The following is a 230686-nucleotide window of genomic DNA, read 5'->3' on the forward strand; positions in this document are numbered from 1 at the left end:
CGGCCCGCCAATGGCAGAGTCGGCCAAGCTGTTAGCCACACTACCGGCCGTGCTATAAACCTTGGCAGTGCCACTACCTTCAGTTTCGGGCAGCGCCAAACTGCCGCCAAAGGATTTATTCATGTCTGCACCGCTATACGACGAGATTCACTGCCTCACCCTCAATCTGATGCGCGCCGCCGAGGGCAACGACCGCAAGGGCGAGGCCAAAGCCTTTCAGGCCTTAAGGGCGTTGTGCGCAGACAATGCCGACACCGAGGCCGACCACCCCCTGCAATGGGAGGCCCTGGGGGATTTTTCCAACAACGTGGAGCAGGCCATTACCGCCTACGAAACCGGCTTAGCCTGCGCCGAGCGCGCAAGCCTGGATGAATATATCGCCTCATTAAATTTCGCCCTGGCAGAAGTGTTTGCCGAGCAGCAAGACCTGGCGCGGGCGTTAACGCATGCCCAGCAGGCCAGTGAGCTGAGCGAACAGCTCGACGACAGCAAGTTTGCCGAGGCGGTTAGCGAGCTGGTGGCGCAACTGGAGCAGGCGACAACCGAGCAGTGAAACTACCCCAAAAAGGAGAGTGTGATGGCTAGTGAAACGCAGCAACAAGGCAGTTGTTTATGTGGCAAGGTGTCGGTGTTTGCCACTCCGTCCTCTATGCATATCGATGCCTGCCACTGCGACATGTGTCGCCAGTGGGGCGGCGGTCCGCTATTGGCCGTGGAGTGTGATGGCGAGGTGCGGTTCGGCGGCGAGGAATATATCAGCCGTTATCAGTCTTCTGAGTGGGCCGAGCGCGCCTTTTGTAGCCAGTGCGGCACCCACCTGTTTTATCGATTAACGGCCGACAATCATTACGCTCTGCCGGTGGGCTTGTTTGGCGATGTGGACTGGCAATTTAGCAAGCAGATCTTCATCGACCAAAAACCAACCTACTACGCGTTTGCCAATGCCACCGAGAAGTTGACCGGCGAAGAAGTGTTTGCCGCCTACGCTGCTAAGTAGCGTTGCTACGGCGGCAAAAAAGCACCCGCGGCGCAATGCCAGCGGGTGAAGGGGTTAGAATTGATAGCGCGCCTTGATCCAGTACTGGCGTCCGGGTTCGTTTACGCGAACGGCCGTTGGGTCGAAGGGATCAGATGAGGCGGTGTTAACGTGGTAGGCGTAGTTCTTATCCGCCACGTTTTCCACACCGGCTTCCAGAGATAGCGCGTCGGTCACTTCCCAGTTCCCGTAGATATTCACCACACCAAAACCGGCAGTTTCTTCCGGTACATCGTTGTCGACATCAATACGGTTTTGACGATCGGCAACAACCCATTGAACGCCCACCGACCAGCCATCGCGCTGATAATCAACATGGGTGGTGGCTTGCAGTGGCGAGATATTCGCCAGGTCGCCGTTGTCGCCTTCACCCTCGGTATAGGCAATACCCACCCGCGCAGATACGCCGCCAAACAGTGGTTTGCCCGCCTCCAATTCCACGCCGCGCAACTGTGCGTTGGTGTTGCGGTACAGGGTGGCAGTGCCGCGATTGTAGAGCTCGATGTAGTCGGTCACTTCGTCCCAATACACCGTGGCCGACCAGTGGCTGTCGCCCTGGCGAGACAGCAAGGTCAGGTCTAGCTGCTGGTGAATTTCCGGGTCGATATTGGGGTTGCCCACCCAGCTCTTGCCCATGGCGCTGCGGGCAATAAAGTTCTCGCTGGCATCCGGGTGGCGAACCGAGCGGCTAAGGTTGGTGCTAAACAAGGTGCTTTCGCTCAGCTTGCGGTCCCAGCCCAATACCAGGCCCAGGTCATTGGTAGTGGCCTTGTTGCTGCGCGTGCCGTAGTTAGCCTGATAAAGGTTGGCGGGGGTGGCCGCGCCCATCATGCCGGCGGGTTTTTCGCTGGAGGTAGCCTCAGAGCGGAACTGGTCATAGCGCACGCCTACACGCAGCTCATCCACCGCGTTCAGCTTGTAGTCCAGTTCGGCAAACAGGCCCGTTAGGCGCTGCTCGATATCGGGCCACATGCGAGACACCAGCATATCGAAGCTGCCGTCTTTGCCGGCATCCATAAACAGGTCGGCACCGCGGTCGTTGGCGCGGTGGTCGATACCCACTCGCCATTCGCTGTTGTCGCCATTTAGCGTGGCCATAAAACGGCCGCCCCAGGTGTCAGATGAACTGGGCGCTGCCATGCCGTTGGGCATCGCGTTGCGCGGGCGTAGCGTGTAATTGTCCATCAAGTGCGTAACATCGCTGCGATACAGATTCAGCGACAGCGCATCTACCGGGCCGATCGAGGCGTTGTAATCCCACTTAAAGCGGCTGGTGGTGGAATCGGCATAGGGTGCGTCCATGCCGTTCCCGGCATAGAACAGGTCTTCCTCGTTGGCCACCTCATGAGAGGCTTCAAGATAGTGGTTGCCGATATCGCCACCTACAATCACGCCAAAGCTGTTGGAGTCGAAGGCCGACGACACGGTGTTGCCGTCACCGTCATCGTAGTTGTCCGATTCAATGTTCTCGCCAAATACGCGAACAAAGCCGCGGTCATTGCCTGCGGCAAAATCCACCGCTGCGCTGCGCAGGTCTGAGTTGCCGGTATAGCCAAGGCGAACATTGCCGCGATAACCGCTTTCATCAAATTCCGGGCGCTGGTGTTCAAACAACAGCGTGCCGCCGCTGCCGCCAGCGCCGTAAATCACCGAGCGATTACCCTTAATCACCGAAACCTGATCAAAACTGTCAAAGCCGACATAAGTGGTCGGTGGGTCCATGCGGCCGGGGCAGGCGCCGTAGTTAAACGCGCCATCGGAAATAATATTCAAACGGTTCTGGCTCTGGCCGCGAATAATTGGCTCAAAGCCGCGACCGCCACGCCGTGTGGCACTCATGCCCGTTACCGAACGCAGCAACTCACCGGCGTCGTGCACCGGCTTGGTGAGCGGCGCATCGCTAAAAATCTGATCCGCTGTTGGGTCCAGGTCGCGCTCAGCCGTCACCTCAACCAATTCAATAGCCAAGTCATGGTTGGCCAAACCCAGTGCGGGCGCCATTGCGAACGCCGTCAGTAAAAATTGCTTCTTCACAGAAAAATCGCCTAATTATAGATGTCGGCAATAGTCTAATGACTGACTCAACGCCTGAGGATGTGACATGGTGTCGCAGCAACCCCGCCGCAAAACACCGGCTTCGGCAATTAAATTCACAAATAAAAGAACGCTTGGCGGTTAGCGCACCGTTAATTCGCCGGTTCCAGGCCGCCAAAGAGTGTGGAATACTCAATGCAGCATGAGTACCTGATTATGGCGCTGCAGGCCGCAGCAAAACGCCACCGCGTGCTTCAGAATGGAGGCAATAGTGACTACGGCATGGATGTGAAGCCCTCCTTAAAGTATACCCCACAGCAAGCCCGCACCTGGCGTGTTTCGCCATTGTTATCGTGAAACGCTTTTTTTTTAGCCTGTCTTCTTAGTCGATAATAATATTACGTGACAGCAGGTAGCATTTGATCCGATGACTCATGCTGGTGTAAAAACTCAAAGTAAGTGGAAAGGATTAGACAATGATTTTTAAAGCTTGGCTGCTAAACGGGTTATTTCATAGTGCCCCAGGTTACTTGTCGATTGAGGGTGACGAGATTGCATTTTCACTCATCGACACAGGGACGTTTGGTAAGAAGAAGTTCGACTCGATGGTGAATAAAGAGGGAGCCTTTGAAGAGATCTCCGAGGGTCAAAATATCGAAGTGTTTCGCACTCAGCGGTCAAATGCCAATTTCCACTCGCCGTGGTATATGTTTATGGGTGGTGGCGTGTTGAAGCTTCCTAATGGGACACACAAGTTGTCATTCATGCAACCTCAGAATACGAAATTTCCTTATCAGCGTTTAGGTATTATTCGAGAGAGTGATATCACCGACTTTAAGGACGGGCGGGAGCTAGGAAAACGGTTTAACGCGTATATTAATAATAATGAAACTTGGTAAATCGATAAAGAAATCTCCACTCAATTAAGGCTTTCTAAAGCAGTGCGCTACACCAGATATAGAATATTTTTGTCATTTTGATAACTAACCGCGTAAACCATATCCAGATGAGCTGGCTGGTATAGAGTAATAGCATCCGACGCTGACAAGGCGTTGTAGATTTCCTCAGTCACGTCCCACCGCCCTTCAGCCGTCAAAAGCCGAAATTTAGTTTTTGCCAGATTCGATGTTGTAGCGAATTTGTCTTTTACCCTCGTTCTAATTTCCACTTTGCCAAGATCAGTATTCGTAAACCGTCGGTAAAGATTGTAGGCTGAGAAAAGACCTAAAGCCTTGTATAGCAGAACAATGGCCAAAGGAAATGAAAAGAGGATCAAATTGGTCGTAAAGATAGGGAAAAACAGAACCAGCATGGCGATAAAGAAATAAAGCTTCTTTCGCCATTGTTTGAAGAAAAGCTTCTTAACTATTGATCGTTCAGTAGGAGAAATATGTAATTCTCGTTTCTTCCGCGAAGAACTAACCTTTCGAGATTCAGGAGCTTTTTCAGTTCGCTCATGAATGTGAGAATTTAAAATCTCAAAATTCAGAATCAGCTTTTTCTTGGGGCTGATATGTAATGAAATTTCGTCCCCTACGGAAGCTTGATGATATTCTTTAGGCGTTACCTTTAGCTCTTCGCCATTAATTGACAAATAGTGCGTAATGGTTGTTCTGGTTCGACTGCCTCCGTTACCTGCGCGATTTGGGGAGCGATGATTTCCTGTTCTGGAGGTATGCTTGTTGACACGCTTATTGGTTACCGCCCCTGTGTAGCAGTGTTTGACCCCGTCTCTGAGCTCGATGTGGTTTTGCCGGGCGATGCTTGTAATAACAGCGAAAAAAATCACAGCGAAAACACTAAAAATGATCATTGGAATGGCGCTGTTATGGGAAGAATAAACAATCGAGGTAAAAATTACATAGAAGATCGCTCCGGCAAATAGCGAAAAACCGCCAATCAACCAATATTGATTTTGTATGCGCTTTCTATCTTGGGGTGATAAGCGTTTTATATCGTATTTAGCCCTTTCCATGTTCTTCCCATAAATTAGCTAATAGTGTTTCTAATTTGCAGTTGTCGCACTCGACGCCACTCTCGTGCCGCCCCCATTGACGTGCCCACAGGAAATACAGAAATAGCAATTAAAAAATAATTGAAAGCTCCACTCCTGAATCCCTCAAATAACGCGATTGCGAACAGCTGAAGAAACCCAATTATCCCTAAGACCCAAAAGGCAGTGATGGTTCGGCTGATAAACGGTGTGACACGCTGCGTAGTCGAGCTTTGAAACACGAACAGCCACCTCAGTAGAGCTGCGGCCAAATAAGCCAGCGCTACAGCCAGGCAGGGATAAATAAACGTCGACAGCGGATCTTGCTGCGTCACCAAGCCAAATAGCAGCGTTATTGCACCCCAAAGCCACACGACACGAGGCATCCACCACTCAGAGTGTACGATCCATTTCGTCATGACGAACTATCGCTTTGAGGTAAAGCAGGTTTCTGTGCCGTCATAATTGTTGTAACAGTCCCGTCTGTAGCCGTTGTAACTGTTGTTGCGGTTATTGATCTGACCTTGCTTAATCATCGCATCACCCCAGGCATTCAATGCATCGCCAAAGCTCTGTGAGCTGTTACGATTGGACGGGTGGGCGGCTTGAAAAGCCTGTTGTTTACGCCACTCTTCTTGTGCTGCCTTATACGCACGTTCACGCTCTTCCTCTCTACGGCGCTTCGATTCAGCAATTTTTGCCTCGTAGGCCCTCTTGCGAGCCAGACTATCTGCACGGGACTTTAGCGCATTCTGGTAGACAGTTTGAATCGCGGTAAATCTGTCATCCCATCCGTATCGATTTTGTCCATATGCCGTTGCCAGTTTCGCTTTATAACCCGTATCTACCACCATGCGGCTTCGTATCCATGGTGATAGCGAGTGCCATTTCCCGGGATAGGCGCTAGGCTTTGGTGTCACACCATCGGCTTCGTAGGCGGTATAGAATTGAATAAAATAGGATTGCCAGATATCGCTATTTGACTTGTACTCCCGCGCTCCTTCTTCTCTCTGATAATCAAAATCAGCCAGCATGACGTAGTCAGCCTCCGAGGCTAAGATACTGATTGGAGAAGATTCGCTATTGTTTTTGACTTTACCGCGCGTAGCCAGCCCGGCAATTTTGTAACTGAAGCCAGTGGGTGTTTTGTACACTAGCAACCAGTCTTTATATTTTTTCTGCCGCTCATTAAAGCCCCAGTAATTATCATAAAGCGGCGTCATACCCACAAAGTTTTTAGGGCCCTTCACGGGTTCTCCATGTTCATCCAGTGGTACATACAACGTGTGATCGGGCAGATCCGTTTGCAGAGGAAGGCGTCCGACTGCCTGCATCAGATAATTAGTGAATTTCTTTCTGTCTAAGTCATAGATCGACTCAATAATATCGATCTTCGGATAATAGCCGAGAAAGTCTCCCATAGGTCCCCAGCGGACGGAGGCCTCATTCCCGGTTTTAGGGTCAATCGCTTTGGCAAAGATCAAGCCGGATTCATTTTGTGTATAGAAGGTCAGCTTTGCCTGAGAGAAGATAATATTGTCGTAAGTCGCGACCACTCTTCCATCTGGCCCCAGTTGCTCAAACTTGACAGTATTCTCACCTACACTCGTAGTGCCCCTGGCAATAAAGACCCTTACCGGGCTCTGCATGGAGTAGCCACCCATGGTGTAGTAAGTTCTACCCTTTCCCAGTGGCTCTTTGAGCTTTTTGAGTTTGTTATCAATTTCCACAAGGTAGTATTCATCGTTCCAATGACAGTCGATGTCCTTGTAGGGCTGGGCGATTGCAAATTTATCCGATATTGGAATGATGAGTTGGTAAGCGGCAGGCTCTACCGGAGAGGCACCATTTGCTTCGATTAGCCCCCATGGGTGTTTCCTTCCCCAGTCTTTTTTGCATTTACTCTCCGGGATTCTCTCGCGTTTGCCTCCAAACTTTTTGGAGATCTTTTTCATGTCCTTATAGGTAGGCGAACTCCTCACAAACCCCATCACCATCGTGCCAGAGCCATCGGCCTTCATGACTAGCCAGCGCTCTCCGGCTTCGCGACAGAGCTCAGGCTGACTTTCCAGCGGGATACACTTTCCTCCGGTCATCGACCGTATCGGCCCACCTGCGTGGGCCGTCAAAAGAGGTAGCGAGAGAAGCAATAACACACTAATAAGATGACTTTTCATTCGGATTCCTTACCGCAATACATAATTTTTATTCCATTCATAAATGATGAAGACATTTGAAAAATATCCGCAACACCTTTTGTACTACTAGGATGAGAGCTGGCACTGGAGCAGGTAGTTACTCAGGTCCACAACGTCTCGCAAGCCTTTCTATGTATGGTCAATTTCATAGCGCGCTACCAAGTCGCCAAGTTGGCGAATTTGAATGGCCTCGATACCGTGGCTGGAGAGGGCGTCTGAAATCACCACCACTTTATCGGTTTCGCTGAATTCGTCGCGGCTCATCATTATGTGGGCGGCGTTGGCGAGTGTTTTCTCTGGGTCGGAGCTGAAGTTGATGCGGTAGCTAAGCACGTTGCGGTTTAACACCAGCTTGCGGCGGGTGCGACTGTCGTTAGTAAACGCGCAGATGATGGAGCTTTGGGGGTGGCAGTTGGTGACCAGGCTGGCCATCAGCCCTCGCCGTGTTGGCACAACAATCGCCTTGGCCTGAATGGACTCAGCCAGCTTCACCGCGGCGGCGGCAATTTCCTGTTTGTCGTTGCCCATGATCAGTTCATCGCTAAAGCGCAGGCCGCGATTCTTCTCAATGGAACGGGCAATGCGGTCTAACACCTCCACGCATTTCACCGGGTATTTGCCCACGGTGGTTTCCCCCGACAGCATAATGGCGTCGGCCTCTTCGTACACGGCGTTGGCGACATCGGTAACTTCGGCGCGGGTAGGCATGGGGTTTTCGATCATCGATTCCAGCATGTGGGTGGCAACAATCACGCGGCGGCCGTATTTCGCGCACTGGGAAATAATTTGCCGCTGAACAATGGGCAGCTCTTCAAAGGGAATTTCCACACCCAGGTCGCCCCGGGCGACCATCACACCGGCGGCTTCTTGAATAATGGCGTCGAGGTTTTTAACGCCTTCCTGGTCTTCAATTTTGGCGATAATTTTTATCTTATCGACCTTGTCGCCCAGCAGGGTTTTCAATTCTCGTATGTCGTCGGCGCTGCGCACGAATGACAGGGCGATAAAGTCCACCTCTTGTTCCATGGCAAACAGAATATCGCGGCGGTCTTTCTCGGTAATGGCGGGCAGGTTTACGCGAATACCGGGCAGATTAACGTGGCGCTTGCTCTTTAATACGCCGCCGTCGATCACTCGGCACTGCATGGTGCGCTGTTCTTTGCTGAGCACTTCCAGATTGATCAGGCCGTTGTCGACGGTGATCTTGTCGCCGATATTCACGTCGTTGATCAGGTCTTCGTAATTGATCTGGATCGAGCTGGCCTCGACATCGGCCTCGCCCCGCGCGACCACCGAAATCACATCGCCGGTTTTCAGGCTGAGTTCGTTATTGATATCGCCGGTGCGAATCTCCGGCCCCTGTGTGTCGATCAGCACCGCGACCGGGTGGTGGAGTTTGCGGTTGAGGGTTTTGATGGACTTAATAATTTGCGCGCAGCTGTCGTGTTCACCGTGGGACATATTCAGGCGCACGATATTCATCCCGGCGTCGGCCAGTTTGTGCAGTGACTCGTAGTCGCTGGTTGCTGGCCCAATGGTGCAGATGATCTTCGTTTTGCGCATAGCTTGCCCGCTGTTTGATTGTCTATGCAGTGATTATGGCAAAAAACGTCGTGGGCGAAAGGCCACTTTAGGTGTGTTTATCGATTGATTCGCCGGTTTTTTCGAATCGTGATCAGGGCGTTAAGCGTGTTGGGATGATGGCGAGCGTCTTCGGTGGGACTTCGCTGCTCTGACTCCCGTTTTTGCTCATATTTGCCTATTTGCGCAATAACAGGTCCACTGGTAGGATAAGTTACCTCAAGGGAGAGTAGCAGCTATGTTCAAGGCCATACAGAAGCGGTCTGTGTCGGATGAAGTGTTCGACCAATTGCGTAATCGCATCGTCTATCAGGAACTGAAAGCCGGTGAGGAATTGCCCTCGGAGCGGTTGCTGTCTGAAATGCTAGGGGTGAGCCGTAATGCCGTTCGCGAAGCGATCAAGCGCCTGCAACAAGCGCGCTTGGTTGAGGTTAAGCACGGCGGCATGACAACGGTGCTGGACTACCGCAGGGAGGCCAGTGCCGACTTGCTCCCCAGTTTGTTGTTTGACCAGAACGGTCAAATCCAAGTCGACGCGGCGCGCAGCATTGTGCGGATGCGTCAGGTCTTGTCTCCGGCGATTGCCGCCGATGCCGCGGTGAATGGCGGCGCAGCCACCGCTGATCGTTTAGATGCCTTGGTCGATGACATGACGGCGGCAGTGGCCCCCGTCGACTTGCAGCGCCTCGCCTTTGAATTTTGGGAGGTGCTGGTTGATGGCAGCGGCAATATCGCCTACCGCCTGGCCTTTAACTCGCTGCGCAAAACCTACGAGCCGCTATGGGAGCTACTGACCCAGATGCTGGATCGCGACCTTCGCAAGCTGGACTCATTCCGTGGCCTCGCGATGCTGGTGCGTGAGGGGAAAGCTGACGAGGCGGCAGAGTTAGCACGCGACTATATCGATGGCAGCAGCAACGCCATTAACCAGTTTTTAGATCTGTACGAGCAACACACGCAAAATCATTTAAATAACAATGCGTAGAGGACTATCCCATGACGAGCAGCGTTCAATCATCTGGCGGCGCGGCCCAACCGGCCAACCCGGCAACGGCTAGCGACTTTTTTAAAGCCTTTTATGGCCATATGAGCCCGATCATTCTTACGGCATTGGCACTGGGCTTTACCGGCTTTCGGGTTTACCTCGGCAACTGGCGCTATGCGGATCTAATCGCTCCGCTGTGCATTCTGGCTTTCTGGCCGATACAGGAATGGCTGATTCATGCTTACATTCTGCATTCCAAGCCGCGCAAAATTTTTGGTAAAACGATCGACCTCAGTGTGGGCCGTTCTCACCGTGCCCACCATGTAAACCCCTCTGACCTCAGTGATATCACCATCAACAAAGAGGTGTTCCCCACCGTGGTGCCGGTGCTGATTGCGCTTGCCTACCTGTTGTTGCCCAGTGTCGAACTGGCAACCGGTGCCCTTGCCATGTTTTTTACTTTGGCGCTGCACTATGAGTTTTGTCATTTCATGGGCCACACCACCTGGTGTATGCCAGTGAATTACTACCGTCGCCGCCAGCGAATGCATCGCCTGCATCATTACCGCGACGAAAAATTATGGTGGGGCGTGTCAACCGGATTGGGCGACTTGCTGTTGGGGACCGCGCCTGACCTGAAGGCCGTTGATAAGTCGCCAACGGTGCACAATGTTCACGGGCTGCTCTCGGACGAACCGCGCTGAACACAATTATTTCTAGCGTCAAAAGTATAAATACAATAATAAGCAGTAGGGGAAGCGTAAATGTCAGTCGACACAAGAGGGTGTTTCAGCGCGCTCAATCACTTTTTATTTAAGCGGAGCAAACCCTGCTTACAACCACTGCTTGTGGCGAGCCTACTGGCGGCTCCGGCTCTGGGTTTCGCAGCGCCGGCCGCTAATCCCGAGGTTAGCGCGGAGGAGCAATCGCTTAAGCGGCAGCGCAATGCCCTTGAAGAAGTTGTCGTCACGGCGCAGAAGCGAGAGGAAGACATACAGTCCGTACCGCTATCTGTTACCGCGATTAGTGGCGATGACATTGTCGACAAAAACATGGCCGACATGAACGAAGTGGCGGTATATGTGCCCAACCTGGACGTGCTGGCAACACCGTCGTTTCCCAGTATTTATATGCGCGGTTTGGGGTCGAGCTATAACCGAGGTTTTGAACAATCGGTGGCATTGCTGATCGACGATGTTTACTACGGTCGCGCTTCATATATTAATCAGGCCACCATGGACCTGGCGGCGATTGAAGTGCTGCGCGGCCCGCAGGGTACCCTGTTTGGTAAAAACGCCTCGGCCGGTGCGATACATTTTCGCACCGCCATGCCCGACACAGAATTTGGTTTTAAGGGTGACGTGCTACTGGGTGACCTGGACCAACAGCGCGTACGCCTGATGGCCACGGGGCCCATAACGGATACGCTCAGGTGGCGAGTCGCGCTGATGAGTCAGCTTCGCGATGGCAGTGTTTACAACACCACGGCAGAGATCGATGAAGAGAATATCGATACCCAAAATGCGCGCCTGCGCGTCGTATGGGACGCCTCCGAGGATTTGACCATTGGCCTGACACTGAACGCAGCGCTGATCCGCCAGCATGGCGAGGGTAGTCAGCTTATTCGCGCGCGTGACCGCCATCTCGCGGCCATGCAGGTGTTTGACCCGGAAACCACGGCAGACCCTTTCGACGAGCGAACAGCGAAAGATACGCAGGGCCGTGTAGCGCGCGACGCCTATGACGTTACCTTGAAAGCCGACTGGAGTTTCGGCAATGACTACCTGCTTACCAGTATTACCAACTACACCTGGTTGGACGAAGAGGTGAGGTTGGATGCCGACTTTTCACCGATTCCTTTTCTTATCCTTGATAACAATGAAGTGCTGGAGCAGTACAGTCAGGAATTTCGCATCACTTCACCACCGGGGGATGTTGAGTTTGTCGGTGGGTTATTTTTCATGAAGTCGGACTTGCAGGCCGATTACAACATTCAACAATTTTTACTGCTGACCGAGTTGCTACAGGTGACGGGTGAAGGCGAGCGCATGGCCTGCTTGCAATCGCCCGGCCCGGAAGCGTGTCAGGATCAGGTGCTCAACGATGCCAACAGTGGCCAGTTGGCAGGTCAATTGATCCAGGCGCGACAAACACTGGCCGGTGGTCCGTCACCCATCGAAACGGCGTTAACGCGCTTCGACCAGATCACCGACAGCGCTGCCCTGTTTGGGCAGGTCACCTGGCATTTCACTGAGCGCTGGTCGGCCACTTTTGGTGGGCGTTTAAATTATGAAGACAAAACCCTCGATACCGGCCACCGACTGATTAATAACGTTACCGGTGGCGAGGGGAATGCGGTTATCTCTGGCGCGGCGTGCAACCAGCTGCTGCCTGTGGATTTGCCTGGGCTTAGCGGCATCCCGTCCCCAGCGGGTTATTGCCTCGGCCCGAACCCTCAAGGGGCGACTATCTTTCCGGTGATTATTGCCGGGGATACACAGTTTGAAGCGGAGCGTGAACGGGAAACCTTTAACTTCATTCCCAAATTCTCTGTGAAGTATGACTTCGCCGATGCGGCAATGGCGTATTTTACTGCCGCCAAAGGATATAAGTCTGGTGGCTTCACCGGCCAGCCAAGCAACGACATAAACCTGGAGTTTGACGACGAAACCGCGCTGACTTACGAGCTGGGCGCTAAAACCGAATGGTTGGGCGGCGCGGCGCGTTTTAATGCGTCACTGTTTTACACCGACTTTCGCGATCTTCAGGTATCGACCTTCAATGGCGTGGCCTACGTGGTGGAAAACGCAGCGTCAGCAACGATCTACGGTTTGGAATACGAGGGCATGTTGATGACGCCCTACGGGATCCTGCTCGGCCTGAATGGCGCCTTCACGGAATCGGAATATTCTGAATTTAGCCAGGCCGCCTGTACGGCTGAAAATACCAACCCACCTCCGTGTGACCTCACCGGCCGACGCCTGCGGTTGGTACCGGAAATTAAGTCCACCTTCACGGCGGGCTGGCAGGGGCAGCCCTTCAACTGGCCCTTCCTAACGCTGGCAGGCATTACCGCGAGCTACTCATCCGAGGTGGCCCTGGCCACTGACCTCGACCCAATCGATACGCGCATTTCTGGCACTACCTACGGTGTGCGGCTTGGCCTTAAGTCGATGGACGACACTTGGCATATTAGCTTTTTCGGCGACAACATTACCGGCCGTGAATCGCTGGCTGCCGCTCAGGATACACCGGGCTTTCGGGGTACTCACTTCGGTGGCGCTTATGTAGATACAACCTATGAAGTCGAACTTGGCTACCGTTTTTAGAGGCCGCGTGCGCGCCAGCGGCGCGCTTCGTCTGCTGCTTCGCTGCGCCGCAACAGTGGCCTTCTTCGTCCCGCTCAGTTTGTGGGGCGGGGAAAGCATGAAGGTGTGGCGGGTTGATAAGTATGAGGACGGCATAAAAGTCTCCAGCCGCGAGATCCATGACTCGGCAACGCGTGAAGTGAAAGCCGAGGTGGACATTAATGCGCCCTTCGAAAAAGCCTTCGCTCTGTTACTCGATACCGGTCAGCGGCCGCGCTGGGATAAGGTGTGCACCGAGGCATCGGTATATAAAAAACTGTCGGAAAGCGAAGATATTATCTACGTGGTTAATGACTTGCCCTGGCCGGTTAGCGACAGAGACATGCTGCTACGCCGACAGTGGTCGGTAGCGCCCGATGGTTCGCAGGCGCGCATCCTCTCCCACGCTGACAACACCATACCGTCAATTGTCGATGACCGCGTACGTGTGGAAAAAGCCGAGGGAACATGGACCCTGGTACGCACCGGTTCCTCTAGTGTTCGCCTAAGCACGGTGATCCACGCCGAACCGGGTGGGCCGATCCCAGGCTGGCTTATAAACGCGCTTTCGGTCAATGGGCCGTACAATGCCTTGCATAGTCTTCGCCAAATTCTCGAATCTGAAAATCAGGCCTTGGCGGCAAGTGGCGATAATTATAAAAATCGAAATTCGCAGCATCGTTACCATGTTGGTCAGCCGGAAGAGGCGGAGTGATGAGGAGCCCACAAAAGTCATTTTCACTCGATCAGCGCAGTGAACTGTATACCCTCATTACCTTGAATCTACTGAAAGCCTTGACGGTGATGGCGGCACTCGTCGCGCTGCTTTGGCTAGTAAGGCCGTATCTCGCGGTATATCAGGAAGGCTTGCGGATTTTTATTGAGCAGCGCTTGCCGCCGGCCTATGTCTTCCCGCTGTTTTATGTTTCTGAATCCATTCTCGGTATGTTACCGCCCGATCTGTTTATGCTGTGGGCAAAGTCCCGCTTTCCGGAAATACCTTACCTAATGGTGAGTATACTCGCGGCTATCTCTTACCTGGGTGGTATTACGGCGTACGGCATTGGCAGTCGCCTTGAACACATTCCCTCTGTGCACCGCTACTTGTTTGACCGCCATGCTGAGCACGTCGAGTTTATGAAAAAATGGGGCGGTGTCTTCATCGTCATCGCTGCGCTATTGCCAATTCCGTTTGCTCTAGCGAGCACCATTGCCGGGATGATCGAGTACCCCTTCCGAACTTTCCTATTGGTCAGCTTAACCCGCTTTTTGCGTTTCTACGCCTACGCCCTGGTGCTGTTCAACATCCTTTAAGCGCTGAGTTCGCATCGCCCTTTTGCAGACGTGGCGAACCTGCCGCCACCGAGAGTCTATTCGCCCCGCAATGGGGTGGCACGCAATGGCTGAGCCTGTGGTATCCCGAGAATGAGTCCGTCTGTGCTGAGTTGGGTAGATCTGTCAGATGTAGCTACACTGGGAGGCAGGTTTTGCTACGACACGGGTGAAATGGATGACGACTTTTACATTGAACGGCAAGAAGATGTCCTCAGATGCGCCGGGAGATACCCCCTTACTTTGGGTTATTCGCGACGAGTTTGGGCTAAAAGGGACCAAGTTTGGTTGTGGTATCGCGATGTGTGGCGCCTGCACGGTGCACATGAACGGCAATCCCATGCGTTCGTGCTCGCTGCCGCTAAGTGCGGTAAACAATGCAGATATTCGTACCATTGAGGGCTTGGAGGGTAGCCACCCCTTGCAGCAGGCTTGGGTGGAAGAGCAGGTGCCGCAATGTGGTTACTGCCAGTCTGGTCAGATCATGCAGGCGGCGGCGCTATTAGCGAACAAGGCGAACCCCTCAGACGAGGAGATTGTGCAGCATATGTCGGGCAATCTCTGTCGGTGCATGTCATATGTGCGCATTAAGCGGGCGATAAAAAAGGTTGCCCAGAGCAGTGATGGCACTATTCAAATTTACGACCCTAAGCGCAACACCGTGGTGGGCAGCGCGGCGGCTCAAGCGTCTGAAAAGCAGGGGGTAAGTTGAGATGTCACGAATAAAAAATGCCGAAAGCGCGGGTGTGAATCGCCGTCAGTTTCTCATTGGATCGGCGGGGGCGGGTGTAATGCTGGCCTTTGCGCCACTCTTGCCCGCGTGCAGTGCGGATTCGGCTTCCGAGCGCCTGAATAAAAAGCGTTTTAACCCCACTATCTGGTTTGAGATTGACCAAAGTGGCGCCATTTTAGTGAATGTAACCCGTGCGGAGATGGGGCAGCACGTGGGCACGGCGCTGGCGCGTATTGTGGCCGATGAACTGGGCGCCGATTGGAATAGGGTGAGCTTTAATCACGTGGATACCGACCCCAAGTGGGGGTATATGGTGACGGGCGGCTCCTGGTCGGTATTTCAGTCGTATGTGCCGATGTCGCAAGCCGGTGCTGCGGGTAGAGAGGCGCTGATTGAAGCGGCTGCCGAGCTGCTTGGCGTGGCAGCGAAAGACTGCCGCACGGAAAACAGCCAAGTGATTTGTGGCAGCCAGCGTTTGGATTTTGCCGATATTGTGAAGCGCGGCAAGATTGATAAAACCTACAGCGAAGACCAGCTCGCCAAATTCTCTCCGAAAAAACCTGACAACCGCCAGTTAATTGCCAAGCCGAGTCGGGCCTTGGATATCCCGGTGAAAACGACCGGTGAGGCGCAGTATGGTATCGACGTTGAGCTGGAAGGAATGATCTACGCGCGCCCCCTCATTCCGCCAACCCGCTACGGTTCGACTGTGTTGAATGTTGATGACAGCGGCGCAAAAGCCGTGAAGGGGTATTTGGGCTACAAGGTGCTCAGTGATCCCAGTGATATTTTGCAGGGCTGGGTCTCTGTATTGGCCGACAGTTACTACGGCGCGGTTAAAGCTGCCGATGCTATCAAAGTGGAATACCGCGCGGGGGAAACGGCCAATGTCAGCGAAGAGGATCTTATCGCTGAAGGTGAGAAGTTAGTCGCCGATAAAACGGTGGGTGGCTTGTTTGTCGATCATGGAGATATCGACGCTGCGGCGCAGCGCGCGAAAAAATCCATTGAAGGCAGCTATCGAACCGCGTCGGCACTGCATTTTGCATTAGAGCCCGTCAATGCTGCGGTGGACTTTAAAGATGGTGTTTGCCACGTGTATACGGGCAACCAATGGCAGTCATTGTTCTTGCCGGTGGTGGCTAAGGCAGTCGGCCTCGGCGAAGACAAAGTGGTGATCCATCAGCACTATCTCGGTGGTGGTTTTGGCCGGAGGTTAGCGGGCGATTATATGGTGCCTGCCGCGCTTACTGCTAAGGCGACCGGTAAGCCGGTTAAGTTAGTATTTACCCGTGAGGATGACTCTCGCTTTGACTGCATTCGCTCACCGTCTGTGCAGCACTTTACGGCCTATTGGGGTGGCGAGGGTGATCTGCTGGGCATCGAGCACGCCGCCGCGGCAGGCTGGCCAACACTCACCATGGCGCCTGGCTTCATGCCCGATAGCGTCGATAAGAAAACCAAGGTCGATAGTTTTTCTATCAGCGGCGCCGACCATTGGTACAGTCTCGACCATCACCGTGTGCGGGCCATCAATAACCCCTTGGCACAAAAGACCTTTGTACCGGGATGGTTGCGTGCCGTGGGGCCGGGCTGGATAGGCTGGGGGGTTGAGTCTTTTATGGATGAGGTCGCCCACGCCCAGGGCGAAGATCCCGCTGAATTCCGGCTGAGCTTGCTCGACGCTAAGGGCAAGAATGCCGGCAACGCGCCGGAGGCGGTAGGTGGCGCTAAGCGGCTGGCCAATGTCTTGCGGGAAACCACTCGCAAGGCGGGCTGGGGTCGCAAGCTACCGGCCAACGAGGGCCTGGGTGTGGCCGTTGCCGCCGGTCAGGAGCGCACCATGCCAACGTGGAGCGCCTGCGTGGCCCACGTCAAAGTGGACCCCGAATCGGGGCAGGTTACGGTGCTTAAGCTCACCAGTGTTATGGACTGCGGAACCGTGGTGCACCCCGACGGCGCCCTGGCGCAAACTGAAGGTGCCATGTTGTGGGGCCTGAGTTTGGCCTTGCATGAGGGCACGGCAATTAAGGATGGCCAAGTTGCTGACAACAACCTCAATAGCTATCAACCCTTGCGTATGAAGGATGTTCCAGACATGGATATCAGCTTTGTACAAAACACGGAGTTTCCCACGGGGCTCGGCGAGCCGGGTTTGATCGCGGTGGCTCCGGCAATTGGCAATGCCATTTTTAACGCGGTGGGTGCGCGCTTGCGGAACTTGCCAATTCGTCCCGCGGATGTCAAAGCGGCGATGCAGGCATAGCTGGCTGCGCGGCGGGACAGTCTGCCCGCCGCGCGCCCGTTTTGTAACGGTATTTGTCGCCATGGCGGGCAAATCGCATCCGGCTCAGGCCTTTTTATCCAGCGATTTTGCCCACAGTGCCAAGCGGTGGCGAATGCTTTGCTGGGATACTTGTAGCTCGGGCATGGGTTGGATGAGTTTGTCGCGCACTAACAGGCGGTAGATAAATTCCAGCCGTTCGTTGCTGGAGTCGCCGTCTTCAAACTGGGCGGCGCCGCGCTTCTCTGCGTAGGCGCTGCCAATATTGATGGCCTTTCTTACCCACTCTTTCTCGTTATCGATTTTTTTCATTGGTCGTTTCCCCGCGCGCAAAGTGAAAGCGCTGCACTCAAGGTACAGCAGAAACGCCAGGCATTGCGACAGGAATACAGAAATAAGGCATCACTCATTCGTCAGAAGGGGTTTTCCCCATCCGCCGAGGCCCTTGCTACACTCAATGCAGTTAGAAAATTTTGTGCTGAGGAGATGGAATGCGAGTCGCGATATTTGGAGCCAAGGATTACGATCGCGAGTTTCTCGCTAAGGCGAACCAGCCCCACGGCCATGCGCTGGCATTTTTTGATGCCCACCTGGGTGCGGCGACGGCAGGTTTGGCCAAGGGCTTCGATGCAGTTTGCGCCTTTGTAAACGATGAGTTGGGCGATGACTGTTTGGCGGAGTTGGCTGCGCTGGGCATTCATACGGTGGCGCTGCGGTGCGCGGGCTTTAACAATGTCGATCTCGACGCCGCAGCGGCCCACGACATTACCGTAGTGCGTGTGCCCAGGTATTCGCCGGAAGGTGTGGCAGAGCACGCGGTGGCCTTAATTCTGGCGCTGAACCGAAAAATTTATCGTTCATACAACCGCGTTCGCGAGGGCAATTTTTCATTGGAAGGACTGCTGGGCTTTAACCTGCACGGTAAGACGGTGGGGGTGATTGGTACGGGTAATATCGGCGAGGCGTTTTGCCGCATTATGAGCGGCTTTGGTTGCACGGTGATTGCCGCCGACCCCTTTCCCAATGAGCGCTGTACTCGCCTTGGCGTGGAATACACCGAGCTGGACGCGCTGCTAACGCGCGCGGATATTATCAGCCTGCACTGCCCTCTGACCCCGGACACCCACCACCTGATCGATGACCGCGCCCTCGCCAAAATGAAGCCGGGCGTGATGCTGATTAACACCAGCCGCGGCGCACTGGTGGATACCGTCGCGGTGATTGCCGCGCTAAAGACGATGAGAATTGGTTATCTCGGGTTGGATGTCTACGAAGAGGAGGGCGATATGTTTTTCGAGGACCTGTCGGGCAAGATTATTACCGACGATGTGTTCTCGCGTTTACTGACCTTCCCCAATGTACTCATTACCGGCCATCAGGGCTTTTTCAGCGCCGAGGCGCTGGCGAGCATTGCCGCTACCACACTGCAAAACCTCAGCGATGTGGAGCAGGGAAAGGCCTGCAAAAATGAAATTTCAGCCGCACAATTACGCGGCTGAAAAGTCCCTTCCCGCTGGACTTAGATATCCCAGTTTTCAGTGTTATCGGCGTTTTGTTGGTTCATTTCCTCAACAATGCCGGTAACGGCCAGGTGCTGCGACAACCATACTTTGCCGGTAAGTTGCTTGAGGAAGTGGGTTTTACATAGCACATCCATTACCGGCCCTTTTAGCTCAGATAAGTGCAGGGTGATATCGCGCTCGCCCAAACGCTCGTTGATCGCTTCCAGTGCCTCCAGTGCGCTGAGGTCCACCTCGTTCACGGCGGTACACATCAGCACCACGTGGCGGGTGTGCGGGTAGTCCTCCAGCAGGGCGTAGATGCGATCTTCAATAAAGCTGGCATTGGCAAAATACAGACTTTCGTCAATGCGCAGCGACAGGATCTCGTCGTGGGTAATCACCGAGTGGCGGTTGATATTGCGGTAGTGCTCGGTGCCCGGCACCTCGCCGACCACGGCCATATGGGGCTTGGAGGTTTTGTACAGATGCAGGGCTAACGAGGCAAATACCCCGCAGGCCACGCCGCTTTCAACGCCGGCCACTAAGGTGACGAACAGGGTGCTGGCAACGGCGATAAAGTCAGAATAGCCGTAGTCCCAGGTTTTTTTCAGGATCGATAAATCGACCAGCGACAGCACCGCAACGATGATGGTTGCCGCCAGCGTCGCCTTGGGAAGATAAGCCAGATAGGGCGTGAAGAAGATTGCCGCCAGCCCGATGCCGATGGCGGTAAACATGCCCGCTGCCGGGGTTTCTGCGCCGGCATCAAAATTCACCACCGAGCGCGCAAAGCCGCCGGTAACGGGGTAGCCGCCCGATACCGATGAGGCGATATTGGCAGCGCCGAGGCCGATGAGTTCTTGGTTGGGGCTGATCTTCTGGCGTTTTTTCGCGGCCAGGGTGTGGCCCACCGACACCGACTCCACAAAGCCAATGACCGAAATGAAGATCGCCGAGATCAACAGTTCCTGCCAGGCCTCGTGGTGCAGTGGTGGCAGGCGCAGGGCGGGCAGGCCGCTGGGCACATCGCCGACCAATGCCACGTTTTTTGCGCCGAGGTCGAAGGCGACAGCGGCAACACTGGTCATCACCACGCCAACAACGGGGCCCGCTTTACTGACCATGGCGGCGGCAAAGGGCGACAGGCCGGCTTTTTCCAGCAGCGGTTGCAGGCCTTTACGTATCCAGAATAAAAAGACCAGCATCGGCAAACCGACCGCTAAGGTGTAGAGGTTGGTATGGCTGGCTTGCTCGGCAAGGCTGAGCAGAATTTCGTAGAGGTTGTCGCCGTGGGCGTGCACGCCCAGCAGGTGACGAAGCTGGCTGACGGCAATAATAATGCCCGAGGCGGTGATAAAACCGGCGATCACCGGATGGGACAGAAAGTTAGCGAGAAAGCCCATTCGCAGAACGCCCATCAGCAGCAGGAACGCCCCGGAGAACAGTGCCAGCAGCACGGCGGCATCGAGGTAGCCCATGCTGCCGACCTCGGCAATGCGGCCGACGGCGCTGGCCGTCATCAGCGAAACCACGGCCACCGGGCCCACCGACAGGCTGCGGCTGCTGCCCAGCAGGCCGTAGGCGATGAGTGGCAACATACTGGCGTAGAGACCAACTTCGGGAGGCAAGCCGGCAAGCAGGGCGTAGGCCAGCGACTGCGGGATAAGCATGATCGTCACAATGACGGCCGCCAGCAGGTCGGAGGCGAGCTGGCCGCGGTTGTACTGCTTTCCCCATTCCAGGATGGGTAAGTATTGGCTGAGTGCGCCTTTCAAAATGCTGTCCTCTCCAGTCGCGGCTGTGGTGTTGCACATAAACGAAAAAACAGCGCCGCATTAGCGGCGCGAAAGGGTGGGTTATTTTTTCGCTGGTGCGTCTTCACCAATGGTGGGCTTAACCAGCCACTCGTGTCCCTTGAGCATGCCCTGCCAGTAAATGGGCGGCAGAATTTTCTCTTTCAGCAACCACGCCAGGCGAGATGGCTTGGTGCCGTCGAGCATCATTTTGGGGAAGCTGGGTAGCAGCTTGCCGCCGTAGCCAAATTCCGCCAATACGATCTTGCCGCGCTCTACGGTAAGCGGGCAGGAGCCGTAGCCATTGTAGTGGGCAATGTCGCCGCCGCGACCGCTGATATCGGCTGCGATGTTATTGGCGACAATGGGTGCCTGCATGCGTGCCGCCGCTGCGGTTTTGGCGTTAGGGGCGTTCATTACATCGCCCAGTGCCCAGATATTGGCGTACTTCTTGTGCTGTAGCGTGGCCTGGTCGACATCGACCCAACCGGCGCCATCGACCAGCGGGCTATTGCGGATGAAGTCGGGGGCGACTTGCGGCGGTACCACGTGGATCATGTCGAATTCGCGGCTGACCTCCACGTCGTTACCCTGTTCGTCTTTGGTGGCGAACCAGGCGGTTTTTGCCGGGCCGTCAATGCGGGTCAGGGTGTGGCCAAAGTTGAGTTTGGCCTGGTATTTGTCGATGTATTTCATCAGTGCTGGCACGTAGTCGGCAACGCCAAATAGCACCGCACCAGCGTTGTAGAACTCCACGTCGATATTGTTTAAGCGCCCCTGACGGTGCCAGTGGTCGCACGACAAATACATGGCTTTTTGCGGAGCGCCCGCGCACTTAATCGGCATGGGCGGCTGGGTGAATATCGCGCGGCCGCTGCGAACCTTGTTTACCAGCTCCCAGGTGTAGGGTGCGAGGTCGTAGCGGTAGTTCGAGGTGACGCCGTTCTTGCCCAGGGTTTCGCTCAGGCCGGGAATGGCGTCCCAGTTCAATTTGATACCGGCGGCAACCACCACGCGTTGATAGTTCAGTAGGCGGCAGCCTTCAAGTACCACGGTGTTGTTGTCGGGGTCGAAGGCGGCGACGGCGGCCTTGATCCATTCCACACCCTTGGGAATGAGTGAGGCCATGCTGCGCCGGGTTTGCTCAGGGGTGAAGACACCGCCGCCGACCAGGGTCCAGCCGGGTTGATAGTAGTGGTTTTCTGCGGGGTCGATAATGGCAACGGAGATGCCTTTGCAGCGTTTCACCAAACTGGCGGCCGTGGAGATACCGGCGGCACCGCCTCCGACGATCAGCACATCGTAGCTGGCAATGCCCTCGGCGGTATTGTCGCCATTGCGGGCGGCGGCGATACGCGCGGCCACGCCACTCATGTCGTAACCGGCCTTGGCGGCAGCATCGACGATGTCTGTCAGGCTCATCTCTTCACCGCGGCTCAGTGCCCACAGGGTGGTAGAGCGCATGCCGCTGCGGCAATAGGCATGGACCGGAGCGCTTTGGCCGCTGAGTAACTCGCCAAAGCTGGTGGCATCTTCGTCGCTGACTTTGCCACTGACGACCGGCAAATAGTGACAGCTCATGCCCAGCTCGGTGGCTTTGGCTTCGATCTCTTTAAAACCCGGCTGATCGCCGCCCTCACCGTCGGGGCGGTTGCAGATCAGCGTTTTTACGCCTTTTTCTGCCAGTGCCGGCAGGTCGTTAACGGTGAGCTGGCCGGAAACCGTCAGCCCCGAGTCTATTTGCTTGTATTCCATGCCTTGCCCAGCCCTTAGAGTACGTTCAATGGTAATTTTAGATACACCGTGCCGTTGTCGTCGGCGCCGGGTAGGTGGCCTGCCCGCATGTTTACTTGCAGAGATGGCAAGATCAGCCGCGGCATATCGAGGGTGGCGTCGCGGGCCTCGCGCATGGCGACAAATTGCGCCTCGCTGGTGCCAGTGTGTACGTGGATGTTGGCCTGTTTCTCGGCGCCGACGGTGGTTTCGTATTCGACCTCGCGGCCGCCGGGCATATAGTCGTGGCACATAAACAGGCGGGTTTCATCGGGCAGCGATAGCACGCGCTGAATGGATTGATAGAGAACACGAGCGTCGCCGCCGGGGAAGTCCGCGCGGGCGGTGCCGCCGTCAGGCATAAATAGGGTGTCGCCAACAAATGCCGCGTCGCCCATTACATGGGTCATGCACGCCGGGGTGTGGCCGGGGGTGTGAATGGCGCGGCACAGCATATTGCCCACGTGGTATTCGTCGCCGTCGTTAAACAGCTTGTCGAACTGCGAGCCGTCGCGAGCGAACTCTGTACCGGCGTTAAAGATTTTGCCGAAGGTTTCCTGCACCACGGTAATGTTGGCGCCAATGCCGATCTGACCACCGAGCGCTTCTTGAATATAGGGCGCAGCTGACAGGTGGTCGGCGTGCACGTGGGTTTCGATGATCCATTCGAGGCTCAGTTTATTGTCGCGAATGTGCTGAATGATTTTGTCGGCACCCACCAGCGACAGGCGGCCCGCGGCATAGTCGATTTCCATTACCGAGTCCACGACCGCGCAGGCGTTGCTGCTGGGGTCTTTCACCACATAGGAAAAGGTGTTGGTGGGTTCGTCGAAGAAGGCGATAACTTCGGGTTTGTGGTCGAAATCGATGGAGATATTGTCGAGCATGATGCAATCCTCTTACTGTTGTCGCGAGCGGTATCGGTCCCTGATGCGTACAGCGATAACGCGGCCTCGGTTATGAGTAATTGGAATAACTATATTCCGTATTATTGTAGTAACAGGATTCGTGCCAAGACACGGCAAAAACGAATATTTAGCGTAACTTGTTGTAATTGCTGAAAATTAAAATTCATTCGGGTTTGCTTGAGCTGCCGTCGCAAATAAAACCTTTTTGCTTTTGCCAGATCTGGCAGAAACTTCGTCATATTTGACAGAGTTGTGTTCTGTGGGGGCTGGAAGCGGCTGATAGTGACGTCGACTGAAGGTGCGGGCATAAAAAAGGCGGGCCCGCTTGCGCGCAGCCCGCCAATGAGCAGTGGCTGTTGCTGCTCAGTCGTAGGAGAGGTGGGTCGCCTTACCGTGGAAGATGCGGTAGACGAAAATGGTGTAGCCGATAATGATCGGCAGGGTCAGTACAACGCCAACCAGGGTGAATTGCAGGGCGTTGACCGAGGCGGCGGCATCCCAGATCGTCATTTGGCCAATGATGATGTTGGGGAACAGGCTGTAGCCAAGGCCGAGGCTGGCCAATACGCAGATGGCCACAGTGCTGGCATACAGCTTCCAGCCGTGGCCGCGGTAGATGCTGTTGTCGCTGTTAAGCAGGGCAACAATCGTGGCAAACGCAGCGAGAGACAGCACCGGGATGGGCGCCAGAATCAGGAAGTTGGGCCAGCTGAACCACTTCTCAGCAATCGCGTCGCTGACCAGCGGCGTGGCGATCGACACCAGCAACAGGCCCAGGCCCATTGGCCACACGGACTTGCGCGCCCAGCCAATGGCCTTGGTGAGCAGGTCGCCTTCGGTTTTCATCAGCAGCCAGCCACAGCCCAGTGTGAGGTACAGCGCGGGCAGGGTTAACGCGATGAGGGCCGAGAACAGCAGGCTGGTGGTATTGGATTGCAGGCCCGTGACGTAGGCGCCGAGCATCCAGCCCTGAGCCATTGAGGCGACCAGTGAGCCGACGAAAAAGGCGCGGTTCCACAGCGCTTTGCGGTGGTCACCCGCTTTGACGCGCAGGTCAAAGGCCACGCCGCGCAGTATCAAGCCCATTAGCATGATCGTTACCGGCAGATACAGCTCGGTGAGCACGATGCCGTGGGCCATGGGGAAGGCGATTAATAGAATCCCCACGCCAAGCACAATCCAGGTCTCGTTGGCGTCCCAGAAGGGGCCAATGGAGGCGACCATAATGTCTTTTTCGGCGTCGTTGGCCAGCGGCATAAGCATGCCAACACCGAGGTCGTAGCCGTCGAGAATAACGTAGATCAGCAGGGACAAGCCCATTGCCGCCATATAGATAATCGGTAGCCAGTATTCCATTACGATTCTCCCCCTTTCGCGGTGTTATCGCCGGTGTTGGCTGACGCCGTGCCAGCCGGGTTTAAGATCAACGAGGCAGCGGGCTTGGCTGACAAATTGCGCAGCGCGCCGATGTAAGAAGCCAGTAAGAACAGGTATAGAAGGATGTAGCCGAACAAGGTGCCGCTAACGGTGGCAGCGCTGTGGTCGGCGACAACGTCCTGGACTTTTAGCACGCCGTCGACGATCCAGGGCTGGCGGCCAATCTCGGTAACGTACCAGCCGGCCAGCACCGCGATCCAACCGGAGAAGGTCATCGCTGAGAGGGCCGCGAGTACGGGTTTACTGGCCTGCCGGCCGCTTCGCAGTGCCCAGGCGGCCCACCACGCGACCAGTACCATTAGTCCGCCGATGGCGAGCATCACACGGAAAGACCAGAACACGATCGCAACGGGTGGGTGCTCGCCAACAAACTCATTCAGGCCCTTAACTTCGCCCTTGAGTTCGTGGGTAAGTACCAGGCTTGCGGCGTAGGGAATTTCCAGCGCGAATTTATTGCTGCGGCTCTCTTCGTCGGGAAGGGCGACAACAGTGAAGGGGGCGCCCTCCTCAGTTTCCCAAATGGCTTCCATGGCGGCGACTTTTGCCGGCTGGTGTTCAAGGGTGTTGAGGCCGTGCAGATCGCCGATGAAAATTTGCAGCGGGGCCAGCACCGCGGCAACCATCACGCCGGTGCGCATAATCTTCCAGGTGGCGGGGCCGTCGACATTCTTCAGTGCCCGCCAGGCGCTGACGCCAGCAACGAGGAAGGCGCTGGTTAGTACAGAGGCGATTACCATATGGAAGAAGCGGTAGGGGAAAGAGGGATTGAAGATCACTTCCCACCAGCTTTCCACCATTACCACGCCGTCTTCCAGGTAGTAGCCGGTGGGGGTTTGCATCCACGAATTCAGGCTGAGAATCCAGAACGCCGAAAGCGTCGTGCCGAATGCCACCAGAAAGGTACTGATCAGGTGCATGCGATTGGATACGCGGTCTTTGCCGAACAGCATAATGCCCAGGAATGAAGCCTCCAGAAAGAAGGCGCTCAGTACCTCATAGCCCAGCAGCGGCCCGGCGACATTGCCGGCTTTTTCCATAAAGCCCGGCCAGTTGGTGCCGAATTGGAAGCTCATGGTAATGCCCGAGACCACGCCCATGGCGAAGGTCAGGGCAAAGATCTTCACCCAGAAGTAATAGGCATATTCCCAGGCCTTGTCGCCGGTTTGGGTAAAGCGCACCCGAAAAAACAGCAGCAACCAGCCCAAGCCAATGGAAATGGCGGGAAACAGGATATGAAAGCTGATATTGGTGGCGAACTGTATGCGCGCCAGCACAAGGGGGTCGATATCCATAAGCTCCTCTCTCTATATATCTAAACGGAATTCCAATATTCCGATTTGTACTAAGATGCACAGCAATGTGTGTGCCAGTGCGCGAAAATTCCGCAAGGCATTGATTTTGATGGATAAAAATCAGGCGAGCGGTTTGCAAAAGGCAATGTGTATCGCAGCGTGCCAGGTTTTGTGTCAGTCTTGTCAGAATACCTGTCATTTCTGGCAAAGACGATGCGACAAATTGCTACAGACCTCGACCTCGATTTTCGGTCTCTGCTCGACGGCTTAGAGCACCCGGCCATTCTACTGACGCCCGATTACCAGATTGTGGCGAGTAATCAGCGTTACCAGCAAAGCTTTGGCGATGTGCCGGTGGGCGATCACTGTTTCAGGGTGTCTCATGGCTACGACAAGCCCTGCGACCAGGCGGGCGAGAGCTGCCCCCTTCAGGCGTGTACCCACAGTGGCGAGCGCGAGCGCGTGCTGCATATCCACAATACCCCCCGTGGTCGCGAGCATATTGATGTAGAGATGCTACCCATTAAAGGTCGCAATGGAGAGTTGCGCTACTTTATTGAAATGCTCAAGCCAGTGCGCAGCGCCAGTGCGGAGATCAGCAGCGACCATATGGTGGGACGCAGTGCGGCGTTTAACACCATGTTGGAGTTGATAAATCTGGTTGCTCCCCACGACACCTCGGTGTTGCTACTCGGCGAGTCCGGCGCCGGCAAGGAGCTGGCAGCGCAGGCGATCCACAGTACCGGTGGGCGCTGCGACAAGGCGATGGTTACCGTTGAATGTGCGGGCTTGACCGACACCCTGTTTGAAAGCGAGCTGTTTGGCCATGTGAAGGGCGCCTTTACCGGCGCGGTGAGCAATAAGCCGGGCCTGCTTGAGTCGGCCCGTGGCGGCACCCTGTTTCTGGACGAGATCGGCGATGTCCCGTTGGGTATGCAGGTAAAATTGCTGCGCCTGCTGGAAACCGGCAGTTATCGCGCGGTGGGCAGCACCCAGCCTCAGCTGGCCGACTTCCGCTTGATCTGTGCCACCAACAAAGACCTGCCAGCGATGATCGCCGGTGGGCAGTTCCGCGAAGACCTTTACTACCGGATTAATACCTTTCCCATCCACCTGCCACCGCTGCGCGAGCGCCGCGCCGACCTTGCGTTGATCTCCCGCTCGATCTTGAAAAAGCTCAGCCCCAATGGCGGATATCGCCTCACCGATTCTGCGGTAAAGCGCCTGCAGGACTATGATTTTCCAGGCAATATCCGCGAGTTGAAAAACATCCTGGAGCGCGCCACCATCTTCGCCCATTCCAGTATTATCGATCTCGCGGTGCTGGAGCGCTGCTTTGGGCAAGAGGGTCGCCAGGCAGAGCCCGCGCCAAGTCCCGTCGCACCTCACAAGGGCCCCTGGCTGGACTTAAAGGCGCAAGAGCAACAGTATCTCAAGTCGCTGCTGCAGCATTGCAATGGCGACAAGGAAAAAGCCGCCGACATTGCCGGTATCAGCCTGCGGTCGCTGTATCGGCGGTTGGAGGAGTAGGTCGTCGCGACCGGTGGCGACAATAAACGATTCATATACAGGATGTTCCCATGCACGCCTTAAAACACACGGCACGGTTTGTACTGTGCTGTCTTGCGCTTCCGGCTGTTGCCGAGAGTTACAGCTATCAAGCCATCAGTCAGCGCCACAGCGGTGCGCAGCTCAACGGCGTTAAACGACGCGAAAATGCAGGGCGAGTGTCTGGTTGGCTTGAAGCAACTTAATTTCAAACGCCGGGGCAGTTTTGATCCCGTTGCTGAGTGGACCAACTATCGCTCGCTGTCCTCGCTGGAGCAGTTTCCGCCCTGCGAGGTCCTGGTCATGATGGAGGTTGCGCGCAGCGCAATCATAAAACTGGAGCCACCGGCGAAAACCCGCCCGTAGCTCCGCTTCTGCCGCGCTGGGTCGGCCTTATGCCGGCCACGCGGAATTCAGAATAGTGCAGCAGAAGTCCTGCCGCACAAACTGCTTGTCCTTCCTGGCCAGAACGTCGGCCTTCACATTGCCGAACGTGGTGTTCGGTTTGTGGCGAATACCCTCGTAGAACGCCTGAATAATATCGTTTTTAAAGTCGGGGCTACGCGGGAAGGCTTCCACCACCGCTTCGCGGTCGCGGGCACTGAACTGTTTGTAAGTCAGGCCCAGCACATCCATTTCCACGCCCTCGGTTACCAGCGCAACCAGGGGGTGCATATGGCAGGGAATGCCGGGGGTGGTATGCAGGGCAATGGCCAGCCAGACGTTGTTGGCATCCTCTTCTGAGATTCCCCGTGCGCGCAGAAAGGCGCGAGCCGCATTGGCGCCGTCAACTTCAAAGCGGTCGGCGTCACTGCTGTGGCTGGCAAGCAGGCCCAAGTCGTGAAACATGGCGCCGGTGTAGAGCAGGTCGGGGTCACAGCGCAGGCCCAGTTTTTCTCCCCTGAGGGCGGCGAAATAGTAGACGCGGCTGGAGTGGTTAAACAGTAATTCGGTGGAGGTGTCGCGAACAAATTCCCGTACGTCGCGGGCGAGCCGACTATTGGGAACAGCAATACCAGCAACGCTTCCGGCGTTGTGAGCGGTTTGGCACATGATTGAGCTTCCTGTGGTGTGTGGCTGGAGGTTTTAATTTAGCGATGTGGCATAATTGGCTCAATATGAATGTTCCGTCGAATTAAGACATTCCGCCAGATGATACGGCCAGGGGCCGCAGGAAGCCGCGTTATGACCGAATCTTGTCCGCTCACCATTGCAATTGTTATCCCACAGCAGGCGCAATCACTCGACATTGCCGGGCCGCTGGCGGTGTTTCGCGAAGCAAACCGCCTGGCCGAAGGACGCGCGCTGTACGACGTGCAGCTGATTGCTGCGCTGCCCGATGCTGCGGTGGAGATTGATGGGATGCGGGTGCTTGCCGACAGCTCGATTCAGTCGCCATTGCCTCCTACCGATACCCTGTTGGTGGCCGGCACCCATGCCTACCGTCAGGCTGCGCCTACCTCGGCACTGAGCGTGTGGCTGGGGCGGCATGCGCCGTCTGTTAGGCGGTTGGGGTCGGTGTGTACGGGTGCATTTTTTCTCGCGGCAGCGGGCCTGTTGCACGGCAGGCAGGTGACAACGCACTGGCAACAAGTCGACGAACTGGCGGCGAGCTACCCCGGCACCGTTGTTCACGGGGATGAAATTTATGTGCAGGATTGCAAGCTGTGTACCTCGGCGGGTGTCACCGCGGGTATCGACTTGTGTTTAAAACTGGTGGAGGACGACTACGGCCGCGAGCTGGCCATGCGGGTTGCTCGCCAGCTGGTTGTGTTCCTGCGTCGACCTGGCGGCCAGTCCCAGTTCAGTGCCCAGCTTGCCGCGCAAACCGCCGACGACAACACCGTGCGCGGGATTCAGCAGTGGATTTTGGAGAACTTGGACGCCGACCTTTCGCTGTCGGTATTAGCCGAGCGCGCGGCGATGAGCGTGCGCAATTTCAGCCGGGTATTTCGCCGCGAGACGGATCGCTCGCCCGCTGACTTTGTCGAGCTGGCGCGGGTGGATGCCGCCAAACAGCTACTCGCCGACAGCGAGCTGCCACTTCAACGCGTGGCGAGCCGCTGTGGTTTTACCAATGTGGACCTGATGCGACGCGCGTTTATTCGTCGCTTGGGCACCAAGCCCAGCGACTATCGAAAGCGCTTTGCAAATTAATCTGATCATTCGTGTCAGGGGCGATTTCGACCGAGCTGATCGTGGCTGGATACCCATTCATCGGAAACCACGGCAGCTGCCAGCGATAGATCTCCGGCTAGGACTGTTGCCGCGATAATTTCCGCGAGCTTGTGGGCTTTGCCCTCACCGTAACAGCCCATCATTTCCAGGCACTCGCGCTGGGTTGCCAAGCCAGTGCCGCCGCCATAGCTGGCGCAGATAATCGAGGGCAGGGTGACGGAATAATACAGGTCGCCATTGTCGGTAAGATCCATAAAGGCGATACCGGCGTGGGACTCAACGACATTGGCTTCGTCTTGTCCGGTGGCGATAAACATCGCGGCAATGCCGTTCGCCGAGTGCGGGCCATTGTAGGCTGAGCCAGCCAATAAGCTCCCAACAATTGTGCGTTGGCGCAGGCGCACCATGCGTTCGGGTTCGGCGCGCATCAGGCTCTGCAGCAGCTCTTTTTTAATGACGGCTTCAGCGACCACCTTTTTTCCACGGCTGTGAAGCAGGTTCATATGGGAGTGCTTCTTATCGGTTTCTATGCCGCCCGACAAGGAAAAATTTTGAATGCCGGAGAAGTTTGAAAGGACCCACTGGCACGCTTTGTGGGTCGCTTTGCCCGTCATATTTTGGCCGGCGGCATCACCGGTTAGGTAGTTAAAGCGGGTAAACAGTTTATTGGCGATTACCCAGCTTTGAATATTTTCCAGTGTGCCAACGCGTGTTGTGCTTTCGGCCTCGGCTTTAATTGCCGCAAAATTTTCCTCAAGCCATTGTGATAACGCGCGTGCCTCGCGGGCAGAGGCAAGCTCAAACAGGGGCGCGCGCTGCATGGCTTCGCCAACGACGGTAACAGTGCATCCTCCTGACTCGCTAACCAACCTCATGCCCCGGCTATACGAGGCGATCAACGTTCCCTCTGTGGTTGCCATGGGGATGTAAAAGTCGCCTTGAGCATGTTCGCCATTGATGCGATAGGGCCCGGCCACGCCCAGCGGCATTTGTACAACGCCAATAAAGTTCTCGGTGTTTCCTTCCACGCTTGCTGGGTCGAGAGAGTAATGCCGGGTGTTCGTCAGTGACGTACCCGTTTGCTCTTCAAGGAAACTGCGGCGTTGTTGCGCGGCCTGTTCCGAGTAGTCATTGCCTTTGAGGCGCGGGATACGCTTGCGCTCGCTCATCGGCGGTTGCCCTGTTCAATGGCAATGGCTGTTTGTTCGCCTTCACTACGGGCGATTACCACGGCGGCGCAGGAGTCGCTAAATACATTCACCGCGGTGCGCATCATATCCAGAATCCGGTCGGTCACCAGCAGTAGGCCGATGCCCTCCAGTGGCAGACCAATGGTGCCAAGGATGACGGAGATGGCCACCAGGCTGGCAGCGGGAATGCCGGCCACGCCGATCGAGGTTAGCAGGGCGACCATTACCACGGTGAATTGCTGGGCGAAGCTCAAGTCCAGGCCGTAGACCTGGGCGATAAACATGGCTGCTACGCATTCATATAAGGCGGTACCATCCATATTTACGGTTGCGCCTAACGGCAACACGAAGCCGCTGGTGCGTTTGGAAACACCGGATTTGTCCTGCACACACTCCATCGTAAGCGGCAAGGTCGCAGAGCTGGAGGCGGTGGAGAAGGCGGTGAGCATTGCCGGTGCCATGGCCTGATAGTGTTTGACTGGCCGCACTTTGCCTAGGTAGCGAAGCACCAGCGGCATGGCTACAAAGGCGTGTAGCGCCAGTGCCAGCGCGGCGGCAAAAAAGAATTTGAGCATGGGCGCAAAGGCGTCAAAGCCGGTGCCGGCGACGGTTTTTGCCACCAGACCAAAAACCCCAATGGGGGCAAATTTCATCACCCACATGGTCATGCTGGTCATAATATCCATCAAGCCCTGCCAAAAGTTCAGCTGAACTTCCGCGTGCTCGGAGTCGCTGCGGGCGAGGAAAAAGCCATACAACAAGCTGAAAAATATCAGCCCCAGCATTTGGCCATTGGCCGCCGCCGCGATCACATTGGGGGGGATCATGCGCTCAAACACTTGCACAATATCGGCGGCGCTGCGGCCTTCGACCTTGGCGAGGGTGGCGTTGAGCTCGGCGTTGTCGCTGCTCAAGCTGGCGGCGAGGGCTTCGGTGTCGCCGACGCCGGGCTGGATAATATTGACGACCGTCAGTCCGATCAGAATCGCAATGAGGCTGGATGTGGCGTAAAACAGCAGGGTTTTACCGCCCAGGCGCTCCAGATTGTCGCCGCCAATACCGGCCATGCCGCTGATAATCGAGGCGCTGACCAGAGGCACGATTAACATCTTCAGAGCGTTTAAAAACAGCGTGCCGAGAAAGGCGTATACCGCCAGTAATTTAATGCCGGCAATTTCGGCATCGGCGCCGCCGAGTAGGCCAGCGATAACGGCGAGGGAAATGGCAATAGCAATTTGCCAGTGCAAAGCGAGTTTGGGCATAGTGCGTCCGAATTTTTTATTGGTGGGGCCCAGCGTTTGACGGGCCTATGCCGCACTCTAGCGTGCCGATGCCGTAGAGGCTAGTCCGCAACGCGTTTGTGGGCACTGCCGCTGTAGACATAACCGGCGATACGCGGGGCTTTTTCCAGATAGCGGCGCTCGAGTTGGTCGATGGCGAAATGGCCTTCTTGCAGTAACTCGGCAATGGGGCGGTTCAGGTGGCAGCCTCCGGCAAAGCGCTTCCAGACTGGCGTAATGCGATTTTGCCAGCGCGCCACCGCAGGTTCTTCTGACAGGCCGTGCTCGCAAAACAGCAGTTGGCCGTCCGGTTTGAGCACGCGGTGCATTTGCGCCAGTGCACTGCGCCAGTCGGGAATGGTGCACAGGGTGAAGGTTAACAGCACGGTGTCGACACTGTTGTCGGCCAGCGGGATCTTCTCGCCCGGCAGATCGAGCCAGCGTACATCCAAGGCGCTGGCGGCCAGGTTCTTTTGCGCTTTGCGGCGCATTCCCTCTGAGGGTTCCAGACCCCAGATGTAGTCCACCTTGCTGGCATCGTAGAGGGGGAGATTAATACCACTACCCATACCGACTTCCAGCACTGCGCCCTGGCATTGGGGCACCACGTCGCGGCGGGCCTCCATAACAGCAGGCATGGAGCAGGCTCTGTCGATCACAGCGGGTAGCACGTAGGTATCGTAAAGGCTCATGGCGGTCTCGTTATTATCGTTTTGTGATGGCAAAGCAGCGTTATGCCCAGGCATTTCAGCGCAGCGCTGATGCACTGGCAATGTGCAAAGCGGACAGTAGCGCCTTTGTGCAGGCATAATAAACCCCGCCGTAGCGGGGTTTATTATGCTCAGCCGTTAAGGCTTAGGGCATGATGGCGGGCAGTTCTTTCTGCAGCGCCATTTTTTGCTTGGTGCCTTCGCCGGTCAGTGCAAAGCCCAGCAGGTCGCCGGTGGCCGTGTCGACAAACTTGGCGACAACATTGTTGCCGTCTTGCTCGATTTGCCATTCGCCTTTCGCGTCGCGAGGAGCGGGAGACACGCACACGGGGCACGCCGGCGTTTTAATGGTGACAGGCATCGCCGGGTAGCTCACCTCGGTCGGCTCGCCGGTGAGGGTTTTGGCCAGGGCGCGAGCCTGAGCCATCAGCGGTGCGACGTATACCAACACGTGACCAGCGACTTCGGCGCAGTCACCCATGGCGTATACATTGGGTGCATTGGTTTCCAGCAGGCGGTTGGTCACCACGCCGCGATTCACTTCAATGCCCGCAGACTTGGCCAGCTCGACTTGTGGGCGAACACCCACGGCTGACAGTACCAGGTCACAGCTGATGGTTTCGCCATTGTTCAGCGTCACTTCCACACCGTTGTCGGCTTTGTTCACCTCGGTGACCAATGGGCCAAAGTGGAATTTGGCGCCTTTGTCTTCCAGTGCGCTCTGCACGGCTTTACCGGCAGCTTCTGGCAGCAAGGTGGGCAGGCAGTAACCCAGTGGGTCAACCGTTTCTACTTCGAAGCCGCCATTGATCAGGTCGTTGGTGAACTCACAGCCGATCAGGCCGCCACCGATGATGCAGACCTTCTTCACATTGTTGGCGTCGACGGCTTTGCGGAAGTCGTCGTAGTCCAGCAGGTCGTTGACCGAATACACGTAGTCCTGACCGTTGCCGCCAATAGGGGGGCGAATCACGTCGGCACCCAGTGCCAGCACCAGCTTCTTGTAGTGCACCTTGGTTTCGGCGTCGCCGGTGGAGATGGTCTGTGCCGCTGTGTCGATCGCCGTGACCTTGGTCATGGTCCAAACGCTGGCGTTGAGGTCTTCACCCATGCCGCCGGCGTCTTTCTGCGCCAGTGCATCGGCATCTTGTTTCTTGGTGTAGCCGGTAGACAGCATGGGCTTGGAGTAGGCGCGGCCGTCGTCAGCAGTGATCATTATGACTGGGGTTTCTTTGTCTTGCTTGCGCAGTTCGCGCACCAGACCGTAGCCCGCCAAGCCGGTACCGATGACCACGATGGGGGCATCCTGGCTGGCAGTGGAGGGTTCGTCGTGGTGAGGCAGGCTGCTGGGCTCAGATTGTTCGATCATTTCGAAGTCTTCTTTGCCTACGCCGCAGTCCGGGCACAGCCAGTCATCGGGGATATCTTCCCAGCGAGTACCGGGCTCAATACCAGAATCCGGATCACCGGTTTCTTCGTCGTATACCCATCCGCAAACAATACATTCCCACTTACTCATACTCTTTCGTCCTGCCGTCATCGGTTTGTCTTATGCGGCCACCTTTATCGACACTCTGTGCCTTATGGTTACGGCGGCGGCTGGCTTGCAAGTCGGCGGCGATTCACGCATTCTGCCGCACTCAGCGAATTGGCTGTCTGTGTATCAACAGCCAGTATTCAGTGATCTAGCCACTGGAAGCCCGACATTGTACGCCCTTCGATTAAACCGATGCTACCGCCAAGAGCCCAACTGGCGGCCAGCTAATCAATTTGTAGGAGTTCCAGCGCTTCAGGACGACGCGCCCTGGCTGCTGGACACCGGCTCATTGACCGCCCATTTGCGCCGCCAATCGGCGGGAAATTTCCGTGTGCAGGTGCTCAGTCAGCACTGGGGGCTGCCTCGCTTGTCGGAGCGCAGGCTACTGGCCATGGGCGATCGCGACTGGGGTTTAATTCGCGAAGTGCTGTTGTGCTGCCACGACGAACCCTGGGTTTATGCCCGCAGTGTGATGCCAGCGCGCAGTTTAACGGGGCACCTGCGTCGCCTGCGCGGCCTGGACAGCCGGCCGTTGGGACACCTCCTGTTCACCGACCGCTCGATGCGTCGCATTCCCTACGAGATCTGCCGATTGCCTGCAGCGCAGCTGCCTTTGGAGGGCTTGCCTGACCAACAGGCGGCCTTGTGGGGGCGCCGTTCCTGCTTTGTTTTCGATCAGCGCCCGATCATGGTCAGCGAGATTTTTCTCCCCGAGTTTCAGCCGTGGTGTTAGCGCTCTGTTGATAGCGGCGGGACGCGTTATACTCTGCGCCTACGTTCAACGATGAGTCACGGAATGAAGGTGCAGTTCCCACAATTTTGCCAGCAGCTTCCCCACTATTTAGCGCTGATGCGTGTTGATCGTCCCATTGGCACTTATCTTGTGCTGTGGCCAACCCTCTGGGCACTGTGGCTGGCGGCCGAGGGCCTGCCCGATTGGCATTTGCTGCTGATTTTCGTTCTGGGCACCTTTTTAATGCGCTCGGCGGGCTGTGTGATCAATGACTACGCTGATCGCCACATCGACGCCCACGTAAAACGTACCGAGGCGCGGCCCTTTGCCACTGGCAGTGTGACGGAAAAAGAGGCGCTGACCGTGTTTGCGGTGCTGTGCGGCGCGGCCTTTGTGCTGGTGCTGTTTACCAATATTCAAACGATTTTGCTGTCGTTTGCGGCGGTGGCGCTGGCGGCGTGTTATCCCTTTATGAAGCGCTACACGCACCTGCCCCAGGTGGTGCTGGGCGCCGCGTTTGCCTGGGGTATACCCATGGCATTCTCGGCGCAGCGCGGTGAATTGCCGGCGAGTTTGTGGTTGATCTACATCGCCGTGCTGATGTGGACGGTGGCCTACGATACGTTCTACGCAATGGTTGACCGCGATGACGACCTGAAAATTGGCGTGAAGTCGACGGCAATACTCTTCGGCGACGACGACAAGGCGATCACCGCCATGCTGCAAGTCTCGGTGATTCTGGTGATGTTGCTGGTCGGCAAGCAATTTGCCATGAGCTTTATCTACTACGCCGGCTTGATGGCGGCCAGCGGCCTGTTTATCTACCAGCAAAAGCTCATTAAATACCGGGAGCGTGACAAGTGCTTCCAGGCCTTTCTGAATAATCACTACGTCGGCATGGCGATCTTTGCTGGCATTGCGCTGCACTATGCACTGCCGGCATAACATCGTGCGGCTTTGCTAGCGCGTATGCACAGCTGATGGCTTGTTGGATATAGAACATGCTGGAATTGCAGTTTATCGACAGCATTCACCGCGTTGCCGCCGACGAGTGGAATGCGATCGCCGGTGACGACTACCCGTTTTTGCAGCACACCTTTCTAGCCGCGTTGGAAGACAGTGGCGCAACCACCGCCGAGACCGGCTGGCTACCTCAGCATTTGGTTATTCGCGAGGGTGGCGTGTTGTGCGGCTTATTGCCGCTGTATATCAAGTCACACAGCTACGGCGAGTATGTGTTCGATTGGGCCTGGGCCGATGCCTATCGCCGCCATGGCCTGGAATACTACCCTAAGCTGTTGTCGGCCATTCCCTTCACCCCGGCAACGGGGCCGCGCCTGTGTTTGCGCGATGACCTGGAGGCTGACGCGCTCTTCAGCGTGGTGGTCGAGCAATTGCAGCGCCGCGCCGAACAGCTGGGCGCCTCGTCAGCCCATATTCTATTCCCCGATGTTAACGACGCCGAGCGCTGGCAACGCGCGGGCTTATTGCAGCGCGTTGGCCCGCAGTACCATTGGTTTAATCGGGGTTATCAAAGCTTTGACGACTTTCTGGCGACCTTCAGTTCGCGTAAGCGAAAAAACCTGCGCAAGGAGCGTCGTACAGTGGCCGATCAGGGGCTGCGCCTGGAGCGCCTGTCGGGCAGTGATGTGAGCGAGTCGCAGTGGCGCTTTTTCTTCCACTGTTATCAGATGACCTACGCCAAACGCAGCGGTCACGGCGGTTATTTATCGGAGGCCTTCTTTCAGGCCATTGCCCGGTCAATGGCAGACCGGCTGCTGTTGGTATTGGCCTACGAGGGTGATGTGCCGGTGGCGGCGGCCCTGAATTTTCAGGGCGCCGATACCTTATTCGGGCGCTATTGGGGCTGTATTCGCGAATACGATTTCCTGCATTTTGAAGCCTGCTACTACCAGGGCATTGAGCATTGCATTGAACAGGGCTTAAGCAAGTTTGACCCGGGGGCGCAGGGCGAGCACAAAATTCAGCGCGGCTTTGAGCCCATTACCACTTACTCCCAGCACTGGTTGGCCGATGCCAGTTTTAGCGACGCGGTGGCGCGCTTTCTTCATACCGAGCAGCGCCATATTGCTGAATACCTGCAAGAGGCTGCGCAGGCGCTACCCTTCAAGCAGGGGGAATAGCGGGACTTATTGCTGCGCTTTTTTCAGGCTGCGTTCCACCAATAGCAGGCAGGCGATAGGAATGAGATAGCTGCAGCTGATTTCCACCAGCATCAATACCTCGGTGGCGCTCCATTGGGAGTCGCTGCCGTACCAAAAAATGGCGACGGGTAAGATCACAAAGGTGAGGGTCGGCAACAGCCGCCAGAGTGTGTAGGCCAGTCGGCTGGCGTCCTCGCGATCGGCGCGGCGGTAGCAGTAAAAGGTGAGCAGTACGCCGAATGCGCCCAAGGCCATCGCGCCGTAGTTGCCGAGCAGGCTCGCCAAGATATGGATGGCGGCGCCGAAGATCAGGCTTAACAAGCTAATGTTAATTAAGCCGCGCAAGCTGCGCAGTTTGCTTCGCTCCATGGGCGTCTCCTGTTCGGCCTTTACTCAGCGTAACAGCCTCAACCGCCGGCGTGAATATCCTTTACGATCAGCCCGTAACGCAGTGCCTGTTCGTCGAGTTGTCCGTCGAGAGGAATGCGCATGCGATGGCCGGAACCGGGGGCAACGTCTGCCGCCTTGCCGTTTTTGTCGAGCAGGGTGTTCAGGGTGAAGCGCTGGTTGCCCTGGGGCGTCATCAGTTGCACGGTATCGCCAACGGCGAAGCGGTTTTTCACGTCAACGACAATATCGCTACCGCTAACATCCACCACTTCGGCAACAAACTGTTGCTGCTGGGCGCTGCTGCTACCCATCTCGTAATTTTGATATTCCTTGGGAGGGTGGCGCCGGTAAAAGCCTTCGGTGTAGCCGCGGTTGGCCAGGGTTTCCAGCTCGTCCATCAAGCCCATATCGAACTCGCGACCGGCGACGGCGTCGTCGATGGCGCGGCGGTATACCTGAGCTGTACGCGCCACGTAGTAGTGCGACTTGGTGCGCCCTTCAATCTTCAGCGAGTGAATCCCCATTTCCTGCAAGCGCTGCACATGTTGCACGGCGCGCAGGTCCTTGGAATTCATAATATAAGTACCGTGTTCGTCTTCGTAGGCGGGCATGTATTCGCCGGGGCGCTGGGCTTGTTGCAGCAGCACCGGCTCGACCTGGGGCTGTGGCTCGTAGTTTTGCACGGCGATCAGGTCGCCGGTGGCATCTTCCTTCGCTTCGTGCGCTTGATACTGCCAGCGGCAGGCATTGGTGCAGGCGCCTTGGTTCGGGTCGCGGTGGTTCATATACCCCGACAGCAGGCAGCGCCCCGAGTAGGCAATACACAGCGCGCCGTGAACAAACACCTCCAGCTCCATTTCTGGTACGCGCTGGCGGATCTCTTCAATTTCGTTCAGGGAAAGTTCGCGCGACAGAATCACCCGGCGAATGCCATTGCGATGCCAAAATTTCACGCTTGCCCAATTCACCGCGTTGGCTTGAACAGAAAGGTGAATGGGGAGGTCCGGCCAGCGTTCCTGAACGAGCATCATTAAGCCGGGGTCGGCCATAATCAGTGCGTCGGGGCCGAGCTCGACCACGGGTTCTAAGTCGCGCAGATAGCTGCGAATCTTGTCGTTGTGTGGCGAAATATTCGACGCCAGATAAAACTGCTTGCCCTGGTTGTGCGCCTCGTTAATACCAGTGGCGAGGGTTTCCAGGTCTTTGAATTCATTATTGCGCACGCGTAGGCTATATCGAGGTTGGCCGGCGTAAACGGCATCGGCACCGTAGGCAAATGCGTAACGCATATTGCGAAGGCTGCCAGCAGGAGAGAGCAGTTCAGGCGTCATAATCAAAACCCGTATAAAAAACGCGGCTATAGTAACGTATATCGGCGTTGGGGGTGGCGGCTACAGAGAACAAATCTTCTGCAAAGCGGCAAACTTAGTGGAAAAATACCAAGGGAGTGACTCTTTTCGCTAAACGTGAGTCGTAATATCGGTTAGTATCAGGGGCTATCAAGCCTTTGTTGAATGTAAATTTATAACTAATAACTGGGGGATTGCTATGAGCAAGCAATGGATTTCTGCTCTGACAGCGGGTGTACTGCTCGCGTCTGCAGGTGCTGTCAGCGCCGAAGAAGAGAAAGGTTTTTACATCGGCGGCAAAGCCGCTTACACCGAAGTATTCGATGCCGATGGCACGCTGACAACTGAAGCGGCTGCGCCTGGCGACCCACTTACACAACTGTTGACCGACCTCGGCCTGTTGCCACCGCCAGTGGGTGCTTCGATCGAAGTGGATACCGAGTACGACGACGACTGGGGCTACGGTGTTAACTTCGGTTATAAAACCGCCGGTGCGCTGCGTCTGGAACTGGAATACAGTGAAGGCGAGAACGACGTAAGCAACTCAGACTCTGCTCTGGAAGTACAGTCTCTGTTGGGTAATGTTTGGTACGACTTCCGCGCTGGCGAGCGTCTGCGCCCCTACGTGGGTTTCGGTCTGGGTATGGCCAACATGGAACTCAACGGCAGCGATGATGACGTATTCATGGGCCAGTTGGGTGCCGGTGTTAACTACCACCTGACACCACGCCTGGTGATGGATGCCGGTTATCGCTACGCGGTATCTGAAGATCCCGAGTTTGCCAGCAGCGGCTCAAAACTCGAAACTGAATACGAAGCACAGAGCCTGATGATCGGCCTGCGCTACAACTTCTTCGACGCCCAATACGGCGCCAAAGACGGTGACGGCGACGGTGTTGTTGATGAAACCGATCAGTGCCCAGGCACACCGCGCGGTGTTCAAGTAGACAGCGTAGGCTGCCCGCTGGATGGCGATAACGACGGTGTTGCTGACTACCTCGACAAGTGCCCCAACACGCCTGCCGGCGAGCAAGTGGATGCCCAGGGTTGTTCACTGGATAGCGACGGCGACGGCGTTGCTGACCGCGACGACGCATGCCCCAACACACCTGCTGGTGAGCAAGTGATGTCAAATGGCTGTGGCCAAGAGCAGTCAGTGGTTCTGCGCGGTGTGAACTTCGAAGTGAACAGCGCACAGCTGACCGTGAATGCAGAAACGATTCTCGACGGTGTTGCCTCAACGCTGAACAGCTCGCCCGGCTTCAACGTTGAGCTGCAAGGCCACACTGACAGCTCAGGTAGCGATAGCTACAACATGAACCTGTCTCAGAATCGCGCCAAGTCAGTGAAAAACTACTTGGTTGGCCAGGGTGTTGACGGCAGCCGCCTGACCGCTCGCGGCTACGGTGAAGAGCAGCCTATCGCCAGCAACGACACTAAAGACGGCCGTGCGGAAAACCGCCGCGTTGAGCTGAAAGTGTTGGGTGATGAAGAAATGGTGGTAGAGCCCGCTTACGTACCGACCGTTGAAGAAGAGCCCATGGTCGAAGAAGCTGCGGCTGAAGCACCTGCTGAAGACGCCGCGATGGATGAAGACATCTATGACTACGACCCCTCTGCTGATGTTCAGGAAGAGGAATATGACTACGACTATGATTACGACGCAGAGGAAGAGCTGTAAGGCCTACCTTAGCAAGTAATTGGAAGTAATCAGAAAGCCGCGACTCGGGTCGCGGCTTTTTTTTGCCCGACGTTTAGCGCTTCCAGATTAGCAGGCGGTTATTGGCGGGCATTTCACAGTCGCTGTGAAGTGCAAAACCTGCCTTCGCCGCCAAACCACTCACCGCCTCGGCATCGCGGATGCCACTCATCGGATCGCGGCTTTTTAACCACTGATCAAACTCGTCGTTGCTGGCCGAGGTGAATTGCCCTTGGTAATTGAAAGGGCCGTAGATAAAAAGCCACTGCAAATCGGCGCCGTGTTCAGCAATGCGGGCGAACAGTCGCTCCACAGAGGCCCAACTCATAATGTGTAGGGTATTGGCTGAGTAGAGTGCCTGAAAATCGCCGCTGGGCCAGGGCGAGGAATTCACCTCAAAGGGCTGCGGCGCTGGAAGGTTGTCGAGCTTGGCCTCGTCCAGCCACTGTTTTATGCCGGGCAGGTATTCCGCCTGGTCGCAACACTGCCACTGCAATTGAGGGTGAAGGCGGGCGACGTGCACCGCGTGTTGCCCGGTGCCGCTGCCAATCTCCACCACGCTTTTTAGAGTGTTAAGAATGGGCTGCAAGGTGCTAAAGATAGGTAGTTTGTTGTTTTCGCAGGCCTGGGAGTAGGGTTTTTGCATTTCAGGTACCTAGCTGGACTTTCCAGGGAGGATGGACGGCCATAGCGACCGGCCGCTACACTTTTTGTTGGTGCACAGTGTCAGTGCAGAGGAGGAGTGATGCAATACTGGTTGGTAAAATCCGAGCCGGATGCTTTTGGCATTGATGATTTGGCGGCCTGCAAAAATGCCACCGAGCACTGGGATGGGGTGCGCAATTACCAGGCGCGCAACATCATGCGCGACAACATGCAGGTGGGCGATCAGGTATTTTTCTATCACTCTGCCTGTAAAACGCCGGGCATTGTCGGCATTGCCGAGGTCGTGCGGGAGGGTTATCCCGACCACACTGCGCGCGACCCCGAGTCCAAATACTATGATCCCAAGGCCAGCGACGAGGATCCGCGCTGGTATATGGTGGACATTCAGCTGCGCCGCAAGCTGGGGCGCCTGATTCCCTTGAGCGAACTAAAAAGCCATCCGGCGCTAAGCGATATGGCGTTGCTGAAGAAGGGTAATCGCCTGTCGGTGATGCCGGTAGAAGAGCGTCACTGGCAGACGATACTCAGCCTGGAATAGGACTTAGGCGACCTCGTCGCGAAGGAACACCCACTCCGTGGCAGTGGACTGCTCAGGGCAGTAATAGTAGCCGTCGGTGTCGAATTGCTTCAGTTTCTCGGCGTCGGTAATGCGCTGCTTAATCACATAGGCGCTCATCAAACCTCGGGCCTTTTTGGCGTAGAAGCTGATAATTTTGTACTTGCCGTTTTTGTAGTCTTTAAACACCGGGGTGATAACGTCGGCGTTCAGCAGCTTGGGTTTCACGGCGCTGAAGTACTCATTCGACGCCAGGTTAAGCAGCAGCGGGCCGGCATCGCTAAATTGGGCATTGATGGCATCGGTGATGCGCTCACCCCAAAATTCGTAGAGGTTTTTGCCGCCGCTATTGGCGAACTTTGTGCCCATTTCCAGCCGATAGGGCTGAATCAAATCCAGCGGCCGCAGCAGACCATATAAGCCGGAAAGAATGCGCAGGTGCTGCTGGGCAAAGGCGAAATCGTCGTCGCTGAAGTCGTCGGCATTCAGTCCTGTGTATACATCGCCGCGAAAAGCTAACACCGCCTGCTTGGCGTTGTCGGGCGTAAACGGCGTTTGCCAGTCGGCAAAGCGCTGGTAGTTGAGTGTTCCGAGTTTGTCGCTGATCTTCATCAGCGCGGAAATATCTTGAGGCGCCAGTTCGCGCAGCTCATCGATAAGCTGCTGCGAAGCGTCTAGAAAATCCGGCTCGCTGCGCTGCTGAGTGTGAGCGGGGGTGTCAAAGTCCAGCGTCTTTGCCGGTGAAATCAGTATCAACATGCTTGGCTCCTTTCGCCGCTACGCTTTTAACAGGTCCTGCCACCAGTTCAGCGGCTCGCCTTGGTCGTCGTAGACATTGCCGTACAGCCAGCGGGCCTCGCCGGTCTTTACATTGGCATCGAGTAATTTTTCAATCGCCTGAAAACCTACGCCAAAATGAATGCTGTAGACCAAAGCGCGTTCGCTGCTAATGTCCAGATGGCCGCCCAGTTTTTCGATCTTGCCGGTCAGTTGCTGCTCCAGCGCTTCATTGGGCTCGCGCATAAATACGCGCAGGCAGAGGTTGCCGCCGCGCTCAACCACTTTAAAGCGACCGCGCGATTCATTATTCAGTTCCAGGGTGTCCAGTGCCGCCACGCCGCGTACAAACAGCGGTGACTTTAATAAGCGATACTGGCCCTCGGTTTCGCAGGGGCTGGCCAGGCACTGTTCAAACACGGGTTGCTGGTTGTTGGGGTGAATGCCGGCGAAGAGTTCCAGTCGGGTTTCTTTATCGGCGAGAGGCGGATGGCTCATAGCAGTAATGAATTTACCTTAAAAGGCGCAATGATAGCGTGTTTGCCGGTCATTCGCATGGCGAGAGGGGGGCTGCTGCGACTATAATATTGCCCCACTTGGGTCGACATGCAGTTAATTACAATAATGAGAGCGACACTACGTTTCATCGACGCCTTCACCGAGGCGACTGGCCGCTTACTGGCTTGGTGTATTCCCATCATGATGCTGGTTACCGCCGCGGTGGTGGTTATGCGTTACGGCTTTGGCTATGGCCTGACGGCCATGCAGGAGTCGGTCAGTTATCTGCACGGCTCGGTATTTATGCTAGGCGCCGCCTATGCCCTGAAACACGGCGCCCATGTGCGGGTGGATATTTTTTATCAGCGCTTTTCTCCGCGCCAGCGCGCGTGGATCGACAGCCTGGGCACGCTGATATTTTTGTTGCCGCTGTGCGGGCTTATTTTGCTCAGCAGCTGGGATTTCAGTGCCAAGGCCTGGGAAATTCGCGAGGCCTCGGTTGAACCCGGCGGCATTCCAGCCGTGTTTCTACTCAAGAGTCTGATACCGCTAATGGCGGTCAATCTTGCTCTGCAGGGCCTTGCTGAACTGCTGCGCAATGCTTTGGTGTTGATAGAGGGCGACGGCGCGGAGGTGAACCGTGCTGATTGAGTTGTTGCCACTGCTAATGTTCATCACCATATGCCTGGTCCTCATGCTGGGCTACCCGGTGGCCTTTAGTCTGGCCGGGGTGGCGATGATCTTTGCTGGCCTGGGTATCAGCCTCGGCCACTTCGACCCCAGTTTCCTCGCGGCGCTGCCCAACCGGATATTTGGCACCATCAACAACATCACCTTATTGGCGGTGCCGCTGTTTGTATTAATGGGCGTGCTGTTGGAAAAGAGTCAGCTCGCCGAGGAATTGCTCAGCAATATGGCGGCGCTGTTTGGCCGTCGGCGCGGCGGTTTGGGTATCTCGGTGATTGTTGTCGGTATGTTGCTGGCGGCCAGCACAGGTATTGTGGGGGCTACAGTGGTGACCATGGGCCTGCTCTCGTTGCCGTCGATGCTCAAACGCGGTTACGACCCGGCACTGGCCACCGGCACCATCTGCGCCACTGGAACATTGGGGCAGATCATTCCGCCCTCTATCGCCCTGGTACTACTCGGCGACACACTCTCCAGCGCTTATCAGCAAGCGCAGTTGGATCTTGGGGTGTTCAGCCCCAAAACCCTGTCGGTGGGCGATTTGTTTATCGGCGCGCTGATCCCCGGTTTGCTGCTGGTGAGCTTATACATTTTATATATGGGCGGCATGGCGATTCTTCGTCCGGAAAAAGCGCCGCCCGCCAGTGACCTGCAAGCGCCGCCAATTGGCCAGTTGCTGCGCGGCTTTGTTCCGCCAGTGCTGTTGATCGTTACGGTATTGGGTTCCATTCTCGCCGGGGCCGCCACGCCTACCGAGGCGGCGGGCGTTGGTGCCCTGGGTGCAGCGCTGTTGGCGCTGCTGCGCGGCCGTCTGTCGCTGGCGCGTTTGGCTGAAGTGTCGCGGGAAACCATGAAGGTCACCTGCATGGTATTTATGATCCTGATTGGCGCCGCGGTGTTTTCCCTGGTGTTTCGCGGCTTCGGTGGCGACGAGCTGATTCACGGCGCCTTTACGGCAATGCCCGGCGGCGTGGTGGCAGCCACCGCGCTGGTGATGTTGGTGATCTTCCTGCTGGGCTTTATTCTCGACTTTATTGAAATCACCTTTGTGGTGGTGCCCATCGTCGGGCCGATTCTGCTGGCCATGGGCGTAGACCCAATATGGCTGGGCATTATGATCGCGCTCAACCTGCAAACCTCTTTTCTTACGCCGCCGTTTGGCTTTTCGCTGTTCTACTTGCGCGGTGTGGCTCCGGCCTCGGTGGCAACCTCGGACATTTATCGCGGCGTGGCGCCCTATATCGTTCTTCAATTAATGGTGCTGGCGATCCTGGCGCTGTGGCCCGGTTTGGCCACGTGGTTGCCCGCGCTGGTGCGAGGCTAGAAATTAGATTGACAATACTAGGCGTCATCCGTTAACTGGGCGCTCGACCAATAATTCAAACAGTAGGAATACAAACCTATGCGTGACATAGATGATGTGCCCCGCCCCAACGGCGAGTTAGCCATGCAGGTGATCGCTATGCCTGCAGATACTAATGCCGACGGAGATATCTACGGTGGCTGGTTAATGTCGCAAATGGATCTTGCAGCCGGTATTACTGCCGGGCGGCGCGCAGGTGGCAGGGTCGCCACAGTAGCCGTTGCGAGTATGGCGTTTTTGTCGCCGGTAAATGTTGGCGCGGTGGTGAGCTGTTATACCGATGTGCTCGAAGTTGGACGCAGCTCCATTCGCATCAATGTGGAAGTCTGGATCACCGAATACGACGACGAAGAGCCGATAAAAGTCACTGAGGGCGAATTTGTATTTGTCGCCATCGACGACAACGGCCGCACGCGGAGCGTCGATTAAGTTAAACCAAAACCAATAGTGCAAGGACAATAATAATGAGCATGACGGGAAAAGTGTGTTTGATTACCGGCGCGACCAACGGCATTGGCCGTGCGACCGCCAAGGCGCTGGTAGAGCAGGGTGCTGAGCTGTTTATTCTCTGCCGCAATGAAGAGAAGGGCCAAGCGCTATTGGACGAACTACGCAGTATACGACCCGACGCCGAGTTGTCTCTGTTAATTGCTAACCTCGGTAAAATGGCCGATATTCGCCGCGCCGCGAAACAGTTTCTCGATACCGGCAAACCGCTTCACCTGTTATTGAACAACGCCGGTGTGGTGAATACCGAGCGCAAGCTCAGCGCCGACGGCATAGAAGAAACCTTCGCCGTGAACCACCTTGCCTATTTTCTACTGACTGAGCTGCTTCGAGAGCGCATCGTCGCCAGTGCGCCAGCGCGCATTGTGTCGGTGGCGTCGGAAGCTCATGCTTTCTGCAAAGGCGTACAGTTCGACGACCTGGAGTTTGCCCGCCAGAAATACAAAACCTTCAAAGTGTACGGCCACTCCAAACTCTGCAATATTCTGTGGACCCGCCATCTGGCCAAGCAACTCGAAGGTACTGGCGTAACGGTAAACTGTGTGCATCCTGGCGCAGTCAGCACCGGCCTCGGCCAGCAAGACAATGTCATCATCGGGAAAGTGTTAGGGCTCGTGTTAAAACCCTTTTTCCGCAGCCCCGACAAGGGCGCCGAAACCTCCATTTATGTGGCGACCTCGCCCAGCTTGGATGGGGTTACCGGCGAGTACTTTGCCGACTGCAAACCCAAGCGCATTAAGCCCTGGGGCAAAGACGACGCGGCGGCGGAGAAGCTGTGGTCGTTCAGCGAGGCCTACACCAAAACCACCGTTAGCTAATGGTGTGAACAGGCGCCTAGAGAGCGCCTTTCTCTATCTGCCGCTCAATCCACTGCGTGGACTTGGCGACGCCAACGCCCGGTAACCATTGCCGGGTCAGCCTGGCCGCCGTTGCCAAATCCGCCAGGGAAATTCCGGTGTCATAACCTTGCTGATTCAGCATCAGCACCAGATCTTCCGTGGCAATATTTCCCGAGGCTCCCGGTGCAAAGGGACAACCCCCCAAGCCTGCAATAGACGCGTCAAAGCGCCGCACACCGCTTTCGAGTGCAGCATAGGCATTGGCGATACCCATACCTCGGGTGTCGTGAAAGTGACAGGCGATTAAAGCGCTACCAAATTCGCGACATAATCTATTGGTTAGGGTTGCGGACTGCTGCGGTGTCGCCGCGCCAATCGTATCGGCTAATACAATTTCTTTTGCGCCTGCGGCGATTAATACCTCGGCTTGTTGCAGGATGATGTCTTCATTAATGCTCCCTTCAAAAGGGCATTCCCACGCGGTGGCGATATAGCAGCTTGCATGCACGCCATCATGGCTGGCTCTGGCCAGTACCGTTTTGGCAAAACGGAAGGCCTGTTCGTTGCTCATGCCAATATTCTTTTGGTTCATGGTCTCGCTGCTGGCCACCACAATAGCGATGTGGCGTGCGCCGGCTGCGGTCGCCAAGTCGTAGCCCTTCTCATTCGGAATCAGCACCGAAAATTCACCGGTGGTATTTGCCAGGGCGCTCACCACGTGGTCGCTGCCTGCCATGGCGGGAACGGCGCGCGGCGATACAAAAGCGCCCACTTCAATCTGGGTTAGCCCTGCTGACAGCAAGGCCTGAATAAGTTGCAGGCGCTGCTTGGGGTCAAGAACCTGCGTTTGATTCTGCAAGCCGTCGCGGGGGCCAACATCTCTTACCCATACTTTTTCCATGGCGTTTTCTCCTGTCAGGCGATGATGCCGTTGCTGCGCAGGCGCGCTATCTCATCGTCCGGCATCGCTAGCATCTCGCTGAGAATGTGTTGGGTGTCCTGACCGAGAAGCGGGGCGGGGGTGTAGGCGCTCTCTTCGCTGCGCGACAGTTTAATCGGGCAGCCCGGCCCCTTGGTGGTTTGACCGTTGGGGTGGGCAAGATCGACCACCATATTTCTGTGCAGCACTTGTTCGTCGTTCAAAGCCTGGGAAAAGGTATTCACCGGCGCGGCAGGTATGCGTTGCGCATTCAGCTTTTCCATCCAGTACGCGGTGCTCTGGCTGCGGAAAATATCGGCCAGGGTGGTATCGATAAAGGCTTTGTCTGCAAGGCGTCCCGGTTGGGTGTCGTATTCAGATTTTTCCAGCGCCTCACAGTGCAAAAGGCCTTTTAAATTGTGCCAAAAATTATCGGTAATCACGCAAATGACCAGGTGGCCGTCGGCAGTGGGGTAGCTGTTGTAGGGCACATGCACAAAGTGGCTGTTGCCAATGGGGTGGGGGTTGTTGCCCGACATAAAGTGCATGGTCGCCATGTAGTTAAGCAGGGAGATTTGTGCATCCAGCATGGAAATGTCCACGTGCTGGCCACGGCCCGATTGATAGCGTTCGATCACCGCCGACAATATGCCCATCACACCAAACATGCCGCCGCCAAGGTCGCCAATCGGGATGCCGGCGCGCATCGGCTGCGACGCGTCTTCGCCGGTAATCGACATGCCGCCGCCGTAGGCCTGGGCAACCTGATCAAAGGCGGGCCGTTTGGCACCCGGCCCCTGTTCGCCAAAGCCGGTAATGGAGCAACTGATAATACGCGGGTTGATCTCGGCGAGCCGCGGGTAATCGATCTTGAGTTTTTCCGGCACGCCGGCGGCATAGTTATTCACAACGATATCGGCCCGCTCAACCAGCGAATAAAACAGCGCCAGGCCGTCCTCGCTTTTCAGGTCGATGGCGATACTTTTTTTATTGCGATTCAGCGTAATAAAGTAGGCGCCCATACCGTCAATGGAGTGCTCGGGGTCGGTGGCCAACAACTTGCGCGTGCCTTCGCCAGCAATCGGCTCCACCTTGATCATCTCCGCACCCATGTCACCCAATATCATCGTGCAATAAGGGCCGGACAACATATGGGTCAGGTCCAATACCCGCAATCCGGAAAGCGCATTGTTCATAACATACCTGCTGTATTCACGATCGAGTTGTTAGCGACTGGCGACAATACCACCGTCGAGTACCAAGGTGCTGCCGGTCATATAATTCGATGCGGCGGAGGCCAGAAAAATTGCCGTACCCGCAATATCATCGGCGCTGCCCATACGTTGCAGCGGGATGCTTTGCAGTAACGATTGGTCATCCAACGGCGCCGTCATATCGCTGGGGAAATAGCCCGGCGCGATGGCGTTCACATTAATGTGGGCGTCGGCCAGGTCGGCCGCAAGTTGACGGGTCAGCTGGATTACCGCCGCTTTACTGGCGCCGTAGGAATAGGTTTTTAGCGCCGAGTGAACCATGCCATACACCGAGGCAATATTAATAATGCGGGCGGGCCTGTCTTCGGCGGCGGCGTTCTTGAGTAGTGGCAGCAATTGTTGGCTGAGGAAGAAGACCGACTTCACATTCAAATTCATCACCTTGTCCCAGCCCGACTCGGGAAAGCTGTCGATATCAGCACCCCAACTGGCCCCGGCATTATTAATTAAAATATCCAGCCTTGGGGTCAGCGATGTGATGGCGGCGGCGAGCGTTTCCACACCTTGCTGGGTGGATAGATCCGCTTCAATGGCGGTGCAGTCGCCCAGCGTTTGCAAGTGTGCACAGCGTGCGTGAAGTTCTGCCGCTTTTCGTGCGCTGATAATCACCTTGGCGCCGGCGTTAACAAAGCCCTCTGCCAACATGGCGCCAATGCCGCGAGAGCCGCCACTTATGAATACGGTTTTGCCGCTTACCGAGAATAAATCTGTCACGCTTGCTGCCCCCGTTCGCGTTCCTTGTACTGCTCCTCGCCAAAGGAGTAAGACCAGGTCTTATCGTCCAGCTCCATATAGAAGTTCGGCGGCAGGTCATAGACCCAGCCGTTGATGACATCCTTACCGCGCTGAAAGGCCGGTCGCTCTGCCAGCGCATTAAACCAGCGATGAATACCGGGAAAAGTCTGTTCGGGGTGAATACCAATCAGTGGCAGGGCGCGCAGCCACGGCCACAGTGCGATATCGGCAACGGAGAATTGCTCTCCGGCGATATAGTGCTGCTGGCTAAGCTGCGATTCAATCACCCGGCACTGGCGAAGGCTTTCCTGCAGGTAGCGCTGTTTGGAATAGGGCTGCTCTTCACGAGCGTAACGCACGAAGTGGTGGGCCTGACCCTGCAGCGGCCCAACGCCCGCCATTTGAAACATCAGCCATTGCAGCTCGGCGTAGCGCTGGCTGGGCTGGCGAGATAGCAGCTGGCCGCTTTTCTCTGCCAGGTAAATCAGAATCGCGCCGCTTTCAAACACTGTGATCGGCCCGCCTTCGGCATCGTTATCGACAATCACCGGCAGCTTGTTGTTGGGGTTTAAGGCCAATAGCTCGGGGCTAAACTGGTCGCCCTGGCTAATATCGTAGGGAATTACGCGATAGTCCAAGCCCAGCTCTTCCAGCGCAATAGAAATCTTGTGGCCGTTGGGGGTTGGCACCGTATGTAAGTCGATCATCGCAGCTCTCGTTTGTTATTATGTCAATAATATTGACATTATGCTGAGGCGATTGTCTACCCCCAAGATTTTGCTAATTCTCATATTGGCGAGTTGACGCGCCGAGAGAAAGCCGCTAATAATGTAAACTTAGTTGACATTAATTCGGGCCGTGCAAGGCGCTTCACTGCACCGGATGGCTCAAACGCAACAACAATAATAATAGAAAAGATGGGTGCCTATGTTTATCAACAGCAGTACATCGTTACGTCCTCACTGCGTAGCCATTGCACTAATACTGACGGCTCACAACGCGTTTTCCGCGCCGGTAAAAGAGCGCCGGGTGTTGGAGGAGGTCATCGTTAGCGCGCAGAAAGTCGAGCAATCGTCTCAGGATGTGCCCATCTCGCTCACCGCCGTGAGCGGCGAATTTATGAAAGAAGTGGGCGCGGTTAACCTGCAAGACCTCGCCCCGTATATGCCCAATGTGCGCTTTTCCTCCGATACCGATCCGGCACTTACCCAGGTAAATATTCGCGGTTTTGGCTCCAACCCGCTGAATGCCGCTTTCGAAAGCTCGGTGGGTTTCGTGCAGGACGAGGTGTTTTACAACCGCCCTTCATACTTTAGCGAAGCCATGTTCGATATTGCCCGTATAGAAGTCCTGCGCGGGCCGCAGGGCACCCTGTTTGGAAAAAACACCGTGGCGGGCGTATTCAATGTTAGCTCGGCTGACCCCACCGACGACTTCTCCGGGAAACTGCAATGGCAGGAAAACGACGCCGATGAGCGCTACCTGGAAGCGGCCGTAGCCGGTGGCGTGGGCGACCACCTTTCGCTGCGCTTTTCGGCGATGGACCGCGACAAAGAGGGTGACCTGTATAACCAATTTTTGCAGCGCCGCGACGATCAACACGAACAAAATGCCCAGCGTTTGAAGATCTTTTTCGACCCCAGCGATTCGCTGCATATGGAGCTGAATGCCTACCAATCGGAAACCATGGCCAATTACTGGGGACTGCAAATCTTCAAACTGGACGACGACACCCGCACCTTTCTTGAAAACTACGACCCGAATATTGAAGACAATCCCTACGACTTTCGCAGCTCCTACAATGTGCCGGGCTTTATCGAAAAAGCATCCGACAGCCTGTCATTGCTAAGTGAGTGGCAGCTGGGCGACGTGGCCGGATTGCAGAACAGCGCGTTGACATTAATTGTTGCCGACAGCGAGTTATACATCGACAGCCTTGTCGACCTCGACGCTTCCCCTGCCGACCTTGCCAAACTAGCCGTGACCTCGGACTACAATCAGCAGTCGCTGGAGCTTCGGTTTACTGCCAGCAGCGAGAGCCTTTTCGGGTTGGGCGAGGGCGTTAATCTGGTTGCCGGTATTTACGCTCTGCATTCAGAATTTGAACAACAAACGCAAATTACCGCCGGCGACGACCTGCTGGCCTACCTCACCACCGACGACGCCCTGCAACTGATCAGTGGCAATACCAATGCCGGCTCAGGCGGCTTGCTCGGCGGTTTAAACCTGGCGGGCTTGGGCTTGATCTCCGGTCTGGGTTCCACCTTGATTGGCGACGACAGCTACCTGCTGGACTACTTTCTGGATGTGGAGGCCTACGCGGCCTTTGCCCAATTCAGCTGGTACATCACCGATAAGTGGGTACTCACTCCCGGGCTGCGCTACAGCCGCGAAACCAAAACTGCCGACGCCTCGGGCACCTCGCGCTGCCGCACTGGCAACCTGGGGCTGCCGTGTTTGATGGGCACCGCGCTAAGCGCCGAGGAATATCAGGAGGAAGGGATCGAGCGCGAAGAGAGCGATTTGTCGCCCAAGCTGTCGCTTCAGTACTATTTGAACGAAGACACCAATGTCTTTATCAGCTACGCCCGCGGTTACAAAAGTGGTGGCTTTAATGCCTCGTCCTTCGGTGGTGAAGACCTCAATTTCGAGCCCGAAAAAGCCGTCACCGTCGAGGCCGGTTTAAAAGGCAGCTTCTTGGATAACACCCTGCGTTTTAACCTCGCTGTGTACCAAACTCAGTTTGAAAATCTGCAAGTGCTGGCCTTCAACGGTGCCTTCTTCGATGTAAAGAACGCCGCTACCGCCACCTCTGACGGCCTTGAAATGGACGTTATGTGGATTACGCCAATGCCGTTTCTGCGCCTTGCCGGTTCTGTAGGCCTGTTGGATGCACGCTACGACAGTTACCCCGCCGCGCCAGCGCCGATTAATGAAGGTGTCGACGCCCAGCAAGACCTTGGCGGTCGACGCATCTCCTTCGCCCCCAAAGAAACCGCCAGCTTTACTCCAACATTGGAGTTCCCGGTCTTCGGCTTAGCCATGAGTACCAGCGTCGATATTCTCTACCAAGGCGATCAATACACCGACGGCGACCTGGATAAAAACACCTTTTCGCCGGGCTACACCACCGTGTCGGCGCGGGTAAGCCTGGCATCGCTGGATTCCGGCTGGGCAATTACCGTTGGCGGCAGCAACCTCACCGACGAAGAAGTGCTGGGGCAAGTGCTCGATACCGTGTTTTTCCCCGGCACTTACAACACTCGGCAGAAGTCGATGCGGAAAATTTTTGCTTCGCTGAATTATCAGTGGTGAGCGAACGGGTTTCCGCACAGGTGAGTTTGGGGGGCGGAAAGTGCTAGGCTAGCTGTCCAATAATCAGAAGGGCATTTGCTATGCACGACACGCTTCCCGATACCGGCCTGCAACTGCGCTCGCTGGTCACCGACGACGGCTACCTCAAGCTGATACTGAAATCCTCGCCGATCCCCGAGCCAGGCGACGATGAGGTGGTGGTGCGCATTGAGGCGACCCCCATCAACCCCTCGGATCAGGCCACACTGATTGCCCCCGCCGATGTCAGCACCGGCAAAACCACGGGCAGTGGTGCCGATACCGTGTACACCGCCAAACTGCGCCCTGGCCTGGAGGGCCGCGTTAAACCGCGAATTGGCAAGCCGCTGGCGGCGGGAAATGAAGGGGCGGGCACCGTGGTCAAGGCCGGTGCCAGTGCCGCTGCGCAGGCACTGTTGGGTAAAACGGTGGCGGTAATGGACGGCGCGCTTTACTGCCAGTACCGCAAAGTGAATGTGATGCAGTGTCTGCCATTGAATGAGGGCACCTCGGCCCGCGACGGCGCGTCCTGCTTTGTGAATCCCCTGACGGCACTAGGTATGGTTGAGACGATGCGCCGTGAAGGTTTCAAGGCGCTGATCCACACGGCGGCGGCGTCCAATCTCGGGCAGATGCTCAACCGTGTCTGCCAGAAAGATGGCATTGAACTCATTAATATTGTGCGCAAGCCCGAGCAGGTTGAGTTGCTGAAATCCCAGGGCGCCAAATACATCTGCAATTCCAGCGACGACAGCTTTATGAGCGATCTGACCCGGGCGATTGAGGAGACGGGTGCCTATATGGCGTTTGACGCTACCGGCGGCGGTGAGCTGGGCAGCCGTATTCTCACCTGCATGGAAAAAGCGGCGCTGAAAGATGTTGTCCTGCCGGGGCCTTATGGCTCCGATACCTTCAAACAGCTCTACATCTACGGCAGCCTGGATTTGTCTCCGACGATTGTCCATCGCAACTTCGGCTTTAGTTGGGGCATTAATGCCTGGCTGCTGACGCCGTTTATTGCCAAGGTCGGGCCAGAGCGCGCCGGCGAATTGCGCCAGCGCGTGGCCGATGAGCTACACACCACCTTTGCCAGCCACTACAGCGATGAAGTGTCGCTGCTGGATGTATTGCAGGCCGATGTGGTCGCTGAGTACAGCCAGCAGGCCACCGGCAAGAAATACCTGATTAATCCCAGCCGGTAAGCGGCTTCGCGTGCCGGGCGAGCAAGCCCGGCACGTCCTTCCTTACAGCACTCAGTCCGCAAAGCCTTTTTTCTGCAACCACGCATCGCAGCGCGATATGGCGTCGTCGAGTTTATCGGGTTGGCCGAAGTAGTAGTGAGTGGCGCCCTCCACTTCGTACAGTTCTTTGTCGTCGTGGGCAATGGCGTTGTACAAGCGGTGAGTGTGGCTGGGGGTGCAGGCATCGTCGGCGGTGTTGCCAATGACGAGAATTGGCACGCTGATTTTCGCTGCACAGGCTTGGCCGTCGGCATTGGAGTCGTCGTAGCTCCACTGTGACAACCAGCTTCGCAGGGTACAAAATCGGGCCAGCCCAACGGGGCCATTGTTCACGACTTTGGGGTCGCCGAGGTAGCACCAATTTTCCTGTCGGTCGTTGGGGTCGACGCTGGGGTCCAGCCAGCGCGGGTCGGCCATGGTGCCGTGTACCACAAAGCCAAATTCGTCGTTGGGTCGGTCGCTGTCTTTCAGGTATTGCAGCTTGTCTTTTACCCAGGCGGTAATCTTTCTGTTGCGGGCAATTTGCGCAGCGCGATAGCGGCTGAGGAACTCTTCGCTATAGGGCGGCTGATTAGGGTTGGCCGGGTCGTAGAGGTCCAGGCCTGGGTCTTTGTTGTCCGGGTTGGCTTCATCGAGAATTGACGCGTCCATCCACTCGGTGAGGGTATGGGCGCGGCTAACGTGGGCGGCAAGAATCATCACGCCGTCGGCGGGAATCAGCCCTTGAATGGTGAGGTCTACCGAGTCGCCCGCGGGAGTGAGGGTAATGGTCGGGTTTTCCGCCTGGCTTTGATAAAACAGCGACAGTGAGCCGCCGCCACTCCACGCCGCAAGAATCACTTTGTCGTAACCCAGTTCTTCTTTGGCGTGGCGGATGCAGTTGCCCATATCGATGGCGACTTTTTCCATAATCAGTGCGCTGTCGTTACCGGAGTAGCGGCTTTGGCAGTAAATGACCGGGTAACCAGCCTTGGCCATGGCGACCACCATCGGCAGGTATTCACCGCCGCCAACGGGGTGCATAAACAGAATGACGTTGTTGCAGCGCGGTTGTTTGGGCTTGAGATGGTGGGATTTAAGGGCGCCAAAATCCAGCGGGCCGCCGTAGGTTTCCTTAAACGGGCTTTTGTCCTGATAGAAAATTAAATAGGGAATACGCTCGTAGCTTCTCGTCGATTCGCTCATTATATTTATCCTATTGGCGAGGCTGTGCTCTGATTTATTGTCAATATAGTTTACAAAAAAATAAACGCTATGGCATGCTGGTAGGGTGTTTTTTTTCAGTTTGCCCTACAATCGCTGGCACCACAGAGAAAGTGAAATGAACTTATGAAGAAATTGGTTGAGCAGGATCAGGGCTATTTGATCGGCACACTTGCCTACGCCCTGTACTGGGTGGACGAAAGCTTGCAGGCGAGTTTGGCTGCGGCCGGTTGGGAGCGGATGAACCGCACCCGTTCGATGATTATGTTGAGCGTAACCGCAGGCATTAACCGCCCAGCTGATATGGCGCGCAACCTCGGTGTGAGCCGTCAGGCGATCCACCAGTTGCTGCAGGGCTTAAAGGACGAAAACATTTTGGAGCTTGTGCCCGACCCCAAAGACAAGCGCGCAAAAATGGTGAAGTTCAGCGCCGAGGCGGATGATATTCGCCGCGATGCCCAGGCAATTTTATTGGGTATTGAGGAGGAACTTCGCAAGCGAATCGGCAAAACCGCCTTCAATGGTTTGAAGCAAGCGCTGAACAGAAGCTGGGGGCCGATCGCCATCGTTGAGCCGGAAAAATAATCACCCTTTTACCAAAAATAATAATAGGAGCGGTTAATGACTAAGATTTGTGTGTTGTTCCACAGTGGCTACGGCCATACCCAGCGTCTTGCAGAGACCATAGTGGAAAGCCTTGCCGAGCAGGCCGAAGTAACGGCGATTGCGATTTCCCAAGACGGTGAGATCAGCGACGCGCACTGGCAGGCCTTGGATGACAGCGACGGTATTTTATTCGGCTCGCCCACGTATATGGGCAGCGTGTCCTGGCAGTTTAAGCGGGTGGCTGATGCCTCCAGTGGCCGCTGGATGATGCAAAACTGGAAGGATAAATTGGCCGGTGGTTTTACCAACTCCGCATCAATGAACGGTGATAAGTCTTCAACGCTGGCCTATCTGCATACCTTTGCGATGCAGCACGGTATGTTGTGGGTGGGCACCGCGTTGCCAGCGGCCAATACCAAAGCGGCGCAGCGCAATGACGTTAATTACCTGGGGGCGTTTAGTGGTTTAATGGCGCAGTCGCCCGCCGATGCCAGCGCCGACGAGGCGCCCCTGCCCGGCGATCTTGAAACTGCCAAACTGTTTGCTGCGCGTTTTGTTGCGCAGTGCCAGCGTTTGGCCTAATGCAGGTAAGGGCGCGGTAAGTGCCGCGCCACAAACTTAGCCTCGGCCGCGTTTATCCAGCCGCTCTGCGCCGAAGACTTCTTCTTTTTGTTTGCGTGTTTTTGCCGTCCAGGCATTCAATGCATCACGCGCGCTCGCGGCTTCGTCTTTCATAATGGCGTCGCTATTTTCTGCGCGGCAGGTGATTTCCACCTGAATGCCATTGGGGTCGTACATATATACCGAGTGAACAAAGCCGTGGTCGATGGGGCCAAGGCAGGTTTTGCCGGCGGCGTTTAAATAGTCCTGCCATTCGCGCAAGCTATCCAGCGATTCGGTTTCGAATGCCAGGTGCATGTCAAAGCTATCTTTACGGCCAAAATGCTCGGGCTTGGAAATTCCGGGTTCGTCAAAAAAGGCAATGTAGTTCCCGTCTGCCATTTCAAAAAAGATATGCAAGAAGTGGCGATTGCGGCCGAGGTTTTCGCCAAAGTCGATGTCTTCTTCAAAGGCAGCGGCGAGTGTTAAGCCGAGAAGGTCTTCATAAAACCAGCGTGTTTGCTCAGCATCTACACAGCGATAGGCGGCGTGATGAATGTTTCCCAGGGCCTGAAGTGGTTTGTTCATCGCCTGTGGTTCTCCCATTTTTAATTATCGTTTTTAGTATTGGCCAGCTGATTGCAATAAGTCAATATACTTGACAATAATGAATCATGTTGATTGTATAAGCAAGAACTAGCAGGCCTCTGCAATACACCCCTTGAGGGTTCGCTGGCTTGTGTAGTGGCTCCCTAACAGCGCAGATAAAGAGAAGAATATGGCGATGTCTCGAGACTGGATGCAGATACGTAGCGAGTTGGTGGATTTCTTGGAGCAGGAGATTTATCCGCGCGAGCCGCTATTGCAATCTGCCGATAAAACCCTTGCCGAGGCGGAATTGGCCGCGCTGGTTAAGAAGGCCAAGGCACAGCACTTATGGGCCTTTGGTCACCCCGAAGAGATCGGCGGTATGGGCTTGCCGTTTTTGGAATACGCCTACCTGAATGAGGTTATCGGCCGCTCGGAATTCGCTCAGCGCATTTTCGGCACGTATTCCTTGCAGGACTCCATCATGCTGAATGCCTACGCGTCAGACAGCCAGCGCGAGCGTTATTTACTGCCGCTGGTTGCCGGTGACATCAACCCCAGTTTTGCGATGACCGAGCCAGGCATTTCCAGCTCCGACCCCACGCAGCTGCAGACCACCGCCGAATTAAAAGACGGTTATTGGCATATTAATGGCCGCAAGTGGTTTACCACCGGCGCCGATATTGCCGCCTACACCACGGTAATGTGCCGCACCGAAACACAGGCGCCCGACCACAGCGCATTCAGCATGATTATTGTGCCAATGGGTACGCCGGGCTATTCCATCCTTCGGGATACGCCGGTGCTGGGCATCGCGGGCGGCCACTTTGAGGCCGAATATGTGAATGTGAAAGTGCCTGCCGACAACCTGTTAGGTGAGCGCGGCGCGGGTTTTAAAATCGCCCAGCGGCGCCTCGGACCCGGGCGAATCTTCCATTGCATGCGCTGGCTCGGTCAGGCCCAGCGCGCCTACGACCTAATGTGTAAGCGCTTGCTGTCGCGCAGTGCGTTTGGTTCTGGCCTCGCCGATAAACAGTTAATGCAGCAGCATGTGTTCAACAGTTACCAGGATATTCAGGCCTGCCGCCAGCTAACTTTGCATGCCGCTAAGCGCATCGACGCGGGCGATATTGCCAGAGTGGAAATTGGCGCAATTAAAGTGGCCGGTGCCGGCATGTTGCACCGGGTAATTGACCGCGCTATTCAGGTTTATGGGGCCGAAGGCCTTACCGACGACACTCCGCTAAGCCGCATGTATCGCCATGCCCGCGAAGCGCGGCTCTACGACGGCCCGGACGAGGTGCATGTTCAGTCGGTGGCGAAGCAACTGCTGCGAGCCTATGAAAAAGGTCAGGGCTGGGACTTCGGCCAGCGCGATGCCGAGTTTGCGTCATGACGGATATGGCCTTAGTCCGCTTGCTGGAAGAATGCCTGTCCGGGCATTGGCAGAGTAGCGTGACCATCGACAATGTTAAGCAATTAACGGGCGGCGCAGCGTCGCAAACCACCGCGTTTGATGCCTGGGCAGAGGGCACGTTGCAGCCGCTGATCTTGCGTTGTGGCGACGATGAACACCAGTTTGAAAATGCCCTGACCAAACCCACCGAAGCCAGTTTGCTGGAGTTGGTGTATCAGCAGGGCTTGCCGGTGCCGGAAGTGATCGCTCACATACCGGCCAGTGACGTGAGCGGTGCCGGCTTTGTGATGCGGCGGCTCGCAGGCGAGGCACTACCTAAGCGCATTCTTACTGACGCGCGTTTTGCCACTGCCCGTGAGCTACTGGCTGGTCAGTGCGGCGCTGTTTTGGCGTCTTTGCACAATATTGATCCGCGTCGCGCCGCTATGCTGGAGTCAGTGTCGGTAGAAGACGACGTGCTGCGTTACCGGGAACGCTATCGGGAATTTGGCCAGTGTTTGCCGGTGTTTGATTTGGCCTTTCGCTATTTATTGGACACCCCGCCAACGCCGCGCCAAGCCGCCATCGTGCACGGCGATTTTCGCAACGGCAATATCCTGGTGGACGAGCAGGGCCTGAGCGGGGTGCTGGATTGGGAGTTGGCGCATATCGGCAACCCGATAGAAGACCTCGGCTGGCTGTGTGTGAATTCCTGGCGTTTTGGCCACGTCGACAAAGCGGTGGGCGGCTTTGGTGACAAGCGTGCCCTGTTGGAAACCTATAACCGCGGCCGCGAAACCGATGTTACTGAGCGGGAGCTGGCCTATTGGGAGGTGTTTGGCGTGCTGAAATGGGGGGTGATCTGCCTGTATCAGAGCGCCATTCATTTGCAGGGTAAGCAGCGTTCGGTTGAGCGGGCGGTGATCGGCCGGCGCTTGTCTGAGTGCGAGGCCGACCTTATTCGGCTGCTGAAGGAGCGTTAATCATGGCTATTGAGCATCCCAGTGCCGAGCAATTACTGGAAGCGGTTAGTGAGTTCTTAAAACAGTCGATACTGCCCGCCGTGGACGCGCCAGCCCTGTCATATCAATTGCGGGTGGCAATCAACGGCCTTGGTATTGTCGGTCGCGAGTTGAACGCGGGGGGAAGTCAGCAGCGCGACGAGCAAGTTTTGCTCGCTGAATTTCTCGGCCAACAGGGCGAGTTGGCAACACTGCGTGAACAGCTTCGCGACCACATTGAGGGCAGCGACGCGCCCCACCGCGACCCGGCTTTGCTGGAAATGTTGCAAAAAATCAGCGACGCCAAACTGGCTATCGACAACCCGAAATATCAACCGGTGCCGCCATCAGGTGCGGGCATTCGGTAATAACCTGAACGTGTTTTAACAAGCAATACAACAATAAGGAGAACAACATGGATATGAATAACAAAGTGGCACTGGTTACCGGCGGCGCGTCGGGCTTGGGAGAGGCGACCGTACGCGCCTACGCTGCCAAAGGCGCCAGGGTTGCCATCTTCGATATGAACGAGGTTCGCGGTAACGCCTTGGTGGAAGAGTTGGGCAGCGACCGCGCGGCGTTTTACAACGTCAACGTCGCGGATGAACAGTCGGTGGCCTCGGCCATCGATGCCCTGGTTAAAAAGTTTGGTGGCCTGCATATCTGTAACAACTACGCCGGCATTGGTAACGCGATTAAAACCCTTGGCAAGCAGGGCGTGTTTCCGCTCGATGCCTATAAAACCGTTATCGATGTGAATTTGATTGGCACCTTTAATGTTGCCCGCCTCGCTGCAAAAGCGATGGCTGACGCGGCGCCGTACCAGGACAACGCCCGTGGCGTCATTATTAATACCGCTTCGGTTGCCGCCTACGAGGGGCAGGTAGGGCAAGTGGCCTACAGTGCATCAAAGGGTGGTGTAGTTGGCATGACCTTGCCAATGGCGCGCGACCTTGCCAGTTACGGCATTCGTGTAAACACCATTGTGCCGGGTCTTATTCATACGCCGCTGTTTGAGACTCTGTCGGAGGTGGCATACAAGTCGCTGGAAGCCAGTGTGGTTAACCCGCAGCGTTTGGGTCGCCCAGAGGAAATTGCTCACCTGTCGGTGATGATCGCTGAAAATGAATACATGAACGGCGAGTGTATTCGTCTCGACGGTGCCATTCGTATGCAGCCGCGCTAATCGCGCGGTACTCCTTCTATAAAGCAACGGCGAGGCGACAGCCATGTTTACTAATTTTAATCAGTACCACGCCTTTCATGCGCAGCGTCGCAGCGACGCCATGATGCTGCAAGACGACAGCCAGACACTAACCTTTGGCCAGGCCTGGGACTACGTGGGTACCATAGCCGGCGCCATGCAAGGCCAGGGCATTTGCAAAGGCCAACGCGTGGGCATACTGGCAAAAAACTCTGTCGACAATTTGTGTGTATTCCTCGCCTGTGCGCGCATTGGCGCGATTGCGGTGGGCCTCAATTACCGACTGAGTGAAGGCGAGCTGGAATATATCGCCGACGACGCGCAGCTGGTCGCGCTGTTTCTCGACGCAGAGTTCGACAGTCTGTGCGGGCCTGTAATGCAGGCACTGCCGCGCATTTACCTGGCGCCGACAGCGGGGCAAGACGACCTTAAAAACTGGTGCAAGGGAGCGAATGCCGCCGCCGAGGTGGATATTGCAGGCGACGATATCCTGTTTCATATGTACACCAGCGGCACCACCGGCCGCCCAAAGGGCGTGCTGATTAGCCATAGCAATGTGCTGCTGAATAGTTATCAGGCGTCAATGAGTACCGGCGTGTGGCCGGCCGAAAACGACAAGGCCTTGGTGATTGCGCCCACCTTCCATGCGGTGGGCTTGGTGGGAGCGATGCTCGGTGTGATATACGGCTCGGCGATGGTGATTCACCGCGACTACGATCCGGTGGGCATGATCGAAACGCTGGCCAACGAGAAGATCACCACCGTGGCAGTGATTCCGGTAATGCTGCAGTTTTCGCTGGCAATGGTCGAGAATATTGAGCGCTATGATTTCTCTGCGCTAAAAACCATTAACTACGGCGGGTCGCCCATTTCCGAAAGTTTGCTGCAGGATTGTATGCGCATATTTGGCTGCGACTTTGTGCAGGGTTACGGGCAAACCGAGGCGACGATGGGCCTGACGTTTCTCACTGCTGACGATCACCGCCGCGCTTTGGCGGGTGAGCCGGGACTGCTGCGATCCTGCGGTCGCGCGGTGTTTGCTACTGCGCTAAAAGTGGTCGATACCGACGGTGGTGAATGCGCGCCGGGCGAAGTAGGGGAGATACTCGCCAAGGGGCCGCAGATTATGCAGGGCTACTGGCAACGCCCCGAAGCGACCGCCGATACGATTGTTGATGGCTGGCTGCATACCGGCGATGCGGGCATTATCGATGAGCACGGCTATGTGTTTATTCAAGACCGCGTGAAAGACATGATTATCTCCGGTGGCGAAAATATTTATCCCGCGGAAATTGAAAATCTATTGATGTCGCACCCGGAAATTTCCGACGTGGCGATTATTGGTGTGCCCGACTCGCGGTGGGGGGAAGTGCCCCTTGCCGTTGTAGTCTCGGTGCCGGAGTGTGAAATCAGCCTTGCGGAAATGAAAACGTTCTGCGAAGGAAAACTGGCGGCATTTAAAGTACCTAAACATATCTGTTTTGTTCCAGGACTGCCGCGCAATCCATCGGGAAAAATTTTGAAGAAAGAACTCCGCGAAATGTTTGCCGAGCAATACCGGCTAGACAACAGCGAAATGGCGTAAGGGAGTTAGGACATGTCGACAGCAGAAACCATCAAGGCAGCGCGAAAACCCACTTCTGATATCGATCACCTGCCGGGAGATCGCGGGGCATTGCCAATTTTGGGTGACACCATACCGTTTCTTACCGACTACTTTGCCATGTCGATGGATAAGTATCGCAAGTATGGTCGAATTTTTCGCAGCAACGCGCTGCTGCAAAAAACGGTGGTAATGGTCGGGCCAGAAGCCAATGAAATATTGCTGAAAGACAGCGAAAAACTATTTTCCAGTAAGCGTGCCTGGGATCCTTTCCTGGATCGTTTGTTTCCCAACGGGCTGATGCTGATGGACTTCGCCGACCATAAACTCAATCGGCGAATACTGCAGTCGGCGTTTAAAAAAGATGTACTGGCAAAGTATGTCGATACCATGAACCCGATGATCGATCAGCGCCTTGCGCAGCTGCCTGCTGGGCAGCAGGTCATGTTTAAAGACGAGATTAAAGCGATCTTACTCGATGTGGCGGCCCAGGTATTTATGGGCGTCGATATTGGTGACGACGCGCAAAAAATTAACCGCGCCTTTGTTCACGCAATGGAGGCGTCGCTGGCTGTTGTAAAGTTGCCGATTCCCGGAACAACGTGGAAAAAAGGTTTGGATGGCCGCAAAACACTGGAACGTTTTGTCGAGCAACATATTCAGAAAAAACGCGAGCAGGAAACCGATGATTTCTTCTCGCAGTTTTGTCACGCCAAAGATGAAGATGGCAACTTCCTCGATGACAAAGCCGTTCGCGACCATATAATCTTTCTGCTGTTCGCGGCCCATGACACGACCACCAGCACGCTGTGTTCAACAATATATTTATTGGCAAAAAATCCTGAATGGCAGGAGAAATTGCGCGAAGAATTTGCCAGTATCGATAGCGACTCGCCGAGCTTTGACCAGCTTGCTGAGTTTTCCCTGGCGGGCTTTGTAATGCAGGAAACGCTGCGTATGTACCCGCCGGTGGCGGTGGTGCCACGGCGCACGGTGCGCGAAACGGAGATATTCGGCTACCGTATTCCAGCCAATACCTCTATTGGCATTTCGCCGCTGATGACTCACTACCTGGAGGAGTGGTGGAGTGAGCCCACGCGCTTTGACCCAATGCGTTTCTCGCCAGAGCGGGCCGAGCACAAAAAGCATTTCTACCAGTGGTTACCTTTCGGTGGTGGTAGCCACAAATGTATCGGCCTGAATTTTGCGGAGATTCAGGTGAAGATTGTGTTGTTTCATTTGTTAAAGCGCTACCGTATTGACGCGCAGCCCGGCTACGAAATGCCCTACAATCCGGTGCCGATTTCCTTCCCAACCGATGGCCTGCCGCTGCGCTTTATGCCGCTAGCGAAGTAGTTTGGCGGCGACCCAGCGCGCTGCCTCGTCGGCACTACCGGCGTGTGGCAGGTGCTGGATTTGCGGTTCAGCGATACCCACTGCGATTAATAAGCGTGCTCGATGATGGGCGTCGGTTTCATCGTGGCCCATGGCGACAAATAGCTGCGCGACAAAGTTCATTAGCAGTTGGTCGGCATGGTGCACGGCCGCGGCGACGGCGTTTTCTTCGCGCGCCCAATTGCGCATGACTTGATCCAGGCGTGAGAAATTACTGCTCAGCCAGAAGCTGATCAGCTCTTCAAACGCGCGCTCGGGTTTGTCGTGGGCACTTTGGCGAATGCGCTGATGAATGCTCTGCTGAAACTCGTCGGCCCAAAACGCCACCAGCGCCTCGATCAGTTGCGCCCGCCCTTTGAAGTGCCAGTAAAAGCTCCCCTTAGAAACACCCAGCTGCTGACATAGGCTGTCTATGGTCAGCGCTTTCACATTGCCTTCATTGGCCAGTGTTTCCAATGCAGCGTGAATAAACTGCGTTTTTGATTTGCGGCTTTTTTGTGGCTGCGGGTCGCCCATGCATCACCTGATTTAGTCAAATATATTGACAATGTTATTTCCGTACCATAGGGTATGGTATGTAGTGGTTGTACTCACAATAATCGATAAGAATGAGTAGACGCAATGTTTGTTGAGCAATTATCTGCAGCGCTGGTGCCCTACTATCTGCAAATAAAATTTTTCCATGTGGCTTGTGCCATGATCTGGTTGGCCAGCACATCGGTTGCCTATATCAATTACCTGCTGCCGGCGATTAAGGCCTGGCAGCGCGCGCCGGACGACGAGCGCTTGCTGCGTCAGCGCAATATTGCCATGGAGCGCTTTGATCAGGGCGTGGTACTGGAGCACGTGGCCTTTCCGCTATTGCTGCTAAGTGGTTTGTTGCTGCTGACGGCTGGCCCCTGGGGGCTGGCACATTTCTGGCTTAGCCTAAAGTTGTGCATCGTGGTGCTGGTGTTTCTGCCTATTGAGGCCATGGATTATTGGTTGTCGCATTTCGGTGGTAACAAGCGCGCTATTCGCGTGTCGGGGCAGGGGGATGTCGCCCTGAGCTACGAACAGGCCATCGCCCATCATTGGTTGTTCTTAGTAGTGAGTACGCCGGTAATTTCAGTCACCGGCTTATTGGTTCTTTACCTCGCGGTTGTTAAACCCGTTTAAAACGAGCGACTTGATAATGAATAATAAAATGTCTGCTGCGCCGTCCCCGCAAACGCTGAGCAAAATCGCCATTGCTATGGGGGCTTATGTTTTGCTGGTGATCTGGCCCTGTTTTGATGCCCTGCGCCTGTTTATTGCTGAAGACAACCGGGCGTTTAGCCTGCATCACTTAGCGGTGGCTGTAGGCAGTGCACTGGCGGTAACTATTTTTTCCCAGCGGGTGATGCTGTCGCTATGTCGGCCGCCCGTCGATAAAGCGGTTCACTTTGCGGAGGGGGAAGTGCGATGAACAAGGCAATGAAAACGCACTGCTTGTGTGGGCTGGTTATTGGTCAGTTGTTGGCGTTACCTGCAATGGCAGCAGAGCACAAGCGCGCCTCTCATATCGAAGAAGTGATCGTTACTGCGCAAAAGCGTTCCGAGTCGATTCAAGATGTTCCCATCGCGGTATCTGTGCTCAGTGCTGAGCGCATGAAAAATTCTGCCATCGCGTCTTTTGAAGATATTTCTCTGGCCAGCCCGAATACGGAAATTAATATGACGCCTGGTTATGTGCAGGTGGGTATGCGCGGCCTGAACTCGCCGATTAATGATGGCATGGAGCAGGCGGTAGGGATCTATGTGGACGGTATCTACTACGGCAAAATGGCTTTCCTGCAAGATGCCTTTCTCGATCTGGCCCGAGTGGAAATGTTGAAAGGGCCGCAGGGCACACTGTTTGGTAAAAATACGGTGGCCGGCGCAATAAGCATCAGTACCGCCCAACCTGAGGAAGAGTGGCGGGTATCGGCCAGCGCCGCTCATGGGCAGTTTTCCGGTGAAAAATATGACGCCATGATCAATGCGCCGCTGGTAGAAGACCGGCTCGCTCTGCGCGTCGCGGCAACCAGCGACCGCCGCGATGGCTATGTAAACAATGTGTTGCGCGGCACAGATGAAAAGCGCGTCGACAAAGAGGGGTTGCGCGCCAAGCTGTTGTTTACGCCGCTGGATACCTTGACGGCCGTGTTGACCTACTACCAAGGCGAGTCACGCGACAGCGGTCAGGGATGGGAGCCCTTCGTGCTGGGTGGCGACGCCGCTCTTGTACACGGTTTGTTTGACCCGAATCTGGAAGCCAACTTTGATTACCGCAGCCACGCCGACGCGCCGAATGAAAGCTGGAGCGACACCGAAGTGTGGAATCTGGAGGCGAACTGGGATGTCGCCGAGCACCGGCTAACGCTGATCGCCAGCGACGCGCGCGCCGAGGAATGGCTATATCTGGATGCCGATACGGCGTCGGCACCTATTGCCGACTGGGGACGAGAAACCGACTACAGTCAGCAAATGCTGGAGCTGCGTTTGAGTTCGCCACCGGGCAAGCTTGAATACTTAGTGGGTGCTTTTGCTTTTCAGTCTGACAATGACCTGACCGGCGAGCTGCGCATGCTGCCCAAGGGGCCGCTTCAGGGCTTGTTACTCCCTGCGCTCGGTTTGGATGATGTGACCGATCTGCTTGGCGGCGTGCTGACGCCATTGCTTGACCCCCTCGATAATCTATTGGGCGCGTTAACCACGGATGCCTTGCACCAACGTTTTATTCAACATACCGAAACCCTGGCGCTGTTCTCGCAACTCACCTGGAATATCACTGACCGATTGAGCCTGGTGGCGGGCTTGCGGGCATCGGAAGAAAAGAAAGCCGTAGACCTGGACCAGAATTATGAGCAAACCGGCTTGCTGTTGCAGTCCGCCTTCGGGGTGACCGAGTACCAGCTGAAGGACACGCGGGAAGAATCCAATATCGCCCCCAAGCTATCGATGAAATACAGCCTGGACGACGATTTGATCTACGCCAGCTATTCAGAAGGATTTAAAGCGGGAGGCTATAACCCGCTGGCACGCACGGCGGATGAGTCCGGCTTTGATCAGGAACGCGCCAAGGCCTATGAGCTGGGCTACAAGCTCACTGCCTACGACGGCGTGCTTACGATTAATACCGCGCTCTACCACACTGAGTTTAGCGATATGCAAATTCAGGCATTTATCGGTAACGGCTTTATTGTGAACAATGCCGCTAAGGCGACCACTGAGGGGGCGGAGATTGATATCAGTTGGCAGCCCTGGCGTGGCAGCCAGTTCTTTGCGAGTTGGGGCTATAGCGATGCCCGCTTCGACAGCTATAAAGACGGTCCCTGCCCGGCGTCATCCAATGAAGAAACCTGCGACCTGAGTGGATCGCAGCTACCCCGCGCACCAAAAATCAGTGCCACCGCCGGCTTTAATGTTGCCGTACCGTTGTGGCAGGAAAAAGTCGCCATGATGCTCGGCGCTGATATGAGCTGGCGCGACCGGATATTGTTTGACCTGGATGCCGACCCCATCGACAGCCAGGATGCGTATCATCTGATTAATCTTCATGCCGGCATCGTCGATCCCAATGGCCGTTGGCAATTTATGGGGCATATTAAAAACCTGGAGAACAAAACCATCCGCCATTTTGCCGCAGATATGCCCATCTTTAGTGGCTCTCATATGGGATTTTTGATGCCGCCCCGCATGTTCAGTGCTGAGCTGCGGTTCGCACTTTAGCGATTTTCTTGGAGTAATTAACGGTGCTGTGAAGCGATGGCTATTTTGCACCTCTCGCGCTTGCTAGGCTGGAAAAATTCTAACAAAAAGCCAGTAGTGCAGAGGCGCCATGACTTCCCGCAGAGACTTTATTCGTTCTAGTGCCGCCGTTGTTGCCTTGGGCGCCACGGCCTGTGGCGGCGGTGGAGGTGGCGCCGGCAGTACAAATAATGATGAGGCTAACGACATTATTATGTCGGGGGTTTCGTCGACAGATACTCCCCAGCCCGATCTTCCCCCGGCACCCGCGGAGCTACACTTGCTCAAACGCGCCACGTGGGGGCCTACACCGCAAAGTATGCAGGCAGTGGCGGAAGCTGGTGCAAATGCCTGGCTTGAGCAGCAGCTGTCGATGTCGGCTGCGCGCGACGCGGACGTTGAGGCAGAGGTTAATTTCCGCTGGCCTACGGTCAACTACGACGGCTGCCGTCTTGCTCAGCTCAATGATGATCGCCGGGCGATGCGAGAGCTGCGCAGTGCGACGCTGTTTCGGCGGGTTTTTAGCCGTCGCCAGTTGTTTGAGGTGATGGTCGATTTTTGGAGCGATCACTTCACGATCTATCACGGAGATGGCATTGCGCGTCATATGAAGACGGTGGACGATCGCGATGTTATTCGGGCAAACGCGCTGGGAAGTTTTCGCGGCTTACTTAATGCGTCAGCTAGAAGCCCGGCAATGTTGGAATACTTGGATAATCGTCGCTCCACCAAAAAGCACCCCAACGAAAATTACGCCCGCGAACTGATGGAGCTACACACATTGGGTGTGGGCGGCGGGTATACCGAGGACGATATCTGGGAAGTTGCTCGGGCATTTACCGGCTGGGGTATTCAAACCGATGGCGACGACCGTTTGTGTTTGGCGAATAACCACCACGGCTTTCTATTCGACGACGAACAACACGATAGCAACGAAAAGCGCGTACTGGGTCGCACCCTGCCAGCAGGCAGAGGCATGGAAGATGGTGAGCAAGTGCTGGATATCCTCGTCGCCCACCCTTCAACGCGGCGATTTATTGCCAGTAAGTTATACCGGCGATTTGTGCGCGATTCTGCTGCGCCGGAGGCCTTTATTTCCTCGGTAGCGGCAGCCTGGGGGGAGCATGGTGATATTCCAGCAATGCTTCGAGCGGTATTTAGCAGCGAGGAATTTCATAACGCGGCAGACGCAAAGCTGACACGGCCACAAGAGAGCGCAATTGCGCTGGTGCGCGCTCTGGAACCGGAGATGAATGACAGCCTCACCTTGTCGGATTTATTGCGGGCCTCGGCTATTCCCGATCTCTACAGTATGTTGGGCTTGGCGAATATTGATGCCCTGCCCGAACTCGACTTTGGCTTGCTGGACCCGCTGGATATTGACCTGAACCCGACCTATGAAGGGCCGAATAGCGACAGCATGATCTCGCGTACTGGCCATGTTCCCTTTCAGTGGCCTAGCCCCGACGGCTACCCGGATAGCGAGGGCTACTGGGCCAGTGTTAATGGCCTACTCGAGCGTTGGCGCCACGTTATCAGTGTCGCGGGGCAGTCCCGCAGCGAGGGCGTGAGTAACGCCGCTTGGGCTGCAGACCAGCAGGAGGAGCCCGGCGAGGCACTGGCGGCCATGCGCCGGAAGTTGCTGATGCGCGATATCGACGACGCGACGGCCAGCCGTTTGCTGGCGGCTGCCCAGACTCACGCGAGCGGCGAACGCGCGGCATCCACCGAACAATTTTGGCGGCGCTTAATGGCGCTGTTGCTGATCTCTCCCTATGCCCAACGGCGTTGATGGACTTCGGTAGTAAAAGAAAGGAAATACGATGACTTATACTCGCCGAGAACTTTGGAATACCCTCGTCGATAGTGAGGTGAGCAGGCAGAGCCAGTTTACCTCGGCAAAACACACCCTGGTTGTGGTGTTTATGCGCGGCGCGGTGGACGGCTTGAATGTTGTGGTTCCCCACGGCAGCGACGACTACTACGCGCGCCGTCCGGTGGTGAGAGTGCCGCGGCCGGATCAATCCAACGGTGCCTTGGATCTGGACGGTTTTTTCGGTTTACACCCGTCGCTGGCTGGGCTGCTGCCCGCCTGGCAAAACGGCCGTATGGCCGCTGTTCACGCCGCTGGGTCGCCCCATGAAAGCCGTTCACATTTTGATGCTCAGGCGATTATGGAAAGTGGTGTTCAAGACCCCAGTGCGACCTTAACCGGGTGGCTTGGTCGACACATTGCGCATACTCACAGCGGCCCGTCGGCGTCGCCGTTTCGCTCGGTAGCCATCGCCTCTGCGGCACCACAGAGTTTGCAGGGCTCGGTGCCGCCACTGGCGCTGGCGCAGTTTGACCGTTTCAATTCGATAGTGAAGCAGGGCGATGACTTCCTGGACGCCGTGCGCAGCATGTACGGTGACGAGACGGCGTTGGCGATTCAAAGCCGTTTGTCGTTGGATGTAGTGCAGGCGCTTGCCGCCGCCGATCCCGCGTCACTTGAGCCCCAAAACGGCGCGCAATACGCCAACAATGCCTTTGCCCGAAATATGCGTAAGGCTGCACAGTTGATTCGCGCGGACATAGGCAGTGAATTTATCAGTGTTGATATTGGTGGCTGGGACACCCATGTGAATCAGAACGGGGCGTTGCGCAATAACCTGGCGGCAATGGGTGATGGCTTAGCGGCTTTCATGCAAGACCTCGGCGACGCCATGTCGCGAGTGACGGTGGTAACAATGAGTGAGTTTGGTCGCCGCGCGACAGAGAACGGGTCGCTGGGTACCGACCACGGTCACGGCAACGCCATGTTGCTAATGGGCGCCGGCGTCAACGGCGGGCAGGTTGTCAGTGACTGGCCCGGCTTGCAAGACGATGACCTCGATCGCGGTGACCTGCAGGTCACCACGGATTACCGCCAGGTGTTGTCGGAGTTGCTGCAGACCCAAAGCAGTCGTCTCGATATCGCCAGGGTATTTCCCGGATACAACTACCCCGGCGGACTTGGTCTTTTTCGCTAAATTATAAATCGCGAGCGTTGATGTAGGCCTGCTCGGAAATATGGTGGTAGTTTTTCGCGCCTTCCAGGAATTGCTTCCAGCTGGTGTAAACCCGCTGGGTGAGTTCATCAGTTTGCGCCAGCTCCGCCAGGTAGTCGTCAGAGGTTTCGTGCAGCGCGCGAATGACATCATCGGGCAGCTTGCGTAGCTGCACGTCGTGTTGCTCTACCAATTCCTGTAAGGCGTTATTATTGCGCGCGGTATATTCGTCTAGCATGTCGGCGTTGGCGTAGCGCGCCGCAACCTCAACAATGGCTTGCAGGTCTTCGGGCAGAGCTTCAAAAGCCTGCTTGTTCACGATTAGTTCGAGAGTCGAGCCGGGCTCATGCCAGCCTGGATAATAGTAATAACGCGTGACCTCGTGAAAGCCGAAGGCCAGATCGTTGTAGGGTGCCACCCACTCGGTGGCGTCGATCACGCCGGTTTGCAACGAGGTGTACAGCTCGCCGCCCGGCAGCGTTACCGAGGTGCCGCCCAGGCGGTTTAATACTTCACCGCCCGAGCCGGGAATACGCATTTTCAGCCCTTTGAGGTCGTCGACCGAATTAATCTCTTTGTTAAACCAGCCCGCCATTTGCACGCCGGTATTGCCGCCGGCCATGGGGATCAAATTAAAGGGGGCATAGGCCTCGCGCCACAATTCCAAGCCGCCGCCGTGGTAGAGCCAGCCATTCATTTCCTGTGCGCTCATGCCAAACGGCACAGCGGTGAAGAAGATTGATGAGGGCAATTTGCCCTTCCAATAATAGGCCGCGCCGTGGCCCGCCTGAACGCTACCAGCAGAGACGGCATCGAACACGCCGAGGGCAGGAACCAGTTCACCGGCGCCATAAACGCTGATTTGCAGGCGGCCGCGGCTCATCCGGTTGACGACCTCGGCAAACTTTTCTGGTGCGGTGCCCAGGCCGGGAAAGTTTTTCGGCCAGGTGGTGACCAGTTTCCATTGATACACTCGCTCACCGCCCAGGGCGGCAGTTCGCGCGTTGTCATCGGCGACATAGTGTCGGCTGCGCTCGCCCACATAGAGCCAGCTCATGGCGACCAGCGCGGCAACCAGGGCCAGAATAATGAGCGGGGTAGTGCGCGCGTTTGAAGAGCGGTTCATAGCGTTACCTTATTATTGTTGTGAGCCGGTGCGATTACAGCAGCTCCAGATTGGCGTACTGCAACACCAGCCATTTGCTGCCTTCGTCCTCAAAATTTACCTGTACCCGAGCGCTGGCGCCCTGCCCCTCGAAGCTGAGCACGGTGCCCGCACCAAAAATACTGTGCAGCACGCGCTGGCCCAGGGCGATACCACAGTCGGCGGCGGCCTGAGCAGCAATATTGCCACTGGCAAAGCTGCTCGGACGGGTCACAGTATTGTTAATACGCACTTCGTTGATGAGGTCATTGGGAATCTCGCGGATGAAGCGCGACAGGCTGTTGAAGTTCTCTTGCCCGTGCAGTCGCCGCGACTCGGCGTAACTCAGAAACAACTGCTGCTCGGCGCGAGTAATACCCACATAGGCGAGGCGACGTTCTTCTTCAAGGCGTGCGGGGTCGTCCATCGACATCTTGTGGGGGAACAGGTTTTCCTCGACGCCCACCATAAACACGATGGGGAACTCCAGACCTTTGGCGGAGTGCAGAGTCATCAGTTGAATGCTGTCCTCGTGCTCGTCGGCCTGCTGTTCACCGGCATCGAGGGCCGCTTGGTCGAGGAATTCGCGCAGCAAATCGGCATCCGGGTCTTCCGGGGTAAAGCTGCGCGCGGCGCTGACCAATTCCTGCAGGTTTTCTATGCGCGCCTGACCCTTCTCGCCTTTTTCCTTTTGGTGGAAGGCGATCAGTCCGGCTTTGTCGATGACTAAATCCACCTGCTCATCCAGCGACTGGTCACTGCTCTGTTCGGCGAGGTCTTCGACCAGTGACAGGAAGCCGCGCAGGGCGTTGCCGGCGCGCGCGGTTAGGGCGCCGTTTTGAATCATCGCCATGGCCGATTGCCACAGCGACAGTTGGTGGTCGCGAGCGTATTCACGCAGCATTTCCACCGTGCGATTGCCGATGCCGCGCGTGGGCGTGTTGATCACCCTTTCCATGGCGGTGTCGTCGTCGCGCAGGGCGATCAAGCGCAAATAGGCGAGGGCGTTTTTAATTTCCAGGCGGTCATAGAAGCGCTGGCCGCCGTAGATGCGATAGGGTTGGCCGCTGCGAATCAGCGCCTCTTCCAATACCCGCGACTGGGCATTGCTGCGGTATAAAATACCGATGTCGGCGCGGCGATAGTCCTGGCGGAGCAACTCGTCGATACGGTCGGTCACAAAGCGCGCTTCGTCCTGCTCATTGAACGCGGCAAACAGGGTGATGGGCTCGCCGTCTTCGCCGCTGGTCCAAAGCTCTTTACCCAGCCGCTGACTGTTGTTTTTGATCACCGCATTGGCGGCACTGAGAATGGTGCCGGTGGAGCGGTAGTTCTGCTCCAGGCGAATAATGCGGGTATCGGCAAAGTCCTTCGAGAACTGCTGAATGTTCTCAATGCGCGCGCCGCGCCAGCCGTAAATGGACTGGTCGTCATCGCCCACGGCGGTAATGGGCATGCCATTGCCGGCAAGAATCTGCAGCCAGGCGTATTGCACGGCGTTGGTGTCCTGGAACTCGTCGACCAGCACATGCTTAAAGCGCTGTTGATAGTGGGCGAGTACCGCCGGGTTGTCGCGCCATAACTCCAGAGCGCGGAGCAGCAACTCGGCAAAGTCGATAACCCCCTGCTGCTGGCAGATCTCCTCGTAGCGCCGATAAACCTTCAACATGGTTTGCAGGTACAGGTCGCCACCGGGGTCATCAATGTGGGCGCTGCGTCGGCCCTCGTCTTTGTGGCCGTTGATAAAGTAACAGGACTGGCGCGGTGGCCAGCGCGAATCATCCAGTTGCAGTTCGCGGTGGATGCGCTTCATCAGCCTAAGTTGGTCGTCGCTGTCGAGAATCTGAAAATTCTCCGGCAGACCGGCTTCGCGGGCGTGGGCCTTCAATAGGCGGTGGGCAAGGCCGTGAAACGTGCCCACCCACATACCACCTTGCAGGCTGCTGCCCAGCAACTCCTCAATACGGCCGCGCATCTCCCGCGCCGCCTTGTTGGTAAAGGTAACCGCCATAATGCTGTACGGCGACAGGCCCTCTACCTTTATCTTCCAGGCTATGCGGTGAACCAGCACGCGGGTTTTGCCACTACCGGCCCCCGCCAGCACCAGTGTGCCAGGGCTATCAGCGGTTACTGCGTCGCGTTGCGCGTCGTTGAGTTGATCGAGAATATAAGATACGTCCATGGGCGGCTATTCTATCGGGAATGGCCGACGCTGGCACCTGACTCTCAATCATCTATGCGCTGGGGAGTATGGGTTCAACCGATACAGGCGTGCCATTGAGGCGGGGGACATTCGATAGGGGATCGACGTCGTCATTGGAGACGAGTAAGTTGCGGTTAACGCCGCCATGGTGGCGACTGCTACCCCGACTAGCGTTAAACGTCCGATAGCCCCAGCCATGCTCCATGACGGCGACACCGCTGCGCACTTCGTCGGACAGCCTTATCTCGGCCTCAATACTGCCGCTGGCCGAAGACAGCTTCACTTTTTGGCCATCGATTAATTTCAGTGCTTCACCTTCTTTGCGATTGATCTCGACGTTGTTGCCTGTCATCTCGCGTGAATTCATACCTTCCATGCTGGTTTCGATAGACCAGGAGTTCATCATTTTCATGCGCCGTCGGGAGATAAGTTGAAATGGTCGCAATGGGTTGTGTGTTGCTGGTTCTGCGAGGCGATGCCGTAGCACCTTCACAAATGCGGAGGGCGCTAGGTCTATGTGACTATTTTGTTCACGTAACTTACTAAATAGCAGGCCGAATTCCGGACGTTCGGTAGGGTCGCCTATGCCGTGGGTAGCATCGACAATATCGCGCCAGCGAATCTGTGAGTTGCTATGTATTAACAGCCTTGCCATAAGCATTGGGTTAATCGTTAGCTGGTTCCAGCCGGTCCATTTGGCCAGATGTTTGCTAGCCTTGATCAGTGGATTCAGCCAAGCCTTGCCGGGTATCAGTGGTTTTCCCATTGCCAGGGTTAGGTCGCGTAGAAATTCCCACTCATATCGCATTCCCTGTGGTGGTGATACCGCCGCTCGGCTTAGTTGTGCTCGCGGGCTGGGGCTCAACGCTTGAATTAAGGGATTGATCTCTGTGCGCTCCAGAAAATGGTCGCCGGGAATTAGCCAGTCGGCGTGGCGATGGCTTTCTCGCTGGAATTGGTCGATCACCACCAGGCAATCCAACTGCGCCAAGGCTGCATCTAGAGCGTTGCCGTCTGGGCCGGAGACTACCGGATTGCCGCTGTTGATAATCATGGCGCGAATCTGCCCAGGGCCCGGCGTGGTGATTTCCTCGGGAAGCTCCGCGAGGCTATGTGCTCCGGCTACATTTTTGTTGCCGCGTACACGACTGACGGCCTCTGAGTGGGGAAATAGGGTGTCGCCGACATCCAGCAAATCTAAAATACCGCTAACATAGTAAAGTCCTCCTTCGCTTTCGACGCGCCCGGTGATGTAGTTCAGGACCTTTACCAACCACAGTGCTAGCACGCCATTACGCCCTTGGCTGACTCCTGTTCTGGCAATGGCCATAGCGCTGGGTGCGCGGGCAAAATCTCTAGCCAGTGTTTTAATGTCATTCAATGGCACATCGCAGCAGGCACTGAGCGCATCAAGGTCTGCTGTTGCCGCGATGGCTTGGATGGTATCTAGACCTTTGAGAATGTCGTTGCGTTGGGGGGTGTGCCAGCCGTTTTCCAGAATCAGTTTTATCATGGCGAGCACCAGCGCCCAGTCGCTCTCTGGCAGCGGAGCAATGTGGCGAGTCGCTTTCGCCGCGCACTCTGTCCGGCGTGGATCGACCACTACCAGTTCGGCGCCTGCCGCTTTGCGAGCGAGTACGCGTTTCCAACCATCCGGCGAATAGCCGATCCAGCACATGGTGCTGATCTGTGGATTGGTGCCGATCAGCAGATAATAGTCGCAGTGATCAATATCTGCTTGAAGACTCACCCAAGCATTGCCGTACATGGCGTCGGAGACCACATGAAGGGCGTTCTGATCTACCGACCCCACCCAGAATCGACTCTCTGTGCCGATCGCATCCAGCAACATGGTATGAAAAAGTGCGCTACCGAAGTTGAAGCCATTGGGATTGCCGGTGTAGCTACCGATGGCATTGGGACCATGCTGATCGATCAGGCGGTTGAAGCGGGCGGCGATATCCGTAATTGCCTCTTCGTAGCTGGCAGCAACATAGCGGTCGCCTACGCGTTTCATTGGCGTGGTAATTCGGTCGGGATGACGGAGCGACAAGTGCGACTTGGCGCCCTTGATGCAGTAGTCACGCCAACTGTAGGGATTGTTCTTGTCTGGCTCGACTTTCAGTACTCGGTTGCTGTCAGTGGTGACCGTTAGCCCACAGCCCTGTTCGCAAATGCCGCAGATCGTATGGCAAGTTTTCATCGTCAATTCCTTTTGTTTTTATTAAATGAGGACTGATGAGATGACCATACTAGGTATGTACCAAAACGATGTCAAAAAGAAACTATTTCCAGGTGTGAATAAAAATGAATGCGCAACCCGTGTCTACCTGTAAAGTATGCATAGGGTACAATCGCGTTATATCTGCCAGTTTGAGTGTGTCGTGAAACCCAGAAATATCATCCGCGCCATTGAAACCAGCCGCGAGGCCATGCGCCGCAGCGAGCGCAAGGTGGCCGACTATATCCTCGCCAATCGCCGCGAAGTGATTCATATGCGCATTGTTGATCTGGCGCAGGAAGCCCACGTTAGCGAGCCAACTGTGGTGCGCTTTTGTCGAGCGGTCGGTTGCGACGGTTTTCAGAATTTCAAAGTGGCCCTGGCTCAGCATGTGGCGCACAGTCCTGAATATGAGGCGGTGAGCTACGGCGATGAAGACAGTGCTCGGCAGTACACCTTTAAGGTTTTCGACGCCACTATGGAAGCGCTTAAGCGGGTGCGCGACAGCATAGAAGTGGATGCCATTGAAAAAGCGGTGGAGCTGCTCAGCAATGCGCGCCGGGTGGAGTTTTACGGTTTTGGTGCTTCGGCAGCGGTTGCCCACGATGCTCAGCACAACTTCTTTCGCCTGCAAATCAGCGCCAGCGTCTATGCCGACCCCCACGTGCAGGCCATGTCGGCGATGTCCCTGCACGCCGACGATGTGGTGGTGGCTATCTCCCAGTCCGGCCGTACCCGGGCCTTGCTAGATGCCATCAAACTGGCCAAGAACAACGGCGCGCCGGTTATTGCCCTGGCGCCGTCTGGCAGTCCTATCGCAGAGCTGAGCGACCTACCAATCTACGTAGATGTCGATAACGACAAAGGCGCTTATACGCCGCTACCTTCACGGCTGGCCCATATGACTGTGCTCGATATTTTGGCGGTGGGTATTTCCGCCAGCAAAGCCGGCTTGCGCGAGCACCTTGAAAGTATTGAGCAGGGCCTGCAGTCGTTGCGCTTGGATGGGCCGGATAGTTAATGTTGCCAGATCAAGACTCTTCTATACCCCAGTCTTGGGGCCAGGCAGAAGGAATGTCTTGATAGATGGCTTCGCGGCCGTCGCGGCGCGCGGCTTTCTTCTCTTCTAGGTTTGTGGTGATGCCTAGCATAATCTGGTTGCGATTCTCTAACTCCATCGCCGCCTCTAAACCAGGTACTTCAAGGTTCGCCCAGCAGGTTTGCTTGGTCATCGCTAGGCCGTGGGGGCTCCATTTGCACATAGCGCTAGCGATATCCAGCGCGCGCGCCAGGACTTGGTCGGCAGGCACAGTTTCGCTAACTAGACCAATTCTCTCCGCTTCCTGGGCGCCTACATTGCGTCCGGTGAGTAAAATTTCATTTGATCGGGAAGCACCTATTAATCGAGGTAAAAGCCAACTTACGCCTAGCTCAGTGCTGGTTAAGCCATTCACTATTCCAGTGCTATTAAATACCGTATTGTCAGCGCAAATCCGCACATCTGCGCCAAGAGTAAGGCAAAAGCCGCCCCCGTAGGCGACGCCATTTACCGCTGCAATGATGGGTTGTGGAATTCTACGCATCATCGGGACGACCTTAGAAAAATGCTCGATGGCACGCATGGCCAATCTGGGAACGGTTAAGCCATCAATATTTGGGATAACACCGGAATTATCGAGGTCGAGGCCTGAGCAAAATCCTCTGCCTTCACCTGTCATAATGACGACTCGCGTGCTGTTGTCCTGGCCGACTCTTGTCAGGGCATCCGCAATACCACTCATTAGCTCCGCGTTCATTGCGTTAAGCTTTTCTGGCCGATTGAGCCGGATAACACTGATATATTTTTCGGGTCTTTCTAGTTTCACGCACTCATTGCTATTCATGTGTTGACCTTTTTATTGAAGATTATGATTAGTGTTGACGATATGCATTGACGCAGTATCGGTAGGCTTAATGCGCCAGCGGCTGAGGCAATAAGTCAGCCGTCTAAAATGAGGCTGGCAATGTGGTTTTTCAGTTCTTCCATTCTTTGAGAAGCGGGGTAGCTTGGGTCGCTAACCCAGCTCAAGATAATCCCGACCGCTGCATTTACCGTGAGGTCGGCAATAAAGCTCTCATCAAAATCATCCCTCGTATCACTACATTTTTTGCATTCACTGAAGTAGTGAACAGCGGACTGTCGAAATTCAGAGAACTTGCCCGAGTAAGAAGAGAGGCGCATTGTCATGTTTTGAATCAGTTGAATAAACGCACCCATTCTCTCGCCGGTATACGCAGTGAAAGGCATGCTTAGCTGAGTAAACGTTTCGTCTATCCGTGCCCGAGTGCCTGCAACTTCACTTAGGGTGTTGGTAAAAGCAGCAATAGCTCCGGTAAACATGACTCTTTGGCTTACGCTATCGAGAATCTCTTCTTTGCTGGAAAAGTGGCTATAGAGCGTCTTTCTCGCAACGCCTGCTTCCTGGCAAAGGGCTGTAACGGTTATCTCTTGGAAGCCCATTCTGCCAAGCAACTCCAGGTAGGCATCAATAATTTTTAAACGGGTCTGTTTCTTACGACTGACGCTCGCCGTCATGTAGGTTTCCTTAAAACTCTTATTAATCAGTGCCTTGCAGTAGTTTTCAGAGGTGCGCAAGGAAAAGTAGACTGTCGGTCTACTTTGGGTATAATTAGGTAGACTACTAGTCTACTTGCAGTTGTCCTAGTTGGCGAGCCTTGCTTGGTGTGAGGTTTCTCAGAGAACGATAAATACAGAGACTGCAAAGTGGAAAGCCCCATCTGCTGAAGGACATAGCTATGACGAAATGCCCGTATCACAACCTTTTGGACCCTGATTTTTACGCCGAGGGCAATCACCATGCTGCGTTAGCAGAAGTAAGAGCCGCGAGCGGAGAGCTGGCCGATCTAGAAGATCCGCTTACCGGTACGCCATATCGCGCTGTGATGAAACGCGGACTTGCCGACAAAATCTGCAAGGAGCCGCTGATATTTTCGAGTGAGCGAATGACCGCAGTGCCAAAAGAAATGCCTGAAGAAGAAATGGCAATGCAGCGGTTGATGATTGTCAATATGGACCCGCCTAACCATATCAAATACCGCCGTATTGCTCGAAAAGCGTTTACGCCAAAAGCTGTGGAATCCTACGAGGCGCGCTTCAGAGAGGTCGCTAAGGAAGTGGTCGATAAGGTGGCGCCAAAAGGGCGTTGTGAATTTGTTTCGGAGGTTGCGGCGGAACTCCCCCTTATCGCGATTATGGAGCTTTGCGGGATTGGCATGGAGCACAAACAACAATTTTTTGACTGGACCAATACCATGTTCTTCACAGAAGACGAAGACATGAGTGGTGACGACAGTGCAATGGCGGCGCAGGCTGCTGCAATGGAGGTGTATGCCTTTGCTGCCGCCCTAGCCGAAAAGCATAAAAGCGAGCCGTTGACAGATATTGTCGGTGCGTTGCTAGACGGCGAAGTCGATGATGAAAAGCTAACCGCTGAGGAATTCCAGCTATTTTTCCTCATGCTAATCGCTGCGGGGAACGAGAGCACTCGATCAGTAACTGCTCACGGTATGCGTTTGCTCATTGAAAACCCGGATCAGCTCCAGAAGCTCGTTGACGACCCAACCCTGATTCCCTTTGCTGTCGAAGAAATGCTGCGCTTTAACCCGGCCTTTGTACAGATGCGTAGAACCGTAACGGAGGATGTAGAAATTGATGGCCATCAGTTCAAGGAAAACGACAAGATTGTGTTGAACTGGCACTCAATCAATCACGATGCAGATATCTTTGATAATCCAGAAAAATTTGATGTTGAGCGTTATAAAAAAATGCCTGATCTACACGCTCAGCACCGGGCATTTGGCAATGGCGAGCATTTCTGTATCGGTGCTCATCTAGCACGCCTAGAGCTTAAGGTCATGTTCGAAGAGGTCATTCCTAGGTTGAGAAACCCGAAATTCAGCGCTCCGGTCGAATATGTCAGGGACTTTTTTGTAAACGGTATTAAGACTATGCATATCGAATTTAACGCCGAGTAAAAGGACGTTTGGAAGATGATTATCAATTCAAAGACTAGCCTCAGTCGGCTGCTGTAGATAAAAGCTAGGAATCGCCAAAAATGAGTAAAAACTTTGATTGCACTCCTGTTGGCGTAGAGTTTCTAGAGGAATCTAGAAATGTCTACAAAGCAGAGGAGGTTATACGAGCGACCCCCGAACAGATATTTGAGGTCTTTGAAGACCCTGTATCTTGGGTGAAATGGGCTCCACCGATAAAAAAAGTAGAGTGGACATCACCAAAGCCCTTTGGGGTGGGTACAACGCGAACCGTTTTTATGGCAGGGGGTATTACGGGGTACGAAGAGTTTGTTGCCTGGGAGCGTGGCAAACGAATGGCCTTTACGTTTCTGTATTGCAGTAAAAAGGACCCTGAAAAATTTCTCGAAGATTATCGCGTGACGGACTTGGGAAACGGAACTTGTAAGGTTGTTTGGTACATGGCGATGGAGGGACGTGACGGAGCGCATTGGTCTGAGGCAATTGTGCGGCCAGTAATGAGAATGGCGAACCGTTGGATGTTTAAACGCTTTAAAAAATACGTGGAAAATTATGCTCAGACCTATTCAGCGATGCATTGAGAACGAATATAAATCATGGAATACGATTATATTGTAGTAGGCGCAGGCTCTTCTGGGTGTGTGGTGGCCAGTAGATTATCTGAAGACCCAAGCAAACATGTTCTGTTGCTTGAAGCGGGAGATAAGGATAACAACCCCTTGATCCATATGCCTGCGGGCTGGACGCAGGTAGCCTACAATCCAAAACTGAGCTGGATCTATTATTCTGAACCAGAGTCGGGCCTAAGCCAGAGAGAGATCCAGTCCCCTCGAGGACGAGTGATGGGCGGGTGTAGTGCCACCAATGGTATGGTGTATATCCGTGGGCAGAAACAGGATTACGATTGTTGGGCTCAGCTGGGAAATACCGAATGGAGTTATGAAAAAGTACTGCCCTATTTCAAAAAGTCAGAAAATTGCCAAGCAAAATCCGCCGAGTCTGATTTTCACGGGACTAATGGTCCGCTGCATATTTCGGATGTACGCTTCTCAAGCCCAATTTCGGACGCGTATATAAAGGCTGTTGCTGACACCGGTTGCACTAGAAACGATGACTTCAATGGTCGCAATCAAGAAGGTGTTGGGCGCTACCATGTAACGCAGAAGGCTGGAAAAAGGCACAGTGCTTCATCTGCATTTATTTCCCCTGTAAGAAGTAGGAAAAACCTGCATATCATTACTGGCGCACATGCCAGCCGAATTATATTCGATCACGATATGGCCATTGGCCTAGAGTATATAGATAAGTCTAATCGTCTTAGGCAGGTTCGTTGTAAGAACGAAATTGTCCTGTCACTGGGAAGTTATCACTCACCGCAGTTGCTTGAGCTCTCCGGAATCGGCGGCGGCGAGCACTTGTCTACTCTAGGTATTGAAACTAAACATCACCTAAACGGGGTGGGAAGAAATCTGCAAGAGCACTTGACTATCAATGTAGTGCAAAAGGTCAAGAACGTTAAGACCGTTAACGATGAAAGCAAGTCATTGTCTTTGTTAAAGAATCTGTTCAAGTACCTTTTTTTCAAGCGAGGACTACTGACTCTGCCGGCTGCGGAAGTTGGCGCATTTGTACGCTCGAAATACGCGGAGGGACGACCAGATATACAAATTCACTTCGCCCCCGCAGGTGGTGAAATAACGGAGGATGGGCCGGTTGATCCAGAGTTTCCCTGCGTTACTTCCACCGCTTGCTTCTTGCGGCCGGAAAGCCGCGGCTCAGTACATGCTTGTTCGAAAGACCCGAAAGAACCGCCAAAAATAAAGTTTAATTTCCTTGATACAGAGCGCGATGTAAAGATGATGGTGGAAGCAGTGAAAATTCAGCGCAATATTTTTCAGGCCCCGGGGTTTTCGGCTATTAATAATGGTGAACTTCAGCCGGGCGACAGCGTGCGAACAGATGAAGAAATATTGGAATTTGTTAGGGAGAATGCCCAAACCGTTTACCATCCTGTGGGAACCTGTCGTATGGGGAGCGACAGCGAGGCGGTGGTTGATCAATTTTTAAGAGTTAGGGGAATAAGAGGGCTGCGAATTGCGGACGCCTCGGTATTCCCTAGCATCATATCTGGGAATACTAATGCAGCATGCATCATGATAGGCGAAAGATGCGCTGATTTTATCCGTACGGAGGCAAGTGCACGATAGTTCTCACACCGTCCTTCGTCGACTCAAGCGCTTGTAATAGTGTAAACCGCCGGTAACGCACAACCACGCCAGCGCGATACCGCTGAGAAGGGTTAATAGGCGGTAGGGGATGTTCATGCCGAAGCCGGAGTGGAGGGGGTAGAGCTGGTTCAGCACCCTACGTGTTGTTGGCATGTTGTCGGCGCGCTCGGTGCGACGAAGTTCTCCGCTGCGAGTATTGAGCCAGACGGTAGTGCGGCCATTGAGGTGCCATTCGCCATTGAGACGAAACCGCACTTTTAGCATTACATCCCCTTGTTCGCGGCCAATGGTGATGTAAGTGGGCCAGCTGCCGTCTATTTCACTATGTGCCAGCAGGTAGCCACTGCTTATTGCCGATGTTGGGGGTTGGGGCTCAGCGCTTTTCACCGTGAAGACGGGGTTGGGTGGCAGCAGGGGGAAAATGAGTTTTTGCCAGAGCATCAAGCTGCCGGTGAGTAGGATCAATAATAGAATGGGGCTGCTCACGGCGCCGGTATGCCGATGGTATTGCAGCCATTGTGAGGGGCGTAATTTTTTGGGGAGCACCCAGCGCCAGCGAAATCCGCGGCGGCCTGGCCACCACAAGATGACGCCGCTGATACAGAGAAATAGTGCGAGCACGCCAGCCACCAATAACAACGCTTCGCCGATCTCACCGCTGAGAAGATCGACGTGCAGCTCGCGAATAAATGAGATGACGTCGAGAAACCAAAGATTATTGGTATAGGGCTGAAGGCTGCCCAGGGCCAGCAGTTCTAAACCCTCTGCGTGGCGCACCGTCCAGTAGGGCTCCAGTTGGCTGGGGGCTTTTAATTTCAGCGCCGGGTCGATACCCCGCTGGCTTGCCAGTGCCGAAAGCTCCTCGGCCAACTGTTGATGGCGGTAGTCGGCAGGCAGGCTTGCATCGGGAGTGACAATCGCCGCGACTAACTCCTTCTGATAGACCAACAAGGCACCGCTGACGGCCGCGACAAGTAATACGCCAAGCCCGGCAAGGCCGGCCCATAAATGCCAGCGCCACAGGCCCGGCGCGCGAACTTTGCGCGGCCGCCGGGGTGGGTTTGAGGCCGTGTCAGACACTGCGAAAAGCGCCTTAGAAATTCAGCTGGTAGGCCATACCAAAGCTGCGACCAATGCCTTTGAAGTTGCGCAGGTCGTTGGGGCTGCTCTGCGAATAATAGGTGTAGTAGTCGCGGTTAGTCAGATTCTGGACTGACACGCTCAGCACGCCGGGCCCGACATTGATCTCAGCACTGGCATCGACGGTGGTGTAGCCGTCAAACTGATTGACGGTAACATCGTTGCTGTCTTTCACGCGGCGTTCGCGCAGGTGGTTCACCTGAATACGCGAGCTGAGCGCGGGGGTCCACTGGCGCTGCCAACTAAGGTTCACGCGGTCCGGTGAAATGTTGGTGCCGCCGAGGTCTGAGTCCACTTTACCGTCCTGGTCAGAGTCGTAACGACCCTCTGCCTGTGCGTAGCGCAGGTCAAAGATGTCGGCCTCCGTGGCATTCCATGCCAGGCGCATTTCAATGCCATCAACTTCGGTTTTCTCGCGCTTGACGGTGTATATCCCGTCTGCGCCGCGTTGCAAACGCTGGCCGAAGTCCGAGTCGGAAACATAGTAGCTCAGCTGTGCATTCACGGTGCCGTTGTCGTATTCAACGCCCAATTCGCTGTTTTCAGTGAGAATAGGCTGCAGGTTCAAAAAGGACTCAACGTCCTGGTCTGGCTGATCGATGCCTCGCAATACGCGGCCGACATCGGGCATGGAAAAGGCCTCGGCGTAATTGGCAAATGCGCGCCAGCGCTCGGTGAACTGATACGTGCCGCCGATGTTGTACAGGGTTTCTGAAAAATCGGGCGCGCCGCCCTCCACGAATTGGCTGCCGTAGCGGAACAGGGTGGTAAAGTCGTCCACATCGAGCTTGGATTCTTCGTGGCGTACTCCCGCCGTTAGCGTGGCATTGTCAATGCCGGTGAACTCGGCTTGCAGGTAGGGCGCGTAGTTGTTGTAGCGGGTTTCTGGTACCCAGGCGCGGCCGGTTTGCACCAGCTCTTGCCAGGTTTTGTCTTGCAGGATGTCGATACCGTAAACCAAGGACAGTGGCAGGCCGCCGACCTGATCTTTGGCCAGGGTAATTTTGGCACCAATTTTCTCGGAGTTATTCTGCGACTGGTCAATCAGGTCTGGTCCGTACGCTGGGTCCTGAAACGTGGCTATTGGGGTAATTTGAGCCCCGTATGTGGCTTCGAAATCTTGCTTGAATGCCTGAACCCGCAGGCTATGCCCGAGTATCTCGGGGTTCTCGTAGCTTAAGCCGATAGTGGTAACGCGGTTGCGCGCACCTTCGGCGGGCAGTTCTGCGCGGATGGCGGTGGTGGGGATATCGGCATCCACGTCGCCGGGAACCGAGGTCCACTTGTGGTCGCTTTCGACATTGAAGCGATTGACCATCAGTTCGACGCGCTGGTCATTCCAGTTGTAACCGGTTTTCAGGAAGACATCATATTGCTCAGAGGCCATTGTATCGCCCTGTGTGTTGTCGACCCCGATCACCTCACCGTTGGCGTCGTATGCGATGCCATTGTCGCGAAAGCCCACGCTGGCCAACACGTCGAATTGGTCGATGCGATTGGAAACGCTGTAGTGTACCCCCCGGTCCAGGCTTTCGCTGACGCGCTCGGTTTGAAAGCCGACGTCAACGCGCAGGCTTTGCTCAAGGGTTTCCGTGGGGCGTTTGGTGATCAGGTTAATGATACCGCCGGCCGCGCCGAGCCCGTGAATGGCGTTGGCGCCATGCAAGACTTCCACACGTTCGAGCATCAGTGGCGAGATGGTATGGCCGTCGCGGCCACCGCTGCGCAAGGGGTTGGATTGGGGAATGCCGTCAATCAAATACAGCGGCTTGCGGCCTCGCAAGGTCTCTCCGGCGTTGGTCATCTTTTGGCGCGCTGGCGAAAAGCTGGGGATCAGTTTTCCCAACACACTGGACAGGTCGTTTTGAATAGACAGCTGCTGAGCAAGTGCTGCTTGATCAATAACGGTGACGGTATTGGGGATCGTGCTCAGTGGTTTTTCGACACGGCTGGCAGTGACTACCACTTCTTCAACCTTGTCATCGGCATGGGCTGGCAATGCCAGTACGGTGAGGCTGGTGCAAAGTAGGCAGCGGTAAAACGAAGGTGGCTGGCGCATGGTCGATCCTTGAGAGGGCGAGAAATTTCGGGAATGGTAGAGTAGTTGATAATCGTTATCAATAACAAATTAGTCTCGCCAGGGTTCCAGTTGCCAGTGCGGCGGGCTGAGTCGTAGCCGATGGCTTAATTGAAGCTCAGATAAAAAGTAGCTGTCGTGAGAGACCACCACCAAACAGCCGGAATAGTCGCGCAGCATAGATTCCAGAGCGCTCAGTGAGGGCAGGTCGAGATGGTTGCTGGGCTCGTCCAGCAATAGCAAGTTGGGTGGTGAGTCGGCGTATAACAGGCAGGCCAGATAAGCCTTAAGTTGCTCACCGCCGCTGAGCTCGCGGCAGGGGGCAAGCAATTTATCGGGCCCTAAACCCAGCTGGGCCAAGCGCATGCGCTGCTGTTCTTCGGGGGTGCCGGGGCTGATCTCACGCAACTGTGCTAACGCCGAGCGCTGCGGATTCAGGGCGCTGAGGTGTTGGTCGAGGTAGGCGCATCGCTTCGTTGTATAAACGTCACCTCTGCGGGGTTTCAGTACCCCGGCAACCACCTGCAGCAAAGTGGATTTGCCGCTGCCATTTGGGCCGACAATCCCGACCTTATGCTGCGTGGTGAGCGTCATGTTCAGCGGTGTAGAGTGCGAGACGAAGGGCAGCTGAATGTCGTTGAACTCGGCAACACGGCGGGAGTGGCGGCCCTGGTTGGGGCTGTGCACCGCGATAACGGCGGCGTTATCGAGCGCTTTTTGCGCGCTGTGAATGGTCTCCACCAGCGAGTTTCGTCTGGCGTCATGCTGGCGTTGCAGTTTTCCAGATGCGTTTTCGCTGCGCTGCTGCCGGCTGTCGAGGATGAGCTTTGATTGGCTGCCTTCCCTGCGCTGCGTTTTGCCCCGCGCCTGACGACGAGCAATACGCTCGCGGTGTTGCTGCATGCCGCGCTCCTCGCGCCTGCGTTGTCGTTTACTCTGTTCAAGGGTTTCCAGCGCCACACGCTGTTCAGCCGCCTTGCGCTGTGAATAAAAGGCGTAGTTGCCGCCGTAGTGACTCAGGCCAGACGGAGAAAGCTCGATGATATGTTCAAGCGTATTAAGCAGCTGCCGGTCATGGCTAATGACGAGCAGGCCACTCTTCCAATTTTGTAGCTGCTGAATAAGGGCCTGGCGATGCTCGCCATCGAGGTGATTACTGGGCTCGTCCAAAATCAGCAAGTCGGGCTTTGCGTGCATTGCTCCGGCCAGCGCGATGCGCATGGCCTGGCCACCGCTGAGCTTGCAGGCGAGCGTTGCTGCGGGGGTGGCGGCGAGTCCGGCCGAGGCGACTATTTGCTGTAGTTCCTGACGAATGTCCCAGCGCTCCCCCAGTATTTTGAAATCATTGGGGTCAACACTGCCTTGCTCAATACGTCCCAGCGCACTGATTTCGGGGCCCACCCCGGCCAGCTCGGCCAGCGTTGTCTTGGCGGTTAGCGGCAGTTGTTGCGGCAGGTAGTACACCGACCCGTAGTGATGGCAATGACCCGAAGTCGGGGCCACTTGCTTGGCGAGAATGCGTGCTAACACACTTTTGCCCACGCCATTGCGGCCCACCAAGCCCACTGACGTGTCGCTGAGTTGAGCGTGTACATTTGTGAAGAGAGTGCTGCCATTCGGCAGTGAATAAGACACATTTTCCAGTGTCAGAAGAAGCTTCGTCATTGTGAATACCATAAACGCCAAGAACCACCCCATAGCACTGGGGACGAGAACGGCCGTCATAGAGACGGAGGCATTAATTGTTCACTGGACGAAGACTCCTTATTGGGAGGAATGTCCGACGACTATAAAGGATTCGTTCACAGGGTCAACTTTCTGCTGCCAGCCACTTGTACATTACGAAGGCGTCAACGTATCCCTGCTTTGGGTGATTAAAGGCATTGGGAATGCGACCAACGATATCAAAGCCAAGTTTGCGCCAGAGTCTAACCGCTCCCTCATTGCTCGACACAACGAAATTGAACTGCATTGCTTTATAGCCCAACTCAAGTGCAAGACGTTGAGAGTGCTCGCACATCGCGGTGGCAAGCCCGCGGCCTCGAGCTGCGGAGGAAACCATATAACCGCAGTTACATACATGATTACCGGGGCCGGCTTGATTCGTTTTTATGTAATAACTGCCGAGTACGACACCGTCTTCCTCTGCTACAAAGGTGCGTCGAGGTAATTGCATCCACAGGTTTTGTGCTGCGTGTTTGTCGATGTCCGGTTCGTAGGCATAGGTTTCTGCCGCTTGTGCAATATCTTGGAAAAATGGCCAGATTTGATCCCAGTCACTGTCTTTGGCGTCTCTAATTTGCATAAAAATATACCTGCACACTACCGTGATTAGGCGAGGGGCTCTTGGCCACGCACGCCAAATAAAAAGAGGCCAAGCGTAATCAATGCTGTCGCAAAAACTGAGCCCCAGGCGATAAATTGTAGGCTGGCGCCCCATTGACTCCATGTGCCAATGCTCCCGAAATACAGTAGGTACAGACACGCTCCGCCGTTGCTGACGATGCCCACCCAGATCGGCCCCATCAGGCGCCGCCCACGGAGCGCTTCACGCAGAGCAAAGCCATAACCCACACACAGGGCTAAATATGCCCAGCCCAGTAGGCGAACGAACATATAGCTGTTCTGCGCCGGGAGGCCGAGGCTTTCCAGCATGGTCGCCGGGAATAACAGCAGTGGGAGGCACCAGAGGATTACGGTGCCGAGGATCTTAAAAATTAGTACTAGAGAAAGTGGTTTCATTGTTCTCTCAACACGTTAATAACGGCTTAGCGCATTTGTAGCCACTGGGCGATAGCCTGGCCAATTTCCTGCGGGGAGTCTTCCTGAATAAAGTGCAGGCCCTTAACGGTAACCTCTTGTTGGTTGGGCCAGGACCGGCAGAGCTCGCGCTGCCGGCCAACCAGAATTGACCCCGGCTCGGCATTAATAAATAGCTTGGGAAAATCAGACTTCGCCATAAACTGCGAGTAGCGCTCCACAATGGTGTGAACGTCGGCGGGTTCGCCATTTATAGGAATTTGTCGCGGCCAATTCAGCGTGGGCTGACGTTCGTCTGGGGTAGAAAACGGGCGGCGATATTCGGCCATTTCCTCGTCACTGAGTTGACGAATAATGGAGCTTGGTAGTACCGCTTCGATAAACATATTGCGTTGCAGAACGAGTTCTTCTCCACTGTCGCTGCGAAAACCCTGGAAAATTCCTTTTGCAGCCTCAGGCCAGTCGTCCCAGGTAATCGTGGTAACAATGGCTTCCATATAAGCGATACCGCTGATCGCATCGGGGTGTTCGCAAGCCCAATGGAAGCCAAGGCCGCTGCCCCAATCGTGCAACACAAGGGTGACATTGCGATCAACTCCCAAGGCGCTCAGCATGCGATCCAAAAATTGATACGCGGTTGCAAAGCTGTAGCGCTCGGGGCCAAGCTCCGGTGGGAGCTTCTCAGAATCACCCTGACCGATGAGATCAGGCACGATCACACGGCCCTTACCCTCGAGTTCCGGAATAACGTTTCGCCACAAATACGACGATGTGGGATTGCCGTGAAGCAGCACAATCGGGTCGCCGCTGCCTTTTTCGACATACGCTAATTGTCGGCCGTCGATGTCGATAAATTTCTTCTGTGCACGAAAGCTATTGGTCATTATTTTGCTCCGTATGGTTAGGGGTATCCGGTTAACGTGAAACGGCAGTCGCGGACGGGTCGAGGCCAAGCAGCCGTAAACTGGTCTGGAAGCTGCTCCACAGCTGTGTTTTGTCGGTGCCTTTGCGGCTTTGTACACGCAGGCCCTGGTTGATGATCATCAGTTGCTCAGCTGCCTCCGCCGCGGAAAGCGTTGAAACAAAGTGCCCTTGTTCGGCGGCGGCGTGCAGTGCTTGTTCGAAGGTACCTTGAATAATACTCAGCTGTTTCGACGACAATTCGCTGAGCTGGGGATCGGTTTCCGCCAGCTCAAGAATGGAATTGACCAGCAGGCAGCCTTTTTGCAGTTGTTCTGTTTTGACATTCAACAGTGTTGCCGCAAAAAAATCGCCAATGACGGATAGCGGGGCTTCTGTTGTTAGCGCTGGCATCTTTGCCGCTGTTCGCTGGCCGAACAGCTCAAGGCACTCCTTAAACAGACTGCGCTTATCAACGAAGCTGGCATAGAAGCTACTGCGCGCAATTCCCATGCAATCCAGCAACATCGACAGAGACGTGGCGTGATAGCCCTGCGTCCAAAAAAGCGCGGTGGCTTGGCGCAGAGCGGAGTCGCGGTCGAATTGGAGTGGTCGCGCCATGGTATGCATCTCAGTTCTGTACTGTTTGGTACAAAATACGTGGGTGTCGAGCACTAAGCAAGGCTTAAGCGGCTTTCTTACGCTTGTAACAGGTCCGTGCAATACTGCACATTTACAGTATTTGTCACATAGAGAGGCTCGGTATGCCCCCTGTTTCACGTCGCACCCTGCTGAAAGGCATGGTTGGCCTTGCCAGCGCGAGTTCGATGGCTTTTTTGACCGGTTGTCATTCCTCCAGCAAATCGGGCCGCGCTGGCGGTCAGACGCCACCACCGGACGATGATAATCCTCCTCAGGTGGCGGATTTTACGCAACTGAGCGGCTTTGATTATCCAATGGTGGATAGCCTGCTGCCCTTCGCTCACGGCGTTGCCTCCGGTGATCCCTTATCGGACCGAGTGATCATTTGGACGCGAGTAACGATCCCTGACCCGCGGGGCCCCTTGGTCGCCGATCCGCAGGGCTTTGACGAGGCTCAGGTGAATTGGCTGGTCGCCACCGATCCAGCGTTAAACAATGTGGTTGCGCGCGGCGCGACGACCACATCCGCCGCACGCGATTGGACGGTGAAGGTCGATGTCGCTGGCCTGAACCCGGCCACCACGTATTACTATGCGTTTGGCGCCTTCGAGAGAATGTCGATTGTGGGCCGTACACGCACTGCGCCCGACGCCGGCAGCACGAGTGATGAGCTGCGTTTTGCGGTGGTGTCGTGTTCGAGCTACTGGTCCAGCTACTGGTCGGGTTATGGCCATATTGCCGACCGCAACGACTTGGATTTGGTGATTCACCTCGGGGACTATATTTACGATTTTGTTGACCAAGATGAGGAAGTGCGGGCGCGGGTTGACCGCGATGGCGTCGAGCGCAATGCCATTTCCGACGTGGACTACCGAGATTGGTTAAACGTTGACGAGGTGCGTCGCCGCTATGCGCTGTATCGGTCTGAGCCAAACTTACTTCGCGCTCACCAGCAGCATCCGTGGACAATTATTTGGGACAACCATGATATCGACCCGGGCTTTGGCAACGAGCTCGACGACAGCAGCATCGATCGTGATAGTCAGACCACCACCCTGGATCAGACCATTGATGCATTCTGGTTGTGGACGCCCTGTCGGCCGCCCGCCGACGTGGCGGGCAACCCATTGCGCGTAGACGATGGCAGCTATCCCGAGCCGCCACTACCGAGACAGTTATGGCGCAAGCTGGAGTACGGCGCGCTCGCCGATATTCTGTGTACCGATATCGAACTGTACCGGCAGCTGAATACCGAGGAGCTGGCTGATGACTATTCCGCACATTTAAGCAGCGGGAAATCCTTGCTCGGCCGCCAGCAATTTAACTTTATTACCGAGCAAATGAAGGCCTCGGCTGACGCTGGCAAGGTCTGGCGAGTGATTCCCCATCAAAGCTGGCTGGCACCGTGGAATATTCCAGGGGCAACGGCCGAAGCAAGTGTTCCTGGGTCGCCTATCGAAACCCGATGGTCGTCATTTACCGAGGAGCGCAAAGCCTGGTTTGATTATCTGCGTGACAACAATATCGCCAACAATATTGTTCTGTCCGGCGACATGCACGGAAACTGGGCGAGCGACTTGGTGGCTGACAATGCGTTGTTTAACGGCTATCAGTCCTCATTGCCGCTGGCCAACCCGCGCGCGGGATCAAGGCCCAGTAATCTTGCTGCGGGTTATGGCCGTCTCGGTACGGCAAATCTGGCGGCCCTTAATAATCGAGCAGCCTCGGTGGGAGTGGAGTTTGCGCCAAGTTCAATGGGTCGTGGCGGCGCCGACGAGCTAGTGGCCAATGCGCTACCGGGCAGCACCGAGGAAGTGCAGGTTGCGGGTGCCCGGGCACTAGAGCTTGCCAGCGTAATGGCCAACAAAAACATTCAATACCAGGAGTGGGTTGACCACGGCTATGGCATTGTTCATCTCAGCGCCGAGGAGGCTATCTTCGAATTTTGGTGGCAGGATAAACTTACCGTCGGTTCTCCGGACGTACTCGGTTTTCAGATGGTCAGCTTTGCAGGTGACGAGCCAGGTGCTTTACCCGCACCGCGTTACCGCAACCAGATCGACGATGTAACGTTGCATGGTCGAACTGTGGCGGCAACACAGGGGCAGCGCAATGACCTGCCTGCGCCTTTGCCGGCTGGCACCTTACAGCAGAGTTAAGGTTTAGCCGATAAGCATATTTTTATCCAAGCGGGCGCTTTCTTAATGTTCCCTTAAGTTTGTATTTGTACTGTTTGCCAAAATACAGAAACCGTATGGAAACAGTATGAATATGTTGCGCAGTTTGTCATTAATTATTGGTGGGCAGCTACTGCTGCTGACGGCGAGCTTCAGTCTGGCAAGCGAAGCTTCTGCGAATTTCTCCCGCGGCAATTTCGATCTCGCGAATTACGAGGGCAAAGTGGTGTACCTGGATTTCTGGGCCTCATGGTGTGGTCCCTGCCGGGCGTCCTTTCCCTTTATGAACCGGTTGGTCAGTGAATACGGCGACGACCTGGCCGTGGTCACCATCAATCTGGATGAAGACGCCGACAGTGCTAAGGAATTCATTGAGGAATTTCAGCCGACCTTTCCTGTGTTTTACGACCCTGACGGGATTTTTGCCAAGCAGTACAAGGTGGCGGGCATGCCCAACTCCTTTCTGTTTGACCGCCGCGGTCAACTGCTGCTGAAACACATCGGTTTTACCAAACGCACCCCTGACGAGCTGGATAGCCAGATCAAAAATGCCATTCGGCAGTAGCGACTTCACACCTCACCGTTAAGCGAGAACACCATGAAAAAGTTAGTGTTTATCTTACTCGCCGGACTCTCCCTCAGCGCCTGCAGCAACATGGGTGTAGAGCCTTGGGAGCGGCAAAACCTGGCCAAGCCGGAAATGGCGCTGGACAGCTCACCGCTGCGTTCGTCATTGGACGATCACATTTACTTCAGTAAAGAAGCCTCCAGTGGTGGCCGCAGCTTCGGCGGCGGTGGCTGCGGTTGCAATTGATAGGGAGCCAGGAAACGCGATGAAAACCCACAGTAAGAAATCGATTCGCCTGTCGCTGGCAGCTGCCAGTTGCGCGCTCGTTGGCGCTAATGTTGCTGTTGCCGAGAACGCCCACGATGTGGGTGATTGGGATGTGAGTGCCGCGCTGCTGTTTTACAACGAGGCTGACCGGGTGACGGCGGCCGAGCCGGTTATCAAGGCGGTCAAACAACTGGATACCGACGAGACCCTGTCGCTGAAACTGACACTGGACACCCTGACCGGCGCCTCGGGCAGTGGTGCGGTGCCCACGGATCGTCCGCAAACCTACACGACGCCATCGGGAAATAGCAGCTACACCGTCAACGCCGGCGATATTCCACTGGATGAGTCCTTTAAAGATACCCGAGTTGCGCTCAACGCCGCCTGGGAGCGTCCAATCTCGAAAGACCTCACCATGGTGCTGGGTGGCAATCTATCGTCGGAATACGATTACCAGTCGCTGTCGGCCAATACCTCCTTTGCCTGGGATACCAACGGCGGCAATACCACCTGGATGGCCGGTGCCTCGGCAGGAGTGGATAGCATCGACCCAGTGGGCGGCAAGCCGATAGCCTTTGGTGTAATGCAGGAAGCCGATGCGACACAGCCCCGCGACGGCAGCAACGACACCAAGTCGCTGTTCGACGTAATTGTGGGTGTTACCCAGGTTGTCGACCAGAACAGCCTGTTCCAGCTCAACTACTCGCTGAGTCAGTCCAGCGGTTACCTGACCGACCCCTACAAGATTATCAGCGTGGTTGACCCGGTTACCGGTCGCCCGCTGTTTACCAATATCAACGAGCCCAACCTGCCCACAGTGGTGTATGAGAACCGCCCGGACAGCCGCTTGAAACACAGTATTTTCGGTCAATACAAACGCTATATCGGCGGCGATGTGTTGGACACCTCCTACCGCCTGATGGTGGATGACTGGGGCATTACCTCGCATACCATCGACCTGCGCTATCGCTGGAAAATGGGCGACACCCTGTACATTGAACCCCACGTGCGGGTCTACCAGCAGAGCGCGGCGGATTTCTATACCCCGTTCTTTGTGGATGGCACGCAACCCGTGGCAGGCAACGACAAGGTGGAAGCCTCAGCGGACTACCGGCTTGGCGAATTCAACGGCTATACCTTTGGTGCCGAACTGGGACAGGAAACGGCTGACAATAGCTGGAGTGTCGCCCTGGAGTACTACCTGCAAACCGGCAATGAGCCCGACGGCACGTTTGGCGAGCTGACTCGGCAGGAACTGTACCCCGACGTCGATGCGGTAATGCTCCGTGTGGTGTACGACTTCTAAGCGGTTTTACTCCCCCGCCGCCAGTGTGGTGCCGGAAGGCAGCACTGGCGGCCCTTCGGGCGCCTTTCCTGTGAAGCGGCGCCTTTTTTATTCCCTGCTGATCCGGAAGGGTGGCTGATATGAAAAAATGGATTCTCTCGCTGGCGATGTTATCGGGCGTGCTGATGTCGAGCCTGTTATCTGCTTCGGTGGCTTCCGCGCTTGATCCGGCCGTGGAATCCAACGACGGGCAGTTTCTGTCGGTGGAGACCGCCTACCGGATGACGCCGCGTATCGATGGCGATGAGCTGGTGATGCAGTGGGACATAGCCGACGGCTATTACCTTTACGGCCACCGCTTCGAGGCGTCGGTCGTGGCGGGCGGGCAGCCTAACAAGCTGGCACTGAAGTTGCCGCAGGGTAAGCATAAACAGGATGAATATTTTGGCGATGTGGAGGTGTATTACCATCAGGCTATTGCACACCTGCCGCTTCCCAGTGATGGACCGATTACGCTCAAGCTGAGCACGCAAGGCTGTGCGGATGCCGGTCTGTGTTACCCGCCTAATCACCGCCTCTACCGGATTGACCCCGGCAGTGGCTCGGTGACACGGATCGATGCACCGGCACAGCCCGATGCCGTGATTGCTGAGTCGGTGTCTGCGGCTAGCGAGAGGGCCAGTGCGCCTGTCGAGGTGTTTTCTCTGCAACAGTTATTGGCGATGGCGGCGCTGGCTTTTGCCGGCGGCCTGATCCTGAACCTGATGCCCTGTGTGTTTCCGGTACTCGCGCTAAAAGCGATCAGCCTGCTGGAAAGCAGCGACAGCACGGCGGGCGAGCGTCGGATGCATGGCCTGGTGTATACCGCCGGTGTGGTGTGCAGCTTTATGCTGGTGGCCGGTGTGTTGGTCGCGCTGCGCGCCTCCGGGCAGGAGCTGGGCTGGGGCTATCAGTTGCAGTCACCGTGGTTTGTGGCAGCACTGGTCTACCTGTTCTTTTTGATGGGCTTGAGCTTTTCTGGAGTTATCGAACTGGGTGCGGGGCTGGCGGGTGTCGGTCAAGGGCTGGTGGAAAAAGGCGGCTTAAAAGGCTCGTTTTTTACCGGCGTGTTGGCGGTGGTGGTGGCCAGTCCCTGTACGGCGCCGTTTATGGGCGCCTCGCTGGGTTTTGCCCTGACTCAGCCGATGGCTATTGCGCTAACGGTGTTTCTGGCGCTGGCGCTGGGGATGGCGACACCCTTTCTGCTGCTGTCGATTGTGCCCGGACTGGGGCGTTTGCTGCCGCGCCCCGGCAATTGGATGGTGACCCTCAAAGAGGTGATGGCCTTTCCGATGTATCTGACCGGCATCTGGCTGCTGTGGGTGCTGGGCCGTCAGGCGGGTATCAATGCCGCGATGCTGGTGTTGATCGGCTGCCTGCTTATTGCCGTGGCTGTGTATTTCTGGAGAAGGCCGGTTCGCTGGCAGCGTGGTTTGGCGCTTGCCGCCAGTATGGGCGCAGTGTTTGTACTGACCACGACGTCGCCATTGAACGAGCCCTTGCCGGCACTCAGTACCGCTCGCGATGACGGCAGTGCCTTCCCCCTGACTGCCGACGGCGATGCCCTGCGCTACAGCCCGGATCGCCTCGCGTCTCTGCGCAGTGATGGCGGGCCGGTGTTTCTGAATGTGACGGCCGACTGGTGTATTACCTGCAAGGCCAACGAGAAAGTGGCGTTGGGCACCGATACCATCAAAAATGCTATGACGGCACAGCATATTCGTTATATGAAGGCCGACTGGACCAACCGCGACGCGGAGGTCAGTCGTCTACTGGCTCGCTACAAGCGCTCCGGGGTACCGCTGTATGTGTTTTTCCCTGGCGATGGCAAGGCGGAAGTGGTGTTGCCACAGTTGCTCAGCAAGGAAAAAGTCCTGACGGCTTTTCAAGCTGGTCAGGGTAGCTGATACTTTCCCGATAATTCACCGGTTATGGCATTGCACTGAGTATGGAAAGGGAACTTGTCCTCACGAAAACTGATACCGGCATGGCCGGGCAGTTTCAGGCCATGGCCAGCCCCTGTGAGGTGCTGATCGACAGTGAGGACGAGGCGCTGGCCCGGCGTATTGCCGATACGGTAGCCGCCGAGGCCTGGCGTATTGAGACCACCTTCTCCCGCTATCGCGATGACAATATTGTGTACCGCATTAATAATGCCAATGGCGAGCCGGTGGAGGTCGATGCTGAAACTGCCCAGTTGTTGGACTTTGCCGAGCAGGCTTACCAGCTCAGCGACGGTGCGTTTGACCTGAGTTCCGGTGTGCTGCGCCGGGCGTGGAAATTTGACGGCAGCGATCGTCTGCCCGGCCAGTCGCAGATCGACGAGCTGCTGAGCATCGTCGGTTGGGACAAGCTGCGCTGGCAGTCGCCGGTACTGTGCCTGCAACCGGGCATGGAGATCGACTTTGGCGGGATTGGCAAGGAATACGCGGTAGACCGTGCCGCCTCGCTGGTGAGAGCCTTTACCGACACGCCGATTCTGATCAACTTTGGCGGCGATCTGTTTGCCACCGCGTCGCCTGCCGGTCAGCCCCACTGGCTGGTGGGGGTGGAGAATATCGGCGGCCTGCAATCGGCGATGATCCAGTTACAGCGCGGCGGGCTGGCCACCAGTGGCGATGCCCGCCGCTTTCTGTTGAACAATGGCAAGCGCTACCCCCATGTACTCAATCCCCGCACCGGCTGGCCGGTGATGGACGCCCCGCGTTCGGTCACTGTGGCCGCGGGCAGTTGCGTGGAAGCCGGTCTGCTGGCCACGCTGGCCATGCTCAGCGGTCGCGAGGCGGAAAGCTTTCTTGCCGCCCAGGACGTGCTGCACTGGATTCAACGCTGAGTGACCGCCTACAGGCGGCCGCTGCCACTCACATCCTGATACCAGTAAAAGATATCGCTGCCGACGTTCTCGCGCAGGCCGTCGAGCACGGTGCTGACTTGCCCGGCGTTCAGAATCAGTTCGAACTGCACCCGTTTTTGCCGCCCGGTCACCTGCTCGGCTATCGATAGCTGGCGGTTTTCGCCGTGCCCGCGCACCGGGTAGGAGGTAAAGCCGCTGACACTCTCCAGGCTCAGCAGGTAGTCCACCAGCTCATCTTCCAGACTGGGCGGAACGGTCAGTATTAAACGCTGTTGTGTCGACATAAGGTGAACTCCTAGGCGCTTCTGGCGTTGTCGGGAAGGGCTTGGTGAAAGCGGCGATAAATAATCGGCAGCAGGAACAGGGTCAGCAGGGTGGAGCTGATCAGCCCGCCGATGACCACAATCGCCAGCGGCTTCTGTATTTCTGAACCGGGGCCGCTGGCCAATAACAGCGGCACCAGTCCCAGCGCGCAGGTCGTCGCGGTCATCATCACCGGGCGCAGTCGGCGCACTGCGCCCTCGGTGACCACGGTTTGTATATCCAGCCCCTTGGCGCGCAACTGATTGAAGTAGGACATCATCACCACGCCGTTCATCACCGCGATACCCAGCAGCGCAATAAAGCCCACCGAGGCGGGTACCGACAGAAACTCTCCGGTGAGCCAGAGCGCGACCACGCCACCCGTGAGGGCGAAGGGAATATTCGAGAGAATGATCAGGGTCTGTTTGAGTGAGCCAAATGTAATAAATAGCAACAAGGCGATGAGCCCCAAGGCAACTGGCACCACCAAGCCCAGGCGCGCGGCGGCGCGCTGCTGGTTTTCAAACTGACCGCCCCACATCAGCGAGTAACCTTCGGGGAGAGATAGCTGCGCTGCGATAGCCGTTTTGGCTTCATCCACAAAGCCGACTAAGTCGCGCCCCGCCACGTTACTGCGCACAACGGCGAAGCGCCGACCGGTCTCACGTGATACGCCAACCGGACCATCGGTGAGTTCGATACTCGCCAGAGAAGACAGCGGTACCACCTTGCCGTTGGGCAGTGTGAGCAAGCTGTTTTGCAGCTGGGCCATGCCATCACCAAGGGGGGTTTCAAAGCGCAGTAACAGCGGAACCCGGGCACTATGTTCAATAATATTGCCAAGGGGTAAACCTTCGATTTCGGCACGCAGGCGCCGCTGCAGGGTATCGGCATTGAGGCCGAGTTGACCCGCGCGCAGGCGGTCGATATTCACCTGCAAATACTGCGCACCTTCATTGAGGGTGGCGGTGGTGTCGACGGCGCCGTCGACAGTGCTCACCACTTCGCTAATTGCCTGCGCCAAGCGGTTAAGTGTTTTGAGGTCGGGCCCAAACACTTTAATGGCAATATCGCCCCGCGACCCGGTAAGCATTTCTGACACGCGCATATCAATGGGCTGGGTAAAGCCGTAATTGATTCCCGGGAATTGCTCGAGCACCGCGCGCATTTTTTCTTGCAATGCCGCCTTGTCTGCAACCTGCCATTGGTCGCGTGGTTTGAGCTGAAGGAACACATCCGTTTCGTTCAGACCCATTGGGTCCATGCCGATTTCATCGGAACCACTACGAGAAACAATACGTGCAATTTCATCGACGTTTTCAAGCAGCGCCCGCTCCACCTGCTGCACCATGCGAATGCCACTGTCGAGGTTTACCGACGGAATTGATTCAAGCTGCACAATGAGGTCACCCTCGTCCATGGTTGGCATAAAGGTCTTGCCCACAAAGGGAAAGAGCAGCGCCATACCGGCCAGCAGTGCAGCGGCAAAGGCGACCACAATAGCCGGTCGTTGCAGGGCTTTGTCCAGTAGCGGGGCATACAGGGCGATGAGTTTTCGGCTTAGCCACGGCTCTCGATCGCTGGTTTTCTTTAGCAGGAGCGAGGCGATCACCGGTATCACGGTTAGCGACATGGCCAGCGCCCCAAATAATGCGAAGACGATGGTCAGCGCCACGGGAACAAACAGCTTGCCCTCCAAGCCCTCTAACGTAAGCAGCGGCAGGAAGACGATGACGATGATGACCACGCCAGAGGTCACCGGCACGGCGACATCTTTCACGGCGCGAAACAGAATATGCAGCAGTGGCAAGCGACGTGAAGACGCGGTAGTGGTTTGATGCCTGGCCATTAGTGAGACCATGTTTTCAACCACGACAATGGCGGAGTCCACTAACATGCCGATCGCGATGACTAAGCCGCCCAGGCTCATCAAATTGGCGCTCATGCCCATTTGATCCATCATGAAAAAGGTAAACAGTGCCGACAACGGCAAAATGCTGGCCACGGTGAGCGCGGCGCGCACGTTGCCGAGAAATAGGCCGAGCACAATCAGCACCAACAAAACCGCTTGTAATAGCGCCTCGCCGACGGTGCCTGTTGCTTGTTCAATGAGCTGGCTGCGGTCGTAGAACACATTTAATTCGGTGCCGTCTGGCAGTGCCGGCTGCAGCTCAGCCAGCTTTTCCTTTACGCCTTCCACTACATGGCGGGCATTCGCGCCGCGCAGGCCAATGACGAGCCCTTGCACCGCCTCGCTGTTTCCATCTACGGTCACTGAGCCGTAACGCTCCATGGCACCGAGTCGAATATCGGCCAATTGACGCAGGGCAAAGCTGTTGCCATCGACATTGCTGATACGAATGTTTGCGATTTCCTCCAGCGAGGTGAGCGCGCCAGCCACGCGCACCAGAATGGCCTCTTCACCTTGGTCGAGTCGCCCCGCGCCATCGTTGCGGTTATTGCGTTGCAGGGCCTCAATAATCTGCTCGGTGCTGACTTTCAGTGTCGCCATATCGGCGCGACGCGGCGCCACTTCATAGGTTTTAACGAAGCCGCCCAGCGCGTTTACATCGGCCACACCCTCCACGGTGCGCAGCGCCGGTCGTATCGTCCAGTCAAGTACGTAGCGGCGCTCACTCAGTGACATGGTGGGGTTGTCGACAGTAAACATAAACATATCGCCGAGCGGGGTACTCATGGGCGCCAGCCCACCGCTGATACCGGCAGGCAGTTCGTCCCAGATATTATTCATGCGCTCGGCGACTTGTTGGCGCGCCCAGTAAATATCGGTGCCCTCTTCAAAATCGAGGGTGATGGCGGACAGGGCGTACTTGGAAATGGAGCGCAGCATGGATTGGCGCGCGATGCCCAGCAGCTCCACCTCGATGGGTTGGGTAATCAGATTTTCAACTTCCTCCGGTGTCATGCCCGGCGACTTGATAATGATCTTGACCTGCGTTGGTGAAATATCAGGAAAGGCATCGATAGCGATATTTGTAACCGCTCGGCCGCCCAAGCCGATTAGCAATAGGGTGAGCAGGCCGATTAACAGCCGTTGGCTAAGCGAGAACTGAACCAGTTGTGAGAGCATTATTCGCCGCCTCCCAGGCCCAGTGTTATGCCTTTGAGTTGCGCGGTTCCCTCAACGGCGACAATGTCGCCGGGCGCAAGTGTGTCGGTGGCAAGGTAGTCTGCACCGAGCGGCGTTAGCTGCACATCGCGCTTCTCAAAACCTTCGTTATTGCGCAGGTAGATAGAGGTGATCGAGCCGCTGTGGGTGACTGCGCTAGCGGGCACTCGAACACCGCTGTGCACACTTGAGAGCACCAGGCTCAGGCTCTGACCGGGGCGAAGGTCGGTGGCCTCGGTGAAGCGCGCGAGGACCTCTACCCGCTGGGTGTCATCGTTAAGCTGATGGTTTTTGCTGACCAGTATCAGCGACGTGTGTTGGCTTCCCGTGGTCGCCTGAAGTGTTTGTCCAAGTGCCAGGCCATCGGCCAGCGGCGCACTGACGGTGGCGCGCAACCACAGTGCTTGCGTTGAGGTAATCGTCGCGACGGTCTGACCGGCCGCAACCTGGTCGCCAATGCGAATAAAGTGACGATTGAGTTGCCCGGGCTGCTGCGCAATCAGCGGATAGTCGCCGGGCTTACCCTGGCCATCGCGCAGCGCTTCCAGGGTCTTGGTATCAAAGCCGGCGAGCTGTAGTTGGTGATACGTCGCCTCTCGTTTGAAGCGAGCTTGCTGGTAGGCCCGCTGGGTCTGTTCCAGACGCTGACGGGAAATAATGCCCTCGCCGAAAAGCTCGCGATCGCGTTTGAGCTTTGCCTGTTGGTTTGCAAGCTCGACCGAGGCGTCCAACCACTGTTGCTGTGTCTGCGCGAGCTCCGCGCTATTGAGTGTGGCGACAATATCTCCGGTCTCTAACTGCGCGCCGCCGGTTTGATGCCAGCGTTGCAGGACCCCGGCGTAGCGGCTTTGTAGAATCGAGGGCGTGTCGGGCGAGGGGATCACCACCGCCGGAACCCGCATGCCGGACTGGCTGCCAGCTGCATCTAGCGCTTGGCTAACAATGCCGAGGCGGGCCTGGTCCTCCGTTGACAGGACAATGCGTTCCGCGGAGCACAAACCCGGTAGCGCTATAAAGGCCAGAGCCGTTAATACGCGCTGGGGGCGATTCAAAAAAAATGTCATAGGGTTTCTCCAACGGTTTGTCTCAGGGAGGAAATCAAGGCTTGCTGACGCAGCGTGAGCAGCTGCCATTGCAACTGGCTTGCGCGATAGTGCTGTAGGGCAACAATGGTAGGTCGAATATCCGACTCTCCCGTGGCGAAGGCTTTTTTGGCCATTTGCCATTGGCGCTTTGACAAATCACGTGACTGCTCGGCATAGGTAATCGATTCGGCGATCACATCAAGCTCGTGTTCAACTTCGTGAAAGCGCTGTTGTAACTGCTGTCGCGCCTGCTTTAGCTCAACGTCCGCGTCGCTCAATGCAATGGCCGCATTGGAACTGGCCGCTGCGGTATAGGAGGCGCCGCCAAAGGGGATCGACAGGCTGAGCCCCAGGCTTTCTATCTCTGGCTCTATGTTGCTGCCGCGCTCTCGACGCACGCCAATCGCCAACGTGGTGTTTCCTGCGGCAGCGTGGCGGGCTTGGTTCAGGCGGTCCTGTTGCTGTTGGCGTTTCGCCAGCAATAGGCGCAGCCGGGGGTGCTGTGTGCTGATGTTTTGTCGCGCTGGCGGCGTTTCACTGAATTGCGCCGGGCGCTGCCGCAGACCGGTCAAGGTTATGTAAAGGCGCTCGGCATCGACTAATTCTGCATCGGCATTAAGCAGCTGCTGGCGCGCGTCAAGCAGCAATGCTTCGCTTTGCATTCGCGCAGCCCGGGAAATATCGCCAGCGCGTAAACGCTTTTCACTAACGGCGAGCAGTGCCTGGGCGTCGGCCACCGCGTTCACGGCGTGCTCCCGGCGCGCCGTGCTGGCATTGAGTTGGTGCAGTGCGTTGCGCAGCCTGCCAACGACGATCAGCCGTTGATAGTCCCGCCAGGCGTCGGCGCCGCTGGCATAGCTTCGCGCCAGCGATTGGGCATTACTGCGCTCGCCCCAGCGCCAGAGGTCTACCTCCAGGTCCAATTCCATTTCCCTCAGGCCTGTGTCATCGGCGTTCTGGTCGTCCCAATAACTTGCATTGAGGCGGGGGCGTCCGGCGATCATTCGGCGGCTGACTTGCTGCTGTGAGGTCGCCTGCTGCTGGTAGACATCGCCCATTGATTGCTCCGGTGCAAGGCGCAGCGCGGCATTCAGTACCTGCTCAATAGTCAGGGTCGGGCTAGCCGCCAGATGGGGATGCTCGGTGTGAGGGTGGTCGACCGCTTCGCCGTCATGCACGGCGGCAGCGGTTGCCGGAAGCGCGATAGCAACCGCGCTGAGTACTGCGCAGCACCGGCCAAAGAATAAGAGAGCTTTCACATTCATGTCCGCAGAGAGTTAGTGTTAACAGGCCCTAGGGTACGGGGGCAGTTGTCAAAAATATGTCGACATTGCGGCGCTATCTATGAAACGAGATTTGACATTCTTTTGGCGTTTACCGTGATAAATTGGTGGGACGGTGAGGGGCAGGTAGGCAAGGACTGGCAAAGACATCGATGAACTTACTGATCGTTGAAGACAACCGCGATATCGCGGAGAACATCGCTGACTACCTGGAGCCCCGAGGGCACCAGCTGGACTTTGCAATGGACGGTAGACAAGGCTTGGCGTTGGCGCTGTCAGGAGATTTCGACGCTATTGTGTTGGATCTTACTCTGCCAAAAATGGACGGCATTGAACTGTGTAAAAACCTGCGAGCCCATCACGGTATGACGCCGGTAATAATGTTGACCGCGCGTGACCAGCTAGACGACAAACTGCTTGGTTTTGAGGTGGGTGCCGACGATTATCTTGTTAAACCGTTTTCCGTTAAGGAGTTAGAAGCTCGCTTGCTAGCCCTACTAAAGCGCTTAAATCCCAGCGAGCAATTGAACACAATGCAGGTTGCCGATCTGAGTTTTAACCTTCAAACGCTGGAGGTTAATCGCGGCGGGCAGGCCCTGGATTTGAACCCCATTCAAACCACCTTGTTGCAGTGCCTTATGCAGCACAGTCCCAATGTGGTTAAGCGAGCACAGTTGGAACAGCGTGTATGGGGCGACCATCCGCCCGATAAAGATATATTGCGCACCCACATATACAGCTTGCGAGCAATTATCGATAAACCATTTGATACCCACCTGCTGCATACCGTTCATGGTGTCGGTTATCGCTTGGTGGCGTTGGGGGGCGAGTGAGCGGGAAAAAAGTACAGACGCTACGGCGCCGATTAATTCTGAGTACGGCTATTATTGTCACCGCAACGAGCACCTTGTTTGCCGGTGGCCTATTGCTGATCAAGCAGCAATTGGAAAAAGCCACCTTCGGAAATATCGTTGGCAAGCACATTGACATGTTGGTGGAAGACCCAGACAAGGCCAGTGTGCTCAATAACCCGCTCCTGAATGAGTGGCGCTACTATCGCGGCAGCAACGCTCAGCACTTACCGGAAGCCATTCGCAGCTTGCCCCTGGGAACACACCACAGTGTGCTGCTCGACGGGGTGCAGTATCACCTGCAAGTCGCGCGGGCCAGCGACGAAAAAATATATCTGCTCTACGACATTTCTGAATGGGAGCGTCAGGAGCACACCTTGCTTAGTTTTCTGTTGATGGGCGTTGTCATTGTTTTGGTGTTGGCGTTACTGATTGCCGGCAAGGCCGCCGATACCATTCTTGAGCCAGTGAGAAGGTTGTCCGGGCGGCTCAGCAGTCTTTCACCAACACAGCGCAACGTGAGAATTCAGCAGGAGTTTAATGACAGTGACATCGGCCAAATTGCCGCAGCGTTTGACACCTACTTGGAGCGCATCGACCAATTCGTAGAGCGCGAGCGCTCGTTTACCGCTGCGGCGAGTCACGAATTACGCACCCCGCTCTCGGTGATGATGGGCGCCGTTGATGTTATCGAAGCGAATGCGCCTAGCCCGCCGACGCAGCGCGCTGCCAGCCGTATTCGTCGCGCGTGTCGCGACATGCTGGCGTTTATCGAAGCGGCGTTATTTCTATCCCGTGAAGAGGAGCGCTCAATCAGTCAGAAAGCGAGTTGCGAAGTCGCCGATGTGCTACGCCAGTTAGTCGACGATTTAGAGGAGGCGTTTTCGGCGGCAGATATTACCGTGAAGACGACGGTGGATAAGCCCTTGGCGCTGCGGGTGCCGGAAAGTTTACTCAAAATCACCCTGACAAATTTACTGCGCAACGCTATTGAACACAGTGCTGGCGGCACAGTGAGTATTCATCTTAAGGGCGATACTTTGAGTATTCGCGACACCGGGAAGGGGATTGCCGCCGCCGACTTACCTAATATCTTTGAGCGAAGCTACACCACCAAAACCGAGGGCACGGGGCTGGGGCTAAATATGGTGCGCAGAATTTGTGACCGCTACGGCTGGCAGATCGCCGTGCACAGTGAGCAGGGAAAAGGCACATGCGTGGAGCTGGTGTTTTAGGTGGTAAGCGTCAGCCCAGGTTGCTAAGCGCAATACCGACAACAACCCAACATAGAAGCGCTGCACTGAGCCAACTGGAAAAAATATACAGCCAATACAGTGGGCGAATTTTATGGATTGCCGAGGTGGTTAGGCCGTGCTCCGCTGAACGCATTTTGATGCATCGATAGATTTCCCGCATGCCGGCGTCAGCGCTTTGCTTGTCGGTGTAGCCGGAATAAGAGACACAAACCAACGCTAGGGCTTTGCCGCTTAGCACCCATAGAAAAAAGCACAGCCAGCCGAATGTCATCATCGCTAAATCCACTTGAGTTGCTGCAAGTAATTAAGAGTACAGCACTGCAGAGGGGGCGGTTCAACAGTGTGTGGTGTTCGAATATTTTTTGGCCTCAGGCGGTATTCTTAAGTTTCTCTTAATAGTGGCTGGATATGCTGAACCTCCATTGGGGTAAGCTCGGTACTATAGAATGAAAAAAAGGTGTCGAGATTTTGCGAATTCTATTGGTTGAGGATGACATCTCGCTGGCCAGCGGCATCAAGACCGCCTTAGCTCGGGCGGCCCATGCGGTTGACCATGTGGACAATGGCGCCGAGGCGCTGCGTTTTGCCCGTGACACTGCTGTCGATATGGTGGTGCTGGACCTGGGCCTGCCGGATATGGATGGCCTGTCGGTGCTGCGCGAGTTGCGCGCGGCGGGCAGTTCGGTGCCGGTACTAATTCTCACGGCACGCGATGCCCTCAATGACAAACTCTCCGGGCTGGACAGCGGCGCCGACGATTACCTGACCAAGCCCTTTGCAGTGGAGGAATTGCTGGCGCGTATCCGTGTGCTGGGCCGTCGCGGCAACGAGTTGCAGGACAATGAGCTGAATATCGGTCCGGTGCAGATCAATCTGGCGCGCCATGAGGTCAGCCTGCACGGCGAGCCTGTCAAACTGTCGCGCCGGGAGTTTGCCCTGCTGCGGGCATTGGCCGATCGTCCCGGCCAGGTATTCAGCCGTGAGCAACTGGAAGAGAAGCTCTACACCTGGGACGACGATGTCAGCAGCAATACCATCGACGTCTATATCCACAATCTGCGCAAAAAACTGGGCTCCGGGCTTATCAAAAATATTCGCGGTGTGGGCTATGTGCTGGAGCCGGGTGCGTGAGGTCACTGCGTCGCTTCTTGCTGATCAGTCTGCTGGCGGTGCTGATGCTCAGCAATTTTGTCGCGGCCTTGCACGGCTATCGGGCGAGCATGACCAAGGCCGAGCAGCTGCTGGACGACAAGCTGTTCGACATGGCGGGGCATTTTTTGGCAATGCCGCTGCCCGATGGCACTTCGCCGCCGGTGGACGAGCAGCTTCAGGCCTTTCAGGTGGTCGATGCCGAGGGAAAGCTGCGCTGGCGCTCAGTGCAGATGCCCGCGACCGCGCTGCAACTGCCCGACGGGTTTTCTGAATACAATGCAGGGGGCTACCGCTGGCGCATGTTGCAGCGGCGCGGTGGCGAGCCACTGCGCACGGTGATTGTCGCCGAGCGCCTTGACCTGCGTTATCAGCTTGCCGAGAACGTGATTATGGAGTCGGTGGCGCCGGTGCTGCTGGTGGTGCCGATAGTGGGCTTGCTGCTGTGGCTGATTGTCGGTCGCGGGCTGAGCAGTCTGACCCGGCTGGCGAGTCTGCTGCGCGGCAAGCGCAGCGATGATTTCAGTCCGGTGTTGGTGGAGCGCGCCCCAGAGGAGTTGCAGCCGGTGCTGGATTCCATCAACCAGTTGTTGCAGCGCCTCGATGCGGCCTTTGAGCGGGAGCGGCGGTTTTCGGCTGATGCCGCTCACGAGCTGCGCACGCCGATTAGCGCGATTCAGATTCACCTGCACAACTTGCGTGCCGAGCTGAGCGAACCCAGTGAGTCGTTGGATTGCCTGAGCGCCGATGTGTCGCGGTTAGCGCATTTGGTCGAGCAGTTGCTGTTGCTGCACCGGACCAACCCCGAGCATTACCCACGGCAATGGGAAACGATTGATCTGGCGGCGCTGGCGAGGGAAGTGAGCAGTACCTGCTTTGCCGATATCGACGCCCGCCAGCAACAGCTCAGCCTGCGTGGCCGGGGGAGTATTCAAGGCGACCGCTTTGCACTGGGGGTTCTGGTGGAAAACCTGCTGCGCAATGCCAATAAATACAGTCAGCCGGGGGCGCATATCGATGTGTTGATTGGCGAGGCAGACGGCGTGGTCAGCCTTTGTGTGGACGATTCCGGGCCGGGTATTCCGGAGCCACAACTGGCGCGAGTGCGTGAGCGCTTTTATCGCGTGGGCGGTGATCGGCACGATTCCGGTCAGTCCGGCTGCGGCTTGGGTTTGTCGATCGTTGAACATATTGCCCAGTTACACGGCGCGGAGCTGCGGCTGGAAAACCGTGCGGAAGGTGGCTTGCGGGTGTGTGTGCAGTTTATAGGGCAGCGTGGTGAGAGGAGAGGGGCCGATGCTGCGGGCAGTCATTAACGGGACGCTGTTGCTGATGCTATCTGCGGCTTGTCTAGCGGACAAACCGGTGGTCGAGCTGGTGATTCGTGACCATCTGTTTTATCCCTCGCAGCTTAAAGTGCCTGCTAACGTCAAGTTTAAGTTGCGAGTCGACAATCAGGACCCGACGCCGGAAGAGTTCGAGAGCTATGAGCTGAACCGCGAAAAGGTCATCCTTGGTAAGCGCAGGGCGATTATTTTTATCGGCCCGCTGGCGCCGGGGGTGTATCCCTTTTTTGGCGAGTTCAACCCAAAAACGGCTCAGGGCACGATGATCGCCGAATAGCGGTAAAGAGAAGCTGCCATGTTATTAACCAGTGTCATTATTGTGTTGCGCGAAGTGCTGGAAGCGGCGCTGTTGATCAGCGTGCTGGCCGCGCTGCGACAGATGCAAGGCGGCAGTCGGCGCGGCCTGTTGTGGGGAGTGCTTGCCGGGTTGATGGCGTCGCTGGTCATGGCACGCAGCATGGGCGCCATTTCCGAGTTGGCCGACGGCGTTGGGCAGGAACTGTTTCTGGCCTCTCTGCACGGGGTGGTCTATCTGGCGCTGCTGTGTATCGGCGTTCTGGCGCTGCGTGAATCGTCATCCCATACTTTGTTGATGGGTGTGCTGATGGTAACCGCTGTGGCCGTGGCGGTGAGTCGCGAAGGCGAGGAAGTCTTTCTCTATATTTCGGCGTTTCAGCAGAACGATGAAGTGCGCAGCAGCCTGTACAGCGGTTCACTGATCGGCCTGGGTATTGGTGCCAGCGCGGGTGCACTGCTGTATTACGCTCTGTGTCTGCTGCCGCCCAAGTGGGGATACCGGATGATTTTGCTGTTGCTGACGGTGGTGGCGGGCGCGATGATCTTGCAGGCGTCGGGCCTGCTGGTACAGGCGGATTATCTGCCTAGCGGAATGGCGTGGGACAGCTCGGATTGGTTGCCTGAAGACAGCGTTGCCGGACAGCTTCTTTACGCCATGCTGGGATATGAGGCGACACCCGCGCCCGCGCAACTGTGGGCTTACAGCGGGGCGGTGTTATTGATGGCGTCAGTATTGCTTTGGCAGTGGCGGCGAAGCAGGAGCGCATCATGATAAGGCGGCTGGCTTTGGGACTTGCGCTTAGCGTCAGCACGACATCGTGGGCGGACGGCTTACCCGTTGACCGTCTTTATTCGCCTTATGTGCAGCCCCTGGAGAAAGAGCTGGAGTACCGCTATATACAGGCTGATGGCGGTCTTCAGGCCCCAGACGGGCTGCATGTGCAAAAGCTCGGTTTTGGCGCGGCGATCAGCGAGCGAGTGGCACTGGAAGCCTATGTGATTGCCGCCGATACACAGTTCAGCGACCGTATTGAAGCTGTTGAACTGGAGGCGCGCTGGCAGCTCACCGAGCAGGGGGAGTACGACAGCGACTGGGGTCTGCAGTTGGAATACGAGCAGGACCGCGAGGGTGACGAGCGGGAATTGGCCGTCTCGCTGCTGGCACAGAAAGACTGGGCATCCTGGCAGGGGATTGCCAATGCCTCGCTGATTCACGAAAAACAAAAAGGTCTGCGCAGTGAACTGGAAACCCGCTTGGCACTGCAGGCACGCTACCGCTATCGGGCGGCGCTGGAGCCCGGGGTGGAGCTGTTTCTCGGTGAAGATTACCAAGGCATTGGTCCTGCGCTCTATGGCGTGGTGAAACTGGCGGCGGGACGCTCGCTGCGTTGGGAACTGGCGGCGATTGCAGGCCTGGATAATGATAGTGCTGATCAGGCGGTTCGCCTGCTGTTGGAATACGAATTCTTTTAGGGCATTTACACGCTGGCGTAAAGTGTGCGCTCGGCCAGCCAGCGGTCGATGAGTGGCTGAACATTTTGTGGGTGGTGCTCACTGAGTAGGCGTGCTTGTTCTCGTACGCTGTCCAGTAGGTCTTCGTCGCGTTGCAGGTCGGCAATTTTAAAGCTCATTAGCCCGGTTTGACGGGTGCCGAGGACTTCGCCGGGGCCGCGAAGTTGCAGGTCTTGTTCGGCGATGACAAAGCCGTCGTTGCTGTCGCGTAGTGCAGATAAGCGCTGGCGGCCATTGCGCGACAACGGACTTTGATAGAGCAGTACGCAATGGCTTTGTTGATGTCCTCTGCCCACTCGCCCGCGCAGTTGGTGGAGTTGGGCGAGCCCCAAGCGCTCGGCATTTTCGATAATCATCAGCGTGGCGTTGGGGACATCAACGCCGACTTCAATAACCGTTGTTGCGACCAGCAAATCGACTTTTGCGGCCTTGAAGTCTGCCATCATGGCGGCCTTTTCGGCGGCTTTCATGCGCCCGTGCACCAAGCCGACGTTCAATTCCGGCAGTGCGTCCTTGAGTTGTTGCCAGCTCACCTCGGCGGCTTGCGCCTGTAACTTGTCGGACTCTTCGATCAAGGTGCATACCCAATAGGCTTGTTGGCCACTTTGGCAGACGGCGCGCAGCCGTTCGACAATTTGCTCGCGCCGGTCATTGGCGAGCACCACGGTGTTGATCGGGCTGCGCCCCGGCGGCAATTCGTCGATGACGGAGGTATCCAGGTCAGCATAGGCGGTCATTGCCAGGGTTCTGGGAATGGGGGTGGCCGTCATAATTAATTGGTGGGGATGGCCGACCTGATCCTCGCCTTTTTGTTTGAGAGCGAGGCGCTGGTGCACGCCGAAGCGGTGTTGTTCGTCGACAATAACCAGGCCGAGTTTGGCGAATATTACCTCGTCTTGAAACAGCGCGTGGGTGCCTACCACGACGTGCGCTTTGTGCTCGGCAACGCGCTGTTGGGCGGCGGCTCGGGCCTTGCCTTTTTGCTTGCCGCTGAGCCAGGCAACCTCCAAATCGAGCGGGGCCAGCCATTGGCTGAAGTTGTGGAAGTGCTGCTCGGCGAGGATCTCGGTGGGCGCCATGATGGCAACCTGATAACCGCTGGCGGCGGCGCGCAGCGCGGCGAGTGCAGCAACGGCGGTTTTGCCACTGCCGACATCGCCTTGCACCAAACGCAGCATGGGCGCGCCCTGGCGTAGGTCACGGCGGATTTCATCGGCAACACGCTGCTGTGCTGAGGTAAGGGTGAAACCCAGGCCTTCGAGAAAGGCGTTCTCGAGATCATCGGGGCCGTCGAGTCGGGGCGCGCCAAAGCGGCGGGCCTCGACGCGCAATTTCTGCAGCGCCAGGTTATGGGCCAGCAATTCCTCAAAGGCGAGGCGCTGCTGACTGGGATGCTGGCCAGATTGCAGTAGCTCAAGCGAGGCGTCTGCCGGTGGATGATGCAAATAGCGCAGTGCCTCAGCCAGTGTCCAGCGGCCTGGCAGTGCCGTCTGCGGTAGCCATTCGGTAATGGGGTGAGTATCGAGATAGTGCAGGGCTTGGCCGCATAGTTTTCGCCAGCTGGTTTGAGCAAACCCTTCGGTGCTTGGGTAAATGGGCGTCAGCCGGTCTTCGACGGGAGCGACTGCCTCCCCTTGCAGAACGGTGTACTCCGGATGGTAAAACTCCAGGCCGCTGGCGCCGCGCCGGGCCTCGCCAAAACAGCGCAGTCTCGCGCCTTTGCTGAGTTGTTGTTTCTGCGCGGCGTTGAAGTGAAAGAAGCGCAGTGTTGTGGTGCCGGTGCCGTCGCGCAGCCGGCAAACCAAGCTGCGCCGTCGCCCGAAGGTGATATCGGCGGCGAGTACTTCGCCTTCGATAACCACATCGTTGCCGGGTCGCAAGGCGCCGATAGGGCAGATGCGGGTGCGATCCTGGTAGCGCAGTGGCAGGTGGAAAAGCAGATCTTGCACACTGTGCAGCCCGAGCTTTTTGAGCTTTTCTCTCAGCTTTGGACCTACGCCCTTGAGCGAACTTACATCAAGTTGGTGCAGGGCTTGGGTCATGTGGAAGGATGATCGCTGTGGGCGGTTTTGATCGCCTGGCTGATAACGTCGATGGCTTGGTGGCGGGGGAAACTGGCCCGCCAGGCCAGGGCAATTTCCCGCGTGGGCGGTGTGCCGGCAAAGGGCCGAGTGCACAACATACCGTCGCCGTAGGGCCCGACTTGGGCAGCGGACAAAGGCAAAATGCTGATGCCAAGTTTGGAGGCCACCATGTGTTTGAGGGTTTCCAAAGAGCTGCCCTCAACCACTGACTGAAGCAGGCGGTCACTGCGGGCCAGGTGCTGCTGTAGTCCGGGGCAAGCGGCGAGCACTTGGTCGCGAAAACAATGGCCTTCGCCCAACAGCAACACGTTTTGCTGATACAGGTCGCTGTGCTCAATATGGGACTTCGCGGCCAGTGGGTGATCGCCCGGTAGCAGCACCACAAACGGCTCGTCGTAGAGCGTTTGGGTAACCACCTCGGGTTCATTGAAGGGCAGGGCAATAACGATGGCGTCGAGCTTGCCACTGCGCAGGCGGCCGCGAAGAATCGCCGTCATATTTTCTTCAACGTACAGTGGCATTTGGGGCGCGAGTTCGCGAATGCGAGGAATGGCGCGCGGGTAAAGATAGGGGCCGACGGTGTGAATGGCGCCAAGCGCCATGGGGCTGCCCAGAGGGTCGCGTCCCTGAGCGGCCAGTTCGCGAATCCGCTCGCTCTGTTCCAGCACATAGCGGGATTGCTCGATAATCTGCTCGCCGATAGGTGTGCAGGTCACCTGGCCGCGGCTGCGTTCGAACAGGCTTACCGCTAATTCCTCTTCAAGCTTTTTAACAGCCACACTGAGGGTGGGTTGGCTGACAAAGCAGCGCTCGGCGGCCTTGCCAAAATGTCCGGTTTCCTGGAGCGCGATGATGTAGCGTAATTCTGTTAGCGTCACAAAATTGCCTGGTTCGATAGTTTTAGACTATAGCGCTGCAGTGTACACCGACGACTCTGGCCTGCCTACTATTGGCGCTGCAGATCCAGTATCAGCTTGCCAATATGCTCGCTGCTCTCCATGCGCGCGTGGGCGTCGGCAACCTGCTCAAGGGGGTAGACACTGTCGATGGCGGGCTGCAGCTCACCGCGAGCCAGCAATGGCCACACGCGTTCGCGTAGGGCGTTGGCAATGGCGGCTTTTTGGTCTCGGCTCTGCGCGCGGAGGGTGGATGCACTGAGGGTGAGCCGCTTCATTAACACCGGCAAGAAGTTCAGCTCGGCGGCAAAGCCACCTTGGAAGGCGATAAAAACAATGCGGCCATCCTCGGCGGCAAGGTCGATATCGCGGCGGATATAATCGCCGCCAACCATATCCAGAATCACATCGACACCGCGACCGTTGGTGGCAGCGCGCAGTTGTTCGACAAAATCCTGCTCCCGGTAATTGACGGCAATGCTCGCGCCAAGCGATTCGCAGGCGGCGCATTTTTCGGCGCTGCCTGCGGTGGTGAATACCTTGGCGCCGAAGGCGCCAGCCAGTGCGATGGCGGTGGTGCCGATACCGCTGCTGCCGCCGTGTACCAAAAACGACTCGCCGGGTTGCAAGGCGCCGCGCTCAAAGACATTGTGCCAAACGGTGAAGTAGGTCTCGGGCAGAGCCGCTGCCTGCACATCATTTAAGGCAGCGGGAATGGGTAGGCACTGCCCGGCGGGCGCGGCGACGTAGTCGCTATAGCCACCGCCGTTGCACAGCGCGCACACGCGGTCGCCAATTTGCCAGCCGTTTACGCCTTCGCCGATGGCGGCGACGCGCCCGGCAACCTCCAAGCCGAGAATCGGACTGGCGTCAGCCGGAGGGGGGTAAAGGCCATAGCGCTGCATTAAGTCGGGCCGGTTAACACCCGCAGCAGACACGGCAATCAACAGTTCGCCGGCGCCGCATTTAGGCAGTGGCTGCTCGCCGATTACCAGGCTGTGGTCGTCGTTGACGTTAACGCAGCGAACGTGTGTTGGAAGCGCTGTCATTGTTGTTCCCCTTTGCTATGCTCCCCGACCTGCGAGGGCGAATGTGCCCAAGTATGCCTGAGCTGAGCTTGGGCTTGAACCGACTAAGGTGGGAACATGAACGCGAGTACTAAGCGGCTGTTGATTGTTGGTTGTGGCGATATTGGTGGTGGGCTGGCGGCGCGCTACTTGGCCAAGGGCTGGCATGTGCAGGGTATGCGCCGTGATGGTAGCAAGTTGCCAACGGGTGTAGAGGGTTTGTCAGCTGACCTTGCGCAGCCCAGCAGCATACGCGCTTTGGGGCCTTTGCAGGCCGACTACATCGTAATGACGCTCACGCCCAATGGCTATAATCCGGAAGGCTATCGCAAAATTTTTGAAGAGGCGCTCGCGGTGATTTTGGAATCTATCGTCGAGCCGCCCAAGCTGCTGTTATTTGTTTCCAGCAGTGGTGTGTATGACCAGAGTGGCCACGAATGGGTCGACGAAGACAGCCCGACGGCCCCCAGTCGTTTTTCCGGGCAAAGCATTTTGCGAGCAGAACAGCAGATTGCCGACACGGGCTGGCCGCACAGTATTGTCCGTTTTGCCGGTATATATGGCCCGGGGCGTTTGCAAATGATCGCTAAGGTGAAGGCGGGTGAGTGTGTGCCGGATGAGCCACTGCACTATAGCAATCGTATTCACCGCGACGATTGCGTCGGGGTGCTGGCGCACTTGATTGATAAGGTTGACGGCGGTGAGTCAGTGGCGAGCTGTTACTTAGGTGTTGACGACCTGCCGGTAGCGATCCAAACCGTGCAGCGCTGGTTGGCCGAGCAACTCGACGTCCCCTACCGGCAAAACGGGGCACCCATTTCGCGAACCGGCAGCAAGCGCTGTAGTAACCGCCGCCTGCGCGACAGCGGCTACGAATTCCTGCACCCCAACTATCGCAGCGGCTTTGTTCAAGTGCTCAGCGACGCGCGGTCGGCTTGACTGTTAAAGGGCGAGAATAACCTCAATCTCCACCATCGCGCCGCGCGGTAAAGCGGCAACTTGTACGCAGGCGCGCGCGGGGTAGGGCTCATCAAATACCGACGCCATCACCTCGTTTACGGCAGCAAAGTCGCCGAGGTCGGTGAGGGAGATATTCACTTTTACTGCATCGTTCAAACTGCCGCCAGCGGCCTCGGCAACGGCGGTCAAATTTTTAAACACTTGCTGGCTCTGTTCGCTTATCCCGCCTTCGATCATTTCCATGGTTTCGGGGATCAATGGGATCTGGCCCGACAAAAACACCATGTTGCCGGTTTTTACCGCTTGCGAGTAGGGGCCAATGGCCGCTGGGGCCTTGTCGGTGCTGATGATGGTTTTAGTGCTCACAGAAGTATCCTTATCGCCACGCCGGTGGCCGACTAATGAGTGTTAACAGGGGCTAGTGTTTTTCGCGGGTCACTTTTATTACCGCGGGAATATTGCGAATACGGCGCATGATGCTGGCGAGGTGAATACGTGAGCGCACGCCGATCACTAAGTGGATGGTGCTGATCTTCGGGTTTTCGTCTTCCACACTGATCTTTTCTATGCTGGCCTCGGCGCCATTCACCCGGGTGGCAAGCACGGCAATAATGCCGCGCTGCTTGCTCAGCTCGACTTTGAGCTCTACGGAGAAGTCGCGGTCAATGTCATCGGCCCAGCTCAGCGGTACGACGCGCTCAGGGGTGTTTCTCAGGTCAATGCTGTTGTGGCAGTTCTCACAGTGCACCACCACGCCTTTCTCTGCGCTGACGATACCAACGATGTGGTCGCCGGGAATGGGGTAGCAGCAGCGGGCGAAATTAACCAAAAATCCTTCGGTGCCGTGAATGACCATGGTCTGCCGCTGGCTGGTGGCAGGCGGTGCATTGTCATCGTCGTCGCTGAGTTGGTCGCGCAGGGTCAGCAACTGTCGGGCGGTGAGGTAGGCAACGCGGTTGCCCAGGCCTATTTGTTCAAAAATATTGTCGGCCGATTTGCTCTGCGTGGCGTCGACGAGCTGTTCCAAGTGCTCGTCGCTGAAGTTATCCAGCTGCTCATCCATGCTGCCTAAGGCGCGCTCCAGCATTCGGCGGCCGAGGCTCACTGCCTCGGTGCGGCGCTGATGTTTGAGGAAGTGGCGAATGCCGCTGCGCGCTTTTGCGGTAACCACAAAGTGCAGCCACGCCGGGTTGGGCTGGGCGCCGGGGGTGGTAATGACCTCAACGGTCTGCCCGCTTTGCAAGGCTTCAGACAGTGGTGCCAGGCGGCGGTTGATTCGGCATGCAACACAGGAATTCCCCACATCGCTGTGTACCGCGTAGGCGAAATCGACCGCGGTCGCACCAGCCGGCAATTCCATAATGTCGCCGCGCGGGGTGAATACATAGACCTCGTCCGGGAAGAGGTCGATCTTCACGTTCTCGATAAATTCCAGCGAGTCGCCAGCGCGTTGCTGCATTTCCAGCAAGCCTTGTACCCACTGGCGAGCGCGCGCATGGCTGGAATTGCCGCGGGCATCTTGCTCATTGGATTTATACAGCCAGTGGGCAGCAATCCCGTTATTGGCCATTTCCTCCATTTCCTGCGTGCGGATCTGGATTTCAATGGGCACGCCCTGCATGCCGAAGAGTACGGTGTGCAGGGATTGATAACCGTTGGCTTTGGGAATGGCAATGTAGTCTTTAAATTGCCCTGGCACAGGTTTGTAGAGGCCATGGACGCAGCCGAGTACGCGGTAGCAGCTGTCGACAGAGTCGACGACGATGCGAAAGGCATACAGGTCCATGATCTCTTTCAGCGACTTCCGCTTGTTGCGCATTTTGCTGTAAATGCTGAACAAGTGTTTTTCGCGGCCGACAACGTGGGCTTTGTGCCCCTCTTCCAGCAGGCAGTTTTCCAGGCCCTCCTGAATATTGGCGATGGTTTTGCTGCGGTCGCCAAAGCGTGTGCGAATGGCCTTGCTGATGCGCTGCGCGCGCATGGGGTGCATGGCCTGAAAACCTAGGTCTTCAAATTCCACGCGGATATTGTGCATGCCCAGGCGCTGGGCAATGGGGGCATAAATTTCCAGTGTTTCCCGGGCGATGCGGCGGCGCTTCGGCGGCGGCATCACACCCAGGGTGCGCATATTGTGTAAGCGGTCGGCCAGTTTGACGAGGATAACGCGAATGTCCTTGGCCATCGCCAGGGCCATTTTCTGAAAGTTTTCAGCCTGCTGTTCGGCTTTGGACTGGAATTCGATCCGGGTCAGCTTGGACACGCCGTCGACCAGCTCGGCAACCGCATCGCCGAATTGCTCGCTGAGGTCTTGCTTGCTAACGGCGGTGTCTTCGATCACGTCGTGCAGCATTGCCGCCATGAGGCTCTGCGCATCTAGGCGCATTTCCGACAAGATGCCGGCGACGGCTAAAGGGTGGGTAACATAGGGTTCGCCGCTGCGGCGATTCTGACCTTCGTGGGCTTGTTCGGCGTAGTAATAGGCGCGCCGAACCTGATCCACCTGTGAGGCAGAGAGGTAATTACTCAGGGTTTCGGCGAGGGCGTCGATGGATTGCGCCGGTTCAGGCTTACCGTGTTGGTAATTGAAAAAGCTGTATTGGTGCATCGACACCCCGGGCCAAGGTTTTTACAGAGGCTGAGCGCCCAGCTCAACACCCAGGTCCAGCTCGGGCTCTTCCGCTACCGCGTCGGCGGCCATGATTTCTTCGCGGGTAATTTTGCCTTCGGCAATTTCACGCAGCGCCAGTACTGTTGGCTTGTCGCCTTCTTCGGCAACCAGCGGGTCTTTGCCGCCGGTGGCAAGCGCACGGGCGCGCTTGCTGGAAACCATTACCAACTCAAAACGATTGTCTACTGCCGACAGGCAGTCTTCTACAGTAATACGGGCCATGAAAATGTTCCTGAATGTGCTGAATCGCAGTGGTAACAGGCACCACCGCCAGTTATCCACAGTCTATCAAACTTCGCTGCGCTATGTCAGCAGTGCCGTGAGTAAGTCACGGTGACGCTGCTGCTGGCGGTTCAGGCGCAGGCGGTGGCTCAGCAGAATGGCCTTTAGCTCTTGCAGGGCGGTTTCAAAATCGTCGTTGATCACAACGTAGTCGCCTTCAACAAAGTGCGACATTTCTTCGACGGCGGCGGCCATGCGGCGGCTAATCACCGACTCTTCATCCTGGCCTCGTCCGGTCAGGCGTTCGCGCAGAGCGTCTTGGGAGGGGGGTAAAATAAAGATGGATACCGTTTCCGGCAGTAATTTGCGCACCTGCTGAGCGCCTTGCCAGTCGATCTCGAGAATAACGTCGCGACCGCTGTCTAAGGTGTCCTCTACCCACTTTTGGGAGGTGCCGTAGTGGTTGTCAAAAACCTGGGCGTGCTCCAGAAAGGCGGCACTGCGCAGCATCGACTCAAAGGTGTCGTGGCTGACAAAGTGGTAATTGACGCCGTCCACCTCACCGGGGCGCATATCGCGGGTGGTGTGAGAGATCGAAACTTGCACGTCGTCCATTTCGTCGAGCAGTCTTGCAACCAGGCTGGTTTTGCCGGCGCCCGAGGGGGCGGATACGGTAAAAAGGGTGCCCTGGCTTTGCTGCATTGTGGCGGTGTCCTGTGATGTGGTTATCGGTGACGGCTGGTTATTGTGGGTATGTTCGCACGGTTTGCAGACTATTTGAATAATTGGTCGCGAGCGTTTTCAGTCAGCGCGATGACCGCCGCTTTCTTCAACTTTTTCTCGGTGGAAATAGCGTAAAACTGCTCGCGAATACCGTCTATGCGCCCGGCCAGGGCGACGGAGTATTGTTTACACACCTGCTCTTCAATGGCGCTTGGGCAGGCAAAAAAACCGGCGCCGGCGTGGCCGAAGGCTTTTACCAGCGCGCTGTCGTCAAACTCGGCCACAATGTGGGGCGCGATGCCCTGCTCGGCAAACCATTGCTCTAGTGCACTGCGAAGGGTGTTGTTCGTGGTTGGCAGCAGAAACGGTTGATGATTCAGATTATTGGGGAACTCGCCCGCCGCGTCGTCGATCAGCGACGGCGCCGCCAGAATGCTAACGCCACACTCGCCCAAGCGGTGATTGTATAGCCGGAGGTTCGGCGCAGGAGGAACCGGCCGATCACTGAGTAGCACATCTAATTTATGCATCGCCAGTTGGGGCAGTAGCTCGTCAAACTTGCCTTCTTTGCACACCAGACTGGGGCTGGATGCTTGGCCGATAAATGGTTTTAGCACCAAGTGAGTAATCAGTTTTGGCAGAACATCCACCGCGCCAACCGTGAGTTTTTCGGCCTGATCCAGCTGCTGTTGCTGCAGGGCGATGTCTAACTCGGCACCCAGCGAGAAGATCGCATCGGCATAGCTCTGCACAAATTTACCGGCTTCGGTCAGGCGCAAGCTTCTCCCCTCGCGGGTGAATAGCGGCACCTCCCAACGTGACTCCAGCGTGGTGAGCTGGGCGCTGATGGTTTGCGGCGTAATGTTTAACGCTTCGCTGGCGCGACTAATCGAGCCTTCGCGGGCGACCACCCAAAAGTAATAAAGATGCTTAAAGTTGATATTCTGCATGGCAACTATTATCAACAAAAAGTTGATTATTGGTCATTAAAAATCGACTTTTTCGTTATTTGGTCCCTCGCTAAGCTAGCACCTCCACCTGCTAGGAGGGAATGTTATGCGCTTAGAAATTCAAACAAAGGAAGTGGTATTAAGCCCGAATCTCATCGCTAGGATTGAGTCTAAATTCAGTGCTCTGCGCCGGCGATCCTCTCGCAAAGTGATGGCGATACATGTTTTGCTCAGCCGGGTCGCCAGCAAAGGTGGCCTGTGCTGCTTGCTGGTCGTGCAGCTCAGGCGTCGGCGGCAGTGGGTTTTTCAGGCAGTGTGCGATGACATTTTGCTCGCTGTAGATGGCGCTTGGCAGCGTTTGCACAATGAACCTCAACTCGTGCCACTGGCCCTGCCGCCAGCTAGGGAGGGGTGATGGAGTCGCTACTTGCCACGGCGATTGCCAACTTAACCAGCCCTGCGATCTTGTTCTTTGTGCTGGGGGTGCTCGCCGCAAGTGCCAAGGCCGACCTCGAGCTTCCCGAGGGTATGGGCAAAGCACTGTCCATATATTTACTGCTGGCTATCGGCTTCAAAGGCGGCGTCGAGTTAAGCGAAAACGCGATCACGCCCGCGCTTATCGCGCTGCTACTTGCCGGCATTGCACTGAGTTTTCTCATCCCCTTTATTGCGTTCGCCTTGCTGAAATTTGCCACCCGCGTGCAGCCGATTGATGCGGCGGCGATTGCCGCACATTACGGCTCGATTAGCGTTGTGACCTTTATGGCGGCGGTGGGCTTCCTAACCCAGCAAGGCATTGACTACGAAGGGTATATGGTGGCGATGCTGGCGCTAATGGAAACCCCTGCCATTCTGTCGGGTCTGATTCTGGCGGCGCCGTATTTGCGTCAACAGGGCAAGCAGAATAACCGTCCAAAACTGCGCTTAAAAGACAGCTTGCTCAACGGCAGTGTCGTGCTGTTGCTAGGGAGTTTGGCGATTGGTTACCTGGTCGGTAAGCCCGGGTTAGCGCAGGTAGACGCCTTCGTTAAAGCGCCTTTCTACGGTTTGCTCTGCTTATTCTTGCTCGACATGGGCTTATTAGTGGGTCGCCGCCTTGGGGAATTTCGCCGAGTGGGTGTTGCGCTGGTCGCCTTTGGTCTCTACATGCCGCTAGTTGGCGCTGCGCTCGGCTTGGCCGTTAGTGCCTTGCTGGGCTTAGGGCTGGGTGAGACCACATTGCTGGCAGTGCTGTGCGCCAGCGCATCATACATCGTTGTGCCCGCCGCGATGCGCCTGGCACTGCCTCAAGCCAAGGCGTCGTTGTATATCATCACCTCCCTGGCGGTCACTTTTCCCTTCAATGTTATCGCGGGTATTCCACTGTATTTTCAACTGGCGATGTTACTGCAAGGAGTGAATTAACATGCTGCAGAGACACCGGAAAAAGCGCATCGAAATTGTCGCCGAAGCGCTGTTGTTAGATCGGCTACTGGAGTTGATAAAAGAAGCCGGGGCGACGGGTTACACCGTTCATCACTATGTTTCAGGGGCCGACTTCAACGGTCGACAGGGCGAGCCCGACGACCTGAGTTTAGTGCTGAAAAACATCCAGCTCAACGTGATCGCCGACGATGAGGTCGCCGAGAGGATTGTCGAGGGCTGCGCGGAGTTCTTTGACGACTATGCGGAGATCGTCGTGATCTCCGACGTCGAAGTCATACGACCTGAGCGGTTTTAGGTCTCGATCACTGTCATACACATTACCTGAATAAAAAAGTGTAGTGCTTTCTATTACTAGGGCGTGAATTCGCATTGTATAAGCGAAAGTAGAAATACTGCGCAAGATGATTTTTAGGGTGGTGAATACAGAGTTAGGAAGGCGCTACTCCAGAAAGTGAGTATGGTTTCGAAGTCAGTATTGACAGCCATTTAATTGGGATGTTAGGTTACGTCGCTCGTGGCGCAAGGTTTTCTAGGTAATGTCTAGAGTTGGGACAATAATATTGTTTGCGATGTTGATGATAGTTCAAACGCTATCTATTGCATCCGATGTATTGCCGTCCCATTTAGGGGACATTCATCACAATAGCGTTCACGCCCCCACCTCCATCGGCGATTCGGTTGATGCCGACTTCTCTACAGATGAGCAGTTAGATAGCAATCCCATAGGAGTGCCGGATAACTGCGATGGCAATCATTGTCATGGTTCGCACCTGCTGGTAGTTATGGATGTTCTTGTGCGCCTTCCCGTCGCACCAGAGAAAGTTTCTACACATTTCATTGTGAGTAGCCCTTCAAGCCGGATATATAGCGATATTCGCCCTCCCATAGCCTGATTAAGAAATATGGCCCTTCGGGGCATTAATTCTTTCTGATTTAACAGGAACTATGCGATGTATCACCACTTATTTATGTGGCGCTTTTTGTGTGGGCGCAAAATAAGCGTTTTTTTCTTCGGTTTTATTTTGGCTAGCCCGATAGCCGTCTTTGCGGAGCCAGCATCGGGCGCACGGGGCTTGACATTGCCTGAAGCTATCGCCGAGGCCCTACGTCAAAATCCCATCTTACAAGTTTTCACCCCTCGTCTGGAGGGGCTTCAGGGGAAACGTCTAACGGCTGACCAAAACCCAGCTATTGAGCTTGGTTTGACTGCAGACAATATTCTAGGAGTTGGGCAGTACAGTGATACCAAAAATTCTGAATATACCTTGACTCTTTCCTCTCTTATCGAATTGGGAGGGAAACGACAAGCGCGCGTGAAAACACTTTCTGGGCGCTATGCGCTCGTTGAATTGGAGCGTAAGGCACAAGCTTTGACCTTGCTTGGAGATGTAACTAGAGCTTTTATTCTAGCTTTGTCGTTACAGGAGAAGAGGGAGATAGGAAGAGAAGCTTTGAGGCTTGCCGAGTCGAGTCTGACACTTGTTAAAAAAAGGGTCGAAATAGGCGCTGCTCCGGAAGCGGAGGCACTTCGCGCACAGTCTCAATTGGATCAGGCGCTTTTGGATTCAGGGAAATTGCAGGCGGCTTTTGATAGCAGTTTGATGGAATTAGCCACCTTGCTGGGCAGGGCGCAGCCTGATTTCAATCGTTTAGAGGGCGACCTGTACGCATTTGATGTCACCGATAATTTCGACGGACTGTTTCAGCGAGCTAGTAGCAGTCCAGAAATACGTGTATTTGCCAGCGAAGAGCGTTTGCGAGAAGCGGAGCTCAATATGGCAAGAAGCCTGTCGCGAAGCGATATTCGTTGGCAAGTTGGCGCTCGATACTTGGAAGAAAGTGGTGATTCTGCGTTAGTACTGGGAGCGTCTATACCTTTATTTTCTGGCCGCCGGAATCGCGGAGATGTACAAGCCGCAATGGCCGCTAGAGATGAGGTTGGATATCGCCGTGAAGACGCAATGTTGTCACTCCGTGCGCGACTTTATCGAGCTTTTCGTTCTCATCGTCAAAGCATAATTACCGTCGATGCTCTTCAGTCAAAAGTACTGCCCAACCTTCGCAAAGCGCAAGTCCTGACTCGCAAGGCCTATGAGAAAGGTCGTTATGGGTATATGGAGTGGCGGCTCGCACAAGAACAATTACTTACCGCTCAGCGTCAGCTAGTGGATGCAGCCGCAACAGCGTTCATGAACCAAGCGTTGATTGAACAGCTAACAGGACAGTCACTCGCCTCTGTCGATGATGACTACTGAAAGATTAGGAATAATTGTCATGAATAAATTAAAACAAACTTTAATTGTGGTCGGTATTTTCTGTTTTACCAGTTTATCTCTTCAGGCCGGAGAAATGGCGGGCGAGGAGAAGCATATCCATGAAGCAGAGAGTGAGGAAAGTGTTAACAGTATGAGTGAGGCTGGACATGATGACCATGAAAGTGAGCCAGAGGGAAGAGTGGAAATACCTGACGACATAGCTAAGTTAACTGGCATCAAAACACGAAAAGCAGGTCCTGGAGCATTGGTTCGGACCTTGACTAGTTATGGTCGCTTACAAACTGATCCAAAGTTGGTTTCCCGTATAAAGGCACGTTTTAGTGGTCGAGTAACGGATATTTCGGTTCGCCTTGGTGACAGAGTCGAATCTGGTGCAGTCTTAGCGACCATTGAGTCGAACGATAGCTTGCAGCCATACATTCTGCGAGCACCGATCTCTGGAACGATTGTTCAACGCAACATAAATGTTGGAGAGATTGCTAGTTCAAGTACGATTTTTACGATTGCTGGCCTGGAAAAATTGTGGGCGGAATTGAAGATTTTTCCTAGCCAACGCAAGTTTGTTGATATCGGACAAATGGTGCAGGTGAATATTGACGACAAAGACTATCAAGGAAAAATTATGAGCCTGCTGCCAAGTCTGGAAGGCGCTCCATATACTATCGCTCGTGTTGTTGTTGATAATCGGCGTGGCATGCTTGTGCCGGGACAGTTGGTGGCCGCAAAGGTTGTTGTAGACGCTGATGAAGTATCAATAGCGATTGATAATCGTGGCTTGCAGGTATTTGAAGAGCAACCAGTTGTCTTTGTGAGAGAGGGCGAGGAGTACGAAGCCCGTCGGCTGGAGTTAGGTCGTAGCGATGACAGGGTTACGGAAGTATTAGCTGGCCTAAAGAAAGGGGAGCGCTATGTGGTTGAGAGCAGCTACTTGATTAAAGCTGATCTTGAAAAGTCTGGCGCATCACACGCTCACTAAGAGGAGGCTATCATGATTGATGCAATCGTCCGCCTTTCTGTAGAGCGACGTTTTTTAATTTTATCGATGATTATGGTTGTCATTGGCATGGGGGTGTGGAGTTTCCAGCGATTGCCGATAGATGCTGTACCAGACATCACTAATGTCCAAGTGCAAATTAATACGGAGGCAGAAGGTTACTCTCCTTTGGAGGTTGAGCAGCGAGTGACCTTTCCTGTTGAAACGGCTTTGTATGGTCTGCCTAAGCTGTCCTATACACGGTCATTGTCGCGATATGGCCTTTCACAAATTACGGTGGTATTTGAAGAAGGTACTGACATATATTTTGCGCGCAATTTGATCAATGCAAGGCTTGGGGCTATCAAGGGAGTGTTGCCGGATGGGCTTGAGCCGAAAATGGGGCCCGTATCCACGGGACTTGGCGAAATATACATGTACACCGTTTCTGCCCAAGCGGGAGCTATTCAGGAAAACGGAAAGCCGTGGGATGCGACAGCCTTACGTGAAGTGCAGGATTGGATTATTAAGCCGCAGCTTGCGCAAGTTCCTGGAGTAATAGAGGTAAATACCATCGGTGGATATGATAAGCAGTACCATGTTACGCCGGACCCAGCGCAATTACTCGAACATAGTATTAGTCTTTCAGAACTCAGTGATGCTTTACGCGCTAACAATGATAGTCGGGGGGCTGGCTACATCGAAAACAACGGTAAGCAGCTCCTTGTTCGATCCCCTGGTTTATTGCAAACGATAACTGACATCGAGCAGGTCGTCATCGCTAATAGGGGTGGTGTGCCTGTGCGTGTCGCAGACGTGGCAGAAGTCGCCATAGGCAAAGAGTTGCGTACAGGAGCCGCAACTCGTGATGGGCAAGAGACAGTGCTAGGCACGGCTATGATGTTAATGGGTGAAAACTCCCGAAGTGTCGCAAAAGCTGTAGGCGAACGCTTGAATACGATACGTCCTTCCTTGCCAGACGGTATCAATCTCGAAATGGTATATGACCGAACTGCGCTAGTAGATCGGGCTATTAAGACGGTCGAAAAAAACCTATTAGAAGGCGCCCTATTAGTCATTGTAGTGCTTCTTCTTCTCTTGGGTAATCTGAGAGCTGCGCTTATAACGGCCGCCATCATTCCACTGTCCATGTTGGCTACCATCAGCGGTATGGTGCGTACAGGCGTATCTGCGAACTTGATGAGTCTTGGTGCATTAGATTTCGGTTTAATCGTCGACGGCGCCGTCATAATTGTCGAAAACTGTATCCGGCGACTAGCAGAATCACAGCGAGAAAGCGGTGGAAAATTGCCAGTCAATGAGCGACTTCAGCTTGTCTATCAAGCGACTACAGAGGTTATTCGGCCAGCTCTTTTCGGTGTGGTTATTATTACAGTGGTATACATACCGATCTTTAGTCTTACTGGTGTAGAAGGGAAAATGTTTCACCCAATGGCTGCGACAGTAGTGATGGCATTGATGGCTGCGATGATTTTTTCTCTGACGATTGTGCCTGCGGCCGTAGCCGTTTTCATGAATGGAGAGGTCACCGAAAAAGAGAGTTATCTTATTCGCTCAGCAAAGTCTTTATATCGACCGGTGTTGGAATGGGCGTTACAAGCCCGTTGGTTGGTAATTGGAGCAGCTTCTGCATTGCTGATGATTTGCTTGTGGCTAGCAACAACGCTGGGTACGGAATTTGTACCGCAGCTTGCCGAGGGCGATTTCGCCATACAGGCGTTAAGGGCGCCAGGCACAGGGCTAGAGCAAGCGTTATCGATGCAAGAAAATCTCGAGCGGCGTATTAAATCTTTTCCAGAAGTAGACAAAGTATTTGCTCGAACGGGCACAGCTGAAGTTGCTACTGATGCTATGCCGCCGAACATATCGGATATATATGTAATTGTTAAGCCAAAGGAGCAATGGCCTGACCCGAAAAAATCACGAGAAACACTAATATTAGAAGTGCAAGAGTCAGTCGAACTGCTCCCTGGCAATAAATATGAATTCACACAGCCCATTGAGATGCGATTCAACGAGCTGATTTCAGGCGTTCGTGCAGATTTAGGCATCAAGGTGTTTGGTGATGATCTAGATAAGTTACTTTCTTCCGCAAACGCCATCATGGAGGTTGTTCAGGGGGTTGATGGGGCAGCTGATGTGAGGGTAGAACAAGTGACAGGCTTGCCCATGTTGTCGGTGCATCCACGGCGTATGGCCTTGTCTCGTTATGGACTATCGGTCGATGATCTACAAGACTTTGTCGCTGCCAGTATCGGAGGTGAGAATGTTGGCCTTATCTATGAAGGTGATAGACGCTTCCAGCTAGTGATACGTTTGCCTGAAAAAATGCGGCGTGACATAAGAGGGCTTGGTGACTTGCCTGTGCCGCTGCCGGATGGACAGTACGTGCCTCTTTCTGAAGTGGCTAACCTGGAGATGGCGCCGGCTCCAAATCAAATCAGTCGGGAAAATGGAAAGCGTCGAGTGGTGGTCACTGCAAATGTGCGTGATCGAGACCTTGGCAGCTTTGTCAAAGAAATACGAAATCGAGTTAGCGAAGAAGTAGATCTCCCTGCGGGGTATTGGTTGGATTACGGAGGTACATTTGAGCAGCTACAGTCAGCCAGTCAGCGATTGGCACTGGTGGTACCTGTGACGTTGCTTATTATTATTGCACTGTTAGTGATGGCATTCGGTTCACTCAAAGACGCATTAATAATTTTTAGCGGAGTACCTTTGGCACTAACAGGTGGGATATTAATGTTGTGGTTAAGAGATATGCCTCTGTCTATTTCTGCCGGAGTGGGTTTTATCGCCCTATCGGGTGTGGCTGTTCTCAATGGGCTGGTGATGGTTGCTTTTATCCGTGACTTGTGGCGGCTGAATGGTAACTTAATTGAGGCGGTGATAGAGGGGGCGATAATACGTCTGCGCCCAGTTCTTATGACAGCGTTGGTTGCCAGTCTTGGCTTTGTTCCAATGGCATTAAATACCGGTACGGGTGCAGAAGTGCAGAGGCCTCTGGCTACGGTCGTAATCGGCGGTATCATTTCGTCAACATTGTTGACGCTGTTTGTATTGCCGGTTTTATATTCTCTCTGGCATCGAGGTGACAAAGATTTGTCCGACACAAAAATGGCGGATAAATCTGAGTAGTTGACTGGTAGCTTTCGCCCGTAATTTATTACGGGCGAACTCATTCTCGTATTCTCCCTTTTCAGGAGAGTTGAAGTATCTCTAATTTGATATTTAACAATCGATTTTTATTGCGTCTTTACTGATGGAGGATTTGTGGGTGGCTGTTCCACGAATTCTCAAATACAGGCGACTAAGTAAGGCACGTTAGGGGAAATGTATTAGTGGCAAATAGCGAGCATATTAAAGTTGAGAGTGACGCAGATAATGGTGACTTGCGGGTGGTCGCTGCTATATGGGCTAACGGGTTATTAACTTTTGCCCAAGTTGCTGGAGGAATTTATGCAGGCAGCCTCGCGTTAGTTGCCGATGCATTACACAATTTTTCGGATATGGCTGCTTTGGTTATAGCGTTAGCTGCGCGAAAAATTGCTAGACGTCCGGCTAATCTGAGAATGCCATTTGGCTATGGTCGTATCGAAGTTGTTGCGGCACTTATTAATTACACAACGCTAATAGTGATTGGGCTGTATCTGATCTATGAAGGAGGTATGCGAATTTTCGAGCCGCAGGAAGTCGCTGGCTGGACGGTCGTAATAGTCGGGGCAGTTGCGTTGATCGTCGATTTGGCAACAGCGGCTCTTACCTACTCTATGCAAAAGGGCAGTGTGAATATCAGGGCCATGTTTTTGCATAATTTATCGGATGCGCTTGCCTCAATTGCTGTAGTTGCTGTTGGTATAATAGTTATTTTGTATGATGTTAAATGGGTCGATCCAGTTGTCACAATTTGTATTGCGACATATATCCTGTACGTTGCTTTTTCCGAAATCGGCACGCCAGTGCGCACTTTAATGCTAGCTAGTCCGCCTGGAATTAGTTATGAAGAGCTTGTTGATGTTATTAGCAATATAGAGGGAGTTGTCGAGTTGCATAATGTACATCTTTGGCAATTAAGTGAGAATGCTTCCGCATTTGATGCACATATTGTGTTGGCGAGGGAGGCGTGGGTGGGTGTTGAAGTAATAAAAAATGAGATAAAGAATGTTCTCCGAGGACAATTTGGAATTAACCATTCGACGCTGGAATTTGAATGTTATGATCGCGATAGCCCGTGCGAATATTCAACGCTAGGCATAAGTGAGGGCATGACTAGAAGGTGATATTTTTGTAAAGCTTGACTAATGTTTTTGAGGATGGACGTCTCGTAAACGATTACAGTGTACGCTTGCGGGACTTGAAGGGATTGCGTAAACTGTGGTTGGCGTTTTCCGAGTGTCCGTTACTTAAATTAACCGGATTGTTTTTAGCAAGCTAAATTATGCGAACAGCAAAATACAGACATGTAATCGTAGCGTTACTGCTGATGATGTTTATCGGCCAGGTGATCGCGTCTACGACTGTATCTTGCCAAAGTTCTTCTGCCTCAATGCCGGTCCATGGACAGATGATGGATTCCGGCGTGAAGGACCATTCTCAGCATATGGGATCAGATGTGGTCTCGTCGGATGGCATGGCTGCCGCTGACTGCTGCCCGGATTGTGATTGCAGCTTGGGTGGGTGTTCCTCAGTGGTATTGTCCGTACACCAGACCACTTTTTATTCTAGCTTGAAGGCACTAACTGCTCATTATGACGAGTCTGTGACTTCTCAGTTAGCTGTTTCTCTCCTTCGCCCACCTATTGCCCGCTAATACAGGGTAAGTGCGCCTGAAATTGGGCGTTTTTACTCAACTGCTGTTAGCGGGAGTCTTTGTCGGTTATCGATAAAAAAACCTCAGAACTCCCAAATAGAAAGTCTGAAAAGACCATGCGCTATGTGGGATTTAGCATGAGATATGTCGTTAGAAGTATTGGCAGGGTAGTCGCGGCTACGTTGCTACTGCCGAGTGTTGTTGCCTATTCTGATAAGGCAAGTTTATCCGCTGTGTCGAGTTCAGTTTCTGATGAAGCGAGCTCGTTGGCTGTCTATAAAAGTCGAACTTGTGGATGCTGCGAAAAGTGGGTGTCACATATCGAAGAATTCGGCTTTGAATCGGAAGTGAATCACCCAGCAAATTTGAACAAGATAAAATCTGATAAAGGTATAGCGCCACGTTATCAGTCCTGCCATACCGCTGTCACAAATGATGGCTATGTGTTTGAAGGGCATATCCCAAGCCCCGTCATCCAGCGCTTTCTTGCTGCTCCCCCTAAAGATGCTATTGGCTTGGCCGTACCTGGTATGCCGGTGGGAAGTCCCGGCATGGAAGTAGGTGATCGCTTCGATCCTTATGACGTTTTTTTGCTGAAGAAAGATGGAAGCTATGAAGTCTATCAGCATATCGCGGCCCAGCGGCTGTAAAAAGAACAGTGAGAGTAAGCTATGAAAGATAAACAATTAATCATGAGCTCCCCAATAGAGATCGACAGCTCACGCCGACGCTTCGTCACTGGCATGGCCGCAGGTGGGGCGCTGCTGGGTCTGGGTTTAGGGCCGCAAATTTCTTTTGCAAGGCAACATACCGGAATCCGTTTTCCTCAAACCTTAACAGGTACAAAATTTGACCTAAATATAGGTTACCAATCAGTAAACTTTACCGGAATAGAGCGGATTGCTACCGCAGTTAATGGCTCGGTACCAGCGCCTATTTTGCGTTGGCGGGAAGGAGATCGTGTCACTTTGCGTGTCACTAATAATCTTGCTCACGATAGTTCGATTCACTGGCATGGAATTATCCTGCCTACGGAGATGGACGGAGTCCCTGGTTTAAGTTTTGACGGAATTAGACCTGGAGAGACCTTCGAATATAGCTTCGATGTCAAGCAGAGTGGGACTTATTGGTATCACAGTCACTCAGGGTTTCAAGAACAAACAGGTATGTATGGTGCCATTGTTATTGATCCGAGGGAGCCTGACCCAGTGGCCTATGATCGAGATTATGTGGTGATGCTATCGGATTGGTCGGATGAAGAGCCTGAAGCCATTTATACCAAACTAAAAAAGCTCAGCGATTACTACAACTTTAGTGAACGCACAGTCAGTGACCTGTTGCGTGACATACGTGAAAAAGGGGTAGTCCGGACCTGGAATGAGCGCGCTATGTGGAACCAGGCGCGGATGAGTGAGGCTGACATCAGTGATGTGACGGGCTATACCTATACGTTTTTGATGAATGGCCAGACTCCTGATGGCAACTGGTTTGGGCAGTTTCAAAAAGGGGAGAAAGTCCGGTTGCGTTTTATTAATAGTGCTGCCATGACTATTTTCGATGTTCGCATTCCTGGTTTGAAAATGACGGTTGTAGCCGCCGACGGACAAAATATCGCCCCAGTCACAGTTGACGAATTTCGCATTGGTGTTGCAGAAACCTACGATGTGGTTGTTGAGCCCAGCGTGGAATCAGCCTATACGGTATTTGCGCAAGCTATTGACCGTAGTGGCTATGCGCGCGGCACGCTCTCTCCCAATCCTGAGTGGCAGGGGGAGGTTCCTGCTATGGATCCTGCGCCCGTGCTAGGTCACCGAGATATGGGCATGGAAATGGGCCACAGCATGCAAGGGTCGCAGGCAATGGTTGGTATGTCGGCTATGGATCACAGCCAGCACGGCATGCAGACAATGGAGCATGTACATCACGGTCAGGGCTCGAGGCTTGGTAAAGCTGGTATCGGTAGCAACAGGGCTATCAACCATGTAAGTACTGAGTACGGCCCCCAGGTCGATATGCGAGCTGATAGCCCCATGGGCGGTCTAAGCGATCCTGGTATTGGGTTGCGTGATCACCAGAGATTGTACGGGCGGCGCGTACTGACTTATGCGGACATTTACAATTATTACCCCACCCGCGATCCCCGTGAACCTAGCAGGGAAATCGAGTTGCATTTGACTGGTAATATGAGTCGCTATATGTGGTCAATCAATGGAGTCAAATTTTCTGATGCCGACCCAATCCAATTGAAATACGGCGAACGTGTCCGGTTTACCTTGGTGAATGACACCATGATGACACACCCTGTGCACCTTCATGGAATGTGGAGTGAGCTGGAGACAGGTAATTCCAAATATATTCCTCGAAAGCACACCGTTATCGTACAGCCGGGTTCTAAGATCAGTTATTTGGTCACAGCGGATGCGAGAGGCCGCTGGGCTTATCACTGTCATCTTCTTTATCACATGCCCGGTATGTTCCGGGAAGTGCGTGTGGGTTAAGGGGGCGATGATGAAAAGTATAAAGACAATTGTTTTTCAGCTCGTTATGGCATTGGCGGTGACAGCCTCTATGATCAACGTCAGCTTGGCTGGGGCTAAAGATGACCCAGTTCTCACCATGTTGCAGTTTGATAAATTGGAGATGCAGGGCGGAGAAAGCGAAAATCCGCTGGTGCTGGAAGGTCAGGGCTGGATTGGCCAAGATTTGAATAAATTTTGGCTCAAAACTGAAATTGAGCGAGAGGATGGAAAAACGGAAGAAGCTGAGCTGCAGGCGCTATATAGCAAGGGAGTTTCGCCTTTTTGGGATTTTCAGGTCGGTATACGCAGGGACTTTCAGCCCACACCAGGTCTGAACTGGGCGGTAATCGGTCTTCAAGGCCTTGCCCCCTATTTTTTTGAAGTAGATACAGCATTGTTTATCGGCGAAAGCGGCCGAACAGCGTTGCGAGTGGAGGCTGCATATGAACTGCTGTTTACCCAGAGGCTGATTTTGACGCCGGAGATTGAAGTGAATTTATATGGCAAAAACGATGAGGAGCTAGGTATAGGCTCAGGTCTATCTGATATCGAGACTGGATTAAGATTGCGCTACGAAATCAGACGAGAGTTCGCCCCATATATTGGTGTTAGCTGGAGTAAAAGTTTTGGTAATACGGCTAATTTTGCCCGTGAAGACGGAGAGGGTACTAACGACATCCAATGGGTGATTGGTATCCGCACGTGGTTTTAGCAGACATTAACAGATACTAAAGCAGAACTTTTATATTGATATGAGAATTTAATTATGAAGAAAACAAAGATTGCAATTTATGTTTTATTAGCCAGCTTTTTTGCCGTCGGATTTGTCCATGCTCACGATCCGTCTCTGCATAAAGAAAAGATGGAAAAACCGAAATGCGAGGCAATAAAAAATATCGATCACTCAAAGATGGATGAGAATGACCCAGTTATGCTGGCGATGATGAAAAAATGTAAGAGTGCAATGGATGGCGATGAAAATTATGCAGGGCATTCCGGGCATAAGGTCGGCGATAAAGTCGAGTCTAACCAGGTGAATCAACATAAGGATAGGCATAACCATTAACTTAACTGGTAGGGCGGTAGGCACAGCTGCTTGCCGCTCCTGGTTTTTTTGAATGACCATTGATGCCTCTAGGAGCATAAAATGAATACACTTAAATCCCTTGCGCTTATAGGGGCCGTTGTTCTGCTGGGAGGTGCAGTCTATCTGTACTCAGGGGCCTACCCTATGGGAGCTGATGTTCCCCACAACAAGCTTACTTACTGGCTGTTGGAAACTCTGCGTGAGCAATCAATCAAGAAGGCCTCAGGAAATATTAGTGTTCCTCCACTGGATGATCCCGAACTCCTACTCTCTGGTGGTGCTGACTACAATGATATGTGTGCTTCATGCCACCTGAAGCCTGGAAAGGAGCAAAGCGATATGAGTATTGGTTTGTATCCGCAGCCACCGAATCTAAGCAAGGCTTCAATAGCGCATGGGCACGATCATGCCGATTCTGAGAAAACCGCTCGACGCCAGTTCTGGATTATAAAACACGGTATTAAAGCTTCAGGGATGCCCGCATGGGGTGCAACACATGACGATGAGCGAATTTGGGCGATGGTTTCATTCCTGCGCAGACTACCGGAATTAAATGCGGAGCAATATCAAATTCTCACAGCACGAGATGAATCTAATACTTCGCCTCATCATTGACGAAAGTAAAAGTAATGTTGGGTAACTACTATTGTCATGCTGTGTGTATTTGCTGTGGGTCATTTTGAAAACGGTAACGACTATGTGAAGAATTTAGATAAGAAAAATTTTTATAAATAAGTGCTAGGAAGAGTTTTCAAGTGCTTACAGTAAAAGAAGTGAAGTATAAAAGGCAGGTGTTTATATAAAAAATGGAGTTATCGCTCATAAACGCACTGGCTGGAGATAGCAGTTAAGTCTGTGTTAGTAACAGGGGTGGTTCCGACATTTGGGAGTCCGAGATTTTTTGGGCTATTGTCTTATGTAGGCCATATATGTGTGTAATATTTGATTTAGGTCAATTACCGATGCTAGCAACAGTAATACGCTAAGAGTGCGGGGGTAACAGTGTGTCTATGATTCGTTTGATTGGTATAGGATTAGTGATTTGGGGGTTGATCGTTCAGCCTCTGATGGCTGCTATGCCTGCACCAATGATGGATGATAGTTCCCGTTCGGCTGGAATGGTGGATTCTGGTGTCATGGCTCATTCCATCGGGCATCATGATGATAAAGATACAAAAGAGCAATCGAAAGCTCCTTGCCATGAAAAGACTACCAACTCTGCTTCCTCTGAGTCCTGCGACAATTGCGATATGGACTGCATGAATGCAATATGTGCCTCTTCCTGCGTGATGAGTGGGGCAACAGCATTCCAAAAATCATCAGTTACTATTCACCTGTTCAACAGTTCGCTTGTGGCTGAGTCCTCTGGGGCGCGTGCCTACGCGCTCCCTTCTCGTATTTTTCACCCTCCCAAACACGCCTAATGTCCGATAGGCGTTACTGCGCCTGCTATATCGGATTTCCTAAACGTTGATCTATTGACCTAGGTCTTACACCTAGGCTGTAGGATCAATTCCTTGGCTGAGTGCGCCCGCTTTAGTGCTCCGCCAGTGACTGGAAAGTATTTGCGGAACCAATATTTGGTTGCGAATACACGTCAGGATTGGGGGTGTTATGAAAACGGTAACTGAAATCGCCAGACGATTTAATGTAAGTGCTGACACTATTCGGCACTACACAAAGCTGGGTTTGCTCTCCCCGGAAAGGGATGCGAACAACGGCTATCGACGCTACGGAGTACAGCAAGAGCGACGCTTACGCTTTCTTTTGTCGGCCAAAAGGCTGGGTTTTAACTTGAAAGATATCCGAGAAATTTTGGATATGGCAACGTCCGGTGACACCCCTTGCCCGTTAGTCCGAAAACTGATCGATCAGCGATTGGAGGGGATTCGAGAGGATATGCGGGATGCACAAAATCTGATGGTCCGCATGGAGTCGGCTTCCAGTGGCTGGCGTGATTTACCTGATCGCACTCCTTCAGGAGAGAGTATTTGTCACCTTATTGAAACCTGGGATAGCGTCAACAGTGCTGGCGATCATGCTATCTCTTCAGCGGACGAGAAAGATGCAATCGAGCAAGAGTGAAGTGTTAGATAAAAACCAGGCGACCGTCTCGCGGGATATCAGATATCTCCGCATACACGGTGCCTCATGTGCAAGTTGCGTAAGCAAGATTGAAAGCGCGCTTCAAGGGGTTGATGGAGTAAAAGAGGCGGTGATGAATCTGGCGCAAAGTACGGTGTCAGTTACTGGAGATGCCCCTGTCGAAGCGCTGACCAATGCAATTGCGGCTGTAGGTTATGACGCGGAAGGTATTACAGACAGCTCGGACCAGAGTGTGCTCGATGAAAAGGAACAAGCGGACGAGGCCTATTACAGACGCTTGATGCGGGAGATGTGGATTGCGCTATCGCTTGGCGTGCCACTGATGATCTATGGCCTTTTTGTAGGCGAGATGACCGTTACCACAACGATGGAGCGAGCAGTGTGGCTGGCTATTGGCTTGTTAACGTTTGGTGTGATGTTTTTCGCCGGTAAGCATTTCTATATCGGTGCCTGGAAGTCGCTTGCCAATCACAGTGCCAATATGGATACCTTGATCGCTTTGGGTACGGGTACTGCTTGGATTTACTCCATGTTTGTCGTGTTCTTCCCCTCTTTGGTGCCTGAAATGGCAAGGCATGTCTATTTTGAAGCCACAGCCATGATTATTGGCTTGATTAACCTTGGCTTGGCACTGGAAATCAAAGCGCGTGGCAGGACATCAGAAGCGATTAAGCGCCTGATTGGCTTGCAGCCAAAAACGGCCAGAGTAGTGCGAAATGGCAAAGAGGTGGATATCGCCATAGAGCAGGTACAACTCGGTGATCGGGTGAGGGTTCGTCCGGGCGAGAAAATATCGGTTGATGGCATTGTTATGGAAGGCCTGACCGCAGTGGATGAATCCATGCTGACCGGTGAACCCATGCCCGTAGAAAAGGCGGCAGGAGATGAAGTGGTTGCCGGTACGATCAATAAGAGTGGTTCTATACTCTTTAAAGCCACGCGGGTGGGCAAAGATACTGCGCTGGCGCAGATCATAGACATGGTGAAACGGGCACAAAATTCAAAGCCACCTATTGGCCGTTTAGCCGATGTTATCTCTGCCTACTTTGTCCCCGTAGTAATGATTATTGCAGTGATCAGCGCATTGGTCTGGCTGAATATTGGCCCTGATCCCCGAGTAGCCTTTGCGATTGTTTCGGCCACAACTGTACTTATTGTTGCTTGTCCCTGTGCGCTCGGTCTGGCCACTCCGATGTCAGTGATGGTTGGAGTAGGTAAGGCCGCTGAGGCTGGTGTTCTGATCCGTAATGGCGAGGCGCTGCAAACAGCATCGAAAGTCACGGCCATGATTTTGGATAAAACCGGCACGATTACCTTAGGTGAGCCGAAGGTAACGCACATCGAGCTGGCGCATGCACGCGATGAAGATGAGGTGTTGCAACTGGCCGCTAGCCTAGAAGCAAGTTCTGAACATCCGCTGGCCTTGTCCATTATCGAGTCAGCCAAAGAGCGAGGTCTGACTCTGGATGCTGTAGGTGATTTCCGCGCCGTTGCTGGTTACGGGGTGGAAGGCGTGGTTCGTGGTCGCACTCTGTTGTTTGGCAATGAACGATTGATGCGTGACAGCCGTGTCGATATCGATGCATACATCGAAAAGGCACAAGCTATGGCGGCTCAGGCGCAAACGCCCATGTACTTTGCCGTTGACGGAAAACTCGCTGCAATTATTGCGGTTGCCGATCCCATTAAAGATGACTCCATTGAGGCGATAAAGCGTCTGCAAAGTAACGGTGTGCGCATCGTCATGCTGACAGGTGACAACCGAGACACAGCAAAAGCAGTCGCGGAAAAAGTCGGTATTACCGAGTATTTTGCCGAAGTGCTACCCGATCAAAAATCCGACAAGGTCGCTGAACTGCAGGCTCAGGGTGAGATTGTGGGCATGACTGGCGACGGTATTAACGATGCCCCAGCACTGGCCTTGGCTAACGTCGGGTTTGCCATTGGCACGGGTACAGATGTCGCCATTGAAAGCGCGGATATTACCTTGATGCGGGGTTCCCTGCATGGCTTGGCTGATGCCATTGCTGTCAGCAAGGCGACGTTAAGTAATATCAAACAAAACCTTTTTGGGGCCTTTATCTATAACGTAGCTGGGGTGCCGGTCGCGGCTGGTGTGCTGTATCCGTTCCTGGGATTACTGCTGAGCCCAGTTATTGCAGGTGCGGCAATGGCGTTTTCATCACTGACAGTGGTGAGCAATGCGAATCGTTTGCGCTTTTTTAATGCGCAGAGCCATTAAGGAGAGACCGACATGATGATCATTAACCTGCTGGGTATACTACTGATTGCACTAATTGTCTGGTGGTTCTGGCTTTATAAGCCCCAGGCTGTTTCAGCAGATAAAAACACCGTGACCATCGTGGTGGATAACGGCACGTATGAGCCTTCAAGAATTCGATTGGTGGCGGGCCAAGATACGACGTTACGCTTCCTCCGCAAAGACGCATCGCCTTGTGCGGCAACCGTGGTTTTTGCAGATTTCGATATCAGCGAAGAGCTGCCTTTAAACAAATCCAAAGACATCAGCCTGCCGCCTCTAGCATCAGGGGAATACCCGTTCACCTGCCAAATGCAAATGTACCGCGGTGTGCTGATAGTTAAAGAGAACGGAGGTTATAACTATGCTAAAAAAGCTAAAATTTAGGGGAACAGTTTTTTCGCGCACATACGCATTTTCATTATTTTTAACGCAGCTCCTTATTGTTAATAATAACGTGTATGCCAGTGAAGTTAATTCCTCGGTGTTAAATGAACATTCGGCTGTTGAAGTGGCTGTCAGTGACAATCCAAATTTGGCCGAAGTGCAAGAACGCTATAAAGCCTTATTAGAGGTGCCGTCCCAAGTTGGAGCCCTGCCAGACCCTATGGTCAGCTTGAATGCCATGAATTTCCCCACCGACAGCTTCGACAGAGATCAGGAGCCCATGACTCAGCTTCAGGTAGGTGTCATTCAGGTTATTCCTTTTCCGGGAAAGCTGGGGCTAAAAGAAGAAGCTGCTGAATATGACGCAAAGGCAGCTGGGCACTCAGTCGATGAGGTGCGTTTACTGCTCGTGAAGAATGTGAAGAGTAAATGGTGGCAACTTTATTATCTAGATCGTGCTTTGGATACAGTAAAAAGCAACCAGGCCTTACTTCAGCAATTTATTACGGTTGCACAAACTAAGTATGAAACAGGAAAGGGATTGCAGCAGGATGTGCTGCTCGCCCAGTTAGAGCTTTCCAGATTGATGGATCAAGAAATTCAATTGAAAGCGATACGTCGCAACCAGGCGATTAAACTCAATATCCTGATGGATAGACCGGCGAATGATGTCATTGTCTTACCTGATCAGGTTTCCAAGTTAATGCCGGCTTTGGCCGATGAGAACGCGCTCTATCTGCAAGCAGAATCTTCGCGTCCGCTACTCAAAAAAATGGAAACTAAAATCGAGGCCGCCCAGTCACGCCTGGATCTGGCTAAGCGTGACTACTACCCCGATTTTAAATTGGGGGTTACTTACGGTGATAGAACCGGAGACAACCCTCCGCCTATGGGTGGTTCGCGTTCAGATTTCTTCTCCGTCATGGTGGGTGTGAAGGTTCCGCTTTATTCTGGCAGGAAACAGTCCAAAGCTGTTTCGCAAAGAAGCAGTGAGCTACAAATGAATCGCTACGCCTTACTGGATGAGAAAGGCTTAGTAATGGCTGCAATATCCTCTGCTGTTACGGATTATCAAGAGGCTAAACAACAGTTTTCATTGTATGGCAGCGGCATCGTTCCACAAGCACAGCAAACCGTTCAATCCATGTTGGCAGGATACCAGGTCAGTGAAGTTGATTTTCTTAACTTAGTGCGCAGCCAAATGACTCTCTTTAATTATGAATTGCAATATTGGAAGGCGTTGAGTGATGCAAAACAAGCATTAGCACGCCTGGAGGCCGCTGTCGGCGAGGAATCTGTTTATGAATAAATCGACACTAGTTATAGCCGTGTTCATGCTAGGTATAGGACTAGGAGCTGGATATTGGTTATCTGGTAGGAGTGTTGCCACTACTGCAGCGACTGATGAAAAAGAGCCGATATTTTATCGAAACCCAATGAATCCAAGCGTTACTTCCCCTGTGCCAGCGAAGGATTCAATGGGCATGGACTATATACCGGTCTATGCCGAAGAAGATAATAAGCCCTCGGAGCGGGAGATACTCTTCTATAGAAACCCGATGAATCCTTCAGTGACTTCCCCTGTGCCAGCAAAAGATTCGATGGGTATGGATTATGTGCCTGTTTATGCCGATGAAGAGTCCAATGAGGTCGTGGGTACTGTCAAAATCGATCCCGTGATTGTACAGAACATTGGAGTACGTACCGCGATAGCGCAGCAGACAGCCATTAGTCGCACTATCCGAGCTGTGGGCAGGGTAGACTTTAATGAGGAGCGTATGGCTCGTCTACACCCTAAAGTCGAAGGATGGATAGAGGAAATACGGGTAGATAAGACAGGGCAAAATGTTGCTGACGATGACATTTTGCTAAGCATTTATTCCCCGAAGCTTGTTTCCGCGCAGCAAGAATATTTGTTGGCACTGAATAATCTAACAGCACTGGAGAAGAGTCCATTTGACGAGATTAAACAGGGAGCACGGGATTTGGTCAAAAGTTCCCGTGAGCGGCTACAGTTGTTGGATGTGCCTGAACATCAAGTTCAAGAGTTGGAGCAGAGTCGAGAGATAAAGAAGAGCCTTCATATCCACTCTCCAGTGGCGGGAACGGTAATACGCATTGGCTCGCGTCATGGGCAGTATGTGACACCGAAAACTGAACTCTACATGATGGTAGACCTAAGTCAGGTTTGGGTATACGCCGATGTATACGAATATGAGTTGCCCTGGGTCAAGGTGGGTGATGAGGTTGAGATGACGCTAGCCTCAGTGCCCGGGAAAACCTTCACGGGCTCGCTGGACTATATCTACCCTTACGCCGAGCCGACAACACGGACTACCAAGGTGCGGCTTGTTTTCGACAACAGTGAGTTGTTGTTACGACCCGATATGTTTGCAGAAGTGAGTATCCAGTCGGACGCCCAAAACAATGCTGTGGTAATACCTGCAGAGTCGGTGATCCGTTCGGGTGGGCGGACACAGGTGTTTGTGGTTAGAGCGCCGGGTAAGTTCGAGCCACGGCTGGTAGAGCTAGGTATCGAGTCCAATGGTCAGGTTGCCGTGTTGAGCGGTGTGGATGCAGGGGAAGAAGTTGTCACTTCGGCTCAGTTCTTGGTGGATTCGGAATCAAAGTTACGCGAAGCAACTGCCAAGATGATGGAAGTGCTGAACAGCTCTGATACTAGTTCAGAAGATGGCGCAAAGACTATGCAAAGCCCTAAGGAAATGGAACATAGCAAGGAGGATATGATTGAGCATTCCCAGATGCAGATGAATGGTCACGCGGACATGGATATGAGCGAAAAGACGGATGATTTAACGCATGGGGTGCATGACCATGATTAATGCCATTATTAATGCCTCTCTGCGTGATCGTTTTATGGTGCTGATTGCGACTGTCATTGTCGCGCTAGTCGGATTGTTTGCCTATAAAAATGCGCCGTTGGACGCCATCCCAGATTTGTCCGACGTTCAGGTTATCATTTTTACCAAGTATCCAGGTCAGTCTCCCCAAGTAGTAGAAGATCAGGTGACATACCCGTTAACCACTTCAATGCTGGCGGTACCTAAGACCAAAGTGGTTAGAGGTTACTCGTTTTTTGGACTGTCTTTTGTGTACATTATTTTTGAAGATGGCACCGATATGTATTGGGCGAGATCACGGGTGCTGGAATCGATCAACTACGTGAGTGGTCGGTTGCCTCAAGGTATTACGCCGACGCTAGGTCCAGATGCTACTGGGGTTGGCTGGATATATGAATATGCTTTGGTCGATAAAGCAGGTAAGCATGATCTGGCGCAACTGCGCTCTCTGCAGGATTGGTACTTGCGTTATCCCTTGCAAACGGTGCAAGGGGTCGCTGAAGTTGCGTCAGTTGGTGGCTACGTAAAACAGTATCAAGTTGAAGTCGACCCCAACGCCTTACTTCGTTACAGCATCCCGCTAAACAAAATCAAGACGGCCATCAAAATGTCCAACAAAGATGTAGGTGGCCGTCTAGTGGAAATGGCTGAAACGGAATATATGGTTCGTGGCCTAGGGTATATACAGTCGATTGATGACCTCAATAGCATCCCCGTTAGTGTGGATAAAGACGGCACTCCCATTCGACTTCAAGATGTGGCGCATGTGCAAATAGGTCCTGAGCTTCGCCGGGGGTTGGTTGATCTTAACGGTGAAGGTGAGGTTGCTGGTGGCGTTGTCATTATGCGTTTTGGCGAAAATGCATTGGCGACTATTCAGGCGGTGCGAGCCAAGCTGGAAGAACTGAAGGCCGGCTTGCCTGAAGGCGTTGAGATTGTTCCCGTGTATGACCGTGGCGATTTGATTGAGCGAGCGGTTAAAAGCCTGAATACCTCACTCTTTCAGGAGCTGGTTATTGTTAGCTTGGTGGTGATCTTGTTTTTGTTACACGCGCGATCAGCGTTCGTGGCGATTATCACGCTGCCTTTAGGAATCCTGATGGCCTTTATCGTCATGCGTATTCAAGGATTGAATGCCAATATCATGTCATTGGGAGGGATAGCGATCACCATTGGCACGATGGTCGATGGGGCGATTGTAATGGTGGAAAATGCCCACAGCCGGTTAGCTGAGGCTCGTGAAGATAAAGGAAGTGATCTGACCCTGGATGAACGCTGGAAAACGATTCGGGCATCTTGTCAAGAAGTAGGGCCAGCGTTGTTTTTCTCGCTGCTCGTTATCACCGTGTCATTTCTACCCATCTTCACCATGCAGGCGCAAGAAGGGCGGTTATTTAGCCCGTTGGCCTTTACTGCAACCTATGCGATGGCGGCGTCAGCTATTCTGGCGATTACCCTTGTTCCTGTGATGATGGGTTACTTTCTACGCGGTAACATCGTGGCTGAGCATAAAAACCCGATCAATCGCGCGCTTCACGCGATTCATGGGCCCACCCTGAAGCTCGCCATGCGATGGAGGAGTGTCACACTGGCATTGGCGCTAGGTTTGTTGGCGGTCACTTATTACCCCTATTCGAAGCTGGGTAGTGAATTTATGCCGCCCCTAGATGAGGGCGATATCCTCTATATGCCGACCACATTTCCGGGTATTTCGATTACTAAAGCCAAGGAGCTACTACAACAAACTGACAAAATCCTGTCTACATTTCCTGAGGTACACCATGTATTTGGTAAAGTTGGGCGAGCAGAATCAGCGACTGACTCGGCGCCTCTGGCTATGATCGAGACAACCGTACGTCTAAAGCCTAAAGAAGAATGGCCAGACCCCTCAAAATCTACCAAGGATCTGATGAATGAAATGGATCAGGCGATACAGTTTCCTGGTTTAGCCAACGCCTGGACAATGCCGATCAAGACCCGTATCGACATGCTATCGACGGGTATTAAAACGCCTATTGGTATCAAGGTGTCAGGGCCTGATCTCAATGTTCTGCAGCAGGTTTCCCAGGATATTGAGCAAGCCATGAAAACACTGCCGGAAACAACCTCAGCCTTTGGTGACCGAGCAGTGGGCGGTTATTATCTTGATTTTAAAATCAACCGGGAGAGCGCAGCGCGCTATGGTCTTACCGTAGGTGCCGTGCAAGACATTGTCCAAAGTGCTATTGGCGGCATGAATATCACCGAAACGGTCGAAGGGCTTGAACGCTATCCGGTGAATCTACGGTATCCGCGTGAATTGCGTGATGACATGGAGACGCTAAAAAGGGTACTGATACCCACGCCAACAGGTACGCAAATTCCGCTGGCGATGGTCGCGGATATTGATTATCAGCGTGGCCCGCCGGTTATAAAAAGTGAAGATGCGCGGCCCAATGCCTGGATATATGTTGATATTTCAACCTCGGATATCGGTGGCTTTGTTAACAAGGCAAAGCGTGTCCTTGAGGAGCAGGTCACAGTGCCTGCTGGCTATACGATTACCTGGTCGGGGCAGTTTGAGTATATGGAGCGGGCCGCAGCGCGTTTGAGTATTGTCGCACCAGCAACGCTTCTTATTATATTCCTGTTGCTCTATTTCAATTTCCGCAATATCACCGAGCCATTAGTAGTGATGATGTCAATTCCGTTTGGCTTGGTTGGTGGCATCTGGATTATCTATATCAATGATTACAATATGTCAGTCGCCGTGGCTGTAGGTTTTATAGCGTTGGCGGGGATGGCGGCGGAAATTGGTGTGCTGGTATTAAGCTTTATTGATACGGAGGTTGCCAAGCGGCGGGCTGCTGCTCAAGGTGTTTTGTCGTTTGATGAAATCAAGGACGCTGTACTCTCGGCAACATCAAAGCGTGTACGACCGGTGGCTATGACGGCGACCTCGACCATGGCAGGATTAGTTCCCATTATGTTGAGTAGCGGTACCGGGTCGGACGTTACGCATCGCATTGCTGCGCCAATGCTGGGCGGAATGCTGACGGTTATGGTTCTCAATCTGTTGGTATTGCCGGTTATTTATAGCTTTATTTTACAGCTCCAGGAAAAAAGAAGGACAGACTCTGCCACGCCGGAAAACTTCCCTCAAATACGCGAAGGAGGAAATTCCGCGTGATACTGGCTGTCGTGTTGGCGTTTGCCCTGGTTGCAGTGACTTTTGCTCTTCACTATCGGGTGTTGCTTTGGTTGGGTGAAAACACCCCAAAGCTTAAGCTTCCAACACATACACAGGTGTTAGTGATTGTCGTTGTGCTGTTTCTTACACATATTGTAGAAATTGGCATATACGCAGTCACTTACAGCTTATCAGTGACCTCATTTGAACTTGGCACATTTCGAGGTTCACCAGTTACTGATGCCATGAGTTATTTATATTATTCGGGTGTTGTCTATACGACTTTGGGTTTGGGCGATATTCAGCCTGAAGGCCATATTCGGTTTATTACCGCCATGGAAGCGCTTAACGGTTTTCTACTGATTACATGGTCTGCTTCATTTACGTTCTTGGCCATGGGGCGTTTATGGCCCTGGGATAACTCGTGTTCAGGTCAAAATAATTCCTAATTAATAAATTTAATGCTGATTGATAAGGGCGAAATAGCGCTTCCGGAATAATACCGAAATAATTATAAACCTATTAAAAATCAATGAGATATCGGCTGTAAAAACTACGGCTGGTTAGTTCCTCAGAAAAGCCGGTTGCCGTCAGTAAGCTGGATGACGGCACAATGAGCTTACTCAATATTCTGGATCTGTTCGCGCATTTGCTCGATCAGTACTTTCAGTTCAACTGCGGCCTGGGTGCTTTCGGCAACAACGGCTTTGGACGACAGGGTGTTGGCCTCGCGGTTGAGCTCCTGCATTAAGAAGTCGAGCCGCCGACCCACTGCGCCGCCTTTTTTGAGTACGCGGCGCACTTCTTTTACGTGGGTGTCGAGGCGGTCGAGTTCTTCATCGACATCGGCTTTCTGGGCAATGAGGGCCATTTCCTGTTCGAGCCGCTCGGCGTCGAGCTCCGCTTTCAGGTCGGCGAGCCGCTGGCGAAGTTTATCCCGTTGGCCACTGACGATTTCCGGCATGCGCTGACGTAAATCGGCGACGATGCTGTCAATGCTGACGAGGCGTTGCTCGATCAGGTCGGCGAGTGCTAGGCCTTCGCGTTGGCGATTGTCGCATTGGTCTTGCAGGGCTTGCTCAAAGCTGGTCAGCAGTGCCTTGCTAATGGTGTCGCTGTCGACCTGGGCATTTTGCATGACGCCAGGCCAGCGCAATACTTCTAGTACGTTGATAGGCGCAGCATGGGCAATATCGGCCCGCAGGGCGTTTGCAGTGTTGAGCAGCTGCTCGGCCAGCTCTTGGTTAAGCGTCAGGCTTTGCTCTTGTTCTTGCAGGTTAATACGCAGCGAGCATTCCACTTTGCCGCGTTGCAGCGTCTTGCGCAGCCGATCGCGCAGCTCTGGTTCCAACTGGCGCCAGTTCTCGGGGAGTTTAAACGACAGCTCCAGGTAGCGGTGATTGACGGAGCGCAACTCCCAGATGGCGGTACCCCAGTCATGTTCACTGCGGCGGTGGGCGAAGGCGGTCATACTGCAAATAGTCACGGGCGTCCCCTGTTAGTAGCGTCTTGTCACGGTATTGATACGCAGGCTTGGCATTGTAGCGGGAAACGGGTTTCGCTTCAGTGCCTGTGCGGCAGGTATACTGTCGCGCTTCAGTAGAGGAGATTGCTATGAGTTTTGTTCGACCGAGTGGCCGCAGCGCCGATGAAAAACGCGAGCTGCGTATTACCCGCAACTACACCTGTCACGCCGAGGGTTCTGTATTGATCGAAACCGGTGCAACGAAGGTGCTGTGTACGGCCTCGGTTGATGCTAGCGTTCCGCCGTTTTTGCGCGGCAAGGGACAGGGCTGGATCACGGCTGAATACGGCATGTTGCCGCGCAGTACCGGCAGTCGGATGGGGCGCGAGGCGGCGCGCGGTAAGCAGTCGGGCCGCACTCAGGAAATTCAGCGTTTAATTGGCCGCTCGCTGCGTGCCGCGGTGGATTTGAGCTTGCTGGGTGAACACACTATTACGCTGGACTGCGATGTTATCCAAGCTGATGGCGGCACGCGCACAGCATCCATTACTGGCGCTGGCGTTGCATTGGTTGATGCCATTCGGCATTTGCAGCGCAGCGGCGCGATCAGCGCTGACCCCCTCAAGCAAATGGTGGCTGCGGTTTCCGTTGGGGTTTATGAAGGTCAGCCAGTGTTGGACCTGGACTACATTGAAGACTCGTCAGCAGAGACCGATATGAATGTGGTTATGGACGAGGCGGGCGGCATTATTGAAGTGCAGGGAACCGCTGAGGGTGCAACTTTCAATCGCAATGAAATGAATGCGATGCTGGATTTGGCAGAGAAGGGTATAGCCGAGTTGATCGCGGCGCAGCAGGCCGCTTTAGCGGAGTAGCGGGCGTGCGGCGGAGGCTCAGCCTCCGCCGCTTATAAGCTTAAAAGGCGCTTTCTGGCAATTCGTAGTCGTAATCCATGATTACCGGCGCGTGCTTGCCGAATTGCTGCACTTTGTAGATGGCGCCGTACTCAACGCGCGGAATCAGCCTTTCTGACACCACCTGATAGTCTACGCGCCAGCCGTTTTTGCCTGGCTCGCCGTCGGGCCAATAGCTGAACTCATCGGCATCGGTATTCACCAGGCGGAAGGCGTCAGCGTAGTGTTCTTCATGGAACAAGCGTTCCATCCACTGCTGCTCTTCAGTAAGGCTGCCTGATACGCCGTGGTTGCCCTTCACATCCTGAATATCAATGCTTTTGTGGGCGATGCCCCAGTTGCCGCAAATGACGAAGTCGCGGCGCTTGTTGCGGACTTTGTGCAGGTGGTTGTAATACTGCTCAAAGAAGTTATTTTTGCGGATCTGCGCCTCGCTGTCGCCGTCGGGGACGCTGGGTGCCAGCAGGCTGCCGATGCTGATATTGTCGAAATCGGCCTGGATGTAGAGGCCATCCATATCAAAATCCATGAAGCCGAGGCCAGTCATAATGGCTTTGGGTAGCTGTTTGCAGTAAATCGCAACACCGTTACTTTTGCCATCGGCGGCATCAAAAAAGTACGGGTTATACTCGCGGGGGAAGAAGACGTCGTCGCGAAGCTTGTACTCGGCTATACCCAGGTTTTGCAGGCAGATGATATCCGCGTCCTGCTTGACGACCCAGTCAAAAAAGCCTCTTTCCGCAGCATCAGTGATGCTGTCAGCGCAAAAGCTGATGATTCTCATGTGCTTCCCGTGTGTCTACTAAGCGGGCCTGATGCCCTTATTCAACGATACTGTCGCCCGCCATTATTGGGGCAGAGTAGGCCGTGCTGTGTGCGTTGCAAGCCTCTAAAGGAGATTGCGATGCGACGAGATCGACACTTGCAAAGTCCGTACTAAACAGGTGTTTAGACTACAATGAAACCCTTTTTACGACAATCAATTGGGCGTGAATGTCGGCAAAAACACCATGATTGAGGGCGTTCCGCGGAGTTTTGCCTACAATGCCCGCGCTTCGCTCTGGGCCGCGGCCACCGCGGTGCGTACAATAAGGGGCTCTACAGTCCAGCTTTTGTGAGATGAGTCGTAGCCGCCCATGAGTATTAAGCCTTTCCAGCAGCAGTTTATCCGCCAGGCCATCGACAGCGATGCGCTGTGTTTTGGTGAATTCACCCTGAAGTCGGGACGTGTCAGCCCGTATTTCTTTAACGCCGGCCGTTTTAGCAGCGGTGGCGCCTTAAGCGCATTGGCGGCCTGCTATGCCGACGCCATTGTGGACTCGGGGGTGCAGTTCGACGTGTTGTTTGGCCCGGCATACAAGGGGATTCCTCTGGCTGCGGCGACGGCCTGTGCACTTGCAGAGCGCCACAATATCGACATTCCCTTTGCCTATAACCGCAAAGAAGCCAAAGACCATGGCGAGGGCGGTACCTTGGTGGGCGCGGCGCTGCAGGGCCGTGTATTGATTATTGACGACGTGATTACTGCGGGTACGGCGATACGCGAGGCCATTACAATGATCGAAGCCGCGGGCGCCAGCGTGGCGGCGGTGGCGATTGGTCTCGACCGCCAGGAGCGCGGCAAGGGTGAGCTGTCGGCGATTCAGGAGCTGGAACGCGAGCGCGACCTGGCAGTCATTAGTATTGTTGGCCTTAACGATATTGTTGAGTATCTGAATGCCGGTGCAGGCGATCCTGAACTAGTATCTAGGGTAAGTGCGTATCGTGAGCGCTACGGTGTGTCGTTATAGTTCACAAAAAACAGGAGAGTGAGAGTTTATGCCTTGTTGGTCGTTACGGTTTCTCAGCCCACTATGCCTCGCGTTGGCCGTAGTGAGCGCGCCTGCCCTGGCGGCAGAGAAGCTGTTTTATCGCTACGTCGATGCCAACAATAAGGTGGTTATCCTCGATCGCTTACCACCTGATGTCGTGCCGCGCGGCTACGATGTGATCCGCGTTGACGGCAGTGTAGTGAAGAGTGTGGCCGCGCAGCTGACCGGCGCCGAGCGGGAGGCGTGGGAGCGCGAGAAAGCGGTGGCAAAAGCGCGAGCTGAAGCCGAGGAAAAAATGCGCGCTTGGGATGAATCCCTGCTGCTGCGTTACAGCGACACCGCCGATATTGACCACGCCAAGGCGCGTGCACTCAATGACATACGGGTACGCATTTCGATACTGAAGAGCAATTTGTCGGCGCTGAAAGACAAGGTTAGAAAGAATCAGTCTGAAGCGGCCGAGCAGGAGCGCCGCGGTCGCTCCGTTCCTGAGGCATTGGCGAAAACGCTAAATGATTTGCGTCGCGAAGTCAGTGCTACCGAGAGTGACCTTGAGCGACGCAACGCGGAATTGTTCGAGGTGGAAGAGGCCTACGAGCGAGACAAGGCCCGCTTCTCTCAGCTGCAGGAAAATGTAAAACGACGCCGTGCTTTTCACAGCGAGAGCAATTAGCGGCTAGCGGAATACGGTCGCTCGCAGTAGCTGCCATTGGTCATCCCAGTCTGCGCTCGGCAGGCGCTTGAATTCACTGCGCACAAATTGCCCGATACGCCCCTCTACGCAGGCCATCAGTAAGTTTGCTGTGGTATTGGCGGTGGCCTGGGTGCGCAGCCCCTCGCGAAGTTCGGCTTCGCGCAATATTTGTCGCAGCTGCATTTCCAGTCGGTCGTAAAATTGTTGCACGCGGCTGCGCAAGCGCTCGTGCTCGCCCGCCAGGGCATCGCCATTGAAAATGCGAGTAATGCCGGGGTTGCGTTCGGTAAAAGCCAGCAGCAGGTGAAGGATTTTAGCGAGCTGCGCTTCTGCCTGCTCCTCTTCGCTGCAAATCAGCGCAACGCGACTGAAAATAGCCTCTTCTACAAACTCAATCAGGCCTTCAAACATCTTCGCCTTGCTGGGGAAGTGGCGGTATAGCGCCGCCTCGGAAACACCGACTTCGGCAGCCAGTTTTGCCGTGGTAATACGGCTGCCCGGCTGACTTTCCAGCATGGTGGCCAGAGACTGCAGAATTTCGTCGCGGCGAGAAGGTCGCTTAGTCATGGCCTGCCTTATTCGCCGCTGTCTGCAGCTTGCACGCTGCTGTTGGTGATGAGGGTGCCCACACCGGTGTCGGTGAAGATTTCCAGCAGGACGGCATGGGGCACGCGGCCATCGATAATATGGGCGCTGTTCACGCCGGCATTCACGGCACTGAGTGCGCAGCCGATCTTCGGTAACATGCCGCCATAAATGGTGCCGTCTTCAATCAGCGCGTCGACCTGTTCGGTACTCAGCCCGGTGAGGACTTTGCCTTCTTTGTTTTTCAGGCCCTCGATATTGGTGAGCAGCATCAGCTTCTCAGCCTTCAAGACCTCGGCAATTTTCCCTGCAACCAAGTCGGCATTGATGTTGTATGAGGCGCCATCCGGGCCGACCCCGATGGGAGCAATCACCGGGATAAAGTCGCTGTTTACCAACATATCCAGCACGTCGGTGCTAACACTTTCCACCTCGCCAACATGGCCAATATCGATAATCTCCGGGGCCGACATTTCTGGTGTCTTGTGGCGAACCTTGAGCTTGCGGGCGCGAATTAATTGGCCGTCTTTGCCTGTCAGGCCTACGGCCTTGCCGCCGTTGTGGTTGAGCAGTGAGACAATTTCTTTGTTGACGCTGCCGCCCAGCACCATTTCGACCACGTCCATGGTGTCGCTATCGGTCACGCGCATGCCTTCCACAAAGCGCGATTCGATCTGCAGCCGTTTTAGCAGGTCGCCAATCTGCGGGCCACCGCCGTGAACCACCACGGGATTCATGCCAACCAGTTTCATCAGCACGATGTCTCGCGCAAAGTGCTCCTTGAGCTGGTCGTCGACCATGGCGTTGCCGCCAAACTTTACAACGATGGTTTTGCCGGTGAAGCGCTGAATATAAGGCAGTGCTTCGGTCAGAACGCGGGCGACATCGCCCGCAGCGTCGCGGCTGAGTGACATAGTGTTTCTCGTGCTGGGGGCCGATTAGTCGGCCGTATAAAAAGGGTGACTATTAAAGACCATCTGCCAGGGTCGGATCAATCTTCGCCAGGGTTTGTGCGAAGCTTTCACGAATTCCATCCAGGGCGGCCGGGCTGTCTGCTTCAAAGCGCAGGGAGATTGCCGGCCCGGTATTCGAGGCGCGCAATAAGCCCCAGCCATTGCGAAATTCGTAGCGCAGGCCGTCAATGTCGATAAGCTGGGCGTCGTCAAACTTGGCGTGATTCGCGAAGCTTTGCACCAGCGAGAATTTTCGCTCGTCGTCCACGGCGATCAGTATCTCCGGGCTACTGTGCAAGCTCGGGTAGCCGGCCAGTTCGTCGTCGAGGGTGGTGCCGGCCAGCGTGAGCGCTTCAAGCAGGCGCGCCGCCGCGTACATGCCATCATCAAAGCCATACCAGCGCTCTTTAAAGAAGATGTGGCCGCTGAACTCGCCGCCGAGCAGTGCATCGCTGTCGGCCATCTTACGCTTCATATGTGAGTGGCCGCATTTCCACATGGTGGGGCGGCCGCCGTGATTCACAATAAGCTGGCTGAGCAGACGGCTGCATTTTACGTCGAACAACACCTCGCAGCCGGGGTTGCGGCTCACCATGTCGTCGGCGAGCAGCATCAGTAATTCGTCGGCGCGGGGGCGTCGGCCGCTGGCGCTTACTACCGCTACGCGATCGCCGTCGCCATCAAAGGCGATGCCGATATCTGCTTGGTGCTCGCTAACCGCTGCGGCGAGAGCATCCAGGTGCTCCGGGATCGTGGGGTCGGGGTCGCGGTTGGGAAAGCTGCCGTCGATGTTGCAGAACAGCGGCACCACCTCGCAGCCCAGTTCTTCAAACAGTGGCACAACAATGTTGGCGGTGGCGCCATTGCCGGCGTCGATGACCACTTTCAAACTCTGTGCGACCACGACATCACTGCATATTCGGTCGATGTAGCGTTGCTCAATGCTGTCGTTGCTGAGTTGGCCGTCGCCACTGGCGAAATTCTGGCTTTCAATGCGTCGCGCCAAGGACTGTATGTCGTCGCTCGTGAGGCTCTGAAAATCCAACAGCATTTTCATGCCATTGTGGTCAGCGGGGTTGTGGCTGCCGGTGATCATTACGGCGCTGCCAATATTCAGGTCGTTGCAGGCGAAGTTGAGCATGGGCGTCGCGATAATGCCTAAATCGACAACATCAACGCCACTGCCTAACAGGCCTTTGAGTAAGGCTTCGCGAATGCGTGGGCTGCTGTTGCGGCCATCGCGCCCCAGCAGCATTTTGCTGTGGCCGCGCGCCTGGGCCTCGCTGCCCAGCGCCAGGCCAATTTGCACGCAGTGCGCGTCGCTAAGGTCGCGGTCGGCAATGCCGCGGATGTCATAGGCGCGAAAGCAGTTCAATGCCAAAGCCGGGCCGCTCTCTTCCGGCTCTGTATCTGTCGCTGGCTGGGGAGCAGGAGGCTCGGCGTGCGCGGCGGCTTTTTTCCGCAGTGGTGCCGCTTCGGGGAGGGGCGGGGTTAGGCTGCCTTGGGGGTTAAATGGCGCCGTACCTTGGTCGCTTTCACTGGGCTTTCGCGCAGCCAGTTTGCGGGCCAGCTGCTGCTCGAGGCTGGGTGGCGGTGACTTGGTGGCAGGGGCGGGTTGCGGCGCTGGGCTGCTTTGCTGTTGATCGGCGCGAAGAAAGAAAATGCTGTGGCTGCCGACGATGATGCCAAGGCAAAGCAAACCCGCAAGCCAAATAAGTGTACCGTCGACGCGCAGTGTCTCTAGCATTGCCGACTGCGGCAGCACATGCAATGTCCAGCCGGGCACGGGTAGGTTCCGGCTCACCATATACTCGCTAAATTGTTTTGAGTCAGCGGCAATGACGATGTCTTCTCGGTCTTTGTAGCGCTGCACCAACTCGCTGTGCACGCTGGTGCCTGCAATATTTCGCAGGATGCGCGCAAAAAATTGGCTATCAAAGCTAACGATAATGGCGCCGCGTGCATTCACTTGCTGCAGCATCGAGATGATCCACTGGCCGTCGTGGCGGTAGGCTTCTATGGTGAGCTTGCCGGTGTCAGTGGCTTTGCGCAGCATGTCTATTTCTATGTGGTTGCGCAGCCGATCCGTTTGGCTGCGCTCGTCGGCGATACCTTGATCGCCCAGCTGAATAAGCTTGGCATCTATTGCCGCAGGGAAGCTGCGTTGCAGGTCGCGCTCCTGCTGCTTAAGCCGCTGTTGATCTCCGCGGATCAGTGCCTCGGCGATGGCGGGACTTGCCGCCTGGGCGCTAACCCGCTTGCCGATTGAGTCGACAACATCGATAACGACTTTGCGCTGGTGTTCGGCGATATTGCTGGTAACACCAATAACGTTTTGATTCAGGCTGCGCGGCAGCTCGATGGTTTGGATCCAGTAGAACGCGCCGATAATCAACGCGGCGCAGACAATACCGGAGGCGAGAATATCTCTGCGCGCAGGAGAAAGTGGAAATTTAACGGCCGCTTTGGCGCTACGCTTTTTTGTCATGGGCCTGGCTGATCTTCTGCAAAAGTTGGTTTAGAACTTTCATCATGGTAGTGCATTGGGCTGCTGTCTAGCGAAAGGCGGCACAAGCGGAGAATCTTTGCCCGCCTCAGCCGTTGTGATCGCGCTTTTGCTCGGCGTATCGCGCGGCGATAAGGTCGATCAATTGTTTCGCGAGTTGGCGCTTACCCATCTGCTCCAGTTTTTGTTGTCCGCTGGGGTCGATGATCGTCACGCTGTTCTCATCAGAATTAAAGCCGATACGTGTGTCCGAGACGTCATTGGCAATAATCATATCGAGGTTCTTTTTCTCGAGTTTGCCTTTAGCGTAGTGAATAACGTCTTGCGTTTCGGCAGCGAAGCCCACCGTGAAGGGCCGCTGAGCGTGGCTGGCTACAGCGCTAACGATATCTGGGTTGCGCACCAGCTCGATATGCATCGACGTGTTCTGCTTCTTTATTTTCTGCTCTTCGATGTGGGCCGGGCGGTAGTCTGCGACTGCGGCGCAGGCGATGAAAATATCGCAACTGCCCATATTTGCAATGCTCGCCTGATACATGTCGTCGGCGCTGATGACATCTACCCGTGTCACTCGCGGCGGGCAGGGCAGCTGGGTCGGGCCGCTAATTAAGGTGACGCGGGCACCGGCGTCGGCAGCCGCCTCGGCCAGTGCGTAGCCCATTTTGCCGGAGCTGTGGTTGCTGATATAGCGAACCGGATCAATCGCTTCGCGCGTGGGGCCGGCGGTAATGCTCAGGGAAATACCGTCCAGCGCGCGGCTGTTAAATAACCCGGCTGCCAGCTCTGCCAGTTGCTCGGCTTCGAGCATGCGGCCGGGGCCAATATCGCCGCAGGCCTGTTCTCCGGCTGCGGGGCCGAACAGGGCGACACCGCGTTGGCGCAGCGTGTCGGCGTTCGCCTGGGTTGCGGGGTCGCGCCACATCCCCTGGTTCATTGCCGGGGCCAGCGCGATGGGCGCGGGTGTTGCCAGGCACAGGGTGGTCAGTAAGTCGTCGCCGCGGCCGCTTGCCAGGCGCGCCATAAAGTCGGAGCTGGCCGGCGCGACGAGGATCAAGTCCGCCCAGCGCGCCAGTTCAATGTGGCCCATACCGGCTTCGGCTTCGGAGTCGAGCAGTGCCGTGTGCACTGGGTTGCCCGACAGCGCTTGAAGGGTGAGCGGGGTAATGAACTCCATTGCGGCGGCTGTCATTACCACTCGCACATCGGCGCCGTGATCTTTGAGGCGGCGCACTAGCTCGGCGCTTTTGTAGGCGGCGATGCCACCAGTGATGCCGAGAAGGATTTGTCGATTACTGAGCTGCTTCATGCCTGGGCTCGATATTGCCAATAAAGCCGCTATTATGAACTTTCAAGGCGATTGGCACTAGGCGGAGCGTCCATAAACATCGTTTTGCTTTGCAGCATCACCAAGGAGGGTGGTATGGCAATCTGTGATTGGCCCGCGGATGAACGGCCCCGTGAAAAACTGTTGCAGCGTGGCGCCCAGGCGCTGTCCGATGCCGAGTTGCTCGCCATTTTTCTGCGAACCGGCGTACGCGGCAAATCGGCGGTTGATCTCGCACGGGAGTTGTTGGCGGAGCACGAGGGGCTGGCGGCACTGATGTCGGCCTCCCAGCAGCGCTTCTGCCAGTCAAAGGGGCTGGGTGATGCCAAGTATGTTCAGCTGCAGGCTGTGATTGAGATGTCCCGCCGCTATTTAGCTGAGGCCCTCCAGCGCGAGCAGGTGTTCGCCAGCGCGGCAGCGACCAAACAGTATTTGTGCGCCCAGTTACGCGGCGAGCGGCGTGAGGTTTTTGCGGTGCTATATCTGGACAACCAGCATGCGCTGATTGCCTATGAGCCGCTGTTTTTTGGCACGATTGACGGCGCCGCTGTCTACCCGCGGGAGATTGCCCGTCGCGCTCTGGAGCTAAATGCCGCGGCGATAATCGTTGCCCACAACCACCCCAGTGGGGTCGCCGAGCCCAGCGACGCCGATGTGCGAATCACGGCCCGCATCCGCGAGGCTGTGCAGCTGTTGGATATTCGTTTGTTAGATCACTGCATTGTGGCCGGCCCCGAGGTGATTTCCCTGGCGGAGCGCGGCCTTTTGTAAAGCGCGCTAGCTCAGGGCCATCATCGACTTCACATCAAAGCTTTGCAGCTCGTCTTCGCGGCCATCGTGCAACTTGGCGACCCAATTGGGGTCTTGCAGCAGTGCCCGGCCAACCGCGATCAGGTCGAACTCGCCGTCGCTCATGCGCTGCTCGAGTTCGTCCATGCGCTGGTGCTGGTCGCGCTCAGATGACATCCCTTTGGCTAGTGTGTCGAGGAAGTCGCCCTCAAGGCCAACCGAGCCGACGCTGATAGTGGGTTTGCCGGTCAGCTTCTTCGCCCAGCCGGCAAAATTCAGTGACGACCCCTCAAACTCCGGTTCCCAAAAGCGGCGCTGTGAACAGTGGAAAATATCGGCCCCGGCGTCGCTGAGCGCCTCAAGCCAGGCGGCCATTTCCTCGGGGGTGTCGGCGAGTCGGGCCTGATAGTCCTGTTGCTTCCACTGGGAAATTCGCAGGATCAGCGCAAAGTCTTCACCCACCGCTGCCCGCGCCGCTTTGAGAATCTCCACCGCAAAGCGGCTGCGCTCTACCAGCGTCTTGCCGCCATATTTGTCGTCGCGCTGGTTGGTCGGCCCCCAGAAGAATTCATCAATCAGGTAGCCGTGGGCGCCGTGAAACTCGGCGGCGTCGCAGCCGATTTGCTTCGCGGCGAGGGCCGCTTGGGCAAAGGCATCAATGGTGTCGGCAATGTCGCTGTCGGACATGACGCGGCCCCGGGTTTTTCCGGGTGAGGGAATCCCTGACGGGCTCTCTAGTAGCGCGTCGTCAATGCGCTCGGCGCCGCCCGCGGCCCGCATCGCGCCCACGTGCCAAAGCTGGGGGGCAAAGTGGCCACCGGCATCGTGTACCGCTTCGACAACCTGCTGCCACGCGGCGAGCTCGGCTTCGCCGTGAAAACGGGGAACCTTGGCGTCGTTGAGCGCGCCGGGGCGGCCAATGCCTGTTCCCTCGGAGATGATCAGGCCGACGCCGCCTTCGGCGCGACGCTGGTAGTAGCCGCGCATGGCATCGGAGATAATACCGCCGGGCGAGTGCGAGCGCGTCATCGGTGCCATGGCCAGGCGATTGGGTAGCCGCAATGACTTGCAGGAGAAGGGGGTAAACAGAGCGTCGCGTGACATAACTGGGTGGCCTCCACGGGGCTGATTCTCAAAATGTGTGCGGGCGCGAATTTAGTCGCGCGCGATACAAATTTGAGCTTAACACGCAACTGGCAATGGCGATAGCGGCACATCTGCACCGCAATGCTGGTTTTTTCACCAGTTTCATTGATTAGGGGGGAGGCTTCTGGTATAAAGTCGCGCTCAATTTGGGTCTGACCGCTGCGCGGTGTCAAGCGAGCCTGATTCGGGCACTGGTTTTCCCGGTGCTGCGGCCCATATTTTTTAAAGCGAAAGTTTTGAAGCAGAATTCATCGGGCTTTTTTGCGTAAAAAGCTTAAAGAGGCGAAGGAAAATCATGTCCAGAGTATGTCAAGTTACTGGTAAGCGTCCGGTAACCGGTAACAATGTATCCCACGCAAAAAACCGCACCCGTCGTCGTTTTTTGCCAAACCTGCACAGCCACCGTTTCTGGGTTGAAGCAGAAAAACGTTTCGTAACCTTGCGCGTATCTGCCAAGGGCATGCGTATCATCGACAAAAAGGGCATCGATGCAGTTCTGGCTGATCTGCGCGCCCGTGGCGAAAAATACTAAGGAGAACCATCATGGCGAAGAAAGGCGCTAGCGATAAAATCCGTCTGGTCTCCAGCGCGGGCACTGGTCACTTCTACACGACCACTAAAAACAAGCGTAACACTCCGGACAAGTTCGAATTTAAAAAATACGACCCGGTTGTTCGCAAGCACGTGATCTACAAAGAAGCCAAAATCAAGTAAGGCCTCTTCGCGAGATTGCAAAAAGCCGCGCTGGTCGCGGCTTTTTTTATGCCTGACGTTTTTGCCTCAGACTTTTGCAATAATACTGGCTTTGGCCACACCCAGATTAGCAACACAAGGATGCTGAATGACGCCACTACACTTTGAAGAGCTGCTCAACCTGGACGGCAAAAGTGTGGTGCTCGTGCCCAGTGATGCCAGTGCCCGCCAGTTACGGGAGCGCATTGCGGTGGCGCGGGGCGAGCACGATCAGGCCTTTTTGGAAACCATGAGCGTTGTTCCTGTTGCGCAGTGGTTGGCTGAACTGTGGGACGAGAGCCTGCCCAGTCGCCAGGTGTTGCGGCCCATTCAGCTGTTGGCAATCGCGCAGAAGATCATCGAAAGCAGCGAGTTCTTCCCAGCCAACTGTCTCAATAGCCTCGCCATTGTTCGCCAGTTTGTCGATGCTTTCCAAATTCACGCCGCCTACTGCCTTGGCAGTAACCGTGAAGACTACCTGTTTTCCGCCGAGTACCAGGCTTTTTTCCATTGGCGCAGCGCCATGCAGGAGGCGCTGGACGAGCTGGACGCGATGAGTGCGGAGCAGTTACCAGCAGCGCTGAGTGCCGCGTTACCCGAGGGGCTATTGCAGTTGCCGGCGCGTTTAGTTCTCTCGCCCTTGCTGCATTTAACACCCGCCACGCACGCATTTGTCGAGCAGTGTCGCGCGCAGGGTGTGCAGTGTTTTCAGCTCTACGACACGCCGCCTGATGCAGTGCCGAGCTTGTGCGGCGCGACCCAGCTTGAGCAAGAGTGCGACGCCATTGCCAATTGGTTGGCCGGGCAGCTATCGCAGCAGCCCGAGGCGAATCTGGCGGTGTTGGTCGCCGACATGAATAATTACCGCGCCCCGCTTGAGCGCGCCCTGCAACGCCGGGTATTTCCGCAGTCGCTCTATGTCGAGGGCGAGGCGCAGGAAGCGCCCTGGGCCTTTGAGGGCAGCGAGAGCCTATATGCGTATCCACTCATTCGGGCGGCTTGGGATGTGATCTCTCTGCGTCAGGGCGCACTGCCCTTGGAGCAGCTGAGTCGCGTGTTGCGCAGCCGCTTTGTGGCGGACTGGCCAGCCATGCGCCAGCCGCGCGCGCAGTATGATCGTTTCTGTCGCGACCGCTTAGCGGTGCAATGTCAGCTTGGCGACATGCTGGCCTTGGCGCCGTACTTTGGCGAGGACGCCGGGGTCGATGTTTTGCAGGCCTTGCACTCTCACATTAGCGCGCAGCCGTCGCGGCAGCTGCCCTCGGCCTGGGTGCGCAGTTTCGACCAAATGCTGTTGGCGGCGGGGTGGCCGAATGCTGACAGCGATGACCCCGTGGTTGCAGACTGTCGCCGCGGTTTTAGCCAGGCCATGGATGTGTTTCGCGCCTTGGACCGCCAGTTGGGGGAGGTTGCTCATAGCGATGCCCTGCACTGGCTGCAGCATATTCTGACCACCAAGCGCTTCGCCGTCAGCCGGCGAAGCCCGGCCCGCATACGGGTCTTGCAGTACGAGGAGGCACTCGGCCTGCACTTCGACGGCGCCTGGATCGCTGGGCTCGATGATGCAGCCCTGCCGCGCCGCGCTGAACCGTCACCGTTTTTACCGCTGCACCTGCAGCGCCAGGCGCAGGTTGATGGCTGTGAGCCCGGTTTGTGTTTGCAGCGCGATCGCGCCCTGCTTGCAGAAATATTGCGCAGCGCCCCGGTGTTGATGTGCAGCTATGCAGGCGAAGACCCCAGCGGCACACCCCGGGCGCCCTGTAGTTTGCTGCCGGCGATGGCCGCGGCAGAGGCGGCCGATGGGGAGTTGCCGGTTCGCTGTCAGGGGCAGTTAACACATCCGCAGTCAGATGCGGTACGCCCGGTGGCCCCGGAGCAGCGGGCGCGGTTGCGCGGCGGCAGTGGTTTGTTTAAAGAATACGCTCAGAGCCCCTTTCTGGCCTTTTTAAAATACCGTTTGCGCCTCAAGGAATTTCCTCGGCCCGCGGAGGGGCTGGATCATCGCCTGCAGGGGATTTTGGTTCACGACAGTCTGGAAAAAGTGTGGCAGCGCTTGGGGGGCAAGGCCGCGCTGGACGCACTGGACTTTGCCGGGATAGAGCGGCTGGTGGCGCAGTGTGTGGACGAGGCCTTGCAGGGCTCGGAAATCAACCCGCAACGCTTTGGCGAGTCGCTGATGCAACTTGAAAAGACGCGCGTGGTGGCACTGATTAGCCATTGGCTGGAATACAAGGAGAAAGCGCGCCTGCAGGACTTTGAGGTCGTTGCCCTGGAAACAGCAATGGATACCCAGTTAATGGGAATTCCGCTAAAACTTCGCATCGACCGCATTGATCGCATCGGCGACAAGCGCCTTGTTATCGATTACAAAACCGGCAGCATCGATGGCAAGGCGCTCAATAGTGACTCGTTGACTGAGCCGCAACTGCCTATTTATGCGCTGGCCGCGAGCGAAGACAGCCCCGTCGATGGGGTGATGCTGGCCCAGCTGCGCAGCCCCGACGACTTGAAAGTGCATATGCGCAGCAACTGGGCCAACAGTGTTATTGCCAAAAAGGCCCACGGCAATGATGTCGAAAGCCCCGATAAGTGGCAGGCCGAACTTCGTGCCTGGGAGGGCGCCCTGCAAAGCATGGCGGAGGGCATTTTGGCGGGCAATATCGCCCACGACTACAGCACGCAATTGGATCGCAGCTTTAGTGCGTACCTGCTGCCGCTACTGCGCGATAGCGCCACTTCGGAGGACGAATAATGAGCGAACTACTCAGTCCTCCCGATCAATCCCAGCGCGAGCAGGCAGTTGATCCCGCTCGTTCGGTGCTGCTCAGTGCGCCCGCAGGCTCGGGAAAAACCGGCGTGCTGCTGTTGCGTTATCTGCGCTGCCTGCTCTGTGTGGAACGCCCAGAGCAAGTGGTGGCCATCACCTTCACCAATAAAGCGGCGGGCGAGATTAAAGAGCGGGTGATGGCGGCTTTGCAGTCGGCAGAGGCAATGCCGATCAACAGTGTGTTCGACCGCGATATTCGCGACGCCGTATTGGCGGTGCGTGAGCACCAGGCCCGCTTGGGCTGGAACCTGCTGGAAAATAGCGCCCGCCTGCGTATTGCCACCTTCGACAGCTTTTGTGGCAGCCTGGTGCGGCGCTTGCCACTGCTGTCAGGCTTGGGCGCCGCCGCCCCGGTTAGCGACAGCGAGGCGCTTTACCGCGAGGCAATTCTGGAGCTATTTCGTCAACTCGACGACCCACAGTGTCCGGCGCCGCTGCGCGAGGCGCTGGAGAGTTTGCTGCGCTACGGCAGCAATCGCATCGAAACCTTGCAACCGCTGCTGTCGGCCCTGTTGGCCAAGCGCGACCAATGGCAGGAAGATATCCTCAGCGCTGACCTCGATGTGATGGACGAGGCACTAACGGCATTGGTGAGCGAGGCGTTTGAGCGCCACTGGACGCCGCTTCAGCATTTTGGCATCGACGAGCTGTTTGCCGCCTACCGGGAGTCGTCCGGTAGCTGCGATGCACACAGTTGGGCGGCGCAGCTGCCCCAGCCGGAGGCGATTACCGTAACGGATCTGCCGGTGTTGGCGGAGATGGGCCGCAGTATTTGCAAAGGCAGCGGTGAGCTCTATAAGCCGGGATCGGTGCAGCACGCCAAATTTAAAAAGGGCCAGCCGGGAACCGAACAGGCAAAAGACTGGTTGACGCGCGCTCAGGAAAGCGAACCGGAGGCGCTGGCGGCGCACTGGCAGGCGCTGGCAACGCTGCCACCTGCTACCTTACCCGACGGTTCCCGCGAGCTGGTGGGGCATTTTTGCGTGGCGCTGCGCTACCTGCTGGCGCAGCTGCGGCTGGTGTTTGAACAGCGCGGCGGCGTCGACTTTGGTGAAATTGCCCTGCGCGCCATTCATGCCCTTCGCACCGGAAGTGCAGGGGAGGTCAGTGACGCCATGCTGGTCGAGGATCGCATTGAGCACATCCTTGTCGATGAAATGCAGGATACCTCGGTCAGTCAAATCGAACTGCTCAAGGCGCTGTGCCAGGACTGGGCACCGGATGACGGGCGCTCGGTATTCTTCTGCGGCGACTTACAGCAATCCATCTACGCCTTTCGGGGCAGCTTAGTCAGCCTGTTTGATGACCTGCGCCAGTCCGCCGGCTTTGCGGGAAAATCCCTCGACTTGCTGCAGCTGCGCGCTAACTTCCGATCATCGCCGACCCTGGTCAACTGGGTTAACAGCTGTTTTCGCGGCTTGTTTGCCGAGCGTGACAGTGCCTATGTAGAAGCGCTGCCACAGCGGCAAAATCTCGGACGACTGCAGGTTCACCCCATTGCGGTGGCTAAAGATGTCGATGCCAGCGCCAGTGCCGCCCGCCGCGAGGCAGAGGACGTGGTGGGAATTATCCAGTGTGTGCAGCGGGAAACGCCCGAGGCGAGTATCGCTATCCTGGTGCGCGGCCGCAGTCACTTACGGGAGATTACCCCAGCTCTCAAAGCCGCCAATATTGCCTTTTCTGGTCAGGATATCGACAGCCTGGCGCAATTGCCGGCGGTAATGGATCTGCTGTCTATGCTGCGGGCGCTGTGGCACGACGCCGATGAGGTTGCCTGGTCAGGCCTGTTGCGAGCGCCCTTCGTGGGCCTGAGCTGGGACGATCTATTGTGCCTGCGCGAAACCGAAATGCCTCTGCGCGACGCCCTCTACGCCAGTGCCGAGAACACCGCGCTCAGTGACGAGGGGCGGCGCGTTTGCACACGCCTCGTCGAGGCCCTGAATTGGCTGGACTCGCGGCCGGAGAGTCGCGACCTGCGCTGGGCACTGCGCAGCCTTTGGCACCGCTTGGGCGGACCGGCCTGTATTGCGCCGCACCAGCAAGCTGATATCGACCGTGTGCTTGCGGTGCTCGACGAGCACGCGCCCTCGGGTATTCTCGAAGACATCGCGGCCTTTGAATCGTCGCTGGCACGGTTGTTCGCCGCGCCGCCGAGCAGCCGCGTGGAGTTGATGACCATTCACAAATCCAAGGGTCTGGAGTTTGATGTGGTGATCCTGCCGGGCCTGGGCAATCGCGGCCGCAATGATGACCGGCCACTGTTGGCCTGGCAGCGCCTGCAACAGCACATGCTGTTTGCCCCCAAGCCGCAGCGCAGTGGCGGTGATGAGCAGCGGCTTTACGACTACCTGTGTGGCGTGCAGAAGCAGGCGCTTAGTGAAGAGTTGGATCGCCTGCTCTATGTGGCACTCACCCGCGCGAAGGTGGAACTGCACCTGTTTGGCGTGGCGAAAATGAACAGTAAAGACGACCTCAAGCCCGATGCGGCAAGTTTTCTGGCGCGGCTATGGCCGGTGGTGTCGGCTGACTTCGAAGCCGCCGAGCTGCTGCAGGACGGCGATGAAGCGTCGCCGCTGCGAGTGCCGCTGGCACCGAGGTTACGCGACTTTTCTGTGACACTGCAGCCGCCCTGGCAGGCGGAGGTGTACCCGGAGTCGCCGCTGCAACGGGTGCAGCGCCAGACCGAAAACGCGGTGCTTGAAGACAATATTGAAGAGCGCGCAGTCGGTATTGTGTTCCACGAATTAATGGAGCGGCTGGGGCGCCAGCAAACGAGCCGGGTGCTGATAGATGACCGCGCCAGATTGGTCGGCGCATTGCGACAGCGGTTGCGCCATCATTGCCACCCCGAGCCGGGCCTGGAAGACAGTCTGGCACGAGTGCTGCACTTACTCGACAACACACTGGCCTGTGAGCAGGGGCAGTGGATTCTGCAAAGTTACGACTGGCAGGCCAGTGAACAAACCATTCGTCGCTTGATGGCAGGACAGTGGCAAACACTCATTCTCGATCGCGCGTTTATCGACAATCGCGGCGAGCAACCGCGCTGTTGGATTATCGATTATAAAACGGCTGAGGCACGGGGCTCTCTGGAGACCTTTCTGGCGGCCCAGCGTGAGCGCTACAGCAATAAAATGCAGATATACCGAGAGGCCTTGCAGGCAACTGGGTTAGAATGTCCGATTTCGTCGGCGCTGTATTTTCCTGCTCATCAGCGCCTGCTTTGTTTGGATGGACAAGATGATTAAATTCTCTGGCTTGGGCAGCCTGGTGTTAACGGGCATTCTGGCAGCCAGTTTGTCGGCATGCAGCTCAATGGTAGACCGCCAGCAGGTGGAATTTGAGGGTGCCAGCCTTGCTGCCACGCCCGCCGTGGAGTCTCGGGGTGACGTTCGTTCCGCGCCGGCAGATGGCAGCGGCCTGACTACCGCGCAGGCGCGCAAAGCCCTGCTGGGTAAGTGGTATGGCATTGCCAATAGTAAAACCGGTATTCGCAAAGAGTGGTTAGTAGAGCGAGCCGAAGATGGCACCTACCGCACAGACTTTCGCAGCACGCATCCCGACGGTCGGGTAGAGAGCCAGGCCGAGGTGGGCTTTTGGGGCGTTTCGGGGGATGTGTACTTTCGTATTTTTCGCGGCTGGGTAATGGTTGACGGTATGAAGCTGGCCAACGCGAAGAACCCGTCGCACTACGACGCCTATCGCATTGATCACCTGAGCAGCGAATTGATGCGCTACCAACATGTGGACAACGGCCGCCGCTATATTATGAAGCGCATGCCGGAAAACTTCCGATTGCCGGTGGTGTTGGAACAGAAAAACACCGCGCCGCTGAAGTTCGAGTTTTAGCCAAACCGTCAGGCGATTGGCAGAGCGCGCTTTGGCAAGCTAAAATCGCCGACCTTAATTTAACCAACACGCGGAGCTGCGTAATGGGCAGAGCCTACCAAAACCGAAAAGAGTCTATGGCCAAGACGGCCGCCGCCAAAACCAAGGTCTACAGCAAGTATGGCCGCGAAATATACGTGGTGGCGAAGTCGGGAGGGGCAGACCCTGATGCCAACCTGGCTCTGCGCAGTTTGTTGGACCGCGCAAAGAAAGACCAAGTCCCCAGCCACGTTATCAAAAATGCCCTGGATAAAGCGCAGGGCGGTGCCGGCGAAGACTTCTCGCCTGCGCGCTACGAGGGCTTTGGCCCCGGCAACTGCATGGTGATTGTGGATTGTTTAACCGACAACCCAAACCGTACCTTTGGCGATGTGCGCCTGGCGTTTACCAAAACCAACTGCAAGATCGGTACTCAGGGCAGTGTCAGCCACATGTTTGACCACTCTGCGATCTTTGTTTTTGACGGTGACGACGAAGAGGCGGTGTTGGAGGCGCTAATGATGGCTGACGTGGACGTCAGCGATATTGAGTGCGAAGACGGCAAAATCAGTGTGTTTGCGCCGCATACGGAATTCTTTAAGACCAAACAGGCACTGCAAGAAACGTTTGAAGGCATCGATTTTGATGTCGAAGAAATTCAGTTTTTGCCCCAAACCACCGCGCCGATCAGCCAAGACGATATGCCCATGTTTGAAAAATTCATGGACATGCTCAACGAGCTGGACGATGTGCAAAATATCTACCACAGTGCCGAGCTACCGGCTGACTAATCAGCCTGTAGGCGCAGTACCTGCACCTCGCTGCTAGTAATATCGGCGAGCGTGTAGGGTGCCAGGCTTTTCAGGAAAGCGCCCACGGCGTTGCCCAGCAGTCCTTGTAAGGCGCAGTCGCCCATAATTCTGCAGGGCTGCTCTGCACAGTTGATCGGCTGCAAAGTGGTTTCAAACTCTTTTACGATGTCCAGCAGCGCGATGTCCTCAGGGGCCTTAGCCAAACTCAGGCCGCCACCTTTCCCCCGCACAGATTCAACCTCACCCCTGCGCACCAGTTGCATGATGACCTTCGATACATGATTCGGGGAGATGCTGTAAAAGTCGCAAATATCCTGAATCGTAACGCGCTGCCCCGGCGGCTGCCCCGCCAAAAATATCAGGCTGCGAAAGGCGTAGTCCGTATGTTTACTTAATTTCATCTATCAGCCCTTTACCTGACACTGGAGTCGTGGCTATTATAACGCCTCAAAACATGCATTTATTATGCATCTTTAATCGGAGAGAGATAATGACAACATTATATGAGCGCATAGGTGGCGAAGCAGCGGTAGACAAGGCCGTGGATATTTTTTACGAAAAGGTGCTGGCAGATGAGCGCATCAATAGCTTCTTTGAAAATATTGATATGTTCGCCCAGGCCCGCAAACAGAAAGCCTTCTTAACCATGGTGTTTGGTGGCCCCAATGATTACACCGGTGAGGACATGCGCAACGCGCACGCCGGTATGGGCTTGAACGATGAGCACTTCAACGCCGTTGTTGAAGACTTGGCCGCCACGCTGTCAGAGCTGGGCGTGGGCGACGGAGATATTCAGGAAGTGGCCAATATTGCGGAAAGTGTGCGCGACGACGTACTGAACCGCTAATTAAAGCCGGGCCAGGGAAGAAAACACCACGCTTAGCAGTTCCGACTGTTTGCCCACGCCCAGCTTTTGGTAGCTGGATTTAATGTGGCTGCGCACGGTGCTTTCTTTCACCCCCAGTTGCTGGGCAATGGCTGCCGCCGAGCAGCCGTCTGCCAGGCCCTGAATAACGCTGGCCTCGCTAGCGGTAAGGCCGAATAGCTTGCGCAAGCCCTGGTGGCTCAATTGACTGCGCAAGGTGTTGGGTTTGAGCTGCAGCAGTGCGCCAAGCTCCTGGTAACCGGGCCGTATCGACGGAATCAGCCAGGGTTCCACACTCATTTGATAGCCATTGTCGCTGTCGCCAATTCGGGCAAAGCGGCGCGCTTGGCGTTGCTTATTGTCGGTAAACGCCATCAAGTCATTGAAAAGTTGCGCGGCGTGACGATCCAGCTGTGGGTGGTTGAAACGCAGTTGACGACCGCGATGCAGGGCAATGCCACGTTTCAGTAGCGCTTCTGCCATGCTGTTGTGAGACAGCAGTTCGCCCCTTGGGCTGAGTAAGAAAGCCGCGCTATCGACAATTCGTCCTACCGCCTCCAGGCCCATGCGGGTGATTTCGCCATCGATATTGCGCTTATGGATGGCCAGCGCGTTCTGAATATGGGGGACAAAGGCATCCAGAGAGGTCAGCTCGTCGCGACTAAAGGGCTGGTGACTGTGGCTGCGTTGCAGGGTAACGCGAAACGCCCGCCCCTGACTTGGGTCTTCTATATAAGCGCCGCAAGCATGGCGAACATCGGCGGGGCGTGCATAGTCGGCGTAGAATTCAGACGCTAGCAAGGCTTTGTCCGACAGTTCCTGACTGCCGTGAAATTTTTTCGGCGGGCGTTTAATCAGCTCGGCTGACCAGACATCCCGCTTGAGGTAGTAATCGATATAGCTTTGCATATCGCTCTCGTCGATATGCCGGTTCAGCATAACGTCGCCGTTTTTTTCCTGCGTGTTTTCCAGCATTAAGGTGGTAGAGCGGGTGGGAATGTCCGATTCCAGCAGTGAGAAAAAGGCTAGCCAGCCGTCTGCCTGATCCGCGTGGCGATAGAGCTCTCCAATGAGCTGCGACAGTCTGTCGTTGTCCATGTATTTTTCATTGCGCCGGTGCATCCTTGGCAGTGAACAGCGACTCCTTTCGCCGTCCCCAGTTTTGGGGAGGTAGAGCCTCGACTATATAGTTAGTCTTGGCGCTGGGCAAACCCGTCCCGCCACATTCACTGCTTGTTAGGTCGGCAGTGAGTGTCTGCGGCGAGAAGTGTGTCGCTTGCGAATGTCACAGGGACTTCGCCGTGGAACCGGGCCGGCCAGGAAGTTCGCCCATGGGAAGGGATGCCCACTTATTAGTGTTAACAGGCCCTAAGGCGGTTATTGCGGCTATATCGAGATGCTGCGCCCTCCATCAACGGCAATAATCTGGCCGTTGATATAGCTATCGCTTTGGAGCAAAAACCAGACTGTGCCGGCAATATCTGCGGCGCTCCCCCAGCGTTGCAATGGCACGCGCTCACTCACATTTCGCTGTTCGATCTCACCAAAGGCATCGCTGGCTACCGGCGGCAATATTGCGCCGGGGGCAATGCCATTCACGCGTACGTCCGGTGCCAGCTCCACCGCCAGTGATCGCGTCATCATTGCCAAGCCAGCCTTGGCAATACTGTAGACCGGGTGGCCCTGCAGGGGCTTGTCGCCGTAGATATCGACAATATTCACAATGGCGCCGCCGTGCTTGCGCAGCGCCGGAGCCAGCGCCTGGCTGAGAAAGAATGCGCCTTTGACATTGCTACCCAGCAGGCCGTCCCAATCGGCCTCGCTTACCTCGCCCAGCGCCGTCGGGTAGAACCCAGAAGCATTGTTGACTAAGGCATCCAGCCGCTGCCATTGCGCGAGGGCGTCGCTGGCCAGGCGCTCCACGTCGGCGATCTTTTCCAGATCGGCGTACAGCATAACGGCCGAGTCGCTTCGCTGCTGATTGAGCTCTTCGAGCAGGGCCGTGCCAGCGGCGCTTTCGCGGCGGCAGTGAATAATCACGCGGTAGCCCTGCGCGTGCAGTTTGCGACAAATGGTTGCGCCTATGCGCTGACTGGCACCGGTAATCAGTGCGACGGGGGGCGGGTTCATAAGCTCTCCGGCGGGGTTGGCGCGGAATTATCGCAAGTCACGGCGCGCTTTATAAGGATTTTGTTGCGGAATCTCCGCTGTGTATTTGCGCCGTGCGGATGTCGCGCTATGCTCAGCGTTTTCCCATTGCGAGTATTGGTCATGTTTGAGTGGATCGCGAGCCCCGAGGCCTGGGTTGCCCTGGCATCACTCGTTGCACTGGAGATCGTGCTGGGTATCGACAATATTATTTTTATCTCGATCCTGGTGGGTCGACTGCCGGCGGCGCAGCGTGAGAAAGCGCGCCGCCTGGGCTTGGCTCTGGCAATGTTGGCGCGCTTGGGGCTGTTGTTTAGTTTGGTTTGGATTATGGGCCTGATTGAGCCCTTGTTTGTGGCGTTCGGGCAAGAGATATCGGGGCGCGATATCATTCTGGTGGTCGGCGGCTTATTTCTGCTGGCGAAGTCCACCCACGAGATCCATGCAAGTCTGGAGATTAGCGACGAAACCAGCACGGCGCCAGTGTCGGCCAGTTTTGCGTCGGTGATGGTGCAGATCGCGATGCTGGATATGGTGTTCTCGCTGGACTCGGTGATCACCGCCGTGGGCCTCGTCGACCACATTTCCGTGATGGTGATCGCCATTGTGGTGTCGGTGGCGGTAATGCTGTTTGCGGCAAAACCCATCGGCAATTTTGTCGACCGTCATCCCACTATCAAAATGCTCGCCCTGTCATTTTTGCTGATGATTGGCCTGACGCTGATGGCCGAGGGCCTCGATGTTCATGTTCCCAAAGGCTATATCTACTTTGCGATGGCGTTTTCCTTTGCGGTGGAAATACTCAATATTCGCGTGCGCAAACGCAGTCAGATCGCCTTGAGCAAGCGCCTGAGCGAATAGCTGCCGGTGGGACGGGCCTGCGACAATTGGTCGCATTTCGGCAAACCCTGTAGATAACTAGAATGTTCGCCTTTTTACGCACTTGGGGCGAACTATGTCATCTCGTTTACCTGCCGGCCTGCTGGCACTGCTGGTGGCGCTATCTAGTCAATGGGCGGCGGCGGAGCACAACAAGCTCGAAACCGTATTGGTTACCGCCACTCGCGAGGCGCGTCAGCTGCAGGATGTCGCCGCCAGTGTTGGTGTCCTTGGTCAAGACGAGTTGGAAGCGGTAAACCCCGGCCACTCGGCCGAGCTATTAAACCGCATTCCGGGTGTCAATATTGTTCAGCTGGGCTCCAGTGGCGAGGGCGCTGCGGCGGCGATCCGTCAGCCTGTGTCCTACGGCCCGGTTTACCTCTATTTGGAGAACGGCGTGCCCACTCGCAGCGCGGGCTTCTTCAATCACAATGCCCTGTATGAGGTGAACACCGCACTGGGTAACGGTGTGGAGGTGATCAAGGGGCCGGGGTCGGCGCTTTATGGCTCCGATGCAATAGGCGCCGTCATCAACAGCCTGGTGGGGCAGCCGCCGTCGCAAGACCGGGCGAGTGTGAGTGTGGAGGCGGGCGAGCACGACTGGCTGCGCGCGCAGTTGCGCACGGCCAGTGTAGGCGACGAGAACAGCTACACCCTCAGCGCCTCGCTGAGCCACAACGGCGGCTGGCGCGACAACACCGATAGCGAGCGCCAGGAGTTGGTGGCGTCGTGGTATCGTCAGCTCAGCGAGCGTTGGACGGTGAACACCGTGGCCAGTGGCAGTGTGATCAATATGGCGACCGGCGGTTCGGGGCTGCGCTACGATGACTTTCGCAACGACCCGCAGCAGGCGGGAAACACCATCGGCTTTCGCGACGTAAAGGCCTTCCGTCTCTCCAGCGCTTTTGAAAAAACGACGCATAAGGGGCTGTTGAGCCTGACACCCTACCTGCGCAGCAACCAGTTGGAATATATCGCGACGTGGACGCTGAACACCGGCCGCGTGCAGCCACCACCGCCGTGGTGCCCCAGTTGCCCCGCGGCGCTGGATTCGCAGGACGCGCATATCAACCAGAGTGGCCACGATTCTCTCGGCCTGCTCGCCAAGTTTCGGCGCGACTTTGCCGAAAGCAGTTTCTACATTGCCGGGGTGGATATCGACGTCAGTCGCGGCGACACCCGCCAGGACTATATCGAACGCAGCGACAACGATCCCGGTAATTACTGGCAGAGTTATCGTCGCGCCGGCAGGCTCTATGATTTTACGGTCGACTTCACCTCGGTATCGCCCTATGTGCATATAGAGCACCAGCTCTCTTCACGCCTGCGCGCCACGGCGGGGCTGCGTTACGACGCTATTCGCTATGACTACCGCGACCATTTATCCGGCCCGGACACGCCGCTTCATTTGCGCCCCCGTGACCAGGCCATCGACTTTGAAAACCTGAGCCCGAAACTGGGGCTGATCTACGACATCAACGAGCGCCTAAACGCCTATCTGGCCTACCGCCATGCCTTTCGTATTCCCTCGGCCGGGCAGCTCTTTCGCAGTGGCAGTACGCAGGACTCAACCGCTCTGGAGCCGGTGAAAGCCGACAGTATTGAAGTGGGGCTGCGAGGGGAGTGGGGGCATCGCGGCAGCTTTGAAATCAGCCTTTACGATATGCGCAAGGAAGACGATATCCTCAGCATTCAAGACACCGGCACGGGCGCGCGACGCAATACCAACGCCGGTGAAACCCGCCACCGCGGTATTGAACTGGGTGTGGCTCAGCGGCTGGGCAGCAGCCTGGACGTGAGCGTGGCATACAGCCGCAACCAACATGAATATCGCGACTGGGTCGACCGCAGTGGCGACTTCAGCGGCAACGACATGCCCGATGCCCCGCGCAGCTTCGCCAATATCCGGCTCAACTATCACCCGCTGGCGCTCAAGGGCGGCTATCTGGAAGTGGAGTGGTCCCATCAGGGGCCGCACTGGCTGGATGAGGCCAACGGGGACGACGGCAATGCCAATGACCGCGACCGCTACAAGGGCCACGCGCTGTTAAATCTGCGCGCAGAATACCCGCTCAGTGACACCCTGAGTGTGTATGGCCGCGTGCTCAACGTCGACGACCGTCGCTACGCGGAAACCACCAGCAAGTGGGGGCCGAGCTATACACCTGGCCGACCCCGCACAGCGATACTCGGTGTGAAGGTGTACTGGTAATGGCGATGACACGCACCGCGCTGGTCGGCCTGCTGCTACGCTGGCACATGCGGCTGGGGGCGCTGGTCTCCGCCGGTATTATTGCCTGGGGGCTGAGTGGTCTCGCCCACCCCATTATTTCTCGCCTGCAACCGGTGGCCGATCAACATTGCTACCCCCTGAATGCAATGTCGGGTAGTGAACTGCTGAGTCCGGCCGAGGCCTTGCAGCGCGCCGATATTGCCGCGCCCGTTAAGGCGCTGCGACTGGTTGACTGGGGTCAGGGCGCGCAGTATCGCGTGGCCCTTGCGGGGCAGGTTTTGTGGCTCGACGCCCGCAGCGCGGCGCTGCTGCCGCACGCCGAACAGGCCTATGCAACGCAGCTGGCACGGCACTTTAGCGGCGACCAGGCCAGCCCGGTGGCGCAGCTGACGGAGCAGCGGCAGTTCAGTGAAGACTACCTGTTTATCAATCGCTTGCTGCCGGTGCAGCGCGTTGCCTTTGCGCGCGATGACGCACTGCGGGTGTATGTCGACACTGCCAGCGGGCGTCTGGCCGCGATGGTGGATGCCAATAAGGCGGTGGGGTCGGCGCTGTTTCGCAATCTGCACAACTGGGTGTTTATCCCCAATGAACAGCTGCGACACGGGGCGATGCTGGTGTTTCTGTTCGGCGGCATTGTCGTCGGTGTAATGGGCGCTGGCCAATATGTTATGCAGGCGAGGTCCGGCCGCGGTTGGCGCAAGGGCAGCGCGGCGCGAACCTGGCACCGTCGCCTGGGCATCGTGGTGGCGTTAACAACGGTGACCTTCAGCGTCAGTGGCGCATGGCACCTGCTGCAAAAACACAACCCGGCGCCGCGCCACGCAACGCCGAGCGCCGCCTTTTCACCCAGTGCATTGTCGCTGGACTGGGGCCTGCTGGGCGATGGCATCCGCCAGGCCGAATTGGTGGCGGTGCAGGGCCAGCCCTATTTTCGTGTATGGCAATCCGGTGAACTCAGCTATGTGCATGCTGCCAGCAGTCAGGTGCTAGCCGGCGGTGAGGCGCAGCATGCCCGAGAGCTTGCCAGCTATTATTCCGGCAATGCCGAATTGGGCGAGGCCGCGTGGATTACACGCTTTGAAGGCGAGTATGGCTTCATCAATAAGCGCCTGCCGGTGGTGGCTTTCGAGAATCTGCAAAATGGCGATCGCTACTATGTCGAGCCTCGCAGCGGCGTGTTGGCCGCCCATGTTCGCGATAGCGACCGGGCCGAAGGCTGGAGCTTTGCGTGGCTACATAAATGGCATTTTCTCGACGGTTTGGGGCGCGATACACGCGATGCGGTGGCGGCGCTTTTCGCCTTGGGCATTGCCGCCAGTTTTGCGCTCGGTGTCTTGCTGTACTGCCGGCGACTGCGCCAGGGCAAGCCGGGCTGACGCTACCCGGCCGCCCGAGTGCGGCGCTATACTCACGCTTTTGTTTGTGAGGCCTACCCGTGACTCCGGCTATTGAACTCGCACGCAAGGCGGGTATTCGCCACTGCGTTCACGAATATCAACACGACCCCAGTGCCGCATCGTACGGCTTAGAAGCGGCGGACAAGCTGGGCTTGCCGCCCGAGCGGGTGTTTAAAACGCTGGTGGCCGCGCTCGCCACCGGCGAATTGGTAGTCGCCGTGGTGCCTGTTGCCGCCATGTTGAATATGAAAAAGCTGGCCAAGGCAGCCGGGGCCAAAAAGGCGGCGATGGCGGAGGCGAAAGCGGTGGAGCGCAGTTCCGGTTACGTGCTCGGTGGGGTAAGCCCGCTGGGGCAGAAAAAAGCGCTGCGCAGTTTTGTCGACGAGTCTGCCGCAGATTTACCGTCCATATACATCAGTGCCGGGCGTCGGGGATTAGAAATCGAGTTGGCCGCCGACGACCTGCTATCACTCTGCCGAGGGCGTTACGCGCCCCTCTGTTGAGGCCGGCGGCGCAAGGCAAAAGCGTGTAACCAAGTTCTGAATTAACGCCACAGTGGGCGGTATTTGGTCATGAGCAATAAATTCGTCGGGCTGGTGGGCCTGGTCGATTGAGCCGGGCCCCATGACGATGGTTTGCAAACCCAGCTGCTGGAAGAATGGCGCTTCAGTTGCGAAGTTGACCACATCGGCGCTCTGCCCCGTGAGCTGTTCCGCGACCTTTACCAGCTCCGAGTCCGCCGGCTGTTCAAAGGCGTCTACCCCGCCGATCAGTGAGCGTAAACCAATATTGATTTTGCGGCGCTCTGCAATGGGGCTGAGGTGTTGCTGAATGCGTTGGCGCACCTCGTCGGTATCCATGCCGGGAATCGCGCGAATATCAAAATGCAGCTCGCATTGCCCGCAAATACGGTTGGGGTTGTCGCCGCCGTGAATGCAGCCCAGGTTCATGGTGGGTGTGGGTACCGCGAAGCCGGGGTGGTGGTATTTCTCTTGCAACTCGCCGCGCAGGTTTAGCAGTTCGCCAATCACTTCGTGCATGGCCTCCAGGGCGCTGTTGCCCAATAGCGGGTTCGAGCTATGGCCGCTGCGCCCGGTAATGGTAATGCCTTCCATTAATATGCCTTTGTGCGCGCGTATCGGTTTTAGCCCGGTAGGCTCGCCCACTACCGCGTAGCGCGCCCCCGAGATATCGCTCTGCACCAGCGCGCGGGCACCGTCCATGCTGCTTTCCTCATCGGCGGTTGCCAGAATAATCAGCGGCGCTTTGAAGTCGTGGCTCAGCAAGCTACTCACGGCCTCAATCACCAGGGCAAAGAAGCCCTTCATATCGGCGGTGCCCAAACCGTAAAAACGGTTGTCGCGATCGCTCAGTGCAAACGGGTCGGACTGCCAGCGCGCATCGTCATAGGGCACGGTGTCACTGTGCCCGGCCAGCACTAAACCGCCACTGCCGCTGCCGTAGCTGGCGATCAGATTGGCTTTGCCCGGTGTGGCCAGCGGCATAACGCGCACCTCGAAACCGAGGGGGCGCAACCAGTTGGCCAGCTGCTCGATCACAGCTTGGTTGCCCATATCCCACTTCTCGCTTGTGGCGCTGATCGACGGCAGCGCGATCAGCTCGCGAAGCATATTTACCAATGGCGGGTGTTTCATGGTGTGGCTTGCACTCAACGGCAGTAAAGCCACCATTGTAGGCAGGAAAACGGGCAGCGAATAGGGTGTGAGGGGGGAATCGGTCCAGCCACCACTGCCCAGCGCTATGGCCTCGGCAGTGGCGGCGAAGCGCTGGCTTAACCCAGCGTGGCTTTGAAAATGAAGAAGAAAATAATGGCCAGGCCGGCACCCGCGGGCAGGGTCACGATCCACGACATAAAGATGTTGCGGATCACGCGCAGATTCAGCGCCGCAATACCGCGTGCCAAGCCTACGCCCAACACGGCACCCACCAGTGTGTGAGTGGTTGAGATGGGCAGGCCGGTGGCCGATGCCAGCACAACGGTTGAGGCTGCACCCAGCTCGGCCGCAAAGCCGCGGCTCGGGGTCAGCTCGGTGATCTTGGTACCGACGGTGGCGATAACCTTGAAGCCGTAGGTCGCCAGACCGAACACAATACCGCCAGCACCCAGCAGCAATACCCACCAGGGCAGGGCTGCTTTTGCGGCGATTTCGCCGCCGGACTGAATAACGCTAACCACCGCTGCGACCGGCCCGATGGCGTTGGCCACATCGTTGGAGCCGTGGGCGAAGGCCATGGCGCAGGCAGTGAATACCATGAGTACCGCAAAGACGCGCTCGACGCTGGCAAAGCGCGAATGGCCAGTCGGGTCGGGCTCGTCCTTAATGCGGCGCAGGAACAGGTTGCCGATAAAGGTAATGATCAGGCCCGCTACGGCGGCGTACATCAGGCTTTGGCCAAAGGTCAGGCCCAAGCCAATATGCTTGAGGCCTTTCACCATGGTGACCATGGAGATCATGAAGCCGACCAAGAACAGGTAATAAGGGATGTAGCGTTTCGCAGCCTCGAACGGCTTTTCGGCGCGCAAGATCAGGCTTTGCGCGCTGATAAACAGCCCGAAGGAAATCGTCCCCGCGAGCACCGGAGAGACCACCCAGCTGGCGACAATTTGCCCGACCTTGCCCCAGGCGACGGCGTCGACATCAATACCCACGGCGGCAAAACCGACCAGTGCGCCAACAATGGAGTGGGTGGTGGAAACCGGCCAGCCCATCAAGCTGGCAACCAGCAGCCAGGTGCCAGCGGCAAGTAGCGCCGATAACATGCCGTAGACGAGTAACTCGGGACTGTCGGCGACATAGGCGGGGTCGAGTATGCCCTTGCGTATAGTCTGGGTGACTTCGCCACCGGCCAGGTAGGCACCGCAGAATTCAAACAGCATGGCGATAAGAATCGCCTGTTTAATGGTCAGCGCCTTGGCGCCAACCGAGGTACCCATCGCGTTGGCCACGTCGTTGGCACCAACGCCCCAGGCCATGAAAAATCCAAAGAGGCAGGCGAGAATCAGCAGCAGTTGCCCGTGTTCAGCAATGATAGACATGAGTCTTCCTTAAATACGTGTGAAACCCTTGCTTAGCGGGCAATAATAATTTGCAGGCGTGAGCCGACTTTTTGTGACTTGTCCGACAGCTCGCCGATCAACTCAATAATTTTGTAGAGGAACATGGCGTCCACCGGCGGCAGGTCGCGCTCAATGCCGTAAAGTTCGGCGCGAATCGTTACCTGCAATTGGTCGGCTTCATACTCGAGGCGATCGAGCTCTTCGATCATTTTCTCAACCAGCTTTACTTCGTGGCCGCGAAAGCCCGTTTCCAGCAGTTCGTCCAGCTCTTCGATGGCCTTCTTGGCCTGCGACGATGTGGCAATAGCCAGGTCGACGTAGCCGCGCATATCGTCGACAAGTGATGCCGGAATCTCCATGCGGCGACCGAGCATCAGGCCTGCGATATCTTTGGCGCAGTTGGCAATGCGGTCTTGCATGCTGATTAATTCGAGAAGGTCGGAGCGGGGAACGGGGAGGAAAAGATTACTGGGGAGGTTGAGGCGGATTTGCTTCTTGATCAGGTCTGCCTCGTGCTCCAGCTTAACAATTTGCTGCTGAGCGGTTTCGGCGCCTTGCCAGTCTTTGTCGATAACCGCATTAATAAATGGCTGCAAGGCTATCGCACAGGCCTCGGCTTTCTTAATATGCTCCTGTATGGGTTCAAAGGGTGACTTACCAAACAGGTTGTTTAGCTTATTTAAGGGCACGTTAAGGCTCCTTTGCGCACATGAGTAGTTGAGTGGCGGCGATTATACGGACGCAGTGTCGCCCCCTCCAGTTTTTTGCACGGTCGCCTCTCGCTGGCTGAGCGGCTTGCCGTACTATAAATACAAAATATGACAATTCGGAGCTTCAATGCCCAACTCGCTGAAAACACAGGGCCCCCTCGATACCGCAGTGCTACTCCGGCAGCTGGTTGACGACGGCCTGCTTGAGCCAGTTGCTGCCAAGCGCGCCGGTGTTAATCCACCGCGCAAAGGCGAGCGCCTCCAGCACCCGCTCAATTACCTGGCCAGCCAGCAACTTGCCGATGCGCGGCGCAGCGGGGCGATCCTCAGTATAGACACTCTATTGCAGTGGCTGAGCGATCGCTGCGGGCTGGGCTTTCAGCGCATTGATCCTTTAAAAATTGATGTGCCCTCGGTCACCGAGGTTATGTCCTTTGCCTTTGCTCAGCGCCATCGCATTCTGGCGGTGGCGTCCACGCCGGCCGAGGTGGTGATCGCCTGCGCCGAACCCTTCGTTGATGGCTGGGTGAGTGATTTGCAGCAGGTATTGAATCGCCCTATTCGCCGGGTGATCGCCGACGCCGATGCCATCGACCGCTATACCGTGGAGTTCTACAGCTTGGCGCGCTCGGTGCGCGGCGCCAGCACCGGGGAGCGCAGCAGCACGACCAACCTGGAACAGCTGCTCGAAATCAGCAAACAAAAAGACCTGGATGCCAACGACAGCCACGTGGTGAATATTGTCGATTGGCTGCTGCAATACGCCTACGACCAGCGCGCCAGTGATATTCATATCGAGCCCCGCCGCGACCAGGGCAATGTGCGCTTTCGCATCGACGGCGTGTTGTGCACGGTATACCAGTTGCCGGCAACCGTGCTCACGGCGGTGGTCAGCCGCCTTAAGATTCTCGGCCGTATGGATGTGGCAGAAAAACGCCGCCCTCAGGATGGCCGCCTGAAAACCAAAAACCCCGCCGGGCAGGAAATAGAACTGCGGCTGTCCACCCTGCCGACCGCTTTCGGCGAGAAGATGGTCATGCGTATCTTCGACCCCGAGGTCTTGCTGCGCAGCTTTGACGAACTCGGCCTGCGCGGCGACGACCTGCAGCGCTGGCAGTCGATGATCGGCGCGCCCCACGGCATAGTGTTGGTCACCGGCCCCACCGGCTCGGGTAAAACCACCACGCTCTACTCCAGCTTGCGCAAGATCGCCAGCCCCGAGGTGAATGTTTGCACCATTGAAGACCCCATTGAGATGGTCGAAGAGGCCTTTAATCAGATGCAGGTGCAGCACAATATCGGCCTGGACTTTGCCGGGGGCGTGCGCGCGCTGCTGCGCCAGGACCCGGACATTATTATGATCGGCGAGATCCGCGACCTGGAAACCGCCGAAATGGCCATTCAAGCGGCGCTTACCGGTCATTTGGTGATCTCTACCCTGCATACCAACGACGCGCCCTCTGCGGTTACCCGCTTGTTGGAGCTGGGCGTGCCCGCCTACCTGATTCGCGCCACCGTGCTCGGGGTGATGGCGCAGCGTTTGGTGCGCACATTGTGCCCGCACTGCAAAACCGCCGTCGACAGCAGTGAAGCCGACCCTGCCGGCAGTGAATGGGCCGCCTTGGCCGCGCCCTGGAAATTGTCACCGCCTGCGCGCTACTTTGCCGCCACTGGCTGCCTGGAGTGTCGCAACACCGGCTACTACGGCCGTCAGGGCATTTATGAAATTCTCACCCTCGAAGGCGAGCTGCAGGCGGCGATTCAAGACGATGTGGCGCTGGACCAGATGCGCCTGTTGGCGATGAAAAAAGGTATGAAAACACTGCGCCTCAGTGGCGCGAGAAAGGTGGCCGCTGGCGAGACCACCATTGCAGAAATTATGCGCGTGGCGCCGCCGGTGCAGTCGCATTAGGGCGTGTACCGAATCCATAACCGCCCGCCTGATGGGGATGATGTATGAGCACAGCATTAAACGTGCAAACCGATGAGTTACCTGCGCTACTTGCCGAGGGTTTAGATGCCCGCTGGCAGAGTTTTCTTCAGCGCTGCAGCGAGCCGCAGGCCGAGTGGTATCAGGAATTTGCCCAGTCGGAGGCGCGCCCCAAACTGCTGCTGGCGATCGCGGCCAGCCCGATTTTTCTCGACTATTGCCAGCGTTTTCCACAGGCGCTGATCGACCTGCAACAGCAGGGTCTATTGGATGCACCGCTGTCCGCCGGTGAGTTAACTGAGCAACTGGCGGCCGAGTGCGACGCCTGCAGCAATGCCGACGAGCTGGCCAAAACCCTGCGTCAGTTTCGCTACCGCCACTGGTTAAGACTGGTGTGGCGCGACCTGAACCGCCTTTGCGATATGGTCGCCACCACTGCTGAACTCTCGGCTCTGGCCGATGTATGCGTGCAGCAAGCGCTGGCTTTTTTGCACCGCGAGTTGTGCTGCGAATGGGGTGAGCCGCAGTCTGTCGACGGCCGCCCACAGCAGCTCAGTGTTATTGCCATGGGCAAGCTGGGCGCGGGTGAACTGAACCTTTCGTCAGACATCGACCTGATCTTCAGCTATCCCGAAGCGGGCAGCACAGCGGGTGGCCCGCGCAGCGTCGACAATCAGGAATTCTTTATTCGCCTTGGGCAGCGTTTGATCAAGGCCTTGGATGCGCGCACCGCCGACGGCTTTGTGTTTCGCGTGGATATGCGGCTGCGACCCTATGGCCAGAGCGGGCCGCTGGTGGTCAGCTTCGACGCCATGGAAGAGTACTACCAAGACCAGGGGCGGGACTGGGAGCGCTACGCGCTGATCAAGGCGCGCTGCATCGCCGGTGACGAAGCGGCAAATCAACGCCTGATGGCCAGCCTGCGGCCGTTTACCTACCGCCGCTATCTGGACTTTTCCGCCATCGAGTCGCTGCGCGATATGAAGGCGATGATCCAGCGCGAGGTCGCGCGTCGCAGCCTGCACAACAACATCAAACTCGGCGCGGGCGGTATCCGTGAAATTGAATTTATCGCCCAGTGTTTCCAGTTGATTCGCGGCGGTCAGGAAATCAGCCTGCAGCAGCGTCCACTGCGGATTATTCTCGATGAGCTGCGCGACATGGAGCTGTTGCCCGCCCCGGTGGTGGACGAGCTGCAGGCGGCCAATGTCTTCCTGCGCAACGCCGAGCATGCGATACAGGCCTGGCGCGACGAGCAAACTCAGCAGCTGCCCGATGCACCGGCGCCTCAGGCGGCGTTGGCGCTGAGTATGGGCTTTGACAGCTGGGAGGCCTTCACGGCGGCACTGGCCGAACACCGCCAGCGTGTCGATGAGCACTTTGCCAATATTATTGCCGCGCCAGAGGAGGAGGGCAGCACCGATCGCGCAGCGATTCAGCGCTGGGAAGTGCTGCTGAACGACCCCGACGCCGACTCACTGACCGAAGAGTTGCAAGCGGCGGGCTACAACGATGCCGCCGAAGTCGCCCGGCGCTTGCTGGCGCTGTTAACCGGCGCGGGTGTGCAGCGCATGCAGGGCAGTGCGCGGGAGCGCCTGGACGATTTCCTGCCGCTGTTGCTGGAGCAGGTTCAGGAGGCGGAAGACAGCGGTCGCGCCTTCCTGCGGTTGATCCCGTTGATCGAAGCCGTGCTGCGCCGCACCGCGTATCTGGTGTTGTTAATGGAAAACCCCGCCGCGCTGGGGCGCTTGGTCAGGTTGTGCGATGCCAGCCCCTGGGTGTCGCGGCAGTTGGCGGCGCACCCGGTGTTGCTGGATGAATTACTCGACGCCAGCAGCCTCTACTCAGTGCCCGACAAAGACGGTCTGCGCAGCGAGTTGCGCCAGCGCCTGCTGCGCATTCCCGAGGACGACCTGGAAGCGCAAATGGAAGCGCTGCGCTACTTCCGCCTGGCCCATGTTCTCAGGGTGGCGGCCTCGGAAATTACCGGCAGCCTGCCGCTGATGAAGGTCAGTGACTACCTGACGTTTATCGCCGAAACGGTAATGGAATTTGTCGTGGATATCGCCTGGCAGAATCTGGTGGAGAAGCACGGCACTCCCTGCGGCGATGACCCGCGCCGCCACTTTGTGATTCTTGCCTACGGCAAGATGGGCGGTATCGAGTTGGGCTATGGCTCAGACCTGGATTTGGTATTCGTGCACGACGTGCCCGCCGGCGTGATTAGCGATGGCGAGCGCCCGCTGGATGGCACCATGTTCTATACCCGTCTGGGGCAGCGCATCATCCATATTCTTACCGCGCAAACCCGTCTTGGTCAGCTCTACGAAGTGGATATGCGCCTACGGCCGTCGGGTAACTCGGGGCTGTTGGTAAGCTCCTTCTCGGCCTTTCGCGACTACCAGCGCGGTCAGGCCTGGACCTGGGAGCACCAGGCACTGGTGCGGGCGAGGGTGGTGGCCGGTGACCCGGTACTGGCCGAAAAATTTACCGAGCTGCGCGCCGATGTGTTGGGCAGCGAGCGCGATCTTGCCAAGCTGCGCGAAGACGTACTGAGTATGCGCGACAAGATGCGCCAGCACTTGTTGCCGTCAGGCGGTGAAAAAAACCACGAATTTGATATCAAACAAGGCCTTGGAGGTATCGTTGATATAGAATTTATGGTGCAATATGCCGTTTTAGCTTGGTCGCATCAGCACCCGCCACTGCACTACCACACCGACAATATTCGGATCCTGGAGTCCCTTCAACAAGAAGGTTTGATTCCCGAGGCTGATGCCCGGGCCTTGATCGAGGCCTATATCGCGTTTCGCAGCCAGTCGCACCGGGCCAGCTTGCAGGAACAAAAGGGACAACTCAGTGGTGAGGCCCTCGCAGAGGAACGCGGCGCCGTGCGTCGAATCTGGCAACAGATATTCGACGAGCAATAACCGCATAACAGTAATTTTCAGGAGTAAACGACAATGTCCATGGCCGATCGCGATGGTCTAATCTGGTTCGACGGTGAAATGGTGCCCTGGCGCGATGCCCGTGTACACGTACTCACCCACACGCTGCACTATGGCATGGGCGTATTTGAAGGCGTGCGCGCCTATCACGCTGGCGATCGTGGAACCTGCATCTTCCGCTTGAACGAGCACACCGACCGCCTGTTCCGCTCAGCCCATATCATGAATATGAGCATGCCCTTCGACAAAGACGTGATCAACGAAGCGCAGCGCCAAGTGGTCCGCGAAAACAATCTCGACGAAGCCTATCTGCGCCCGATGGTATTCCTCGGCTCGGAAGGCATGGGACTGCGCGCTGACAATCTGCGCACTCACGTTATTGTTGCGGCCTGGGATTGGCCCAGCTACATGAGCCCGGAAGCGCGTGACAAGGGTATTAAGGTGCGTTGCAGCTCTTACACCCGCCACCACGTCAATATTTCCATGTGTAAGGCGAAGGCCAATGGCCACTACATCAACTCGATGCTGGCGCTGCGCGAAGCGCTGGACAGCGGTTGTGAAGAGGCCTTGTTGCTGGACAACGAAGGCTACGTGGCCGAAGGCAGTGGTGAGAACATTTTCATCGTTCGCGATGGCAAACTCTACACGCCCGAGCTGACCAGCTGCTTGGACGGCATCACCCGCAACACCATCTTTGCCTTCTGCAAAGAGCTGGGTCTGGAAGTGGAAGAAAAGCGCATCACACGCGATGAAGTGTATGTTGCCGACGAAGCCTTCTTCACCGGTACCGCAGCGGAAGTTCTGCCTATTCGCGAGCTAGATGGGCGTCAAATCGGCAGTGGTGTACGCGGCCCGATCACCACCGAGCTGCAAAGCCGCTACTTTGACCAGGTCAAAGGTCGTCGCGAGCAATTCCCTGAGTGGTTAAGCCCCGTCGCTTAAGCCCCTGTGCGTGAGCTGCCCGGTCGGCTCACGCATTGCTTCTCCCCTTATTAGCTTTCCTCCTGCGGCGCCTGATAGCGGCATTCCCCGCGAATCTTCAATGCATTGAGCACGGCATATTGTTCCAGCGTGATATAGCCGTAGGGGCAATAGGCCTGCAGGCGGCTGTCGTTGCGCAGCATGCGCTGCGCCTGTTTCAGCAGCTCGTCGTCACTGGGTGGGCGTTTTTGTGGGCGATTCGGGTCCACCGTGTGGCGAATCGGTTTCACCGGCGGGAGGGCGATTCGCAGCTGGTATTCAAACAGCTTCAGGTCGCCACCGCGATTCAGCGGCGTGAATAATCCCCTGTCCTGCGGCGGGCTGGGCTGGCTGCTGCAAGCGGCGGTCAGGGCGCAGGCGATAAAAGCGCTGTAAATGGCACGCATCTTTATGGTTTTCCTGGCATTTTTGCGGGGCCTGGCAGTGTAACATGACAAACTGGTAATCCCTCTAGTGGGCCGCGAGACGGGCCGTCGGTGGATTTATCCACAAGCGATGGTTAGAATCCGTTCACTTACGAGGCGTCATGCCCCGCAATAGCTGCGGCGGCCCAAGGCCCGCACGCGAGCCGCCAGTGTGAATGGCGGTCGCGGCGATAAGAGGCCGGGCACGTCAGAAACAATCCTAACAAACAGCGATAACGGCTATGTCATCAGACCCAACCGCGCTTGCCCAGTCCGCCACCGCGGCGACCGGGTCGGCCCAAGTTATTCCCATTGAAGAGGCGCGTCCGCAGCGTCGCCTTCATATCTGTCTGCTCGGTTATCGCAGTGCGCCCTTTGGTGGCGGTCAGGGTATTTACCTCAAGTACCTCAGCAAGGCTCTGGTGGATGCCGGTCACGAGGTCGATGTGATCTCGGGGCAGCCCTATCCCCATCTCGACCCGCGGGTGAAGCTGATCAAAATGCCGGGCATGAACCTGTTTGAAACCGGCCTCGGTTCGCTGCGCCCCCATCACCTTAGCTCGCTCACCAATATCATCGAGTGGAGCAGCAAGCTGACCGGCGGTTTTGCCGAGCCCTACTGCTTTGGCCGCCGCGTGGTGAAGTACCTCAAGCGACACGGTCGCCACTACGACATTATTCACGACAACCAAAGCCTCAGCTTTGGCATGCTCAAACTGCAAAAACTCGGCTTTCCGCTGGTTACGACCATTCATCACCCCATTACCAGCGACCTGGATATCGCCCTGAAGGCTGCCAACTCGCTGGTTGACCGTGTGCTGATACGGCGCTGGCACAGTTTCATCCAAATGCAGCGCCAGGTTGCGCCGCAGTTGCACCACGTGGTCACCGTTTCTGAGCGCTCCCGCGAAGACATCGCCGCCGCCTTTGGTATGCAGCCCGCCGCGATCCAGTTGGTGCACTGTGGTATCGACACCGACGAGTTCCGCCCGCTGCCCAGCGTGAAAAAAATACCGCGCCGCTTAATGGCAACCGTGTCGGCCGATGCGCCATTGAAGGGCATGAGCTACCTGTTTGAGGCCGTGGCAAAACTGCTGCCGCGCTACCCCGACCTGCAGCTGTTAATGGTGGGCAAAATTCGCGAGGGTGGCGAGGCCGAAGCGCTGATCGAAAAGCTTGGCCTGCACAATCACATTGCCACCGCCTCGGGCATCAGCACCGAGCAATTGGTGCGCTATTACAATGAAGCCGAAGTCGCCGTCGTGCCCTCGGTTTACGAAGGCTTTGGCCTGCCCGCGGGCGAAGCCATGGCCTGCGGTACAGCGCTGGTGTCCACTACTGGCGGAGCGCTGCCAGAAGTCACCGGCGACGCGGCCCTGCAAGTGCCGGTGCGCGATGCCCAGGCCCTGGCCGATGGCATCGATACGCTGCTGAGCAACGCCGAGCAACGGCGCGCTCTGGAAGTGGCTGGCCGCGAGCGCATGGAAGAATTGTTCTGCTGGAGCCGCGCCGCCCAGCAGATGCTGGACTATTACGAACAGGTATTACGCAGTGAAAACGGTTGATTTTAAACACTTTGCACTCCAGCCCGGCGACCGCCTGCTGGACCTGGGTTGCGGCGAAGGCCGCCACGTTATCTCTGCTTATGTGGAAGGTGAAGTCACGGCGGTAGGCGTCGACCTGTGCCTGAAAGACCTGCAAACCGCCCAGCAGCGCGCCGCTGATTTTGTTGACGGCAGCGATGACAAACGCGCCTTTGGCCTCGCCAATGCCGATGCCATGAGCCTGCCTTTTGCCGACAACAGCTTCGACAAAATCATCTGCTCAGAAGTATTGGAGCACATCCCCGACTATCAGGCTGTGCTCAAAGAGATCGAGCGCATCCTTAAACCTGGCGGCCTGTTTTGCGCCAGCGTGCCGCGCGCCTGGCCAGAAAAAATCTGCTGGGCATTGAGCGATGCCTACCACCAAGTGGAAGGCGGTCACCTGCGTATTTTCAAAGCCAGCGAGCTGCGCAAGCAGATCCAAGGCCTGGGCTTCCGCTTCTACCGTCGGCACTGGGCACACGCCTTGCATTCCCCCTATTGGTGGCTGAAATGCGCCTTCTGGGAGCAGGACAACAACCCGCTGGTAAAGAGCTACCACAAACTGCTGGTCTGGGATCTGATGGATCGGCCGTGGATCACCCGCACCGTCGAGCGTGGCCTCAACCCGGTAATGGGCAAATCAGTGGTCATGTATTTTGAAAAAGGACAGGCAGCATGAGCGGACTGTTTCTCAGCAAGGGGTTGTACCCGGAAGACTTCTTCCGCGCCACCATTGAGTTCCTGAAGCGCGAGCAACAGGCCGACGGCAGCATCCCCTGGTTTGAGGGCGGTCACGCCGACCCCTGGGACCACGTCGAGTCCGCAATGGGGCTGAGTATTGGCGGCGAATACGCCGCCGCCGAGCGCGCCTACTTCTGGCTGCGCGACAGCCAACTTGCCGACGGCAGCTGGTGGGCCGCCTATCGCAACGGCGAAGTGGACAACCGCGAACGCCGCGAAACCAACTTCGTTGCCTATATTGCCACTGGCGTTTGGCACCACTACCTTATTAGCCAGCGCCGCGAGTTCCTGCAAGCCATGTGGCCCTGCGTGCAGCGCGCCATCAATTTTGTGGTGGGCCAGCAAAGCCCCCACGGCGACATTAACTGGGCGGTCGATGCCGATGGCCAGTCGATGGAAGACGCGCTGGTCACCGGCTGCGCCTCCATCTACAAAAGCCTGGAGTGCGCCTGGAATATCTCGGTTGTACTCGGCGAGCCCCGCGATGAATGGCGCGCCGCCCGCGCCGCCCTCGGCGACGCCATGCGCAACAAGCCCGAGCGCTTTGACCGCACCTGGGAAAGCAAAGCCCGCTACTCCATGGACTGGTTCTACCCGGTACTCACCGGCGTAGTGCCGCCCGCCAAAGGCAGCGCCCACCTGCAAAAGCGCTGGGGCGAATTCGTTGAAGACGGCCTCGGTTGCCGTTGCGTGTCCGACGAGCCCTGGGTTACCGTTGCGGAATCCTGCGAGCTGACCATGGCCTTGCTCGCTGCGGGTGATCACGCGCGCGCAGTTAACGTTTACAGCTGGCTGCACCAATGGCGTGACGGCAACGGCGAATACTGGACCGGCTACCAAATGGTCGAAGACCTGCTGTGGCCCGATGAGCGCCCCACCTGGACCGCCGCCGCCATCCTGCTTGCCGCCGATGCGCTCACCGAGCACACCCCTGCCCATCACCTATTCAAAGAAGTACGTCTGCTGGAGGTTGAAGCAGAACTGGCGGAAGAAGCCGAGCGCTATACCAGCGGGCGCTAATAGCGTTCGCGCAATTCCACCGCTGACCGCGATTGGGTTACGTGGCCCCTTCCGGATGGCCCGAAAGGCTTATTCCCGCACAGACCCCGCCGTGTTCGGCAGCGCGGGCATGTTGCCTGACCCGTGGGAGCGGGCCTGACCGCGACTGACCCAGCTTTGGAGCAGGTTGGTTGTAGGGGCGGTTTCAACCGCTATTCGGACTTCGAATACGCCGCAGGCCTCCGTATATCCACCTTATCTAATTTGCATCATTTACTGATGGCATTGGTTTCGCCCTGCTGGGCGACCCCCTTTCTCTTTGCTTGCCCAAAGAGAAAGGGGGGAAAGAGAAAAGGCACCCCGCATCAATGTCGTCGGCTATCGCCGCCGATCCCCTGCGCGCGACGCGAGCTGTGCGGGCGCTGCGGAACTCGCTTCGCTCAAACAGTCCTCGCGCAATTCCCGCACAGCTCCCGCCGTGCTCGGCAGCGCTGAGGGGGAGGGTGTTGCCCGACCCGTATGAGCGGTTTACCCAAAGCATTCCTTGCGGTCGCGGGGCACGCCGTTAACCGCGATGACGTTGCCTGATGGCACGGCGAAGTGCTCATTATCGTAGGTGCTGGTAGCGATGTTTTCGCCCTTGCTGGGCGACCTACTTATTTTTTGTGCGAAAAAATAAGTAGGCAACAAAAAGCGCACCCCGCAGCACTGTCGTCGGCTGTCGCCGCCGATCCCCTGCGCGCGACGCGAGCTGTGCGGGCGCTGCGGAACTCGCTGCGCTCAAACAGTCCTCGCGCAATTCCCGCACACCTCCCGCCGTGCTCGGCAGCGCTGAGGGGGAGGGGGGGTGCCCGACCCGTAGGAGCGGTTTCAACCGCGAATAGAAGCCTAGCTAATGTGGTTCCTGCCTGATGCTCCTATGGTTCGCTAATTCTTCTAGATGCTGAGGGGAAAGATGGGTCGCGCCACGTTCAAAGGCGTTGGGGCGCGACTTGAATCAATGGCGCTGACTTACATGATTTGCAACAGATAAGCCCTCCTATAAAACTAATGAAAGACTTGATCCTATAGCAGCGCGACTTTATGGTATTTGAGCCGTAGCGACGCACTAGCATGTGCTCCCGCAAATACCGAAGGAATGGTGAAACGCTCACAATGACAAACCCCGTCATCCGCATGTATACGCATACAGCGTATCCCGATTTATCCTTCCTGCCAGTAAGGTGGCCCTGTTATCGGCTTTGGCGAAATCTGAATTCAAAATACCCTATTGAAAACAATGCGTTAATAAAGGGTCGAAAAAGAGCCCGCGTGATAGATGGCGCCCGATAATATTTATTATGAGGCCGCAGGCCTCATAAACAGGCTGTTATGAGCAAAGTCGAAAAACGGAGAATCTCATGAATAGTGTAGATGTAACATGGAGTCGTACATTTAAGGTCTGGTGGAGTTACATCTGGCGATGCATTCTTTTCAGCATGATTTTAGGTTTTATCCTTGGTTTTCTCGGAGGGGTTGTTGTTGCCTTAATTGGCAGGCAGGAGTTGGGAGCTATGGTTGGCGGAATCCTTGGCTATTTAGGTTCAATTCCTGTTTCAATAATCATGCTCAAAAAGATTCTAGTCAAAAAGTACTCGGATTTTTCGGTTGCATTGGTTGCTAATGAAAACTCATAACAAGGGCCGGCAATATGCTCCCTATGGTCGCCGGACACCCAAAACGCTGCGCTTTTTTGGGCGCCGTTGCGGCTGGCGTTAGGCTTACTGCAACGTGAACCGGACACCTATTCAACTTCAGATCGCGAGCCCATTCTTCGAGAATACTCGCTGGTCGCACCAAGTTTTACAGGACACATGGCAGCCGATTATTAATTGGCTCGGCGCTGGAACTGCTCGAATTTTTCCGCCCCCGATTCAAGATGCGGGAACGCTGGGTAAACTCGGTGCCGTGATTTTAGCTGTTCGGCGCTTTCAAAACATTCAAGGGTTTGCGGACCTGGGGATAGAGCTTGGCTCCGACCCGGATTCTGGCTCGTGGAGCACGATGTATCTCGCGCTGCAGCTAAGCAAAACCGATGACTGTGAAGTCATAGAATTCGAGCCATCTTCGGAAGGAAATCGCAAAGCTGACATAGCCGCCAATTTGCTTGGTGTCCGACACCTATTTGAATGCAAATCTGCGGATCACAATGACTCCGGCCGGACTCGTCGCCATGAGATTATTGACCTACTTAAGCCCTATATACCGGATGGGGTACAAATCGACGTCTGCTTCGAGGCGGATCTGAGCAATGATGAATGGAAAAGTCTCGCTGAAAGCATTGCGGATAGGGCGCCGAACGCTTCCCAAGAGGGGGCCATCATCAAAAATGCGAAATTGGAAGTTATCGCACAGCCGGGACAAGATTGCGTTCCGGAAAGGTTTCATGAGTGCCGCCTGGAAGGTTTTTTGGAAACAACCTCATCTGGTGAAGTTCTTCTGGTGTCTTCATATACAGCCCAAAACACCCGCTTATCGGTAGCTGGTCCCAAACTAGATCCGCGGCCATTTGTGCAAAAGGCCTTCAACGCATCCCGGCATCAGCGTACCGCTGACGCGCCGTTCGTCCTCGTTGTTGATGTCACTATGCTAGGAGTGGGGTTGCAGGCGACCGCCGACGCGGCAAGAACTTTTTTCCAGCCGAAAAGGAACACAAGTTATGCTGGCGTATTAGCGGTAAGACGAAGCGCGGCAGCAGAAGGAATGAGGCTCGAATCCCAACTAGTAGGCAATCCTTTTGCGCGATCTCCACTAGCCACGGAACTAACGCGTCACTGGCCGAATGTGCATGTCCCTGCAAGATTTGACAGCCCGCTTGAATAGAAAGCAGCTTGACGTAGCGCCTAACAAGTCCATGAAGCCGACCATGTGGTTCCCCCGTTTTGATGGATACCTTCTGATACCTCAGGAGGTAGTAAAGTGCCAAAATATACTGAGATCAAAGTGGGCAGAGTCATTAATACCCGTTTACTGCGTAACCCATTCCCCCTCAGCGCTGCCGAGCACGGTGCAGGCAGCACGGGAATTGCGCGAGGACTGTTTGAGCGCAGCGAGTTCCGCAGCGCCCGTGCTGGTTGTGCCGCGCGCAGGGGATCGGCGGCGATAGCCGGCGACAGTGATGCGGGGTGCGCTTTTTGTTGCCTACTTATTTTTTCGCATAAAAAATAAGTAGGTCGCCCAGCAAGGGCGAAAACCAAAGCCATCAGGACTAATGAAAATGAGCGTTGCGTAGGGCTTGCAGAACGGAGCCACCTTAGCCGCGTTGAAGGTAAAGGTCGCGGTCAGGCCCGCTCCTACAAAGGCTGATTCGCGCACACTGCGAAAGAAAATAAGCCGGTCGCCCAGCTAGGGCGAAACGCTCACCATCAGCAAATACCGCGAATATTCCTCTCTACCAATTCCCGCCATAGCCGCTCGTGATTTTCCAGCTCGAGGTGCTGGGAGGTGCTTTGCAGTTGCGCGGGCAGGTCGAGAAATTGGCCGCTGATACTGGCCTGGCTGGACGAGCTTTCGAACAGGGCAAAGCCGAGGGTCATCCACAGCAGTGACTGGGCGTGGCGCACGGCGAGGCTGTCTTCTACCTGCATGGCTTTGATGGGTTCTGCCAGTGCGGCAATGGTGGCGACCATGGCTTCGGCGGGCAGGCTGTTGTTGAACTGGGGTAGCAGGCCGGGGAAGGCGAGTACTTGTTGGCGCAGTTGGTCGAGGAGTTTTTCCAGGCGTTGGGGGTGGCTTAACCCCGCAGGCAATGTACTGACATCCACGCTGAGTACGCTCTCGCCGATGGCGGTGAGCAGTTGTTGTTTGTTTTCAAAGTAGCGGTATAGGGAGGTGGGACTAATGCCCAGCTCTTTTGCCAGTTGCCGCAGGCTGAGTGCCGCGAGGTCTTGCTGTTGGGCAAGTTGCAGCGCCACAGCGAGAATCTGCTCTCTGCTGGTGCTGCTGGGGCGGCCAACGCGGCGCGTGTTACGGGTCATGGTTTATCCTTCTTTTTAAATATAGTAACACCGTTAACTAATTCGTGTTAGCATCGTGTCATTGGCGTTCAATAACATAACAATGAGGCCTCGTATGAGTAACGATCAGCGCCCCACACCGGTATTGGATAACCCGGAAGAAACCCGCAGCAAACTGGAAAGTTGGCTGTCTGCCCAGCTTGGCGACACGGTGAGTATCCCGTCGCTCAGTGTGCCCGAGGGTACGGGCATGTCGAATATCACTATGGTCTTCGATGCTCAGCACGGCGGCGCCGAGGCGGCTTATGTGGCGCGCATTGAGCCGCGTGGCGAGTACCTGGCCTTCCCTGAGTATGACCTGGGCATTCAGTGCCGTGTGATGGAAATGCTGGCGGCCAATAGCGATATTCCGGTGCCCGAGATCGTTGCCAAGGAGCTTACCGGCGAGGTGCTGGGGCAGCCATTCTACATTATGAAAAAAACCGACGGGGTGATTCCGCCGGATATGCCGCCCTACCATATGGATGGCTGGTTAACCGAGGAAGCGCCGGATACCCGCCGCCAGCTCTGGTTGGCGGGCCTGAAGCGCTTGGCGCAGGTGAATACGCTCGATATTAGCAGCCCGGCTATTCAGTCTGCCCTCAATGCCTGCGCCATTCCCCGCAGCCTCGATGAACAGCTGACGTACTGGGAAAATTATTACCAGTGGGGCTACCAGCGCAATGGCGAGCGGCTTCCCCACGATGTTGCCGCAAGCACCTTACAGTGGTTGCGCGATCATCAACCCAAAGAGCAGGCGGTCGCTCTGTGCTGGGGTGATTCCCGAATGGCGAATGTGATTTTCAGCCCGGATAAAACCGACGTTGCCGCCTTGTTGGACTGGGAAATGGTCGCATTGGGCGACCCTCTGCAAGATGTGGCGTGGTGGATTTACATGGATGAGTTGTTCAGCCACGGGTTGGATTTTCCACCGCTGGAGGGCTTCCCCGGTCGTCAGGAGTCAGCCGAGGCGTGGGCGCAGCTCAGCGGGTTTAACACCGACCAGCTTCACTATTACCTGGTGTTTGCCGGCTTGCGTTTCGCGTTGTTGCTGGGGCGTATGTCGATAGGCATGGGCAACGAAGACAGCATTAACAGCCATTTCAGCAGCTGCTTTGAAGTGAAGTATCTGGAAAAAATTCTCTCGGAAAAATCGGCCTGAGGACGCGTAGCCATGATTAGTAAACTCGACGATTACCCCATTCACCAAACCGCTGAGCCGGTTGCGCAGACCGCCACCAGTGACCGCTTCACCTATGACCGCTTCTGGTATAACGGCCACGCCAAAGACAGCGCATTTTATTTTGGCATCGGCCTTTGCCGGTACCCTAATTTGGGCATTGTAGACTGCAGTTTTAGCGTGGTGGTGGACGGCCGCCAGTACGCCTTTCACGGTTCCCGTCGCGCCTCCGACGAGCCGATGGATTTGGATGTTGGCCCCTTCAAACTCAGCATTTTAGAGCCGATGGGTCGCCACCGTTTGGTGATTGAATCCAACGACACCAATATCGAATGCGACCTGGTGTTTACCCCTAAAACCGGGGTGATTCCCGAGGGGCGGCAAACCCTGCGCAACGCCCGGCATGTGGTGATGGATGCTACCCGCATCGACCAGTTTGGCCACTGGCAGGGCAGCATTTCCGTTGAAGGTCGCAAGATCGCGGTGAACAGCGAAACCACCTTCGGCCTGAAAGACCGCTCCTGGGGGATTCGTCCGGTGGGCGCGCCGTATGAAGGCGGCGCACCGCTGGACAGTTTCCAGGCGGTGCACTTTATGTGGCTGCCCATTCACTGGGAAAGCCGTTGCACGCTGGCCGGTTGGTTTGAAGACGACAGCGGCTACCAGTGGCACACCGACCAGGCCATCGCCCCCATTCATGCAGAGGGCGAGAGCATTCCGGTAAATGACCCGGCCATGACGCTGTGGCAGGGCTGCGTTGGCCACCAGTTGAAATTCAAGCCCGGTACCCGTCAGGCTGAGTCGGGCACTTTCCTGATGAACCATAAAAACGGCGAGCAGATCGAAATTACTGTGCAGCCGGTATTGCTGCACCGCATGAAGGGGCTGGGCTATATGCACCCTGAGTGGGGGCACGGCAAATGGCATGGTGAACTCGTTATCGCGGGCGAGAGCTGGAACTGTGACGACGCGCCGCCGCTGAACCTGGAGAATATTCATATTCAGCAAACGGTGGTTGCACGTTGTGGCGATGAAGTGGGCTATGGCGTATTGGAGCAGTTACATATTGGCCCCCACGCCGAACTGGGTTTTAAAGACTGGTTTGATGGCGCGGAATAAAGCGGCCTGAATCCGCTTGGCTTAAATCAAATTGGTTTACGCCAAATAAGCTGAGTAAATGAGAGGCGCGCTGCCTGGAGGTATGGAGGTAGCGCGCCTTTTTTCGTTGTTTAGCCAGGTTTGTACAACCCCTTGCCGTTGATCTTTGGCAGGTCGTAAGCGGCGACCATGCCTGGCTCTTGTTCCACCACAGCGGGAATGGCATTGACGATGGCGGTAGCGGTTTGAATCACACCGGCCACCGCGTGGTCGCCGTGCTTGTCTTCCATGTCCATGCTGATCGTCATTTTGGGCTCACCTTCAATAATCACTTTGTAACCCTTGCCCTTAGGCCAGTCGGGGGCGATGTCGTCGGTGATGCGGGTGATGTGTTCCAGTACGATGGCGTCGCGGCCATCGACCACGGCGCGCACTTCAAAGCGCATGGCGCCGGTGGTGCCCTTCTTGAAGACGCCCATGGCATTTTCTGTATCCTGCTCCAGGGGCAGGCGCTCGTGCACTTCGTACACGCGCTCTACCTCCAGGCCCAGGGCCGCCGCCACCGAACGCACCGAGCCGCCCCAGCCCAGCGACAGCATGCCGGGTGCGAACAGCACGCAGTCGTGATCGACCGGATAGCCAAAGCCCATCACCTCGCGAATGGTGTCTTCCTGTTCGTAGGTGGCGTAGTTGATGATCTCCTGCATGCGTATGCTCGACCAGTGCTCGCTCAGGCCGGTGAACACCAGCGGCATGGTGTCGTTGGCAAAACCGGGATCAATACCATTGTTAAAGCAGGTGGCTTCGCCGATCTCGCAGGCTTCTTTGATCGGCTCGGCAATAAAGGCGACGTCGGGGTTGTCGGGGTATTGCAGCATAAACAGCGACGAGGCCACCACGTTGATGCCCCGGCGCAGGCAGCGCGCCTGGTCTTTGGCCGCTTCCATCATGCGGGTTTCTGAGTGGGCGGTGTACACGACGCAGTCCGGGTTGAGGTCGAGTACCGCGTCAATATCGGTGGAGGCCGCAACGCCACAGGGCGTGTCGAGCTCGGCCAGGGTGGCGGCATCGACACCGGCCTTGGCATCACTGCTGACAATGTGGCCAATCAGTTCCAGTTCGGGGTGATTCAGCACCGCGCGAATGGCGTATTTGCCAACGTTGCCGGTTCCCCAGGTAACCACTTTTAACGACATAGTATTTCCCCACTCTTTATTGTTAATGGCTGACGGCTATACGCGCCAGCGCTGTGCTTGGATAGACAGCCGTCATGCTAGCAAGGGCGGCGGTGCGGCAAAGGCTGCGCTGGTATGACATAGAAAACCGCCGCTGGCTGTCGCGTGCGCAAGCAGGGCAGAATAGCGCGGTGGTTTAGCAATTTAGTATGAAACTGATCGGTGGTGACGAAACCATGCAAGGCTTGAATACGCCGCGCTTGTGTATGCGGCAGTGGCGCAAAACGGATGCGGCGGCCTTCGCTGCGATGAATGCCGACCCTAAAGTAATGGAATTCTTTCCTCGTGGTTTATGCCGCGAAGAGAGCGACGCCCTGCTGGCTCAGTTGTCGGCGCAAAACGCGCAGCAGGGTTGGGGGATATGGGCTATGGAGCGCCGCAGTGATGCGCGTTTGCTGGGCTTTGCGGGTTTGAAGACGGTGGCAAGTGATTTGCCGTTTGCGCCAGCCACCGAGATTGCCTGGCGTTTGGCCGCCGATGCCTGGGGGCAGGGCTACGCTTATGAAGCGGCGCAGGCCGCCCTGGATTATGGCTTCGCTACGTTGAACATGCCTGAAATTGTGGCGATGACAGCCGTTGTGAATACGCGCTCGCGCGCATTGATGGAGCGCCTGAACATGCGGCGCGGTGACGACTTCGAGCACCCGCAATTGGCCGTGGGCTCGCCGCTGCGCCGCCATTGTTTGTACACACTGGCGGCGCCAGCCTGACAAGCGTTTTAGTTGCTGGCTGGGCTGTCTTTCAGTTCCTTCTCAAGCTGGTGCGCCACATCCTGCGGAGAGCCTGTGTGGCGAGCCAGGAAGCGATACGCCATTGGCACCACAAACAAGGTAAACAAGGTGGCGGCACTCACCCCGGAGACCACGACCACGCCAATCACGTAGCGGCTTTCGCTGCCCGCACCAAAAGCCAGCAATAGCGGAATGGCACCCATAATGGTGGTGATGGCGGTCATGATGATGGGGCGTAGGCGCTGTTCGGCGGCTTTACTAATTGCCTCTTCAAACTCAACACCGTCGTCGCGCAATTGGTTGGTGAATTCCACCAGCAAGATGCCGTTTTTGGCAGCTAAGCCCACCAGCATAATCAGCGCCACCTGACTGTAGATATTCAGGCTCTGCCCGGTGAGGTAGAGCCCGAGCAAGGCCCCGGCAATGGCCAGTGGCACGGTGAGAAGAATCACCAGTGGGTGAACAAAGCTTTCAAACTGGGCGGCAAGTACCAAATAAACGACAAGCAGCGCCAGCACAAAGGTGAAGTAGACGGCATTGCCGGAGTCTTTGTAGTCCAGCGATTCGCCCTTGTAGTCGATAATGGCATCCGGCGCGACCTTGCGTGTGACCTCTTCCAAATAGCTCAGCGCCTCGCCCAGTGAATAGCCCTCTGCGAGGTTGGCGTCCAGGGTGATGGCGCGCACGCGGTTATAGCGCCTGAGTACCGCCGCGTCGCCCCGTTCGCTAATGCTGACCAGGTTGGAAAGCGGAATGAGTTGGCCGCTGCTATTCGAGCGCACATAAATATTGCCGAGGTCGTTGGGCGTGTTTTGTTTGTCCGGCTCGCCCTCCAGCACCACGTTGTATTCTTCGCCATCGAGCATAAAAGTGGTTACCCGGCGGGAGCCGAGCAGGGTTTCCAGACTGCGGTTAATTTCCTGCGTACTGACGCCGAGGTCGGCGGCGCGGTCGCGCAGAATCGTTACTTCCAGTTGCGGCTTGGTTTCCCGATAGTCGCTATCGATACCCAGCAGATTCGGGTTATTGCGAGCCTCGTCCATAATGGCATCGCGCCACGCCGCGAGGTGCTGGAAGTCGCCACCGCCAATTACAAATTCCACGGGCTTACTAAAGCCGCCACCCAGTGCCTGAGGCATAATTGGGAAGGTCGTCAGCGCGGTAAAGCCCTGCAAGCGTTTGCGAATATCGGCGACAATGGCAGTGTTGGGGCGGCGGGTTTCCCAGGGCGCCAGCACCATAATGGCAAAGGCTTCGTTGTAACTTTCAGCGCCGCCGCGACCGGCGGGGGCGCGCACCAGGAAGCGATTGACCTCGCCGCTTTCCACCAGCGGCATCAGGCGTCGTTCGATTTCTTCCATGTGTTTGCTGACAAAGTCGAAGGACGAACCCTCGGGGCCGCGAATCATCATAAAGATCACGCCGCGGTCTTCCTTGGGGGCGAATTCTGCCGGGACTTTTTGCATCAGTACCACGCAGCCCAAAACCGCTAAGCCCAAAATAGAGGCCGACAGCAGCGGCCGCTTCAGGCTGGCGTCGAGGCTGCGGCGATAGCGGGTTTCCATGCGGTGCAGCAGGCCCTCGACGAAGTCGGCGAGGCGGCCGTGAATGGCGTCTTGCTTGAGTAATTTCGAGCAGATAACCGGCGATAGCGTCAGCGCGACAATGCTGGAGAACACCACGGCGACAGCCATCGCGACGGCAAATTCGCCAAACAGTCGCCCGACATCGCCGTCGAGCATGGTGATGGGAATAAACACCGCGACCAACACCGCTGTGGTGGCAACCACGGCGAAGCCGACTTGGCGACTGCCGCGAAAGGCGGCCACTAACGGCGACTCACCGTTGAGCAAGCGGCGGTGAATATTTTCCAGCACCACGATACTGTCATCGACCACCAAGCCGATGGCCAGTACCAGCGCCAGCAGGGTTAGCAGGTTAATGGTGTAGCCCAGGGCGTAGAGCACGGTAAAGCTGGCGATCAGCGATACCGGCACGGTCACTGCGGGCACTAACATGGCGCGGAAGTCGCCGAGGAAAATAAAGATCACCAACACCACCAGGCTGGCGGCGATAAAGAGCGTGGAGTAGACCTCGTCGATGGCGCTGTCGATAAACACCGAGCTGTCGTAGCTGTCGTGTAACTCGGTGCCTGCCGGCAAGATGCTGCGCATAGCATTCACTTCGCGGTGCGCTGCCTTGGCCACTTCCAGCGTATTGGCGGTGCTTTGCTTCACGATGCCGACGCCCACCTGCGGAATGCCATTGCCGCGGAACATGGTGCGGTATTCTTCGGCGTCCAGCTCGACCCGCGCCACTTCGCCTAGGCGCAAAATATTGCCGCTGTCATCGCGGCGCAGCACCAGTGTGGCGAAGTCCTCGGGGGCGAGGAACTGGCGCTCTATCTTGATAACAAAGTCGCGGTCGCGCGCCTTTAGTGTGCCGGCTGGCAGCTCGACATTTTCGCGCCGCAGGGCATTTTCGACATCGCCAATGGTCAGGTTGCGGGCGGCTAGCGCCTCGTGGTCCAGCCAAATGCGCATGGCATATTCCGGCCCGCCGCTCACCCGCACCCGCGCAACACCGTCGAGCACAGACAGCCGATCCACCAGATAGCGCTGGGCATAGTCGGCCAGTTGCAGGGTATTCATTTTGGTGGAGGTGAGGTTAAACCACATGATCACCCGCTGATCCGAGTCGGCTTTTTGTACCTCTGGGGCATCGGCTTCTTCGGGCAGGTTATTGCGCACACCGGCCACGCGATCGCGCACATCGTTGGCGGCGGCGTCGATATCGCGGCTCAGTTCAAACTCGATGCTAATCGTCGAAAAGCCGTCCTGACTGGTCGACGACACAGTTTTAATGCCTTCGATACCGGAGATGCGGTCCTCGATAACCTGGGTGACTTTCGATTCGACCACTTCGGCTGAGGCGCCGGTGTAGTTGGTGCTGACCGAGACGATGGGCGGGTCCACGTCCGGGTACTCGCGCAGTGCCAGACGCTCGAATGACAGGGCGCCAAAGGCGACCAGCAACAGGCTAATAACGGTGGCAAAGACGGGGCGCTTTACCGCAGTGTCTGACAGCAACATGGCTTATGACTCCTGCGGGGTGACGGGGCTGCCGGGGCGCAGCATCAGGAAACCTTCACTAATAAGCTGCTCGCCAGCACTGAGGCCGTTGACCACTTCCACGCCGTCAACCAGACGGGTGCCCAGTGTTACCTCGCGGCGCTCGGCTTTTTGTTCGCCGTTTACCAGCCAGACATAGTGGCGATTTTCGATACTCTGCAGCGCCGCGGCGGGCACCACAATACCCTCGCGCTTGTCTTTCAATAACGACACTCTCATTAGCATGCCGGGTTTTAATGTGGCGTCGCCATTGGGAATGTGGGCGCGCACCATTACGCTGCGCGACAGCGGGTCAATGCGCGGATTAATGGCGACGATCTTACCCTGAAAGGTTTTATTTAAGGCGTCGCTGCGGGCATCCACCGGCATGCCCACCCTGAGTGAGCGCAGCAACAGGCTGGGCAGGTTGAGGTCGAGGCGCATGGTACTTAGGTCGTCGAGGCTGGTTATGCTGTCGCCCGGCGACACCAGCGCGCCGGGGCTGACATTGTGCAAACCGGTCACGCCGCCAAAGGGTGCGCGCAGGGTGCGCTCATCAATTTTCGCCTGAACCTCGGCGATCTTGGCCTGGGCGCGGTCGCGGGCACTCAGGCGTTGGTCGTATTCGGTTTGCGCGGCCGACTGTGTGGCCAGCAGGTTTTTCAGACGACGGATTTCCCGCTGCTGCTCGGCCAGGTCGGCCTTCGCCGACGATAGCTGGGCCTGCTCTTCCGCTTGTTCCAGTGTTGCCAGTAAGTCACCTTGCTTCACGTATTGGCCTTCGTCGAAATGCAGGGCGCGCACTTTTTCGCTGACGGTGCTGGTTATGCGCACCGATTCCTTGGCCAGTAGCGAGCCGATGGCAGGCAGCCGCTCTTCAATGGTTTGCGGGGCGAGTGTTTGCACCTTTACTGCGGCGGCGGGACGCTGGCCGGGGGTGGCCGCCGAATTGGGCTCGCAGGCGCTAAGCGCGGCAAATAGAGGCAGGCAAAACGCAATTACGCGTGCGCGGGGCGCAGTGAACATGGTGAAGACTCCTGTCATTCCTGGTGTGCTACGCCCGAGATGAAGAGATGGATGTGTCGCGGGCAGTAGTAATGTAACACCGCAGCGAGAGAAATCCCTCGCGGCAGTGGATAAGAATTTTTAAAGAAGCGGGGAATCGCGGCGGGCAGGACGCCCGCCGACGAACTTAGCGCTGTTGCAGTCGGGTTTCAGCGCGATCAGCGGCGGCGCGTACCTGGGCAGGTGCGGTGCCGCCAATATGATTGCGGGCGTTGATAGAGCCTTCAAGCGTGAGCACGTCAAAGACGTCGTCTGTAATGTCGGCGCTGAACTGCTGCAGCTCTTCCAGACTCATTTCAGACAAGTCCTTGCTTTGCGCAATACCGTAGGCCACTGACTTGCCAACCACCTCGTGGGCGTCGCGGAAGGGCAGGCCTTTGCGCACCAGGTAGTCGGCCAAATCGGTCGCCGTAGAGAAACCGCGCATCGCGGCTTCGCGGGTAACGTCGGCATTCACGGTAATGGCAGGCACCATATCGGCGTAGGCTTTGAGGCTGTCTTTTAAGGTGTCGATCACATCGAACAGCGGCTCTTTATCTTCCTGATTGTCTTTGTTGTAGGCCAGCGGCTGCGACTTCATCAGCGTGAGCAGGCTGATCAGGTGACCGTTAACGCGGCCGACTTTGCCGCGAATCAGCTCGGGCACATCGGGGTTTTTCTTCTGCGGCATAATCGAGGAGCCGGTGCAGAAGCGGTCGGGCAGGTCGATAAAATTAAATTGCGCCGAGGTCCACAGCACCAGCTCTTCGCTGAAACGCGACAGGTGGGTCATGATCAGGCTGCCAGCGGCGGCAAATTCAATGGCGAAGTCGCGGTCGCTTACCGAGTCCAGGGAATTCTCGGTAGGGCGGTCAAAGCCCAACAGCTTTGCGCTGTATTCGCGGTCGATGGGGTAGGTGGTGCCCGCCAGTGCGGCGGCGCCAAGGGGGCTTTGATTCAGGCGCGCGGCGCAGTCCTGCAGGCGGCCAAAGTCGCGCTCCAGCATTTCGTTCCAGGCCAGCATGTGGTGGCCAAAGCTCACCGGCTGGGCAGTTTGCAGGTGAGTAAAGCCGGGCATGATGGTGTCGGCTTCGCGGCGCGCCAGTGCCACCAGACCTTGCTGCAGGCGGGTGATTTCGCTGCAGATGCTGCCAATCTCGTCGCGCAGGTACAGGCGAATATCGGTGGCGACCTGGTCATTGCGCGAGCGGCCGGTGTGCAGCTTCTTGCCGGTAATGCCGATCTTGTCGGTCAGGCGCGCTTCAATATTCATGTGCACGTCTTCAAGGCTTATCGACCAGTTGAATTCGCCCGCTTCAATTTCGCTGCGAATCTCTTCCAGGCCGGTTTGGATCTGCTTGAGCTCGTCCTCGCTGAGTACGCCGACTTTCGCCAACATGGCCGCGTGGGCCAGCGAGCCGTTGATGTCGTGATGGTAGAGGCGTTGGTCAAAGCTCACCGACGCGGTGAAGCGCTCAACAAACTGGTCGGTGGCCTCGCTGAAACGCCCACCCCAAGGTTTGATAGCCGGCTCTTTGTCACTCATTGCAAACAGGTCCTGTGTCATTGGGCGCTGCGCGGGCAGCCCATCGGAAAAGCGGCAGAGTATAGCAGAAATTACCGCGCTCTCGCGGGCTGTCTGCGCCGAGGCTGCCACTCACCGCCGTAACGTTTATGTAATATAGCGTGGCCATAATTTCGCGTGCCGAAAACTCCTGTGAAGTAAGGACCCGCCATGACCCAGGCGACTGCGCCGCGCGCCAAATTAGTGGAGCAATTGTGGCAACTAAAAGCTGCTTTTGAGCAGGCCCAGGACGGCCGAAGTATTCATTTTGACACCTTGCTGCGCGACTCGGATTACCGTCGCGAGCTGATCAACGAAGCGGCGATGAGCCGACATCGGGAGATGCGTGACCTCGGGCGCAGCCTCAGAGTGATCAACGCTGACGGCGAGCTGCGTGCCTCCCAGCATTCGCGCAAACCCGTTAACCCCGACATTGCCGAGATGATGGACTGGCAGTCGCAGCAGCCAGCTGAAGAGGCCGTGCGTTCCCGGCGCTGGTGGCTGTGGTTGCTGCTGCCCGCGCTGTTGCTTGCCGTATCGCTATGGTGGGTATTGGGGCGCGGACACGAGCAGCTTGTCAGCGGCTCCCTGCACGGCGATCACGTGTGGACCGCGGATAAAACGTGGATTCTCGACGACATTGTCTATGTTGAGGCCGCTGCCACGCTAACGATCGAACCTGGTGCGGTGGTGCTGGGCCAGCCCGGCAGCGCCCTGGTGGTCACCCGCGACGGCCAAATTATGGCGCGCGGCCGCGCCGATGCGCCGATTGTCTTTACCAGCGCGCAGCCGGAAGGGGGGCGCAAGGCCGGCGACTGGGGTGGTCTGGTACTGCTCGGCAATGCGCCGGTAAATACCCTGGATGCACAGGTAGAAGGGGTGCCGACCAGCGATACGCGAGGGATGTTCGGCGGTGTCGACAGCCGCGACAACTGCGGCGTGCTGGAATTTGTGCGCGTGGAGTTCGCGGGGTACGAGGTGTATGCCAATAACGAACTCAACGGCCTAACGCTGGGGGGCTGCGGCAGTAATACCATTGTGCGCCACGTGCAGGTACATCGCGCTTCCGACGACGGCATAGAGATTTTTGGCGGCACGGTGGATATGAAGCATATCCTCATTAGTGGCGCTGCCGATGACTCGCTGGACTGGGATATGGGGTGGCGCGGCCGGGTGCAGTTTCTGCAGGTGCTGCAGTATCCGGGTATGGGTGACAATGCCATCGAGGCAGACAACCGCAATGGCCGCGAGGATGCCCAGCCAATCTCGGAGCCGCAGTTCTGCAATGTAACGCTGCTGTCGCTTAACAGCGACGATAAATACCAGCGCGCCATGACTCTGCGGCGCGGCACCGGCGGCCACTTTCACAATATGATTATCAGCGGCTTCTCCGGTGAAACTATCGATATCAAAGGGCGCGTCAGTGCCAACCGGCTATCGACGGGAATGATGAGCTTTGGCGGCCTGCTGCTGTATAACAACGGTCGCGATGGTCGCAGTCACTTTATTGAAGAACTCGGCAAGCAAGACGACGACGGCGGCTTTGATGAAGCGGCGTATTTCGCCTCGCTGGCACGCCGCGACATCTCGCCAGAGTTCAGCGTGCCGGTTGACCCGGTTCGCGTGCCTGATTTTCGCGTCGGCAGTAAGTCTCCCGCCGGGCAGGGGGCTGTCGCGGTTCCCGAAGGCGAATTTTGGGATCAGGGCGCCAACTATCTCGGCGCGGTGCGACCGGGCAGCGCCAGCACCTGGATGAATGGCTGGACGGCATTTGCGCCAAACTGACGCGCGCCGATGAGTTGGGCGGTTTAGTCTGTCAGGCGGCTGGCGTATGATACGGCGCTGATGCTTTACACGGACCCACGCTAATCATGTCTGAACAGCCCTCGCGCACGCTGCGCATTGCCACCCGCGAAAGTCTGCTTGCTCTCTGGCAGGCGGAATATATCAAAGCCCGCTTGGAAGCCTGTCACCCGGGGCTGCAGGTTGAACTGCTTGGCATGACCACCCGCGGGGACCAGCTGCTGGACTCGCCGCTGTCGAAAATTGGCGGCAAGGCGCTGTTCGTTAAAGAGTTGGAACAGGCACTGCTTGATGGCCGAGCGGATATTGCCGTGCACTCGATGAAAGATGTGCCGATGGAATTTCCCGAAGGCCTGGGGCTGGCAATTATCTGCGAGCGTGAAGATCCCCGCGATGCGTTTGTCAGCAACCATTACGCCGACGTCGACGCCCTGCCGCAAGGGGCGAGAGTGGGCACCAGCAGTCTGCGTCGCGAATGCCAGTTGCGCGCCCGGCGCCCCGACTTGCAGATCAGTAGCCTGCGCGGCAACGTGCAAACCCGCCTGCGCAAGTTAGACGACGGCGAGTTCGATGCCATTATTTTAGCCTCAGCCGGTTTGATTCGCATGGAACTGCAGCAGCGGATCGCCTCCTTTATGAATGTTGAAGACAGCTTGCCCGCTTGCGGTCAGGGTGCGGTGGGCGTTGAAACCCGCTTGGACGACAACTGGGTACGTGAACTGCTGGCGCCGCTGCACGACGCAGACAGCGCGGCCAAAGTGATGGCCGAGCGCGCCATGAACACGCGCTTACAAGGTGGCTGCCAAGTGCCGATTGCCGGTTATGCCATTACTGACGACAGCCGCGACGACCACTTGTGGCTGCGTGCGCTGGTGGGCGAACCCGATGGCAGCCGCGTATTGCGCGCAGAATTAAGTGCACCGGCGGCCGACCCAGAAGCCCTTGGTGTGGCGGTTGCCGAGGCACTGCTGGCTCAGGGTGCGGGTGACATTTTGGCGGCGGTTTACGGTGACCAGCAGCACTGATCTGCAGGGCCTGCGCATTCTTATCACCCGGCCCGAGGGCCGCAACGAAGAATTGCGCAGCGCCCTGGTTGCCGCTGGTGCTCAGGTCTGGGTGCAACCGCTGCTGCGCATCATTCCCCTGGCCGAAAACGACGAGCGCTATCAGCACGCGCGTCGCTGCCTATTGGACCTGGACCTTTACCAGCACATTATTTTCATCAGCGTGAACGCCGTGGACTGCGGTATGGCCTTGATCGATGATCTATGGCCGCAGTACCCGCTGGGTGTGCGCTGTCACGCCATCGGCGCTGCCACGGCCAAAGCGCTCCATGACTGGCCGTGGCCTGCCGGTGCGCTTACGCCCTTGGAGGCGCAACAAGGCGGCGCGATGGACAGCGACAGCTTGCTGGCCAGCGCGGCGTTTAACGGGGTTGACGGGCAGCGAGTGTTGATTGTTCGCGGCTGCGGTGGCCGCGAGCAGTTGGCGCAAAAACTCCGTGAACGCAACGCGCGGGTAGACTATGCTGAGTGCTATCAGCGCTGTGGGCCGGGTGAGGCCGCCGATGATTTACAGTCGCAGTTAGAGGCGGCGTCGATTCAGTTGGTATGCCTGAACAGCGGCGACACATTACAGCAATTTACCCAGCGCATTGCCCCCGCGCGGCGCGATCAGTACCACCTGGTTCTACCCAGTGCGCGGGTGCAGCAACTGGCCCAAGAGGCCGGTTTTAGACATACCCTTCTTGCAGAAAATGCCGGTACAGCAGCGACGCTGGCGGCGATAAAAACGTGGCAGAGAGAACACAATGTCGGAAACCCAAAATGACAACAAGGACGTGGCGGTAGCCGCCGACGATACCCCAACCACTTCAACGCCGTCGCAAAAAACACCTGCTGCCAAGAGCAAGTCTGGCAAAGCGGGCGCCGTGGCAACGCTGGCTCTGCTGGTGTCGCTATCCGCGCTGGCAGCGGCTGCCTGGCTGTATTACCAACTTATCTATCTCAATCAGCAGCAGAGCGCGCAATTCCTCAGCGATATCACTGCGCAGGTGCAGGGCCTTGATCAGCGCAGTCAATCGAGTGCGACAGCGCTGGACCGCCAGCGCGAACGACTGACCGAACTCGACAGCGCACTGGATCAGCAGCGCGCGGTTGTTCAGCGACAAATTCAACAGCTGAGCGACAAAGTACAAAGCCTCAGTTCGGTCGACCGCAATGACTGGTTACTGGCCGAGGCCGAGTATTTATTGCGACTGGCCAATCAACGCTTGCAGCTCAGTGGTGACAGTCGCGCCGCAGCGCAGTTGTTAGCCAGTGCCGATACTATTTTGCGCGAGCTAGATGATCCGGCGTTATACCCGGTGAGGGAAGCGCTGGCGGCAGAACTCGCTGCCTTGCAGGGCAGCTCCAGCTTTGATCTGGAGGGTGCCTACCTGCAATTGCAAGGTCTGGCGGACGCTGCCGAGTCGCTGGCGGTCTACGAGGCTCCGAGCTATCAAGCTGAGCCTCAGCCGGCGAGAGACGCCTCCTGGCAGGAGGGCTTGAAAGCAGGATTTGAACGCGCTTGGGCGAAGTTGCGCAGCTATGTGCGCATTCGTCAGCACGATGAAAAATTCAAGGCCGAGCTGGCGCCGGAGCAGGCGACCGCCCTGCGCGCCAGTTTGCGAATGATGCTGGAGCAGGCGCAATTGGCATTGTTGGCAGAGCGCCCGGCCCTGTACCGCCGCTCGCTGGATAAGGCGCTGGCATGGCTGGAGCGCTACTACCCACTGAATGATGGCAGTCAGGCGCTGGCTGCATCTTTGGAAGAACTGCGAGCGGCTGAGATTCGCGCCGAGCGTCCGGATATTTCTGCGTCGCTGCGGGCCCTGAAGGACTACAGCAAAACCCGCCGCTGGCAGCGCGAGGTGGGCCAATGATCCTGTTTCTCGCGGCACTGTTTGCGCTGGCCGCTGCCGCCGCGATTGCGGTGGCGATTCAGTACGACAGCGGCTATGTCTTGTTGGCCTATGGCCATACCACTGTTGAGATGACCCTGTGGGTAGCGCTGGCGCTGCTGGCGCTATTCTTGTTTGTGGTGTGGTTGCTGTTCAGCCTGTTGCGCCGCAGTGCACGCCTGTCTGACAAGTTGGGCGCCCTGCGCGGTCAGCGGCGTCAGCAACGCGAGCGTCAACGCAGTCACCGTGGGGTCATCGCCTATACCCAGGGCAACTGGTTGCAGGCCAAGCGTTTGCTGCTGTCGAGTGCCAGTAGCGACAAACCGCTGATTAATTATTTACTGGCAGCGCGTGCCTGCCAGCGCTTGGGCGATGAGCGCGGCGCACTCCAGGCGCTGAGCCAGGCAAAGAACTGCGGCACTCAAGCGGGTCTTGCGGCAGCCCTCACACAGGCGGAGTTGCAACTCGACAACGGTCAGTTGGAAGAGGCATTGGCAACCTTGAACCGCTTGGGTAAAAGTGCCGAGCGTCAACCCGCAACGCTGCTGCTGCTCGCGCGTGCCTATCGCGGCCTGGGTGATTGGCAGGCGTTATTGGCGCTATTGCCGGAATTGAACAAGCGGAAATTGCTTCAGGAGTCGGCGCGGCGAGAGCTGGAACTCGAAGCCCTGCGCGGCCAATTGCTGCGGTTGCGCCACGGTGGCGACGCCGAGCCGCTGCTCAAATGGTGGCAGCAGCTGGGGCGAAGCAGCCACCTTCGCAGTGAACTGCTGGAAGACATGGTGCCGGCGCTGCTGTCGCTGGGGCGTAGCAGCGAGGCCAGCAAATTAGTTCGCGCTGCCATTAAACAGCAGTGGCGCGACGAACTGGTGTTGTTGTTTGCGGCGATCAATGACGACCCCGCCCGACAGCTGCGCGTTGCCGAGTCCTGGCTGAAAGAGCAACCTAATAACCCCCAGCTGCTGCTGGCGCTGGCGCGTATTTGTCTGCGTAATGAGCTGTGGGGCAAAGCGCGCGAATACCTGGAAAGTGCTCATCGCATCGCGCCTTCGGCGACGGTATGCTTTGAATTATCGCGCTTGCTGGAACATCTCGGCGACGCCGAACTGGCGGCGTCGATGTTGCGCGAAGGGCTGCTTTTGCAGGGACAGCAGTTGCCGGATTTGCCGATGCCGCACTTGAGCCATCAGTCATGAATATTGATGCGCTGCGTAAAATGCTGGCGCGAGGCCAAGACAGCGCCATGCTGCGGTTCGGTTTGGGTAAAGCCTTGCTCGATGACAAACAGCCCGCTGAAGCGGCTGAGCACTTGCAGTGCTGTGTGGAACAGGACGCCGATTACTCGGCGGCTTGGAAACTGCTCGGTCGTGCTCACCAGCAGCTTGGCGATGTCGCCGCGGCACGCGCGGCTTGGCAGCAGGCCCTGCAAGCCGCCGCGCGCAAGGGCGATAAACAAACCGAGCGCGAAGTGCAGGTATTTTTGAAAAAGCTCGATAAGTAGGCGCGGGCCTGACCGCGACCAAATCCACCCGAACCCTTTGTTCGGGAGTGTTTTGGGGCGCAGGCGCGACGCTTAGCTAATAAACGGGCCGCGCATCAGTTTCGGCAATACCCGGTTGATTACCTCGGCAATGTAGTCGAGGAAGAGGGTGCCCATGCTGGATTTGAAATGTTGTGGGTCCTTGCTGGCGATGGCCAAGACGCCGTCGATATTCCCCGGTTTAATGGGAATCAGCGCCGCCGAGCCAATGTGGTCGGCGTGTTTGCCAAACAGAAAACTTAACTCCTCGCCGCGCAATACACCGCACACGCCCTTGCCGCCACGCAACAAGCTGCCGATATGTTGCTGGGCGGTTTCCGGGCTGACCACCCGCAGTTGTGTGTTGCCCATTTTTGATGGGTCGCCGAATAAGGTCAGGCTGGCGTAGTCGATCATGTCGAAATCATTCACCAGGCGGCGGCACAGGGTGTTGCTCAATTCTTCCGGCCGACGGGCTTCCAGCATGCCGAGAATCAGCGCCTTGCTGCGCTCAAAAATCACGTCGTTGTGCTGGGCGTTGTCCAGCAGGTTGCTCATGCGTGAACGCATATCCATATTGCGCTCGCGCAACACTTCCACTTGGCGCTCCAGCAAACTGACGGCTTTGCCGCTGTGATGGGCCAGCTTTAACTCGGCCAGAATGTCTTCGTTCTGCAAAAAGAAACCGGGGTGGTTTCGCAGATAGCGCGCAACATCGTCTTCGCTGGGAAGACCGTCTTCTTTAGGTTTGGCTGTGTCCACAGTGCATCCTTATTATTGCTGGCTGGCGTGCCGCTAAAGCTGAATTTGCCCTTCAAAGACCGTGGTCGCGGGCCCCGTCATAATAACGGGCTGCCCGGGCCCCGGCCAGTCGATGCTGAGCTTGCCGCCCGGCAATGTGACATTCACCTGATTATCGAGCCGGCCCTGCACAATACCCGCGACAACGGCTGCGCAGGCGCCAGTGCCACAGGCTAGTGTTTCGCCAACACCGCGTTCAAAGACGCGCAGGCGGATATTTCGGCGGTCGACAACTTGCATAAAGCCGACGTTTACACGCTGGGGAAAGCGCGGGTGACTCTCGGCAATGGGGCCAACGCGCTCAACGGGCGCGGTGTCGACATTCTCCACGGGCAACACCACATGGGGATTGCCCATCGACACGGCGCCGACCTGCCAGGTCTGGCCGTCGACGTCCAGTGCGTAATCGGTGGCCTGCTCGGCCGCGTCGAAGGGAATGTCCGCAGGGCTTAATACCGGGGCGCCCATATCCACGCGCACTTCGCGGTTTTCGGTAATTTCCAGTTCGATGATACCGGCGAGGGTTTCCACGCGAATGCGCGGTTTGCCAGTCAGACGCTTGTCGCGCACAAAGCGTGCAAAGCAGCGTGCGCCGTTGCCGCACTGTTCCACCTCGCTGCCTTCGGCGTTGTAGATTCGATAGCGAAAATCCACCTCGGGTTGGGTGGGAATTTCCACCGCCAATACCTGGTCGCAACCAATGCCAAAATGGCGATCGGCAATTTTGCGAACGTGGTGGGGCTTGAGCTTGAAGCGCTGGGTAATGAGATCGACAACCACGAAATCATTGCCCAGGCCATGCATTTTGGTAAAGCGTAGCTGCATCGTATGTCCTGTGCGGCGCCTCGCCGGTGGCGCAGTTCAACGATGCGGGGGCCACTGCTGCTGGGCGGGCCAGCGCGCGGAGTTTACTCCGGCAGTACGGCTTCGCCACGCATCAGGTCGGCGACAGTTTCACGCGCGCGAATAAGGTAGTGTTGGTCGCCGTCGACCATCACTTCTGCGGCGCGTCCTCGGCTATTGTAATTGGAACTCATGGTAAATCCATAGGCGCCGCTCGATGCCAGTGCCAACAGGTCGCCACTTTCAATGCGCAACTCGCGGTCTTTGGCGAGAAAATCACCGGTTTCACACACCGGCCCCACCACGTCGTACAGGCGGGCTTCGCCGTCGCTGCGCGGGCTAACGGGTAGTAGATCCATCCACGCTTGGTACAGCGAGGGGCGCAGCATGTCATTCATGGCCGCGTCGATTATGGCGAAATTCTTGTGCGGGTTGAGCTTCAAAAACTCCACCTTGGTCAGCAGCACACCGGCGTTGGCGGCGATAGAGCGGCCCGGCTCAAACATCAGTTTCACCGCCCGGTCGCCCAAGCGCTGGCGAATAGCGGCAATATAGTCGGCCGTGGAGGGGGGAACTTCGTCGCGATAGCGCACGCCCAGGCCACCACCCAGGTCCAAATGCTTGATCTGAATGCCCTGCGCTGCCAGCTCATCGAGCAGGGCCAGCAAGCGGTCGACAGTGTCCAGAAAGGGGCTGGTGTCGGTGAGCTGGGAGCCGATGTGGCAATCAACGCCCTTCACGTCCAGGTGTTCGAGGCTAGCGGCGCGCGCATAGACGGCGGGGGCGCGGGCAATATCGATACCGAATTTATTGTCGCGCAGGCCCGTGGAAATATAGGGGTGGGTATTGGCGTCGACATCGGGATTTACGCGGATGGAAACCGGCGCCTTGCTGCCAAATTCGCCAGCCACCTCGTTGAGGCGCTCTAGTTCGGCCTCGGACTCAACGTTAAAGCAGTAAATACCCACTTCCAGCGCGCGGCGCATTTCCTCTGCGGTTTTGCCGACACCGGAAAACACAACGCGATCGGCCTGGCCCCCTGCGGCCAGTACCCGCTCCAGTTCGCCGACCGAGACAATGTCAAAACCTGCGCCCAGGCGGGCCAGAACATTCAATACGGCAATGTTGGAGTTGGCCTTTACCGCATAGCAGACCAGGTGATCCTGACCTTGTAGGGCGTCGCTGTATTCCTTAAAACGCTGCTCCAGATAGGCTCGCGAATACACATAGCAGGGGCTGCCATAGTGTTGGGCGATATCGCGCAGTGAAACGTCTTCGGCAAATAATTCGCCGTTCTGGTAGTGGAATGCAGTCATGCGTAATCTCTAATTCTGAGGGCTGGCGGGGGCGGCGTCTTCGCTGGGCAAGACCAGTGGCCCGGTTTGTCCGCACGCGGCTAGAGCGAGGCACAGCAGTGCAGTGGCCCAGCCAAGGTGGATACGGCGTTGCGCGGTCATGAATACACCCCCGAAAAAATAAGCGCGTAGTATAGCGCTGCCCGCGCCTGGATGCACCGCAGCGCTCGTCGGTGATGAGCTGAGCTTGCTATACTGGCCGGCAAATTTTCAGGATGTGATGGCAATGAATGAAGTGGAATTTCACGATGTGCTCGACACCCTCTACGAGACGATTGAGGACGCCGTGGATACGTTGTCGGTCGACGTAGACTGCGAGATCGCCGGCAGCGTGTTAACCCTGACATGCCCGGATGGCAGCGCCCTGATTTTTAGTCGGCAGGCGGCGAACCGGGAACTGTGGCTTGCGGCGCGCAGCGGCGGTTATCACTTTAGTTGGGATGGCCAGCAATGGTTCTGTCAGCGCGAGCAGCAGTCGCTGAGTGAATTATTGCAGCGCTGTGCGCAGGATCAAATCGGCGAGGCGCTGGACATTTAACGCCGCTACGAGGTGTGGAGCCTGTCGACTTCTCGCTGGATAAGCTCTTCCAAGTAGCGTTTGTAACGCATGTACACCGTGGTTTGCTGCGGCGGTTTATTCCCCAGATTCACCCGGTCAATCGCAAAGTGCCGCTGTTTCGGATAGCGCTCCACCAGCTGCGTTGCCAGCCGGGTAAACAGCTTGGCACCCTCATCGCGATAATACAGTTGCTGGTTGTTCCAGCGCACATCAAATACCGGGCGAGCGCGCTGACGGGCGTGGGCGGTGGCCTCCAGATACAGTGGCGATTGCTGTGCTGGCGGTGCCTGAAGGGGGCGACTCTGCCAGCGGCCGTCGTGCTGAATGAGTTTGTAGAGCCGCACCCGGTGACGCAGCCCCTGCTCCTTGCGTGAATGCTGAAGAAATTGCAGCAGCTGATAGATGAGCGCGTCGGGGGCGCTGCTTTCGGCCGGCAAATAGATTAGCGAGCCGCGTTCATCGCGCAGAAAAATATCCACCAAGGTCGCGCGCAGGTGCACAAAAATATAGCAGTCGTCGCTGCGACAGGTATCGATAATACTGGCCAATGCAGAGTTGGGCAGGCAGTGGCGGTCCATGCGCAGCGGGCTAAAGCGGCTTTGGCCGCGCTCCAGGCACTGAATTAGCTCGCTATAGCTGTCGGCATTGACCACATCCAGCTCGTTATTGCGCTGCTGCAGAATGTGAAAGCCATCGGCCAGTTTCAGAATATAGCGGGTGTTGGCCTCGGTATTTTCAAAGCAGGGCTGCACGCCCGCAGCCAGGCCCATCAGTCGCCGCGCCAGCCGTTCACCCGGGTCATTGAAGCACAGTATGTCGATTTTCGGCGGCGAGCTGCCGCTGGCGGCGGCAATCGTCAACTGCTGGTATGCATGCAGCGTGTTGAGCAGGGCCTCGCCGCCGGTAAAGGCCATCGACGACACTTCTCCCCAGCTGTTCAACACCACCATCTCCACGTTGGCCACGGGATAGCAGCTGCTGTGCTGGCCAATGCCCTGGCTGCTGAGCTGGCTGAGACTGTCCTGCCCGAGGTTAATGCAAAACAGGGTGTACAGTGGCACCTTGGGGCGAGTAAAAGCGGCGTGCTGGGCAGGGTCTGCGGCGGGCAGACGTTTGGGTAAGTGGGCGTGCAGCCAGGTGGCCAGGCGGTTCAAATCGGCCTCGCTCACGCCCTGGCTGCGGCTGCTAAGCCGCAGGCGGCTATTCTCTTTGACCAAGCCATTGCAGTAACACCAGCACAACAGGCCGCTCAGGTGTTCGTCTTCCTTGAGAACGGCGCCGCTCTCGAAGTCGTGGCGGGCGCTGGCACTCACTGCCCAGCGGCGCTGATTACCAAAGCCCAGGGTGTGGAAATACAATTGCTGCTCGGAAAGGTCGGGGGCGATGCCGGGGTTGAGCCACTCTACCTTGTGCCGCTTGCGCTCGAAGGCGGCGTAGAGCTTGCGGCCGAGCAGGGTCATTTCCTCTGAGTTAATTAGCGCTGACTGCTGGCTGTGGGCGGCGAAGTCTTGCAAGAAGCGGTAGCTGTTGGTCAGCTCCGCCACCAAAAAGCGGTGTTCGTCACGCACGCGCCGCAGTTTCCAGCGGTGGCGGGTGTCGAGGTTGAGTAAGGTCTCTGACTGCCAGTGCCACTGGCTGGCTAGGGCGCTCATGCGTTGATGGCGCTCGACTTGCTTGCTCGCCGCCGGCCGCGACAGGTGTAACCCGGTTTTGAAGTAAAAGGCGCGGCGCACCAGCTCCAGCCGGTCTTTCTCTCCACGCTCTGACAGGTAGTGCTCCAAGCGTTGGTATACAAGGATATAGGGGTCGAGCTGGTTGGCGTCGCATTCGCCGTTGTACACGCGTTCTTTTAAGGCGAGGCAGATCGGCTGCACGTTCGGGTAGTGGCGAGCGTAGGCCTCGGTGAGCAGCAGTTTCAAAAGCGCTTTATAAGGCGAGGCAATGGCCTTGTAGAGTTGCCACACACCCGCGCCAATAAATTCACCGGCGGGAATGGCGGCAACACCGCCGAAGTTAATCGACTCATCGGGGCCGATATGCTGTTGCGCGTGGAGCAGGGCGGTGTATTCGTCGTAATTTTCCTCTTCTTCTGGCGGCACCAGCCACCAGATTGGATAGCGACCGGCAACCACCACCACACTGCGGTAGAACTCGTCCAGCAGCAAATAGTGCTGGCTGGTACCCGCGCCCTCGGCGCTTAAGCGCTCGCGCTTGCCGCGCCGAAACTGCTCGTTGTCCATTAAGAAAAAGTGCAACTCCAGGCCCAGCTCGGCGGCCCACTGACTAATATGCTCGGCTTTTTCCCGTAACTGCTTGCGTGCCTCACTGGGCAGGGCATTGCGATGGCACAGCCAAACATCCAGGTCGGAGTCTTCGGCCTGCGCGATACTGCCGCAGGAACCCATGATGAAGATGCTGTGGATCAGGTGGTGTTCGGGGGCGCGGTAGTGAAAACCGCTGGCGATATATTGTTGCGCGCGCTCCACCAGTTTGGGCGTGGGCTCAAAGCGGTCGATGCCGCAGGGCGTGTCCTTGCTGCTGTAGCCAGGCAGAGAGGGGTGGTTCACATGGAACAACAGAGGAACCAGGTCGAACAGAATACGCTGACGTTCCTGCAGGGCCGCGCGAGTGCGCAGCAAGCGCTCGGCGTTCAGCTGCAGAAAACGCTCGCGAACATCGGCGATGCGTTGCCGGCTAATGCCGCGCTCAAAGAGCGATGGAGGAGCGTGTTTTGCCGACATACAAGCCTGTAAAACCGTGGGTGACGGCTTTCACTGTAGCGTGAGCCAACGCAGATGTCATGGCGCGATGCGCATGAGCAGCAAGTGACCTTGTGGGTCGAGCCGGGCTTGCCAGCCCTCGGCCAGCCAGGTTGTGGCCACCGCCTCGCAGATGAGCGCGGGCCCGGCCAGTACGTCGCCGGGCTGCAGCTGTTCGCGTTGGTAGCGGGGCACCGGCTGGCTGATAAAGGCAACACGCTGGTGGCTGGGTTCGCGCTGCGCCTGCCCTTGGTGTGGCGGCAACGCCTGTAATGCGGCGGGCGCGCGCAGGGCAAGACGCAAGTTCACCAATTGTACCGGCAGCCCTAAACGGTGGCCGTAGCGCTTGGCGTGGGCGCGGTGGAAGGCCTCTTCGCAGTCTTCAATACTGCCGTCAAAAGGCAGATTCAAGGTGTAGGACTGTCCCTGATAACACAGGTCCAAACTGGCTTGTGCCTGTATGGCATCGCTTGCTACCCCTTCATCGGTGAGGGCCTTCTGGCCTTCATCGCGAAGGTCGGCAAAGGCTTGCGCTAATGCATCGCTGGAAAGGGTGGCCAGGGCCTGGTTAAGCGTTCGGGAAAGTTGTCGCTCTCGCGGGGCCAGCAGCATTCCCAAAGCGGAAAATACCCCGCCATAGTTGGGAATAATGACCTCGTTGGTGCCCAGTGCCTCGGCCAGCGCGCAAACATGCAAACCGCCGGCGCCGCCAAAGCAGCACAAACTAAACTCAGCGGGGTCGTAGCCGCGCTGCAGGGAAATGACCCGCAAGGCCCGCACCATGTGCTCGTTAGCAATATCAATAATGCCGGCGGCCGTGTCTTCTACCGACAAGCCAAGCTCACTGGCCAGGGCCGCGACGGCGGCCGTTGCCGCGTCACGTTGCAGCGGCAGTTTTCCGCCCAGGCGGGCGTCATCGGGTAAGCGGCCGAGCACCACATTGGCATCGGTCACTGTAGCGCGCAGCCCGCCCTTGCCGTAGCAGGCGGGGCCGGGGGAGGCTCCCGCCGATTCCGGGCCAACGCGCAGCAGGCCGCCTTCATCCAAGTGGGCAATAGAGCCGCCACCAGCGCCGATGGTGTGCATGTCCACCATCGGTACCGCGACGGGGTAAGGGCCGATATGGCCCTCGGTGGTCAGGGCAATATCGCCATCAATCAACGCGACATCGCTGGATGTGCCGCCCATATCGAACGTAATCAGCGCATGCCGGTTCAGTATCCGACCGAGTTGGCGGGCTGCTGCCAAGCCCCCGGCGGGCCCGGAAAGCAATAAATTTACTGCGCGTTTTGCCGCGTTGGTGGCATCTAAGGTGCCACCGGACGATTGCATGATCGCCAGCGGCGTGCGCGGCATGGCCGCCTGCAAACGCTGCAAATAGCCCTGCACCTTTGGCCCCAGCCAGGCATTGAGCCAGGTTGCCATGCCGCGCTCATACTCCTTGTATTCCGGCAGTACTTCGCTGGAGCGGGAACAAAACAGGTGGTCGGGCAGGGCGGCAGCAATGGCTTTTTCGTCGGCGTCGTTGAGGAAGGAAAACAGCAGATTAATCGCGACCGCTTCGGGCTGTAGCTCGGCGAGTTGTTCTCGTAGTGTCTCAAGCTCTGAAGGGGACAAAGCCTTCAATACTTTTCCCTGGGCATCCACCCGGCAGTCCACCTCCAAACACAGCTCGGCGGGAACCGGCGGCGCGACGGGTGCCGGACACAAGTTATACAACTCACGGCGGGTTTGTCGGCCAATGCTCAGCACATCGGCAAAGCCGCGGTTTGTTATATACGCCGTGCGCACGCCCTTGCCTTCCAGCGCGGCATTGGTGGCCACCGTGGAGCCGTGGACCACAGTTAACGAACCATCTTGGATACGGTCTTCCAGGCCCAGTGCGCGAATACCCTGCAAGATTGCGCGCTCGGGTTGGTCCGGCGTCGACAAACATTTGTGCAAGCGTATGCCGCTGCCATCCACTGCAACAAAATCAGTAAACGTGCCGCCTGTATCGACGCCCAATAAACACAGTGATGACATAGGAATACGCGTATCCAAAAAAGCGATATTGTCGCGGCTTCAGCGCCATAAGTCATTATTGGATAGCGCAGGTCAGGCACCTTCCTACAAGGTATGAGGCACGGACCATGTGGTGTGCTGGAACAAAGCGGTGTTTTTGTAGGAGCCCGCCTGAGGGCGACCAGAACGAACGGTAGGGGTTGGATTAATCGCGGTCAGGCCCGCTCCTACACTGCGTAAAGCACGCTGTTAGTCGCGAAGGTTCGGAGCGCGAAACCTCAAAAGATCATCAGCAATATTTTCGGTAGAATTGGCCCACGCAAATACGAGGTAGCGCTGTGCCAGAACTTCCAGAGGTCGAAACGGTATGCCGGGGCATTCGCCCCCACTTACAGGGGCGAGTTTTCACCCAGGCAACGGTGCGTCAACCGCAACTGCGCTGGCCGGTGCCCGACAACCTTAATGAATTACTGCGCAACCAAACGGTTCACAGCGTGAATCGACGGGCGAAGTACGTACTGGTCGAACTGGATCAGGGCAGTCTCATGGTGCATTTGGGTATGTCTGGGCGTTTGTATTTTGTGCCAGCCGGAACGCCTGCAGCCAAGCACGATCACGTGGATTTTGCCCTCGACAGCGGCCAGCTGCTTCGCTACACCGACCCCCGCCGCTTTGGCGCGGTGTTGTGGCTTGGCGGCGAAGCCTCAGAACACCATTTACTTTCGCACCTGGGCCCCGAGCCGCTGTCCGAGGATTTTAATGCAGGCTACCTATTTAGCCGAGCAAAGGGGCGTAAGGTTCCGGTGAAAACCCTGCTGATGGACGGCAGGGTGGTTGTCGGCGTGGGTAACATCTACGCCAATGAAGCACTGTTCATGGCCGGTATACGGCCGGACCGCGAGGCAGGCAGTATCAGCAAAGCGCGCTACCAGCGCCTGGTCATGTGCGTAAAGCAAGTGCTGGAGAAAGCCATTGCCCAAGGTGGCACTACCTTGAAAGATTTTGTGGGCGGGGATGGCCGCCCCGGCTACTTTAAACAAGAACTGCTAGTGTACGGCCGCGCGGGCTTACCCTGCCCAACCTGCGCAGGGGCGCTAAAAGAAATCCGCCAGGCCCAGCGCAGTACCGTTTTTTGCTCACGCTGCCAGCGCTAGCCGCGAGCAGTGCGAGACCTGCCTGATTGCGTAGCGTGTTTTCGTAGGAGCCCGCCTGAGGGCGACCAGAACGAACGCTAGGGATTGGAGTCAATCGCGGTCAGGCCCGCTCCTACGTGCCTGACTACCTAGCGTGTTTTCGTAGGCGCGACTTACCCAAAGCACTCCCTGCGGTCGCGGGGCACGCTGTTATACAGGGTATGAGGCACGGATCAGGTTGTGTGCTGGAACCGGGCGGTGTTTTTCGTAGGACAGTGTGGCCCGCGAGTGGAGCGAGTGCTGTGGCCAGCCCGCCTGAGGGCGACCAGAACGAACGCTAGGGATTGGAATCAATCGCGGTCAGGCCCGCTCCTACAAAACCCTCGGCTGGTTTATCGCGCGAGCCATAATGACGACTTAAAACCCGGCAATACTGCCCTCGCGCCGGGGGTCGGCACCGCCCAGTAAGCCCTGCTCGGTAAGGTGAATAACATGCAGACCGCTGGTTTGGTCGCGCAGTGTTACGGGGTGGCCTCTGCCGCGCATCCTTGCCACCGTGGCGGGGTCGGCTTTGCCGCTTTCCATCTCCACGCCACGCCCCATGGCAATGATGTGACCTTCGGCGATGGCCTCGCCCACGGGCATATTGAGCGCAAGGATGCGGTACAGGCTAGCCGCAACATAGTCGATAATACGCGCTCCACCGGGGCTACCCAGCGCCAAAACAGGTTCCTGGTTTTTAAACACAATGGTGGGAGCCATAGACGAGCGTGGCCGTTTACCAGCGGCAACACGGTTGGCAACCAGTGCCCCGTCATTGCTCAGCGGCGAGAATGAAAAGTCCGTGAGCTGATTGTTCAGTAGAAAACCCCCTACCATCACGCGGGACCCGAAAGCAGTTTCAATGCTGCTGGTCATACTCACCACATTTCCCCAGCGGTCAACAATGCTGAAATGGGTGGTGGAGGGGAGTTCAGGCGACGAGGCCGAGCGGCGTTTGGGGGCTGCTGCCGGGTTGCCGGGCTTCACGTCTGCGAGGACGGTGGCGTTATCGATCAGCGTTGCGCGCTGGCGCAGGTAGTCGCTGTCTACCATTGCTTGGCTGGGTACCTCGACAAAGGCTGGGTCGCCCACGTAGTGGTTGCGGTCGGCGAAGGCCAAGCGCGAGGCCTCAATAAAACCGTGCTGCCAATCGGCGCGCAAGCCCATGCGTTGTTCGTATGCGTCTAGCATTCCCAGAATGGCCAGTACCGTGGTTGCCCCTGACGACGGCGGCGGTGCGCCACATACCGAGTACTCCCGGAAGGGCGCGCACAGTGCGTCGCGCTTAATCGCACGGTAATTCGCCATGTCTTGCAGGGTGAGCTCACCGGCACTATTTGGGTCATTGCGAACGGCATCGACAATGGCCTGGGCGAGCTTGCCGCGATAAAAATCCTCGCTGCCGTGTTTTTGTATGCGACCTAGTGTCGCAGCGTAAGCGGGGTTCTTCAGTACATGCCCCACTGGCTTAGGCTGCCAACCGCCGTCTGCGCGCGTAAAAAAGTAGCGTTGAATATAGGGGTTTACGGCCACCTTCGGCATTCGCTCAAGTAAAATATGCAGGCGTTCTGATACTGCAAAACCCTGCTTGGCAAGGCGAATTGCTGGCTCAAACAGTGTCGCCCAAGGCAGTTTGCCATGAGCGCGATGGGCAGATTCCAGCATTGCCAATACGCCGGGTACGCCCACCGAGCGGCCGCCAATCACGGCGTCGAAAAAACGCATGGGCGTGCCATCGGCCTGTAAAAAATACGTGTCGTTGGCGGTGGCTGGCGCGGTTTCCCTGCCGTCCCAACTCTCCAGCACCCCGCGCTGTGCCTGCCAATGAAGCATAAAGGCACCGCCGCCAATGCCAGACGACTGCGGTTCAACCAAGCCGAGCACCAATTGCGCCGCAATGGCCGCGTCGACCGCGGAGCCACCTTTTTGCAGCACCCATTTCGCGGCGTCACTGGCATGAGGGTTCGCGGTAACCGCCATGGCGGTTTGGTATCGCGCCGACTTAATTTGGCCGAAGCCGCTCGCTGCTTCCGGAACAATAAGGGGGTCGCTGGCGTGAGCGAACATGCCCAGGCATAACCAAAGCAATGTCAGCAAGGTTTTGTGCGCTTTCAACAAATTATCCTCCAGTACCGCGGTGGGAAATGCTCGCCGTGGGCCAGTGTAGCGCAAACCCAGTGGTGGCCTCACAATTTTGTCAAGGGGTGACATAGCGCGCGAGCTTTGTTTATGATCAGTTTCACTTGCGGTACCGAACCGTTATCGCGCGCCAGGAATTGGTGTCGGTATCCAGGGAAGGAAACGAGATCGGTACAACCATAACAATAAGACGCAAACGATAGCGACCTAGGGAAGGGATTACGATGTTAGAACAGCTCCCCGCTGTGTATATTTTAGCGAACCGAGAAAGTGGCAGCCTGCACAGTGGTGTTGCCGCCAATTTACGACAACACCTCCATGACTATCGCCAGGCCTTGGGCGACATTCGCAAAGAGGTATTCGAGCTCGTGTATTTTGAGCTTTTTGAAGACCTCGAACAGGCCTATATGCGAGAGAAACAAATTAAGGAATACTCCCACCGCCGCAAAACCGCCTTAATCGACAGTATTAACCCCAAGTGGGACGATCTGTACCAGACCGGGGAAGAAGCCTGAGCGCCGCGCTTGTTCGTATTCGGTGAATTCGATACCATCTGCCGCCTTAATTGCAATCCGGTGACTTATGAAACGCATCGTATACCCAGGTACTTTCGACCCGATCACCCGCGGTCATATCGATCTGGTAGAGCGCGCCAGCAAACTGTTCGACACCGTTGTGCTCGCTGTCGCGAACAGCGAGAAAAAGCAGCCGATGTTCGCCTTGCAAGAGCGCATGGAACTGTGTGCCGAAGCGCTTTCCCACTTGCCGAATATCGAAGTGTGCAGCTTCACCGGACTGACCGTGGAACTGGCGCAAGAGCAAAACTGCCACAGTATTTTGCGCGGCGTACGTACCGTGGCTGACTACGAGTACGAACTGCAGTTAGCCAACATGAACCGCGCGCTGGCACCGAATCTGGAAACCGTATTCCTGACCCCTGGTGAGTCCCTCTCTTACGTCTCCTCCTCACTGCTGCGCGAAATTGCCAGCATGGGCGGCGACGTTTCACGTTTCGTGCCCGACAACGTCATGGTGGCACTCAACGCCCGCTTCTCACGCAAGTAACGGCAATAGCATGGCACTGCTGATCACCGACGAATGCATCAACTGCGACGTATGCGAGCCAGAGTGCCCTAACGAAGCGATCTATATGGGCGAGGAAATCTACGAAATCGATCCCGCCCGCTGCACCGAATGCGTCGGCCACTTCGACGAACCCCAATGCCAGCAAGTCTGCCCCGTAGACTGCATTCCCCTCGACCCCAACCACATCGAAACTGAAGAACAACTCCTCGCCAAATACCAGAAATTGACCGATTGAGTAGAACTGGTCGCGGTCAGGCCCGCTCCTACGGTTGGCGTACATTTTGGTGTAGGGCATCGTGTCCCTTGTAGGAGCCCGCCTGAGGGCGACCGGAACGAACGGTAGCGTGTGGAATCAATCTCGGTCAGGCCCAATAAAACTGCGAATTACAATGGTTTCATAGCGGCCCTAAAGGCAGGTTTTCAACAAAACTGCTAATTTATAAAAAATGCCTGACACAAGGACGTGCTCATGCCGAAAAAAATATCGCGTGGTTATGCGCTACGAACGGGACGGCGCTCAATAATGGGCCAAACCTACATGGTCACAACGGTGACGTGGCAGCGACAAAGTCTCTTCCACAACCTCCAGCTAGGTCGTTGCGTTTCACGATCAATCTGTTCGTCACCGTACGCACATACTTTGGCCCATGTTGTAATGCCTGACCACTTTCACTGGCTTTTTGAGCTAAAAGATCGAAGCCTTTCAGAAGTCGTTCAGCGAGTTAAAACCAGATAAATCACACTCTAAATTGCCCCTCAGCAAAAATCTGGCAACCCGGTTTCTATGATCACGCCTCGCGCCGCGACGAAGACCTGCGCGCAGCGGCGCGATATATCATTGCCAACCCACTTCGCGCAGGATTGGTTGACGATCTTGGTCAATATGCGCTGTGGGACGCGGTGTATTTATAGTTTAGGGGGGCGCGGTCAGGCCCGTTAACCAAACCATTCCCTGCGGTCATGGGGCACGCTGTCCTACACGAACGGCGAACGTGGGGTGAATATAGGGTGGGTAGTGTGGCCCCTAGTAGGACAGCGTGGCCCGCGAGCAGAGCGAGTGCTGTGGCCAGCCCGCCCGAAGGCGACCGAAACGAATGGCACGGATGGGATTTTGGTCGCGGTCAGGCCCGCTCCTACGGTGATAATTCGCGGCTACGGCCTACAAAACGCAGGCCGTGCCACGCCTATACTACTTATCCGACTTGTATTCGTAGTGGTAGTAACCATACCCGTAGCCGTAGCCATAACCCGACGCACGGCGCTCTACGGCGTTAAGGACAACGCCCTTCACGGTAATGCCGTTTTGTTCGAAGCGCTGTTTAGTCACTTCCAGCTCTTTAATTGGGTTCAGGCCAAAGCGGGCAACGATCATGGTCACACCACACTGGCGACCCACAATGGCGGCATCGGTAACGGCCATAATTGGCGGGGTATCGACAATAACCAAGTCAAACTGTTCTTTTACTTCATTGAGCAGATCAGTCAGTTGTTGGCTCATTAGCAATTCCGACGGGTTGGGAGGAATCACCCCACGAGGCATGACAAACAGCTCGCCAACGCGTGTCGGTTTTATCGCTTCTTGAACGCTAATGCGCTTGCCCAATACGTCGCTCACACCGTTATCTGGCTGCATGCCAAACATCTTGTGCATATAGCCTTTGCGAAGGTCCATATCGATCAGTAGTACGCGCTGACCGGCCTGAGCAACTACCGCCGCAAGGTTACCCGAAACAAACGACTTACCCACATTGGGGCTGGGGCCGGAGATCATCATCACATTGTTTTCAGCTTCCAGCATGGCAAAGTGCAGGCTGGTGCGCAGGTTGCGCAGGCTTTCTACAGCGATATCGGTCGGGTTTTTGTGGGCCAGCAAGTCGTGTGGGTGCTGGTTCTTCTGTTTCTTGCGAATGGCTTGACGACGTTTGCCCGCACCATCGAGCTTACGCTGCTCATCGGAAAGCGGAATGCTGGTATATACCGGCAGGCCAATAGCCTCGATGTCATCGGGGTTTTCAACACCCCGATTCAGCGCTGAGCGCACCAATACCAAGGCTACGGAGAGAAATCCGCCCAGAAGCGTGGCAATCGCCACAATCAGAGCTTTTTTGGGTTTAACGGGCTCTTCAACATCGACCGCGGCATCATCAACTACTCTCACGTTCCCGACAGTTCCCGCGCGAATAATGTCCAATTCTTGGATGCTGTTCAGCAGCTGTGTATAGATTTCGGTCCCGACTTCTAGGTCGCGTTTCAGCCCTAGCAATTCCTGCTGTGTACCAGGCAAGCCCTTTATACGCTTGTCCATCTGGTTTTTGCGCGATTGAAGCTCCGCCATTTGGTCGCGCCAAGCTTGGTAGTTCGGGTGATCGCGGGTATACAGTCTGTCCAGTTCTGCTTGCTTTAATTGAAGCTCAGAGATGCTGGTCTCAATTTCTACAACTTGTTCAAGCAACGCCTCAGCTTCTGCACTAATATTTACCGACCCTGCTTTGACCTGATAGCTATTAAATTCTGCCTCTGCTTTCTCCAGATCTTTTTTGATAATAGGCAATTGCTTACGGAGAAACTCTAAACTCTTCGATGCCTCTGCAGATTGGCGCTCTACGTTTTGGCGAACATAGAACTGCGAAATAGTGTTAAGTATATCCTCGGCAAACTCCGGCGACTTATGTTCAAAAGCCAGGGCAATGATGCCGGAGTCTTTACCGCGTTCCGAAGCGCCTAGCTCCTCTTGCAGCTCAATAATAGCGCTAAGGCGGCGGTGCTTAATTACGCTGAAGCGAGTTCCTGGCCTGCCGTTCAATGATTGCACGTAAATACTGAAACCGGATTCAACACGCTTTTCACCGGTTCTACCTTCCAGTATCGGGGTTCCCTTTGGCCCAAATAATTGGTAGCTGCCACTTTCTTTAGCGATCAGCTCCAGCTCTTCGCCATAGAAGGCGTCAGGTACATCCAACTCAGTAATTGCTAGCTTCTCGCCTCCCCAGGCATATTGATCCAGTCCTAAAATAGGCGTGGCGAGTTCACCGTCCTCACCTTTAAACTTCCTCGCAATGGCGCTGCCCAATATTGGTGCGTATACCGGTTCGGCTTCGATCGCTAGGTGCAGTTTATCTACGGTAGAGCCGACAACACTTCGGCTCTTAATAAGCTCTATTTCTGTAACGGCTTCAGATTCACTGCCGAGCATTTCAGTAATGTCGCTCATGCCGGGCAGACCGGGCTGCTTTTCTTCTACCTGTATAATTGCTGTGGCTTGGTATATCGGCGTAGCGAGAAGCGCGTAGGCTACACCCAAAATTGTAAATACAGATGTAATGGCGATGATCAGGTTTTTGTTGTCCCAAAGGGTGCCGATCAGAGCCAACAGGTCTATTTCATCGTCAGTGCTCGAAGACTGAGGCGGCGCAGTCGGTGATTGTGTACTCATGTAATAATTTCCAGCGAGCTCAGCGTCATGCTGATAGTGTTTAAACGTTTCTTTCTATCTAGATGTCTATTGAGTATCAGTTGTTGTTATCACCCAAATCGTCGATAACACCCACAGCCGAAACGCTCGGCAGCAACTGGCTCAAGAAGCGGTTCCAACGCGTGATCGGCGCGGGTGACACATACACAATATCGCGTGGCGACAGCGTGAACTTATCAGCCAGCATAAAGCCAACGGCAGAGGCTGCGTTTAGGTGGTAGATGGTGGCGTTATAAACGGGCATGCCGTCTTCGTCGCGGCTTACCCCGGTGTTGCGCAGCACGTATATACCGCGGCCGTCGGCGCGGTTTTCATTAATGCCATTGGCGCTGGCCAGTGCCTCAGCCAGGCTGGTGCCTGTGCGGGACATAAGAATGCCCTGCGGCCGGTTAACTTCGCCGAGTACAAAGACTTTGTCGGCGTCATTGCGTGGCACGTGAATCAGGTCGCCGTGTTGCAGCAGCAGGTTTTCACTCCAGGCGCCGGTTTCATAGAGCGAGCGCAGCGAGATGCTCTGGGTTTCACCATTGCGCGTTAGTTGAATGTCGCCCCACGAGGCGTTGTTGGCGAGGCCGCCCAACTGCTCAATGGCGTCGATCAGTGTGAGCGGAATTTTGGTGACTGGCACAACGCCGGGCTGACGAACTGCGCCACTCACGTAAACGCGCTGGCTTCTGAAATCGGCCACGCGCACATCGACTTGCGGGCGCTTAATTACCGAGGCCAGCTTTTGTTCCAACTGCACCTTAATTTCGGCAGTTGTCAGGCCATTCACTTGCAGCTCGCCGGCATAGGGGTAGAACACCGTACCGTCGGCCTTCACCTCGTTCCCGCCCTCAGCGGCGGTGCGGAAGGAACCCGCAGGAATCGTTAGTTCGGGGTGTTCCCACACGGTAATGGTCAGCACATCGCCGGGGCCAACGCGGTATTGGTAGTCGTTAAGTTGCTGCTCCAAGTCACTGCTCAGCGTTGCTTGGCGAGCGGCGGGGGCGTTCATATTGGCGAGCAGGGTCGCGTTAATGGGAATGTAGCGAATCTCGGTTTCGGCGGGGGGGTAATCCTCTGGGGTATCGTCAAACCACACCGAGTTCATGCGGCTCATATTACTGCCCGGTACTACCGTGCATGCTGCGCAGCTCAGCACCAATGCGCTGGCAAGCAAATTTTTCACTTTCATTCCCTAACCCTTGCTTACACCGCTGGCCCCGTGCTGCCAGCTAGTCCATAAATAATGTTTTAATTTTCTGTACGAGTCGTATCGTCGCGATTACCAGCGATAGCGCGCTTCTATGAAGGCGCTCTCAATGCCATGGTCGTAGTTATACAGTTGCAGGCCATCATCCACTTTGATGTAGCCCACTTCGGCGTTCAAGCCACCAAATTGCTGGCTGTAACTAATTTCCAAGGTATTGCCTTCACCCTGGCTGCGAGAGGCGGGTGAGCCCTTTCGGCCGCCGCCATCAATATTTAAGGCAACATCGGAGTAGCGCAATGACCAACGGCTACCGTCCGGCAGCATCCAGTCCACGCCGAGAGTATCCAGCTCGCTGTCGTTGTCGATACTGGCACCAATGGCGCGGCCCTTGTAGCGGTAGCCATTCTTGTAAATGGCATGTTCATACACGTAGTTACTGCGCTCATCGCCAATTAATGCGCCCGCTGTGGTTTGGGTGCGCTCTAAAAACCAGTGCAGGCGGTGCTTTTCAATTGCAAATAAGCCATTCAGGCCCACTACATGGGTTAAGCGAGAGGGTTGGTAGCCGCTTTCATCTTCGCCAATATGCTGGATGTAAGCGCCTTGATTGCCCCAAGGCGTCGCCCACAGCACCTTTACATCAAAACCGGCCAGCTGATTGCCCGGCTCATTTTCCTGGGTAAGTCCGCCGTCCCCGCGGTTGTCATTACCCAGCATAAGATCCTTAAAACTGGAAAAGTTCTCATCGCGGCCATCGCCACCCCACTGGGCGGTGCGGCTGGCAGCAATTTCCAGCCACTGTGCGGGCTTAACCGCTACACGCATTCCTAATAATTTTGCGCCGGGTACCGCGCGTTCGCCTTCCAGCTGGCCAGCAAAGGCCTGCAGTTGCCAAGGGCCAAGCCAGCTCAACAGCGGCGTTTCAAACTCATGGGCGCGGTTGCGTTGCAGGCTAATGCCTGGAACCGGCCGCGCATTGTTGGAAAGCAACAAACTGCTCTGCCAGCCGGCGCCCCACCAGCGGTCAATGGCGCCCAGCGTTACGCCCCAATTGCCAAAGGCCCGTGCAAGATAGCTGCCATCTAACCGGCGGTGTTCGCGCGGCGCATCGGGAATGTCATAGCTGAGGCGCAACTCGCCTGCCCAACTGCTGCTCATAAATTCAGCGGAAACAGCGCCGTATTCGGGGGCATTGTTGCTGTCGCCGAAGCCGGTTAAAAATCGGCGCTCCTGCTCGCTGTGAGCAAGTTCAATACTGGCGCTAAAGGGTTTGCGCTCCTGCTCAAAGCGGGCTAACAAAGCGTCCAGTGCCTGGCGTTCCAGCGCACTAATATTGCGGGCTTGGGCACGCTTCAGGTCAGGTAAAATACTGCCCCACATCAGTGGCCATTGAGTGGTTGGTGCGGTAATAATGCCGGTGCTGGAAAGCAACTCAATATGGTGGCGCAAATCCAGCTCGTTTGGCCCAATCCAAGGCTTTGCGCTGGCAATAGAAGGCGCCATAGCACTGGCGGCCAGTAAACAGGCAGACAAAGAAAACGCTTTACACCGCTGGCCAATCAACATGCCTTGGAATTCCATCCTTTTTAGAAATTACGCGAACACCCCACGCCGCTGTTCACAACGCCAATATTCCGAACAGGCGAATGCGCCGCAATCATACGCGTGACGTAACAAGAAGGACAAGGATCATGCCAACGAACTGTGACAATGTCACGACATTGCCAATATCGCCCCATAGCCACCCTGCATGCCCCTAGTTTTCGTAGGGCAGCGTGCCCCATGACCGTAGGGAGTGTCTTGGGTAGCGGGCCTGACCGCGACCGAAGTGTCCGGGAGCTGTTGTAGGAGCGGTTTACCCAAGACACTCCCTGCGGTCGCGGGGCACGCAGTTAACCGCGAATGATGTATCTGAGGGATTCCAGTAGGGCTGCGTACCCATGTCCGCGACCACACTTTACATCGGCCAACCCTCAGCGCATTCACGCCCGCACCAAAACAACCCGCCCAACAACTCAGTGCACCAACCCAGTGCTGCTTCCCTGGGTCGGCGCGCCCGAGGCGTTGTAGGACGGTGTGCCTCGCGACATTGTAGGAGCGGTTTTAATCGCGAATGACGAATACAAGGGCTTTTGTAGGACGCCGAGCCCGATACCGAAGAGAATGTCTTGGGCAGAAGGCCGTGCCACGGCCTTTGTCCCTGCGCTATGCCTGCGCGCCTCCAATGCTGCCGTTCTATACCCCCGGACCCTCTCAACACTCCACACAAATTAACCAAACCGTAGCATTTCGCTGTCACACTACGCGCCGTAACAAAGCGAGCTCGGCAAACCGGGTGCTCAGTCAACGTTGGCGTAAAACCTGCATCATAACGCGATGCCAGGCGCAGGGTGGGGCGGTGAGCTTCGCACCTCTGCGCCGCGCCAATCTTGTCACTATGTCATCTTGTTAGAGATTTGAGGTTGGCTTTTGCACTGATGTGGCGCAAAATAACGCCCCCTTCCAATGTGTTCAAGTAAGAAAGCTGGTTTTCGAGGTGTAAGTAAACGCCCGATTGTGGTGTGAGAAATATCCCCCGGCTAATGGAGGTAGTGCACTTGGCAAAGGGCGCCAGCACGTTAAACACCGAGCATACATTTATGTTAGCGGCCAGCGATATCAAGCGAGGGAATTGCTGTGAATACTAACCCAGTTCAAGCGTCCGGATCCGTCCGGCACGGAGGCTTCATTCGTCAGCATCATTCAATGCTGGTTGCCATGCATCAGCTATTTGATGTCTTGCTAACGTGGGGGCTTCTTGCGGCATTCGTCTACATTGCGGGTTACACGTGGGATGTGCCTCAGCAAATGGCGGCTTTCCTTACGTCCATTTGTTTCCATATCTTGGCAAATAAAAACGGCCTCTACCTTTCGTGGCGTGGCCACTCCTTATTCGGTGAGGTGCGAGCTGTTTTCCTCACCTGGACGCTGGTTATTGGCGTATTGCTGACCATCGTTTTCCTATTCGATATGACCGAACGCTACAGTGGTGGCGTGATGGTGGCGTGGGCGATTGCCGTGCCTGTATCCATCAGCTTTTATCGTGTTTCTGCGCGCATCATCATGCGCGAGTTCCGTCGAGTGGGGGTAAACACTCGCCGTATCGCCATAGTAGGAGCCAAAGAGCCAGGCTTAAGTTTGGCGCGCAGCATTCTCGGCAGCCCGTGGATGGGCATAGATATCTCTGGTTTCTACGACAACCGCGTGAGTATCGGTAGCCATCCACTGCCGGAAGAAAAGGGTGGTGAAAAGTTGCAGGTCATCGGTAATATCGATGCCTTAAAGCAAGAAGCTCGTGCAGGCAGTGTTGACGATATATACATTGCACTGCCCATGCGTGAAGAAGAAACCATCAAAGAATTGGTGGAAGAACTTTCCAACAGCTCATGCTGTGTGCACGTAGTGCCGGACCTATTCACCTTTAAAATGCTAAATGCTCGCAGTCGCGAGATTGGTGGTTTGCCGGTTGTTAGCGTATATGATACGCCATTTGACTCCTTCGATTCAGCAGTAAAGCGTATTGAGGATGTAGTGCTTAGCTCCATCATCTTATGCTTAATTGCAATCCCTATGCTCATTATTGCGGCAGCGGTTAAGTTCACTTCGCCCGGCCCTATTATCTTCAAGCAGCGCCGTTACGGTATCAATGGTGAAGAAATTGAAGTTTGGAAATTCCGCAGTATGACCACTTGCGATAACGGTGATGTGGTGAAGCAGGCTACCAAGGGCGATGCGCGTGTCACAAAAGTGGGCGCATTTATCCGTAAAACATCATTAGATGAACTTCCCCAATTCATAAATGTCCTTCAAGGCTCCATGAGCATTGTTGGCCCTCGTCCTCATGCTGTGGCTCACAACGAGCTCTATCGCGACAAAATTGATGGCTATATGCAGCGCCACTTAGTTAAGCCAGGTATTACTGGATGGGCGCAAATAAATGGTTGGCGTGGTGAAACAGATACGCTGGAGAAAATGGAAAAAAGAGTTGAGTTTGATTTGGAGTACATTTCTCGGTGGTCAATATGGTTTGACGTCAAAATCGTCTTTATGACTCTATTCAAAGGGTTTGCAAGCTCGACTGCATACTAGTAGCAATGAATATATTTGTCCTTGATGAAACCCAATGTGTTCTTGGGGAATCTGCCTTTTGGAATAACGAAAGGCAGTCATATCTCTGGCTAGATATCTTGAAGAGGTGCCTTTACGAAAAGAGGCGTGAGAGGCTTGATTGCCATGACTTTGACTTCACGCCATCGGCGATACTCAGGAATGAAGATGCAGCTTGTATTACGCTAGTTAGCGATGCGGGTATTGTAAAATATCATCTTGATAGCCGCCGTATTTTGGAGCTTCTACCAATAGCGCTTGAGCCCGGCTTTCGAACCAACGATGCGGGATCGGATCCACAGGGGCGAGTGGTGTTTGGCTCAATGGAGTGGGAGCCGACGGGGAGGCATGGTGAGATATATAGGCTCGAAAAAGATGGCAGCTTAAGGAAGCTCCTTTCGAACGTAGGTATACCTAATACATTCTTATGGTCAAGTTGCGGAAAAAAAATCTATTTTGCTGATTCATATTTGCAAGAGATGTATGTGGCTGACTATCGTGAAAATGAGATTGCGAATATAAAGCTATTATTCCGCTCTAACGGCGATGCGACTCCCGATGGATCATGTCAGGGGGAGGTGGGAATGTTTAATGCTGAATGGGATGGGGCAAGAGTGGCGCTGAGGTCTTTTGATGATGGGCGTGTGCTATCGGAGTTGCCATTAAAAGCGTTGCGGCCGACGAGTTGTGCCGTTGCGGGCGATAAAATGGATGAGCTGCTTATAACCACAGCATCCGATGGGATGGACGATCAGCAAATGGCGGCGTTCCCGCTTTCAGGAAAAACGCTGATAGCTTGCTTAAAATCAGTTGGGTAGGAGTTTGTTGGAATGCGAAAAATCGCGAGCGTTGTTATACGTACGCTTAATGAAGAGCGATATCTAGAAGAATTGCTGCAGTCTATCCGTGCCCAGGAGACCGAAAAATATGAAGTGGAAGTTGTAATTGTAGATTCAGGGTCGACTGATCGGACGCTTGAAATTGCTAACAAGTATCAATGCAGGATCACCCATATTAAAAAGCAGGAGTTCACATTTGGCCGCTCGCTGAATATAGGCTGTGAGTTTGCGAGAGGGGATTTTCTGCTCTTTGTGAGCGGCCACTGTATACCTGCTTCGGTATCCTGGCTTGAGAATTTAATTTCCCCTTTGGACGAAGGCGTTGCCGATTATAGCTACGGCATGCAAGTTGCCAGAGATACGACGAAATTTTCAGAGAATGAATTATTTTCGAAATTCTACCCCACATATTCAAAGTCACCTCAAAATGGCTATTTCTGTAATAACGCAAATGCCGCAGTTACGCGGGAAGCGTGGGAGAAGTACAAATTTAATGAGGAGTTGACGGGGTTAGAGGATATGTACCTGGCTAAGCAGCTCGTCGAACAGGGCGGAAGAGTATCCTATATGTCTGACGCGCCGGTTTATCATATTCACGACGAATCTTGGGGGCAGTTGCGAATCCGCTATGAACGGGAGGCCTATGCCTTGCAGCGAATAGAGCCGGGCGTACATTTTCACCTCTCAGATTTCTTTCGATTTTTTTGGGCAGGGGTATTTCAAGATATGGCATCAGCTATTGACAAAAAATGCCTTTTTCAAGAGCTCGGCTCGATATTCTTATTCCGGCTAATGCAGTATTGGGGAACTTATAAAGGCAACCATCAGCATAGAAAAGCTTCTCAAGAAATGAAATTTAGATATTTTTATCCGAAAGATGTGGAAAGTAAGCACTATGAGCAAAAAAAAGATAGTCGCCTTGTTGCCCATGAAGGCAAATAGCGAAAGAGTAAAAGGAAAAAATTTCAGGCCGCTTGCAGGAAAGCCCCTCTTTCAATGGATACTCGATGCACTGCTCTCTGTTGATGATGTCTCATGCGTGGTTATTAACACCGATGCGAAAGAGATTCTCATGGAAAATGGGCTGATTGAATCAGATCGCGTAATTATCAGGCAGAGAAAGCCGGAGCTGTGCGGTGATTTCGTATCGATGAACCTTATTTTAGCTGATGATATTGAGGCCGTTGAGGCGGATGCGTACTTGATGACCCATACAACTAATCCGTTGATTTCATCGGAAACAATTGAGCGCGCGCTACGAGCATACGAGAGTGGCTTCCCAAACTACGACTCGCTGTTTTCCGTGAATAAAATACAAACCCGGTTTTATCGTGAAGATATGAGTCCTGTTAATCACAACCCAGACGAGCTAGTTAGGACTCAAGATCTAGAACCCTGGTTTGAGGAGAATTCGTGTTTATACGTTTTTAATAGAGAATCCTTCTCGAAAACAAACGCTAGAATTGGAAAAGCTCCCCAGCTATTTGTCACGCCGCCACTTGAGTCCATTGATATCGATGAGCCAGAAGACTGGGCGATGGCTGAAGCAGTTGCTATCTATACATCTAATTAAGTAGGTAAGCCATGAAGATATTGGTTACATGTCCACCCATGCTGGGTATGAAGGAACAATTTATTCCCCTATTGGAGTCTATAGGTTTTGAAGCAGTTTGCCCTGAAGTGACCCAGACCCTATCAGTCGAGGAGCTAATAGAATTGGTTCCTACTGTTGATGGCTGGATTATTGGCGATGACCCAGCAACAGCAGAAGTATTTAAGGCTGGTAAGGGTGGGCGTTTAAAGGCGGCAGTTAAATGGGGGATTGGTGTAGACAATGTTGACTTCGATGCTTGCCGTGAGCTGGGTATACCTATCACAAATACGCCGAATATGTTCGGAGCAGAGGTGGCGGATGTAGCATTAGGTTACGTTATTGCTCTTGCCAGAGAGACGTTTGCCATTGATCGGGGGATTCGAGAAGGGCACTGGCCTAAAAATCGAGGTATATCGTTAGAAAATAAAACTGTAGGCGTAGTTGGTTTCGGCGATATCGGTTCGAATGCGGTGAAACGTCTTAATGCTTGTGGTATGAAGTCAATAGTTTGGGACCCAGGTGTGAAAAAGATAGACCCCAAAGTCGCCTCTCTTAAGGCATGGCCTGACGGGGTTGAAGAGTGTGACTTCATCGTATTCACCTGTGCGTTAAACAAGCATAACCATCACATGTTTAACGCAAGCGTTATCAATAAATGCAAACCGGGTGCGCGTATAGTTAACGTAGCGCGAGGTCCCTTGATCGACCAGGCCGCGCTGGAATGCTCGCTTCAAAATGGATTGATTCATTCGGCGGCGCTGGATGTGTTTGAAGTAGAACCACTTCCTCATAATAGCTACTTGCGAAAGCACCCATTGTGCATACTGGGGTCACACAATAGCTCGAATACGATAGATGCTGTAGAAAAAACTAATTCCAGAGCGATTGGCCACTTGGCAGATTTTTTGGGTGCCGAGGCATGAAGAAAGCGGTATTGATAACAGGTACAAATGGAGGTGTCGGGCGAGCTCTGAAATATAAATTTTCAACTGAAGGCTATGCTGTAATAGGTGTAGATAAAGATGAAGACTTTGCTGGCTGTGATCACTTTATAAAGTCCGATTTTATCGAATTAGCCGCATGTCAGAAGTCTCAGGCTAGATTAATAGAAGAGCTATCAGGCACCATATCGGCTTATCAGTTGGAGGGCGTAGTTAATAACTCAGCCTTACAAATAATTAAGGCGGTTGAGGAGTTAACGGTTCTAGATATACAGAAGTCCCTAAGTGTTAACTTAATAGCTCCTTTCGTGATTTCTAAGTTTTGCCTACCTTTTTTGGAGGAATCCAGTGGTGTAATCATCAATATTGGAAGTATACATGCCAGCCTGACAAAAAAAGGCTTCGTCGCATATTCCATGTCCAAAGGCGCTCTAGAGGTAATGACAAAGTCGTTGGCAGTCGAGGTTGGAGAGCGAGTCAAGGTAAATATGATTGCCCCCGCAGCATTGGATACAGATATGTTGCGGGCTGGTTTTAAGCTGGACATGGGTCAGTACGAAAAGTTGGCAAGATACCATCCTGTGGGCAATGTTGGCAGCCCCAATGAATTGGCTTTGTTTGTTTATAGATTGGTGAGCGACAAGTTGGGATTTTTGAATGGTTCCGTCATTGACTTTTCCGGCGGAATTCGATCGTGCTTATCGGACCCTTCTTGTGAAGTGCCTTTGTAGATATAACGATAAATGCATCATGAAATACTTGAGCTCGCCTTTTTTAATGACGGCATTCAATCTGGTTGCTAGATCGCTATTCCTGATTTTTCTAACGCCGGTGCTAAGTCTTGGGTTGGCTGAGGAGCAGTTGCTCTATTGGGCGTTTCTCGTATCGTGCTTCATGATTCAAGGGTTGCTTGACTTCGGTTTCTCCCAAACCTTTATAAGGCTTATCAGTGGCGCTCGGAGTGGTGTGGCGCTGTCGGCTATTTTGGGAAATAGGGCGTCAGGCTCTCGTAGAAGTGATAGAGGAGGCGGGCTGATCAAAGCGGCTGCAGGGCGGGCTTATTTGGCGTTGTCGATTCTGCTATTCGTTTTGATTTGTATCTTCGGATGGTGGGGGTTTGTTAGTTACCCAGAATACTATCAAGACAAAGAGCAAAAAATGCTTGTGTTTATGATCATGC

203 protein-coding genes (1 of these 203 cut by a window edge) are annotated in these 230686 nt (G+C 55.8%); 120 read left to right on the top strand and 83 right to left on the bottom strand.

What is annotated here, in order from left to right:
* Positions 1–121 precede the first annotated feature (121 nt).
* Positions 122–553, top strand: coding sequence for a hypothetical protein (locus B3K78_RS10370; protein ID WP_286695380.1), 432 nt, complete (start codon positions 122–124; stop codon positions 551–553).
* Between the two features lie 24 nt (positions 554–577).
* On the top strand, positions 578–997 hold the full coding sequence (locus B3K78_RS10375) for a GFA family protein (protein WP_286695381.1): 420 nt from the start codon (positions 578–580) through the stop codon (positions 995–997).
* A 54-nt stretch (positions 998–1051) separates the two neighbouring features.
* On the opposite strand, the gene B3K78_RS10380 is transcribed toward B3K78_RS10375, so the two are convergent.
* Complete coding sequence (locus B3K78_RS10380) at positions 1052–3070, bottom strand: TonB-dependent copper receptor (RefSeq protein WP_286695382.1); 2019 nt, start codon at positions 3068–3070, stop codon at positions 1052–1054.
* A 195-nt stretch (positions 3071–3265) separates the two neighbouring features.
* On the opposite strand from B3K78_RS10380, the gene B3K78_RS10385 reads away from it, so the two are divergent.
* Together B3K78_RS10385 and B3K78_RS10390 are read left to right on the top strand one after the other, a co-directional pair.
* Positions 3266–3427 (top strand): hypothetical protein, encoded by a 162-nt coding sequence (locus tag B3K78_RS10385; protein WP_286695383.1) that lies wholly within the window; start codon positions 3266–3268, stop codon positions 3425–3427.
* Between the two features lie 119 nt (positions 3428–3546).
* Positions 3547–3969 carry a hypothetical protein gene (locus B3K78_RS10390; RefSeq protein WP_286695384.1) on the top strand — a complete coding sequence of 141 codons (423 nt, stop codon included), beginning with the start codon at positions 3547–3549 and terminating at the stop codon, positions 3967–3969.
* Positions 3970–4016: 47 nt separating this feature from the next.
* Here B3K78_RS10390 and B3K78_RS10395 read toward each other — a convergent pair whose 3' ends face one another.
* From B3K78_RS10395 to pyk, 4 genes are all read right to left on the bottom strand, one after another.
* The gene (locus tag B3K78_RS10395) at positions 4017–5045 is read right to left on the bottom strand and encodes a DUF2500 domain-containing protein (protein ID WP_286695385.1); all 1029 of its coding nucleotides are present in this window, start codon (positions 5043–5045) and stop codon (positions 4017–4019) included.
* A gap of 14 nt (positions 5046–5059) precedes the next feature.
* On the bottom strand, positions 5060–5482 hold the full coding sequence (locus B3K78_RS10400) for a hypothetical protein (RefSeq protein ID WP_286695386.1): 423 nt from the start codon (positions 5480–5482) through the stop codon (positions 5060–5062).
* A 6-nt stretch (positions 5483–5488) separates the two neighbouring features.
* Positions 5489–7240, bottom strand: a complete 1752-nt coding sequence (locus tag B3K78_RS10405) for a hypothetical protein (protein ID WP_286695387.1) — start codon at positions 7238–7240, stop codon at positions 5489–5491.
* Between the two features lie 150 nt (positions 7241–7390).
* Positions 7391–8824 carry a pyruvate kinase gene (gene pyk, locus B3K78_RS10410; RefSeq protein WP_204994987.1) on the bottom strand — a complete coding sequence of 478 codons (1434 nt, stop codon included), beginning with the start codon at positions 8822–8824 and terminating at the stop codon, positions 7391–7393.
* A gap of 256 nt (positions 8825–9080) precedes the next feature.
* Between pyk and B3K78_RS10415 the strand changes: the two genes are divergently transcribed.
* The 7 genes from B3K78_RS10415 (at position 9081) to B3K78_RS10445 (ending at position 17505) form a co-directional block, all read left to right on the top strand.
* A complete protein-coding gene (locus tag B3K78_RS10415; RefSeq protein ID WP_286695388.1) occupies positions 9081–9827 on the top strand; it encodes a FadR/GntR family transcriptional regulator in 747 nt (248 codons plus the stop codon).
* An 11-nt stretch (positions 9828–9838) separates the two neighbouring features.
* Positions 9839–10531, top strand: coding sequence for a sterol desaturase family protein (locus tag B3K78_RS10420; RefSeq protein WP_286695389.1), 693 nt, complete (start codon positions 9839–9841; stop codon positions 10529–10531).
* A 60-nt stretch (positions 10532–10591) separates the two neighbouring features.
* Positions 10592–13156, top strand: coding sequence for a TonB-dependent receptor (locus B3K78_RS10425; RefSeq protein WP_286695390.1), 2565 nt, complete (start codon positions 10592–10594; stop codon positions 13154–13156).
* The gene (locus tag B3K78_RS10430; protein ID WP_286695391.1) at positions 13128–13889 is read left to right on the top strand and encodes an START domain-containing protein; all 762 of its coding nucleotides are present in this window, start codon (positions 13128–13130) and stop codon (positions 13887–13889) included. Before B3K78_RS10425 ends, B3K78_RS10430 begins: the two co-directional genes overlap by 29 nt.
* Positions 13889–14488 carry a YqaA family protein gene (locus B3K78_RS10435; protein WP_286695392.1) on the top strand — a complete coding sequence of 200 codons (600 nt, stop codon included), beginning with the start codon at positions 13889–13891 and terminating at the stop codon, positions 14486–14488. The genes B3K78_RS10430 and B3K78_RS10435 overlap by 1 nt, the downstream gene beginning before the upstream one ends.
* 196 nt (positions 14489–14684) lie before the next feature.
* On the top strand, positions 14685–15218 hold the full coding sequence (locus tag B3K78_RS10440) for a (2Fe-2S)-binding protein (protein ID WP_286695393.1): 534 nt from the start codon (positions 14685–14687) through the stop codon (positions 15216–15218).
* 1 nt (position 15219) lies between these two features.
* On the top strand, positions 15220–17505 hold the full coding sequence (locus tag B3K78_RS10445) for a xanthine dehydrogenase family protein molybdopterin-binding subunit (protein ID WP_286695394.1): 2286 nt from the start codon (positions 15220–15222) through the stop codon (positions 17503–17505).
* Between the two features lie 84 nt (positions 17506–17589).
* On the opposite strand, the gene B3K78_RS10450 is transcribed toward B3K78_RS10445, so the two are convergent.
* A complete protein-coding gene (locus B3K78_RS10450; protein WP_036256911.1) occupies positions 17590–17835 on the bottom strand; it encodes a DUF5062 family protein in 246 nt (81 codons plus the stop codon).
* Between the two features lie 179 nt (positions 17836–18014).
* Between B3K78_RS10450 and B3K78_RS10455 the strand changes: the two genes are divergently transcribed.
* The gene (locus tag B3K78_RS10455) at positions 18015–19022 is read left to right on the top strand and encodes a 2-hydroxyacid dehydrogenase (protein WP_286695395.1); all 1008 of its coding nucleotides are present in this window, start codon (positions 18015–18017) and stop codon (positions 19020–19022) included.
* A gap of 20 nt (positions 19023–19042) precedes the next feature.
* Here B3K78_RS10455 and sulP read toward each other — a convergent pair whose 3' ends face one another.
* From sulP to B3K78_RS10480, 5 genes are all read right to left on the bottom strand, one after another.
* On the bottom strand, positions 19043–20800 hold the full coding sequence (gene sulP, locus B3K78_RS10460) for a SulP family inorganic anion transporter (protein WP_286695396.1): 1758 nt from the start codon (positions 20798–20800) through the stop codon (positions 19043–19045).
* Positions 20801–20881: 81 nt separating this feature from the next.
* Positions 20882–22573 carry a bifunctional protein tyrosine phosphatase family protein/NAD(P)/FAD-dependent oxidoreductase gene (locus B3K78_RS10465; RefSeq protein ID WP_286695397.1) on the bottom strand — a complete coding sequence of 564 codons (1692 nt, stop codon included), beginning with the start codon at positions 22571–22573 and terminating at the stop codon, positions 20882–20884.
* A gap of 14 nt (positions 22574–22587) precedes the next feature.
* Positions 22588–23478 (bottom strand): MBL fold metallo-hydrolase, encoded by an 891-nt coding sequence (locus B3K78_RS10470; RefSeq protein WP_286695398.1) that lies wholly within the window; start codon positions 23476–23478, stop codon positions 22588–22590.
* Between the two features lie 384 nt (positions 23479–23862).
* Positions 23863–24855 (bottom strand): cytochrome d ubiquinol oxidase subunit II, encoded by a 993-nt coding sequence (locus B3K78_RS10475; protein ID WP_286695399.1) that lies wholly within the window; start codon positions 24853–24855, stop codon positions 23863–23865.
* Positions 24855–26228 carry a cytochrome ubiquinol oxidase subunit I gene (locus B3K78_RS10480; protein WP_286695400.1) on the bottom strand — a complete coding sequence of 458 codons (1374 nt, stop codon included), beginning with the start codon at positions 26226–26228 and terminating at the stop codon, positions 24855–24857. The genes B3K78_RS10475 and B3K78_RS10480 overlap by 1 nt, the downstream gene beginning before the upstream one ends.
* A 213-nt stretch (positions 26229–26441) precedes the next feature.
* Here B3K78_RS10480 and B3K78_RS10485 point away from each other — a divergent pair, with 213 nt between their 5' ends.
* Together B3K78_RS10485 and B3K78_RS10490 are read left to right on the top strand one after the other, a co-directional pair.
* Positions 26442–27758, top strand: a complete 1317-nt coding sequence (locus tag B3K78_RS10485) for a sigma-54 interaction domain-containing protein (RefSeq protein WP_286695401.1) — start codon at positions 26442–26444, stop codon at positions 27756–27758.
* A 153-nt stretch (positions 27759–27911) separates the two neighbouring features.
* Positions 27912–28142, top strand: a complete 231-nt coding sequence (locus B3K78_RS10490) for a hypothetical protein (protein WP_286695402.1) — start codon at positions 27912–27914, stop codon at positions 28140–28142.
* A 27-nt stretch (positions 28143–28169) separates the two neighbouring features.
* Here B3K78_RS10490 and B3K78_RS10495 read toward each other — a convergent pair whose 3' ends face one another.
* Positions 28170–28829: an HD domain-containing protein gene (locus tag B3K78_RS10495; RefSeq protein WP_286695403.1), complete on the bottom strand. Its 660-nt coding sequence runs from the start codon at positions 28827–28829 to the stop codon at positions 28170–28172.
* A gap of 132 nt (positions 28830–28961) precedes the next feature.
* On the opposite strand from B3K78_RS10495, the gene B3K78_RS10500 reads away from it, so the two are divergent.
* Positions 28962–29933 (top strand): GlxA family transcriptional regulator, encoded by a 972-nt coding sequence (locus B3K78_RS10500; protein WP_286695404.1) that lies wholly within the window; start codon positions 28962–28964, stop codon positions 29931–29933.
* A gap of 14 nt (positions 29934–29947) precedes the next feature.
* Here B3K78_RS10500 and B3K78_RS10505 read toward each other — a convergent pair whose 3' ends face one another.
* The 4 genes from B3K78_RS10505 to B3K78_RS10520 all read right to left on the bottom strand — a co-directional run bounded on the left by B3K78_RS10505 (position 29948) and on the right by B3K78_RS10520 (position 34653).
* The gene (locus B3K78_RS10505; RefSeq protein WP_286695405.1) at positions 29948–31123 is read right to left on the bottom strand and encodes a hydroxymethylglutaryl-CoA reductase; all 1176 of its coding nucleotides are present in this window, start codon (positions 31121–31123) and stop codon (positions 29948–29950) included.
* The gene (locus B3K78_RS10510; protein WP_286695406.1) at positions 31120–32406 is read right to left on the bottom strand and encodes a dicarboxylate/amino acid:cation symporter; all 1287 of its coding nucleotides are present in this window, start codon (positions 32404–32406) and stop codon (positions 31120–31122) included. Before B3K78_RS10510 ends, B3K78_RS10505 begins: the two co-directional genes overlap by 4 nt.
* A gap of 80 nt (positions 32407–32486) precedes the next feature.
* On the bottom strand, positions 32487–33116 hold the full coding sequence (locus tag B3K78_RS10515; protein ID WP_286695407.1) for a class I SAM-dependent methyltransferase: 630 nt from the start codon (positions 33114–33116) through the stop codon (positions 32487–32489).
* Positions 33117–33279: 163 nt separating this feature from the next.
* A complete protein-coding gene (locus tag B3K78_RS10520) occupies positions 33280–34653 on the bottom strand; it encodes an FAD-dependent oxidoreductase (RefSeq protein ID WP_286695408.1) in 1374 nt (457 codons plus the stop codon).
* A gap of 64 nt (positions 34654–34717) precedes the next feature.
* On the opposite strand from B3K78_RS10520, the gene B3K78_RS10525 reads away from it, so the two are divergent.
* The 3 genes from B3K78_RS10525 to B3K78_RS10535 all read left to right on the top strand — a co-directional run bounded on the left by B3K78_RS10525 (position 34718) and on the right by B3K78_RS10535 (position 37548).
* Positions 34718–35404, top strand: coding sequence for a chorismate--pyruvate lyase family protein (locus B3K78_RS10525; protein WP_286695644.1), 687 nt, complete (start codon positions 34718–34720; stop codon positions 35402–35404).
* A gap of 63 nt (positions 35405–35467) precedes the next feature.
* On the top strand, positions 35468–36349 hold the full coding sequence (ubiA, locus tag B3K78_RS10530) for a 4-hydroxybenzoate octaprenyltransferase (RefSeq protein ID WP_286695409.1): 882 nt from the start codon (positions 35468–35470) through the stop codon (positions 36347–36349).
* A 56-nt stretch (positions 36350–36405) separates the two neighbouring features.
* Complete coding sequence (locus tag B3K78_RS10535) at positions 36406–37548, top strand: GNAT family N-acetyltransferase (RefSeq protein ID WP_286695410.1); 1143 nt, start codon at positions 36406–36408, stop codon at positions 37546–37548.
* Between the two features lie 6 nt (positions 37549–37554).
* On the opposite strand, the gene B3K78_RS10540 is transcribed toward B3K78_RS10535, so the two are convergent.
* Positions 37555–37938: a hypothetical protein gene (locus B3K78_RS10540; RefSeq protein ID WP_204995009.1), complete on the bottom strand. Its 384-nt coding sequence runs from the start codon at positions 37936–37938 to the stop codon at positions 37555–37557.
* A 38-nt stretch (positions 37939–37976) separates the two neighbouring features.
* Positions 37977–39290: a prephenate-dependent tRNA uridine(34) hydroxylase TrhP gene (gene trhP / locus B3K78_RS10545; RefSeq protein ID WP_349676118.1), complete on the bottom strand. Its 1314-nt coding sequence runs from the start codon at positions 39288–39290 to the stop codon at positions 37977–37979.
* Positions 39291–39507: 217 nt separating this feature from the next.
* Between trhP and B3K78_RS10550 the strand changes: the two genes are divergently transcribed.
* Complete coding sequence (locus B3K78_RS10550; RefSeq protein ID WP_286695411.1) at positions 39508–40989, top strand: OmpA family protein; 1482 nt, start codon at positions 39508–39510, stop codon at positions 40987–40989.
* A gap of 73 nt (positions 40990–41062) precedes the next feature.
* Here the strand turns inward: B3K78_RS10550 and B3K78_RS10555 are convergent, their stop codons facing one another.
* Positions 41063–41653: a DUF938 domain-containing protein gene (locus B3K78_RS10555; RefSeq protein ID WP_286695412.1), complete on the bottom strand. Its 591-nt coding sequence runs from the start codon at positions 41651–41653 to the stop codon at positions 41063–41065.
* A gap of 99 nt (positions 41654–41752) precedes the next feature.
* Here B3K78_RS10555 and B3K78_RS10560 point away from each other — a divergent pair, with 99 nt between their 5' ends.
* Complete coding sequence (locus tag B3K78_RS10560) at positions 41753–42211, top strand: EVE domain-containing protein (protein ID WP_204997075.1); 459 nt, start codon at positions 41753–41755, stop codon at positions 42209–42211.
* A gap of 3 nt (positions 42212–42214) precedes the next feature.
* Here B3K78_RS10560 and yaaA read toward each other — a convergent pair whose 3' ends face one another.
* Positions 42215–42988, bottom strand: a complete 774-nt coding sequence (yaaA, locus tag B3K78_RS10565; RefSeq protein WP_286695413.1) for a peroxide stress protein YaaA — start codon at positions 42986–42988, stop codon at positions 42215–42217.
* 18 nt (positions 42989–43006) lie between these two features.
* Positions 43007–43504, bottom strand: coding sequence for a DUF4265 domain-containing protein (locus B3K78_RS10570; protein WP_286695414.1), 498 nt, complete (start codon positions 43502–43504; stop codon positions 43007–43009).
* Positions 43505–43630: 126 nt separating this feature from the next.
* On the opposite strand from B3K78_RS10570, the gene B3K78_RS10575 reads away from it, so the two are divergent.
* The 4 genes from B3K78_RS10575 (at position 43631) to B3K78_RS10590 (ending at position 46879) form a co-directional block, all read left to right on the top strand.
* A complete protein-coding gene (locus B3K78_RS10575; RefSeq protein ID WP_286695415.1) occupies positions 43631–44155 on the top strand; it encodes a TRAP transporter small permease subunit in 525 nt (174 codons plus the stop codon).
* On the top strand, positions 44148–45515 hold the full coding sequence (locus B3K78_RS10580; protein WP_204997203.1) for a TRAP transporter large permease: 1368 nt from the start codon (positions 44148–44150) through the stop codon (positions 45513–45515). Before B3K78_RS10575 ends, B3K78_RS10580 begins: the two co-directional genes overlap by 8 nt.
* A gap of 78 nt (positions 45516–45593) precedes the next feature.
* Positions 45594–45983 carry an acyl-CoA thioesterase gene (locus B3K78_RS10585; RefSeq protein ID WP_027874832.1) on the top strand — a complete coding sequence of 130 codons (390 nt, stop codon included), beginning with the start codon at positions 45594–45596 and terminating at the stop codon, positions 45981–45983.
* Positions 45984–46018: 35 nt separating this feature from the next.
* A complete protein-coding gene (locus tag B3K78_RS10590) occupies positions 46019–46879 on the top strand; it encodes an SDR family oxidoreductase (protein WP_286695416.1) in 861 nt (286 codons plus the stop codon).
* A 16-nt stretch (positions 46880–46895) separates the two neighbouring features.
* Here B3K78_RS10590 and B3K78_RS10595 read toward each other — a convergent pair whose 3' ends face one another.
* Genes B3K78_RS10595 through B3K78_RS10610 form a run of 4 tightly spaced genes read right to left on the bottom strand, consistent with a single transcriptional unit; the run spans position 46896 to position 50535 of the window.
* Complete coding sequence (locus B3K78_RS10595; RefSeq protein ID WP_286695417.1) at positions 46896–47801, bottom strand: hydroxymethylglutaryl-CoA lyase; 906 nt, start codon at positions 47799–47801, stop codon at positions 46896–46898.
* 14 nt (positions 47802–47815) lie between these two features.
* The gene (locus B3K78_RS10600) at positions 47816–49015 is read right to left on the bottom strand and encodes a CaiB/BaiF CoA transferase family protein (RefSeq protein WP_286695418.1); all 1200 of its coding nucleotides are present in this window, start codon (positions 49013–49015) and stop codon (positions 47816–47818) included.
* A 30-nt stretch (positions 49016–49045) separates the two neighbouring features.
* Positions 49046–49807: an SDR family oxidoreductase gene (locus tag B3K78_RS10605; RefSeq protein ID WP_286695419.1), complete on the bottom strand. Its 762-nt coding sequence runs from the start codon at positions 49805–49807 to the stop codon at positions 49046–49048.
* Positions 49804–50535 (bottom strand): glutathione S-transferase family protein, encoded by a 732-nt coding sequence (locus B3K78_RS10610; protein WP_286695420.1) that lies wholly within the window; start codon positions 50533–50535, stop codon positions 49804–49806. The genes B3K78_RS10605 and B3K78_RS10610 overlap by 4 nt, the downstream gene beginning before the upstream one ends.
* Positions 50536–50755: 220 nt before the next feature.
* On the opposite strand from B3K78_RS10610, the gene B3K78_RS10615 reads away from it, so the two are divergent.
* Both B3K78_RS10615 and B3K78_RS10620 read left to right on the top strand, forming a co-directional pair.
* Complete coding sequence (locus tag B3K78_RS10615; RefSeq protein WP_286695421.1) at positions 50756–53143, top strand: TonB-dependent receptor; 2388 nt, start codon at positions 50756–50758, stop codon at positions 53141–53143.
* Positions 53144–53223: 80 nt separating this feature from the next.
* Complete coding sequence (locus tag B3K78_RS10620; RefSeq protein ID WP_286695422.1) at positions 53224–54363, top strand: zinc-binding dehydrogenase; 1140 nt, start codon at positions 53224–53226, stop codon at positions 54361–54363.
* 51 nt (positions 54364–54414) lie between these two features.
* Here the strand turns inward: B3K78_RS10620 and B3K78_RS10625 are convergent, their stop codons facing one another.
* The gene (locus B3K78_RS10625; protein WP_286695423.1) at positions 54415–55587 is read right to left on the bottom strand and encodes an alpha/beta hydrolase; all 1173 of its coding nucleotides are present in this window, start codon (positions 55585–55587) and stop codon (positions 54415–54417) included.
* 144 nt (positions 55588–55731) lie between these two features.
* On the opposite strand from B3K78_RS10625, the gene B3K78_RS10630 reads away from it, so the two are divergent.
* Both B3K78_RS10630 and B3K78_RS10635 read left to right on the top strand, forming a co-directional pair.
* Complete coding sequence (locus B3K78_RS10630; RefSeq protein WP_051171329.1) at positions 55732–56190, top strand: MarR family winged helix-turn-helix transcriptional regulator; 459 nt, start codon at positions 55732–55734, stop codon at positions 56188–56190.
* A gap of 36 nt (positions 56191–56226) precedes the next feature.
* Positions 56227–56793 (top strand): flavodoxin family protein, encoded by a 567-nt coding sequence (locus B3K78_RS10635; protein WP_286695424.1) that lies wholly within the window; start codon positions 56227–56229, stop codon positions 56791–56793.
* Positions 56794–56829: 36 nt separating this feature from the next.
* Here the strand turns inward: B3K78_RS10635 and B3K78_RS10640 are convergent, their stop codons facing one another.
* Positions 56830–57399 (bottom strand): VOC family protein, encoded by a 570-nt coding sequence (locus B3K78_RS10640; RefSeq protein ID WP_286695425.1) that lies wholly within the window; start codon positions 57397–57399, stop codon positions 56830–56832.
* A gap of 190 nt (positions 57400–57589) precedes the next feature.
* Between B3K78_RS10640 and B3K78_RS10645 the strand changes: the two genes are divergently transcribed.
* The 6 genes from B3K78_RS10645 to B3K78_RS10670 are packed head-to-tail and all read left to right on the top strand — an operon-like array spanning position 57590 to position 63959.
* Positions 57590–58795: an acyl-CoA dehydrogenase family protein gene (locus B3K78_RS10645; protein WP_286695426.1), complete on the top strand. Its 1206-nt coding sequence runs from the start codon at positions 57590–57592 to the stop codon at positions 58793–58795.
* The gene (locus tag B3K78_RS10650; RefSeq protein ID WP_286695427.1) at positions 58792–59778 is read left to right on the top strand and encodes a phosphotransferase family protein; all 987 of its coding nucleotides are present in this window, start codon (positions 58792–58794) and stop codon (positions 59776–59778) included. Before B3K78_RS10645 ends, B3K78_RS10650 begins: the two co-directional genes overlap by 4 nt.
* Before the next feature lie 2 nt (positions 59779–59780).
* A complete protein-coding gene (locus B3K78_RS10655) occupies positions 59781–60164 on the top strand; it encodes a DUF6285 domain-containing protein (protein WP_286695428.1) in 384 nt (127 codons plus the stop codon).
* 47 nt (positions 60165–60211) lie between these two features.
* Entirely contained in the window at positions 60212–60982 is a 771-nt protein-coding gene (locus tag B3K78_RS10660; protein WP_286695429.1) for an SDR family NAD(P)-dependent oxidoreductase, read from the top strand.
* Between the two features lie 43 nt (positions 60983–61025).
* The gene (locus tag B3K78_RS10665) at positions 61026–62585 is read left to right on the top strand and encodes a class I adenylate-forming enzyme family protein (protein WP_286695430.1); all 1560 of its coding nucleotides are present in this window, start codon (positions 61026–61028) and stop codon (positions 62583–62585) included.
* 12 nt (positions 62586–62597) lie between these two features.
* Entirely contained in the window at positions 62598–63959 is a 1362-nt protein-coding gene (locus B3K78_RS10670) for a cytochrome P450 (protein WP_286695431.1), read from the top strand.
* On the opposite strand, the gene B3K78_RS10675 is transcribed toward B3K78_RS10670, so the two are convergent.
* The gene (locus B3K78_RS10675) at positions 63948–64514 is read right to left on the bottom strand and encodes a TetR/AcrR family transcriptional regulator (protein ID WP_286695432.1); all 567 of its coding nucleotides are present in this window, start codon (positions 64512–64514) and stop codon (positions 63948–63950) included. The two genes, B3K78_RS10670 and B3K78_RS10675, sit on opposite strands and share 12 nt — an antisense overlap.
* Before the next feature lie 105 nt (positions 64515–64619).
* Here B3K78_RS10675 and B3K78_RS10680 point away from each other — a divergent pair, with 105 nt between their 5' ends.
* The 5 genes from B3K78_RS10680 (at position 64620) to B3K78_RS10700 (ending at position 70759) form a co-directional block, all read left to right on the top strand.
* Complete coding sequence (locus B3K78_RS10680; protein WP_286695433.1) at positions 64620–65156, top strand: hypothetical protein; 537 nt, start codon at positions 64620–64622, stop codon at positions 65154–65156.
* Positions 65157–65172: 16 nt separating this feature from the next.
* Positions 65173–65445, top strand: coding sequence for a hypothetical protein (locus tag B3K78_RS10685; protein WP_286695434.1), 273 nt, complete (start codon positions 65173–65175; stop codon positions 65443–65445).
* Positions 65442–67730 (top strand): TonB-dependent receptor, encoded by a 2289-nt coding sequence (locus tag B3K78_RS10690; RefSeq protein WP_286695435.1) that lies wholly within the window; start codon positions 65442–65444, stop codon positions 67728–67730. Before B3K78_RS10685 ends, B3K78_RS10690 begins: the two co-directional genes overlap by 4 nt.
* A gap of 109 nt (positions 67731–67839) precedes the next feature.
* Positions 67840–69540 (top strand): DUF1800 domain-containing protein, encoded by a 1701-nt coding sequence (locus B3K78_RS10695; protein ID WP_286695436.1) that lies wholly within the window; start codon positions 67840–67842, stop codon positions 69538–69540.
* A gap of 31 nt (positions 69541–69571) precedes the next feature.
* Positions 69572–70759 carry a DUF1501 domain-containing protein gene (locus tag B3K78_RS10700; RefSeq protein ID WP_286695437.1) on the top strand — a complete coding sequence of 396 codons (1188 nt, stop codon included), beginning with the start codon at positions 69572–69574 and terminating at the stop codon, positions 70757–70759.
* 1 nt (position 70760) lies between these two features.
* On the opposite strand, the gene B3K78_RS10705 is transcribed toward B3K78_RS10700, so the two are convergent.
* The 3 genes from B3K78_RS10705 to B3K78_RS10715 are packed head-to-tail and all read right to left on the bottom strand — an operon-like array spanning position 70761 to position 76327.
* Entirely contained in the window at positions 70761–71903 is a 1143-nt protein-coding gene (locus tag B3K78_RS10705; RefSeq protein ID WP_286695438.1) for a TRAP transporter substrate-binding protein, read from the bottom strand.
* Between the two features lie 34 nt (positions 71904–71937).
* Positions 71938–74103, bottom strand: a complete 2166-nt coding sequence (gene uvrD, locus B3K78_RS10710) for a DNA helicase II (protein WP_286695439.1) — start codon at positions 74101–74103, stop codon at positions 71938–71940.
* Positions 74104–74155: 52 nt separating this feature from the next.
* The gene (locus tag B3K78_RS10715) at positions 74156–76327 is read right to left on the bottom strand and encodes a molybdopterin-containing oxidoreductase family protein (protein WP_286695440.1); all 2172 of its coding nucleotides are present in this window, start codon (positions 76325–76327) and stop codon (positions 74156–74158) included.
* Positions 76328–76508: 181 nt separating this feature from the next.
* Between B3K78_RS10715 and B3K78_RS10720 the strand changes: the two genes are divergently transcribed.
* Positions 76509–77366, top strand: coding sequence for an SIS domain-containing protein (locus B3K78_RS10720; RefSeq protein ID WP_286695441.1), 858 nt, complete (start codon positions 76509–76511; stop codon positions 77364–77366).
* A 10-nt stretch (positions 77367–77376) separates the two neighbouring features.
* Here the strand turns inward: B3K78_RS10720 and B3K78_RS10725 are convergent, their stop codons facing one another.
* Together B3K78_RS10725 and B3K78_RS10730 are read right to left on the bottom strand one after the other, a co-directional pair.
* Positions 77377–78210: an enoyl-CoA hydratase-related protein gene (locus B3K78_RS10725; RefSeq protein ID WP_286695442.1), complete on the bottom strand. Its 834-nt coding sequence runs from the start codon at positions 78208–78210 to the stop codon at positions 77377–77379.
* Positions 78211–78323: 113 nt separating this feature from the next.
* Entirely contained in the window at positions 78324–78920 is a 597-nt protein-coding gene (locus B3K78_RS10730; protein WP_286695443.1) for a TetR/AcrR family transcriptional regulator, read from the bottom strand.
* A 221-nt stretch (positions 78921–79141) separates the two neighbouring features.
* On the opposite strand from B3K78_RS10730, the gene B3K78_RS10735 reads away from it, so the two are divergent.
* From B3K78_RS10735 to B3K78_RS10745, 3 genes are all read left to right on the top strand, one after another.
* Positions 79142–80380, top strand: coding sequence for a cytochrome P450 (locus B3K78_RS10735; RefSeq protein ID WP_286695444.1), 1239 nt, complete (start codon positions 79142–79144; stop codon positions 80378–80380).
* Positions 80381–80460: 80 nt separating this feature from the next.
* The gene (locus B3K78_RS10740; RefSeq protein WP_286695445.1) at positions 80461–80979 is read left to right on the top strand and encodes an SRPBCC family protein; all 519 of its coding nucleotides are present in this window, start codon (positions 80461–80463) and stop codon (positions 80977–80979) included.
* A gap of 15 nt (positions 80980–80994) precedes the next feature.
* Positions 80995–82605 (top strand): GMC family oxidoreductase, encoded by a 1611-nt coding sequence (locus B3K78_RS10745; protein WP_286695446.1) that lies wholly within the window; start codon positions 80995–80997, stop codon positions 82603–82605.
* A 3-nt stretch (positions 82606–82608) separates the two neighbouring features.
* Here B3K78_RS10745 and B3K78_RS10750 read toward each other — a convergent pair whose 3' ends face one another.
* The 7 genes from B3K78_RS10750 to B3K78_RS10780 all read right to left on the bottom strand — a co-directional run bounded on the left by B3K78_RS10750 (position 82609) and on the right by B3K78_RS10780 (position 90124).
* Complete coding sequence (locus B3K78_RS10750) at positions 82609–83706, bottom strand: PepSY-associated TM helix domain-containing protein (RefSeq protein WP_286695447.1); 1098 nt, start codon at positions 83704–83706, stop codon at positions 82609–82611.
* A gap of 13 nt (positions 83707–83719) precedes the next feature.
* The gene (locus B3K78_RS10755; RefSeq protein WP_286695448.1) at positions 83720–85825 is read right to left on the bottom strand and encodes a TonB-dependent receptor; all 2106 of its coding nucleotides are present in this window, start codon (positions 85823–85825) and stop codon (positions 83720–83722) included.
* A gap of 69 nt (positions 85826–85894) precedes the next feature.
* Entirely contained in the window at positions 85895–87508 is a 1614-nt protein-coding gene (locus B3K78_RS10760) for an ABC-F family ATP-binding cassette domain-containing protein (protein WP_286695449.1), read from the bottom strand.
* A 145-nt stretch (positions 87509–87653) separates the two neighbouring features.
* Positions 87654–88148, bottom strand: coding sequence for a GNAT family N-acetyltransferase (locus B3K78_RS10765; RefSeq protein WP_286695450.1), 495 nt, complete (start codon positions 88146–88148; stop codon positions 87654–87656).
* A 26-nt stretch (positions 88149–88174) separates the two neighbouring features.
* A complete protein-coding gene (locus tag B3K78_RS10770; RefSeq protein WP_286695451.1) occupies positions 88175–88585 on the bottom strand; it encodes a hypothetical protein in 411 nt (136 codons plus the stop codon).
* Between the two features lie 26 nt (positions 88586–88611).
* Positions 88612–89487, bottom strand: a complete 876-nt coding sequence (locus B3K78_RS10775; protein ID WP_286695452.1) for a haloalkane dehalogenase — start codon at positions 89485–89487, stop codon at positions 88612–88614.
* A 31-nt stretch (positions 89488–89518) separates the two neighbouring features.
* On the bottom strand, positions 89519–90124 hold the full coding sequence (locus B3K78_RS10780) for a TetR/AcrR family transcriptional regulator (protein ID WP_286695453.1): 606 nt from the start codon (positions 90122–90124) through the stop codon (positions 89519–89521).
* A gap of 143 nt (positions 90125–90267) precedes the next feature.
* Between B3K78_RS10780 and B3K78_RS10785 the strand changes: the two genes are divergently transcribed.
* The 6 genes from B3K78_RS10785 (at position 90268) to B3K78_RS10810 (ending at position 97314) form a co-directional block, all read left to right on the top strand.
* Positions 90268–92304 carry an alkaline phosphatase D family protein gene (locus tag B3K78_RS10785; protein ID WP_286695454.1) on the top strand — a complete coding sequence of 679 codons (2037 nt, stop codon included), beginning with the start codon at positions 90268–90270 and terminating at the stop codon, positions 92302–92304.
* Between the two features lie 106 nt (positions 92305–92410).
* A complete protein-coding gene (locus B3K78_RS10790) occupies positions 92411–92887 on the top strand; it encodes a TlpA family protein disulfide reductase (RefSeq protein WP_286695455.1) in 477 nt (158 codons plus the stop codon).
* 33 nt (positions 92888–92920) lie between these two features.
* Positions 92921–93136 carry a DUF4266 domain-containing protein gene (locus tag B3K78_RS10795; protein WP_022959021.1) on the top strand — a complete coding sequence of 72 codons (216 nt, stop codon included), beginning with the start codon at positions 92921–92923 and terminating at the stop codon, positions 93134–93136.
* A 19-nt stretch (positions 93137–93155) separates the two neighbouring features.
* The gene (locus B3K78_RS10800) at positions 93156–94463 is read left to right on the top strand and encodes a DUF3570 domain-containing protein (protein ID WP_286695456.1); all 1308 of its coding nucleotides are present in this window, start codon (positions 93156–93158) and stop codon (positions 94461–94463) included.
* A gap of 119 nt (positions 94464–94582) precedes the next feature.
* Entirely contained in the window at positions 94583–96388 is a 1806-nt protein-coding gene (locus B3K78_RS10805; protein WP_286695457.1) for a protein-disulfide reductase DsbD family protein, read from the top strand.
* A 41-nt stretch (positions 96389–96429) separates the two neighbouring features.
* Positions 96430–97314: an FAD:protein FMN transferase gene (locus tag B3K78_RS10810; RefSeq protein WP_286695458.1), complete on the top strand. Its 885-nt coding sequence runs from the start codon at positions 96430–96432 to the stop codon at positions 97312–97314.
* Between the two features lie 8 nt (positions 97315–97322).
* On the opposite strand, the gene B3K78_RS10815 is transcribed toward B3K78_RS10810, so the two are convergent.
* The 4 genes from B3K78_RS10815 to B3K78_RS10830 are packed head-to-tail and all read right to left on the bottom strand — an operon-like array spanning position 97323 to position 103112.
* A complete protein-coding gene (locus B3K78_RS10815; RefSeq protein ID WP_286695459.1) occupies positions 97323–97619 on the bottom strand; it encodes a DUF3240 family protein in 297 nt (98 codons plus the stop codon).
* A gap of 11 nt (positions 97620–97630) precedes the next feature.
* Positions 97631–100729: an efflux RND transporter permease subunit gene (locus B3K78_RS10820; RefSeq protein ID WP_286695460.1), complete on the bottom strand. Its 3099-nt coding sequence runs from the start codon at positions 100727–100729 to the stop codon at positions 97631–97633.
* On the bottom strand, positions 100729–101832 hold the full coding sequence (locus B3K78_RS10825) for an efflux RND transporter periplasmic adaptor subunit (RefSeq protein ID WP_286695461.1): 1104 nt from the start codon (positions 101830–101832) through the stop codon (positions 100729–100731). Before B3K78_RS10825 ends, B3K78_RS10820 begins: the two co-directional genes overlap by 1 nt.
* Positions 101829–103112 (bottom strand): TolC family protein, encoded by a 1284-nt coding sequence (locus tag B3K78_RS10830; RefSeq protein WP_286695462.1) that lies wholly within the window; start codon positions 103110–103112, stop codon positions 101829–101831. Before B3K78_RS10830 ends, B3K78_RS10825 begins: the two co-directional genes overlap by 4 nt.
* A gap of 176 nt (positions 103113–103288) precedes the next feature.
* On the opposite strand from B3K78_RS10830, the gene B3K78_RS10835 reads away from it, so the two are divergent.
* On the top strand, positions 103289–103969 hold the full coding sequence (locus B3K78_RS10835; protein WP_286695463.1) for a response regulator transcription factor: 681 nt from the start codon (positions 103289–103291) through the stop codon (positions 103967–103969).
* A complete protein-coding gene (locus B3K78_RS10840; RefSeq protein WP_286695464.1) occupies positions 103966–105222 on the top strand; it encodes a sensor histidine kinase in 1257 nt (418 codons plus the stop codon). Before B3K78_RS10835 ends, B3K78_RS10840 begins: the two co-directional genes overlap by 4 nt.
* A 10-nt stretch (positions 105223–105232) precedes the next feature.
* On the opposite strand, the gene B3K78_RS10845 is transcribed toward B3K78_RS10840, so the two are convergent.
* Positions 105233–105517 carry a hypothetical protein gene (locus B3K78_RS10845; RefSeq protein ID WP_286695465.1) on the bottom strand — a complete coding sequence of 95 codons (285 nt, stop codon included), beginning with the start codon at positions 105515–105517 and terminating at the stop codon, positions 105233–105235.
* Between the two features lie 194 nt (positions 105518–105711).
* Between B3K78_RS10845 and B3K78_RS10850 the strand changes: the two genes are divergently transcribed.
* The 5 genes from B3K78_RS10850 to B3K78_RS10870 are packed head-to-tail and all read left to right on the top strand — an operon-like array spanning position 105712 to position 109508.
* Positions 105712–106374 (top strand): response regulator, encoded by a 663-nt coding sequence (locus B3K78_RS10850; RefSeq protein WP_286695466.1) that lies wholly within the window; start codon positions 105712–105714, stop codon positions 106372–106374.
* Positions 106371–107708, top strand: coding sequence for an ATP-binding protein (locus B3K78_RS10855; protein ID WP_286695467.1), 1338 nt, complete (start codon positions 106371–106373; stop codon positions 107706–107708). The genes B3K78_RS10850 and B3K78_RS10855 overlap by 4 nt, the downstream gene beginning before the upstream one ends.
* Positions 107689–108015 carry a cupredoxin domain-containing protein gene (locus B3K78_RS10860; protein ID WP_286695468.1) on the top strand — a complete coding sequence of 109 codons (327 nt, stop codon included), beginning with the start codon at positions 107689–107691 and terminating at the stop codon, positions 108013–108015. Before B3K78_RS10855 ends, B3K78_RS10860 begins: the two co-directional genes overlap by 20 nt.
* An 18-nt stretch (positions 108016–108033) precedes the next feature.
* A complete protein-coding gene (locus tag B3K78_RS10865; RefSeq protein ID WP_286695469.1) occupies positions 108034–108807 on the top strand; it encodes an FTR1 family protein in 774 nt (257 codons plus the stop codon).
* Positions 108804–109508, top strand: a complete 705-nt coding sequence (locus tag B3K78_RS10870) for a hypothetical protein (RefSeq protein ID WP_286695470.1) — start codon at positions 108804–108806, stop codon at positions 109506–109508. The genes B3K78_RS10865 and B3K78_RS10870 overlap by 4 nt, the downstream gene beginning before the upstream one ends.
* Positions 109509–109513: 5 nt before the next feature.
* Here B3K78_RS10870 and recG read toward each other — a convergent pair whose 3' ends face one another.
* The 3 genes from recG to B3K78_RS10885 form a co-directional block, all read right to left on the bottom strand.
* Positions 109514–111589: an ATP-dependent DNA helicase RecG gene (gene recG, locus B3K78_RS10875; protein WP_286695471.1), complete on the bottom strand. Its 2076-nt coding sequence runs from the start codon at positions 111587–111589 to the stop codon at positions 109514–109516.
* Entirely contained in the window at positions 111586–112509 is a 924-nt protein-coding gene (locus B3K78_RS10880; RefSeq protein ID WP_286695472.1) for a hydrogen peroxide-inducible genes activator, read from the bottom strand. Before B3K78_RS10880 ends, recG begins: the two co-directional genes overlap by 4 nt.
* 68 nt (positions 112510–112577) lie before the next feature.
* Positions 112578–113576, bottom strand: a complete 999-nt coding sequence (locus B3K78_RS10885; RefSeq protein WP_286695473.1) for an NAD(P)H-quinone oxidoreductase — start codon at positions 113574–113576, stop codon at positions 112578–112580.
* 96 nt (positions 113577–113672) lie between these two features.
* Here B3K78_RS10885 and B3K78_RS10890 point away from each other — a divergent pair, with 96 nt between their 5' ends.
* Entirely contained in the window at positions 113673–114533 is an 861-nt protein-coding gene (locus B3K78_RS10890; protein ID WP_286695474.1) for an SDR family oxidoreductase, read from the top strand.
* A 3-nt stretch (positions 114534–114536) separates the two neighbouring features.
* Here the strand turns inward: B3K78_RS10890 and B3K78_RS10895 are convergent, their stop codons facing one another.
* From B3K78_RS10895 to B3K78_RS10920, 6 genes are all read right to left on the bottom strand, one after another.
* The gene (locus B3K78_RS10895; protein WP_204997093.1) at positions 114537–114920 is read right to left on the bottom strand and encodes a RidA family protein; all 384 of its coding nucleotides are present in this window, start codon (positions 114918–114920) and stop codon (positions 114537–114539) included.
* 52 nt (positions 114921–114972) lie between these two features.
* On the bottom strand, positions 114973–117159 hold the full coding sequence (gene spoT / locus B3K78_RS10900; protein ID WP_286695475.1) for a bifunctional GTP diphosphokinase/guanosine-3',5'-bis pyrophosphate 3'-pyrophosphohydrolase: 2187 nt from the start codon (positions 117157–117159) through the stop codon (positions 114973–114975).
* A 21-nt stretch (positions 117160–117180) separates the two neighbouring features.
* Positions 117181–117444, bottom strand: a complete 264-nt coding sequence (gene rpoZ, locus B3K78_RS10905) for a DNA-directed RNA polymerase subunit omega (RefSeq protein ID WP_027874800.1) — start codon at positions 117442–117444, stop codon at positions 117181–117183.
* 81 nt (positions 117445–117525) lie between these two features.
* Positions 117526–118146: a guanylate kinase gene (gene gmk, locus B3K78_RS10910; protein WP_286695476.1), complete on the bottom strand. Its 621-nt coding sequence runs from the start codon at positions 118144–118146 to the stop codon at positions 117526–117528.
* A 71-nt stretch (positions 118147–118217) separates the two neighbouring features.
* Positions 118218–119117 (bottom strand): transcriptional activator NhaR, encoded by a 900-nt coding sequence (nhaR, locus tag B3K78_RS10915; protein ID WP_286695477.1) that lies wholly within the window; start codon positions 119115–119117, stop codon positions 118218–118220.
* A gap of 139 nt (positions 119118–119256) precedes the next feature.
* Entirely contained in the window at positions 119257–119481 is a 225-nt protein-coding gene (locus tag B3K78_RS10920) for a hypothetical protein (RefSeq protein WP_286695478.1), read from the bottom strand.
* Between the two features lie 50 nt (positions 119482–119531).
* Between B3K78_RS10920 and B3K78_RS10925 the strand changes: the two genes are divergently transcribed.
* The 19 genes from B3K78_RS10925 (at position 119532) to B3K78_RS11015 (ending at position 143460) form a co-directional block, all read left to right on the top strand.
* Complete coding sequence (locus B3K78_RS10925) at positions 119532–120521, top strand: sodium-dependent bicarbonate transport family permease (RefSeq protein ID WP_286695479.1); 990 nt, start codon at positions 119532–119534, stop codon at positions 120519–120521.
* 1 nt (position 120522) lies between these two features.
* Complete coding sequence (locus tag B3K78_RS10930) at positions 120523–120837, top strand: P-II family nitrogen regulator (protein WP_286695480.1); 315 nt, start codon at positions 120523–120525, stop codon at positions 120835–120837.
* Between the two features lie 655 nt (positions 120838–121492).
* Positions 121493–122797, top strand: coding sequence for a TolC family protein (locus tag B3K78_RS10935; RefSeq protein WP_286695481.1), 1305 nt, complete (start codon positions 121493–121495; stop codon positions 122795–122797).
* A gap of 19 nt (positions 122798–122816) precedes the next feature.
* Entirely contained in the window at positions 122817–123794 is a 978-nt protein-coding gene (locus tag B3K78_RS10940) for an efflux RND transporter periplasmic adaptor subunit (protein WP_286695482.1), read from the top strand.
* A 12-nt stretch (positions 123795–123806) separates the two neighbouring features.
* Positions 123807–126950, top strand: coding sequence for an efflux RND transporter permease subunit (locus B3K78_RS10945; protein ID WP_286695483.1), 3144 nt, complete (start codon positions 123807–123809; stop codon positions 126948–126950).
* Positions 126951–127153: 203 nt separating this feature from the next.
* Complete coding sequence (locus B3K78_RS10950; RefSeq protein ID WP_286695484.1) at positions 127154–128092, top strand: cation diffusion facilitator family transporter; 939 nt, start codon at positions 127154–127156, stop codon at positions 128090–128092.
* A gap of 589 nt (positions 128093–128681) precedes the next feature.
* Entirely contained in the window at positions 128682–129272 is a 591-nt protein-coding gene (locus B3K78_RS10955; RefSeq protein WP_286695485.1) for a DUF411 domain-containing protein, read from the top strand.
* 21 nt (positions 129273–129293) lie between these two features.
* On the top strand, positions 129294–131120 hold the full coding sequence (locus tag B3K78_RS10960) for a copper resistance system multicopper oxidase (RefSeq protein WP_286695486.1): 1827 nt from the start codon (positions 129294–129296) through the stop codon (positions 131118–131120).
* Between the two features lie 10 nt (positions 131121–131130).
* Positions 131131–131853, top strand: coding sequence for a copper resistance protein B (locus B3K78_RS10965; protein WP_286695487.1), 723 nt, complete (start codon positions 131131–131133; stop codon positions 131851–131853).
* A gap of 54 nt (positions 131854–131907) precedes the next feature.
* Positions 131908–132207: a hypothetical protein gene (locus B3K78_RS10970; protein WP_286695488.1), complete on the top strand. Its 300-nt coding sequence runs from the start codon at positions 131908–131910 to the stop codon at positions 132205–132207.
* An 81-nt stretch (positions 132208–132288) separates the two neighbouring features.
* Positions 132289–132843: a c-type cytochrome gene (locus B3K78_RS10975; protein WP_286695489.1), complete on the top strand. Its 555-nt coding sequence runs from the start codon at positions 132289–132291 to the stop codon at positions 132841–132843.
* A 395-nt stretch (positions 132844–133238) separates the two neighbouring features.
* A complete protein-coding gene (locus B3K78_RS10980) occupies positions 133239–133652 on the top strand; it encodes a hypothetical protein (RefSeq protein ID WP_286695490.1) in 414 nt (137 codons plus the stop codon).
* Between the two features lie 190 nt (positions 133653–133842).
* Positions 133843–134313, top strand: a complete 471-nt coding sequence (locus B3K78_RS10985) for a MerR family transcriptional regulator (protein ID WP_286695491.1) — start codon at positions 133843–133845, stop codon at positions 134311–134313.
* Positions 134294–136576, top strand: a complete 2283-nt coding sequence (locus tag B3K78_RS10990) for a heavy metal translocating P-type ATPase (protein ID WP_286695492.1) — start codon at positions 134294–134296, stop codon at positions 136574–136576. Before B3K78_RS10985 ends, B3K78_RS10990 begins: the two co-directional genes overlap by 20 nt.
* A gap of 12 nt (positions 136577–136588) precedes the next feature.
* Complete coding sequence (locus tag B3K78_RS10995; protein ID WP_286695493.1) at positions 136589–136981, top strand: cupredoxin domain-containing protein; 393 nt, start codon at positions 136589–136591, stop codon at positions 136979–136981.
* Positions 136959–138290, top strand: a complete 1332-nt coding sequence (locus tag B3K78_RS11000) for a TolC family protein (protein WP_286695494.1) — start codon at positions 136959–136961, stop codon at positions 138288–138290. The genes B3K78_RS10995 and B3K78_RS11000 overlap by 23 nt, the downstream gene beginning before the upstream one ends.
* A complete protein-coding gene (locus B3K78_RS11005; protein WP_286695495.1) occupies positions 138283–139824 on the top strand; it encodes an efflux RND transporter periplasmic adaptor subunit in 1542 nt (513 codons plus the stop codon). The genes B3K78_RS11000 and B3K78_RS11005 overlap by 8 nt, the downstream gene beginning before the upstream one ends.
* Entirely contained in the window at positions 139817–143011 is a 3195-nt protein-coding gene (locus B3K78_RS11010) for an efflux RND transporter permease subunit (protein WP_286695496.1), read from the top strand. Before B3K78_RS11005 ends, B3K78_RS11010 begins: the two co-directional genes overlap by 8 nt.
* Positions 143008–143460: an ion channel gene (locus tag B3K78_RS11015; RefSeq protein WP_286695497.1), complete on the top strand. Its 453-nt coding sequence runs from the start codon at positions 143008–143010 to the stop codon at positions 143458–143460. Before B3K78_RS11010 ends, B3K78_RS11015 begins: the two co-directional genes overlap by 4 nt.
* Before the next feature lie 170 nt (positions 143461–143630).
* Here the strand turns inward: B3K78_RS11015 and B3K78_RS11020 are convergent, their stop codons facing one another.
* Complete coding sequence (locus B3K78_RS11020) at positions 143631–144482, bottom strand: YicC/YloC family endoribonuclease (RefSeq protein WP_286695646.1); 852 nt, start codon at positions 144480–144482, stop codon at positions 143631–143633.
* 143 nt (positions 144483–144625) lie between these two features.
* Between B3K78_RS11020 and rph the strand changes: the two genes are divergently transcribed.
* Complete coding sequence (gene rph / locus B3K78_RS11025) at positions 144626–145351, top strand: ribonuclease PH (protein ID WP_286695498.1); 726 nt, start codon at positions 144626–144628, stop codon at positions 145349–145351.
* Between the two features lie 40 nt (positions 145352–145391).
* Here rph and B3K78_RS11030 read toward each other — a convergent pair whose 3' ends face one another.
* Positions 145392–146174: an exodeoxyribonuclease III gene (locus tag B3K78_RS11030; RefSeq protein ID WP_286695499.1), complete on the bottom strand. Its 783-nt coding sequence runs from the start codon at positions 146172–146174 to the stop codon at positions 145392–145394.
* Between the two features lie 352 nt (positions 146175–146526).
* On the opposite strand from B3K78_RS11030, the gene pyrE reads away from it, so the two are divergent.
* A complete protein-coding gene (pyrE, locus tag B3K78_RS11035) occupies positions 146527–147180 on the top strand; it encodes an orotate phosphoribosyltransferase (RefSeq protein WP_027874795.1) in 654 nt (217 codons plus the stop codon).
* Between the two features lie 28 nt (positions 147181–147208).
* Positions 147209–147874: a hypothetical protein gene (locus B3K78_RS11040; protein ID WP_286695500.1), complete on the top strand. Its 666-nt coding sequence runs from the start codon at positions 147209–147211 to the stop codon at positions 147872–147874.
* Positions 147875–147877: 3 nt separating this feature from the next.
* Here the strand turns inward: B3K78_RS11040 and slmA are convergent, their stop codons facing one another.
* The 4 genes from slmA to coaBC form a co-directional block, all read right to left on the bottom strand.
* Complete coding sequence (gene slmA / locus B3K78_RS11045; protein WP_286695501.1) at positions 147878–148462, bottom strand: nucleoid occlusion factor SlmA; 585 nt, start codon at positions 148460–148462, stop codon at positions 147878–147880.
* 8 nt (positions 148463–148470) lie between these two features.
* Positions 148471–149394, bottom strand: coding sequence for an acetylglutamate kinase (gene argB, locus B3K78_RS11050; RefSeq protein ID WP_204997116.1), 924 nt, complete (start codon positions 149392–149394; stop codon positions 148471–148473).
* 52 nt (positions 149395–149446) lie between these two features.
* The gene (locus tag B3K78_RS11055) at positions 149447–151921 is read right to left on the bottom strand and encodes a phosphomannomutase/phosphoglucomutase (RefSeq protein WP_286695502.1); all 2475 of its coding nucleotides are present in this window, start codon (positions 151919–151921) and stop codon (positions 149447–149449) included.
* Positions 151922–152027: 106 nt separating this feature from the next.
* Entirely contained in the window at positions 152028–153245 is a 1218-nt protein-coding gene (coaBC, locus tag B3K78_RS11060) for a bifunctional phosphopantothenoylcysteine decarboxylase/phosphopantothenate--cysteine ligase CoaBC (protein ID WP_286695503.1), read from the bottom strand.
* 114 nt (positions 153246–153359) lie between these two features.
* On the opposite strand from coaBC, the gene radC reads away from it, so the two are divergent.
* Positions 153360–154034 carry a RadC family protein gene (gene radC / locus B3K78_RS11065; protein ID WP_204997121.1) on the top strand — a complete coding sequence of 225 codons (675 nt, stop codon included), beginning with the start codon at positions 153360–153362 and terminating at the stop codon, positions 154032–154034.
* Between the two features lie 6 nt (positions 154035–154040).
* Here the strand turns inward: radC and B3K78_RS11070 are convergent, their stop codons facing one another.
* The gene (locus B3K78_RS11070; protein ID WP_286695504.1) at positions 154041–155156 is read right to left on the bottom strand and encodes an NADH:flavin oxidoreductase; all 1116 of its coding nucleotides are present in this window, start codon (positions 155154–155156) and stop codon (positions 154041–154043) included.
* Positions 155157–155493: 337 nt separating this feature from the next.
* On the opposite strand from B3K78_RS11070, the gene rpmB reads away from it, so the two are divergent.
* The 6 genes from rpmB (at position 155494) to B3K78_RS11100 (ending at position 163415) form a co-directional block, all read left to right on the top strand.
* Positions 155494–155730, top strand: coding sequence for a 50S ribosomal protein L28 (rpmB, locus tag B3K78_RS11075; RefSeq protein WP_022959071.1), 237 nt, complete (start codon positions 155494–155496; stop codon positions 155728–155730).
* Between the two features lie 11 nt (positions 155731–155741).
* Positions 155742–155912 carry a 50S ribosomal protein L33 gene (gene rpmG / locus B3K78_RS11080; protein ID WP_022959072.1) on the top strand — a complete coding sequence of 57 codons (171 nt, stop codon included), beginning with the start codon at positions 155742–155744 and terminating at the stop codon, positions 155910–155912.
* A gap of 127 nt (positions 155913–156039) precedes the next feature.
* The gene (locus B3K78_RS11085) at positions 156040–158682 is read left to right on the top strand and encodes a PD-(D/E)XK nuclease family protein (RefSeq protein ID WP_286695505.1); all 2643 of its coding nucleotides are present in this window, start codon (positions 156040–156042) and stop codon (positions 158680–158682) included.
* Positions 158682–162005, top strand: a complete 3324-nt coding sequence (locus tag B3K78_RS11090) for a UvrD-helicase domain-containing protein (RefSeq protein ID WP_286695506.1) — start codon at positions 158682–158684, stop codon at positions 162003–162005. The genes B3K78_RS11085 and B3K78_RS11090 overlap by 1 nt, the downstream gene beginning before the upstream one ends.
* Complete coding sequence (locus B3K78_RS11095) at positions 161998–162606, top strand: hypothetical protein (protein ID WP_204997128.1); 609 nt, start codon at positions 161998–162000, stop codon at positions 162604–162606. Before B3K78_RS11090 ends, B3K78_RS11095 begins: the two co-directional genes overlap by 8 nt.
* A gap of 83 nt (positions 162607–162689) precedes the next feature.
* Positions 162690–163415, top strand: a complete 726-nt coding sequence (locus B3K78_RS11100; RefSeq protein WP_204997129.1) for a YebC/PmpR family DNA-binding transcriptional regulator — start codon at positions 162690–162692, stop codon at positions 163413–163415.
* Here the strand turns inward: B3K78_RS11100 and B3K78_RS11105 are convergent.
* Positions 163412–163837 (bottom strand): RrF2 family transcriptional regulator, encoded by a 426-nt coding sequence (locus B3K78_RS11105; RefSeq protein ID WP_286695507.1) that lies wholly within the window; start codon positions 163835–163837, stop codon positions 163412–163414. The genes B3K78_RS11100 and B3K78_RS11105 overlap by 4 nt on opposite strands.
* 89 nt (positions 163838–163926) lie before the next feature.
* Here B3K78_RS11105 and B3K78_RS11110 point away from each other — a divergent pair, with 89 nt between their 5' ends.
* Entirely contained in the window at positions 163927–164283 is a 357-nt protein-coding gene (locus tag B3K78_RS11110) for a group I truncated hemoglobin (RefSeq protein ID WP_286695508.1), read from the top strand.
* Here the strand turns inward: B3K78_RS11110 and B3K78_RS11115 are convergent, their stop codons facing one another.
* Both B3K78_RS11115 and B3K78_RS11120 read right to left on the bottom strand, forming a co-directional pair.
* A complete protein-coding gene (locus tag B3K78_RS11115; protein ID WP_204997132.1) occupies positions 164284–165399 on the bottom strand; it encodes a helix-turn-helix transcriptional regulator in 1116 nt (371 codons plus the stop codon).
* Between the two features lie 288 nt (positions 165400–165687).
* Positions 165688–166431, bottom strand: coding sequence for a pteridine reductase (locus B3K78_RS11120; RefSeq protein WP_286695509.1), 744 nt, complete (start codon positions 166429–166431; stop codon positions 165688–165690).
* A gap of 108 nt (positions 166432–166539) precedes the next feature.
* Here B3K78_RS11120 and B3K78_RS11125 point away from each other — a divergent pair, with 108 nt between their 5' ends.
* The 4 genes from B3K78_RS11125 to ybaK all read left to right on the top strand — a co-directional run bounded on the left by B3K78_RS11125 (position 166540) and on the right by ybaK (position 171464).
* The gene (locus B3K78_RS11125) at positions 166540–167310 is read left to right on the top strand and encodes a TerC family protein (RefSeq protein WP_286695510.1); all 771 of its coding nucleotides are present in this window, start codon (positions 166540–166542) and stop codon (positions 167308–167310) included.
* Positions 167311–167404: 94 nt separating this feature from the next.
* Positions 167405–169540: a TonB-dependent receptor gene (locus tag B3K78_RS11130; protein WP_286695511.1), complete on the top strand. Its 2136-nt coding sequence runs from the start codon at positions 167405–167407 to the stop codon at positions 169538–169540.
* Positions 169540–170940: a PepSY-associated TM helix domain-containing protein gene (locus B3K78_RS11135; RefSeq protein ID WP_286695512.1), complete on the top strand. Its 1401-nt coding sequence runs from the start codon at positions 169540–169542 to the stop codon at positions 170938–170940. Before B3K78_RS11130 ends, B3K78_RS11135 begins: the two co-directional genes overlap by 1 nt.
* 59 nt (positions 170941–170999) lie before the next feature.
* A complete protein-coding gene (gene ybaK, locus B3K78_RS11140) occupies positions 171000–171464 on the top strand; it encodes a Cys-tRNA(Pro) deacylase (RefSeq protein ID WP_286695513.1) in 465 nt (154 codons plus the stop codon).
* Here ybaK and argE read toward each other — a convergent pair.
* From argE to B3K78_RS11155, 3 genes are all read right to left on the bottom strand, one after another.
* On the bottom strand, positions 171429–172616 hold the full coding sequence (gene argE / locus B3K78_RS11145; RefSeq protein ID WP_286695514.1) for an acetylornithine deacetylase: 1188 nt from the start codon (positions 172614–172616) through the stop codon (positions 171429–171431). The two genes, ybaK and argE, sit on opposite strands and share 36 nt — an antisense overlap.
* A 137-nt stretch (positions 172617–172753) precedes the next feature.
* Positions 172754–174019, bottom strand: a complete 1266-nt coding sequence (locus B3K78_RS11150; RefSeq protein ID WP_204997141.1) for an inorganic phosphate transporter — start codon at positions 174017–174019, stop codon at positions 172754–172756.
* Positions 174020–174051: 32 nt separating this feature from the next.
* Positions 174052–174729 carry a TIGR00153 family protein gene (locus B3K78_RS11155; protein WP_286695515.1) on the bottom strand — a complete coding sequence of 226 codons (678 nt, stop codon included), beginning with the start codon at positions 174727–174729 and terminating at the stop codon, positions 174052–174054.
* 148 nt (positions 174730–174877) lie between these two features.
* Here B3K78_RS11155 and tfpB point away from each other — a divergent pair, with 148 nt between their 5' ends.
* Genes tfpB through B3K78_RS11170 form a run of 3 tightly spaced genes read left to right on the top strand, consistent with a single transcriptional unit; the run spans position 174878 to position 180570 of the window.
* Positions 174878–176662, top strand: coding sequence for a type IV pilus assembly ATPase TfpB (gene tfpB / locus B3K78_RS11160; protein WP_286695516.1), 1785 nt, complete (start codon positions 174878–174880; stop codon positions 176660–176662).
* Positions 176663–176706: 44 nt separating this feature from the next.
* On the top strand, positions 176707–179610 hold the full coding sequence (gene glnE / locus B3K78_RS11165) for a bifunctional [glutamate--ammonia ligase]-adenylyl-L-tyrosine phosphorylase/[glutamate--ammonia-ligase] adenylyltransferase (RefSeq protein ID WP_286695517.1): 2904 nt from the start codon (positions 176707–176709) through the stop codon (positions 179608–179610).
* A 33-nt stretch (positions 179611–179643) separates the two neighbouring features.
* Positions 179644–180570 carry a branched-chain amino acid transaminase gene (locus B3K78_RS11170; RefSeq protein ID WP_204997145.1) on the top strand — a complete coding sequence of 309 codons (927 nt, stop codon included), beginning with the start codon at positions 179644–179646 and terminating at the stop codon, positions 180568–180570.
* Between the two features lie 50 nt (positions 180571–180620).
* Here B3K78_RS11170 and B3K78_RS11175 read toward each other — a convergent pair whose 3' ends face one another.
* The gene (locus B3K78_RS11175; protein WP_286695518.1) at positions 180621–180995 is read right to left on the bottom strand and encodes a hypothetical protein; all 375 of its coding nucleotides are present in this window, start codon (positions 180993–180995) and stop codon (positions 180621–180623) included.
* 260 nt (positions 180996–181255) lie between these two features.
* Between B3K78_RS11175 and B3K78_RS11180 the strand changes: the two genes are divergently transcribed.
* The 5 genes from B3K78_RS11180 to B3K78_RS11200 all read left to right on the top strand — a co-directional run bounded on the left by B3K78_RS11180 (position 181256) and on the right by B3K78_RS11200 (position 187201).
* Entirely contained in the window at positions 181256–182578 is a 1323-nt protein-coding gene (locus B3K78_RS11180) for a glycosyltransferase family 4 protein (RefSeq protein WP_286695519.1), read from the top strand.
* On the top strand, positions 182565–183278 hold the full coding sequence (locus tag B3K78_RS11185; protein ID WP_286695520.1) for a class I SAM-dependent methyltransferase: 714 nt from the start codon (positions 182565–182567) through the stop codon (positions 183276–183278). The genes B3K78_RS11180 and B3K78_RS11185 overlap by 14 nt, the downstream gene beginning before the upstream one ends.
* Complete coding sequence (locus B3K78_RS11190) at positions 183275–184360, top strand: prenyltransferase/squalene oxidase repeat-containing protein (RefSeq protein ID WP_286695521.1); 1086 nt, start codon at positions 183275–183277, stop codon at positions 184358–184360. Before B3K78_RS11185 ends, B3K78_RS11190 begins: the two co-directional genes overlap by 4 nt.
* A gap of 1379 nt (positions 184361–185739) precedes the next feature.
* Positions 185740–186015, top strand: coding sequence for a hypothetical protein (locus tag B3K78_RS11195; RefSeq protein WP_286695522.1), 276 nt, complete (start codon positions 185740–185742; stop codon positions 186013–186015).
* A 94-nt stretch (positions 186016–186109) separates the two neighbouring features.
* Positions 186110–187201, top strand: coding sequence for a hypothetical protein (locus tag B3K78_RS11200; RefSeq protein ID WP_286695523.1), 1092 nt, complete (start codon positions 186110–186112; stop codon positions 187199–187201).
* 542 nt (positions 187202–187743) lie between these two features.
* Here the strand turns inward: B3K78_RS11200 and B3K78_RS11205 are convergent.
* Positions 187744–188355 (bottom strand): TetR/AcrR family transcriptional regulator, encoded by a 612-nt coding sequence (locus B3K78_RS11205; protein WP_286695524.1) that lies wholly within the window; start codon positions 188353–188355, stop codon positions 187744–187746.
* A gap of 94 nt (positions 188356–188449) precedes the next feature.
* Here B3K78_RS11205 and B3K78_RS11210 point away from each other — a divergent pair, with 94 nt between their 5' ends.
* Positions 188450–189535 carry a phosphotransferase family protein gene (locus tag B3K78_RS11210; RefSeq protein ID WP_286695525.1) on the top strand — a complete coding sequence of 362 codons (1086 nt, stop codon included), beginning with the start codon at positions 188450–188452 and terminating at the stop codon, positions 189533–189535.
* Between the two features lie 12 nt (positions 189536–189547).
* Positions 189548–190672 (top strand): Rv3169 family protein, encoded by a 1125-nt coding sequence (locus B3K78_RS11215; protein ID WP_286695526.1) that lies wholly within the window; start codon positions 189548–189550, stop codon positions 190670–190672.
* 110 nt (positions 190673–190782) lie between these two features.
* Here the strand turns inward: B3K78_RS11215 and B3K78_RS11220 are convergent, their stop codons facing one another.
* On the bottom strand, positions 190783–191847 hold the full coding sequence (locus B3K78_RS11220) for an NAD(P)H-dependent amine dehydrogenase family protein (RefSeq protein WP_286695527.1): 1065 nt from the start codon (positions 191845–191847) through the stop codon (positions 190783–190785).
* Positions 191848–192035: 188 nt separating this feature from the next.
* On the opposite strand from B3K78_RS11220, the gene B3K78_RS11225 reads away from it, so the two are divergent.
* Positions 192036–192596: a GNAT family N-acetyltransferase gene (locus B3K78_RS11225; RefSeq protein WP_286695528.1), complete on the top strand. Its 561-nt coding sequence runs from the start codon at positions 192036–192038 to the stop codon at positions 192594–192596.
* Between the two features lie 8 nt (positions 192597–192604).
* On the opposite strand, the gene B3K78_RS11230 is transcribed toward B3K78_RS11225, so the two are convergent.
* From B3K78_RS11230 to argH, 3 genes are all read right to left on the bottom strand, one after another.
* Positions 192605–195709: an efflux RND transporter permease subunit gene (locus B3K78_RS11230; RefSeq protein ID WP_286695529.1), complete on the bottom strand. Its 3105-nt coding sequence runs from the start codon at positions 195707–195709 to the stop codon at positions 192605–192607.
* A 3-nt stretch (positions 195710–195712) separates the two neighbouring features.
* A complete protein-coding gene (locus B3K78_RS11235; RefSeq protein ID WP_286695530.1) occupies positions 195713–196753 on the bottom strand; it encodes an efflux RND transporter periplasmic adaptor subunit in 1041 nt (346 codons plus the stop codon).
* 166 nt (positions 196754–196919) lie between these two features.
* Positions 196920–198317, bottom strand: a complete 1398-nt coding sequence (argH, locus tag B3K78_RS11240; RefSeq protein ID WP_286695531.1) for an argininosuccinate lyase — start codon at positions 198315–198317, stop codon at positions 196920–196922.
* Between the two features lie 189 nt (positions 198318–198506).
* Between argH and B3K78_RS11245 the strand changes: the two genes are divergently transcribed.
* From B3K78_RS11245 to B3K78_RS11270, 6 genes are all read left to right on the top strand, one after another.
* The gene (locus tag B3K78_RS11245; protein ID WP_286695532.1) at positions 198507–200120 is read left to right on the top strand and encodes a beta-helix domain-containing protein; all 1614 of its coding nucleotides are present in this window, start codon (positions 198507–198509) and stop codon (positions 200118–200120) included.
* 86 nt (positions 200121–200206) lie between these two features.
* On the top strand, positions 200207–201163 hold the full coding sequence (hemC, locus tag B3K78_RS11250; protein WP_286695533.1) for a hydroxymethylbilane synthase: 957 nt from the start codon (positions 200207–200209) through the stop codon (positions 201161–201163).
* A complete protein-coding gene (locus B3K78_RS11255) occupies positions 201147–201968 on the top strand; it encodes a uroporphyrinogen-III synthase (protein ID WP_286695534.1) in 822 nt (273 codons plus the stop codon). Before hemC ends, B3K78_RS11255 begins: the two co-directional genes overlap by 17 nt.
* A complete protein-coding gene (locus B3K78_RS11260) occupies positions 201949–203061 on the top strand; it encodes a uroporphyrinogen-III C-methyltransferase (RefSeq protein WP_204997161.1) in 1113 nt (370 codons plus the stop codon). Before B3K78_RS11255 ends, B3K78_RS11260 begins: the two co-directional genes overlap by 20 nt.
* Positions 203058–204275 carry a heme biosynthesis HemY N-terminal domain-containing protein gene (locus tag B3K78_RS11265; RefSeq protein WP_286695535.1) on the top strand — a complete coding sequence of 406 codons (1218 nt, stop codon included), beginning with the start codon at positions 203058–203060 and terminating at the stop codon, positions 204273–204275. The genes B3K78_RS11260 and B3K78_RS11265 overlap by 4 nt, the downstream gene beginning before the upstream one ends.
* Positions 204272–204580 (top strand): tetratricopeptide repeat protein, encoded by a 309-nt coding sequence (locus B3K78_RS11270; RefSeq protein WP_286695536.1) that lies wholly within the window; start codon positions 204272–204274, stop codon positions 204578–204580. Before B3K78_RS11265 ends, B3K78_RS11270 begins: the two co-directional genes overlap by 4 nt.
* A gap of 72 nt (positions 204581–204652) precedes the next feature.
* Here B3K78_RS11270 and B3K78_RS11275 read toward each other — a convergent pair whose 3' ends face one another.
* The 4 genes from B3K78_RS11275 to lptM form a co-directional block, all read right to left on the bottom strand.
* Entirely contained in the window at positions 204653–205360 is a 708-nt protein-coding gene (locus tag B3K78_RS11275) for a DUF484 family protein (RefSeq protein ID WP_286695537.1), read from the bottom strand.
* 33 nt (positions 205361–205393) lie between these two features.
* Positions 205394–206224 (bottom strand): diaminopimelate epimerase, encoded by an 831-nt coding sequence (gene dapF, locus B3K78_RS11280; RefSeq protein WP_286695538.1) that lies wholly within the window; start codon positions 206222–206224, stop codon positions 205394–205396.
* A gap of 83 nt (positions 206225–206307) precedes the next feature.
* Positions 206308–207558: a diaminopimelate decarboxylase gene (gene lysA, locus B3K78_RS11285; protein WP_286695539.1), complete on the bottom strand. Its 1251-nt coding sequence runs from the start codon at positions 207556–207558 to the stop codon at positions 206308–206310.
* A 9-nt stretch (positions 207559–207567) separates the two neighbouring features.
* Entirely contained in the window at positions 207568–207699 is a 132-nt protein-coding gene (lptM, locus tag B3K78_RS11290) for an LPS translocon maturation chaperone LptM (protein WP_204997166.1), read from the bottom strand.
* 124 nt (positions 207700–207823) lie between these two features.
* On the opposite strand from lptM, the gene cyaY reads away from it, so the two are divergent.
* Complete coding sequence (gene cyaY / locus B3K78_RS11295; protein ID WP_286695540.1) at positions 207824–208135, top strand: iron donor protein CyaY; 312 nt, start codon at positions 207824–207826, stop codon at positions 208133–208135.
* Positions 208136–208140: 5 nt separating this feature from the next.
* On the opposite strand, the gene B3K78_RS11300 is transcribed toward cyaY, so the two are convergent.
* Together B3K78_RS11300 and B3K78_RS11305 are read right to left on the bottom strand one after the other, a co-directional pair.
* Positions 208141–210897: a class I adenylate cyclase gene (locus B3K78_RS11300; protein WP_286695541.1), complete on the bottom strand. Its 2757-nt coding sequence runs from the start codon at positions 210895–210897 to the stop codon at positions 208141–208143.
* A gap of 57 nt (positions 210898–210954) precedes the next feature.
* Positions 210955–212940, bottom strand: coding sequence for a hydantoinase/oxoprolinase family protein (locus tag B3K78_RS11305; RefSeq protein WP_286695542.1), 1986 nt, complete (start codon positions 212938–212940; stop codon positions 210955–210957).
* Positions 212941–213257: 317 nt separating this feature from the next.
* Between B3K78_RS11305 and mutM the strand changes: the two genes are divergently transcribed.
* Positions 213258–214073 (top strand): bifunctional DNA-formamidopyrimidine glycosylase/DNA-(apurinic or apyrimidinic site) lyase, encoded by an 816-nt coding sequence (gene mutM / locus B3K78_RS11310; protein ID WP_286695543.1) that lies wholly within the window; start codon positions 213258–213260, stop codon positions 214071–214073.
* Between the two features lie 396 nt (positions 214074–214469).
* Here mutM and ggt read toward each other — a convergent pair whose 3' ends face one another.
* On the bottom strand, positions 214470–216209 hold the full coding sequence (gene ggt, locus B3K78_RS11315; RefSeq protein WP_286695544.1) for a gamma-glutamyltransferase: 1740 nt from the start codon (positions 216207–216209) through the stop codon (positions 214470–214472).
* A 248-nt stretch (positions 216210–216457) separates the two neighbouring features.
* Between ggt and B3K78_RS11320 the strand changes: the two genes are divergently transcribed.
* The 3 genes from B3K78_RS11320 to B3K78_RS11330 all read left to right on the top strand — a co-directional run bounded on the left by B3K78_RS11320 (position 216458) and on the right by B3K78_RS11330 (position 217554).
* Positions 216458–216748, top strand: a complete 291-nt coding sequence (locus B3K78_RS11320) for a GIY-YIG nuclease family protein (protein ID WP_286695545.1) — start codon at positions 216458–216460, stop codon at positions 216746–216748.
* 67 nt (positions 216749–216815) lie between these two features.
* The gene (gene coaD, locus B3K78_RS11325; protein ID WP_286695546.1) at positions 216816–217298 is read left to right on the top strand and encodes a pantetheine-phosphate adenylyltransferase; all 483 of its coding nucleotides are present in this window, start codon (positions 216816–216818) and stop codon (positions 217296–217298) included.
* 10 nt (positions 217299–217308) lie between these two features.
* Positions 217309–217554 (top strand): YfhL family 4Fe-4S dicluster ferredoxin, encoded by a 246-nt coding sequence (locus B3K78_RS11330; protein ID WP_286695547.1) that lies wholly within the window; start codon positions 217309–217311, stop codon positions 217552–217554.
* Positions 217555–218508: 954 nt separating this feature from the next.
* On the opposite strand, the gene B3K78_RS11335 is transcribed toward B3K78_RS11330, so the two are convergent.
* From B3K78_RS11335 to B3K78_RS11345, 3 genes are all read right to left on the bottom strand, one after another.
* Entirely contained in the window at positions 218509–220752 is a 2244-nt protein-coding gene (locus tag B3K78_RS11335) for a polysaccharide biosynthesis tyrosine autokinase (protein WP_286695548.1), read from the bottom strand.
* A 76-nt stretch (positions 220753–220828) separates the two neighbouring features.
* Positions 220829–221968 (bottom strand): polysaccharide export protein, encoded by a 1140-nt coding sequence (locus tag B3K78_RS11340; RefSeq protein ID WP_286695549.1) that lies wholly within the window; start codon positions 221966–221968, stop codon positions 220829–220831.
* A 90-nt stretch (positions 221969–222058) separates the two neighbouring features.
* A complete protein-coding gene (locus B3K78_RS11345) occupies positions 222059–223552 on the bottom strand; it encodes a capsule assembly Wzi family protein (RefSeq protein WP_286695550.1) in 1494 nt (497 codons plus the stop codon).
* A 1179-nt stretch (positions 223553–224731) separates the two neighbouring features.
* Between B3K78_RS11345 and B3K78_RS11350 the strand changes: the two genes are divergently transcribed.
* The 7 genes in view from B3K78_RS11350 to B3K78_RS11380 are tightly spaced (at most 19 nt apart) and all read left to right on the top strand, a layout consistent with a single transcriptional unit that may run on beyond the window.
* Entirely contained in the window at positions 224732–226114 is a 1383-nt protein-coding gene (locus B3K78_RS11350) for an undecaprenyl-phosphate glucose phosphotransferase (RefSeq protein ID WP_286695551.1), read from the top strand.
* A 5-nt stretch (positions 226115–226119) separates the two neighbouring features.
* Positions 226120–226950, top strand: a complete 831-nt coding sequence (locus tag B3K78_RS11355) for an SMP-30/gluconolactonase/LRE family protein (protein ID WP_286695552.1) — start codon at positions 226120–226122, stop codon at positions 226948–226950.
* Positions 226951–226962: 12 nt separating this feature from the next.
* Positions 226963–227913: a glycosyltransferase family 2 protein gene (locus tag B3K78_RS11360; RefSeq protein WP_286695553.1), complete on the top strand. Its 951-nt coding sequence runs from the start codon at positions 226963–226965 to the stop codon at positions 227911–227913.
* Positions 227867–228544 (top strand): acylneuraminate cytidylyltransferase family protein, encoded by a 678-nt coding sequence (locus tag B3K78_RS11365; protein WP_286695554.1) that lies wholly within the window; start codon positions 227867–227869, stop codon positions 228542–228544. Before B3K78_RS11360 ends, B3K78_RS11365 begins: the two co-directional genes overlap by 47 nt.
* A gap of 11 nt (positions 228545–228555) precedes the next feature.
* On the top strand, positions 228556–229488 hold the full coding sequence (locus tag B3K78_RS11370; protein WP_286695555.1) for a phosphoglycerate dehydrogenase: 933 nt from the start codon (positions 228556–228558) through the stop codon (positions 229486–229488).
* Positions 229485–230237, top strand: coding sequence for an SDR family NAD(P)-dependent oxidoreductase (locus B3K78_RS11375; RefSeq protein ID WP_286695556.1), 753 nt, complete (start codon positions 229485–229487; stop codon positions 230235–230237). Before B3K78_RS11370 ends, B3K78_RS11375 begins: the two co-directional genes overlap by 4 nt.
* A 19-nt stretch (positions 230238–230256) precedes the next feature.
* Positions 230257–230686: the 5' end (the start) of a hypothetical protein gene (locus B3K78_RS11380; RefSeq protein ID WP_286695557.1), read on the top strand. Its footprint extends 947 nt past the window's final position; only the first 430 of its 1377 coding nucleotides appear in the window; the start codon lies at positions 230257–230259; the stop codon falls past the right edge of the window.

The organism is Spongiibacter sp. UBA1325 (genome assembly GCF_002306875.1).
Taxonomy (GTDB): Bacteria; Pseudomonadota; Gammaproteobacteria; order Pseudomonadales; family Spongiibacteraceae; genus Spongiibacter; species Spongiibacter marinus.

What these genes read in the sequence shown, in the direction of transcription:
- B3K78_RS10370 (WP_286695380.1), top strand. Translation starts at nt 122, where the DNA reads ATGTCTGCACCGCTATACGACGAGATTCACTGCCTCACCCTCAATCTG.
- B3K78_RS10375 (WP_286695381.1), top strand. Translation starts at nt 578, where the DNA reads ATGGCTAGTGAAACGCAGCAACAAGGCAGTTGTTTATGTGGCAAGGTG.
- B3K78_RS10385 (WP_286695383.1), top strand. Translation starts at nt 3,266, where the DNA reads ATGCAGCATGAGTACCTGATTATGGCGCTGCAGGCCGCAGCAAAACGC.
- B3K78_RS10390 (WP_286695384.1), top strand. Translation starts at nt 3,547, where the DNA reads ATGATTTTTAAAGCTTGGCTGCTAAACGGGTTATTTCATAGTGCCCCA.
- B3K78_RS10395 (WP_286695385.1), bottom strand. Translation starts at nt 5,045, where the DNA reads ATGGAAAGGGCTAAATACGATATAAAACGCTTATCACCCCAAGATAGA.
- B3K78_RS10400 (WP_286695386.1), bottom strand. Translation starts at nt 5,482, where the DNA reads ATGACGAAATGGATCGTACACTCTGAGTGGTGGATGCCTCGTGTCGTG.
- B3K78_RS10405 (WP_286695387.1), bottom strand. Translation starts at nt 7,240, where the DNA reads ATGAAAAGTCATCTTATTAGTGTGTTATTGCTTCTCTCGCTACCTCTT.
- pyk (WP_204994987.1), bottom strand. Translation starts at nt 8,824, where the DNA reads ATGCGCAAAACGAAGATCATCTGCACCATTGGGCCAGCAACCAGCGAC.
- B3K78_RS10415 (WP_286695388.1), top strand. Translation starts at nt 9,081, where the DNA reads ATGTTCAAGGCCATACAGAAGCGGTCTGTGTCGGATGAAGTGTTCGAC.
- B3K78_RS10420 (WP_286695389.1), top strand. Translation starts at nt 9,839, where the DNA reads ATGACGAGCAGCGTTCAATCATCTGGCGGCGCGGCCCAACCGGCCAAC.
- B3K78_RS10425 (WP_286695390.1), top strand. Translation starts at nt 10,592, where the DNA reads ATGTCAGTCGACACAAGAGGGTGTTTCAGCGCGCTCAATCACTTTTTA.
- B3K78_RS10430 (WP_286695391.1), top strand. Translation starts at nt 13,128, where the DNA reads ATGAAGTCGAACTTGGCTACCGTTTTTAGAGGCCGCGTGCGCGCCAGC.
- B3K78_RS10435 (WP_286695392.1), top strand. Translation starts at nt 13,889, where the DNA reads ATGAGGAGCCCACAAAAGTCATTTTCACTCGATCAGCGCAGTGAACTG.
- B3K78_RS10440 (WP_286695393.1), top strand. Translation starts at nt 14,685, where the DNA reads ATGACGACTTTTACATTGAACGGCAAGAAGATGTCCTCAGATGCGCCG.
- B3K78_RS10445 (WP_286695394.1), top strand. Translation starts at nt 15,220, where the DNA reads ATGTCACGAATAAAAAATGCCGAAAGCGCGGGTGTGAATCGCCGTCAG.
- B3K78_RS10450 (WP_036256911.1), bottom strand. Translation starts at nt 17,835, where the DNA reads ATGAAAAAAATCGATAACGAGAAAGAGTGGGTAAGAAAGGCCATCAAT.
- B3K78_RS10455 (WP_286695395.1), top strand. Translation starts at nt 18,015, where the DNA reads ATGCGAGTCGCGATATTTGGAGCCAAGGATTACGATCGCGAGTTTCTC.
- B3K78_RS10465 (WP_286695397.1), bottom strand. Translation starts at nt 22,573, where the DNA reads ATGGAATACAAGCAAATAGACTCGGGGCTGACGGTTTCCGGCCAGCTC.
- B3K78_RS10470 (WP_286695398.1), bottom strand. Translation starts at nt 23,478, where the DNA reads ATGCTCGACAATATCTCCATCGATTTCGACCACAAACCCGAAGTTATC.
- B3K78_RS10475 (WP_286695399.1), bottom strand. Translation starts at nt 24,855, where the DNA reads ATGGAATACTGGCTACCGATTATCTATATGGCGGCAATGGGCTTGTCC.
- B3K78_RS10480 (WP_286695400.1), bottom strand. Translation starts at nt 26,228, where the DNA reads ATGGATATCGACCCCCTTGTGCTGGCGCGCATACAGTTCGCCACCAAT.
- B3K78_RS10485 (WP_286695401.1), top strand. Translation starts at nt 26,442, where the DNA reads ATGCGACAAATTGCTACAGACCTCGACCTCGATTTTCGGTCTCTGCTC.
- B3K78_RS10495 (WP_286695403.1), bottom strand. Translation starts at nt 28,829, where the DNA reads ATGTGCCAAACCGCTCACAACGCCGGAAGCGTTGCTGGTATTGCTGTT.
- B3K78_RS10500 (WP_286695404.1), top strand. Translation starts at nt 28,962, where the DNA reads ATGACCGAATCTTGTCCGCTCACCATTGCAATTGTTATCCCACAGCAG.
- B3K78_RS10505 (WP_286695405.1), bottom strand. Translation starts at nt 31,123, where the DNA reads ATGAGCGAGCGCAAGCGTATCCCGCGCCTCAAAGGCAATGACTACTCG.
- B3K78_RS10510 (WP_286695406.1), bottom strand. Translation starts at nt 32,406, where the DNA reads ATGCCCAAACTCGCTTTGCACTGGCAAATTGCTATTGCCATTTCCCTC.
- B3K78_RS10515 (WP_286695407.1), bottom strand. Translation starts at nt 33,116, where the DNA reads ATGAGCCTTTACGATACCTACGTGCTACCCGCTGTGATCGACAGAGCC.
- B3K78_RS10520 (WP_286695408.1), bottom strand. Translation starts at nt 34,653, where the DNA reads ATGAGTAAGTGGGAATGTATTGTTTGCGGATGGGTATACGACGAAGAA.
- B3K78_RS10525 (WP_286695644.1), top strand. Translation starts at nt 34,718, where the DNA reads ATGGTTACGGCGGCGGCTGGCTTGCAAGTCGGCGGCGATTCACGCATT.
- ubiA (WP_286695409.1), top strand. Translation starts at nt 35,468, where the DNA reads ATGAAGGTGCAGTTCCCACAATTTTGCCAGCAGCTTCCCCACTATTTA.
- B3K78_RS10535 (WP_286695410.1), top strand. Translation starts at nt 36,406, where the DNA reads ATGCTGGAATTGCAGTTTATCGACAGCATTCACCGCGTTGCCGCCGAC.
- B3K78_RS10540 (WP_204995009.1), bottom strand. Translation starts at nt 37,938, where the DNA reads ATGGAGCGAAGCAAACTGCGCAGCTTGCGCGGCTTAATTAACATTAGC.
- trhP (WP_349676118.1), bottom strand. Translation starts at nt 39,290, where the DNA reads ATGACGCCTGAACTGCTCTCTCCTGCTGGCAGCCTTCGCAATATGCGT.
- B3K78_RS10550 (WP_286695411.1), top strand. Translation starts at nt 39,508, where the DNA reads ATGAGCAAGCAATGGATTTCTGCTCTGACAGCGGGTGTACTGCTCGCG.
- B3K78_RS10555 (WP_286695412.1), bottom strand. Translation starts at nt 41,653, where the DNA reads ATGCAAAAACCCTACTCCCAGGCCTGCGAAAACAACAAACTACCTATC.
- B3K78_RS10560 (WP_204997075.1), top strand. Translation starts at nt 41,753, where the DNA reads ATGCAATACTGGTTGGTAAAATCCGAGCCGGATGCTTTTGGCATTGAT.
- yaaA (WP_286695413.1), bottom strand. Translation starts at nt 42,988, where the DNA reads ATGTTGATACTGATTTCACCGGCAAAGACGCTGGACTTTGACACCCCC.
- B3K78_RS10570 (WP_286695414.1), bottom strand. Translation starts at nt 43,504, where the DNA reads ATGAGCCATCCGCCTCTCGCCGATAAAGAAACCCGACTGGAACTCTTC.
- B3K78_RS10575 (WP_286695415.1), top strand. Translation starts at nt 43,631, where the DNA reads ATGAGAGCGACACTACGTTTCATCGACGCCTTCACCGAGGCGACTGGC.
- B3K78_RS10585 (WP_027874832.1), top strand. Translation starts at nt 45,594, where the DNA reads ATGCGTGACATAGATGATGTGCCCCGCCCCAACGGCGAGTTAGCCATG.
- B3K78_RS10590 (WP_286695416.1), top strand. Translation starts at nt 46,019, where the DNA reads ATGAGCATGACGGGAAAAGTGTGTTTGATTACCGGCGCGACCAACGGC.
- B3K78_RS10595 (WP_286695417.1), bottom strand. Translation starts at nt 47,801, where the DNA reads ATGGAAAAAGTATGGGTAAGAGATGTTGGCCCCCGCGACGGCTTGCAG.
- B3K78_RS10600 (WP_286695418.1), bottom strand. Translation starts at nt 49,015, where the DNA reads ATGAACAATGCGCTTTCCGGATTGCGGGTATTGGACCTGACCCATATG.
- B3K78_RS10610 (WP_286695420.1), bottom strand. Translation starts at nt 50,535, where the DNA reads ATGATCGACTTACATACGGTGCCAACCCCCAACGGCCACAAGATTTCT.
- B3K78_RS10615 (WP_286695421.1), top strand. Translation starts at nt 50,756, where the DNA reads ATGTTTATCAACAGCAGTACATCGTTACGTCCTCACTGCGTAGCCATT.
- B3K78_RS10620 (WP_286695422.1), top strand. Translation starts at nt 53,224, where the DNA reads ATGCACGACACGCTTCCCGATACCGGCCTGCAACTGCGCTCGCTGGTC.
- B3K78_RS10625 (WP_286695423.1), bottom strand. Translation starts at nt 55,587, where the DNA reads ATGAGCGAATCGACGAGAAGCTACGAGCGTATTCCCTATTTAATTTTC.
- B3K78_RS10630 (WP_051171329.1), top strand. Translation starts at nt 55,732, where the DNA reads ATGAAGAAATTGGTTGAGCAGGATCAGGGCTATTTGATCGGCACACTT.
- B3K78_RS10635 (WP_286695424.1), top strand. Translation starts at nt 56,227, where the DNA reads ATGACTAAGATTTGTGTGTTGTTCCACAGTGGCTACGGCCATACCCAG.
- B3K78_RS10640 (WP_286695425.1), bottom strand. Translation starts at nt 57,399, where the DNA reads ATGAACAAACCACTTCAGGCCCTGGGAAACATTCATCACGCCGCCTAT.
- B3K78_RS10645 (WP_286695426.1), top strand. Translation starts at nt 57,590, where the DNA reads ATGGCGATGTCTCGAGACTGGATGCAGATACGTAGCGAGTTGGTGGAT.
- B3K78_RS10650 (WP_286695427.1), top strand. Translation starts at nt 58,792, where the DNA reads ATGACGGATATGGCCTTAGTCCGCTTGCTGGAAGAATGCCTGTCCGGG.
- B3K78_RS10655 (WP_286695428.1), top strand. Translation starts at nt 59,781, where the DNA reads ATGGCTATTGAGCATCCCAGTGCCGAGCAATTACTGGAAGCGGTTAGT.
- B3K78_RS10660 (WP_286695429.1), top strand. Translation starts at nt 60,212, where the DNA reads ATGGATATGAATAACAAAGTGGCACTGGTTACCGGCGGCGCGTCGGGC.
- B3K78_RS10665 (WP_286695430.1), top strand. Translation starts at nt 61,026, where the DNA reads ATGTTTACTAATTTTAATCAGTACCACGCCTTTCATGCGCAGCGTCGC.
- B3K78_RS10670 (WP_286695431.1), top strand. Translation starts at nt 62,598, where the DNA reads ATGTCGACAGCAGAAACCATCAAGGCAGCGCGAAAACCCACTTCTGAT.
- B3K78_RS10675 (WP_286695432.1), bottom strand. Translation starts at nt 64,514, where the DNA reads ATGGGCGACCCGCAGCCACAAAAAAGCCGCAAATCAAAAACGCAGTTT.
- B3K78_RS10680 (WP_286695433.1), top strand. Translation starts at nt 64,620, where the DNA reads ATGTTTGTTGAGCAATTATCTGCAGCGCTGGTGCCCTACTATCTGCAA.
- B3K78_RS10685 (WP_286695434.1), top strand. Translation starts at nt 65,173, where the DNA reads ATGAATAATAAAATGTCTGCTGCGCCGTCCCCGCAAACGCTGAGCAAA.
- B3K78_RS10690 (WP_286695435.1), top strand. Translation starts at nt 65,442, where the DNA reads ATGAACAAGGCAATGAAAACGCACTGCTTGTGTGGGCTGGTTATTGGT.
- B3K78_RS10695 (WP_286695436.1), top strand. Translation starts at nt 67,840, where the DNA reads ATGACTTCCCGCAGAGACTTTATTCGTTCTAGTGCCGCCGTTGTTGCC.
- B3K78_RS10700 (WP_286695437.1), top strand. Translation starts at nt 69,572, where the DNA reads ATGACTTATACTCGCCGAGAACTTTGGAATACCCTCGTCGATAGTGAG.
- B3K78_RS10705 (WP_286695438.1), bottom strand. Translation starts at nt 71,903, where the DNA reads ATGAACCGCTCTTCAAACGCGCGCACTACCCCGCTCATTATTCTGGCC.
- uvrD (WP_286695439.1), bottom strand. Translation starts at nt 74,103, where the DNA reads ATGGACGTATCTTATATTCTCGATCAACTCAACGACGCGCAACGCGAC.
- B3K78_RS10715 (WP_286695440.1), bottom strand. Translation starts at nt 76,327, where the DNA reads ATGAAAACTTGCCATACGATCTGCGGCATTTGCGAACAGGGCTGTGGG.
- B3K78_RS10730 (WP_286695443.1), bottom strand. Translation starts at nt 78,920, where the DNA reads ATGACGGCGAGCGTCAGTCGTAAGAAACAGACCCGTTTAAAAATTATT.
- B3K78_RS10735 (WP_286695444.1), top strand. Translation starts at nt 79,142, where the DNA reads ATGACGAAATGCCCGTATCACAACCTTTTGGACCCTGATTTTTACGCC.
- B3K78_RS10740 (WP_286695445.1), top strand. Translation starts at nt 80,461, where the DNA reads ATGAGTAAAAACTTTGATTGCACTCCTGTTGGCGTAGAGTTTCTAGAG.
- B3K78_RS10745 (WP_286695446.1), top strand. Translation starts at nt 80,995, where the DNA reads ATGGAATACGATTATATTGTAGTAGGCGCAGGCTCTTCTGGGTGTGTG.
- B3K78_RS10755 (WP_286695448.1), bottom strand. Translation starts at nt 85,825, where the DNA reads ATGCGCCAGCCACCTTCGTTTTACCGCTGCCTACTTTGCACCAGCCTC.
- B3K78_RS10760 (WP_286695449.1), bottom strand. Translation starts at nt 87,508, where the DNA reads ATGACGAAGCTTCTTCTGACACTGGAAAATGTGTCTTATTCACTGCCG.
- B3K78_RS10765 (WP_286695450.1), bottom strand. Translation starts at nt 88,148, where the DNA reads ATGCAAATTAGAGACGCCAAAGACAGTGACTGGGATCAAATCTGGCCA.
- B3K78_RS10770 (WP_286695451.1), bottom strand. Translation starts at nt 88,585, where the DNA reads ATGAAACCACTTTCTCTAGTACTAATTTTTAAGATCCTCGGCACCGTA.
- B3K78_RS10775 (WP_286695452.1), bottom strand. Translation starts at nt 89,487, where the DNA reads ATGACCAATAGCTTTCGTGCACAGAAGAAATTTATCGACATCGACGGC.
- B3K78_RS10780 (WP_286695453.1), bottom strand. Translation starts at nt 90,124, where the DNA reads ATGGCGCGACCACTCCAATTCGACCGCGACTCCGCTCTGCGCCAAGCC.
- B3K78_RS10785 (WP_286695454.1), top strand. Translation starts at nt 90,268, where the DNA reads ATGCCCCCTGTTTCACGTCGCACCCTGCTGAAAGGCATGGTTGGCCTT.
- B3K78_RS10790 (WP_286695455.1), top strand. Translation starts at nt 92,411, where the DNA reads ATGAATATGTTGCGCAGTTTGTCATTAATTATTGGTGGGCAGCTACTG.
- B3K78_RS10795 (WP_022959021.1), top strand. Translation starts at nt 92,921, where the DNA reads ATGAAAAAGTTAGTGTTTATCTTACTCGCCGGACTCTCCCTCAGCGCC.
- B3K78_RS10800 (WP_286695456.1), top strand. Translation starts at nt 93,156, where the DNA reads ATGAAAACCCACAGTAAGAAATCGATTCGCCTGTCGCTGGCAGCTGCC.
- B3K78_RS10805 (WP_286695457.1), top strand. Translation starts at nt 94,583, where the DNA reads ATGAAAAAATGGATTCTCTCGCTGGCGATGTTATCGGGCGTGCTGATG.
- B3K78_RS10810 (WP_286695458.1), top strand. Translation starts at nt 96,430, where the DNA reads ATGGAAAGGGAACTTGTCCTCACGAAAACTGATACCGGCATGGCCGGG.
- B3K78_RS10815 (WP_286695459.1), bottom strand. Translation starts at nt 97,619, where the DNA reads ATGTCGACACAACAGCGTTTAATACTGACCGTTCCGCCCAGTCTGGAA.
- B3K78_RS10820 (WP_286695460.1), bottom strand. Translation starts at nt 100,729, where the DNA reads ATGCTCTCACAACTGGTTCAGTTCTCGCTTAGCCAACGGCTGTTAATC.
- B3K78_RS10825 (WP_286695461.1), bottom strand. Translation starts at nt 101,832, where the DNA reads ATGACATTTTTTTTGAATCGCCCCCAGCGCGTATTAACGGCTCTGGCC.
- B3K78_RS10835 (WP_286695463.1), top strand. Translation starts at nt 103,289, where the DNA reads ATGAACTTACTGATCGTTGAAGACAACCGCGATATCGCGGAGAACATC.
- B3K78_RS10845 (WP_286695465.1), bottom strand. Translation starts at nt 105,517, where the DNA reads ATGATGACATTCGGCTGGCTGTGCTTTTTTCTATGGGTGCTAAGCGGC.
- B3K78_RS10860 (WP_286695468.1), top strand. Translation starts at nt 107,689, where the DNA reads ATGCTGCGGGCAGTCATTAACGGGACGCTGTTGCTGATGCTATCTGCG.
- B3K78_RS10865 (WP_286695469.1), top strand. Translation starts at nt 108,034, where the DNA reads ATGTTATTAACCAGTGTCATTATTGTGTTGCGCGAAGTGCTGGAAGCG.
- B3K78_RS10870 (WP_286695470.1), top strand. Translation starts at nt 108,804, where the DNA reads ATGATAAGGCGGCTGGCTTTGGGACTTGCGCTTAGCGTCAGCACGACA.
- recG (WP_286695471.1), bottom strand. Translation starts at nt 111,589, where the DNA reads ATGACCCAAGCCCTGCACCAACTTGATGTAAGTTCGCTCAAGGGCGTA.
- B3K78_RS10885 (WP_286695473.1), bottom strand. Translation starts at nt 113,576, where the DNA reads ATGACAGCGCTTCCAACACACGTTCGCTGCGTTAACGTCAACGACGAC.
- B3K78_RS10890 (WP_286695474.1), top strand. Translation starts at nt 113,673, where the DNA reads ATGAACGCGAGTACTAAGCGGCTGTTGATTGTTGGTTGTGGCGATATT.
- spoT (WP_286695475.1), bottom strand. Translation starts at nt 117,159, where the DNA reads ATGCACCAATACAGCTTTTTCAATTACCAACACGGTAAGCCTGAACCG.
- rpoZ (WP_027874800.1), bottom strand. Translation starts at nt 117,444, where the DNA reads ATGGCCCGTATTACTGTAGAAGACTGCCTGTCGGCAGTAGACAATCGT.
- gmk (WP_286695476.1), bottom strand. Translation starts at nt 118,146, where the DNA reads ATGCAGCAAAGCCAGGGCACCCTTTTTACCGTATCCGCCCCCTCGGGC.
- nhaR (WP_286695477.1), bottom strand. Translation starts at nt 119,117, where the DNA reads ATGCAGAATATCAACTTTAAGCATCTTTATTACTTTTGGGTGGTCGCC.
- B3K78_RS10925 (WP_286695479.1), top strand. Translation starts at nt 119,532, where the DNA reads ATGGAGTCGCTACTTGCCACGGCGATTGCCAACTTAACCAGCCCTGCG.
- B3K78_RS10930 (WP_286695480.1), top strand. Translation starts at nt 120,523, where the DNA reads ATGCTGCAGAGACACCGGAAAAAGCGCATCGAAATTGTCGCCGAAGCG.
- B3K78_RS10935 (WP_286695481.1), top strand. Translation starts at nt 121,493, where the DNA reads ATGTATCACCACTTATTTATGTGGCGCTTTTTGTGTGGGCGCAAAATA.
- B3K78_RS10940 (WP_286695482.1), top strand. Translation starts at nt 122,817, where the DNA reads ATGAATAAATTAAAACAAACTTTAATTGTGGTCGGTATTTTCTGTTTT.
- B3K78_RS10945 (WP_286695483.1), top strand. Translation starts at nt 123,807, where the DNA reads ATGATTGATGCAATCGTCCGCCTTTCTGTAGAGCGACGTTTTTTAATT.
- B3K78_RS10960 (WP_286695486.1), top strand. Translation starts at nt 129,294, where the DNA reads ATGAAAGATAAACAATTAATCATGAGCTCCCCAATAGAGATCGACAGC.
- B3K78_RS10965 (WP_286695487.1), top strand. Translation starts at nt 131,131, where the DNA reads ATGAAAAGTATAAAGACAATTGTTTTTCAGCTCGTTATGGCATTGGCG.
- B3K78_RS10970 (WP_286695488.1), top strand. Translation starts at nt 131,908, where the DNA reads ATGAAGAAAACAAAGATTGCAATTTATGTTTTATTAGCCAGCTTTTTT.
- B3K78_RS10975 (WP_286695489.1), top strand. Translation starts at nt 132,289, where the DNA reads ATGAATACACTTAAATCCCTTGCGCTTATAGGGGCCGTTGTTCTGCTG.
- B3K78_RS10980 (WP_286695490.1), top strand. Translation starts at nt 133,239, where the DNA reads ATGATTCGTTTGATTGGTATAGGATTAGTGATTTGGGGGTTGATCGTT.
- B3K78_RS10985 (WP_286695491.1), top strand. Translation starts at nt 133,843, where the DNA reads ATGAAAACGGTAACTGAAATCGCCAGACGATTTAATGTAAGTGCTGAC.
- B3K78_RS10990 (WP_286695492.1), top strand. Translation starts at nt 134,294, where the DNA reads ATGCAATCGAGCAAGAGTGAAGTGTTAGATAAAAACCAGGCGACCGTC.
- B3K78_RS10995 (WP_286695493.1), top strand. Translation starts at nt 136,589, where the DNA reads ATGATGATCATTAACCTGCTGGGTATACTACTGATTGCACTAATTGTC.
- B3K78_RS11000 (WP_286695494.1), top strand. Translation starts at nt 136,959, where the DNA reads ATGCTAAAAAAGCTAAAATTTAGGGGAACAGTTTTTTCGCGCACATAC.
- B3K78_RS11005 (WP_286695495.1), top strand. Translation starts at nt 138,283, where the DNA reads ATGAATAAATCGACACTAGTTATAGCCGTGTTCATGCTAGGTATAGGA.
- B3K78_RS11010 (WP_286695496.1), top strand. Translation starts at nt 139,817, where the DNA reads ATGATTAATGCCATTATTAATGCCTCTCTGCGTGATCGTTTTATGGTG.
- B3K78_RS11020 (WP_286695646.1), bottom strand. Translation starts at nt 144,482, where the DNA reads ATGACCGCCTTCGCCCACCGCCGCAGTGAACATGACTGGGGTACCGCC.
- rph (WP_286695498.1), top strand. Translation starts at nt 144,626, where the DNA reads ATGAGTTTTGTTCGACCGAGTGGCCGCAGCGCCGATGAAAAACGCGAG.
- B3K78_RS11030 (WP_286695499.1), bottom strand. Translation starts at nt 146,174, where the DNA reads ATGAGAATCATCAGCTTTTGCGCTGACAGCATCACTGATGCTGCGGAA.
- pyrE (WP_027874795.1), top strand. Translation starts at nt 146,527, where the DNA reads ATGAGTATTAAGCCTTTCCAGCAGCAGTTTATCCGCCAGGCCATCGAC.
- B3K78_RS11040 (WP_286695500.1), top strand. Translation starts at nt 147,209, where the DNA reads ATGCCTTGTTGGTCGTTACGGTTTCTCAGCCCACTATGCCTCGCGTTG.
- slmA (WP_286695501.1), bottom strand. Translation starts at nt 148,462, where the DNA reads ATGACTAAGCGACCTTCTCGCCGCGACGAAATTCTGCAGTCTCTGGCC.
- argB (WP_204997116.1), bottom strand. Translation starts at nt 149,394, where the DNA reads ATGTCACTCAGCCGCGACGCTGCGGGCGATGTCGCCCGCGTTCTGACC.
- B3K78_RS11055 (WP_286695502.1), bottom strand. Translation starts at nt 151,921, where the DNA reads ATGACAAAAAAGCGTAGCGCCAAAGCGGCCGTTAAATTTCCACTTTCT.
- coaBC (WP_286695503.1), bottom strand. Translation starts at nt 153,245, where the DNA reads ATGAAGCAGCTCAGTAATCGACAAATCCTTCTCGGCATCACTGGTGGC.
- radC (WP_204997121.1), top strand. Translation starts at nt 153,360, where the DNA reads ATGGCAATCTGTGATTGGCCCGCGGATGAACGGCCCCGTGAAAAACTG.
- B3K78_RS11070 (WP_286695504.1), bottom strand. Translation starts at nt 155,156, where the DNA reads ATGTCACGCGACGCTCTGTTTACCCCCTTCTCCTGCAAGTCATTGCGG.
- rpmB (WP_022959071.1), top strand. Translation starts at nt 155,494, where the DNA reads ATGTCCAGAGTATGTCAAGTTACTGGTAAGCGTCCGGTAACCGGTAAC.
- rpmG (WP_022959072.1), top strand. Translation starts at nt 155,742, where the DNA reads ATGGCGAAGAAAGGCGCTAGCGATAAAATCCGTCTGGTCTCCAGCGCG.
- B3K78_RS11085 (WP_286695505.1), top strand. Translation starts at nt 156,040, where the DNA reads ATGACGCCACTACACTTTGAAGAGCTGCTCAACCTGGACGGCAAAAGT.
- B3K78_RS11090 (WP_286695506.1), top strand. Translation starts at nt 158,682, where the DNA reads ATGAGCGAACTACTCAGTCCTCCCGATCAATCCCAGCGCGAGCAGGCA.
- B3K78_RS11095 (WP_204997128.1), top strand. Translation starts at nt 161,998, where the DNA reads ATGATTAAATTCTCTGGCTTGGGCAGCCTGGTGTTAACGGGCATTCTG.
- B3K78_RS11100 (WP_204997129.1), top strand. Translation starts at nt 162,690, where the DNA reads ATGGGCAGAGCCTACCAAAACCGAAAAGAGTCTATGGCCAAGACGGCC.
- B3K78_RS11105 (WP_286695507.1), bottom strand. Translation starts at nt 163,837, where the DNA reads ATGAAATTAAGTAAACATACGGACTACGCCTTTCGCAGCCTGATATTT.
- B3K78_RS11110 (WP_286695508.1), top strand. Translation starts at nt 163,927, where the DNA reads ATGACAACATTATATGAGCGCATAGGTGGCGAAGCAGCGGTAGACAAG.
- B3K78_RS11115 (WP_204997132.1), bottom strand. Translation starts at nt 165,399, where the DNA reads ATGGACAACGACAGACTGTCGCAGCTCATTGGAGAGCTCTATCGCCAC.
- B3K78_RS11120 (WP_286695509.1), bottom strand. Translation starts at nt 166,431, where the DNA reads ATGAACCCGCCCCCCGTCGCACTGATTACCGGTGCCAGTCAGCGCATA.
- B3K78_RS11125 (WP_286695510.1), top strand. Translation starts at nt 166,540, where the DNA reads ATGCTCAGCGTTTTCCCATTGCGAGTATTGGTCATGTTTGAGTGGATC.
- B3K78_RS11130 (WP_286695511.1), top strand. Translation starts at nt 167,405, where the DNA reads ATGTCATCTCGTTTACCTGCCGGCCTGCTGGCACTGCTGGTGGCGCTA.
- B3K78_RS11135 (WP_286695512.1), top strand. Translation starts at nt 169,540, where the DNA reads ATGGCGATGACACGCACCGCGCTGGTCGGCCTGCTGCTACGCTGGCAC.
- argE (WP_286695514.1), bottom strand. Translation starts at nt 172,616, where the DNA reads ATGAAACACCCGCCATTGGTAAATATGCTTCGCGAGCTGATCGCGCTG.
- B3K78_RS11150 (WP_204997141.1), bottom strand. Translation starts at nt 174,019, where the DNA reads ATGTCTATCATTGCTGAACACGGGCAACTGCTGCTGATTCTCGCCTGC.
- tfpB (WP_286695516.1), top strand. Translation starts at nt 174,878, where the DNA reads ATGCCCAACTCGCTGAAAACACAGGGCCCCCTCGATACCGCAGTGCTA.
- glnE (WP_286695517.1), top strand. Translation starts at nt 176,707, where the DNA reads ATGAGCACAGCATTAAACGTGCAAACCGATGAGTTACCTGCGCTACTT.
- B3K78_RS11170 (WP_204997145.1), top strand. Translation starts at nt 179,644, where the DNA reads ATGTCCATGGCCGATCGCGATGGTCTAATCTGGTTCGACGGTGAAATG.
- B3K78_RS11175 (WP_286695518.1), bottom strand. Translation starts at nt 180,995, where the DNA reads ATGCGTGCCATTTACAGCGCTTTTATCGCCTGCGCCCTGACCGCCGCT.
- B3K78_RS11180 (WP_286695519.1), top strand. Translation starts at nt 181,256, where the DNA reads ATGTCATCAGACCCAACCGCGCTTGCCCAGTCCGCCACCGCGGCGACC.
- B3K78_RS11190 (WP_286695521.1), top strand. Translation starts at nt 183,275, where the DNA reads ATGAGCGGACTGTTTCTCAGCAAGGGGTTGTACCCGGAAGACTTCTTC.
- B3K78_RS11195 (WP_286695522.1), top strand. Translation starts at nt 185,740, where the DNA reads ATGAATAGTGTAGATGTAACATGGAGTCGTACATTTAAGGTCTGGTGG.
- B3K78_RS11205 (WP_286695524.1), bottom strand. Translation starts at nt 188,355, where the DNA reads ATGACCCGTAACACGCGCCGCGTTGGCCGCCCCAGCAGCACCAGCAGA.
- B3K78_RS11210 (WP_286695525.1), top strand. Translation starts at nt 188,450, where the DNA reads ATGAGTAACGATCAGCGCCCCACACCGGTATTGGATAACCCGGAAGAA.
- B3K78_RS11215 (WP_286695526.1), top strand. Translation starts at nt 189,548, where the DNA reads ATGATTAGTAAACTCGACGATTACCCCATTCACCAAACCGCTGAGCCG.
- B3K78_RS11220 (WP_286695527.1), bottom strand. Translation starts at nt 191,847, where the DNA reads ATGTCGTTAAAAGTGGTTACCTGGGGAACCGGCAACGTTGGCAAATAC.
- B3K78_RS11225 (WP_286695528.1), top strand. Translation starts at nt 192,036, where the DNA reads ATGAAACTGATCGGTGGTGACGAAACCATGCAAGGCTTGAATACGCCG.
- B3K78_RS11230 (WP_286695529.1), bottom strand. Translation starts at nt 195,709, where the DNA reads ATGTTGCTGTCAGACACTGCGGTAAAGCGCCCCGTCTTTGCCACCGTT.
- B3K78_RS11235 (WP_286695530.1), bottom strand. Translation starts at nt 196,753, where the DNA reads ATGTTCACTGCGCCCCGCGCACGCGTAATTGCGTTTTGCCTGCCTCTA.
- argH (WP_286695531.1), bottom strand. Translation starts at nt 198,317, where the DNA reads ATGAGTGACAAAGAGCCGGCTATCAAACCTTGGGGTGGGCGTTTCAGC.
- B3K78_RS11245 (WP_286695532.1), top strand. Translation starts at nt 198,507, where the DNA reads ATGACCCAGGCGACTGCGCCGCGCGCCAAATTAGTGGAGCAATTGTGG.
- hemC (WP_286695533.1), top strand. Translation starts at nt 200,207, where the DNA reads ATGTCTGAACAGCCCTCGCGCACGCTGCGCATTGCCACCCGCGAAAGT.
- B3K78_RS11260 (WP_204997161.1), top strand. Translation starts at nt 201,949, where the DNA reads ATGTCGGAAACCCAAAATGACAACAAGGACGTGGCGGTAGCCGCCGAC.
- B3K78_RS11265 (WP_286695535.1), top strand. Translation starts at nt 203,058, where the DNA reads ATGATCCTGTTTCTCGCGGCACTGTTTGCGCTGGCCGCTGCCGCCGCG.
- B3K78_RS11270 (WP_286695536.1), top strand. Translation starts at nt 204,272, where the DNA reads ATGAATATTGATGCGCTGCGTAAAATGCTGGCGCGAGGCCAAGACAGC.
- dapF (WP_286695538.1), bottom strand. Translation starts at nt 206,224, where the DNA reads ATGCAGCTACGCTTTACCAAAATGCATGGCCTGGGCAATGATTTCGTG.
- lysA (WP_286695539.1), bottom strand. Translation starts at nt 207,558, where the DNA reads ATGACTGCATTCCACTACCAGAACGGCGAATTATTTGCCGAAGACGTT.
- lptM (WP_204997166.1), bottom strand. Translation starts at nt 207,699, where the DNA reads ATGACCGCGCAACGCCGTATCCACCTTGGCTGGGCCACTGCACTGCTG.
- cyaY (WP_286695540.1), top strand. Translation starts at nt 207,824, where the DNA reads ATGAATGAAGTGGAATTTCACGATGTGCTCGACACCCTCTACGAGACG.
- B3K78_RS11300 (WP_286695541.1), bottom strand. Translation starts at nt 210,897, where the DNA reads ATGTCGGCAAAACACGCTCCTCCATCGCTCTTTGAGCGCGGCATTAGC.
- B3K78_RS11305 (WP_286695542.1), bottom strand. Translation starts at nt 212,940, where the DNA reads ATGTCATCACTGTGTTTATTGGGCGTCGATACAGGCGGCACGTTTACT.
- B3K78_RS11320 (WP_286695545.1), top strand. Translation starts at nt 216,458, where the DNA reads ATGTTAGAACAGCTCCCCGCTGTGTATATTTTAGCGAACCGAGAAAGT.
- coaD (WP_286695546.1), top strand. Translation starts at nt 216,816, where the DNA reads ATGAAACGCATCGTATACCCAGGTACTTTCGACCCGATCACCCGCGGT.
- B3K78_RS11330 (WP_286695547.1), top strand. Translation starts at nt 217,309, where the DNA reads ATGGCACTGCTGATCACCGACGAATGCATCAACTGCGACGTATGCGAG.
- B3K78_RS11335 (WP_286695548.1), bottom strand. Translation starts at nt 220,752, where the DNA reads ATGAGTACACAATCACCGACTGCGCCGCCTCAGTCTTCGAGCACTGAC.
- B3K78_RS11340 (WP_286695549.1), bottom strand. Translation starts at nt 221,968, where the DNA reads ATGAAAGTGAAAAATTTGCTTGCCAGCGCATTGGTGCTGAGCTGCGCA.
- B3K78_RS11345 (WP_286695550.1), bottom strand. Translation starts at nt 223,552, where the DNA reads ATGTTGATTGGCCAGCGGTGTAAAGCGTTTTCTTTGTCTGCCTGTTTA.
- B3K78_RS11350 (WP_286695551.1), top strand. Translation starts at nt 224,732, where the DNA reads ATGCTGGTTGCCATGCATCAGCTATTTGATGTCTTGCTAACGTGGGGG.
- B3K78_RS11355 (WP_286695552.1), top strand. Translation starts at nt 226,120, where the DNA reads ATGAATATATTTGTCCTTGATGAAACCCAATGTGTTCTTGGGGAATCT.
- B3K78_RS11360 (WP_286695553.1), top strand. Translation starts at nt 226,963, where the DNA reads ATGCGAAAAATCGCGAGCGTTGTTATACGTACGCTTAATGAAGAGCGA.
- B3K78_RS11365 (WP_286695554.1), top strand. Translation starts at nt 227,867, where the DNA reads ATGAGCAAAAAAAAGATAGTCGCCTTGTTGCCCATGAAGGCAAATAGC.
- B3K78_RS11370 (WP_286695555.1), top strand. Translation starts at nt 228,556, where the DNA reads ATGAAGATATTGGTTACATGTCCACCCATGCTGGGTATGAAGGAACAA.
- B3K78_RS11375 (WP_286695556.1), top strand. Translation starts at nt 229,485, where the DNA reads ATGAAGAAAGCGGTATTGATAACAGGTACAAATGGAGGTGTCGGGCGA.